183 protein-coding genes, 1 tRNA gene, 5 pseudogenes and 1 riboswitch are annotated in these 201643 nt (G+C 73.0%); of the genes and pseudogenes, 53 read left to right on the forward strand and 136 right to left on the reverse strand.

Annotated features, from left to right (window positions below):
• From ABWI07_RS22900 to polA, 4 genes and pseudogenes are all read right to left on the reverse strand, one after another.
• Nucleotides 1-1006: pseudogene (locus ABWI07_RS22900) on the reverse strand (endonuclease/exonuclease/phosphatase family protein); the annotation flags it as partial.
• Nucleotides 1007-1220: 214 nt separating this feature from the next.
• Nucleotides 1221-2702, reverse strand: a complete 1482-nt coding sequence (gene rpsA / locus ABWI07_RS22905) for a 30S ribosomal protein S1 (protein WP_149257226.1) — start codon at nt 2700-2702, stop codon at nt 1221-1223.
• 238 nt (nt 2703-2940) lie between these two features.
• On the reverse strand, nt 2941-3975 hold the full coding sequence (locus ABWI07_RS22910; RefSeq protein WP_353819742.1) for a polysaccharide deacetylase family protein: 1035 nt from the start codon (nt 3973-3975) through the stop codon (nt 2941-2943).
• Between the two features lie 1220 nt (nt 3976-5195).
• Nucleotides 5196-7886 (reverse strand): DNA polymerase I, encoded by a 2691-nt coding sequence (gene polA, locus ABWI07_RS22915; protein WP_353819743.1) that lies wholly within the window; start codon nt 7884-7886, stop codon nt 5196-5198.
• Between the two features lie 138 nt (nt 7887-8024).
• Between polA and ABWI07_RS22920 the strand changes: the two genes are divergently transcribed.
• The gene (locus ABWI07_RS22920; protein WP_149257982.1) at nt 8025-8381 is read left to right on the forward strand and encodes a PaaI family thioesterase; all 357 of its coding nucleotides are present in this window, start codon (nt 8025-8027) and stop codon (nt 8379-8381) included.
• A gap of 283 nt (nt 8382-8664) precedes the next feature.
• The gene (locus tag ABWI07_RS22925) at nt 8665-9249 is read left to right on the forward strand and encodes a DUF4352 domain-containing protein (RefSeq protein WP_353819744.1); all 585 of its coding nucleotides are present in this window, start codon (nt 8665-8667) and stop codon (nt 9247-9249) included.
• A gap of 65 nt (nt 9250-9314) precedes the next feature.
• Here the strand turns inward: ABWI07_RS22925 and ABWI07_RS22930 are convergent, their stop codons facing one another.
• The 6 genes from ABWI07_RS22930 to ABWI07_RS22955 form a co-directional block, all read right to left on the reverse strand.
• Nucleotides 9315-10106 (reverse strand): ABC transporter ATP-binding protein, encoded by a 792-nt coding sequence (locus ABWI07_RS22930; RefSeq protein ID WP_353819745.1) that lies wholly within the window; start codon nt 10104-10106, stop codon nt 9315-9317.
• Complete coding sequence (locus ABWI07_RS22935) at nt 10096-10836, reverse strand: ABC transporter ATP-binding protein (protein WP_149257983.1); 741 nt, start codon at nt 10834-10836, stop codon at nt 10096-10098. The genes ABWI07_RS22930 and ABWI07_RS22935 overlap by 11 nt, the downstream gene beginning before the upstream one ends.
• A 47-nt stretch (nt 10837-10883) precedes the next feature.
• Nucleotides 10884-12059: a branched-chain amino acid ABC transporter permease gene (locus ABWI07_RS22940; RefSeq protein ID WP_200841658.1), complete on the reverse strand. Its 1176-nt coding sequence runs from the start codon at nt 12057-12059 to the stop codon at nt 10884-10886.
• Nucleotides 12056-13021 carry a branched-chain amino acid ABC transporter permease gene (locus tag ABWI07_RS22945; protein WP_149257231.1) on the reverse strand — a complete coding sequence of 322 codons (966 nt, stop codon included), beginning with the start codon at nt 13019-13021 and terminating at the stop codon, nt 12056-12058. Before ABWI07_RS22945 ends, ABWI07_RS22940 begins: the two co-directional genes overlap by 4 nt.
• A 105-nt stretch (nt 13022-13126) precedes the next feature.
• Nucleotides 13127-14299: a branched-chain amino acid ABC transporter substrate-binding protein gene (locus tag ABWI07_RS22950; protein WP_200841659.1), complete on the reverse strand. Its 1173-nt coding sequence runs from the start codon at nt 14297-14299 to the stop codon at nt 13127-13129.
• Nucleotides 14300-14587: 288 nt separating this feature from the next.
• Entirely contained in the window at nt 14588-15190 is a 603-nt protein-coding gene (locus ABWI07_RS22955) for an ANTAR domain-containing response regulator (protein ID WP_160160842.1), read from the reverse strand.
• A gap of 92 nt (nt 15191-15282) precedes the next feature.
• On the opposite strand from ABWI07_RS22955, the gene ABWI07_RS22960 reads away from it, so the two are divergent.
• Both ABWI07_RS22960 and ABWI07_RS22965 read left to right on the forward strand, forming a co-directional pair.
• Nucleotides 15283-15366, forward strand: a tRNA-Leu gene (locus tag ABWI07_RS22960).
• Nucleotides 15367-15574: 208 nt separating this feature from the next.
• Complete coding sequence (locus ABWI07_RS22965) at nt 15575-16300, forward strand: helix-turn-helix domain-containing protein (RefSeq protein WP_353819746.1); 726 nt, start codon at nt 15575-15577, stop codon at nt 16298-16300.
• Between the two features lie 151 nt (nt 16301-16451).
• On the opposite strand, the gene pyk is transcribed toward ABWI07_RS22965, so the two are convergent.
• Both pyk and ABWI07_RS22975 read right to left on the reverse strand, forming a co-directional pair.
• Nucleotides 16452-17882 carry a pyruvate kinase gene (gene pyk, locus ABWI07_RS22970; protein ID WP_149257233.1) on the reverse strand — a complete coding sequence of 477 codons (1431 nt, stop codon included), beginning with the start codon at nt 17880-17882 and terminating at the stop codon, nt 16452-16454.
• Between the two features lie 109 nt (nt 17883-17991).
• Nucleotides 17992-18549 (reverse strand): type 1 glutamine amidotransferase domain-containing protein, encoded by a 558-nt coding sequence (locus ABWI07_RS22975; protein WP_149257234.1) that lies wholly within the window; start codon nt 18547-18549, stop codon nt 17992-17994.
• A gap of 108 nt (nt 18550-18657) precedes the next feature.
• Between ABWI07_RS22975 and ABWI07_RS22980 the strand changes: the two genes are divergently transcribed.
• Entirely contained in the window at nt 18658-19341 is a 684-nt protein-coding gene (locus ABWI07_RS22980; RefSeq protein ID WP_353819747.1) for a helix-turn-helix domain-containing protein, read from the forward strand.
• 15 nt (nt 19342-19356) lie between these two features.
• On the opposite strand, the gene ABWI07_RS22985 is transcribed toward ABWI07_RS22980, so the two are convergent.
• Entirely contained in the window at nt 19357-20217 is an 861-nt protein-coding gene (locus ABWI07_RS22985; RefSeq protein ID WP_353819748.1) for a hypothetical protein, read from the reverse strand.
• 289 nt (nt 20218-20506) lie between these two features.
• On the opposite strand from ABWI07_RS22985, the gene ABWI07_RS22990 reads away from it, so the two are divergent.
• Complete coding sequence (locus ABWI07_RS22990; protein ID WP_353819749.1) at nt 20507-21934, forward strand: pyridoxal phosphate-dependent decarboxylase family protein; 1428 nt, start codon at nt 20507-20509, stop codon at nt 21932-21934.
• Nucleotides 21935-21941: 7 nt separating this feature from the next.
• Here ABWI07_RS22990 and ABWI07_RS22995 read toward each other — a convergent pair whose 3' ends face one another.
• From ABWI07_RS22995 to ABWI07_RS23085, 19 genes are all read right to left on the reverse strand, one after another.
• Nucleotides 21942-22394, reverse strand: a complete 453-nt coding sequence (locus tag ABWI07_RS22995; protein ID WP_149257238.1) for a VOC family protein — start codon at nt 22392-22394, stop codon at nt 21942-21944.
• Nucleotides 22395-22465: 71 nt separating this feature from the next.
• Nucleotides 22466-22900 (reverse strand): helix-turn-helix transcriptional regulator, encoded by a 435-nt coding sequence (locus tag ABWI07_RS23000; protein ID WP_200841660.1) that lies wholly within the window; start codon nt 22898-22900, stop codon nt 22466-22468.
• Nucleotides 22901-22986: 86 nt separating this feature from the next.
• Entirely contained in the window at nt 22987-24450 is a 1464-nt protein-coding gene (locus ABWI07_RS23005) for a glutamate synthase subunit beta (protein ID WP_353819750.1), read from the reverse strand.
• Nucleotides 24451-24468: 18 nt separating this feature from the next.
• The gene (gltB, locus tag ABWI07_RS23010) at nt 24469-29040 is read right to left on the reverse strand and encodes a glutamate synthase large subunit (RefSeq protein WP_353819751.1); all 4572 of its coding nucleotides are present in this window, start codon (nt 29038-29040) and stop codon (nt 24469-24471) included.
• Nucleotides 29041-29448: 408 nt separating this feature from the next.
• Entirely contained in the window at nt 29449-30624 is a 1176-nt protein-coding gene (locus tag ABWI07_RS23015; protein ID WP_353819752.1) for a hypothetical protein, read from the reverse strand.
• 52 nt (nt 30625-30676) lie between these two features.
• A complete protein-coding gene (locus ABWI07_RS23020) occupies nt 30677-31468 on the reverse strand; it encodes a hypothetical protein (RefSeq protein ID WP_353819753.1) in 792 nt (263 codons plus the stop codon).
• Nucleotides 31469-31537: 69 nt separating this feature from the next.
• Complete coding sequence (locus ABWI07_RS23025; protein WP_353819754.1) at nt 31538-32272, reverse strand: VIT1/CCC1 transporter family protein; 735 nt, start codon at nt 32270-32272, stop codon at nt 31538-31540.
• A gap of 11 nt (nt 32273-32283) precedes the next feature.
• The gene (lgt, locus tag ABWI07_RS23030) at nt 32284-33690 is read right to left on the reverse strand and encodes a prolipoprotein diacylglyceryl transferase (RefSeq protein WP_353819755.1); all 1407 of its coding nucleotides are present in this window, start codon (nt 33688-33690) and stop codon (nt 32284-32286) included.
• A gap of 67 nt (nt 33691-33757) precedes the next feature.
• The gene (locus ABWI07_RS23035) at nt 33758-34582 is read right to left on the reverse strand and encodes a DsbA family protein (protein ID WP_353819756.1); all 825 of its coding nucleotides are present in this window, start codon (nt 34580-34582) and stop codon (nt 33758-33760) included.
• A 145-nt stretch (nt 34583-34727) separates the two neighbouring features.
• Nucleotides 34728-35504, reverse strand: a complete 777-nt coding sequence (locus ABWI07_RS23040) for a DsbA family protein (RefSeq protein ID WP_149257244.1) — start codon at nt 35502-35504, stop codon at nt 34728-34730.
• Between the two features lie 59 nt (nt 35505-35563).
• A complete protein-coding gene (locus ABWI07_RS23045; protein WP_353819757.1) occupies nt 35564-36055 on the reverse strand; it encodes a vitamin K epoxide reductase family protein in 492 nt (163 codons plus the stop codon).
• 171 nt (nt 36056-36226) lie between these two features.
• A complete protein-coding gene (gene trpA / locus ABWI07_RS23050; RefSeq protein ID WP_353819758.1) occupies nt 36227-37039 on the reverse strand; it encodes a tryptophan synthase subunit alpha in 813 nt (270 codons plus the stop codon).
• Nucleotides 37036-38268: a tryptophan synthase subunit beta gene (gene trpB, locus ABWI07_RS23055; protein WP_353819834.1), complete on the reverse strand. Its 1233-nt coding sequence runs from the start codon at nt 38266-38268 to the stop codon at nt 37036-37038. The genes trpA and trpB overlap by 4 nt, the downstream gene beginning before the upstream one ends.
• A gap of 141 nt (nt 38269-38409) precedes the next feature.
• On the reverse strand, nt 38410-39216 hold the full coding sequence (trpC, locus tag ABWI07_RS23060; protein ID WP_149257248.1) for an indole-3-glycerol phosphate synthase TrpC: 807 nt from the start codon (nt 39214-39216) through the stop codon (nt 38410-38412).
• 112 nt (nt 39217-39328) lie between these two features.
• The gene (locus tag ABWI07_RS23065; RefSeq protein ID WP_353819759.1) at nt 39329-39760 is read right to left on the reverse strand and encodes a DUF2752 domain-containing protein; all 432 of its coding nucleotides are present in this window, start codon (nt 39758-39760) and stop codon (nt 39329-39331) included.
• Nucleotides 39761-39779: 19 nt separating this feature from the next.
• Nucleotides 39780-40445: a response regulator transcription factor gene (locus tag ABWI07_RS23070; RefSeq protein WP_353819760.1), complete on the reverse strand. Its 666-nt coding sequence runs from the start codon at nt 40443-40445 to the stop codon at nt 39780-39782.
• Nucleotides 40442-41017 (reverse strand): Trp biosynthesis-associated membrane protein, encoded by a 576-nt coding sequence (locus ABWI07_RS23075; protein ID WP_353819761.1) that lies wholly within the window; start codon nt 41015-41017, stop codon nt 40442-40444. The genes ABWI07_RS23070 and ABWI07_RS23075 overlap by 4 nt, the downstream gene beginning before the upstream one ends.
• Before the next feature lie 941 nt (nt 41018-41958).
• Nucleotides 41959-42165 (reverse strand): cold-shock protein, encoded by a 207-nt coding sequence (locus ABWI07_RS23080; protein WP_018657218.1) that lies wholly within the window; start codon nt 42163-42165, stop codon nt 41959-41961.
• A gap of 247 nt (nt 42166-42412) precedes the next feature.
• Nucleotides 42413-43111: a TIGR03085 family metal-binding protein gene (locus ABWI07_RS23085; protein WP_353819762.1), complete on the reverse strand. Its 699-nt coding sequence runs from the start codon at nt 43109-43111 to the stop codon at nt 42413-42415.
• A 186-nt stretch (nt 43112-43297) separates the two neighbouring features.
• Here ABWI07_RS23085 and ABWI07_RS23090 point away from each other — a divergent pair, with 186 nt between their 5' ends.
• The 4 genes from ABWI07_RS23090 to ABWI07_RS23105 all read left to right on the forward strand — a co-directional run bounded on the left by ABWI07_RS23090 (nt 43298) and on the right by ABWI07_RS23105 (nt 48828).
• Complete coding sequence (locus ABWI07_RS23090) at nt 43298-45103, forward strand: ABC transporter ATP-binding protein (protein WP_353819835.1); 1806 nt, start codon at nt 43298-43300, stop codon at nt 45101-45103.
• A complete protein-coding gene (locus tag ABWI07_RS23095; RefSeq protein ID WP_353819763.1) occupies nt 45100-46914 on the forward strand; it encodes an ABC transporter ATP-binding protein in 1815 nt (604 codons plus the stop codon). The genes ABWI07_RS23090 and ABWI07_RS23095 overlap by 4 nt, the downstream gene beginning before the upstream one ends.
• An 81-nt stretch (nt 46915-46995) precedes the next feature.
• Nucleotides 46996-48252 (forward strand): hypothetical protein, encoded by a 1257-nt coding sequence (locus ABWI07_RS23100; RefSeq protein WP_353819764.1) that lies wholly within the window; start codon nt 46996-46998, stop codon nt 48250-48252.
• 126 nt (nt 48253-48378) lie between these two features.
• The gene (locus ABWI07_RS23105) at nt 48379-48828 is read left to right on the forward strand and encodes a hypothetical protein (RefSeq protein ID WP_353819765.1); all 450 of its coding nucleotides are present in this window, start codon (nt 48379-48381) and stop codon (nt 48826-48828) included.
• Between the two features lie 7 nt (nt 48829-48835).
• Here ABWI07_RS23105 and ABWI07_RS23110 read toward each other — a convergent pair whose 3' ends face one another.
• Nucleotides 48836-49504, reverse strand: coding sequence for a phosphorylase family protein (locus ABWI07_RS23110; RefSeq protein ID WP_353819766.1), 669 nt, complete (start codon nt 49502-49504; stop codon nt 48836-48838).
• 126 nt (nt 49505-49630) lie between these two features.
• Here ABWI07_RS23110 and ABWI07_RS23115 point away from each other — a divergent pair, with 126 nt between their 5' ends.
• The gene (locus ABWI07_RS23115; protein WP_353819768.1) at nt 49631-49975 is read left to right on the forward strand and encodes a hypothetical protein; all 345 of its coding nucleotides are present in this window, start codon (nt 49631-49633) and stop codon (nt 49973-49975) included.
• Nucleotides 49976-49994: 19 nt separating this feature from the next.
• A complete protein-coding gene (locus tag ABWI07_RS23120) occupies nt 49995-51170 on the forward strand; it encodes a winged helix DNA-binding domain-containing protein (protein ID WP_353819769.1) in 1176 nt (391 codons plus the stop codon).
• Between the two features lie 13 nt (nt 51171-51183).
• Here the strand turns inward: ABWI07_RS23120 and ABWI07_RS23125 are convergent, their stop codons facing one another.
• Nucleotides 51184-51834 (reverse strand): hypothetical protein, encoded by a 651-nt coding sequence (locus tag ABWI07_RS23125; RefSeq protein WP_353819770.1) that lies wholly within the window; start codon nt 51832-51834, stop codon nt 51184-51186.
• Between the two features lie 158 nt (nt 51835-51992).
• Here ABWI07_RS23125 and ABWI07_RS23130 point away from each other — a divergent pair, with 158 nt between their 5' ends.
• From ABWI07_RS23130 to ABWI07_RS23140, 3 genes are all read left to right on the forward strand, one after another.
• Complete coding sequence (locus tag ABWI07_RS23130; RefSeq protein WP_353819771.1) at nt 51993-53126, forward strand: acyl-CoA dehydrogenase family protein; 1134 nt, start codon at nt 51993-51995, stop codon at nt 53124-53126.
• Nucleotides 53126-54079, forward strand: a complete 954-nt coding sequence (locus ABWI07_RS23135) for an acyl-CoA dehydrogenase family protein (protein ID WP_353819772.1) — start codon at nt 53126-53128, stop codon at nt 54077-54079. Before ABWI07_RS23130 ends, ABWI07_RS23135 begins: the two co-directional genes overlap by 1 nt.
• Before the next feature lie 112 nt (nt 54080-54191).
• Nucleotides 54192-55949 (forward strand): CocE/NonD family hydrolase, encoded by a 1758-nt coding sequence (locus ABWI07_RS23140; RefSeq protein WP_200841662.1) that lies wholly within the window; start codon nt 54192-54194, stop codon nt 55947-55949.
• A gap of 16 nt (nt 55950-55965) precedes the next feature.
• Here ABWI07_RS23140 and ABWI07_RS23145 read toward each other — a convergent pair whose 3' ends face one another.
• From ABWI07_RS23145 to ABWI07_RS23185, 9 genes are all read right to left on the reverse strand, one after another.
• On the reverse strand, nt 55966-56814 hold the full coding sequence (locus tag ABWI07_RS23145) for an ATP-grasp domain-containing protein (RefSeq protein ID WP_149257261.1): 849 nt from the start codon (nt 56812-56814) through the stop codon (nt 55966-55968).
• A gap of 33 nt (nt 56815-56847) precedes the next feature.
• The gene (hisF, locus tag ABWI07_RS23150) at nt 56848-57609 is read right to left on the reverse strand and encodes an imidazole glycerol phosphate synthase subunit HisF (protein ID WP_149257262.1); all 762 of its coding nucleotides are present in this window, start codon (nt 57607-57609) and stop codon (nt 56848-56850) included.
• Nucleotides 57606-58325 carry a bifunctional 1-(5-phosphoribosyl)-5-((5-phosphoribosylamino)methylideneamino)imidazole-4-carboxamide isomerase/phosphoribosylanthranilate isomerase PriA gene (gene priA, locus ABWI07_RS23155; RefSeq protein WP_353819773.1) on the reverse strand — a complete coding sequence of 240 codons (720 nt, stop codon included), beginning with the start codon at nt 58323-58325 and terminating at the stop codon, nt 57606-57608. The genes hisF and priA overlap by 4 nt, the downstream gene beginning before the upstream one ends.
• 51 nt (nt 58326-58376) lie before the next feature.
• Nucleotides 58377-59012, reverse strand: coding sequence for an imidazole glycerol phosphate synthase subunit HisH (gene hisH, locus ABWI07_RS23160; protein WP_353819774.1), 636 nt, complete (start codon nt 59010-59012; stop codon nt 58377-58379).
• A 13-nt stretch (nt 59013-59025) separates the two neighbouring features.
• A complete protein-coding gene (locus ABWI07_RS23165; protein ID WP_200841663.1) occupies nt 59026-59196 on the reverse strand; it encodes a CG2302 family histidine operon protein in 171 nt (56 codons plus the stop codon).
• A 2-nt stretch (nt 59197-59198) separates the two neighbouring features.
• The gene (hisB, locus tag ABWI07_RS23170) at nt 59199-59792 is read right to left on the reverse strand and encodes an imidazoleglycerol-phosphate dehydratase HisB (RefSeq protein ID WP_149257265.1); all 594 of its coding nucleotides are present in this window, start codon (nt 59790-59792) and stop codon (nt 59199-59201) included.
• Nucleotides 59789-60940 (reverse strand): histidinol-phosphate transaminase, encoded by a 1152-nt coding sequence (locus ABWI07_RS23175; RefSeq protein WP_353819775.1) that lies wholly within the window; start codon nt 60938-60940, stop codon nt 59789-59791. The genes hisB and ABWI07_RS23175 overlap by 4 nt, the downstream gene beginning before the upstream one ends.
• Entirely contained in the window at nt 60937-62244 is a 1308-nt protein-coding gene (gene hisD, locus ABWI07_RS23180) for a histidinol dehydrogenase (protein ID WP_353819776.1), read from the reverse strand. The genes ABWI07_RS23175 and hisD overlap by 4 nt, the downstream gene beginning before the upstream one ends.
• 81 nt (nt 62245-62325) lie before the next feature.
• Complete coding sequence (locus tag ABWI07_RS23185) at nt 62326-63144, reverse strand: PhzF family phenazine biosynthesis protein (protein WP_353819777.1); 819 nt, start codon at nt 63142-63144, stop codon at nt 62326-62328.
• A gap of 200 nt (nt 63145-63344) precedes the next feature.
• On the opposite strand from ABWI07_RS23185, the gene ABWI07_RS23190 reads away from it, so the two are divergent.
• Nucleotides 63345-64007: an LON peptidase substrate-binding domain-containing protein gene (locus ABWI07_RS23190; protein ID WP_149257269.1), complete on the forward strand. Its 663-nt coding sequence runs from the start codon at nt 63345-63347 to the stop codon at nt 64005-64007.
• Nucleotides 64008-64029: 22 nt separating this feature from the next.
• Complete coding sequence (gene ybaK / locus ABWI07_RS23195; protein WP_353819778.1) at nt 64030-64527, forward strand: Cys-tRNA(Pro) deacylase; 498 nt, start codon at nt 64030-64032, stop codon at nt 64525-64527.
• Here the strand turns inward: ybaK and ABWI07_RS23200 are convergent.
• A complete protein-coding gene (locus ABWI07_RS23200; protein ID WP_353819779.1) occupies nt 64411-65013 on the reverse strand; it encodes a hypothetical protein in 603 nt (200 codons plus the stop codon). The two genes, ybaK and ABWI07_RS23200, sit on opposite strands and share 117 nt — an antisense overlap.
• 128 nt (nt 65014-65141) lie before the next feature.
• On the opposite strand from ABWI07_RS23200, the gene ABWI07_RS23205 reads away from it, so the two are divergent.
• Nucleotides 65142-65837: a DUF6882 domain-containing protein gene (locus ABWI07_RS23205; RefSeq protein ID WP_149257271.1), complete on the forward strand. Its 696-nt coding sequence runs from the start codon at nt 65142-65144 to the stop codon at nt 65835-65837.
• A gap of 675 nt (nt 65838-66512) precedes the next feature.
• Here ABWI07_RS23205 and dnaE read toward each other — a convergent pair.
• Nucleotides 66513-70043, reverse strand: a complete 3531-nt coding sequence (gene dnaE, locus ABWI07_RS23210; RefSeq protein WP_149257272.1) for a DNA polymerase III subunit alpha — start codon at nt 70041-70043, stop codon at nt 66513-66515.
• A gap of 482 nt (nt 70044-70525) precedes the next feature.
• Here dnaE and ABWI07_RS23215 point away from each other — a divergent pair, with 482 nt between their 5' ends.
• Genes ABWI07_RS23215 through ABWI07_RS23225 form a run of 3 tightly spaced genes read left to right on the forward strand, consistent with a single transcriptional unit; the run spans nt 70526 to nt 71981 of the window.
• Nucleotides 70526-70900 carry a chorismate mutase gene (locus ABWI07_RS23215; protein ID WP_353819780.1) on the forward strand — a complete coding sequence of 125 codons (375 nt, stop codon included), beginning with the start codon at nt 70526-70528 and terminating at the stop codon, nt 70898-70900.
• Nucleotides 70897-71673, forward strand: coding sequence for an AzlC family ABC transporter permease (locus ABWI07_RS23220; protein WP_149257274.1), 777 nt, complete (start codon nt 70897-70899; stop codon nt 71671-71673). Before ABWI07_RS23215 ends, ABWI07_RS23220 begins: the two co-directional genes overlap by 4 nt.
• The gene (locus ABWI07_RS23225) at nt 71670-71981 is read left to right on the forward strand and encodes an AzlD domain-containing protein (protein ID WP_149257275.1); all 312 of its coding nucleotides are present in this window, start codon (nt 71670-71672) and stop codon (nt 71979-71981) included. Before ABWI07_RS23220 ends, ABWI07_RS23225 begins: the two co-directional genes overlap by 4 nt.
• A gap of 40 nt (nt 71982-72021) precedes the next feature.
• On the opposite strand, the gene ABWI07_RS23230 is transcribed toward ABWI07_RS23225, so the two are convergent.
• From ABWI07_RS23230 to ABWI07_RS23240, 3 genes are all read right to left on the reverse strand, one after another.
• Complete coding sequence (locus ABWI07_RS23230; protein ID WP_149257276.1) at nt 72022-72954, reverse strand: RluA family pseudouridine synthase; 933 nt, start codon at nt 72952-72954, stop codon at nt 72022-72024.
• The gene (gene lspA / locus ABWI07_RS23235; RefSeq protein WP_353819781.1) at nt 72954-73634 is read right to left on the reverse strand and encodes a signal peptidase II; all 681 of its coding nucleotides are present in this window, start codon (nt 73632-73634) and stop codon (nt 72954-72956) included. The genes ABWI07_RS23230 and lspA overlap by 1 nt, the downstream gene beginning before the upstream one ends.
• A gap of 68 nt (nt 73635-73702) precedes the next feature.
• The gene (locus ABWI07_RS23240) at nt 73703-74083 is read right to left on the reverse strand and encodes a TraR/DksA family transcriptional regulator (protein ID WP_235036626.1); all 381 of its coding nucleotides are present in this window, start codon (nt 74081-74083) and stop codon (nt 73703-73705) included.
• Between the two features lie 857 nt (nt 74084-74940).
• Between ABWI07_RS23240 and ileS the strand changes: the two genes are divergently transcribed.
• Both ileS and ABWI07_RS23250 read left to right on the forward strand, forming a co-directional pair.
• Nucleotides 74941-78114, forward strand: a complete 3174-nt coding sequence (ileS, locus tag ABWI07_RS23245; RefSeq protein ID WP_353819782.1) for an isoleucine--tRNA ligase — start codon at nt 74941-74943, stop codon at nt 78112-78114.
• A 206-nt stretch (nt 78115-78320) separates the two neighbouring features.
• Nucleotides 78321-79103, forward strand: a complete 783-nt coding sequence (locus tag ABWI07_RS23250; protein ID WP_353819783.1) for a DUF1707 SHOCT-like domain-containing protein — start codon at nt 78321-78323, stop codon at nt 79101-79103.
• A 36-nt stretch (nt 79104-79139) separates the two neighbouring features.
• Here the strand turns inward: ABWI07_RS23250 and ABWI07_RS23255 are convergent, their stop codons facing one another.
• The 19 genes from ABWI07_RS23255 to mraZ form a co-directional block, all read right to left on the reverse strand.
• Nucleotides 79140-80579 carry a hypothetical protein gene (locus tag ABWI07_RS23255; RefSeq protein ID WP_353819784.1) on the reverse strand — a complete coding sequence of 480 codons (1440 nt, stop codon included), beginning with the start codon at nt 80577-80579 and terminating at the stop codon, nt 79140-79142.
• 153 nt (nt 80580-80732) lie between these two features.
• The gene (locus ABWI07_RS23260; protein WP_149257279.1) at nt 80733-81653 is read right to left on the reverse strand and encodes a DivIVA domain-containing protein; all 921 of its coding nucleotides are present in this window, start codon (nt 81651-81653) and stop codon (nt 80733-80735) included.
• A gap of 57 nt (nt 81654-81710) precedes the next feature.
• Nucleotides 81711-82007, reverse strand: coding sequence for a YggT family protein (locus ABWI07_RS23265; RefSeq protein WP_149257280.1), 297 nt, complete (start codon nt 82005-82007; stop codon nt 81711-81713).
• 21 nt (nt 82008-82028) lie between these two features.
• Nucleotides 82029-82565, reverse strand: a complete 537-nt coding sequence (locus ABWI07_RS23270; protein ID WP_149257281.1) for a cell division protein SepF — start codon at nt 82563-82565, stop codon at nt 82029-82031.
• Nucleotides 82566-82670: 105 nt separating this feature from the next.
• A complete protein-coding gene (locus tag ABWI07_RS23275; RefSeq protein ID WP_235036627.1) occupies nt 82671-83366 on the reverse strand; it encodes a YggS family pyridoxal phosphate-dependent enzyme in 696 nt (231 codons plus the stop codon).
• A gap of 77 nt (nt 83367-83443) precedes the next feature.
• A complete protein-coding gene (pgeF, locus tag ABWI07_RS23280) occupies nt 83444-84172 on the reverse strand; it encodes a peptidoglycan editing factor PgeF (RefSeq protein WP_353819786.1) in 729 nt (242 codons plus the stop codon).
• Nucleotides 84169-85623 carry a cell division protein FtsZ gene (ftsZ, locus tag ABWI07_RS23285; RefSeq protein ID WP_149257284.1) on the reverse strand — a complete coding sequence of 485 codons (1455 nt, stop codon included), beginning with the start codon at nt 85621-85623 and terminating at the stop codon, nt 84169-84171. Before ftsZ ends, pgeF begins: the two co-directional genes overlap by 4 nt.
• Nucleotides 85624-85943: 320 nt before the next feature.
• Nucleotides 85944-86729, reverse strand: coding sequence for a cell division protein FtsQ/DivIB (locus ABWI07_RS23290; RefSeq protein WP_235036537.1), 786 nt, complete (start codon nt 86727-86729; stop codon nt 85944-85946).
• Nucleotides 86730-86861: 132 nt separating this feature from the next.
• Entirely contained in the window at nt 86862-88283 is a 1422-nt protein-coding gene (gene murC, locus ABWI07_RS23295; RefSeq protein WP_353819787.1) for a UDP-N-acetylmuramate--L-alanine ligase, read from the reverse strand.
• On the reverse strand, nt 88280-89374 hold the full coding sequence (gene murG / locus ABWI07_RS23300) for an undecaprenyldiphospho-muramoylpentapeptide beta-N-acetylglucosaminyltransferase (RefSeq protein ID WP_149257286.1): 1095 nt from the start codon (nt 89372-89374) through the stop codon (nt 88280-88282). Before murG ends, murC begins: the two co-directional genes overlap by 4 nt.
• Before the next feature lie 40 nt (nt 89375-89414).
• Nucleotides 89415-90671, reverse strand: a complete 1257-nt coding sequence (ftsW, locus tag ABWI07_RS23305) for a putative lipid II flippase FtsW (protein WP_149257287.1) — start codon at nt 90669-90671, stop codon at nt 89415-89417.
• Nucleotides 90672-90673: 2 nt separating this feature from the next.
• Nucleotides 90674-92152, reverse strand: coding sequence for a UDP-N-acetylmuramoyl-L-alanine--D-glutamate ligase (gene murD / locus ABWI07_RS23310; protein WP_353819788.1), 1479 nt, complete (start codon nt 92150-92152; stop codon nt 90674-90676).
• Nucleotides 92134-93192, reverse strand: coding sequence for a phospho-N-acetylmuramoyl-pentapeptide-transferase (gene mraY, locus ABWI07_RS23315; protein ID WP_149257289.1), 1059 nt, complete (start codon nt 93190-93192; stop codon nt 92134-92136). The genes murD and mraY overlap by 19 nt, the downstream gene beginning before the upstream one ends.
• Nucleotides 93189-94616: a UDP-N-acetylmuramoyl-tripeptide--D-alanyl-D-alanine ligase gene (locus ABWI07_RS23320; protein ID WP_149257290.1), complete on the reverse strand. Its 1428-nt coding sequence runs from the start codon at nt 94614-94616 to the stop codon at nt 93189-93191. The genes mraY and ABWI07_RS23320 overlap by 4 nt, the downstream gene beginning before the upstream one ends.
• A complete protein-coding gene (locus ABWI07_RS23325) occupies nt 94613-96196 on the reverse strand; it encodes a UDP-N-acetylmuramoyl-L-alanyl-D-glutamate--2,6-diaminopimelate ligase (RefSeq protein ID WP_149257291.1) in 1584 nt (527 codons plus the stop codon). The genes ABWI07_RS23320 and ABWI07_RS23325 overlap by 4 nt, the downstream gene beginning before the upstream one ends.
• An 81-nt stretch (nt 96197-96277) precedes the next feature.
• Nucleotides 96278-98536 (reverse strand): peptidoglycan D,D-transpeptidase FtsI family protein, encoded by a 2259-nt coding sequence (locus ABWI07_RS23330; protein WP_353819789.1) that lies wholly within the window; start codon nt 98534-98536, stop codon nt 96278-96280.
• A gap of 34 nt (nt 98537-98570) precedes the next feature.
• On the reverse strand, nt 98571-99368 hold the full coding sequence (ftsL, locus tag ABWI07_RS23335; RefSeq protein WP_353819790.1) for a cell division protein FtsL: 798 nt from the start codon (nt 99366-99368) through the stop codon (nt 98571-98573).
• The gene (rsmH, locus tag ABWI07_RS23340) at nt 99365-100570 is read right to left on the reverse strand and encodes a 16S rRNA (cytosine(1402)-N(4))-methyltransferase RsmH (RefSeq protein ID WP_149257293.1); all 1206 of its coding nucleotides are present in this window, start codon (nt 100568-100570) and stop codon (nt 99365-99367) included. Before rsmH ends, ftsL begins: the two co-directional genes overlap by 4 nt.
• A gap of 245 nt (nt 100571-100815) precedes the next feature.
• Nucleotides 100816-101247 (reverse strand): division/cell wall cluster transcriptional repressor MraZ, encoded by a 432-nt coding sequence (gene mraZ / locus ABWI07_RS23345; RefSeq protein ID WP_089312308.1) that lies wholly within the window; start codon nt 101245-101247, stop codon nt 100816-100818.
• A gap of 403 nt (nt 101248-101650) precedes the next feature.
• Between mraZ and ABWI07_RS23350 the strand changes: the two genes are divergently transcribed.
• The 3 genes from ABWI07_RS23350 to ABWI07_RS23360 all read left to right on the forward strand — a co-directional run bounded on the left by ABWI07_RS23350 (nt 101651) and on the right by ABWI07_RS23360 (nt 106627).
• A complete protein-coding gene (locus tag ABWI07_RS23350) occupies nt 101651-102664 on the forward strand; it encodes an AAA family ATPase (protein ID WP_149257997.1) in 1014 nt (337 codons plus the stop codon).
• Nucleotides 102665-102667: 3 nt separating this feature from the next.
• Nucleotides 102668-103963 (forward strand): DUF58 domain-containing protein, encoded by a 1296-nt coding sequence (locus ABWI07_RS23355; protein ID WP_149257294.1) that lies wholly within the window; start codon nt 102668-102670, stop codon nt 103961-103963.
• A 99-nt stretch (nt 103964-104062) separates the two neighbouring features.
• Nucleotides 104063-106627, forward strand: coding sequence for a transglutaminase TgpA family protein (locus tag ABWI07_RS23360; RefSeq protein ID WP_353819791.1), 2565 nt, complete (start codon nt 104063-104065; stop codon nt 106625-106627).
• A gap of 18 nt (nt 106628-106645) precedes the next feature.
• Here ABWI07_RS23360 and ABWI07_RS23365 read toward each other — a convergent pair whose 3' ends face one another.
• Nucleotides 106646-107212, reverse strand: a complete 567-nt coding sequence (locus tag ABWI07_RS23365) for a CGNR zinc finger domain-containing protein (protein WP_353819792.1) — start codon at nt 107210-107212, stop codon at nt 106646-106648.
• Nucleotides 107213-107376: 164 nt separating this feature from the next.
• Here ABWI07_RS23365 and ABWI07_RS23370 point away from each other — a divergent pair, with 164 nt between their 5' ends.
• On the forward strand, nt 107377-108282 hold the full coding sequence (locus ABWI07_RS23370; protein ID WP_149257296.1) for an arginase family protein: 906 nt from the start codon (nt 107377-107379) through the stop codon (nt 108280-108282).
• A gap of 146 nt (nt 108283-108428) precedes the next feature.
• Here ABWI07_RS23370 and ABWI07_RS23375 read toward each other — a convergent pair whose 3' ends face one another.
• From ABWI07_RS23375 to ABWI07_RS23400, 6 genes are all read right to left on the reverse strand, one after another.
• The gene (locus ABWI07_RS23375; protein ID WP_149257999.1) at nt 108429-108821 is read right to left on the reverse strand and encodes an SCO2097 family morphological protein; all 393 of its coding nucleotides are present in this window, start codon (nt 108819-108821) and stop codon (nt 108429-108431) included.
• A gap of 147 nt (nt 108822-108968) precedes the next feature.
• A complete protein-coding gene (locus tag ABWI07_RS23380) occupies nt 108969-110234 on the reverse strand; it encodes a DNA polymerase IV (protein ID WP_149257297.1) in 1266 nt (421 codons plus the stop codon).
• A gap of 75 nt (nt 110235-110309) precedes the next feature.
• Nucleotides 110310-111095: a methyltransferase domain-containing protein gene (locus ABWI07_RS23385; protein ID WP_149257298.1), complete on the reverse strand. Its 786-nt coding sequence runs from the start codon at nt 111093-111095 to the stop codon at nt 110310-110312.
• A gap of 261 nt (nt 111096-111356) precedes the next feature.
• Entirely contained in the window at nt 111357-111773 is a 417-nt protein-coding gene (nusB, locus tag ABWI07_RS23390) for a transcription antitermination factor NusB (protein ID WP_149257299.1), read from the reverse strand.
• 1 nt (nt 111774) lies between these two features.
• Nucleotides 111775-112332 (reverse strand): elongation factor P, encoded by a 558-nt coding sequence (gene efp, locus ABWI07_RS23395; protein ID WP_149257300.1) that lies wholly within the window; start codon nt 112330-112332, stop codon nt 111775-111777.
• A 33-nt stretch (nt 112333-112365) separates the two neighbouring features.
• A complete protein-coding gene (locus ABWI07_RS23400; RefSeq protein ID WP_149257301.1) occupies nt 112366-113442 on the reverse strand; it encodes a M24 family metallopeptidase in 1077 nt (358 codons plus the stop codon).
• 160 nt (nt 113443-113602) lie between these two features.
• Between ABWI07_RS23400 and ABWI07_RS23405 the strand changes: the two genes are divergently transcribed.
• Nucleotides 113603-115105, forward strand: coding sequence for a flavin monoamine oxidase family protein (locus ABWI07_RS23405; protein ID WP_353819793.1), 1503 nt, complete (start codon nt 113603-113605; stop codon nt 115103-115105).
• An 84-nt stretch (nt 115106-115189) separates the two neighbouring features.
• Here ABWI07_RS23405 and ABWI07_RS23410 read toward each other — a convergent pair whose 3' ends face one another.
• Together ABWI07_RS23410 and ABWI07_RS23415 are read right to left on the reverse strand one after the other, a co-directional pair.
• A complete protein-coding gene (locus ABWI07_RS23410) occupies nt 115190-116236 on the reverse strand; it encodes an LLM class F420-dependent oxidoreductase (RefSeq protein ID WP_149257302.1) in 1047 nt (348 codons plus the stop codon).
• 81 nt (nt 116237-116317) lie between these two features.
• Nucleotides 116318-116983 (reverse strand): enoyl-CoA hydratase-related protein, encoded by a 666-nt coding sequence (locus tag ABWI07_RS23415; protein WP_149257303.1) that lies wholly within the window; start codon nt 116981-116983, stop codon nt 116318-116320.
• A 151-nt stretch (nt 116984-117134) separates the two neighbouring features.
• Here ABWI07_RS23415 and ABWI07_RS23420 point away from each other — a divergent pair, with 151 nt between their 5' ends.
• Nucleotides 117135-117710 carry a TetR/AcrR family transcriptional regulator gene (locus ABWI07_RS23420; protein ID WP_149257304.1) on the forward strand — a complete coding sequence of 192 codons (576 nt, stop codon included), beginning with the start codon at nt 117135-117137 and terminating at the stop codon, nt 117708-117710.
• A gap of 193 nt (nt 117711-117903) precedes the next feature.
• Here the strand turns inward: ABWI07_RS23420 and aroQ are convergent, their stop codons facing one another.
• The 4 genes from aroQ to aroC are packed head-to-tail and all read right to left on the reverse strand — an operon-like array spanning nt 117904 to nt 121143.
• Nucleotides 117904-118347 (reverse strand): type II 3-dehydroquinate dehydratase, encoded by a 444-nt coding sequence (gene aroQ / locus ABWI07_RS23425; protein WP_149257305.1) that lies wholly within the window; start codon nt 118345-118347, stop codon nt 117904-117906.
• Nucleotides 118344-119420 (reverse strand): 3-dehydroquinate synthase, encoded by a 1077-nt coding sequence (gene aroB / locus ABWI07_RS23430; protein ID WP_353819794.1) that lies wholly within the window; start codon nt 119418-119420, stop codon nt 118344-118346. Before aroB ends, aroQ begins: the two co-directional genes overlap by 4 nt.
• Nucleotides 119417-119956, reverse strand: a complete 540-nt coding sequence (locus tag ABWI07_RS23435) for a shikimate kinase (RefSeq protein ID WP_149257307.1) — start codon at nt 119954-119956, stop codon at nt 119417-119419. The genes aroB and ABWI07_RS23435 overlap by 4 nt, the downstream gene beginning before the upstream one ends.
• An 8-nt stretch (nt 119957-119964) precedes the next feature.
• Entirely contained in the window at nt 119965-121143 is a 1179-nt protein-coding gene (gene aroC / locus ABWI07_RS23440; protein WP_149257308.1) for a chorismate synthase, read from the reverse strand.
• A gap of 76 nt (nt 121144-121219) precedes the next feature.
• On the opposite strand from aroC, the gene ABWI07_RS23445 reads away from it, so the two are divergent.
• Nucleotides 121220-122320: a DUF2332 domain-containing protein gene (locus tag ABWI07_RS23445; protein ID WP_353819795.1), complete on the forward strand. Its 1101-nt coding sequence runs from the start codon at nt 121220-121222 to the stop codon at nt 122318-122320.
• On the opposite strand, the gene ABWI07_RS23450 is transcribed toward ABWI07_RS23445, so the two are convergent.
• The 10 genes from ABWI07_RS23450 to ABWI07_RS23495 form a co-directional block, all read right to left on the reverse strand.
• The gene (locus ABWI07_RS23450; protein WP_353819796.1) at nt 122317-123069 is read right to left on the reverse strand and encodes a phytanoyl-CoA dioxygenase family protein; all 753 of its coding nucleotides are present in this window, start codon (nt 123067-123069) and stop codon (nt 122317-122319) included. The genes ABWI07_RS23445 and ABWI07_RS23450 overlap by 4 nt on opposite strands.
• A gap of 192 nt (nt 123070-123261) precedes the next feature.
• On the reverse strand, nt 123262-123957 hold the full coding sequence (locus tag ABWI07_RS23455) for an SseB family protein (protein ID WP_149257311.1): 696 nt from the start codon (nt 123955-123957) through the stop codon (nt 123262-123264).
• Nucleotides 123958-124038: 81 nt separating this feature from the next.
• Nucleotides 124039-125151 (reverse strand): barbiturase, encoded by a 1113-nt coding sequence (gene bar, locus ABWI07_RS23460; RefSeq protein ID WP_235036542.1) that lies wholly within the window; start codon nt 125149-125151, stop codon nt 124039-124041.
• Nucleotides 125152-125242: 91 nt separating this feature from the next.
• On the reverse strand, nt 125243-126217 hold the full coding sequence (locus ABWI07_RS23465; protein ID WP_353819797.1) for a carbamate kinase: 975 nt from the start codon (nt 126215-126217) through the stop codon (nt 125243-125245).
• Nucleotides 126218-126324: 107 nt separating this feature from the next.
• Complete coding sequence (locus ABWI07_RS23470) at nt 126325-127488, reverse strand: pyridoxal phosphate-dependent aminotransferase (RefSeq protein WP_353819798.1); 1164 nt, start codon at nt 127486-127488, stop codon at nt 126325-126327.
• 162 nt (nt 127489-127650) lie between these two features.
• Nucleotides 127651-128256, reverse strand: a complete 606-nt coding sequence (locus tag ABWI07_RS23475; RefSeq protein WP_149257313.1) for a response regulator transcription factor — start codon at nt 128254-128256, stop codon at nt 127651-127653.
• Nucleotides 128253-129566: a sensor histidine kinase gene (locus ABWI07_RS23480; protein ID WP_353819799.1), complete on the reverse strand. Its 1314-nt coding sequence runs from the start codon at nt 129564-129566 to the stop codon at nt 128253-128255. Before ABWI07_RS23480 ends, ABWI07_RS23475 begins: the two co-directional genes overlap by 4 nt.
• A 47-nt stretch (nt 129567-129613) precedes the next feature.
• The gene (locus ABWI07_RS23485) at nt 129614-130477 is read right to left on the reverse strand and encodes an ABC transporter permease (protein ID WP_353819800.1); all 864 of its coding nucleotides are present in this window, start codon (nt 130475-130477) and stop codon (nt 129614-129616) included.
• Entirely contained in the window at nt 130474-131448 is a 975-nt protein-coding gene (locus ABWI07_RS23490) for an ABC transporter ATP-binding protein (RefSeq protein WP_149257316.1), read from the reverse strand. The genes ABWI07_RS23485 and ABWI07_RS23490 overlap by 4 nt, the downstream gene beginning before the upstream one ends.
• Nucleotides 131449-131547: 99 nt before the next feature.
• Nucleotides 131548-132189: an NAD(P)-dependent oxidoreductase gene (locus ABWI07_RS23495; RefSeq protein WP_353819801.1), complete on the reverse strand. Its 642-nt coding sequence runs from the start codon at nt 132187-132189 to the stop codon at nt 131548-131550.
• A gap of 139 nt (nt 132190-132328) precedes the next feature.
• On the opposite strand from ABWI07_RS23495, the gene ABWI07_RS23500 reads away from it, so the two are divergent.
• Nucleotides 132329-132904 carry a TetR/AcrR family transcriptional regulator gene (locus ABWI07_RS23500; protein WP_353819802.1) on the forward strand — a complete coding sequence of 192 codons (576 nt, stop codon included), beginning with the start codon at nt 132329-132331 and terminating at the stop codon, nt 132902-132904.
• Here the strand turns inward: ABWI07_RS23500 and ABWI07_RS23505 are convergent.
• Nucleotides 132901-134301: an acyl-CoA synthetase gene (locus ABWI07_RS23505; protein WP_353819803.1), complete on the reverse strand. Its 1401-nt coding sequence runs from the start codon at nt 134299-134301 to the stop codon at nt 132901-132903. The two genes, ABWI07_RS23500 and ABWI07_RS23505, sit on opposite strands and share 4 nt — an antisense overlap.
• A complete protein-coding gene (locus tag ABWI07_RS23510; protein ID WP_353819804.1) occupies nt 134301-135509 on the reverse strand; it encodes a CaiB/BaiF CoA transferase family protein in 1209 nt (402 codons plus the stop codon). The genes ABWI07_RS23505 and ABWI07_RS23510 overlap by 1 nt, the downstream gene beginning before the upstream one ends.
• Before the next feature lie 125 nt (nt 135510-135634).
• Between ABWI07_RS23510 and ABWI07_RS23515 the strand changes: the two genes are divergently transcribed.
• A complete protein-coding gene (locus ABWI07_RS23515; protein WP_353819805.1) occupies nt 135635-136291 on the forward strand; it encodes a uridine kinase family protein in 657 nt (218 codons plus the stop codon).
• On the opposite strand, the gene ABWI07_RS23520 is transcribed toward ABWI07_RS23515, so the two are convergent.
• The 3 genes from ABWI07_RS23520 to ABWI07_RS23530 form a co-directional block, all read right to left on the reverse strand.
• Nucleotides 136288-137499 (reverse strand): phospholipase D-like domain-containing protein, encoded by a 1212-nt coding sequence (locus tag ABWI07_RS23520; RefSeq protein ID WP_353819806.1) that lies wholly within the window; start codon nt 137497-137499, stop codon nt 136288-136290. The genes ABWI07_RS23515 and ABWI07_RS23520 overlap by 4 nt on opposite strands.
• Before the next feature lie 237 nt (nt 137500-137736).
• The gene (locus ABWI07_RS23525; protein ID WP_200841666.1) at nt 137737-138132 is read right to left on the reverse strand and encodes a type II toxin-antitoxin system death-on-curing family toxin; all 396 of its coding nucleotides are present in this window, start codon (nt 138130-138132) and stop codon (nt 137737-137739) included.
• Complete coding sequence (locus tag ABWI07_RS23530) at nt 138129-138332, reverse strand: ribbon-helix-helix domain-containing protein (protein WP_149257322.1); 204 nt, start codon at nt 138330-138332, stop codon at nt 138129-138131. The genes ABWI07_RS23525 and ABWI07_RS23530 overlap by 4 nt, the downstream gene beginning before the upstream one ends.
• 609 nt (nt 138333-138941) lie before the next feature.
• Here ABWI07_RS23530 and ABWI07_RS23535 point away from each other — a divergent pair.
• On the forward strand, nt 138942-140186 hold the full coding sequence (locus ABWI07_RS23535) for an HNH endonuclease signature motif containing protein (RefSeq protein WP_149257323.1): 1245 nt from the start codon (nt 138942-138944) through the stop codon (nt 140184-140186).
• A gap of 281 nt (nt 140187-140467) precedes the next feature.
• Here ABWI07_RS23535 and ABWI07_RS23540 read toward each other — a convergent pair whose 3' ends face one another.
• The 3 genes from ABWI07_RS23540 to ABWI07_RS23550 form a co-directional block, all read right to left on the reverse strand.
• A complete protein-coding gene (locus ABWI07_RS23540) occupies nt 140468-140734 on the reverse strand; it encodes a hypothetical protein (RefSeq protein ID WP_353819807.1) in 267 nt (88 codons plus the stop codon).
• A 104-nt stretch (nt 140735-140838) separates the two neighbouring features.
• Nucleotides 140839-141093, reverse strand: a complete 255-nt coding sequence (locus tag ABWI07_RS23545) for an MmyB family transcriptional regulator (RefSeq protein WP_200841668.1) — start codon at nt 141091-141093, stop codon at nt 140839-140841.
• The gene (locus tag ABWI07_RS23550) at nt 141090-141326 is read right to left on the reverse strand and encodes a hypothetical protein (protein WP_353819808.1); all 237 of its coding nucleotides are present in this window, start codon (nt 141324-141326) and stop codon (nt 141090-141092) included. Before ABWI07_RS23550 ends, ABWI07_RS23545 begins: the two co-directional genes overlap by 4 nt.
• A 300-nt stretch (nt 141327-141626) precedes the next feature.
• Here ABWI07_RS23550 and ABWI07_RS23555 point away from each other — a divergent pair, with 300 nt between their 5' ends.
• The gene (locus ABWI07_RS23555) at nt 141627-142061 is read left to right on the forward strand and encodes a VOC family protein (protein ID WP_160160844.1); all 435 of its coding nucleotides are present in this window, start codon (nt 141627-141629) and stop codon (nt 142059-142061) included.
• 22 nt (nt 142062-142083) lie between these two features.
• Here ABWI07_RS23555 and ABWI07_RS23560 read toward each other — a convergent pair whose 3' ends face one another.
• Entirely contained in the window at nt 142084-142278 is a 195-nt protein-coding gene (locus ABWI07_RS23560; protein ID WP_235036545.1) for a DUF397 domain-containing protein, read from the reverse strand.
• Complete coding sequence (locus ABWI07_RS23565) at nt 142275-143090, reverse strand: helix-turn-helix domain-containing protein (protein ID WP_353819809.1); 816 nt, start codon at nt 143088-143090, stop codon at nt 142275-142277. The genes ABWI07_RS23560 and ABWI07_RS23565 overlap by 4 nt, the downstream gene beginning before the upstream one ends.
• 138 nt (nt 143091-143228) lie before the next feature.
• Between ABWI07_RS23565 and ABWI07_RS23570 the strand changes: the two genes are divergently transcribed.
• The gene (locus ABWI07_RS23570) at nt 143229-143618 is read left to right on the forward strand and encodes an ATP-binding protein (RefSeq protein WP_353819811.1); all 390 of its coding nucleotides are present in this window, start codon (nt 143229-143231) and stop codon (nt 143616-143618) included.
• A gap of 24 nt (nt 143619-143642) precedes the next feature.
• Here ABWI07_RS23570 and ABWI07_RS23575 read toward each other — a convergent pair whose 3' ends face one another.
• Nucleotides 143643-144740, reverse strand: a complete 1098-nt coding sequence (locus ABWI07_RS23575) for a hypothetical protein (protein WP_149257327.1) — start codon at nt 144738-144740, stop codon at nt 143643-143645.
• A 224-nt stretch (nt 144741-144964) separates the two neighbouring features.
• Between ABWI07_RS23575 and ABWI07_RS23580 the strand changes: the two genes are divergently transcribed.
• Nucleotides 144965-145381, forward strand: coding sequence for a VOC family protein (locus tag ABWI07_RS23580; RefSeq protein ID WP_353819812.1), 417 nt, complete (start codon nt 144965-144967; stop codon nt 145379-145381).
• On the opposite strand, the gene ABWI07_RS23585 is transcribed toward ABWI07_RS23580, so the two are convergent.
• The 3 genes and pseudogenes from ABWI07_RS23585 to ureA form a co-directional block, all read right to left on the reverse strand.
• On the reverse strand, nt 145378-146232 hold the full coding sequence (locus ABWI07_RS23585) for an urease accessory protein UreD (RefSeq protein WP_502912848.1): 855 nt from the start codon (nt 146230-146232) through the stop codon (nt 145378-145380). The two genes, ABWI07_RS23580 and ABWI07_RS23585, sit on opposite strands and share 4 nt — an antisense overlap.
• Nucleotides 146130-146690, reverse strand: a pseudogene (locus ABWI07_RS23590) (amidohydrolase family protein); the annotation flags it as partial. The pseudogene ABWI07_RS23590 and the gene ABWI07_RS23585, both read right to left, overlap by 103 nt.
• A gap of 7 nt (nt 146691-146697) precedes the next feature.
• Nucleotides 146698-147285: an urease subunit gamma gene (gene ureA, locus ABWI07_RS23595; protein WP_353819814.1), complete on the reverse strand. Its 588-nt coding sequence runs from the start codon at nt 147283-147285 to the stop codon at nt 146698-146700.
• Between the two features lie 99 nt (nt 147286-147384).
• On the opposite strand from ureA, the gene ABWI07_RS23600 reads away from it, so the two are divergent.
• The 5 genes from ABWI07_RS23600 to ABWI07_RS23620 are packed head-to-tail and all read left to right on the forward strand — an operon-like array spanning nt 147385 to nt 151789.
• Nucleotides 147385-148374 carry a D-isomer specific 2-hydroxyacid dehydrogenase family protein gene (locus tag ABWI07_RS23600; protein ID WP_149258007.1) on the forward strand — a complete coding sequence of 330 codons (990 nt, stop codon included), beginning with the start codon at nt 147385-147387 and terminating at the stop codon, nt 148372-148374.
• The gene (gene vanA, locus ABWI07_RS23605) at nt 148371-149411 is read left to right on the forward strand and encodes a D-alanine--(R)-lactate ligase (RefSeq protein ID WP_149257330.1); all 1041 of its coding nucleotides are present in this window, start codon (nt 148371-148373) and stop codon (nt 149409-149411) included. Before ABWI07_RS23600 ends, vanA begins: the two co-directional genes overlap by 4 nt.
• Nucleotides 149408-150016: a D-Ala-D-Ala dipeptidase VanX gene (gene vanX / locus ABWI07_RS23610; RefSeq protein WP_353819815.1), complete on the forward strand. Its 609-nt coding sequence runs from the start codon at nt 149408-149410 to the stop codon at nt 150014-150016. The genes vanA and vanX overlap by 4 nt, the downstream gene beginning before the upstream one ends.
• Before the next feature lie 58 nt (nt 150017-150074).
• On the forward strand, nt 150075-150659 hold the full coding sequence (locus ABWI07_RS23615; protein ID WP_149257332.1) for a hypothetical protein: 585 nt from the start codon (nt 150075-150077) through the stop codon (nt 150657-150659).
• Nucleotides 150659-151789 carry a UDP-N-acetylglucosamine--N-acetylmuramyl-(pentapeptide) pyrophosphoryl-undecaprenol N-acetylglucosamine transferase gene (locus ABWI07_RS23620; RefSeq protein ID WP_353819816.1) on the forward strand — a complete coding sequence of 377 codons (1131 nt, stop codon included), beginning with the start codon at nt 150659-150661 and terminating at the stop codon, nt 151787-151789. The genes ABWI07_RS23615 and ABWI07_RS23620 overlap by 1 nt, the downstream gene beginning before the upstream one ends.
• Before the next feature lie 22 nt (nt 151790-151811).
• Here the strand turns inward: ABWI07_RS23620 and ABWI07_RS23625 are convergent, their stop codons facing one another.
• Both ABWI07_RS23625 and ABWI07_RS23630 read right to left on the reverse strand, forming a co-directional pair.
• Nucleotides 151812-153641 carry a hydantoinase B/oxoprolinase family protein gene (locus tag ABWI07_RS23625; RefSeq protein WP_353819817.1) on the reverse strand — a complete coding sequence of 610 codons (1830 nt, stop codon included), beginning with the start codon at nt 153639-153641 and terminating at the stop codon, nt 151812-151814.
• Nucleotides 153638-155677 carry a hydantoinase/oxoprolinase family protein gene (locus ABWI07_RS23630; RefSeq protein WP_353819818.1) on the reverse strand — a complete coding sequence of 680 codons (2040 nt, stop codon included), beginning with the start codon at nt 155675-155677 and terminating at the stop codon, nt 153638-153640. The genes ABWI07_RS23625 and ABWI07_RS23630 overlap by 4 nt, the downstream gene beginning before the upstream one ends.
• Before the next feature lie 178 nt (nt 155678-155855).
• Here ABWI07_RS23630 and ABWI07_RS23635 point away from each other — a divergent pair, with 178 nt between their 5' ends.
• Nucleotides 155856-156230 carry an FKBP-type peptidyl-prolyl cis-trans isomerase gene (locus ABWI07_RS23635; RefSeq protein WP_149257335.1) on the forward strand — a complete coding sequence of 125 codons (375 nt, stop codon included), beginning with the start codon at nt 155856-155858 and terminating at the stop codon, nt 156228-156230.
• A gap of 138 nt (nt 156231-156368) precedes the next feature.
• Here the strand turns inward: ABWI07_RS23635 and ABWI07_RS23640 are convergent, their stop codons facing one another.
• A complete protein-coding gene (locus ABWI07_RS23640) occupies nt 156369-157031 on the reverse strand; it encodes an SRPBCC family protein (protein ID WP_353819820.1) in 663 nt (220 codons plus the stop codon).
• Between the two features lie 242 nt (nt 157032-157273).
• Here ABWI07_RS23640 and ABWI07_RS23645 point away from each other — a divergent pair, with 242 nt between their 5' ends.
• Entirely contained in the window at nt 157274-158119 is an 846-nt protein-coding gene (locus tag ABWI07_RS23645) for a polysaccharide deacetylase family protein (protein WP_353819821.1), read from the forward strand.
• Nucleotides 158120-158278: 159 nt separating this feature from the next.
• Here ABWI07_RS23645 and cutA read toward each other — a convergent pair whose 3' ends face one another.
• The 5 genes from cutA to ABWI07_RS23670 form a co-directional block, all read right to left on the reverse strand.
• Nucleotides 158279-160693, reverse strand: a complete 2415-nt coding sequence (gene cutA, locus ABWI07_RS23650; protein ID WP_149257338.1) for an aerobic carbon-monoxide dehydrogenase large subunit — start codon at nt 160691-160693, stop codon at nt 158279-158281.
• Nucleotides 160694-161353 (reverse strand): (2Fe-2S)-binding protein, encoded by a 660-nt coding sequence (locus ABWI07_RS23655; protein ID WP_353819822.1) that lies wholly within the window; start codon nt 161351-161353, stop codon nt 160694-160696.
• Nucleotides 161353-162216: an FAD binding domain-containing protein gene (locus ABWI07_RS23660; RefSeq protein ID WP_353819823.1), complete on the reverse strand. Its 864-nt coding sequence runs from the start codon at nt 162214-162216 to the stop codon at nt 161353-161355. Before ABWI07_RS23660 ends, ABWI07_RS23655 begins: the two co-directional genes overlap by 1 nt.
• A gap of 12 nt (nt 162217-162228) precedes the next feature.
• Nucleotides 162229-163701 (reverse strand): uracil-xanthine permease family protein, encoded by a 1473-nt coding sequence (locus ABWI07_RS23665; RefSeq protein ID WP_149258009.1) that lies wholly within the window; start codon nt 163699-163701, stop codon nt 162229-162231.
• 208 nt (nt 163702-163909) lie between these two features.
• On the reverse strand, nt 163910-165685 hold the full coding sequence (locus ABWI07_RS23670) for a PucR family transcriptional regulator (RefSeq protein ID WP_149257341.1): 1776 nt from the start codon (nt 165683-165685) through the stop codon (nt 163910-163912).
• Between the two features lie 212 nt (nt 165686-165897).
• On the opposite strand from ABWI07_RS23670, the gene ABWI07_RS23675 reads away from it, so the two are divergent.
• The 5 genes from ABWI07_RS23675 to ABWI07_RS23695 all read left to right on the forward strand — a co-directional run bounded on the left by ABWI07_RS23675 (nt 165898) and on the right by ABWI07_RS23695 (nt 172076).
• A complete protein-coding gene (locus ABWI07_RS23675) occupies nt 165898-166914 on the forward strand; it encodes an oxamate carbamoyltransferase subunit AllH family protein (protein ID WP_149257342.1) in 1017 nt (338 codons plus the stop codon).
• Complete coding sequence (locus ABWI07_RS23680; RefSeq protein WP_353819824.1) at nt 166911-168380, forward strand: AllF/FdrA family protein; 1470 nt, start codon at nt 166911-166913, stop codon at nt 168378-168380. Before ABWI07_RS23675 ends, ABWI07_RS23680 begins: the two co-directional genes overlap by 4 nt.
• The gene (locus ABWI07_RS23685; RefSeq protein ID WP_353819825.1) at nt 168377-169804 is read left to right on the forward strand and encodes a YlbE family protein; all 1428 of its coding nucleotides are present in this window, start codon (nt 168377-168379) and stop codon (nt 169802-169804) included. Before ABWI07_RS23680 ends, ABWI07_RS23685 begins: the two co-directional genes overlap by 4 nt.
• A 74-nt stretch (nt 169805-169878) precedes the next feature.
• Nucleotides 169879-170805 (forward strand): aldose 1-epimerase family protein, encoded by a 927-nt coding sequence (locus ABWI07_RS23690; RefSeq protein WP_149257345.1) that lies wholly within the window; start codon nt 169879-169881, stop codon nt 170803-170805.
• Between the two features lie 50 nt (nt 170806-170855).
• The gene (locus tag ABWI07_RS23695) at nt 170856-172076 is read left to right on the forward strand and encodes a DUF6986 family protein (RefSeq protein ID WP_353819826.1); all 1221 of its coding nucleotides are present in this window, start codon (nt 170856-170858) and stop codon (nt 172074-172076) included.
• On the opposite strand, the gene ABWI07_RS23700 is transcribed toward ABWI07_RS23695, so the two are convergent.
• Genes ABWI07_RS23700 through ABWI07_RS23715 form a run of 4 tightly spaced genes read right to left on the reverse strand, consistent with a single transcriptional unit; the run spans nt 172006 to nt 175891 of the window.
• Nucleotides 172006-172665, reverse strand: a complete 660-nt coding sequence (locus ABWI07_RS23700; protein WP_149257347.1) for a nucleotidyltransferase family protein — start codon at nt 172663-172665, stop codon at nt 172006-172008. The genes ABWI07_RS23695 and ABWI07_RS23700 overlap by 71 nt on opposite strands.
• Entirely contained in the window at nt 172649-173854 is a 1206-nt protein-coding gene (locus ABWI07_RS23705) for an XdhC family protein (RefSeq protein WP_149257348.1), read from the reverse strand. The genes ABWI07_RS23700 and ABWI07_RS23705 overlap by 17 nt, the downstream gene beginning before the upstream one ends.
• Nucleotides 173847-174962, reverse strand: a complete 1116-nt coding sequence (locus ABWI07_RS23710; protein ID WP_308800776.1) for a vWA domain-containing protein — start codon at nt 174960-174962, stop codon at nt 173847-173849. Before ABWI07_RS23710 ends, ABWI07_RS23705 begins: the two co-directional genes overlap by 8 nt.
• A gap of 2 nt (nt 174963-174964) precedes the next feature.
• Nucleotides 174965-175891: an AAA family ATPase gene (locus ABWI07_RS23715; protein ID WP_502912847.1), complete on the reverse strand. Its 927-nt coding sequence runs from the start codon at nt 175889-175891 to the stop codon at nt 174965-174967.
• 132 nt (nt 175892-176023) lie between these two features.
• On the opposite strand from ABWI07_RS23715, the pseudogene ABWI07_RS23720 reads away from it, so the two are divergent.
• The 3 genes and pseudogenes from ABWI07_RS23720 to ABWI07_RS23730 form a co-directional block, all read left to right on the forward strand.
• A pseudogene (locus ABWI07_RS23720) lies at nt 176024-176578 on the forward strand (molybdopterin-dependent oxidoreductase); the annotation flags it as partial.
• Between the two features lie 73 nt (nt 176579-176651).
• Nucleotides 176652-177953: pseudogene (locus ABWI07_RS23725) on the forward strand (selenium-binding protein SBP56-related protein); the annotation flags it as partial.
• Nucleotides 177950-178588 (forward strand): hypothetical protein, encoded by a 639-nt coding sequence (locus ABWI07_RS23730; protein WP_353819836.1) that lies wholly within the window; start codon nt 177950-177952, stop codon nt 178586-178588. The pseudogene ABWI07_RS23725 and the gene ABWI07_RS23730, both read left to right, overlap by 4 nt.
• 33 nt (nt 178589-178621) lie before the next feature.
• On the opposite strand, the gene ABWI07_RS23735 is transcribed toward ABWI07_RS23730, so the two are convergent.
• The 7 genes from ABWI07_RS23735 to ABWI07_RS23765 all read right to left on the reverse strand — a co-directional run bounded on the left by ABWI07_RS23735 (nt 178622) and on the right by ABWI07_RS23765 (nt 183760).
• A complete protein-coding gene (locus ABWI07_RS23735) occupies nt 178622-179206 on the reverse strand; it encodes a Uma2 family endonuclease (protein ID WP_149258011.1) in 585 nt (194 codons plus the stop codon).
• A 129-nt stretch (nt 179207-179335) separates the two neighbouring features.
• The gene (locus ABWI07_RS23740) at nt 179336-179782 is read right to left on the reverse strand and encodes a PH domain-containing protein (protein WP_235036549.1); all 447 of its coding nucleotides are present in this window, start codon (nt 179780-179782) and stop codon (nt 179336-179338) included.
• Nucleotides 179775-180650, reverse strand: a complete 876-nt coding sequence (gene hisG / locus ABWI07_RS23745; protein ID WP_149257352.1) for an ATP phosphoribosyltransferase — start codon at nt 180648-180650, stop codon at nt 179775-179777. Before hisG ends, ABWI07_RS23740 begins: the two co-directional genes overlap by 8 nt.
• A 101-nt stretch (nt 180651-180751) precedes the next feature.
• Nucleotides 180752-181264, reverse strand: coding sequence for a 6,7-dimethyl-8-ribityllumazine synthase (ribH, locus tag ABWI07_RS23750; protein WP_149257353.1), 513 nt, complete (start codon nt 181262-181264; stop codon nt 180752-180754).
• On the reverse strand, nt 181261-182532 hold the full coding sequence (locus ABWI07_RS23755) for a bifunctional 3,4-dihydroxy-2-butanone-4-phosphate synthase/GTP cyclohydrolase II (RefSeq protein ID WP_353819827.1): 1272 nt from the start codon (nt 182530-182532) through the stop codon (nt 181261-181263). The genes ribH and ABWI07_RS23755 overlap by 4 nt, the downstream gene beginning before the upstream one ends.
• Nucleotides 182529-183170 carry a nicotinamide riboside transporter PnuC gene (pnuC, locus tag ABWI07_RS23760; RefSeq protein WP_149257355.1) on the reverse strand — a complete coding sequence of 214 codons (642 nt, stop codon included), beginning with the start codon at nt 183168-183170 and terminating at the stop codon, nt 182529-182531. The genes ABWI07_RS23755 and pnuC overlap by 4 nt, the downstream gene beginning before the upstream one ends.
• A complete protein-coding gene (locus tag ABWI07_RS23765; protein WP_149257356.1) occupies nt 183167-183760 on the reverse strand; it encodes a riboflavin synthase in 594 nt (197 codons plus the stop codon). Before ABWI07_RS23765 ends, pnuC begins: the two co-directional genes overlap by 4 nt.
• Before the next feature lie 81 nt (nt 183761-183841).
• Nucleotides 183842-183972, reverse strand: a riboswitch (FMN riboswitch).
• 215 nt (nt 183973-184187) lie between these two features.
• Between ABWI07_RS23765 and ABWI07_RS44495 the strand changes: the two are divergent.
• Nucleotides 184188-185255: pseudogene (locus ABWI07_RS44495) on the forward strand (P-loop ATPase, Sll1717 family); the annotation flags it as partial.
• Between the two features lie 113 nt (nt 185256-185368).
• On the opposite strand, the gene ABWI07_RS23770 reads toward ABWI07_RS44495, so the two are convergent.
• The 8 genes from ABWI07_RS23770 to ABWI07_RS23805 all read right to left on the reverse strand — a co-directional run bounded on the left by ABWI07_RS23770 (nt 185369) and on the right by ABWI07_RS23805 (nt 194656).
• A complete protein-coding gene (locus ABWI07_RS23770) occupies nt 185369-186022 on the reverse strand; it encodes an HAD-IA family hydrolase (protein WP_235036550.1) in 654 nt (217 codons plus the stop codon).
• Entirely contained in the window at nt 186019-186696 is a 678-nt protein-coding gene (gene rpe, locus ABWI07_RS23775; protein WP_149257358.1) for a ribulose-phosphate 3-epimerase, read from the reverse strand. Before rpe ends, ABWI07_RS23770 begins: the two co-directional genes overlap by 4 nt.
• A gap of 12 nt (nt 186697-186708) precedes the next feature.
• Nucleotides 186709-187623 (reverse strand): phosphatase PAP2 family protein, encoded by a 915-nt coding sequence (locus tag ABWI07_RS23780; RefSeq protein ID WP_353819828.1) that lies wholly within the window; start codon nt 187621-187623, stop codon nt 186709-186711.
• A 52-nt stretch (nt 187624-187675) separates the two neighbouring features.
• Entirely contained in the window at nt 187676-189082 is a 1407-nt protein-coding gene (locus tag ABWI07_RS23785) for an RsmB/NOP family class I SAM-dependent RNA methyltransferase (RefSeq protein WP_353819829.1), read from the reverse strand.
• Nucleotides 189082-190008 (reverse strand): methionyl-tRNA formyltransferase, encoded by a 927-nt coding sequence (gene fmt / locus ABWI07_RS23790; protein WP_149257360.1) that lies wholly within the window; start codon nt 190006-190008, stop codon nt 189082-189084. The genes ABWI07_RS23785 and fmt overlap by 1 nt, the downstream gene beginning before the upstream one ends.
• A complete protein-coding gene (gene def / locus ABWI07_RS23795) occupies nt 190009-190554 on the reverse strand; it encodes a peptide deformylase (RefSeq protein WP_149257361.1) in 546 nt (181 codons plus the stop codon).
• 113 nt (nt 190555-190667) lie between these two features.
• Complete coding sequence (locus tag ABWI07_RS23800) at nt 190668-192476, reverse strand: hypothetical protein (RefSeq protein ID WP_353819830.1); 1809 nt, start codon at nt 192474-192476, stop codon at nt 190668-190670.
• 68 nt (nt 192477-192544) lie between these two features.
• The gene (locus tag ABWI07_RS23805) at nt 192545-194656 is read right to left on the reverse strand and encodes a primosomal protein N' (RefSeq protein ID WP_353819831.1); all 2112 of its coding nucleotides are present in this window, start codon (nt 194654-194656) and stop codon (nt 192545-192547) included.
• A gap of 259 nt (nt 194657-194915) precedes the next feature.
• Between ABWI07_RS23805 and ABWI07_RS23810 the strand changes: the two genes are divergently transcribed.
• Nucleotides 194916-196469 carry a DUF8823 domain-containing protein gene (locus ABWI07_RS23810; RefSeq protein ID WP_353819832.1) on the forward strand — a complete coding sequence of 518 codons (1554 nt, stop codon included), beginning with the start codon at nt 194916-194918 and terminating at the stop codon, nt 196467-196469.
• A 200-nt stretch (nt 196470-196669) separates the two neighbouring features.
• On the opposite strand, the gene metK is transcribed toward ABWI07_RS23810, so the two are convergent.
• The 5 genes from metK to mihF all read right to left on the reverse strand — a co-directional run bounded on the left by metK (nt 196670) and on the right by mihF (nt 200799).
• Nucleotides 196670-197863: a methionine adenosyltransferase gene (metK, locus tag ABWI07_RS23815; RefSeq protein WP_149257365.1), complete on the reverse strand. Its 1194-nt coding sequence runs from the start codon at nt 197861-197863 to the stop codon at nt 196670-196672.
• 141 nt (nt 197864-198004) lie between these two features.
• Complete coding sequence (coaBC, locus tag ABWI07_RS23820; protein ID WP_353819833.1) at nt 198005-199246, reverse strand: bifunctional phosphopantothenoylcysteine decarboxylase/phosphopantothenate--cysteine ligase CoaBC; 1242 nt, start codon at nt 199244-199246, stop codon at nt 198005-198007.
• 262 nt (nt 199247-199508) lie between these two features.
• On the reverse strand, nt 199509-199763 hold the full coding sequence (gene rpoZ, locus ABWI07_RS23825) for a DNA-directed RNA polymerase subunit omega (protein ID WP_021597645.1): 255 nt from the start codon (nt 199761-199763) through the stop codon (nt 199509-199511).
• Between the two features lie 27 nt (nt 199764-199790).
• Entirely contained in the window at nt 199791-200378 is a 588-nt protein-coding gene (gene gmk, locus ABWI07_RS23830) for a guanylate kinase (RefSeq protein ID WP_353819837.1), read from the reverse strand.
• A 94-nt stretch (nt 200379-200472) separates the two neighbouring features.
• Nucleotides 200473-200799: an integration host factor, actinobacterial type gene (gene mihF / locus ABWI07_RS23835; protein WP_021597647.1), complete on the reverse strand. Its 327-nt coding sequence runs from the start codon at nt 200797-200799 to the stop codon at nt 200473-200475.
• Between the last annotated feature and the right edge of the window lie 844 nt (nt 200800-201643).

Here is a 201643-nt window from a genome sequence, read left to right on the forward strand (position 1 = left end):
GCAGGCCGCCGAGCGCGGCGCCGGCGTCCACCCGCCAGACCGGCCCGCCGGTGCCCGCGCGGCGCAGCGGCGCCCGGCACGCGACGGCCAGCAGCCACGCCGACAGCACCTGCCCGACGATCACGATGGGGACGACCTCGATACCGGAGATCGCGTACGTGCCCGCGACGGCGCCCGCGCCGACGCCGAGGACGGTCCCGCCGAGCACGCACACGCCGCCCGGCACCGCCCGCACGGCGAGCCCGGAGGCGAGGAACGCCAGCGCGAGGCCCTGCCCGATGACGATCGCGACGTGCGCGCCGGTCAGCGACTGCCACCCCGACGAGGCCACGAACGCGGGGCTGGCGAGCACGAGGACCTGCAGCGCGAGGAACGGCCCGAACGCCGCGGCGCCGAGCGCGTCCCGCCACGAGACGCCGGGCGCGGTGACGGGCCCGGACGCCAGCTCGCGGTAGAGCGCGGCGGCGCCGACACCGACGAACGCCAGGCAGGCCAGCCAGGGGCCGAGGCCGTCGCGCCACACCGCGTCCCAGGTGGCGAAGCACATCCGCACGGCGGTGTCGATGGACAGGCCCGCGACGGTGGCCGTCGCGAACCCCACCCCGGACAGGCCGCGGGCGCCCTCGTACAGCGCCGCGACGGCGAGCATGCCGACGGCGGTGCCGGCGAACGCGAGCCAGGTGCGCGGGTCGACGGCCTGCGCGAGCAGCCGGACGGCGAACAGCCCGCCCACGCCGGCGAGCAGCAGCCCGCGCGGGCCGGCGAGGCGGCGGATCAGCGGGGCGGCGAACCCGGCGAGGTAGACCACGAGCACCGCGCCGGCGGCGGCCGCGGTCCCGGCCTGGTCGGCGAAGTGGTCGAGCTGCGGCAGCGAGAACCTCAGCGTCTGCGCCAGCACCGCGACGGTGACGGCGATCAGCGCGAGTCGCGCGGGGCCCTGCGGGACGATCGGGGGGCCGGCCGCCGCGGGGCCGCCGGTCCTGGTGCCTACGTCTGTGCTGGCCAATTGAACGAGTGCTCCCGGGGGACGAGCGGACCTTCGGGACATGCGGATGCTGGGGGGCGCCGCGGACCGGCGCGCGGCCTCGGAGCCATGGTGGCCTAACCGAAGCACGGCCGGAGGCCGATCCCGAAAGATCGTTCTCCGGCCGTGCTCAGTATGTCACCGGCCGCCGCGCGGGGCCGCCTGGGCGGCCGCGCGCGGACGGCGCGTCAGGGCCTCACTGGCCGCCGGAGAGCTTCTCCCGCAGCGCGGCGAGCGCCTCGTCGGTGGCGAGGGCGCCACCGCCGGACTCGCTCTCGCCGCCGCCGGAGTAGGAGGTCTCGCCGCCGCCGCCACCCGCGGGCTCGGCGCCGGCCTCCGCCTCGGCCTTGCGGGCCTCTTCGATCTGCTTGCGGTGGGCGTCGAAGCGGGCGCGGGCCTCGGCGTACTGCCGCTCCCAGGTCTCGCGCTGCTCGTCGAAGCCCTCGAGCCACTCGCCGGTGTCGGCGTCGAAGCCCTCGGGGTACTTGTAGTTCCCCTGCTCGTCGTACTCGGCCGGCATGCCGTACAGGGTCGGGTCGAAGTCCTCTTCCTCGATCCCCGCGGCGCCCTCGTTGGCCTGCTTGAGCGACAGGCTGATCCGGCGCCGGTCGAGGTCGATGTCGATGATCTTCACGAAGATCTCGTCGCCGACCTGGACGACCTGCTCGGGGATCTCCACGTGCCGCTCGGCCAGCTCGGAGATGTGCACCAGGCCCTCGATGCCCTCCTCGACGCGGACGAACGCGCCGAACGGCACCAGCTTGGTGACCCGGCCCGGGACGACCTGCCCGATCTGGTGGGTGCGGGCGAACTGCTGCCACGGGTCTTCCTGGGTCGCCTTGAGCGACAGGGAGACGCGCTCGCGCTCCATGTCGACGTCCAGGACCTCGACCGTGACCTCCTGGCCGACCTCGACGACCTCGGAGGGGTGGTCGATGTGCTTCCAGGACAGCTCGGAGACGTGCACCAGACCGTCGACGCCGCCGAGGTCGACGAACGCGCCGAAGTTGACGATCGAGGAGACGACGCCCTTGCGGACCTGGCCCTTCTGCAGGGTGTTGAGGAAGGTCTGGCGGACCTCGCTCTGCGTCTGCTCAAGCCAGGCACGGCGGGACAGCACCACGTTGTTGCGGTTCTTGTCCAGCTCGATGATCTTGGCCTCGAGCTCGCGGCCCACGTAGGGCTGCAGGTCGCGGACCCGGCGCATCTCGACGAGCGAGGCGGGCAGGAAGCCGCGCAGCCCGATGTCGAGGATGAGGCCGCCCTTGACGACCTCGATGACCGTGCCAGTGACGATGCCGTCCTCGTCCTTGATCTTCTCGATCGTGCCCCAGGCGCGCTCGTACTGGGCGCGCTTCTTGGACAGGATCAGACGCCCCTCCTTGTCCTCCTTCTGGAGGACGAGGGCCTCGACGTGGTCTCCGGTGGAGACGACCTCGTTCGGGTCGACGTCGTGCTTGATGGACAGCTCGCGCGAGGGGATGACGCCCTCGGTCTTGTAGCCGATGTCGAGGAGGACCTCGTCACGATCGACCTTGACGACAGTGCCTTCGACAATGTCGCCGTCGTTGAAGTACTTGATGGTCTCGTCGATCGCTGCGAGGAAGGCTTCCTCGGACCCGATGTCGTTGACCGCTACCTGCGGGGTGGTCGAGGTGGCCTCGGTGCTGCTCGTCATGTGTCGGCTGGCTCCGGTACGGACATGGAAGTCGTATGGGTTGTGCGCGGAGGGCCGTTATCCGCCCTGCCGAGGACCGGAATGGGACGCGACCAACGCCGCGTCAGTGAACCGAACCGATGTCGCCGACCTGACCGAGCGCGAGCCTGCTCCGTCCGAAGCGCGCGCAGGCCCACAGCGCAGCGATCAGGATATGGGACCGAACTCCCGTGGTCAATCCGCCACCGGCGGGCACGGGTCAGTACGTCCGCGCGTAGGCCCTGTACCACTTGGCGATCCGGTCCTCGGCCGCCTTGGGAAACGTCACCGTGTTCGGGTCCCCGTCAGATGTGTACCGCTCATCGGGGTTCTTGTCCAGGTACTCGAGCCAGGCCGTGGAGCAGTACTTGGTGCAGTCGTTCTCCTTGATCTTGCCCTCGGAGCGCACCCGGTCGATGTTCCACCGGTCGAAGTCGGCGTCGAACGGGGACACCGAGGGCCGCCACCCGGCGAGGAAGATCCCCTGGAAGGCGTACCGGCCGTCCAGCTTCTCGGCCCAGGCCTTCTTCTTCGGCACGGCCCCGAACGGGTACGCGAACGTCGTCGTGTGCGCCCCGGTGAGCCGGACGATCCGGTCCTCCATGTCGCCGATCTCCTTGTGCACGCCCTTTTCGGACATGCCGGAGAGGCTCGGGTGGGACACCGTGTGGTTGCCGAGTTCGAACCCGTGCTGCTGGAGCCACCGCAGCCCGGCCGCGGCCTGCGTGTCGTCCATCCCGAACAGCTCCTTGTTCAGGTAGAACGTCGCGACCGGCCGGAACCCGGGGTTCTCCCGGGCGACCTGCTGGATGACCGCGACCGCCGTGTCGGGCTTGGGGTTGCCCTGCGGGTCAAGGCCGAAGTGCCCGGGCGTGCTGTCGTCGAACGTCAGCACCACGGGGTGCTTCCCGGCCGGCACGTCGATCCGCCCGCTCACGAACTCGGCGGCAGTGATCGGGTAGTAGCCGTCCTTGGCCAGCCCGGTCAGCTCGTCGTAGAGCTCCTTGCTCGACCGGTCCAGCGACAGCTCGGGCTTCTTCATGATCCGGTGGTACATCAGCACCGGGATCTGCCCCAGCTCGTTCGCCTTGACGGCGGCCGCTCCGGGCGCCGCCGCCGCGATGGGCGTGGACACCACCGCGGTGGGCGTGGCGCTGCCCGAGGCCCCAGAAGCCCCTGGCACCGGCGTGGTCCCCGCCTTGGCCGCCCGCGCGGTGGGCGTCGCCCCCGACGCGGCCCCGACCCGCCGGGCCACGTTCTCCTTACGAGGCTCCTTCCCGCTCCCGGGAAGCGTCAGCCCCAGGACCACGGCGCAGACGATCACAACTCCAGCGATCTTGTGAAGGAGAGGCACATTACCCCCGCCGGTCGACCCGATCAGGACCAGGAGGACAGCGTACGACCCCCCGGACATCTACGGACACCAACCGACGTACCCATATGACCCTCACCCACCACCCCCGCCCCGCCCCACAACAAACCAAGTCCGAAAACCCCCGGTAAAACCCACCCACCCCCGAAAAACAACACCCCCAAAACCCAAGCCGACAAGCAGTCCCCACCACAACACCACAAAGGACACAAGCCCACAAAAGCCGCAATTAACTCAAAACACCCAACTCGACACCCTCTCCGGCCGCAGTCCAAGCACCCCACCACCGCTCACACGACGGCGATCACGCTCTCAAGGCGCCCCAGGCCTCCCGAAGGCACTCCGCGCCCGTGCGACGCCCGGCTCTACCCAGCCGACGGCGTCGCCCCCCAGATGCGGCCACGCGCACTGACACGTCGCGGCGACACGTAGCAGCGTGACGAAAAGGGCCATGCGGAGCAGCCACCACCACGGCAACCGCCCCACCCACCGAATGCCCCCAACGGTTGCGGCTGCCGTCAACGCAGCCGGCCCCGTCCAACCAACGAGCCGCCAGGCGAGCCGTACGCACTCCCGGCATGCCCTACCGAGACAGCCGCAGCCCGCACCGCAGCCACGCGACGACCCAAGCCTGGCGATCGCACCGAAGGCAGGTTCAAGCGAAGCGAGAACCTGATCGCGCAGCGAGCCACTGGGCAAGCCTTACGCTCCGACCGGCAACGACCTCAGCCACCGCAGCACCCCGCAACAACCTGGGACTCGCGATCGCGTCCGAAGGCAGGTTCAAGCGAAGCGAGAACCTGATCGCGCAGCGAGCCGCCAAGGCGAGACGAAGCGATGCCAGCGATCGCCGCAGTGCCCGACGATGGAGGGCCGCCAAGGCCCGAAGGAGGAGGCCACTGCAATAAGCACCGCAACAACCTCAGCCACCACAGCACCCCGCAACAAGCTGGGGGCCGCGATCGCGTCCGAAGGCAGATTCAAGCGAAGCAAGAATCTGATCGCGCAGCGAGCCGCCAAGGCGAGACGAAGCGATGCCAGCGATCGCCCGCTTTTATCGACGATGGAGGGCCGCCAAGGCCCGAAGGAGGAGAAAAAAGCAATTAATGCGCAGCATCCTGCCAGGTGCGGCCGGTGCCCATGGAGACGCTGAGGGGGGCGTGCAGTTCGTAGGCTCCGGCCATCTGGGTGCTGACGAGGGTCTTCAGTTCGTCGAGTTCGCCCGGGGCGACTTCGAAGACGAGTTCGTCGTGGACCTGGAGGAGCATGCGGGAGGTCAGGCCGGCGTCGCGGAGGGCGCGGTCGACGTTGAGGCTGGCGACCTTGATGATGTCGGCGGCGGAGCCCTGGATGGGGGCGTTGAGGGCCATCCGCTCGGCCATCTCGCGGCGCTGGCGGTTGTCGGAGTTGAGGTCGGGCAGGTAGCGGCGGCGGCCGAGGATGGTCTCGGTGTAGCCCTCCTGGCGGGCCTTGGCGACGATGTCGTGCAGGTAGTCGCGGACGCCGCCGAACTGCTCGAAGTACTCCTCCATGAGGCCGCGCGCCTCGTCGGGGGAGATCCGGAGCTGCTGGGAGAGCCCGTAGGCCGACAGGCCGTAGGCGAGGCCGTAGTTCATGGCCTTGATGCGGGCGCGCAGCTCGGAGTCGATCTGCTCGGGCGGCAGCCCGAAGACGCGGGATGCGGTGATGGTGTGGAAGTCGGCGCCGGAGCCGAACGCCTCCAGCAGGGCGTCGTCCTCGGAGAGGTGCGCCATGATGCGCAGCTCGATCTGGGAGTAGTCGGCGGTGAGGAGGGACTCGTAGCCGTCGCCGACGACGAACGCCTCGCGGATCTGGCGGCCTTCGGCGGTGCGGATCGGGATGTTCTGCAGGTTGGGGTCGGTGGAGGAGAGCCGGCCGGTGGCGGCGATCATCTGGTTGAAGGTGGTGTGGATGCGCCCGGCGTCGTCGGCCATCGGGATGAGGGAGTCGACGATGCTCTTGAGCTTGGCGACCTCCCGCCACCGGAGGATGTGCTCCAGGACGGGGTGCCCGTCCTTCTCCAGGAGGGTCGTGAGGGCCTCGGAGTCGGTGGTGTAGCCGGTCTTGGTGCGCTTGGTCTTGGGGAGGTTCAGTTCGTCGAACAGGACCTGCTGGACCTGCTTGGGCGAGCCGAGGTTGAACTCGCGGCCGACGGCGGCGTGGGCGAGCTGCTCCTGCTCCTTGACCTGGCCGCCCAGGGACGCGGACAGGCCGGCCAGGTGGTCGGCGTCGACGGCGATGCCCGCGCGTTCCATGCCGGCCAGGACGCCGACCAGGGGCAGCTCGACGTCGCGCAGGAGGCGGGTGGCGCCGCGCTTGTCGAGGTCCTTGTCGAGGACGTCGGCGAGCTCGGTAACGGCGCGCGCGCGGACCGCGAGGGCTTCGGCGGCCTCCTCCTCCCCGGAGCCGTCCAGGGTGAGCTGGCCGGAGTCCTCGGTCTCGCTGCGCAGCTCGCGGTGCAGGTAGCGCAGGACGAGGTCCGCGAGGTCGAACGTCCGCTGGCCGGGGAGCGCGAGGTAGGCGGCGAGCGCGGTGTCGCTGGTGACGCCCTCCAGCCGCATGCCGCGCGCGGCGAGCGCCAGCATCGGCCCCTTGGCCTCGTGGATCGCCTTCGGGCGGGCGGGGTCGGCGAGGTAGGCGGCGAGGGCGCGCTCGTCGTCCTCGATCAGCTCGGTCGGGTCGATGTGGACGGCCGGGCCCTTCTTGGACGCCAGCGCCAGCGCGGTGATCTCGCCGGTGCCGCGGCCCCAGGTGCCGGTGACGGCGACGCCGGTCCGGTCGGCGGTGTTGGCGTCGAGCCAGGCGCCGAGCGCGCCGGGTTCGAGCGCCTCGACCTCGACGTCGAAGCCCTCCTCGGCCTCGGGCTCGGCCGCCGAGATCGTGGCGTACAGCCGCTCGCGCAGGACGCGGAACTGCAGCGAGTCGAACAGGGTGTGGATCTCCTCGCGGTCCCACTGGCCCATCGTCAACTGCGGCGGCGTGAGCTCCAGGCCGACCTCGCAGTCGAGCTTGTTGATCTGCTGGTTGCGCAGCACGCCGGACAGGTGCTCGCGCAGGCTGTCGCCGGCCTTCCCCTTGATCTCGTCGACGCGGTTGACGAGGGTGTCGAGGTCGCCGTACTTGGTGAGCCACTTGGCGGCGGTCTTCGGGCCGACGCCGGGCACGCCGGGCAGGTTGTCGCTGCTCTCCCCCACGAGGGCGGCGAGCTCGCGGTACCGCTCGGGCGGGACGCCGTACTTGGCCTCGACGGCGGCCGGGTCCATCCGGGCCAGCTCCGAGACGCCGCGCACCGGGTACAGGATCGTCACCGAGTCGTTGACCAGCTGGAACGCGTCGCGGTCGCCGGTGACGATGAGGGTCTGCATCCCGGCGCGGGCGGCCTGGACGGACAGCGTGGCGATGATGTCGTCGGCCTCGAACCCCGCGACCGACATCCGCGGGATGCGCAGCGCGTCCAGCACCTCGAAGATCAGGCTGACCTGGCTGCGGAACTCGTCGGGCGTCTTCTGCCGGCCCGCCTTGTACTCCACGTACTGCTCGTGCCGGAACGTCGGCTCGGAGCGGTCGAACGCCACCGCGATGTGGGAGGGCTGCTCGTCGCGCAGGACGTTGATGAGCATCGAGGTGAAGCCGTACACGGCGTTGGTCGGCTGCCCGTCGGTCGTGGAGAAGTTCTCCACGGGCAGGGCGAAGAACGCCCGGTAGGCCAGGGAGTGGCCGTCGAGCAGAAGGAGCCGGTCGCGCTTGTCAGGGGTCGTTGGTGAGGTCGCCACACCAGGACTCTAGTCTGCGCGTACGACAGTTTTGTGGAGGCGTAAGTGACTGACACCGACGGCGCGAGCCCGCACGACCCGATCGCGAAGATCCTCGCGGGGGGCGAGTTCGACCCGCAGGGCGACCTGGCGAAGACCATGGGCCTCGAGTACCTGGAGGCGTCGCCCGAGCGCGTCGTGGGCCGCATGCCGGTGAAGGGCAACACCCAGCCCTACGGCCTCCTGCACGGCGGCGCCTCCTGCGTCCTGGCCGAGTCGATCGGCTCCGCCGGCGCCGCCCTGCACGCGGGCCCGGGCCGCATCGCCGTCGGGATCGAGATCAACGCCACCCACCACCGGTCCGCGACCGAGGGGTACGTCACGGCCGTGGCGACCCAGGTGCACGGGGGCCGCACCCTCGCCACCTACGACATCGTCATCACCGACGACCAGGACCGGAGGGTCTGCACCGCGCGCCTCACCTGCATGCTGCGCGACGCCCCGTCCGGCGGCTGAGGCGCCGCCCGCCCCACTGACGCGCCTTGATCCGCACTTTCTTTGCGATGCGCGGCCCCGGGTCTGTAGCGTGGATCAGACCGGCCCGGGGTCACCGAGTAGACAACGTACGCGCCCGGGGAAGGTTCGTACGGCCCCAAAGGTGACCCCGGGTCAACGCATGTCCGGGGCCGACGGCGCCGCCCGCCCCGACACCGGTGTAGGTCCGTCACCGGTTGCGGTTGCGTTGCGAAACGATCCCGCCCGTTCACCCGGCCCGCCCGCCGGACGTACCTTCCGAGGCATGCGCCACCCTCACTCGCGCACCCGCGGCCCGCGCCGCCGCCCCCGCGCGGGCACCGCCCTCGCTGGCGCCGCGCTCGCGCTCGCCGCGCTCGCGCTCGCCGGGTGCTCCGGATCCGGGCACGCCACCTCCCTCCCCGACTACAAGATCCCGGCCGAGAAGGCGCGCGAGGGAGAGGCCGTCCCCGAGGGCAGGACCGGCAAGAGCGCCGACATGCGGTTCACCGTCGTCGGGTTCCGCGAGTCCATGACCGACGTCATGGGCACCCACGCCGCCATGGACGCCAAGGGCGCGTTCACCCGCGTCCGCCTCCTCGCCGTCAACACCGGGCGCGACATCCAGGTCTTCGACACCTGGAAGCAGCGGCTCGTCACCACCGACGGCAGGACCTACTCCCCCGACGTCAACGCCACCATGATCAAGCGGCAGCCGGAGCGGATCTCGGTCGGCGCCTCCATGCGCGTCGAGTTCGACCTGTGGTTCGACGTCCCCCGCGGCGCGAAGACCAAGGCCGTCCGGCTGTACGGCTCGCCGCCGGTCGGCGCGACGAGCGACCCCGCCCCCGCCGAGATCCGGCTGCCCTGAACGCGCGAGGCCCGCCCGGCCCGGACGAACCGGACCGAGCGGGCCTGAGACGCCCGGACGAGCCGCTACTCCGGCTTGTCCTCCTCCGAACCGGCCTCCGAACCGGCCGCCGAGCCGGCCGCCGGACCGCCCGCGGCACCGGCGCCGTCGCCGAGCTCGCCGCCCAGGTAGGCCGCCCGGACCTCCGGGTCGTCCAGCAGATCCGCCGCCGGAGCCGACTTCACCACCCGGCCCGTCTCCAGCACGTACGCCCGGTGCGCGATCTGCAGCGCCTGCTGCGCGTTCTGCTCCACCAGCAGGACCGTCGTGCCGCGCCGGTTGATCTCCTGGATGATCGAGAAGATCTGCTGCACGAGCATGGGCGCGAGCCCCATCGACGGCTCGTCCAGCAGCAGCACCTTCGGCTTGGCCATCAGCGCCCGCCCGATCGCGAGCATCTGCTGCTCGCCGCCGGACATCGTGCCGCCCATCTGCTTGCGCCGCTCGGCCAGCCGCGGGAACAGCTCGTACGCCTCGGCCAGCTCCTTGGCGGAGTCGTCCTTGCGGGCGTAGGCGCCCATCAGGAGGTTCTCCTCCACCGTCATGCCGGGGAAGATCCCCCGGCCCTCCGGCGCCTGCCCGATGCCGACCAGCACCCGCTTGTGCCCGGGCATCTTGCTGATGTCCCGGCCGTCGAACCGGATCGCGCCCGAGGACAGCGGACGCAGCCCCGAGACGGTCTTCAGGGTGGTCGTCTTCCCGGCGCCGTTCGCGCCGATCAGCGTGACGATCTCCCCCTGGCCGACCTCCGCGCTGATGCCCTTCAGCGCCGCGATCTTCCCGTAGTGGACGTGGATGTCACTGATCTCAAGAAGCATCGGCCGGAGCCCCCAGATACGCCTCGATGACCCGCGGGTCGTTCTGCACCTCGGCCGGCAGGCCGTCCGCGATCTTCTGACCGAAGTCGAGCACCGCGACCCGGTCGCTGATGCCCATGACCAGGCTCATGTCGTGCTCGATCAGCAGCACCGTCACACCGGTGTCGCGGATGTCGCGGATCAGCTGCTGCAGCGCCACCTTCTCGGCCGGGTTCATGCCCGCCGCGGGCTCGTCCAGCAGCAGCAGCTTCGGCTCGGTCGCCAGCGCCCGCGCGATCTCCAGCCGCCGCTGGTCGCCGTACGGCAGGTTCTTCGCCGCCTCCTCGCCGCGGTGCGGGATGCCCACGAGCTCAAGCAGCTCCTGCGCCCGCTCGCGCCCGCGGCGCTCCTCGCTGCGGTGCCACGGCAGCCCGAGCGCCGCCCCGACGAACCCCGTCCGGTGGTGCGCGTCCGCGCCCACCATCACGTTCTCGACCGCCGTCATGTTGTGGAACAGCCGCACGTTCTGGAACGTGCGCGCCACGCCCAGCTTCGTGACCGTGTACCGCTTCTTGCCGTCGATGCGCTTCCCGCGGAACACCACCTGCCCCTCGGTCGGCCGGTAGACGCCGGTGGTCACGTTGAACACCGTCGTCTTCCCCGCCCCGTTCGGGCCGATCAGCGCGAAGATCTCGCCCTCGCGGATCGTGATGTCCACCTTGTTGAGCGCGACCACGCCGCCGAACCGCATGACGACGTCCCGCAGCTCCAGGACGGGCGCACCGCCCTCCGCCTCGCTCACTTGCCCTCCTCCACGGCGGCCGCGTCGGACTGGCCCGGACCGGCCACCTCGGCGCCCATGCTGCCCATGCCGCCGGTGCCCTCGGCCAGCTCCGCCTTCCGCTGCCGGGACGGCCACAGCCCCTCCGGACGGAAGATCATCATCGCCACGAGCGCCGCACCGAAGATCAGCATCCGGTAGTCGTGCAGGAACCGGAACCGCTCGGGCAGCCACGCCAGCACCGCCGCGCCCAGCATGACGCCCGGAAGGTTGCCGGAACCGCCCAGCACCACGCCGGCCAGGATCAGCGCCGACACCAGGAACTCGAAGTTCTGCGGGTTGATCGAGGTGATCTGCGCGGCGAACACCACGCCGCCGCTGCCGCCGATCGCCGCACCGATCGCGAACGCCGCCAGCTTGAACTTGAACGTCGGCACGCCCATCAGCTCCGCCGCGTCCTCGTCCTCCCGGATCGACGCCCACGCGCGTCCCACCCGCGACCGCTCCAGCCGCTTCACGAAGATGATCGCGAGGACGATGAACAGCAGCAGCAGGTAGTAGTACGGCCGCGCGTCCAGCAGCCCGTACTTCAGCGGCTGCACACCGAGGATCTCGAACTCCGACAGCGACGGCGGGTGCGGGATCTCCTGCACGCCGCGCGGCCCGTTCACGAACGAGCTGTTGTTCGCCGTCCGCTTGACGATCTCACCGAAGCCGAGCGTGACGATCGCCAGGTAGTCGCCGCGCAGCCGCAGCGTCGGCGCCCCGAGGATGACCCCCGCGAGCGCCGAGAACCCGATCGCCAGCCCCAGCGACTCCCAGAAGTTCCACCCGTAGCGCGTCGCGAAGATGGCCATCGTGTAGCCGCCGACCGCGTAGAACGCCACGTACCCGAGGTCCAGGAGGCCGGCCATGCCGACCACCACGTTCAGCCCGATCGCCAGCAGCACGTAGATCGCGATCTGGCTGCTCAGCATCGACGCCCAGTCGCTGCCGCTCGGCGCCATGAACGAGCCGATCGCCTCGCTCGGCAGCAGCAGCCCGCCGACGACCAGCAGGAGGTACACCACCCAGCGCACCGCGCCGGGGGCGCCCGCCCACCAGTCGCGCAGCGGGTCCAGGGAGAACATGTCGCGCCGCGAGGCGAGGCCGCCCGCGCCGCCCTTGCCGTTTCCGTTCTTCGTGAGGTTCATGCGCGCGCCTGCTGGAGGGACTCACCGAGAATGCCGGTGGGACGGAACATCAGGACAAGGATGAGCACGGAGAACGCGACCACGTCGCGCCACTGGGATCCGAAGAAGCTCGAACCGTACATCTCCAGCAACCCGAGGGTGAAGCCGCCCACCAGGGCCCCCCGGATGTTGCCGATGCCGCCGAGCACCGCCGCCGTGAACGCCTTGATGCCGAGCAGGAAGCCGACGAAGTAGTTCGTGCTCTCGAAGCGCAGGAAGTACAGCGCGGCGGCCACACCGGCCATCACACCGCCGACCAGGAACGTCACCTGCACGACCCGGTCGATGTTCACGCCCATCAGCACGGCCGTCTCCGGGTCCTGCGCCGTCGAGCGGATGCCCCGGCCGAGCTTCGTGCGGTTCACGAACTGGTCCAGCGCGACCATCATCAGCACCGCGCCGATGAAGACGATCAGCTGGTCGTTGCGGATCAGGATCGGCCCGAAGTCCACGACGTCGGACAGCTTCTTGAAGTGCTCGTTGACGTCGAGCTTGCCGCCCTCCTTCGACGTCCCGAACACCTTGCTGATGAGCACCGTGCCCATCAGCTGCTGGATGAAGATCGACGCGCCGATCGCCGAGATCAGCGCCGCGAGTCTCGACGCCCCCCGTTTGCGCAGCGGCCGGTAGGCCGCCACCTCCAGCAGCATCGCGCCGCCGCCCGCCACCGCGCCGCCGACGACGGCCATGAGCGCCACCACGCCGATCAGCGCGACGCCGCCCACGGCGGACACGTCCAGGGTCCGCACCGTCCACAGCGCCGCGAACGTGCCGACCATGAAGATGTCGGCGTGCGCGAAGTTGATCAGCCGGAGCACGCCGTAGACCATCGTGTAGCCCAGCGCCAGCAGCGCGTAGATCGCGCCCAGCGCCAGGCCGTCGACGGTCGACGGCCAGAATTGATTGATGAAGTCGTCGAGCACCTTCGGTCGCCTTCGTCAAAAGGAGCGGGAGCGCTGTAGCGCTCCCGCTCCCGCGCCATCAGGGGCCCCCGGGGACCGGGGGCGGGGTCCGGGCGTGGTGACGCCCTACGAGACCTTCGCTTCGTTGCTGTTGCCGAGCAGCGGCAGCTTGTCGTCCTTCACCTCGTAGATGAAGATGTCGTTGACCGCCAGCTCACCGTTGTCGGCGAACTTGATCTGCTTCCCGACGCCCTGGATGTCCTCGGTCTTGAGGTAGGTGTTGATGTCCTCCGGCTCGGTCTTGCCGGCCTTGACCGCCTCGATGATCGCCGTCGCGGCGTCGAAGCCCTCGGTCGAGTAGATCGCGACCTCGGAGTTGTACTTCGCCTTGTAGTCGTCGGCGAACTTCTTGGCCTTCGGGTTCGTCTTGCCCTCGGCGTCGATCAGGCAGCCGCAGCTCAGCAGCGCGCCCTGCGCGTTCTCCTTGCCGGCGCCCTCGATCAGACCGGTCGCGAGCGAGCCGTCGCCGGACATCATCTTGCCCTTGTAGCCGGCCTCGCGGAGCTGCTTGAACAGCCGCCCCGCCACCGCGTAGTAGCCGCCGAAGTAGACCGCGTCCGGCTTGAACTGGTTGATCTTGTTGACGGTCGAGGAGTAGTCCGTCGCCTTGTCGTCCACCGCGTCGGTCTGGGTCTGCGCGCCCTTGGAGCCGGCGGCCTTGGCGATGGCGTCCGCGAGGCCCTTGCCGTAGTCCTGGTTGTCGGAGACCGTGAAGATCTTCTTCGCCTTCACCGAGTTCACCAGGAAGTTCGCGGCGCCCTCGCTCTGCGCGGCGTCGTCGGCCACGACCCGGTGCCAGTACTTCCAGCCCTTCTCGCCGAGCGTGATGTTGGTCGCCGACGGCGACACGCTCGGGATCTTGGCCTCTTCCAGGATCGGCGCGACGCTCTGCGACTCACCCGAGAACGCCGGGCCGACCAGCGCCACGATCTTGTCGTTCTTGACCGCGCCCTGCGCCAGCGTCGTCGCCTGCTCCGGCTTGCCCTGGCTGTCGTAGGTCTTGAGCTTGATCTTGACCTTGGGGTTCGTGGCGTTGTACTGCTCGACCGCCAGCTGCGCGCCCTGCTTGGGCGGGATCACCAGGCCGGAGTTCTCACCGGTCAGGTCACCCATGAACCCGATAGTGACCTCGTTGCCGCTGCCGGAGCCGCCATCGTCGTCACTACAGGCCACGGCGCTGAGCGCGAGCGCCGCGCTCACCGCAACCGCGCCGGTGATCCTCATCTTGTTGCGCCGCAAGGTGCCCAACCTTTCCATCCGGATCCGGGAGGGGATCGGGTACGAGTTAAGCCCCGACGCCGGCGCCTCAGGGGAGGAAACCGGTCACTCGGGGACCAGCTATGTCGTACACCGTCGACCCACCCCAGAACAGGACCCCCGGATCGAAGGGTTACTCGTTCGTTACTCCCCTGTGCCCATCCGACACCATGCATTGCCTGGGACGATTACCGAACGTGACGACCACGGTCCACGCGCGGACCTGCGCTTTGGACCTTGACAAACCCGGGATGCGACGGCGCCGAGGGGTCAGCCCGCGGCGGACTCGTCCTGACCTCCGGAGGCGCCCGCGACGACCGCCTCGGCGACGGCCCGCATCGTGAGCCGCCGGTCCATCGAGGTCTTCTGGATCCACCGGAACGCCTCCGGCTCGGACCACCCGTGCGCCTGCTGCAGCAGCCCCTTCGCCCGGTCGACCACCTTGCGGGTCTCCAGCCGGTCCTGCAGGCCCGCGACCTCGGCCTCCAGCGCGCGCAGCTCGGTGTACCGGCTCACCGCCATCTCGATCGCCGGCGTCAGGTCGGTCTTGGAGAACGGCTTGACGAGGTAGGCCATCGCGCCCGCCTCGGTCGCCCGCTGGACGAGCTCGCGCTGGGAGAACGCCGTGAGGATCACCACCGGCGCGATCCGCTCGGCGGAGATCCGCTCGGCCGCCGAGATGCCGTCCAGCACCGGCATCTTCACGTCGAGGATCACGAGATCGGGCTTCAGCTCCCCTGCTAGCCGGACGGCCGTCTCACCGTCACCGGCCTCCCCGACCACGTCGTAGCCGTCCTCCTGAAGCATCTCCTTCAGGTCCAGCCTGATCAGGGCCTCGTCTTCCGCGATCACAACTCGCCGAGCACTCTCCACGCCCCCGAGCCTACCGAAACCCGCTACCCTGGTCCCCGTCGCCCCACACCAGGGAGACCGACCGGGCAAGAAAGGGACATGTCCGGATAAATGCCGGGATGGTGGAACAGGTAGACACGAATCCCTCAAAAGGATTTGTCCGAAAGGGCGTGCGGGTTCGAATCCCGCTCCCGGTACCCATGTGCGAGCACTTCTCCTCGCCCCCAAGCATCACGCTGGGGGCGTTGCCGCATCGAGGTGGCGCCTCTACCGCAGGCAACGCACCATCGGGAGAACTCCGTCCTTTCGCAAGGCGACGGTTGATATCAGCGGCAGAAGCCACCCATGACCTCCACAGGGAGTGATCAAGGCAGAACTGTCGGTGGTGGCCGCAAGACTGCGGCCATGTACGATCCGCGACAGCGCCCAGTGGCGCTACGCCTGCTGGCCGCAGGGTTCACCATCGCCGAGGTCCACCGCCAGACCGGCGTCCCCAAATCCACACTGGGCTACTGGAAGAAACATCCCGAAAAGGCCGCGAGCCGCACCCCTCCTTTATGCCCCCGGTGCCACGACCGGGCGGTCGATCCCGCGGCCTACTCCTACCTTCTCGGTCTCTATCTCGGAGATGGGCATCTCGCCCGGCAGCACAACGGCGTCTACCGGCTGGAGATTGCCTGTTCCGACGCGTGGCCGGGCTTGATCGACGCGGCGGCCGAGGCAGTGGGGACAGTCCTGTCGTCGCGAGTCGGGCGCCGCCAGAACTCCAAGCACTGGCCCTGCCTGTTCCCCCAGCACGGGCCTGGGGCGAAGCACACCCGGAAGATCGAGCTGGAGGGGTGGCAGCGGGAGATCGTCGACGCGCGCACGGAGGAGTTCGTCCGCGGACTGATCCACTCGGACGGGTGCCGGGTCATCAACCGGGTGCGCAAGCGTCTCCGAGGCGGGGACCGATGGTACGAGTACCCCCGCTACAACTTCGCCAACGTGTCGCTGGACATCCAGAGGATGTTCACCGGTGCGCTGGACCGGCTCGGGGTCGAGTGGACGCAGATGAACGCGCGGAACGTCTCGGTCGCGAAGAGGGAGGCGGTGGCGCGGCTGGACGGGTTCGTCGGGCCGAAGTACTGAGGGTGCGCGGGTTTCCGGAGCGTCGTGGAAATGAGACCGGGCGGTGATTAGTGCCCGGTGGGCAAGGTTCTGGGACCGGCCGTGCAGGGGCCGTGGGAGGAGCCGGGCACCGCGCGGGGTGCGGGTCGCGCGGTGCCCGGCAGGATGGTGGTCAGTGCGGGATGGCGATGGCGTCGCCGAGGCTGTGGACGCGGAGGGCGTTCGTCGAGCCGGGCGTGCCGGGGGGCGAGCCGGCGACGACGACGACCTTGTCGCCCTTCTGGCAGCGGCCGATTTCGAGGAGGGCCTGCTCGACCTGGCGGAACATGGCGTCGGTGTGGTCGACCTGGGGGACGATGAAGGTCTCGACGCCCCAGACGTGCGCCAGCCTCCCGCGGACGGCGGGCACGGAGGTGAAGGCGAGCAGCGGGATGGGCGAGCGGTAGCGGGACAGGCGCCGGGCGGTCTCGCCGGACATGGTGAAGGCGGCGAGGGCCTCGGCGCCGACGATCGCGCCGACCTCGGCGGCGGCGCGGGCGATGGCGCCGCCGACGGTCTCAGGCATCCGCTCGAGGGTGTGGGTGGCCTGGAGGGAGGCCTGCTCGGCGGTCTGCACGATGCGGCTCATCGTGAGGACGGACTCGATGGGGTACTGGCCGACGCTGGTCTCGCCGGAGAGCATGACGGCGTCGGCGCCCTCGAAGACGGCGTTGGCGACGTCGGAGGTCTCGGCGCGGGTGGGGCGGGGCGCGGAGATCATGGATTCGAGCATCTGGGTGGCGACGATGACCGGGCGGGCCTTCTCGCGGCACAGCTCGATGGCGCGCTTCTGGACGATGGGCACCTGTTCGAGGGGCATCTCGACGCCGAGGTCGCCGCGGGCCACCATGATGCCGTCGAAGGCGGCGACGATCTCGGGGAGCCGCTCGACGGCCTGGGGCTTCTCGATCTTGCCGATGAGGGGGACGCGGACGCCCTCCTCCTCCATGATCTGGTAGCAGATGTCGGCGTCGGCGGGGGTGCGGACGAAGGAGAGGGCGACGAGGTCGACGCCGAGGCGCAGGGCCCAGCGCAGGTCGCGCTCGTCCTTCTCGGTGAGGGCGGGGACGCTGACCGGGACGCCGGGGAGGTTGAGGCCCTTGTTGTCGGACACCATGCCGCCGACGGTGACCGTGGTGTTGACGCGGGGGCCGTCGACGGAGGTGACCTTGAGGGCGACGCGGCCGTCGTCGATGAGGACGGTGTCGCCGGGGCTGACGTCGCCCGGCAGCCCCTCGTAGGTGGTGGACACCTCGCGGCGGGTGCCGGGGACGTCGTCGGTGGTGATGGTGAACTCGTCGCCGAGGGTGAGCCGTACGGGACCGTCGGGGAAGCGCCCGATGCGGATCTTGGGGCCCTGCAGGTCCGCGAGGATGCCGACGCCGCGCCCGGTGGCGTCGGCGGCGGCGCGGATCCGGTGGTAGACCTCTTCGTGGACGGCGTGCTCGCCGTGGCTCATGTTGAGGCGGGCGACGTCGATGCCGGCTTCGACGAGGGCGTGGATCTGCTCGGTGCTGGAGCAGGCCGGACCGATGGTGCTGACGATCTTCGCTCGACGGGTCACGTGCACAACCGTACTTAGTTACTTGCCGGTACGGATATTCGTGCAGGATATGGTCCCCCGGGGTTCACCCAGTGGTCTAGGTCAGAGGTCTAGACCACATGTGGCCGCGTCACCGCTTGAACGCCTCCACGGCGGCCTGGCACCACGCCTTGAGGTCGTCGGGCTTGCGGCTGCTGACCAGGACGTTGGGGCCGTCCTCGCAGATCTGGACCTCCTCGTCCACCCAGGTCGCCCCCGCGTTGCGCAGGTCGGTCCGCAGGCTCGGCCAGGACGTCATGGTCCGGCCCCGGACGACGTCGGCCTCGATGAGGGTCCAGGAGGCGTGGCAGATCACGGCGACGGGCTTGCCCGCGTCGAAGAAGGACCGGGCGAACGCGACGGCGTCGGGGTCGGTGCGCAGGAAGTCGGGGTTGGCGACGCCGCCGGGCAGGACGAGGCCGTCGAACTCGGTGTGCCGGGAGACGTCGACGGTGGTGTCGACGGGGAAGGTGTCGCCCTTGTCCAGGTGGTTGAAGGCCTGGAGGCGGCCGGACTGCGTGGAGACCAGGCGCGGGGTGGCGCCGGCCTGCTCCACGGCCTTCCAAGGCTCGGTCAGTTCGATCTGCTCGGTGCCCTCGGGGGCGCACAGGAAGGCGATGGTCTTGCCCTGAAGATCGTTGTTAGGCATGGTCTCCTCCATTTGAGCCGATGGGGTCGGTCAAGTCGGCTCTGTGGCCCCTGCCCGGGAACGCGGGCGGTATGCAGGCTCCGCGCACGCGGGTGGTATGCAGGAGGGGTGAACCCCACGGGCTATCGCGAGTACCGGACGCCGGGCCTGGCCTGCTCGTGGACGGCGGCGCTGCCGCCGGACGCCGAGCCGTTCGTCCAGCGCGTGCTCCCGGACGGCTGCGTGGACCTCGTCTGGGCGGGCGGCGGGATCCTGGTGGCGGGTCCGGACACGGGCCCGATGCCGGCGGTCGTGCGGCCGGGCGAGGAGATCGCGGCGGTGCGGTTCGCGCCGGGGACGGCGCCGCCGGTGCTGGGCGTCCCTGCCGACGCGCTCCGGGACGGGCGGGTGCCGCTGCGGGAGCTGTGGGGCGGGGAGGCCGACCGGCTGGCGGAGGCCGTGGCGGCGGCGGACGATCGCCGGGGTGCGCTGGTAGCGGCCGTGCGGGAGCGGATGGGGCCCGCGGATCCGTTCGTCGCCGGGGTGGTCGCGGGCCTGGCGAGGGGTTCGGTCCGGGGGGTGGCGGACGCGCTCGGGATCGGTGAGCGGCAGTTGCGGCGGCGGTCGCTGGCGGCGTTCGGGTACGGGCCGAAGACGCTGCAGCGGGTGCTGCGGTTCCAGCGGGCGCTGGGCCTGGCGCGGGCGGGGTCGCCGCTGGCGGAGGCCGCGTTCGCGGCGGGTTACGCCGACCAGGCCCATTTCGCCCACGAGGTGCGGGACCTGGCGGGCGAGCCCGTCCGCAACCTGCTGTGACCGCTTCCGGCCCGGTCAGGGCTTGAGGCGCCCGTAGGCGCGCAGGGTCCTGAGGCGTTCGACGGTGACGAAGCCGCGCCATTCGGGACGGGTGACGGGCGTCCAGATGGGGAAGGCGACGTCCCAGCCGCCGTCGTCGCCCTGCTCGTCGACGAGGGCGTCCAGGCAGGCGTCGATGCGGTCGGTGTCGAAGAGGCGGCGCCCGTGGCCGCCGGGGTCGGGGGCGAAGTCGAGGGGTTCCTGGTGGTCGCTGCGGGCGTGGGCGGCGAGGAGGTCGCGGACGCGGGCGAAGGTGGCCTCCGCGCGGTCGCGGTCGGGGACGTGGTCGAGGAAGGTCAGCACGGCGAGGACGTCGTAGGCGCCGGGTTCGGCGCCTGGGGCCTCCAGGTAGCGCCAGCAGAAGTCGGTGGCGGGTCCGAGCCACGGGTGGTCGGCGCCGGCGCGGTGGAGCATGCCGGCGAGGGTCGCGGTGGGGTTGATGGTGCCGGGCGGGTCGTCGGGGGTCTGCCACCAGGGGGCGTGGGGCGCGTCGCGGACGGTCGGCAGGACGAAGGGCACTCCCCCGCCGGCGGTGGTGATGGAGGCCAGGTAGCCGGCGACGCGCGTGACGGCGGGGTCGTCGTCGGCGCCGGCCTCGTGGAGGAACTGCAGGGCGTGCTGGGCGGGGACGGGCTGGCTGTCCTCGCCGCGCAGGTCGGGTTCCAGGGCGTGCCCGTATCCGCCGTCGGGGTTCTCGTAGGCCCTGAGGGCGGCGAGGACGGGCGCGGCGGGGCCGCCGCGGAAGTGGAGGGCGAAGCGGTGCCGGTCGATGAGGCGGGCGTTGAGGCGCATGAACTCCGCGGCGCGCGCGAGGCCGGTTCCGTGCAGGACCTTCATGGTTCCGACGCTAGGCGGGAGAGGGGCGCGCGTCTTGTAGGAATCGGACGCGGTGGGCCCGGCCACCCCAGCGGTGGGTGGCCGGGCCCCTGAGGTCCCGCGTCGCGGGGTGCGGGAGCGAGCGGCCCCGGGGTGGTCGCCGGGGGCGCGGAGGGAGCCGCGGAGGCGCCCGGCCGCCGCGGGGCGAACCCTGGCGGGACCGTAGCCGACCAGCGCGAAGACCACAAGTCGCCCCTTTCCGAACCATCGGGCGTTCCCGGCGGGACCGTGTCTGTGATCTCCTTGCGCCATGAGTGATCCGCTGGACGAACATGACGTGGCCGGTGACCCGCTCGCGGTGGTGGCCCGGGCGGCGGGACCGTACCTGGCGAGCCTGCCGGACCGTCCCGTCCACGACCGGTCGATGGACCCGCTGCTGGACGAGCTCGACGGGCCGCTGCCCGAGCGGGGGGACGGCGCGGTGGCCGCGGTCGAGCGGCTGGTGCGGGTCGGCACCCGGGCGGCGACGCACTCGTCGGGGCCGCGGTTCTTCCATTTCGTGGTGGGCGGGTCGACGCCGGCGGCGATGGCGGGCGACTGGGCGGCGTCGCTGCTGGACCAGGCCGCCGGGCTGTGGCTGACGTCGCCGCTGGCGGCGCGGGCGGAGACGGTCGTGCTGCGCTGGCTGAAGGAGCTGTTCGGCCTGCCGCCGGGATTCGGCGGCGTGCTGACGCCGAGCGCCACGTTCGCGCACGTGACGGGCCTGGCGTGCGCGCGGCACTGGTGGGCGGCCGAGCACGGCGTGGACGTCGCGTCGCAGGGCCTGGCGGGGCTGCCGGCGATGCCGGTGCTCAGCAGCGGGCTGGTGCACGTCAGCACCCGCAAGGCGCTGCAGATCCTGGGCTGCGGCCGCGACACCGTCCGGACGTTCGCCCGCGACGACGCGGGGCGGGTCGATCTCGCGGCGATGGACGCCGCGCTGGCCGAGGCGGGCGGGCGCGCGGTCGTCGTGGCGAATCTCGGCGAGGTGAACACCGGCGACAGCGACCCGGTCGCCGAGCTGGCGGACCTCGCGGAGCGGCACGGGGCGTGGCTCCACGTGGACGGCGCGTTCGGGCTGTTCGCGGCGCTCAGCCCGCGGACGGCGCATCTCGCGCGCGGTGTCGAGCGGGCGGACTCGGTGACGGCGGACGGCCACAAGTGGCTGAACGTGCCGTACGAGAGCGGGTTCTCCTTCGTCCGGGACCCGGCGTGGCTGAGCCGCGCGTTCGGCGCGTGGGGCGCGGCGTACCTGCCGGACCCCGACGGCGAGCGGGTCAACTACAACATGCTGGGCCCGGAGTCGTCCCGCCGCGCGCGGGCGCTGCCGATCTGGGCGACGCTGCGGGCGTACGGGCGGGACGGGTACCGGGAGATGGTGGAGCGCCACCTCGACGTGTCCGCCCATCTGGGCGGGCTCGTCGAGGCGGCGCCCGACCTGGAGCTGCTCGCGCCGGTGCAGCTCTGCATCGCGTGCTTCCGGTACCGCCCCGAGGGCGTCCCGGAGGAGCGTCTGGACGAGTTGAACGCGCGCCTGGGCGAGGCCCTGCTCGCGGACGGCCGCGTCTACGCGGGCACCACCACCTACCGGGGCATGACGGTGTTCCGTCCGGCGCCGGTGAACTGGCGGACGACGAAGGCCGACGTGGAGCGGCTCGTGGACGTGCTCCGGGAACTCGGCGCCCGCCTCGCCGGGTGAGGGCCGCTCAGCCCTCGTCGCCGGGCCAAGGGGCGCTCTCGTCGAGCTCGTCGAAGGTCTGGGTGAGGCTGAACCAGCACCCGGAGTCGTCCCGGAAGATCGCCTCGATCCCGTACGGGCGCTTCTGGGGCGGGTGGACGAACTCGACGCCCCGGGCCGACAGCCGCTCGTACTCGGCCTGGCAGTCGTCGGTGTTGAAGGCGCCCGCGCCAAGGACGCCCTTGGCGATGAGGGCCCTCATCTGGGCGGCGGAGTCGGGGTCCATGGTGGGCGGGCCGGGGACCATGAGGGCGAGGCTCAGTTCGGGCTGGTCCTTGGCGCCGACGGTGATCCAGCGCATCCCGCCCTCGCCGAGCGTCATGTCGTCGCGGACCTCCAGGCCGAGCTTGTCGGTGAAGAACTTCTTGGCCGAGTCCTGGTCGAGCACCCAGACGGTGGCCAGCCCGAGGTTGGTGATCATGCCGGTGTCTCCTTCGGGAACAGGGTCGATGCGTTCACGCTAGGGCGCGGCAGGAGGCCCGGGCTTCTTCGTTATTGCTGCTTGCGAAAGCCGCCAGCCCAGAACATCACGAAGCATCCGGGGATGGCGGAGGTGGCGCCGGCGCGGGCGCGCCTGCGGAACTCGGTGGGAGTCGTCCCGGTCTGCTGCTTGAAGCGGGTGCAGAACGTGCCGAGGCTGGTGAAGCCGACCTGCATGCAGATCTCGGTGACGGTCAGGTTGGCGGTGCGCAGCAGGTCCTGTGCGCGTTCGATGCGGCGGCGGGTGAGGTAGGCGCCGGGCGTCTCGCCGTAGACCTCGCGGAACAGCCGGACGAAGTGGTAGCGCGAGTACCCGGCGCGGGCCGCGACGGCGGAGACGTCCAGCGGCTCGGCCCACTCGCGGTCCATGGCGTCGCGGGCGAGCCTCATCCGCCGCAGGACGGCGGTGTCCAGGACGGGCGGCGCTTCCACCCGAACGTTTCCCATGGGCCTGATGCTGGCATACCGCCCGGACAGAACCCGCGGGCGGCGAGGCCCGGAGGAGGTCCTCCAGGGCCTCGCCGCCGCCCGGGTCAGGCGATCGGGCGCGCCGTCGGCGGGATCGGGTACGGCAGGTTCGTCCGGCCGCCGAGGTAGGCGTCGACCCCGTGCGCGGCGGCGCGGCCCTCGGCGATGGCCCAGACGATCAGGGACTGGCCGCGGCCCATGTCGCCCGCGGCGAACACGCCGTCCACGGACGTCCGGTAGTCGCTGTCGCGGACCACGTTGCCGCGCTGGTCCAGCTCGACGCCGAGCTGTTCCAGCAGGCCCTCGCGCTGCGGGCCGAGGAAGCCCATGGCGAGCGTGACCAGCTCGGCGGGGATCTCCCGCTCGGTGCCCTCGACGGGCGCGAACCCGGTCTGCGGGCCGCCGACCTCCACGAGCCTCAGCGCGCGGACGTTGCCGTCGGCGTCGCCCACGAACTCGGTGGTGGACACGGCGTAGACGCGGTCGCCGCCCATGTCGGCGAGCTCCTCGTGGGCGCTCTCCACCTTGAACAGCATCGGGTACGTCGGCCACGGCTGGCCGTCGGGGCGCGCCTGCGGCGGCCGCGGCATGATCTCCAGCTGGGTGACCGACGCCGCGCCCTGCCGGATCGCGGTGCCGATGCAGTCGGCGCCGGTGTCGCCGCCGCCGATGACGACGACGTGCTTGCCCTTCGCGGAGATGGGCGACTCCTCGTAGTCGCCCTCCTGCACCTTGTTCGAGGGCGGCAGGTACTCCATCGCCTGGTAGACGCCCTTGAGCTCGCGACCCGGGACGGGCAGGTCCCGCCAGGCGGTGGCGCCGCCCGCCAGGACGACGGCGTCGTGGGACGCGCGCAGGTCGTCCGCGGTGATGTCGACGCCGACGTTCACCGAGGTCCGGAAGGCGGTGCCCTCGGCGCGCATCTGGGCGAGGCGCCGGTCGAGGTGCCGCTTCTCCATCTTGAACTCGGGGATGCCGTAGCGCAGCAGGCCGCCGACGCGGTCGGCGCGCTCGTACACCGTGACGTCGTGCCCGGCGCGGGTGAGCTGCTGGGCGGCGGCGAGGCCCGCGGGCCCCGAGCCGACGACGGCGACCCGCTTGCCGGTCTGGACGGACGGCGGCTGCGGGCGCACCCAGCCCTCCGCGAACGCCCGGTCGATGATCTCGACCTCGACCCGCTTGATGGTCACCGGGTCCTGGTTGATGCCGAGGACGCAGGCGCTCTCGCACGGGGCCGGGCACAGCCTCCCGGTGAACTCCGGGAAGTTGTTGGTGGCGTGCAGCCGCTCCACGGCCTCGTGCCAGTCCTTGCGGTACACGAGGTCGTTCCACTCGGGGATGAGGTTGCCGAGCGGGCAGCCCTGGTGGCAGAACGGGATGCCGCAGTCCATGCAGCGGCTCGCCTGCTTCTCCAGCCGGTCCGTGCCGAAGTCCTCGTAGACCTCGGACCAGCTCTTGATCCGCACGTCGACCGGGCGGCGCTTCGGGAGCTCCCGCCCGACGGTCAGGAAACCCTTCGGGTCAGCCATGTTGGAAGTCCCCCTCTCTCAGGCCTGCGCCGCGGCCATGACGGCCTCGTCGACGTCGCGCCCCTCGGCTTCGGCCTTGGCCATGGCGTCCAGGACCCGCCGGTAGTCGCGCGGCATGATCTTGGTGAAGCGGGCGGCGGAGGCGTCCCAGTCCTCCAGCAGCCGGCGGGCCACCGCGGAGCCGGTCTCGGCCAGGTGCCGCTCGGTCAGCGTCCGGACGAGGTCCGTGTCCGCGGCGTCCAGCGGCTCCAGGTCGACCATCTCGGTGTTGACCCGCTCGGGCACCAGGTCCAGGACGTAGGCGATGCCGCCGGACATGCCGGCCGCGAGGTTGCGGCCGGTCCGTCCGAGGATCACCGCGCGGCCCCCGGTCATGTACTCGCAGGCGTGGTCGCCGACGCCCTCGACGACGGCGGTGGCGCCGGAGTTGCGGACGCAGAACCGCTCGCCGACGACCCCGCGGGCGAACAGCTCGCCGGACGTGGCGCCGTAGAGGATCACGTTGCCGCCGATGATCTGCTCCTCGGCGGCGAACCCGGCGTCCGCCGGGGGGCGCAGCGTGACCCGGCCGCCCGACAGGCCCTTGCCGACGTAGTCGTTGGCGTCGCCGACCAGCCGCAGCGTGATGCCGCGCGGGACGAACGCGCCGAACGAGTTGCCCGCCGAGCCGGTGAAGGTGACGTCGATGGTGTCGTCGGGGAGTCCCCCGCCGCCCCACTTCTTGGTCACCTCGTGGCCGAGCATGGTGCCGACCGTCCGGTTGACGTTGCGGATCGGCAGCTCCAGCCGCACCGGGTCGCCGAACGAGATCGCGCCCTCGGCGAGCTGGATGAGCGTGTTGTCCAGGGCCTTCTCCAGCCCGTGGTCCTGCTCGGTGACGCGGTGCAGGGCCCCGCCCGGGGCGACCTCCGGGACGTGCAGGATCGGGGTCAGGTCGAGGCCGGCCGCCTTCCAGTGCTCGACCGCCTCGCGGGTGTCGATCATCTCGACGTGCCCGATCGCCTCGTCCAGCGACCGGAACCCGAGGGCCGCCAGGTACTCGCGGACCTCCTCGGCGATGAACTCGAAGAAGTTCACGACGAACTCGGGCTTGCCGGTGAACCGCTGCCGCAGCACGGGGTTCTGGGTGGCGACGCCGACCGGGCAGGTGTCCAGGTGGCAGACCCGCATCATGACGCAGCCCGACACCACCAGCGGCGCGGTCGCGAAGCCGTACTCCTCGGCGCCGAGCAGCGCCGCGACGACGACGTCCCGGCCGGTCTTCATCTGCCCGTCGGTCTGCACGACGATGCGGTCGCGCAGCCCGTTCAGCAGCAGCGTCTGCTGCGTCTCGGCGAGGCCGAGCTCCCACGGCGCGCCGGCGTGCTTCAGCGACGTCAGCGGGGACGCGCCGGTGCCGCCGTCGTGCCCGGAGATGAGCACCACGTCGGCGTGCGCCTTGGACACCCCGGCCGCGACCGTGCCGACCCCGACCTCGGCGACGAGCTTGACGTGCACGCGCGCCGCCGGGTTGGCGTTCTTCAGGTCGTGGATGAGCTGCGCGAGGTCCTCGATCGAGTAGATGTCGTGGTGCGGCGGCGGCGAGATGAGGCCGACGCCCGGGGTGGAGTGCCGGGTCTTGGCGATCCACGGGTAGACCTTGTGGCCGGGCAGCTGGCCGCCCTCGCCGGGCTTGGCGCCCTGCGCCATCTTGATCTGGATGTCGTCGGAGTTGGTGAGGTACTCCGAGGTCACGCCGAACCGGCCGGAGGCCACCTGCTTGATCGCGCTGCGCCGCAGGTCGCCGTTCTCGTCCGGGGTGAAGCGCGCCGGGTCCTCGCCGCCCTCGCCGGTGTTGGACTTGCCGCCGAGGCGGTTCATCGCGATCGCGAGGGTCTCGTGCGCCTCCGCCGAGATGGAGCCGTACGACATCGCGCCGGTGGAGAACCGCTTGACGATCTCCGAGACCGGCTCGACCTCCTCGATCGGCACCGGCTGCCGGTCGCCCTCCCGGAGCCGGAACAGCCCGCGGAGCGTCATCAGCTTCTCGGCCTGCGAGTCGACCTTGGAGGTGTACTCCTTGAAGATCTCGTAGCGGCGGGTGCGGGTGGCGTGCTGCAGCTTGAACACCGTGTCCGGGTTGAACAGGTGCGGCTCGCCCTCGCGGCGCCACTGGTACTCGCCGCCGACCTCCAGGGTGCGGTGCGCCGGCTCGTTGCCGCCCGGCGGGTAGGCGCGGGCGTGCCGCTCGGCGACCTCGCGGGCCAGCACGTCGAAGCCGACGCCGCCGAGCCGGGAGGTGGTGCCGGTGAAGCAGCGCGACACCACGTCCTCGCCGAGCCCGATCGCCTCGAAGATCTGCGCGCCGGTGTAGGACGCGACCGTGGACACGCCCATCTTCGACATGACCTTCAGGACGCCCTTGCCGTACGCCTTCACCAGGTTCCGGACGGCCTTCGCCGGGTCCAGGCCCTCGATCACGCCGCCGCGGACGAGGTCCTCGACGGTCTCGATCGCCAGGTACGGGTTGATCGCGGACGCGCCGTACCCGATGAGCAGCGCCATGTGGTGGCACTCGCGGGCCTCGCCCGTCTCGATCACGAGGCCGACCTGGGTGCGGGTCTTCTCCCGGATCAGGTGGTGGTGCACGGCGCCGGTCAGCAGCAGCGCCGGGATCGCGGCGCGGGCGGAGTCGGCGCCGCGGTCCGACAGCACGATGATCCGCGCGCCGGCCTCGATGGCCCGGCTGACCTCGGAGTTGATCTCCTGCAGGCGGGCCTGGAGGGCCTCTCCCCCGCCGGCGACCTCGTACAGGCCGTGCACGACGTAGGCGGCCAGGTGCGGCAGCGACCCCTCGTCGTCGATGTGGATGATCTTGGAGAGCTCGTCGTTGTCCAGGATCGGGGTCGGCAGCACCAGGCGCCGGCACGAGTCCGGGCCGGGCTCCAGCAGGTTGCCCTCCGGGCCGAGCGTGGACTGCAGCGAGGTGACGAGCTCCTCGCGGATCGCGTCCAGCGGCGGGTTCGTGACCTGCGCGAACAGCTGCTTGAAGTAGTCGAACAGCAGCCGCGGGCGCTCCGACAGCACCGCGATCGGGGTGTCGGTGCCCATCGACCCGATCGGCTCCGCGCCCGTCCGCGCCATCGGCGACAGGATGATCCGCTGCTCTTCGAGGGTGTAGCCGAACGTCTGCTGCCGGCGGACGAGCGTCTCGTGGGTCGGGATCTCCCGCTCGCGCTGCGGCAGCTCCTCGAACCGGACGAGGCCCTCGTGCAGCCACTGCCCGTACGGGTGCTCGGCGGCCAGCTCGGCCTTGACCTCGTCGTCCTCGACGATCCGCCCGGCGGCGGTGTCCACCAGGAAGATCTTGCCGGGCTGGAGCCGGCCCTTGCGGACGACCTTGTCGGCGGGGATGTCGAGCACGCCGGCCTCGCTGGCCAGCACGACCAGGCCGTCGTCGGTCACCCAGTACCGGCCCGGGCGCAGCCCGTTGCGGTCCAGGACCGCGCCGACGACGGTGCCGTCGGTGAAGCTGACGCTGGCGGGGCCGTCCCACGCCTCCATCAGCGTGGAGTGGAACTCGTAGAAGGCCCGGCGGGCCGGGTCCATCTCGGTGTGGTTCTCCCACGCCTCCGGGATCATCATCAGCACCGCGTGCGGCAGCGACCGGCCGCCGAGGTGCAGCAGCTCCAGGCACTCGTCGAACGACGCGGTGTCGGACGCCTCGATGTCGATCACCGGGAAGATCCGGGAGATGTCCCCGGGGAGGAGGTCGGACTTCAGCAGCGCCTCGCGGGCCCGCATCCAGTTCCGGTTGCCCTTCACGGTGTTGATCTCGCCGTTGTGGGCGATGAACCGGTACGGGTGGGCGAGCTCCCAGGCCGGGAACGTGTTGGTGGAGAACCGCGAGTGGACCAGCGCGATCGCGCTGGTGAAGCGGCGGTCCGACAGGTCGGGGAAGAACGGCTCCAGCTGCGGGGTGGTCAGCATCCCCTTGTAGACGATCGTCCGGCTGGACAGGCTCGGGAAGTAGACCCGCACGTCCTGCTCGGCGCGCTCGCGCATGCAGAACACGGCGCGGTCCAGGTCCAGGCCGGTCTTGCCCTCGTGCGGGCCGCCCGCCGCAGGAGAGAGGAACAGCTGCGCGAAGTGCGGCATGACCCGGCGGGCGGCCGGGCCGGTGAAGTGGGGGTCGTGCGGGAGCTCGCGCCAGCCGAGGACCGTGAGGCCCTCCTCCACGCACAGCGTCTCGACGTGGGCGACCGCGGCGGCGCGCTCGTCGCCGTCCGCGGGCAGGAACGCGAGGCCGGCCGCGTAGCCGCCGGCCTCGGGGAGCGGGAAGTCGCAGACCTCGCGGAAGAACGCGTCCGGGATCTGGACGAGGATGCCGACCCCGTCGCCGTCGTCGGGCTCCGCGCCGACGGCGCCCCGGTGGTCCAGGTTCTTCAGTACGTCCAGGGCGTTCTGGACGATGTCGTGGCTCTTGCGTCCGTGCAGGTCGGCGACCATGCCGACGCCGCAGGCGTCGTGCTCGTTGGCCGGGTCGTACAGTCCCTGCGGCTGGGGGCGTCCCGGTACACGGCCATCAGGTGTGAGGGCAGCAGCAGCCATCAACCCTCCCGTCGTCGTGTCACTGCTTCGATGTCAGTGCGGCACGGGACGACGTTGGCCCTGCTGCGGTGAGATGACATTACATCACTGTCGGGATCATGCCCGACTGCACCAGATCGCGAAACTTCGTCGGCGCGATCGGACGTGCGTCATCTCGGAGTGGTTTAGACCAGGTTACCGGCCCGGTCCCGCCGCGAAACGCCGTGACCTCGGTGAGGATCATCACCGGGGCCCGATGTTTACGGTGTCACGCCCAAGACGTACCGAAAAATGCACCGTCCCAAACCCGGGCCGGGCCTCGACCGGGCCGGCCCCGGCCGGACCGGACCTCGGGCGGGCCGGGCCTTGGCAGAACAGCCCCGACCAGGACGGGCTTGAGCGGGGGCGGGCCTCAGCGGGACGGGGGCCTCAGCCGGTGCCGCGGGCCGCGCGGCCGAGCACCGCCGGGGCCTTGCCGCCCTCGATCAGCAGCGACAGCAGGTTCTCGTCCTTCTCGTCGCCCTTGCCGTCCAGGCGCTGCGCCCACGACACCACCGCGAAGTGGCCCATCGCGAGGCCCCGCGCCATCCCGAAGCCCCGGCCGAAGCGGTCCAGCGGGGCGGGGGCCTCCAGCGGCCGGACGAAACCCGCGCCGATCGTGGTCTCCAGCCTCGCGACGAACCGGTCGGCGTCCGCCGACCCGGCCAGGTTGAACACGGCGACGGCCAGCGCGTACCCGTGCTCGGTGTCGGAGTAGATCCCGCGGGCGGCCTGCGTACAGCCGCCCCTGCCGAGCTCCTCGGCGACGGACCCGCCCCACACGGCGGCGGCGCAGTCGGCGTCCAGCCGCTTGGCGCGCAGCTTCACCGCGATCTTCCCGTCCGGGACGGGCAGCTTCGCCGCCGAGGACGGGAAGGCCTCGCCGACCGTCAGCGGCTGCGGGTCTCCGCTGCGGTTCGCGATCCCGGCGTAGGCGGAGCTGGACGGCGAACTGGAGTAGGAGGCCGGCGACGGGCCCGTCCCGGCGGCCCGTCCGATCCTCGCGCCGGTCGGCCCCTTCGACTCGGGGGCGTCGTCGCCGCTCAGGACGACCGCTGCGGCGCCGAGCAGGACCAGCACCCCGAGGACGGCCGCCGCGGCGAAGTACAGCTTCGGGCCCGGCCCGCCCGCGCGCCGTGCCGGGCCGCCCCGGCGCTCCGGCGCTCCGGGGCGTCCCGGAGCCCTGCCCGCGTCCTTGGGCTTGCCGCGCTCGGCCTTGCCGCGCTGGGCCTTGCCGCGCTGGGCCTTGCCCTGGCGGGCCTTGCCGCGCTTGTCCGGCCGCCCGGCGCGGGCGGCGCCGTCGCCCTCGGGTGGGACGCCGGTGTGGGCGTCCCCGTGGGCGAACGCGTCGTCCTGGAAGGAGTCCTCGTACGGAACGTCGTCGTAGGGCGCCCTGGGAGGCGGCGGGGCGGGGCGCTCCCGGCGGGCCGCGGGACGGCGGGGCGGGGGCGTGCGGCGCGGGCCGCCCGCCCGGGACTGCGCCGTCCTGCGCGCGGCGGGCTGCCTGCGGCCCTGGCGGCTCACCGGGGGCCGCCCGGAGCCGCGGCGCTGCTCATCGGGGTCCACGACCGCGCAGACTACTCGCCGCCGGCCGCCGGCGCGCCCGTCCCCGGCCGGCTCACTGCCCGGTCTTCCCGCCGGAGACCAGGTCGAGGCGCCCGTACAGGAAGTCGGCGGCGTTCTCGATGACCAGGCTCACATCGATCATCTCGTTGAGCGAGGCGGGCTGCGCGCCACCGGCGCGCTCCACCCAGGTGACCACGGCGTAGTGGCCGTAGGTCTTGGTGTAGGCGGCGGTGAAGCCGGGTCCGAACGCGGGGACGCCCTTCGGCTGCAGCGGGGACACCCAGCCCGCGCCGGTCGCCGGCTCCAGGTCGCGGAGGACCTGCTTGACGCCCTCCTCGCTCACCATGTTGATCACGGCGAACTGGCCGACGTGCTTCTTGTCGTCGCTGACGTAGGCGGCGCGGGCGATCTGGCTGCACTGGTACTTGGCGAGGTCGCCCTGCAGCCGGCCGCCCCAGGTGGCCTCCTTGCAGTCGGAGCTCAGCTTCGACTCGGCCAGCGTGAACGCGTACTTGCCCGACTTCAGGGTCTTGGCGGAGAACGCCTCGCCCTCGGTGATCGGGCGGGAGTCGTTCGACCGGGAGGCGAGCTTGGCGAAGCCCTCGCCGAGGTAGTCGGGCGCGTAGGCAGTCGGCACCGCCCGCTGCTGCGGCTTCGCCTCCTCGCCCCCGCCGATCAGCAGGACCACCGCGACGACCGCGACGATCACCGCGACCAGCGCGGCGGCCGCGCCAAACAGCAGCTTGGGACTGGGGAGCTTGCGGCCGGAGTCCTCCGCCGGCCAGAAGTCCCGCCGGCGGCCCTCGGCGGCCTCGGCGGAACCGGAGTCACGAGCCTCGATCACAGCCCCGGAGCTTAGCGGTCCGGGTCCCCCTCGCGCGCCCAAAAGGTGGTTTCGCCCAGATTCCTTGGGTTAGATCCCGTTGCTTCCGATCAGCGCGCCGAACCCGTAGGTGGTGACGGCCGCGGCGGCGCCGAACAGCAGCTGCCGCGACCCGCCGAACCACCACGGGCGGGCCGTGATCCGCGACACCAGCGCCCCGGCGCCGAAGAGCCCGAGGGCCGCGACGATCGCCGCCGGCCACAGGCTGGTGGCGCCCAGCAGGTACGGCAGCACCGGCAGCAGCGCGCCGACCGCGAACGACAGGAACGACGAGCCCGCCGCCAGCAGCGGTGAGGGCAGGTCGCCGGGCGTCACCCCGAGCTCCTCCCGGGCGTGCACCTCCAGCGCCTCGTCGGGGTTGCGGGACAGCTGCCGCGCGACCTCGGCGGCGGTCTCGGGGTCGACGCCGCGCGCCTCGAAGACCTCCGCGAGCTCCCGCTGCTCGGCCGCCGGGTGGCGGGCGAGCTCCAGCCGCTCCACCTCGATCTCCGCCTCCGCCAGCTCCGACTGGGAGGCGACCGAGATGTACTCCCCCGCCGCCATCGAGAACGCGCCCGCCGCCAGGCCCGCGAGGCCCGCCAGCAGCACGACCTTCTGGGTCGCCTGGCCGCCCGCGACCCCGGCGATCAGGGCGAAGTTGGAGACCAGCCCGTCCATCGCTCCGAACACCGCGGGCCGCAGCCAGCCGCCGGTGACGTCCCGGTGCTGGTGGTGCTGCTCCGGGCGCACGCCGCGCTCCCCGGTCTTCTCCCCTGTGTCGGACACCGTGGCCTTTCCTACTTCCCGTCCTTGACGGGCTCCCCCTTCTCCACGCGGTCGTGGTCGGCGGCACCGTCAGCCCCATTGTCCCCGGCCGCGTCCGCGGCCTCGGCGGCGGGGGCGCCGTTGCCGGCGGCCGCCTCCGGCCCGCTCTCGGCCGCGCCTTCGGCGGCCGCGTCGTTCTTCGCCTCGGGCGCGGGGCCCTCCTCGACGGCCTCGGGTTCCGGCTCGGGCTCCTCGACGGTCGCCGCCTCCGGCTCCACTCCGCCGGCCGCGGGCTCGTCGGCCTCCGCGACCTCGGCCTGCGCCGCTTCGTCCTCCGCGGCGGGCTCCGCGGCGGGCTCCTCGTCCGCGCGGTCCGCCACGTCTTCGACCGCCGCGTCTGCGGGCGCCGCCTCCACGACCGCTGTGTCCGCGGCCGTCGCGTCCGCGGCCGCCGCGTCCGCGGCCGTCGCGCCTTCGGCCGTCGCATCTGCGGGGGTGGTGTCCTCCGGCGCGGCGTCCTGCGCGCCTTCCTCCGCCTCGGAGGCCTCCGCGGCGGGGGCGGCGGCGGACGGCGCGGCCTCGACGGCCGCGGCCGGGGCGCCGACGTTCTCCGGGCCGGTGCGGCCGCGGGCCAGGTACAGGTAGGCGACCGCGCCGGCGAAGACGACGATGGACGTCCAGTCGTTGAGCCGCAGCCCGAGGACGTGGTGGGCGTCGTCGATGCGCAGGGCCTCGATCCAGCCGCGCCCGACGGTGTAGGCGGCGACGTAGAGGGCGAACGCGCGGCCGTGCGTGAGCTTGTAGCGGCGGTCGGCCCAGATCACGAGGATCGCGACGCCGACGCACCACAGCGACTCGTACAGGAACGTCGGGTGGTAGGTGGCGACGTCGGCGTACTTGGGGTCGAGGCCGGGCCCGCCGTCCAGCATGGGACGGTGGTTCTCGTCGATCTTCAGGGCCCAGAAGGCGTCCAGCGGGCGGCCGTAGAGCTCCTGGTTCCAGTAGTTGCCCCAGCGGCCGATCGCCTGCGCGAGCGCGATGCCGGGCGCCACCGCGTCGCCGAGCGCCAGCACCGAGATCCCGCGCCGCCGGCAGCCGATGACCGCGCCGAGCGCGCCGAGCGCGACGGCGCCCCAGATGCCGAGGCCGCCCTTCCAGATCTCCAGCGCCCGGACCGGGTCGCCGTTCTCCCCGAAGTAGCGCTGGTAGTCGGTGATCACGTGGTAGAGCCGCCCGCCGACGAGGCCGAACGGCACCGCCCACACGGCCACGTCGATGATCACGCCGGGCGTGCCGCCCTTGGCGGCCCAGCGGCGCTCGCCCAGCCAGACCGCGGCGACGATGCCGAGGATGATCATGATGGCGTAGGCGCGCAGCGGCACGGGGCCGAGGTGCCAGACGCCCTGCGAGGGACTCGGTATGTAGGCGACCGGGTGCATGACCGTTGACGTTACCGCCTCCGGGGCGCAGTGTGCGCCCCCTCCGGGACCGCTACGAGATCGTCATCTACGCCGTTCCCTCGCCGGCGCCGCCGGACGCGGCGCTGGACTGGGTGCTTCCCGGCCCTGGAGAGCCGCCGCCGGCCTTCGCGACGGCCTTCCTGAGGTCGTCCGGCGAGCCCAGGACGTCGTTGCGGACCTTCTTGCCGTTCAGCGCGAGGTAGGGGGTCGCGTCGACGCCCGCCCGGCCGGCCTGGGCGCTCGCCTGGTCCACCGTCTTGATCTTCTGGTTGCCGCGGACGCAGGCGGCGAAGGACGGGTCGGCGACCCCCAGCTGCTCGGCCCACCTGATGAGGTCCGCGTCGGGGAAGCCCGTCTCGCCCTCGGGCGGCTGCTCGGCGTAGAGCTTGTCGTGGTACCTGACCCAGTGGTCGGCGGGCATGCAGGCGGCGGCGTTCGCGGCGCGCCGCGAGTTGGCCATCAGCGGGTCCTGCTGGAAGAGCTGGAACGGCCGGTAGACGACCTTGAGCCTGCCCTCCGCGGCGAGCTGCTTCATCGTCGCGCCGATCCGCTCCTCCATCGCCTTGCAGGCGGGGCACTGGAAGTCCTCCCACACGTCGAGGACCGGCGCGGTGACGCCCGGCTGCGCCATCGCGACGGACCCGTCCCGCTGGCGGGCGGCGGGCGCCAGGGCGCCCTGGTAGGACTTCTCCAGCGGCTTCTCGCCGTGCCGGTTGAGCGTGACGACGCCCGCCACGACCGCGACCGCGACCACGGCGAGGGCGCCGAGGATGACGAGCAGCATCCTCTGGCGCCGCTGCCGGGCCGCGGCCCGCGCCTGCCGGTCCGCGAGCCTCTCGCGCGCGGACGGCTCCCTGCCCTGGTCGCTCATCGATCCCCCGATCGTGACTCTGCGTATACGTGAGCGACTACGAGCGTAGCGGGGAAGGGGGTGCCGGGCCGGGAAAACGCGGCGCCGCGCCGCCCGGGAGGGGACGGCGCGGCGCTCGGGGTTCAGGCGTCGTGGACGCGGCCGGTCACTTGGCGGCGGCCGCCGCGGACTCGATCGTCGCCCGCAGGGCGGCGGGGTTCATGAACTGCGACTGGTCGAGCTGCTTGCCGTCGAGGAAGACGGTCGGCGTGCCCTGGACGCCGCGGTCCTGCAGGGCGTACTTGGTCATCGCGTCGACCGTGGACTTCTTCTGCCCGTCCCGCACGCACTTCTCGAAGTTCGGGTCGGTGACGCCGACGTCCTTGCCCCACTTGACGAGGTCGTCGGGCGAGAAGCCCTTCTCGCCCTCGGGGGGCTGGAACTTGAAGAGCGCGTCGTGGTAGGAGACCCACTTGTCGGCCGGGACGCACAGGGCGGCCTCGGCCGCGCGCAGCGAGTTGATCCGGACGGGGTCCTTCTGCTGGCCGAACAGGTGGAACGGCCGGTAGACGACCTTGACCTTGCCCTGCTGGGCGAGGTTCTGGACGGTCTGGCCGGTCGCCTCCTCGAACTGCTTGCAGATCGGGCACTGGAAGTCCTCGAAGATCTCCAGCTGCGGCTTGGCGACCCCGGACTGCGCCATCAGGATGGAGCCGTCGGCCTGGCGGCTGAGGGGGGCGAGCGCGCCCTTGTGCACCTCGGCGCGGCCGTTCTTGTTCTTCTGGTCGATGACGAGGACGGTCGCGACCACGATCACCGCCACGGCCACCACCGACCCGAGGACGATGGCGAGCAGCCGCCGCTGCTTCTCCCGCGCCGCCTGCCGCTTGCGCTCGGCGGCCAGGCGCTCCCTCGCGGACCGCTCTCGTGCGGCCTTGCTCATTGGTTCTCCTATGCGTGCGGAACAGCGCCGGCACGGTGCGGCGCGCTACGGCGGCGAGACTAGTCGACCTGGCCGACCCGCCGGAATTCGTCGGCCAGGACGAGGAGGAACAGCAGGACGGTGATGACGTGGACGCCGGTGCACCACAGGCAGATCTTGTGCAGGAGCGCCAGCTCGACGGTCACCAGGTAGACCACGAACAGCACGCCCACCGAGGTGGCCGCGACCCGCCCCCAGCGCAGCGGCGCCCAGGTCGACCGCAGCGCCCACGGCGTCAGCAGCGCGCCGAACGCCACGAAGAACGCGAGGCCGAACAGCGGCATCGGGACGCCCGCCAGGGTGGAGTACTCGCTGGTGGTGACGGCGTGGCAGTCCACCGTCCGGGACGCCGAGCACACCAGGGCGCCCTCGTCGTAGTGCGAGATCGTCAGGTAGACGGAGATGCCGAGGCCGGCGAGGGTCAGCACCCACGCCGCGGCCTGGAGCCACGCGGGCGGCAGCGGCTGCTCCGCAGCCCCCGCCCGGCTCTTCGCCGTCATCTCTTGCGTCATCTGATCCTCCCGCGACCGCCTGTGCCGGCGGTCACACCCTATTGGAGAGCGGCGGCGCCTCAAGCCTTCAACTCCGCCCGGACCGCCCCGAGTTCCCGCGACGTGGGCGGGCGTCCGCGCGGAGCCGGGTTTCGCCGGTCCCGCGCGGACGCCGCGGCCTGTCCGGAACGATCAGCGGCCGTGCCGGACGCCCGCGGCCAGCTCCTCGGTGAGCGCCCGGACCCCGGCGAGCCCGGAGGCGAGGTCGGGGGCGTCCAGCAGCCGGCGGATGAACGCCGAACCGACGATCACGCCGTCGGCGAACCCGGCGACCTCGGCGGCCTGGGCGCCGGTTCCGACGCCGAGGCCGAGGCCGACGGGCAGGTCCCGGCCGGCCTTGTCCAGGACGGCGCGGGTCCGCTCCACCAGGCGCGGGGCGCCGGTGTCGAGGGCGGAGCGGGCGCCGGTGACGCCCATCAGCGACGCCGCGTAGACGAAGCCGCGGCACGCCCGGGTGATCGTCTCGATGCGCTCGTCGGTGGAGCTGAGCGCGACGAGGAACACCCGGTCGAGGCCGTGGGCGTCGGAGGCCTCCAGCCACGCCCCGCCCTCCTCGGGCGTGAGGTCGGGCGTGATCAGGCCGGCGCCGCCGGCGGCGGCGAGGTCGCGGGCGAACCGGTCGACGCCGTAGTGGTCGACGGGGTTCCAGTACGTCATGACGAGGGTGGGGACGCCGGTGGCGGCGACGGCCTCGACGGTGCGGAAGACGTCGGCGACGCGGATCCCGCCGACGAGCGCCTGGTGGACGGCGTCCTGGATGGTGGGGCCGTCCATCATCGGGTCGGTGTAGGGCAGGCCGATCTCGATGACGTCGCAGCCCGCGTCCACCATGGTCTTGGCGGCCTCGACGGCGCCCTCGTAGGTGGGGAAGCCCGCGGGCAGGTAGCCGACGAGGGCGGCGCGCCCGTCGGCCTTGGCCTTGTCGTAGGCGGTCTGGACGGTCACGCGTTCTCTCCCTCGGGCATCAGGCCGAAGAAGGCGGCGGCCGTGTGCATGTCCTTGTCGCCCCGTCCGGACAGGCAGACGACGATCGTGGCGTCGGGGCCGAGCTCCTTGCCGACCTTCAGCGCGCCGGCGAGCGCGTGCGCGGACTCGATCGCCGGGATGATGCCCTCGGTGCGGCACAGCAGCGCGAACGCGTCCATCGCCTCGGCGTCGGTGATCTCGCGGTACTCGGCGCGGCCGGTGTCGTGCAGCCAGGAGTGCTCGGGGCCGACGCCGGGGTAGTCGAGCCCGGCGGAGATCGAGTGGGTCTCCATGGTCTGGCCGTCGTCGTCCTGCAGCAGGTAGGTCCGCATGCCGTGGATGACGCCGAGGGAGCCGCCGACGAGGGTCGCGGCGTGCTTGCCGGTGGCGACGCCGTCGCCGCCCGCCTCGAAGCCGTACAGCCGGACGGACTCGTCGCCGACGAAGGCGTGGAAGGTGCCGATCGCGTTGGAGCCGCCGCCGACGCAGGCGACGACGGCGTCCGGGAGGGCGCCGGTCATCTCCACGCACTGCCGCCGGGCCTCGACGCCGATGACGCGCTGGAAGTCGCGGACCATCAGCGGGAACGGGTGCGGGCCCATCACCGAGCCGATGCAGTAGTGGGTGTCGTCGACGGTGGCGACCCAGTCGCGGAACGCCTCGTTGCAGGCGTCCTTGAGGGTGCGGCTGCCGGTCCGCACGGGGATGACCTCGGCGCCGAGCATCCGCATCCGGGCGACGTTGAGGGCCTGCCGCTCGGTGTCGACCTCGCCCATGTAGACGGTGCAGCTCAGGCCGAGCAGCGCCGCGGCCGTGGCGGTGGCGACGCCGTGCTGGCCGGCGCCGGTCTCGGCGATCACGCGGCTCTTGCCCATCCGCTTGGTGAGCAGGGCCTGGCCGAGCACATTGTTGATCTTGTGGGAGCCGGTGTGGTTGAGGTCCTCGCGCTTGAGCAGCACCCGGGCGCCCGCGTGCTCGGAGAAGCGCGCGGCCTCCGTCAGGAGGCTGGGGCGGCCCGCGTAGTTCGCGAGGAGGTCCTCCATCTCGGCGTTGAAGGCGGGGTCGTTCTTGGCGGTCTCGAACTCGCGGGCGAGTTCGTCCAGGGCCGCCATGAGGGCCTCGGGGGCGAACCGCCCGCCGAAGCGGCCGAAGTGGCCCGTGGCGTCGGGCAGGGCTCCAGCACCGCGCGCGGCGGTGTCCATGGTCATGAGAAAACGCGTCCTGTCGTGGGAGAGGCTGCTGATCCGGTCACTGGGGTCCTGGATCAGCCCCGCCATCGCTCCCGGAGCGGTTCGACCTGCATGTCCGTAGCCTATCCAGTCGTCGAGGGCGGAGGGCCGCCCGGTGCCTCAGCCGCTCTGCCGCAGCGCCGGGTGGGCGCCGGCGGCGACGAGGTCGGCGACGGCGGCGCGCGGGTCCTTGCCGATCACGAGGCTCTCCCCCACCAGCACCGCGTCGGCGCCGCTGGAGGCGTAGGCGAGCAGGTCGTGCGGGCCCCGCACCCCGGACTCGGCGACCTTCACGACGTCCTTGGGGATCAGGGGGGCGACCCGGGCGAACACGCCGCGGTCGACCTGCAGGGTGCGCAGATCGCGGGCGTTCACGCCGATGACCTTGGCGCCCGCGTCCACCGCGCGGGCGGCCTCCTCCTCGGTGTGCACCTCGACGAGCGGCACCAGCCCGATCGACTCGGCGCGCTCGACCAGCGAGACGAGGGCGTCCTGCTCCAGCGCGGCGACGATCAGCAGCGCCATGTCGGCGCCCGCGGCCCGCGCCTCCCACAGCTGGTAGGAGGTGACGATGAAGTCCTTGCGCAGGACGGCGACGTCGACGTTGGCGCGGACCTCGGCGAGGTCGGCGAGGCTGCCGCCGAACCGGCGCCGCTCGGTCAGCACGCTGATGACCTTGGCGCCGCCGGCCTCGTAGTCGCGGGCGAGCGCGGCGGGGTCGGCGATCGCGGCGAGCGCGCCCTTGGACGGGCTGCTCCGCTTGACCTCGGCGATGACCGAGACGCCCTGCCCGCGCAGCGCGCCGAGCGCGTCCTTGGGGGCCGGGGCCTTCGCCGCCCGCTCCTTGAGGGCGTCGAGCGGGACCTCGCGCTGCCTGTCGGCGAGATCGGCCCGGACGCCGTCGATGATCTCGTCCAAAACGCTCAAGGTCGCAGGCCCCCTATTTCAGGTCGTTCCGTGCACCGATCGTAGCCGCCCCCTCCGACGCGCCCCGCACCCGGGAGGGCCGTCCGGGTCCCCACCGGCCGGGCCGCGCGCGTCAGGGCGCGAGCACGTGCGCGAACGGCAGGTTGCGCACGATCCAGTAGACGATGAGAAGGCCGACGAACGAATACGCGACGGCCGGCTTGAACAGGACGGACCGCATCGGCAGTCCCCGCGCGGTCGTGACCGTCCACCGCACGTACAGGTAGCCGAAGACGGGCAGCAGGACGAACAGCAGCGGGTTGAGCCCGAACGCGACGCCGACGTGCCCGTGTGTGAGCGCGTAGACGAGCCGCGTCATTCCGCAACCGGGGCAGTAGAACCCGGTCAGCCCGAGGAAAGGGCACCCGGGGTAGTGGCCCGGTTCGTTGGGGTCCGCGCCGAACGCCACCACCAGGACCCCGGCCGCGACCCCGCCCAGCACCGCCGCTTGCGGCGCGAGCGCCCGCGCCCGCGAGCCGCGCTGAGGTACGGATACGCGAGTCACGACTTCACCCTAAACGCGATCAGGTGTCGAGGACGTAGCCGACGCCGCGCACCGTCCGGATGGGGCTGCCGTCTCCGAGTTTGGCCCGCAACTGCGCGACGTGGACGTCGACGGTGCGGCTTCCGGCTCCGGCTCCGGGTCCCCACGCGGCGTCGAGGAGCTGCTCGCGGGTGAAGACGCGGCCGGGGTTGGCCATCAGGAACTCGAGGAGGTCGAACTCGGTGACGGTGAGGGCGACGCGGCGGTCGCCGACGACGGCCGCCCGGTCGCGCGGGTCGAGGGCGATACGTCCGGCGCGCAGGGGTCCGGGCGCCTCGGCGGGGCCGCCGGCGCGCAGGGCCTCGGCGACGGCGGCGACGAGGACGCGGGGCCCGAAGGGCCGGTCGACGCGGTGGTCGCCGAGCAGGTGCGCGACCGCCGGGTCGAGGGGCCCGGTGACGGCGACGACGGGGGCGGGCCGGGCGGCGTCGGCGACGCGCCGGTACAGGTCGGCGGGCAGCGCGGAGGTGGACAGGTCCAGGACGACGACGTCGGGCCGGCGGCGCTGCGCCGCGGCGGCCGCCCGGGCGGGATCGCCCTCGATCTCGACGTCGAAGCCCTCCCGGGCCAGGTAGCGGCGCTCCAGCTCGGCGACGGCGGGGTCGTGCTCGACCACGAGCACGACCCCGCCACCGTCGGCGCTCACGACCGCTCGTGCGCGGTCGGGTCCTCGCCGCGGTCGAGCGACTTCCACATGGCGGACGGGTCGTCCTCCGCCGCCCGGCGCGGCGCGGTGCGCTCGTACCGGGCCGACATCCCAGGCCAGTGCGCAGAGCGCACGGCGGTGAGCATTCCGGCCACGACCAGCACGACCCCGCCGGCCACGGACACCACCCACCACAGGTTGACGTCCAGCAAGGGATGCGCGCCGAGCCTCAGCAAAGCGCTCTTGTCACCGGCGGCCGCCAGCACACTGGACCGCTGAACGGCCACCGTGGACGCGTAGGCGATACCGACCCCGAACAGGGCGATGAGCACCCCGACCCCAGCCCGAACCCGCCCCCGCGTAGCCAACAACGCCGCGAGCCCAGCAAGCCCGGCCCACCCCAACGCCCCAGGTGCACCCCCGAGGTCGCCCCCCGTCAGCTGCTGGGTGAACGGCGTAATGGACCCCTGCGCCTTGACAGTGGCCCAGGTACGCCCAGCGGCGAGCAGCACAAGCCCGGCCCCCGCAGCGCACAACACCGCGGTCAGCCCACGTTCACGCCCAGGCGTCACAAGGCGCCCCGCTCAAGGCCCACCACTGGCACACCGACCTGCCGGACCACCATTTCGGACGTTCCCACGGACATGCACCTGAGTTTATTGCAGCCGTACGAACCCCCAACGACCCCCCAGCCCAACCCCCGCAGACACCACAACTCCCAGCCCCCGACCCAAGCTTCAAGCAAAGCAAGCCCCCGCCAGCCCCACCCGACCCGATGGCGACCCGCCCACCGAACACGAGCCCCAGGGCCGCGAGACCCGGAGTACAAACCAGCCGGACACGACCCAAGGGCCGCCGGGCCCGAAGGCCGGAACCATCACGGCCCCGAGGCCAAGGGCCACCAGGCCAGGAGCACAAAACCATCGCAGACCCGAGGCCAAGGGCCGCCAGGCCCAAAGGACGCCCCCACCACGAACGCGAGGCCAAGGGCCGCCAGGCCCGAAGGACGAACCCACCGCGGACCCGAGGCCAAGGGCCGCCAGGCCCGAAGGACGAACCCACCGCGGACCCGAGGCCAAGGGCCGCCAGGCCCAAAGGACGCCCCCACCGCGGACCCGAGGCCAAGGGCCGCCAGGCCCAAAGGACGCCCCCACCGCGAACGCGAGGCCAAGGGCCGCCAGGCCCGAAGGACGAACCCACCGCGAACGCGAGGCCAAGGGCCGCCAGGCCCGAAGGCCGGCAGGCACGGGGAGGGGCGCACCGACACCAGCCACCGCCGCAACCACGCGACGACCTGTATCCGTGGCGATCGCGTCCAAAGGCAGGTTCGAGCGAAGCAAGAACCTGATCGCGAAGCGAGCCGCAAGGCGAGACGAAGCGATGCCAGCGATCGCCCGCGTTTATCGACGATGGAGGGCCGCCAAGGCCCGAAGAAGGAGAAAAACGCAATTAAACAGAGCCCGCCTCCCCCTGGCGGTGGGGGGCGGGCTCTGCCGCGTACGACTGGCGGGCGTTACAGGGGGACGACCTGGTCGGCCTGCGGGCCACGGTTACCCTGCGTGACCTCGAACTGGACGCGCTGGTTCTCGTCCAGGGTGCGGTACCCGGAGCTCTGGATGGCCGAGTAGTGCACGAAGACGTCCGGCCCGCCGCCGTCCACGGCGATGAAGCCGAAGCCCTTCTCGGCGTTGAACCACTTCACGGTGCCCTGCTGGGGCATGTCTTTCTCCTTGCGGCAAAACCTGGGCCCACACCTCGCGGGCCCGTGCGGTCGCTGCGGAACGCTCTCGCCCCCGGTACGGTCCCGGAAAAGCCAAAACGCCCGCTGCCATCAGTTCGCGGGCGTCTGAACGATCGAGAACCACGACTGCAACCGACAGCCCCACCGTATCACCGCTTCCGCGTAAAGCGGAGGAGCCGCAACACTTGCGTTTCTCCTCTCGGCGAACCCTGCCGTTACCTGCCCGTTAAAGACTCCAACCCGTCTCGGTCAGGGTCTTGACAGCGTCCGTGGCGCCGGTGAGGCGGACCTTCGCGACGTCCCGGCGGCCCAGTGCCCACAGGACCAGTTCGCCTACCGGGCCATGTACGCGGACGGCTCCGCGGCCGCCGCCGGACACCCGGACGGCCCGCCCGTCGGGCTGGACGAAGGTTACCTCGACCTGAACTTTTCGTAGGACAAAGCGGGCAATTCTTATCCTTCGCCAGAGGAGTTCTTCGAGTTCCGGCGAGAGGTCGCGGGGCTCCCAGTCGGGACGCGCGCGCCGGATGTCCTCATGGTGAACAAAGAACTCGACGGCGTTGGCGTTTTTGTCGACTCCGGGAAGGGCGTAGGGCGAGAACTTCGGCGGCCCCTGCGCGAACCGTTCCACCAGCCGTTCGAACGGCACCGCGCGGGCCGTCCGCCGCCGTACGCGCTCGGTGTAGAACGACAGCGGGGGCAGCAGGATCCCGGGGGCGGCGTCGGGGCGCCCCTCGCGGACGACCAGATGGGCGGCCAGGTCGCGGGCGTCCCAGCCGGCGCACTCGGTGGGCGCGTCCGGACCCGCCTCGGCCAGCGCGGCGGCGAGCTCCAGCCGTTCGCGGCGGACCGGGCCGGGGGCCACCGGGCCGGAACCGTCCCGCTTCGGGGCGGACGGCGCGGGGTCGTCCTCGGGCGTGCTCATCGACCGATCGTAGGCCGTGGCGGGCCGACCGGGAATAAGCGCGCTGGCCGGATGGTAGGCAATATCCAGCCCCGCAAACCCCCCGGCGCGGTCGCGAGGGGGCCATTTCCCGGGTACCGCCGTGATCGAGGAGTCGCCGTGCCACCTGCGTCCAGACGCGTCAGTCCCCATGTCCTCCGGGAGGGCATGGGCGTCCTGTGGGTGGCGGTGAAGGCGGAGCCGCGGGTGTTCACGCTGTCGGTGCTCGCGAGCGGCCTGTACGCGGCGATGACCGTGGGGACCGCGCAGGTCCTGGGCTGGGCGACCGGCCACGTCGTGCTGCCCGCGTTCGAGTCGGGGCACACGACCGCCGGGGCGCTGTCCGGGGCGGCGGCCCTCATCCTGGCGGTGGCGCTGCTGAAGGCGCTCGGCGTCGCGGGGCGCCGGTTCTACGCGGGGCTCATGCAGTACCGCCTGCAGGCGTCCTACAGGCGCGCGGTGACCCGGCAGTACCTGCGGCTTCCGCTGGCGTGGCACCACCGGCACCCGACCGGGCAGCTGCTGTCGAACGCCAACGCCGACGTCGAGGCGGTGTGGGCGCCGATCGCGCCGCTGCCGATGGCGGTCGGCGTCGTGTTCATGCTGCTGATCGCCGCGGTGTCGATCCTGTTCACCGACCTGGTCGTGGCCGGGGTCGGGTTCCTGGTGTTCCCGGCGGTGGCGCTCATCAACGTGGTGTACCAGCGGCGGCTGTCCCCGGTGGCGACCCGCGCGCAGCAGCTGCGCGCGGAGGTCAGCGAGGTCGCGCACGAGAGCTTCGAGGGCGGCCTGGTGGTCAAGACCCTCGGCCGGGAGGCGGCGGAGACGGAGCGGTTCGCCGAGCGGGCGCGGGAGCTGCGGGACGCCAACATCGCGGTCGGCCGCATCCGCGGGCTGTTCGACCCGGTGCTGGAGGCGCTGCCGAACCTCGGGGTGCTGGCCGTCCTGCTGATCGGGTCGCTGCGGCTGGAGTCGGGCGCGATGTCGCCGGGCGACCTGGTCAACGTCGCCTACCTGTTCACGCTGCTGTCGTGGCCGATCCGGGCGCTGGGCTGGGTGCTGGGCGAGGTGCCGCGCAGCGTCGTCGGGTGGAAGCGCGTCCGCGGCGTCCTGGACGCGACGGGGTCCCTGCCGTTCGGGGACGCCTCGCTGGACGCGCCGGAGGGCGCGGCGACCGAGCTCCAGGTCCGGGAGGTCAGGTTCGCCTACGAGGACGCGAGCGGCGGGTCGGACTCGCGGCACCGCGTCCTGCACGACGTGTCGTTCGCCGCGTCGCCCGGCCGGACGATCGCGGTCGTCGGGCCGACGGGGTCGGGCAAGTCCACGCTCACCTCGCTGCTCGTCCGGCTGGTCGACCCGGCGGACGGGTCCGTCCTGCTGGACGGCGTCGACCTCCGGGACGTGCGGCGCGGCGGGGTGGCGGCGACGGCGGCGCTCGTCCCGCAGCAGACGTTCCTGTTCGACGACACCGTGCGCGGCAACGTGACGCTCGGCCTCGACGTCCCGGACGAGCGGGTCTGGGAGGCGCTGCGGCTCGCCCAGGCCGAGGGGTTCGTCGCGGCACTCGCGGAGGGGCTCGACACGAGGGTGGGCGAGCGCGGGGCGACCCTGTCGGGCGGCCAGCGCCAGCGGCTCGCGCTGGCGCGGGCGCTGGTGCGGCGGCCCCGGCTGCTCGTCCTGGACGACGCGACGTCCAGCGTCGACCCGCAGGTCGAGGCGCGCATCCTGCAGAGCCTGCGGGAGGCCCAGACCGGCGAGTCCGGCGGCGCGACCGTCGTGGTGGTCGCCTACCGCAAGGCCACGATCTCGCTCGCCGACGAGGTCGTCTACATGGAGCACGGCCGCGTCATCGCGCGCGGCTCCCACACCGAACTGCTGGAGAGCTCCGAGGGCTACCGCAACCTCGTCAACGCCTACGAGCGGGCCGAGGCGGAGCAGGAAGCGGTCGAGGGCGGCGAGGAGGCCCTGGCATGACGGTGATCGACACGGCCTCGAAGCCGAGCGGCGCCCCCGGACTGAGCGACACCGCCGCGGAGGGCGCGATCAGCACGCTGCGGCGCGGGCTGCGGCTGAGCCCGGAGTTCCGGGCCGGCCTCGCCGGGACCCTGGCGCTCGCGCTGGTGTCGACGGCCGGGCGCGTGGTGGTGCCCGTCGCCGTCCAGCAGACGATCGACAAGGGGCTCGGGCGCGCGGACGGGCCCGACATCGCCTTCATCCGGACGGCGGTGCTGCTGTGCGCGGCGGCCGTGCTGGTGACGGCCGTGTGCGCGTACCTGATGAACGTGCGCCTGTACAGGACGTCCGAGGGCGGCCTGGCGTCGCTGCGGATCCGGGCGTTCCGGCACGTCCACGACCTGTCGATGCTCACCCAGAGCGGGGAGCGGCGGGGCGCGCTGGTGTCGCGGGTGACCGGCGACGTCGACCAGATCAGCCAGTTCATGCAGTCGGGCGGGCTGATGTTCATCGTGTCGATCGGGCAGCTGGTCGTCGCGAGCGTGCTGATGGTCGTCTACTCGTGGCCGCTCGCGCTGCTGGTGTGGGCGGCGTTCTTCCCGCTGGCGTTCGCGCTGCGCCGCTTCCAGCGGATCCTGTCGAGGGCGTACATGCGGGTGCGGGAGCGGATGGGCGACCTGTTGGCGGCGGTCAGCGAGTCGGTCGTGGGCGCCCCGGTGATCCGCGCCTACGCCTCGGAGGAGCGCACGGGCCGGCGGGTGGACGAGACCGTGGAGGCCTACCGGTCGGCGCAGACCCGGGCCCAGGCGATGGTCGCGCTCACGTTCCCGGTCAGCGAGCTGGTGGCGGCCTTCGCCACCGCCGCCGTCGTCATCGCCGGGACGCTGCTCGGCGTCGCCGGGGAGGTGTCGGCGGGGCGGCTCGTCGCGTTCCTGTTCCTGGTCACGCTGTTCGTCAGCCCGATGCAGACCGCCACCGAGGTCCTGAACGAGGCGCAGAACGCGATCGCGGGCTGGCGGCGGGTGCTCGGCGTCCTGGACACCGTCCCGGACGTGGCCGACCCCGGCGAGGCGGGCGAGACGCTGCCGCGCGGCCCCATCGAGGTGCGGTTCGAGTCGGTGGGGTTCGCCTACCCGGGCGGGCCGCCCGTCCTGCACGACGTGAACGTCGAGATCGCGCCGCGCAGCCGCGTCGCGATCGTCGGGCAGACCGGGTCGGGCAAGACGACGTTCGCCAAGCTCCTCACCCGGCTCATGGACCCGGTGTCCGGCCGCGTCCTGGTGGACGGCGTGCCTCTCGACCGGGTCCGGTTCTCGTCGCTGCGCGAGCGGATCGTCATGGTGCCGCAGGACGGGTTCCTGTTCGACGCCTCGCTCGCCGACAACATCCGGTACGGGCGGCCGGAGGCGTCCGACGACGACCTCGTCCTCGCGCTGACCGAGTTGGGCCTGGCCGACTGGCTGGACGGCCTCCCGCAGGGCCTCGCCACGCCCGTGGGGCAGCGCGGCGAGTCGCTGTCGGCGGGCGAGCGGCAGCTCGTCGCGCTGGCCCGCGCCTACATCGCCGACCCGGACCTGCTCGTCCTGGACGAGGCGACCTCCGCGGTGGACCCGGCGACCGAGGTCCGGCTCCAGCGGGCGCTGGACGGCGTGACGCGGGGCCGCACGGCGATCTCGATCGCGCACCGGCTGTCGACGGCCGAGGCGGCGGACGAGGTGATCGTGTTCGAGGCGGGGCGGATCGTCCAGCGCGGCCCGCACGCCGAACTCGTCGCCGAGCCCGGCGTCTACGCGGACCTGCACGCGTCCTGGATCGCCCAGCGGAGCCTGTGACGGGTTCCACAGGGCGTCTTCCTGGGTAAACGCGGGCTAAAGCACTTGCCCGATATCTGGTTCGGTGCGCATTCTGCTGGGGTGAGCAACGAGGTCGTGTTGGAATCGGCGGGCACGCTGCACGGTCAACTGCAGCGTGGACTCGGAAGGGCCGCGCGCCGCGCGGCGGACACGCGCGGCGCGGGCGAGTACGTCTACGCCTGCGTCCGGCGTGATCCGCGCTGGGATCGGCAGTGCGAGTCGCGGCGGCTGTACTACGCCCGGTTGATGGTGGATCTGGAGCTGCCCGCGGGGCCGGTCGCGGAGCATCTGTTCGATCCGTCGGACCATACCGACCCCGACGAGTGGCGGGTGGACCTGGCGCTGGGCGTGCTCGCCGACCTGGTGCGGCTGAGCCGGCGGGAGGCGGCCGTGCCGCTGCGCCGGTACGCCGAGGAGGGCGCGCAGTGGTTCGACGCGGTCGCCGAGCTCATCGATCTCGAGGACCCGTCGCTCGCGGCCGGCCTGGACTCCCTGGTCGCGGCGCGGTGCGACGACGCCGACCTGGCGCTGCTCATCCCGGGCCGGTACAACCCGGTGATCGAGGCGTGGGCGGCGCGGCAGCCGCGGGTGGCCGAGGCGCTGGCGCGGCACCGGGAGGCGGGGCGGGCGGCGCGCCGCGCGATGGTCCCCGCCTCCGGGCGGGAGGGGCAGAGCGAGGCCGAGCTGCTCGATCTCGCGCGGCGCCGCGGCGAGGGCGCCATCGCGGCGATATTCGAGCTGGGCCGCCGCCGGACGCTCGCGCTGCTGGACCTCGCGGAGGAGCTGCTGCCCCAGCGGCCGAGCAGGTTCGGCGGCGCGGTGTGCCGGGCGCTGCGGGAGTACGGGCCGGAGACGCTGCCGCGGGCGCGGATGTGGGCCGCGGAGCGGGGCGGCTGCGCCGACATGGGGCTCCGCATCCTCGCCCGGTACGGCACCCGCCAGGACATCCCCCTGCTGATGGACGAGCTGAACGGCGCCGTCGCCCGGCGCGACTGGGCCGACGCCGCGAGCCCGATCGAGGGGCTGGGGCGCCTGCGCGCGGGCGAGGCCGTCCCGCTGTTGAAGACCGCTTGGACCGAGTCGACCTACGCCTATCTGAGACCCCGCATCCTGACCGCGTTGACGAGAACCGCCCCGCACACCGCCGAGTCCTACACCGTCGAAGGGCTGTGGGACTGCGAGGAGGGCGTGCGGGCCGAGGCCGCCCGGACCGCGCCGCTCACGCGCGAGACGTCGCTGCGGCTGCGGCGGCTCCACCACGACGACGCCGAGGACCCCGCCGTCCGCGCCGCCGCCGGCGCCCGCATGATGACCTGAACCGACCGGCGACCCGAGCCCGGCGGCGACCTGGGTCCTCCGGGGGCTGAGGCTGGATGAACCCTTCCGGGGTGGGGCGCGTATTGGTTCCTCGAATCGCGTGTCTCACCCCGGAGAGGAACAGCGATGGGTTCCCGACACCATCTCGGCCTGACGAGGCTCGGCCTCATGAAGACGCTGCCGCTGTGCGCCGCCGCGCTGGCGCTGCCGCTGGCGGCCGGCTGCTCCGCGAAGTCGGACGCGGCGGGCGGCGGCAAGGCCGCGAAGCCGGCGAGCCTGGCGGAGCTGGCGCAGCAGACGGACTGCTCCCTGACCGGGAAGCGCAAGGTCAAGGATCTGGAGCAGGGGAACTGCAAGAACGCGACAGGGCGCTACGTCCTGCTGAGCTTCACCACCGACAGCGGCATGAACGCCTGGCTGGAGGAGGCCAAGCCCTGGGGCGGGACGTACCTGGTCGGGGCGCGCTGGGTGGTCGTCAGCCAGGAGCAGACGCTGGAGACGCTGCGCAAGGACCTCGGTGGCAAGATCGTCCAGGGGGACAACCACGGGCCGGACCACGGTTCGGGGCACGGCTGAGCCGCGCTCAGGCCCGGCCGGCCGCGCTTCCCTCGCTCGTGCCCTCCTCGCCCCGCACGAGCAGGACGCTCCAGCGCTCCAGGGCGGGGCCGACACGGGCCAGGACGCGCCGCCCCGCCAGCCCGCGGCGGACGATGCCCGGGTGCCACAGGGGGTGGCCCGGGCCGTCGACGACGACGCGGACGGCGGCGACCGGCAGCGTCCCCGCGCGCTCGGCGACGAGCGCCGACTCCATGTCCGCCAGCCGGGCCCCCTGCGCCGCGAGCAGCGCGCGCTCCGCGCCGCGGACGACGTGGTCGGTGGTGGCCAGGGGGCCGACCTGCGCGCTCAGCCCGTCCCGGATCAGCTCCTCGGCGAGCAGGCGCGGCGCGGCGCACGGCACCGCCTTCCCGCCCGCGCCGGGACCGCGGATCTCCTCCGCGACGAGGACGTCGCCGGGCCGCAGCCGCTCGTCGAGCGCGCCGCCGAACCCGGCGACGACGAGGGCGGCGCAGGCGACCGGAAGCCGGTCGGCGCGCCGCGCCCGGTAGCCGACGACCACGACGGGCGTGCGGGTCAGGCCGCGCCGTAACGCGCGCGCCTCCATGCCGAGCGCGGCGCACACCACCGGGCCGAGCATCGGCGCGTCCTCGGCGTCCTCCAAGTCGTCCCCGGCCGTCCCTCCAGTGAAGTCCACCCGTCCAGCGAAACACGAGGTCATCCGGAGATCCAGCGCCATCACCGCGAGGGGCGACATTCGCGCCGCGCGGATCCGCCTCGGGGAGGGCGCGGGCGGCCGCCCCGCCCGCCTAGACTCCCCGGCATGACCTCGACCTCCTTTCCCCTTCGGCGGAAGCTGGCCGTACTCCCCTTCGTCCTGCTGCCCCTCGGCGCCGCGGCCGCGTGCGGCGGCGAGAACAGCAAGACCTCCTGCGACCTCAACTCGTGCACGGTGACCTTCGACCGCGGCGTCGAGGCGAGCGCGTCCGTCCTCGGGATGAAGGCCGAGCTGGTGAGCGTCCAGGGCGAGACGGTCACCCTCAGGATCGGCGGCCGGAATGTGACGGTGCCGGTCGGGGACGGGCAGCAGCAGGTCGAGGGGATCGACGTCTCGGTGCAGTCCGTCACCAAGGACCAGGTCGTCGTGAGGATCTCCAACAACGGCTGATCCGGACTATGATTCGCTCATGCGTTCGATGAACGTGGCGGAGCGCCGGGCCCGGCTCGCGCTCCGCCACCGGCTCTGCCCCCCGGCGAGGACCGACGACGTCCTCGAGATCGCCCGGTCGATGGTGGTCCTGCACGCCACGGACCCGGCCACCGTCTTCCTGTCGGTCGCGGCCCGCAGCCTCCACGCGGTCCCCGCGGCGGTGGAGAAGGCCCTGTACGACGACCGCGCGCTGCTGCGGATGCTCGCGATGCGCCGGACGATGTTCGTCGCCCCGACGGAGCTGGTCCCGGTCCTGCAGGCGTCCACGGCGAACGCGCTGGCGGCCAAGCAGCGCGCCACCTACGGCCGGCTGATCGAGCGCGGCAGCGACATCGCCGACGCGCGGGCCCTGTTCGCCGAGGCCGAGGAGGCCGCCCACCGGGCGCTGCTGGCGCGCGGGGCGGCGACGGGCGCGCAGCTCAGCGCCGAAGTGCCCCTGCTGCGGACGCAGGTCGACCCGGCGCCCGGCAAGTCCTACTCGCGGCCGACGAGCATCACGACCTGGGTCCTGGTCACGCTCGGCTGCGAGGGCCGCATCGTGCGGGGGCGGCCGAACGGGTCGTGGACGAGCAGCCAGTACGTGTGGTCGCCCGTCGAGACTTGGCTTCCCGGCGGGGTCGACGAGTCCCCCGCCGCCGAGGCCCGCGCCGACCTCGTCCGGCGCTGGCTGCGCGCGTTCGGCCCCGCCCCCGCCTCCGACCTGAAGTGGTGGACGGGCTGGAGCGCCGGCGACGTCAAGAAGGCCCTCGCGCTCCTGGACGTCACCGAGGTCGACCTCGGCGGAGGCACCGGTCTCGTCCTGTCCGACGACCTGGAGCCCGCGCCCGCGCCGGAGCCGTGGGCGGCGCTGCTGCCCGCGCTCGACCCGACCCCGATGGGGTGGCAGGAGCGCGGCTGGTTCCTCGGCGGCCACGGGCCGCTGCTGTTCGACCGCAACGGCAACGTCGGGCCGTCGGTCTGGTGGGACGGGCGCATCGTCGGCGGCTGGGCGCAGCGCAAGGACGGCGAGATCGCCGTCCGGCTCCTGGAGGACGTCGGCGCCGACGCCGAGGCCGCCGTCGAGCGGGAGGCGGCGCGCATGGCGGAGTGGTACGGCGACGTCCGCGCGACCCCCCGGTTCCGCACCCCGCTGGAGCGCGAGCTCACGGCCTGACGCGCCGGGCCGGTCAGAAGTAGGGGCCCGCGGCCGTCGCGGCCCTGCGCTTGGCGCCGCTGCGCCTGAGGATCGTGACGATGAACGCGACGGCGGCCAGGGCGCCGAGGCCGAGCGCGGCCAGCAGGGCGAAGCCGAGATACCCGTTGGCGCTGTCGTCCGGTGCCACGAGGACCGGCCCGTCGGCGCCCCGGCAGGTCAGCCGGGCGTCCCCCGACACCGGCGCCGTGAACGTGGCGGTGTAGCGGTAGGAGGCGCGGGCGGAGGCGCTCCAGGAGTTCTTCCTCGTGAGCTGGACGGGCCCGGACCGCTCCCCCGCCTCGACCCGGCACGCGTACGGGGCCGCGCCGCCCTCCCGGACGTAGACGAAGTAGTCGTAGCCCTCCGTGAGCCGGACGATCACCCCGGACTCCGCGTCCCCCACGGCCACCGGGCCGCTCGCGACCTCCGAGTCGTCCCACAGGAGCCAGGCCATCGCCAAGAAGCCGATCACCGCGACCAGGACCAGGGCGATCGGCAGCGCGTACCAGCCGGCGCCGGGGCTGATGCGCTGCCTCCGCGGCGCCCATCCCGGCTCCGGCAGGCCGTGCGCGGGCTGCCCCGGCCCCGCGGGCGGCGGCCCCGCGGGCGGCGGTCCCATCGGCGGGTTGGACCCGGGCCACATGTCTTCTCCCCCGTGCGGAGCGCGTGTGCGGAAGGGTGACGATCCCCGGGAAACGATCCCAGAGAACCGTCCGCCCCGCCAGGCGGCGGCCTGTAAGGGGCCGCTGACCGAGGCGATGGGGCATGTCTGTAACGTCCCCCTGGACGAAGGAGGTGCATGTGGCGGCACTGCCCGGCCTGACCCCCGGGACGCTCCCGCCCGAGACCGCCGGGCTGCGGGCCCGGGTCCGGGAGTTCCTGGCCGAGACGCCCTTCACGGCCCGCTGCGACAGCTGGCTCACCGGCGCCGACCCCGCTTTCAGCCGCCTGCTCGGCGAGCGCGGCTGGCTGGGCATGACGCTCCCGGAGCGCTACGGCGGGCACGGGCGCTCACCGCTGGAGCGGTTCGTGGTGATCGAGGAACTGCTGGCCGCCGGGGCGCCGGTGGGGGCGCACTGGATCGCGGACCGGCAGACCGGCCCGTCCATCCTCGCCCACGGCACCGAGGAGCAGAAGAGGCGGTTCCTGCCGGCCATCGCGCGCGGCGAGTGCTTCTTCGCGATCGGGATGAGCGAGCCCGACTCCGGGTCCGACCTGGCGTCGGTCCGGACCCGCGCCGAGCGCGACGGGGACGGGTGGCGGCTGCACGGCACCAAGGTGTGGACGAGCGGCGCCCACCTCGCGCACGCGATCCTCGTGCTGGCCCGGAGCGCCCCCCGCTCCGAGGACCGGCACGCGGGCCTCACCCAGTTCATCGTGCCGCTGCCCGACGAGCGCGTGGCGATCAGGCCGATCCGGGGGCTGTCCGGCGAGCACCACTTCAACGAGGTCGTGCTCGACGGCGCGTTCGTGCCGGACGCGCTCGTCCTCGGCCGCCCCGGGGACGGGTGGCGGCAGGTCACCGCCGAGCTGGCCTACGAGCGCAGCGGCCCCGAACGGCTGCTGAGCACCTTCATGCTCATCCGGCTCCTGCACGGCCGCGCCGGGAGCACCGGGGCGCGGCGGGCGCTCGGCGGGCTGACCGCGCGGCTGTGGGCGCTGCGGCAGGCGTCGCTGGCGGTCGCGGGCGCGCTCGCCCGGGGCGAGACCCCCGAGCTGGCCGCGGCCCTGGTCAAGGACCTCGGGACGCGGTTCGAGCGCGAGGTCATCGCGGTGGCGCGAGACCACGCGGGCGTGGAGCCGGACCCCGGCTCCCCCGACCCGCTGGCCCGCGCGCTGGCGGAGTCGGTCGTCCAGGCGCCCGGGTTCACGCTGCGGGGCGGCACCAACGAGATCCTGCGCGGCATCGTCGCCCGCGGCCTGGGAGTGCGCTGATGGGGCTTCTGGAAGACACCGCGGACGAGATCCTCGCCGGCGGCGACCCGTGGCAGGCGCTGGAGGAGTCGGGCCTGACGCTGGCGGGAGTGCCGGAGGAGGCGGGCGGCAGCGGCGGGGACCTCGCCGACGCCGCCGCCGTCCTGCGCGCGTCCGGGTACCACGCGGCGAGCGTGCCGCTGGCCGAGACCCTGCTGGCCGGGCGGCTCCTCGCCGACGCCGGGCTGCGGGTGACCCCCGGCGTCATGACCGCCGTGTCCGGCGAGGTCGAGGCGGTCGAGGCCGGCGGCGGCCTCACCCTGAGCGGGACGTTCCGCCGGGTCCCCTGGGCTCGCTCGGCGCGGTCCCTGGTCGTCCTCGGCGGCGGCCTCGTCGCCGTCGTCGATCCCGCGCACGCGGAGATCAACGAGGGCGCGAACGTGGCGGGTGAGCCGCGCGACGAGGTCGTCCTCTCCGCCGCCCCGGCGCAGGCCGCGGCGCCGTGCGCGGTGGACGCGGCCGAGCTGCGGCGGCGCGGCGCGCTGGCGCGGGCCGTCCAGCTGACGGGGGCGATGGCCCGGGCGCTGGACCTGTCCGTCCGGTACGCGGGCGAGCGGGAGCAGTTCGGGCGGCCGATCGGGCGGTTCCAGGCCGTCCAGCAGATGCTGGCGGAGCTGGCCGGGGAGGCGACCGTGGCGGACGTCGCGGTGCGCGCGGCCGTCGCCGCCCACGGCGACCCGGTCGCGGTGGCGGCCGCCAAGGCGAACGCCTCGCGGGCCGCGGGCAGGGCGGCGGAGATCGCGCACCAGGTGCACGGCGCGCTCGGCGCCACCGAGGAGCACCCCCTGCGACGGATCACCCTGCGGCTGTGGTCATGGCGGGAGGAGTACGGGAACGAGGCCGCCTGGGCCGACGACCTCGGCGCCGCGCTCGCCGCCGCACCCGACCCGTGGGACCTCGTCACCGGGACCTGAACCTGCAGGCCGCGGCCCGTGTCGGCTACCTTACTAAGGAGTAGACAAGAGCGTTCGGAGACACCGCGTTCGGAGCGAGCGGCGTTCGGAGAGAGCAGCGTTCGGAGAGAGCATGGCGCCTTGGGACCGACTGCCCGTCCCGCCGATCAGGCTGCCCCGGGGGCTGTCATGGCCCAGAGGGCTCCCCTGGCCGGGCGGGCTGCCGTGGCCGGGCGGGCTCTCCTGGCCGGGAGGGCTGGCCCCCTACACCGTCCAGCGCGACCTGCCGGTGGCCATGCCGGACGGGGTCACGCTCCTCGCCGACCGGTACGTGCCGATCGGGGTCCGGAAGCCGCCCACCATCCTCGTCCGGACCCCCTACGGGCGGCGCGGGCCCGCCGCCCTCGCCAACGGCCTGCTGTTCGTCCCGTTCGGTTTCCAGCTGGTCGTGCAGAGCGCGCGCGGGACCTCCGGGTCCGGCGGCGAGTTCGACCCCCTCGGCAGCGAGCGCGCCGACGGGCTCGCCACCGTCGAATGGCTGAAGCGGCAGCCCTGGTTCCACGGCTCGTTCGCCACGTTCGGGCCGAGCTACCTGGGCTACGCGGCGTGGGCGATCGCGGCCGAGGCCGGGCCCGAGCTGAAGGCGATGTCCCTGCAGATCACCGCGTCCACGTTCCGGGACGCCGCCTACGTGGGCGGGTCGTTCGCCCTGGAGTCCACGCTCACCTGGACCGATCTCACGCACCGGCAGCAGCGCCCGCTCGGCATGCTGACCGCGCCGCTGACGTCGCGGCGCCGCGTCCAGCGCGCCGCCCGCTCCGGCCGGCCCCTCGCCGAGCTTGACGTGGTGGCCGGGGGCGAGCCCATGCGCTTCTACCAGGACCTGCTCGAGGGCCACGGGGCCGCGAACGGCTACTGGGACACCCGCGACTTCAGCGGCACCGTCGGGGAGGTCGCGGCGCCCGCCACCCTCCTCGGCGGCTGGTACGACGTGTTCCTGCCCTGGATGATCAAGGACTATCTGTCGCTGCGCGCCGCCGGGCGGGCGCCGTACCTCACGATCGGCCCCTGGTGGCACACCGACGCGCGCCACGGCCTGCCCGCGATCCGCGAGTCGCTCGCCTGGTTCCGCGCCCATCTCCAGGGCGACCCGTCCGGGCTGCGGCGCGACCCCGTCCGCGTCTACGTCACCGGCGCCCGCGAATGGCGGCACTACCGCGACTGGCCCCCGCCGGGCATGCGGCAGACGCGCTGGCACCTGCACGCCGGCGGCGGCCTCGGCGAGGACGGCCCGCGCGACGCCCGGCCCAGCGCCTACCGCTTCGACCCGGCCCGCCCGACGCCCGCGCTCGGCGGCCCCACCCTGCTCGGCAGCTCCCGCCCCGTCGACAACCGGCCGCTGGAGCGGCGCCCGGACGTCCTGGTCTTCACCTCGCCGCCGCTCGCCGACGACCTGGACGTCATCGGCCCGGTCGGCGCGGACCTGTTCGTCCGCTCCGACCGCGAGCACACCGACTTCGTCGTCCGGCTCTGCGACGTCTCCCCGGACGGGACGTCCCGCAACGTCTGCGAGGGCGGCCTGCGCCTGCCCGCCGCCACCGCCGTGCCCGCCGGCACCGAGGGGGTGCTCCGCCTCGTCGTCGACCTGTGGCCGACGGGCCACCGGTTCCAGCGCGGCCACCGCGTGCGCGTCCACGTCACCAGCGGCGCCCACCCCAAGGTCGCCGTCAACCCCGGCACCGGCGAGCCCATCGCCACCGCCGCGACGAGGATGGTCACCGCCCGGCAGGAGGTCTTCCACGACCCCGACCACCCGTCGGCGATTATCCTCCCCGTCGTGGAACGCTCCCCGGAGGCCGCGGCTCCCGCTCCCGACGAGGAAGCCACCTAGCGCCGCCGCCGGGGGCTCAGCTCAGCCGGGAGGCGATCGCCTTGGCGAACCTCTCCGCGCTGCCGGGCGCGTCGCGGAGGTAGAGGGCGGGTTCGGTCAGTTCGAGCTCGATGAGCATCGGGGTGCCGTCCGGGCCCGGGATCAGGTCGACGCGGGCGTAGAGGAGGTCCTCGCCGCCCGGAACGGCTGCCAGGGCGCGGGCCGCCACCTCCAGCTCGGCCTCGGTCGCCGTGGACGGGGTCACCTGCCCGCGCGTCGGATCGTCGCGCACCCAGCCCTGGACGCCCGCTCCGGCGGTGAGGATCTGCGCCTTGCGGCCGGCGTGGCTGTACTCGCCGTCGCAGAAGACCAGCGCCGTCTCGCCGACCGTGTCGACCGCCGACAGGTACGGCTGGACCATCGCCGTCCGGCCCGCCTCGCGGAGCGACCGCAGGTGGGCGCGGGCGGCGTCCTCCTCGCCCGCCCCCCAGCGGGCGGTGTCGCCCGCCCCGATCGAGACGGCCGGCTTGATCACGTACTCCGGCCAATCGGACGGGATGTCGTCCGGGTCCCACAGGGTCGGAACGACGGGGACGCCCGCGGCGGCGATATCGCGCAGGTAGCGCTTGTCGGTGTTCCACCGCACGATCGCGGCGGAGTTGAGGACGCGGGGCAGGCTCTCCGCCCACGCCGCGAACGCGTCCCGCCTTTCGGTGTAGTCCCAGGTGGAGCGGATGACGACCAGGTCGTACCTGGACCAGTCGACGTCGGCGTCCCAGACGACGGGCTCGGCGTCCGCGCCTTCGGCGGCCAGGGCCGGGATCAGGTCCTGGACGTCGTCGCTTCCGTCGGGCAGCAGGGAACAGGTCGCGAGAGCGATGGTCATGCGGGTGTTTCCGTCCTGCGGGGGGTTTCTACTTCAGCGAACCTGGTTGCCGGCCTCGCGCAGCGCGGCCTTGACCTCGGAGATCTTCAGGTCCCCGAAGTGGAAGACGCTGGCGGCGAGGACGGCGTCCGCGCCCGCCTCCACGGCGGGGGCGAAATGCTCGACCGCGCCCGCGCCGCCGCTGGCGATCACCGGGACGGTGACGGCCGCCCGGACCCGGCGCAGCATCTCCAGGTCGAACCCGGTCTTGGTGCCGTCGGCGTCCATCGAGTTCAGCAGGATCTCGCCGACGCCGAGCTCCTCGCCGCGGCGGGCCCACTCGATCGCGTCGATGCCGGTCCCCTTGCGGCCGCCGTGCGTGGTGACCTCGAAGCCGGACGGGGTCCCCGCGGCGCGCCGGGCGTCCACCGACAGCACGACGCACTGCGAGCCGAACCGGTGCGCGGCCTCCCGGAGGAACTCCGGCCGCGCGATGGCCGCGGTGTTGATCGAGACCTTGTCGGCGCCCGCGCGCAGCAGCCGGTCGACGTCCTCGACGGTGCGGACGCCGCCCCCGACCGTCAGCGGGATGAACACCTGCTCGGCGGTGCGCCGCACCACGTCGTAGGTGGTGGAGCGGTCGGCGCTGGACGCGGTGATGTCGAGGAACGTCAGCTCGTCGGCGCCCTCGGCGTCGTAGCGGCGGGCCAGCTCGACGGGGTCGCCCGCGTCGCGCAGGTTCTGGAAGTTGACGCCCTTGACCACGCGCCCGGCGTCGACGTCCAGGCACGGGATCACCCGCACGGCGACGGTCACTTCACGGCCTCCAGGGCCTCTTCCAGCGTGAACGCGCCCGCGTAGAGGGCCTTGCCGACGATCGCGCCCTCCACGCCGAGGGGGACGAGCCCGGCCAGCGCGCGCAGGTCGTCCAGCGACGAGACGCCGCCGGAGGCGACCACGGGCTTGTCGGTCCGCGAGCAGACCTCGCGCAGCAGCTCGGTGTTGGGGCCGCGCAGCGTCCCGTCCTTGGTGACGTCGGTGACCACGTACCGGGGGCAGCCGTCGTCCTCCAGGCGCGCGAGGACCTCCCACAGGTCGCCGCCCTCGCGGGTCCAGCCGCGCGCGGCCAGCGTGGTGCCCCGCACGTCCAGCCCCACCGCGATCCGCTCGCCGTGCGAGGCGATGATCTTGCGGCACCAGCCGGGGTCCTCCAGGGCGGCGGTGCCGATGTTCACGCGGGCGCACCCGGTGGCCAGGGCCGCCTCCAGCGACGCGTCGTCGCGGATGCCGCCGGACAGCTCGACCTTCACGTCCAGCTTCCCGGTCACCTCGGCGAGCAGCTCCCGGTTGGAGCCGCGCCCGAACGCCGCGTCGAGGTCGACCAGATGGATCCACTCCGCGCCCGCCTCCTGCCAGGCGAGCGCCGCCTCCAGCGGCGCGCCGTAGGAGGTCTCGGTGCCGGCCTCGCCCTGCACCAGCCGGACGGCCCGGCCGTCGGCGACGTCGACGGCGGGAAGGAGCGTCAGAGTCATGCGGAAACCCTATCGAGGCAGATGGGACGGGGTGCTCAGGTGGGCGGGTGCTCAGTCCAGGGTGGCGAGCCAGTTGCGCAGCAGGTGGGCGCCGGCGTCGCCGGACTTCTCCGGGTGGAACTGGGTGGCGCACAGCGGGCCGTTCTCGACGGCGGCGACGAAGCGGTCTCCGTGCTCGGCCCAGGTGACCAGGGGCGCCGGGATGGTGCCGGTCGGGTCGGACTCCAGGTCCCAGCTGCGGGCGGCGTAGGAGTGGACGAAGTAGAACCGCTCGCCGCGCAGGCCCTCGAAGAGCGCGGAGCCTTCGGGGGCGTCGACGGTGTTCCAGCCCATGTGCGGGACGACCGGGGCGTTCAGGCGGTCGACCGTGCCGGGCCACTCGTCGCAGCCCTCGGTGGTGACGCCGTGCTCGATGCCCTTGGAGAACAGGATCTGCATGCCGACGCAGATGCCGAGGACGGGGCGCCCGCCCGCCAGGCGGCGGCCGATGATCTGATCGCCGTGCACCGAGCGCAGCCCGGCCATGCAGGCGGCGAACGCGCCGACGCCCGGGACGACCAGGCCGTCGGCGGCGAGCGCGGCGTCCCGGTCGGCGGTGACGGTCACGTCCGCGCCGGCGCGGGCGACGGCGCGCTCGGCCGAGCGCAGGTTGCCCGAGCCGTAGTCCAGGATGACGATCTTCTTCACGGCAGGACCGTCCTCACGACCACATCACTCCCCCGGCGAACGCCAGCCCGGCCAGCACCAGCAGCAGCAGCGCGGCGATCTTGAGGCCCTGCTTCACGAAGCTGTACACGCCCGCCAGCAGGAACACCGCGATCGCGAAGATCGCCACGGTGCCGTAGGTGAGGTGCAGGTCGCCGATCTCCACGGTTACAGGGCCCCCTTGGTCGAGGGGATGCCGTGCACCTTCGGGTCGAACGCCACGGCGTCGCGGAGCGCGCGGGCGAGCGCCTTGAACTGGGCCTCGACGATGTGGTGGGCGTTGCGCCCGTAGGGGACGTGGACGTGCAGGGCGACCTGCGCGTTCGACACGAACGACTCGAGGATGTGCCGGGTCATCGTGGTGTCGTACTCGGGGCCGATCATCGGCGCCATGCCGTCCGGTTCCACGTGCACGAGGTAGGGGCGTCCGGAGACGTCCACGGTGACCTGGGCGAGGGCCTCGTCGAGCGGGATGGAGGCGTCGGCGAAGCGGCGGATGCCGGCCTTGTCGCCGAGCGCCTCGCGGAACGCCGCGCCGAGCGCGATCGCGGTGTCCTCGATGGTGTGGTGGCTGTCGATGTGCAGGTCGCCGGCGGTCTTGACGGTCAGGTCGAACGACCCGTGCTTGCCGAGCTGCGCCAGCATGTGGTCGAAGAACCCCACGCCGGTCGCGACGTCGACCTGCCCGGTGCCGTCGAGGTCGATCTCGACGAGGACCTGGGTCTCCTTGGTCCCGCGCTCGACTCGTCCCTTGCGCGTCACAGACTCTCCTCACGGTTCTCGGCGCCGCCGTCCTGTTGGGCGCGGCTCTCGGTGCCCGCTCCCCGCACCTGCCGGAGCGCGGCGCGGAAGGCGGCCATCTCCTCGGGGGTGCCGACGCTGACCCGCAGCCACTCGGGCGGCCCCACCTCCCGGATCAGCACGCCGTGCTCGAGCAGGCCCTCCCAGACGCGGCGGCGGTCCGGGAACGTCCCGAACAGGACGAAGTTGGCGTCGGAGTCGGCGACCCGGAGCCCCTCGGCGCGCAGCCAAGCGACGAGGTCGTCGCGTTCGCGGCGCAGGGCCTCGACGCCGCCGAGCAGCTCCTCGCCGTGGGCGAGGGCGGTGCGCGCGACGGCCTGGGTCACGGCCGACAGGTGGTAGGGCAGCCGGACGAGCAGCAGCGCGTCGACCACGGCGGGGTCGGCGGCCAGGTAGCCGAGCCGGGTCCCGGCCATCGCGAACGCCTTGGACATCGTCCGGGTGACGATCAGGCGCGGGTGGCCGTCCAGCAGCGTCAGCGCGGACGGGGTGCCCGCGCGGCGGAACTCGGCGTACGCCTCGTCGACCACGACCATGCCCGGCGCGGCCGCGAGGACGGCCTCGATCGCGTCGAGGGGCAGCGCCGTGCCGGTCGGGTTGTTGGGCGAGGTCAGGAACACGATGTCGGGCCGGTGCTCCTCGACCGCCGCGACGGCGCGCCCGGGTTCGAGGCCGAAGTCCTCGTCGCGGACGGCGTTCACCCAGCGGGTCCCCGAGACCTCGGTGATGATCGGGTGCATCGAGTAGGACGGCTCGAAGCCGAGCGCGGTGCGGCCCGCCCCGCCGAACGCCTGCAGGATCTGCTGGATGATCTCGTTGGAGCCGTTCGCCGCCCAGACCCGGCCGGCGGTGAGGCCGGCGCCGGGCGTGTCGGTGTTCAGGAAGGCCGCGAGGTCCTCGCGGAGCGCGACCGCGTCGCGGTCGGGGTAGCGGTTCAGCGACCCCGCGACGTCCATGACGGCCTCGCCGAGGGCCTTCACGAGGCGCTCGGACGGCGGGTAGGGGTTCTCGTTGGTGTTCAGCGCGTACGGGACGGCCAGCTGCGGCGCGCCATAGGGCTCCCGGCCGCGCAGGTCGTCCCGCAGCGGCAGGTCGTTGAGCGAGGTCACGAAGGGATCTCCCAGTCGAAGCGGGCCTTGAGCGCGGCGCCGTGGGCGGGCAGGTCCTCGGCCTCGGCGAGCGCGACGACGCGCGCGGTGGCGTCGGCGAGGGCCTCGCGGTCGTACTCGACGACGTGGACGCCGCGCAGGAAGGACTGGACCGACAGGCCGGAGGAGTGGCAGGCGCACCCGCCGGTCGGCAGGACGTGGTTGGACCCGGCGAGGTAGTCGCCGAGCGACACCGGCGCGTGCCGTCCCACGAAGATCGCCCCGGCGTTGCGGACGCGGGCGGCGACCGCGGCGGCGTCGGCGGTGTGGATCTCCAGGTGCTCGGCGGCGTAGGCGTCCACGACCCGCAGGCCCTCGTCGACGCCGTCGACGAGGACGATGCCGGACTGCCGCCCGGCCAGCGCCTCGGTGATCCGCTCGATGTGCCTGGTCCGCGCGACCTGCGCCTTCAGTTCGGCCTCGACCTCGTCGGCGAGCCGCACCGAGTCGGTGACCAGGACGGCGGCGGCGAGCGTGTCGTGCTCGGCCTGGCTGATCAGGTCGGCGGCGACCTCCACCGGGTCGGCCGTGCCGTCGGCGAGGACCGCGATCTCCGTCGGGCCGGCCTCGGCGTCGATGCCGATCACGCCCTTGAGCAGCCGCTTGGCGGCGGCGACGTAGACGTTGCCGGGCCCGGTGACCAGGTCGGCGCGGGGGCACTCCTCGGTGCCGTAGGCGAACATCGCGATCGCCTGCGCGCCGCCCGCCGCGTACACCTCGTCGACGCCGAGCAGCGCGCACGCGGCGAGGATCGACGGGTGCGGCAGCCCGCCGAACTCCTTCTGCGCGGGCGAGGTGACGGCGAGGGAGCCGACTCCCGCCTCCTGCGCGGGCACGACGTTCATGACCACGCTCGACGGGTAGACGGCGCGGCCGCCCGGCACGTACAGGCCGACGCGCCCGACCGGGATCCACCGCTCGGTGACGGTGCCGCCGGGGACGACCTGCGTGGTGACGTCGGTGCGGCGCTGGGCCCGGTGCACGGCCCGGGCGCGGCGGATGCTCTCCTCCAGCGCGTCGCGGACGGCCGGGTCGAGGCCGGCGAGCGCCCGGTGCACGGCCTCCACCGGGACCCGGACGCGCTCCAGTTCGACCCCGTCGAACCTGCCGGTGTACTCCCGTACCGCCGCCGAGCCACGATGGCGCACGTCCTCGCAGATGGGCCGCACCTTGTCCAGGGCGGCCTCGACGTCGAGTTCGGCGCGGGGCAGCACGGAGCGCAGGTCGCCGGGAAGCGAGCCGCGCAGGTCGATACGGGAAATCACCCGCCCAGTCTACGGAGTGCCCTCGGTCCCTCGCGCACCGTCTCACGTCGCGAGACGCGGCGCGTCGCCGCCCCCGCAGGGTCAGATCCGGAGGGTCCCGTCCAGAACGGTCACGGCCGTTCCGGACAGGACCACGCGATCCCCGCGCAGGACGACCCGGACATACCCGCCGCGCGCGGACGCCTGGTAGCCGAGCATCTCGTCCCGGCCCAGCCGGGCGGCCCAGAACGGCGCGAGAGCGCAGTGCGCCGAGCCGGTCACCGGGTCCTCCCCGTCGCCCTCCAGCGTCCGCGCGCCGAAGAAGCGGGACACGAAGTCGTGCCGCCCGCCAGGGGCGCCCTCAGCCGTCACGATCACACCCCGCGCGTCGATCTTCCCGAGCGCCGCGATGTCAGGGGTGAGGCCGAGGACGACGGACTCGCCGTCCACCTCCACAAGCCAGTCGTTCTGCGCGTTCCGCCCGGCTCCGACGATCCTGGCGCCGAGCGCCGCGGCGAGCTCTTCCGGGGGCTCGGCGGGCTCGGCGGGCTGGGCCGGGAAGTCCATGGACAGCTCGCCCCCGGAGTCCCTGGTGACGGTCAGGACCCCGCTCCTGACGGTCTGGAACCGGATCGGGCGGTCGGGAGCGACCGCGCCCGCCTCGTAGAGGGCGTGGGCGCTCGCCAGCGTGGCGTGCCCGCACAGCGCGACCTCGACCTTCGGCGTGAACCACCGCAGTTCGAAGTCGGCCCCGGGGTCCGCCTCCCCGAGCGGCCGGAGGAACGCGGTCTCGGAGTGCCTCATCTCCGCCGCGACCCGCTGCATCCACTCCGGCGGGGCCGGCTCCTCGAGCAGGCAGACCCCGGCGGGGTTGCCGGAGAAAGGGCTGGTGGCGAAGGCGTCCACGACCAAGATCCTCATGGGATCGGACGCTACAAGGCGCCCGGCCGGCGGCGACAGTGCCAATCCACCGGAAGTGGCCCGCCGGGACGCATGCCGCGAAGACCCGGCGAATCGGGCTTCACACTCTGAAAAAAGATGCCTTACCAAGATCATCAATATCGACGTACCCTTGCGGCGAGGGCGTTTCCCGGTGGCGCCCAGGAGCGCGGAGAGAAGATGTGACCGAGCGGCTCGCCCTGTTCCCCCTCGGCACCGTGCTGTTCCCCGGCCTGGTGCTCCCCCTGCACCTGTTCGAGGACCGCTACCGCCGGCTGGTCGGCGACCTCCTCGAACAGCCCGAGCCCCGCGGCTTCGGCGTCATCGCCATCGAACTCGGCCACGAGGTCGGCGAGGGGGCGGCGCACCGCCTCGCCGAGGTCGGCTGCGTCGCCGAGCTCCGCGAGGTGACGCCGCACCCGGACGGGCGGTACGACATCGTCGCCGTCGGCGCGCGGCGGTTCCGGGTGAAGGAGCTGGACCGGTCCCGGCCCTACCTGCGGGGCGAGGTCGAGTTCCTGCCCGAGGAGCCCGGCGCCGACCCCGGGCCCGCCGCGGCCCGGGTCCGGCGGCTGTTCCGGCGCTACCGGCACCGCCTGAGCGCGGCCGGCGCGGGCCCGCTGGAGGAGGTCGAGCCGCCGGACGACCCCGTCGCGCTGTCGTACGCGATCGCCGCGTCGCTCGTCCTGGACGGGCACGAGAAGCAGCGCCTGCTGGAGTGCGAGGACGCGGCGGTGCGGCTGGAGGCGGAGCGCGACCTGCTGGCCAGGGAGAACCGCATCCTGGACGTGCTCCCGATGATCCCCGCCGGGCAGTTCCTGGACGGGTCGTTCACGCCGAACTGAGCGGCCACGGCAGACTGCCACCATGAGCACTGCCAAGGCCAAGGGCGCCAAGGGCACCCCGGCGACCGTCGCCGCGACGAAGGCCCGCGTCGACTTCACCCTGCACGCCTACGAGGTGGACCCGAACGCCGAGTCCTACGGGGAGGCCGCCGCCGACGCCCTCGGGGTCTCCCACGACCGGCTCTTCAAGACGCTGCTGGCCGAGGTCGACGGGAACCTCACCGTCGGCGTCGTCCCGGTCTCGTCGACCCTCGACCTGAAGGCGCTCGCCGCGGCCGCCGGCGGCAAGAAGGCGCGCATGGCCGACCCGCGCGACGCCGAGCGCGCCACCGGGTACGTCGTCGGCGGGATCAGCCCGCTGGGGCAGCGCAGGCGGCTGCCGACCGTGGTCGACGCGTCGGCGTCAGCGCTCGCGACCGTCTACGTCTCGGCCGGCCGGCGCGGACTCCAGATCGAGCTCGCCCCCGCCGACCTCGTCCGCCTCACCGGCGCCCGCGTCGCCGAGATCGCCCGCGGGTAGCCGCCGCACGACCAGCTCCAGCAGCCCGTAGACGGCGACCGCCGGCAGCGCCCAGGACGTCAGCAGGCCCTTGGCGCGCAGGTCGGCGACGCCGGTGACGGTGGTGCCGTCGCGCCCGTGCCGGACGACGTCCTCGAAGTGCCCGAGGCCGACCAGGTTCCCGGTCTTCCAGGCGAGCACGGCCGCGGCGGCGCCGCCCACGGCCAGCCCGAGCAGCAGCGCCGAGTCGTTGTCGCGCCCGCCCGCCAGGTAGGCGACCGCGCCGCAGGCGATCCCGGCGACGGCGGCGATCAGCGCGAAGCGGGCGTCGATGGTGATCGGGCCCTGGTCCTCCGGCTGGGCGAGGAGAGCCTCACCCTGCACGACCACATACGTCACCTTGGGGGCGACCGCCGCCCAGAGCAGGCCCGCGAGCGGCCCCAGCAGCGTGACGACGGCGCTGGTGACCGCCCAGATCGCCAAGAGCCTCCCGGTGGGTCGCCGCACCTCGTACGCTCCTAGTTGCAAGTCGTCCGACAGCGAAAGCCTAGCCTGCCCAGGTCAGCCGATCGACTCTCGAAGGGTGTCCGATTCCCGCCCACGACAGCCCCGATTACTGGGATAATGTGCCCGACATGTCCGGATTCAGCCCTGCGTTCGAACGCCTCGGCGCCGCGCTGGCGGCCGTCGTCCTGCAGCAGCAGGAGACGCTCGCCGAGTTCCTGCCGCGCGAGGACTGGAGCGCCGACCTGACGGCCCGCACCTACACCAGCGGCGGCGTCACGGTCCGCGTCTCGCTGCTCGGCAGCTACGCCGCCCGCGAGCGCACCTGGCTGTGGGGCTGGGCCAACCCCCAGTTCGGCGACGCGCACCCCGCGGTCGCCCCGACCCTGGGCATCCGGACCATCGGCGAGCGGCTCGGCATCACCGAGTTCACCACCCCCGAGATCGACCTGTCCTGGTACGAGGGCCCCGCCGGGCACGGCGGCGAACTGATCGCCATGGCCGCGGGCGGCGTCCTCGGCGGCGCCGGATACATCGGCGCGGGCTACGACGGCGGCTCCGCCTACCTGCACGTGGACGACCCCCAGGCCCCGCCCGCCCAGTGGGACCCCGTCCCCCTCCCCCGCCTGGTCGCCAACGCCGCGAGCCTGTTCCCCCACGAGCCCCGCCTCACCCTGGCCGGCCTCCTGTCGCACCACCGCGTCCCCTACCGGCAGACCGACGTCCTCACCGAGGTCGCACTCCCCGGCGGCGGCACCGCCCGCGCCCACTTCGACGGCCTAGGCCGCTTCGTCGACTGGAAAGCTGAGCTTATGGCGGTTTCTTAGGGTTTTCGGGCCTTGGGGGCCCGAAAACCCTAAGAAACCGCGGTGCGATCGCTGGCATCGCTCCGGCTCGCCTTGCGGCTCGCTGCGCGATCAGTTTCTTGCTTCGCGCGAAACTGCCTTCGGACGCGATCGCGCTCCCTGAGGTTCGTTGGTGGCTGGTGTGCCGGTTGAGGCGGTCGGGCATGTCGGTTGCGGCCTGTGCGTCTCCATCGGCACGAGCCTGTCTCGCCGGGCCATCGAGATCATCCGGGGCATGTGGCGCGCGAGCGAAACCTGAAGGGCGGGCGGGGAGCACTACAAGGTGCAGGGCGTCCACGCGGGGCGCGACCCGTCCGCCATCACGCGGATCGCGCGCTCGTCGGCGACGTCACCGAGGCGCCGGCCGCAACCAGCGCCCCAGCCACCGGAGACCTCGAGGAGCGCGATCGCGTCCGAAGGCAGGTTCGAGCTTGCGAGAACCTGATCGCGAAGCGAGCCGCAAGGCGAGACGGAGCGATGCCAGCGATCGCCCGCGTTTCTCGACGATGGAGGGCCGCCAGGCCCGAAGGAGGAGGGAAATGCCATAGGCACAGCAGCGAGCCGCAAGGCGAGACGGAGCGATGCCAGCGATCGCCCGCTTTTCCGACGATGGAGGGCCTTCAGGCCCGAAGGAGGAGAAAAAGCAATAGACACCGCTCAGCCGAGGCAGGAGGGGCCGAGGAGTTGCTTCAGGTCGCCCATGAGGGCCGGGGACGGCGCTACGCGGAGTTTGTCGTCTAGGCGGACAACCGTGGTGCGCGGGCCGTTCTGGACGTGCAGGTGCACCTCGGCGGTGCCGGGATGGGTGATCAGCACCTCCTTGAGGCGCGAGACCGTGGGCGGCGTGCAGCGGCCGAGCGGCATCGTGACCGAGAACGGGCCGGTCGCGTCGGTGACGCTGAGGTCGGGCTGGGTGACCTCCATCGCGATGATCTTCGCGACGTCCTCGCGGCGGTCCAGGCGGCCCTTGACGACGAGGATGGCGTCCTCGGCCAGGAGGGTCGAGCACAGCTGGTAGGACGAGGGGAAGCACATCACCTCGATGGAGCCGCCGAGGTCCTCCAGCTGGAACATGGCCCAGGAGTTCCCCTGCTTGGTGACCTTGCGCTGGAGGCCGGAGAGCAGGCCCGCGACCACGACCACCTGGCCGTCGGGGCGCTCGCCGCCGTTCAGGACGGCGATCGTGCAGTCGGCCTCGCGTTCGAGGATGTGCTCGACGCCGAGGAGCGGATGGTCCGACACGTACAGGCCGAGCATCTCCCGCTCGAAGGCGAGCAGGGTCGTCTTGTCCCACTCCTCGCCCTCGGGGATCGCGACGGCGAACGCGTCCTCGCCGCCATCGTCCTCCAGGGCGCCGAAGAGGGAGTCCTGGCCGACGGCCTCCTTGCGCTTGATGTCGATGACCGAGTCGATCGCCTGCTCGTGCACCATCAGCAGCGCCTTGCGCTGGTGGCCGAGCTCGTCGAACGCGCCCGCCTTGATCAGCGACTCCACGACCCGCTTGTTGCACACCGGCGGCGGCACCTTGTTGAGGAAGTCGTTGAAGTCGGTGTAGGCGCCCTTCTCCCGGCGGGCCGCGACGATCCCGTCCACGACGTTCGTGCCGACGTTGCGGACGGCCGACAGCCCGAACCGGATCTCGGTGTCGCCGAGCGGGGTGAAGTCGGCCTCAGAGGTGTTGACGTCGGGCGGCAGCACCTTCAGGCCCATCCGGCGGCACTCCGACAGGTACAGGGCGCTCTTGTCCTTGTCGTCGCCGACGGAGGTGAGCACGCCCGCCATGTACTCGGCCGGGTAGTTCGCCTTGAGGTAGGCCGTCCAGTAGGAGACGAGGCCGTACGCGGCGGAGTGCGCCTTGTTGAAGGCGTAGTCGGAGAACGGGACGAGGATGTCCCAGAGGGTCTTCACGGCCTCCTTGGAGAAGCCGTTGTCGATCATGCCCTGCTCGAACCCGACGAACTGGGCGTCCAGCTCGGCCTTCTTCTTCTTGCCCATGACGCGGCGCAGCAGGTCCGCCTTGCCGAGCGTGTAGCCCGCCACCTTCTGCGCGATCGCCATGACCTGCTCCTGGTAGACGATCAGGCCGTAGGTGGTGTCGAGGATCTCCCTGAGCGGCTCCTCCAGCTCCGGGTGGATCGGGGTGATCTCCTGCTGGCCGTTCTTGCGGAGCGCGTAGTTGGTGTGGGAGTTCGCGCCCATCGGGCCCGGCCGGTACAGGGCGCCGACGGCGGAGATGTCCTCGAAGTTGTCCGGCTTCATCAGGCGGAGCAGGGAGCGCATGGGGCCGCCGTCGAACTGGAAGACGCCGAGGGTGTCGCCGCGGGCGAGCAGGTCGTAGGTCTTCTGGTCGTCCAGCGGGAGGGCGAGCAGGTCGACGTCGATGCCCTTGTTCTTCTTGATGCCCTGGAGCGCGTCGTCGATGATCGTCAGGTTGCGCAGGCCCAGGAAGTCCATCTTCAGCAGGCCGAGCGACTCGCAGGTCGGGTAGTCGAACTGCGTGATGATCGCCCCGTCGGCGTCCCGGCGCATGATCGGGATGTGGTCGGTGATCGTCTCGCCGGACATGATGACCCCGGCGGCGTGCACGCCGGTCTGGCGGATCAGGCCCTCCAGGCCCTGCGCCAGGTCCATGATCTGCTTGACGTCGGTCTCTTCCTCGTACAGCTTGCGCAGCTCGCCCGCCTCGCCGTAGCGCGGGTGCTTCTCGTCGAAGATGCCCGAGAGCGGGATGTCCTTGCCCATGACGGCGGGCGGGAACGCCTTGGAGATCCGGTCGCCGAGCGCGTACGGGAAGCCGAGGACGCGGCCCGCGTCCTTGATGGCGGCCTTCGCCTTGATGGTGCCGAAGGTGGCGATGAACGAGACCTTGTCGGCGCCCCACTTCTCGGTCGTGTACTTGATGACCTCGGCCCGCCGGTCTTCAGGGAAGTCGATGTCGATGTCGGGCATGGACGCGCGCTCGGGGTTCAGGAACCGCTCGAAGATCAGCCCGTGCGGGATCGGGTCGAGGTCGGTGATGCCCATCGCGTAGGCGATCAGCGAGCCCGCGGCGCTGCCTCGCCCCGGCCCGACCAGGATGCCGTTCTCCTTGGCCCACATGATGAAGTCGGCGACGACCAGGAAGTAGGACGGGTACCCCTTGCCGAGGATGACGCCCATCTCGTACTCGGCCTGCTCCTTGTAGCCGTCCGGGAGGCCGTCGGGGAAGCGGCGCTCCAGGCCCTTCCAGACCTCCTTGCGGAACCAGCTCTCCTCGGTCTCGCCCTCCGGGACGGGGAAGCGGGGGCTGAGGTCGCGGTACTCGAACATCCCGGCGGGGTCGACGCGCTCGGCGATCAGCAGGGTGTTCCTGCAGCCCTCGGCCCAGATGTCGGAGGAGTCGATGGCGCGCATCTCGTCGGCGGTCTTGAGGTAGTAGCCGCTGCCGTCGAACCGGAACCGGTCGGGGTCGGCGAGCTGCTTGCCCACCTGGACGCACAGCAGGGCGTCGTGGGCGGTCGCCTCGGACTCGTGGGTGTAGTGGGAGTCGTTGGTGACGACCGGCGGGATGTTCAGCTTCTTGCCGATGTCGATGAGGCCCTGCCGGACGCGGCGCTCGATGTCGAGGCCGTGGTCCATCAGCTCGAGGAAGTAGTTCTCCTTGCCGAGGATGTCCTGGAAGTTCGCGGCCGCCTTCAGCGCCTCGTCGAACTGGCCGAGCCGCAGCCGGGTCTGGATCTTGCCGGACGGGCATCCCGTGGTGGCCATCAGGCCCTCGGAGTGCTCGGCGAGCAGCTCCTCGTCCATGCGGGCGTACTTGAAGACGAAGCCCTCGGTGTAGGCGCGGCTGGAGAGCTTGAAGAGGTTGTGCAGGCCGGCCCTGTTGCGCGCCCACAGCGTCATGTGGTTGATCAGGCCGCCGCCGGAGACGTCGTCGCGCTTCTGGCTCGGCTCGCCCCACTGGACCTTCTTCTTGTGGAACCGGGACTCCGGCGCCATGTAGGCCTCGATGCCGATGATCGGGGTGACGCCGGCCGCCGTCGCCTGCTTGTGGAAGTCGTAGGCGCCGTGCATGTTGCCGTGGTCGGTCATCGCGATCGCCGGCATCTGCTGCCGGCCGACCTCCTCGAACATCTGCTTCAACCGGGCGGCTCCGTCGAGCATGGAGTACTCGGTGTGAACGTGCAGGTGAACGAAAGAGTCGGCCATGCGTGCTGCGCCTCCTGCTCGTCGCATGCGACCGCCCACGTGCGGGGCCCGCACGTGGTCGCGGCATCGGTACCGGGGGAAGACGTCGGGCCGGCGGAGCGCCGGAACGACGCGGCTCTGAGAGCCTAACCCGCATCCCGCGTCACTCGCGCCCCGACGCGCCCAATCCCCGGCGGCCCCTTCCGGTCGTCTCGAAACCCGGGACGGGATGTCCGGAGTTTGGCCCCTCGGGGCGGCTCCGCATACGATCCTTCCGTGGAACGTCGCCGATCCAGGTTTACGCGGCCGGCTCCGGGTGAGCCGGTCGCCCCCGCGACCTGAGCGACGACCCCGGAGCCGGCCGAGGCAGAGTCCCCTGCGGACTCTGCCTTTTCTGCTGAAACCGCCTTTTCTTCTGAATCTGCCTTTTCTGCTGATCAGGCGCGGCCCGGGGCGTGCTCTCCCCTCGCCCGGACGGGCCGCCGCACGAGAGGGGACCCGAGATGCACGACCAGGTGATCGACGCCGCGGGCACGGACGCGGCCCGCCCGGCCCGGGGGACGGTCCGCGGACCGTCCGGCGAGCTGCGCGTCGCACTGCCCTCCCCCGCCGCCGTCACCACGCTCGCCGAGGCCCGCGAAGCGATCGACGGCCTGGACGCCGCCCTCGCGACGCTGCTGGAGCACCGCACCGCGATCGCCGCCGTCGTCCAGCGCCTCAAGCCGGTCGGGGGCTTCGCGGGGCGCGACCCCGAGCGCGAGCGGCGGATCGTGGAGGCCATGGCGGCGCGCGCCCCGTCCCTCGGCGCGGAGCGGCTCGCCCCCATCGTGAACGCGATCATCGAGGCGGGCCTGGACGCGGCCGAGGCCGGCCGATGAGCGCACCCGGCTCCGCACGGGCGGCCGGGGAGGACGTCCCGGAGGAGAGCGCACCCGCCCTCGGCGTCCCGGCCGAGGACGCCCGGGACGAGAGCGCGCCGGACGAGGGCGCGCGGGCGGCGGCGGTCCGCGACGGGCTCAGCGTCGGGATCGCCGTGGGGGTCTCCGGGCTGGCGTTCGGCGCGGCGGCGGTCACGGCGGGGCTCACGGTCGCGCAGGCGTGCGCGCTGAGCCTGCTGGCGTTCACGGGGGCGTCCCAGTTCGCGCTGGCCGGGGTGGTCGGCGGGGGCGGCGGCCTGGTCGCCGGGACGCTCGGCGCCGTCCTGCTCGGCGGGCGCAACGCCCTGTACGGGATGCGGCTCGCGTCGACGCTCCGCGTGCGCGGGCTGCGCAGGCTCGTGACCGCGCACGTCGTCATCGACGAGACGGCCGCCGTGGCGACCGCGCAGCGCGGCCGGGACGCGGCCCGCGCCGGGTTCTACACCACCGCGATCAGCCTCTACCTCGCGTGGAACCTCACCACGCTGCTGGGCGCGGCGGGCGCGGCGCGGCTCGGCGACCCCGACGCCGTGGGCCTGGACGTCCTCGGCCCGGCGGCGTTCCTGGCCCTGCTCTGGCCGCGGCTCACGAGCGGGCGGGCCGCGGTCCGCGTCGCCGTCGCGGCCGCGGTGATCGCGGTGGCGGCGACGCCGGTGCTGCCGCCCGGCGTGCCGGTCATGCTGGCCGCCGTCGCGGCGCTGCCCGCCCTGCTCGGCCGGAGGGCTGCGCCGTGAGCGTGTGGATCGCGGTGATCGCCACCGGGCTCGGCTGCTACGCGCTGAAGCTCGGCGGGCTCGTCACCCCGCGCCGGCTGCTGGACGATCCGCGGGTGCGCCGGTTCGCCGACCTGGTCCCGGTGGCGCTGCTGACCGCGCTGATCGCCGTCCAGGCGGTGGCGGACGGCCGTTCCCTGGAGTTCGACGCCGCACGGCTGGCGGGCCTGGGCGCGGCCGTGGCCGCGCTCCTGCTGCGCGCGCCGTTCCTGGTGGTGCTGGTCGCCGCGGCCGGTGTCGCTGCGGGGCTGCGCCTGCTCGGCCTCTGACCCCGCCCCCGGCCGCTGACGCCGCCGCGCCGGCCTCGGGTCAGGACTCCGCCGCGACGATCTCCAGGGCGTGGGCCAGGTCGTCCGGGTAGGGGCTCTCGAACTCGACCCACTCGCCCTTGGTCGGGTGCTCGAAACCGAGCCGGACGGCGTGCAGCCACTGCCGCCTCATGCCGAGGCGGTCCGCCAAGGTCGGGTCGGCGCCGTAGGCCATGTCGCCCACGCACGGGTGCCGGATCGCGGCCATGTGGACGCGGATCTGGTGGGTGCGGCCCGTCTCCAGGTCGATGTCGAGCAGTGTCGCCGCCCGGAACGCCTCGACGGTGTCGTAGTGGGTGACGGACGGCTTGCCGCCCGCGACGACCGCGAACCGGCCGTCGCCGGAGGGGTGCCGGTCGATGGGGGCGTCGACCGTCCCGCGGAACGGGTCGGGATGGCCCTGCACGAGCGCCTGGTAGCGCTTGTCGATGCGGCGCTCCTTGAAGGCGCGCTTGAGCCGCGAGTAGGCGATCTCGCTCTTCGCCACGACCATCGCGCCGGTGGTGTTGGCGTCGAGCCGGTGCACGATCCCCTGGCGCTCGGACGCGCCGCTGGTCGCGATCGTGTGCCCGGCCCCGAGCAGCCCGCCGAGGACGGTCGGGCCCGTCCAGCCGGTGGTGGGGTGGGCGGCGACGCCGACCGGCTTGTTCACCACGACGATGTCGTCATCTTCGAACAGGATGCCCATCCCGGGGACGGGCTCCGCGACCGGGGCGGGCGCGGCGGGCGGCGGTGGCAGCGTGACCTCCAGCCAGGCGCCGGCGTGCAGGCGCTCGGACTTGGTGGCCACGGGCGCCCCGTCCAGCACGACGTCACCGGAGGCGATCATGTCGGCGGCGCTGCCGCGCGACAGCCCGAACAGCCGCGCCAGCGCGGCGTCGACCCGCTCCCCCTCCAGGCCGTCCGGCACGTGGAGGCTTCGTACGTCGCCCATCAGGACTTCTCCTCCGGCGCCGGAACCTCGGCCCCGCCTTCAGGCGCGGGGTCGACGGCCTTCCGGGCGGACTCGTCCTTTCGGGCCTCGCTCTTGCCGGTGGCGCCCTCACCGGAGGGAGCCTCCGACGCGTCGGAGGCCTCCCGCGCGTCCGTGGTCTCGACCGTGCCGGGGGTCTCGTCCTTGCCGGAGGTCTCGCCCGTTCCCGGGGTCTCGTCCTTGAGGCGCGTGCCGTCGACCTGGAGGCCGCGGGCCGCCAGCAGGACGGCCAGCACGCCGCCGCAGACGATCGCCGAGTCGGCCAGGTTGAACACCGGCCAGTGCGGCAGCTGGATCCAGTCGACGACGTGGCCCTTCAGCGGCGCCGGGGCCCGCAGCAGCCGGTCGATGAGGTTGCCGATCGCGCCGCCGAGCAGCAGCCCGAGGCAGATCGCCCACGGCACGCTGCGCAGGTTGCGGGCGGTCCGCAGGATCGCCACCACCACCCCGCAGGCGATCAGCGTGAAGACGAAGGTGTAGCCGGTGCCGATCGAGAACGCGGCGCCGCTGTTGCGGGTCTCGCGCAGCGTCAGCAGCCCGCCGAGCAGCCGGACCGGCGCGCGGTCCTGAAGCGTCGCCACCACGATGGTCTTGGACACGATGTCGGCGGCGAGCGCGGCCAGGGCCACGGCGACCAGCACGCCGACGCGGCGCGGCCGAGGAGATCCCGTGGTCTCCCCGGCCCGCCGCTCTGGGTTCGTTGAGTCGCTCAGCGACGTTCCTCGCGTTGTTTGCATGTCACACACAGGGTCGCACGCGGGAAGGCCTGGAGGCGCGCCTTGCCGATCGGCCTGGTGCACGACTCGCAGATCCCGTACGTGCCGGCGTCCATCCGCTGGACGGCCCGCTCGATCTGGGCGAGCAGGTCCTGTGAATTGTAGGCCAGCGCGAGCTCATGTTCGCGCTCGTAGGTCTTGGCTCCCGCGTCGGCCTGGTCGTCGCCCGCCCCGTCGTTGGTGTCGCCCTCGGCGATCTGGCTCGCGGACGCGGCGATCTCGCTGCGCAGCGCCTCGATCTGCTCCTCCAGGCCGGCCCGCACCTCGGCCAGCTCGCCCGGCGTCCACTGGTGCTCGCCCTCGCGGACCGGCAGCTCCGCGGCCGCCGTCCGCGCCGGCTCCCGCTCGTCCGGCGCCGGACCGTCGGTCTTCCCGGCCCCGCCCTTGCCCGTCGCGCCGCCCTTACCCGCCTTCGCGGGGCCGCGCCCGGCCGCCGGCTTCCCCGGCTTCACGGCAGGCCCTTTCGCGGGGGCCTTGGAAGCGGCCGGCTTGGCGGCGCCCTTTCCCGACGCGCCTTTTCTCGCCGTCCCCTTTCCCTCCGTACTCGTCCCCGGTGCGCTCGGCCCCGGGGTGCTCGTTCCCGCCGTGCTCGCCTCCGGGACCGGCATGCTCTGGGACGGCCGCGCCGTGCCCGGGCTCGTGCTTGCGGCGGGCGTCCCGCCCCTCCTCGCGCCGGCCATGTCGGCCTCCCTCGCGCTGGTCGCCTCGACGGGCAGTGCGGGCAGCATTGGTCCCCTCTCTCGGGCACGGTAAACAACCTGGGCCGTGTTACCGACCGCTTATGCCCGGTCGCCGAACGCATGGAAACTCCCGGGCGGCGTACGAGATCGCAAAGGAACCGTGTCCCCCCGGGACGGAAAAGGGGAAGAGGCGGAGTCCGGCGTGCGTTAAAGTCGGCACCAGCAGTCGCAAGGCAGGCATTGATGGGGACACCTGCCGCCGAAAGCAGCCATGAGCGACCCGGGGGCGGTGCGAGCCCGGGGGCGGGCCCGGCGGTCTGATCACCCCGGAGCCGCCGGAAGAACCGCCCCCACGGGCCCAGTAGACCCGGCCGCCGAGACTGGAACGAAGCGGGCCGCGCCGTCGGGCGCGGTCAAGGAGGGTGGTACCGCGGGGCAGCCGCCTCGTCCCTCCGGTCAACGTGTTCGCGTCGATCCGGAGGTCCGCCATCGTGAGCCGAGCTTTTCGGCCGCTGCCCGCGCAGGTCGATCTGCCCGCCCTGGAGCGGGACATGCTGCGCCGCTGGCAGGAGAACAAGGTCTTCGAGCGGTCGCTGGAGCGCACCGCGTCCGGGACCCCGTGGGTGTTCTACGAGGGGCCCCCGACCGCCAACGGCATGCCGGGCGTCCACCATGTGGAGGCCCGCGTCTTCAAGGACGTCTTCCCGCGCTTCAAGACCATGAAGGGCCACCACGTCCCGCGCAAGGCCGGCTGGGACTGCCACGGCCTGCCGGTCGAGGTCGCCGTGGAGAAGGAGCTCGGCCTCACCGGCAAGAAGGACATCGAGGAGTACGGCGTCGCGGAGTTCAACGCCCGCTGCCGCGAATCGGTCCTGCGCCACGTGGACGCCTTCGAGGAGATGACCGAGCGGATGGGATACTGGGTCAACACCGACCAGGCCTACCGCACGATGGACCCCGAGTACGTCGAGGCCGTCTGGTGGTCCCTGAAGCAGGTGTTCGACAAGGGCCTGCTGTTCCGCGACTTCCGCATCACGCCGTACTGCCCGCGCTGCGGAACCGGCCTGTCCGACCACGAGCTGGGCCAGCCGGGCGGGTACGAGACCGTCTCCAGCCCCTCGGTGTACGTGCGGATGCCCGTCACGTCCGGTCCGCTGGCCGAGATGGGCGCCGCGCTGCTCATCTGGACGACGACCCCCTGGACGCTGGTGTCGAACACCGCCGTGGCCGTCCATCCGGACGTCACGTACGTGGCGGCCCGGCCGGAGGGCTCCGACGAAGTGCTCGTGGTCGCCGAGCCCCTCGTCGACCAGGTCCTCGGCGAGGGCGCCGAGCGGCTCGCCACGTACCAGGGCACCGAGCTGGAGCGGACCGCCTACAGGCGGCCGTTCGACCTCGTCGACATCCCCGACGCGCACTACGTCGTCCTGGGCGACTACGTCACCGTGGAGGACGGCACCGGCCTCGTCCACCAGGCGCCGGCGTTCGGCGGCGACGACATGACGGTCTGCAAGCGCTACGGCATGCCGATCGTCAACCCGATCGGGCCGGATGGGCGGTTCCTGCGTGAGGTGCCCCTGGTCGGCAACAAGTTCTTCAAGGACGCCGACGAGCCGCTCACCGACGACCTGCGCGCGCGCGGGCTGCTGTACCGCGGCGGGCACTTCGACCACAGCTACCCGCACTGCTGGCGCTGCCACACCCCGCTGCTCTACTACGCGCTCCCCGCCTGGTACATCCGCACCACGCAGATCAAGGACCGGCTGCTGGAGGAGAACGAGAAGACCAACTGGTACCCCGAGACCGTCAAGCACGGCCGGTACGGGGAGTGGCTGCGCAACAACGTCGACTGGTCGCTGTCCCGCAGCCGCTACTGGGGCACGCCCCTGCCCCTGTGGGTCTGCGGCGAGGGCGAGCAGCACGTCACCTGCGTCGGGTCGCTCAAGGAGTTGGGCGAACTGGCGGGCGAGGACCTCTCCGCACTCGACCCGCACCGCCCGTACGTGGACGACGTCGCGTTCCCGTGCCCCCAGTGCGGGGCCGAGGCGCGCCGCGTCCCCGACGTCATCGACGCCTGGTACGACTCCGGGTCGATGCCGTTCGCGCAGTGGGGCGCGCCCTACCGCAACAACGAGGTCTTCGAGGACGCCTACCCGGCCCAGTACATCTGCGAGGCCCAGGACCAGACCCGCGGATGGTTCTACTCGCTCATGGCCGTCGGGACGCTGGTGTTCGACCGCTCGTCCTACGAGAACGTCGTCTGCCTCGGCCTGATCCTCGCCGAGGACGGCCGCAAGATGAGCAAGCACCTCGGCAACGTGCTGCGGCCCATCCCGCTGATGGACCAGCACGGCGCCGACGCGGTGCGCTGGTTCATGGCCGCGAGCGGGCTGCCGTGGGCGTCCCGCCGCGTCGGGCACGGCGCCCTCGAGGAGATCGTCCGCAAGGTCCTGCTGACCTACTGGAACACCGCGTCCTTCTTCGTCCTGTACGCGAACGCGGCGCAGGCGCAGGGGCGCGCGTGGACGCCCGACCGGCTGTCCGAGGCCCCGGCCCCGGCCGACCGGCCGCTCCTCGACCGCTGGGCGCTCGCCGAGCTGCACCGCACCGTCCGCGAGGTCGACGCCGCGCTGGAGGAGTTCGACACCGCCCGCGCGGGACGGCGGCTCTCGCAGTTCGTGGACGACCTGTCCAACTGGTACGTGCGGCGCTCCCGGCGGCGCTTCTGGGAGGGCCCGGAGACGCCCGAGGGCTCTTCCGCGTTCGCGACGCTCTACGAGTGCCTGGAGACCCTCACCCGGCTGATGGCGCCGATCGTCCCGTTCATCACCGACCACGTCTGGGACGTCATCCGCCCCGAGGACGCGCCGGAGTCGGTGCACCTCACCGACTGGCCCACCGTGGACGAGGGCCTCCTCGACGAGGAGCTGACCGAGCGGATGGCGCTCGTCCGCCGGCTGGTCGAGCTCGGCCGCTCCGCGCGGGCCGCGAGCGGCGTGCGGACCCGCCAGCCCCTCGGCCGCGCCCTCGTCGGCGCCCCGGGCTGGTCCGCGCTGCCCGAGCAGCTCCGCGCGCAGATCTCCGAGGAGCTGAACGTGCTGGGCTTCGAGGAGCTGTCCTCGATCGGCGGCGACCTGGTCGAGTACGAGGTCAAGCCCAACTTCCGGGAGCTCGGCAAGCGGTACGCCAAGGACACCCCGAAGGTGGCCAAGGCGATCACCTCCGCCGACCCGGCCGGCCTCGTCCAGGCGCTGCGGGCGGGGTCCGCCGAGGTGGCGGCCGAGGGTCTCGGCGCGGTGCCGCTCGGCCCGGACGACGTGATCGTCACCGAGCGCCCGCGCAGCGGCTGGGCCGTCGAGAGCGCCTCCGGCGAGACGGTCGCGCTCGACCTCACGGTCACGCCCGAACTGCGCCGCGCGGGCCTGGTCCGGGAGGCCGTCCGGCTCGTCCAGGAGGGCCGCAAGGCCGCGGGCCTGGAGGTCACCGACCGCATCGACCTGTGGTGGGAGGCCACCGGCACCGACCTCGCCGAGGCCCTGCGCGGCCACGGCGACGAGGTCGCCGCCGAGGTCCTCGCGGCCACGGTGACCGAGGGCCGCCCCGAGGGCCTGACCGCCACCCGCGACGAGGAACTCGGCCTCACCTACTACCTGCGCAAGGCCTGAAGCACCCGCGCAGGACGTGAGTCCCCTGCCGCGGCCGCGCCCACCCGGCCCGGCCGCGGCAGAGACCTCCCCACCCCGCCGACACCCCGCGCCGGAGGAGCTTCGCGGGTTCGGAGAACTTTCGCGGGTTCGGAGAACTTTCGCGGGGGCGGAGAAGTTTCGCGATGGGGTTCATCGCGACACATCGCGTTTGCGATGATGGTGTCGTGAATCTTCCCGAGCAGCCGTCCGGGTCCGAGCCGCCGGCGCGGCCCTCCCCCGCGAGCATGCGCGCGTCCGACGCCGATCGCGACGAGGTCGCCGACCGCCTGCGCGAGGCTCTGGCCGAGGGGCGCATCACGCCGGAGGAGCACGCCGAGCGCATCGACGTCGTCTACAAGGCCAAGACGTACGCCGAACTGGAGCCCGTGCTCAGCGACCTGCCCGCGCAGCACGCACCGGGCCCCCGGGTCGACCTGCGCAAGGAGCAGGCGCCCGCGCCGCCCCCGCCGCAGTCGCCGCACCTCGTGGCGGTGTTCAGCGGGGTCGAGCGCAAGGGCCGCTGGCTGGTCGAGCCGACCACCACCGTCACCTGCGTCTTCGGCGGCGCGGAGCTGGACTTCCGGCAGGCGGTCCTCAGCAAGGGCGAGGTGACCCTCAACGTGACGTGCGTGTTCGGCGGCGTGAACGTCGTCGTGCCGCCGGGCGTGCGGGTCGTCGGCTCCAACTTCGCGGTCTTCGGGGGCACCGACCTGCCGGAGGACGACACCGTCGACCCGGACGCGCCCGTCATACGACTGACCGGGATGCTGCTGTTCGGCGGCGTCTCGGTGGAGCGCCGCGCCGCGGGCGAGAAGCGCGGCCGCGACCGGCACCGGCACCACCGTGAACTGCACCGCGAGCACCACGACGAGATGCGGCGGCTGCACCGCGAGCGGCGCGAGGAGATGCGGGACGCGCGGCGCGACCGCCTCCGGGAGCTGCGCGACGAACGGCACCGCGGCCGCTGAACCCGGGCGGCTCCGGCCGCCCGGGCGGCGCCGGCGTCAGTCGCGGGCGTGCTCGCGGTCGGGCTGGCAGACCAGGCAGGGCGTGCAGCCCCGGGCCTTGGCCTCCGCGCGCGACAGGGACTCCAGGTCGTCGGCCTCGTCACCGATGTCCTCGATGAGGGCGCAGTCGACGCGGTGGTAGCGCTTGGTGCCGCTCAGGATGCGGACCAGCGGGCCGTCGTCGCCGGCATCGTCCGGCCCGGCGGTGGCGGACGGCTCGGGCTCCGGCGCGGGCGCGTCCTCGGTGTCGGAGCCGCCGAACGGCGCGGCGCCGAGGTCGGCGGTGACGTCCGGCGCCGCCGATTCGCTCTCAGCGTCCCGTTCCGGGGCGTGCCGGTCGTCGGCTCCGGCGTCGGCGGGTTCGGCCTTCTCCGCGGCCGTGGGCGCCTCCGCGGCGGTGTCGCGTGTCCCGAACAGGCCCGCGACGGGCATGTCGGTGAGGGTGGGACCCGCCGTGGCCCGCTTCGGGGCGTCCCTCTCCTCGCGCTCGGTGTCGGCGATCTCGCCCTCGGGCCCCTCGGCGGGCTCGCCCGCACGCGGGATCTCGGCCGTCTTGTCGAACGCGCCCGGCTTGTCGAAGGCACTGGGCTCGTCGAAGGCACTGGGCTCGTCGAAGGAACCGGGCTTGTCGAAAGCGCCGGGCTCGTCGAAGGCGCCGGGCTTCTCGAAAGCACTGGGCTTGTCGAAAGCACTGGGCTTGTCGAAAGCACTGGGCTTGTCGAAGGAGGAGGGCTTGTCGAACGAGCTGGGGGCGGGCTTGGCCAGGCCGGCGAGGCCGCCCTCGGGTCGTTCCGCCGCGCCGGGCTCGCGGGTCGCGGGTCCGGTCCCGGCCGCCTTGCCCCCGGGAGCCGTGGGCGCCGACGCCGCGGCGCGCGCCGCCAGTGCGGTGTCGGGCATGCAGGCGGTGCAGGGGCTGAAGCCCTCTTCCCTGGCCTCGGCGTAGGTGAGCTCCTCGGTCTCCCGGCCGGCGAGCTGCCGGCAGGTGTCGAGGTGGTAGCGCTTGCGACCGCGGACGACGAACACCAGCGCGTCGTCGGGGACGTCGACGGCCGGGGCGGGGATCTCGACCTCGTCGTCGGCGGGGACGGCCGGGGGCTTGGCCTCCGGAGCGCCGTCGGCGCCGGCCGGTGCGGGCGCCGCAGGGGCGCCCTTCTTGCGACTGTCCTGCTTGTCGCGCTTGTCCTTCTTGGCCTTCTGCGCCCTCTTGCTGGGGCGGGCGGGGACCGGCGAGGCGCCCGGGCCGAACAGCTCCTTGCGCCGCAGGAACACCCCGATGGACAGGCACACCGCGGAGACGATGCTGACGGCGATCGATATGTAGATCACCACCAGGGCGTCCAGGCCGAAGACCTGGGCGCTGTCTCCGTTGCCCGCGACGATTCCCGCTACCAGCAGGGCGATCGCCACCACCACGAGAACGCCACTCAGGATGATCACAGGGTCACTCCCACTCGTTCAGACCGCTAGGCTCCGGGCCGCGCGAGAGGGCCGGCGGCCGGCCCGGGGCACGGCCGCCCGGCGCCGCGGGGATGGCGGCGCGCCATCCCCGGCGCGGCGATCGGAACGACACTATCGCCTGTGGCGTCCGCGTCAGCGCCTGTCGTGCGGCGGGTTGTCGCCGCCGGAGTGGAAAGCGCCCGTCGCCGAGTGCTGCACCTGCTGGGTGTGCTCGGGAGCGGGGAACGTGCCCGGCGCCGGCGCGGGGGCGCCGTTGCGGTTGTCGGCGTGCGGCAGGGCGTTCTGCGGACCCGTCTGCGGACTCACCTGCGGGTTCTGCTGCGCCTGCGAGGGCGCCGCCCCCGGGACGGCGGCGAACGCGCCCGTCTCGGTGCTGCCCGCCTCCAGGTCGCGCAGCTGGCCCTCCAGGTACACCTTCAGGCGGCTGCGGTACTCGCGCTCGAAGGCGCGCAGGTTGTCGACCTCGCGCTCGAGCTCCTCGCGCTGCTGCACGAGCGAGCCCATGACCTGGCGGTGCCGCTCCTGCGCGTCGCGGTCGAGGGCCTCGGCGCGGGAGCGGGCCTCGCTGACGATCTGGTCGGCCTGCCGGCGGGCCTTGCCGAGGATCTCCTCGGCCTCGCGGCGGGCGCGGCCGAGCGTCTCGTCGGCCTCGCGCCGGGCGTCGGCGATCGCCTGGTCGGCGGTCTGCTGGGCGAGCGCGAGCACGCGGGCCGCGGTGTCCATGTTGTCCTCGCCGGAGGGGGCGGGGGACATGCTGCCGAGACCGCCGAGGACGGGCTCCGGCTCGGGCTGCGGCTGCGGCTCCGGGCGGGGCGGCTCGGGGATCTTCTGGACGTCCGGCTTGGGCTCCACGATGGGAGCCGCCATGGCGGGAACCTTGCCGCGCAGGCACTCGGCCAGCTTGGCCCGCAGCTCCTCGTTCTCCTGGATGAGGCGGTCGAGCTCTGCCTCGACCTCGTCGAGGAAGGCGTCCACCTCCTCCTCGTCGTACCCCGGCCTCAGCCTGGTGGTACTGAACTGCTTGTTCCGCACATCGGCGGGTGTCAGCGGCATGTTCTCGTCTCCTTGGCGCGCTTGGAGTCTGTCCCCGAAGGACGGTATCCGATCGACCTAACCTCCGCCGAATATGGAGCCGACGATGGCGATCAGGACCCAGACCACAAGGACGAGGACCATGAAGCTGAGGTCCAGGGCAACGCTACCCAGCCGGATGGGCGGGATGAAGCGCCTGAGCAGCTTCAGCGGCGGATCGGTGACCGTGTAGGTCGCCTCAGCGATCACCAGCACCACCCCGGTCGGCTTCCATTGCCGAGCGAACGACTGCAGGACCTCCAGGATCAGCCTGCCGATCAGGAGCAGGAGGTACAGGTACAGGACGCCCTGCAGGACGGATCCAACGATGTTCACGGATACTCTCGCATGCGACTCTCAGCTTTGGTTGAAGAACCCTCGTTCTGCCATCCGGGCCTTGTCCTCCGCCGTCACCTCGACGTTGACGGGCGACAGCAGGAACACCTTGTTGGTAACACGCTCGATGCTGCCATGGAGGCCGAACACGAGACCTGCCGCGAAGTCGACCAGACGCTTGGCGTCGCTGTCGACCATCTCGGTCAGATTCATGATCACCGGCGTGCCCTCCCGGAAGTGCTCCCCGATCGTCCTGGCCTCGTTGTAGGTCCTCGGATGCAGCGTAGTGATACGCGCAAGGTCGGTGGTACCGGACTCGTAGAGCGCCACGGACCGTCGTTCGATGGTCGACGCGGCGTGATGGTCGCGATCGCGGTCCGCCGCCTCTTCGGCTCGGGTAAGCTGACCGCCGGATTCGTCCTCGCGACGGCGGCCCTGCCCGGTGTCGGTCTCCTCGTCGTAGACCTCGTACTCGTCGTAGTCGCCGTACTTGTCGTCGTAACGGTCGTCCTCCACAAGGCCGAGGTAGACCGCCATCTTGCGCATCGCGCTGGCCATACGTCCCTCCGTGTCCTGTGGCCGCGGCGCCGGGCGCGTCCGGCCCCGCCATTGGACTGTTCCGTCGTGGCGTCCTACGTTCGGGCAGGTACCACTGGGGGGACATTACCTGACGATTGCCTGTCGGCCGCCGAGCAACGCCGTACCGATCCGCAGGTGTGTCGCGCCGCACGCGATCGCCTGCTCCAGATCGCCGCTCATACCCGCACTGACGATCCGGGCGTCCGGATGGTTCCGCCTCAGCAGCTCCGCCGTCTCCGCGAGCCGGGCGAAGGCCGGCAGCGGGTCCGCCCCGAGGGGCGCGACGGCCATCACCCCGCCGAGTTCCAGGCCGGGGGCGGCGGCGACCTCGTCGGCCAGCCCGGGCACGTCGCCCGGCACGGCCCCGCCCCGCTCCCCCACCTCGCCCCGCTTCCCCGCCTCGTCCAGCGAGACCTGCACGAGGCAGCGGAGCGTGCGGCCGGTGCGGGCGGCGCCGTCCGCGAGAGCGCCGACCAGCCGGGAGCGGTCGACGGAGTGCACGACGTCGGCGTAGCCGGCCACCGCGCGCGCCTTGTTGGTCTGGAGCCGCCCGACGAAGTGCCATGTGAGGGGGAGGTCGGCGCATTCGGCGGCCTTGGGCCGGGCCTCCTGGTCGCGGTTCTCCCCGACCTCGGTGACGCCCAGCCCGGCCAGCAGCCGCACGTCGGACGCGGGGAACGTCTTGGTCACCGCGATCAGCGTGATCTCGCCCTCGTCCCGGCCGGCGGCGGCGCACGCGGCGGCGATGCGCTTTCGGACGGCGGCGAGGCCCTCGGCGATCTCGGCGCGCCGCTCGGCGGCGTCCCCGTTCGTCCCGTCGGGGGCGTTCGTCCCGTCGGCGGTGCGGTCCCGGTCGGTCACGTGCGTTCCTTGAGCCAGACAAATCCGGCGAAGCGGCCGGTGCGCCCCTCCCGGCGGTAGGAGAAGAGGTCCGGGTCCTCGATCGTGCAGCGGGGGTCGGCGGTCACGCGGGCCACGCCCGCGGAGGCGAGCTGCTCGGCGACGCCGGCGCGGATGTCGAGGCCGGGGGTGCCCTTGGACGTGGTGGCGTACGCGGCGGGGACGGTGGCGGCGACCTCGTCCCGCATCGACTCGGGGACCTCGTAGCAGCGCCCGCACGCGGCGGGCCCGATCGCCGCCGTCATCCGGGCGGGGTCGGCGCCGCGCTCGCACATCGCCTTCACCAGTGCCGGGACGACCCCGGCGGCCGTCCCGGGACGGCCGGAGTGGGCGGCGCCGACGACCCCGGCGGCGGCGTCGGCCACCAGGACGGGCGCGCAGTCGGCGACGAGGACGGCGAGGGCGAGGCCGGGGACGGTCGTGACGACCGCGTCGACCGGGTCCGGGATGTCGGTCGAGTCGGCGAACGCGACCTCGGCGCCGTGCACCTGCCGCATGAAGACGATCCGCTCGGGGTCGGCGCCGAGGGCCGCGGCGGCGCGCCGCCGGTTGTCCAGGACGGCGGCGGGGTCGTCGCCGACCGCGCCGCCGAGGTTCAGGGAGTCGTAGGGGGGCCCGCTCACGCCGCCGGTCCGGCCGGTGAAGCCGGCGCCGACGCCGTCGCCCAGGGCGACGGGGGTGATCACTTCAGGAAGTCGGGGACGTCGAGGTCGTCGTCCTCGTCGAACACCACGGGACGGCGGCGCTGCCCGGAGGCGGGGCCGCCGTCGTTCTCCCCGGCGTGCACGCGGGGCGAGGGCTGCTCGGCGGGCTGGCGCGGTGCGGGGGCGCGCGTTCCGCCGGACTCGCCGCCGGACGAGCCGGCGTCCCGCTCGGCCGGCGGGCCCGGCTGGCCGGACGCCGCGCCCTCGGACCGGGACTGCTCGCCCCGTCCGGCGGGCCGGTCGTCCTGGCTCCGCGCGGGCTGCTGCGCCCGGTCGCCCTCGGCGCGCTGCTGCGCGGGGGCGGGAGGCGGCGGCGCGGCGGCGGCCTGCGCCACCGACTGCTGCTGCGCGGACGGCTGCGGCGCCGGGGGCTCGGACCGCCCGACCCGGCTGGGGATCGGGTTCGGCGGGGACGCGGGCGGCGGGACGGGACGCGGGGGCGGGGGCAGCCGCTTGCTCTCCGGTTCGGGGACCGGCTTGCTAGGGCGCCCCTCGTCGAAACCCGCCGCGATCACCGTGACCCGGACCTCGTCGCCGAGCGCGTCGTCGATGACCGCGCCGAAGATGATGTTGGCGTCGGGGGCGGCCGCGTTGGACACCAGCTGCGCCGCCTCGTTGATCTCGAAGAGCCCCAGGTCGGAACCGCCGGAGATGGACAGCAGGACGCCGTGCGCGCCGTCGATGCTGGCCTCCAGCAGCGGGCTGGAGATCGCCATCTCGGCCGCGGCGACCGAGCGGTCGTCGCCGCGCGCCGAGCCGATGCCCATGAGCGCCGAGCCGGCGCCGGACATCACGGACTTGACGTCGGCGAAGTCGAGGTTGATCAGGCCCGGCGTGGTGATCAGGTCGGTGATGCCCTGGACACCGGACAGCAGCACCTGGTCGGCGGCCTTGAAGGCGTCCAGCACGCTGACCTGCCGGTCGGAGATCGACAGCAGCCGGTCGTTCGGGATGACGATGAGGGTGTCGACCTCGTCGCGCAGCGTCTCGATGCCGGCCTCGGCCTGCATGGCGCGGCGCTTGCCCTCGAAGCTGAACGGGCGGGTGACCACCCCGATCGTCAGTGCGCCGAGCGAGCGGGCGATGTTGGCGACCACGGGCGCGCCGCCGGTGCCGGTGCCGCCGCCCTCACCCGCGGTGACGAACACCATGTCGGCGCCCTTGAGGACCTCCTCGATCTCCTCCCGGTGGTCCTCGGCGGCCTTGCGGCCGACGTCGGGGTTGGCTCCGGCCCCGAGGCCCCGGGTGAGCTCGCGGCCCACGTCCAGTTTCACGTCGGCGTCACTCATCAGCAGCGCCTGGGCGTCCGTGTTGATCGCGATGAACTCGACGCCCTTGAGTCCCTCTTCGATCATCCGGTTGACGGCGTTGACGCCGCCGCCGCCGATGCCGACGACCTTGATGACCGCGAGGTAATTCTGCGGTGCTGCCACGACGAGGGGCCTTTCCGCTCTCTCCGACCGCCCTGACCGGTCTGCCGACCGTGCCGCCGCGGTGTTCCCGACCTGTTTTCCGAGCTGTGTCTTCGAGCTGAGTAGTGGAGCTGTGCAATGGAGCTGTGCGATGGGGTGAGGTAAACCCTCACCCTCAACTTGAGGCTTACAGTTATGTCAACCTGAGGACTGATACGGACAGTAGGGCGGCCTTACCGCCAGGGTCAACTAACCTCCCCCGAACTCCCCCGGCGTGTCGCGACCTGCCCGCCTCCACCCGGTCACGCGCCCCGCCCGCCTCTCCCGGCATGCCCGTCCCATCACTGCGTCTTGAGGACCTCGGGCGAGCTGATGTCGACGGTGCGGACGGCGCGCCCGGCCGCCGTCCGCCGCACGGCGTCCAGCAACCTGATCTTCTCGTCTGCCCGTTCCGCCGCGCCCCACACCACCGTCTGGCCGCCCTTCATGTAGAGGGTCACCGCCTCCGGGCCGGCGGCCTCCACCTCGGTCAGCCCGCCGCTGATGCGCTCGGGCAGGCCGGACAGAACGGTGAGCGCGGCCAGGGTGGCCTGGTCGGACGGTCCGGGCGAGGCGACCGTGAGCGTGGGCAGCCCCGCCGGGCGCGACTTCTCGTCGGCGACGGCCACCCCGTGCCGGTCGAGCAGGTGGTAGCGGCCTCCGCCGCGGAACACCGCCACCGGCCGGCGCTCCCGGACGACGATCCGCACCGTCCCCGGCCAGTGCCGCTCGATCGCCGCCGACTCGACCTCGCGGAGCCGCTCGACCCGGTTTTGGACGGCGCCGGTCCTGAGCCGGACCATCGGCGTGCCGAGGTCGATCCCCGCCGCGGCCACCACCTGGTCGGCGGAGGCGATCCGGGTGCCCGTCACCTCCACGTGCCGCACCACCAGCAGTCTCGATCCGAGCAGAACCCAGGACACCGCGCCGAGTGCTCCGACCACCAGAAGGGTGACGAACACCACCTTCCAGCGGTTCGCCCGGCCGCGCTCGTCCGGCGCCGCGGCATCCGTCTCCGGAACCGGTTCCGTATCAGGCTCCGTGTCCGGCTCCGGCGACCCGCGGCGGCCCGTCTGCGCCTCGGTCATGACCCAAGCCTGGCAGTGATCCGCGCTTCCGCGGCCGACCGCGCGGGCGGCGGCGTGTCACGCCCCGTCCCACGACGGGCGCCCCTCCCCCGGCACGCGCTACGACGCGACAAGACTCACACCCGCCAAGCCCTACGCCCCGGCGAGGCGTTCCAGGACGAGCGGGCCGAGCTGCGTCACGTCCCCGGCGCCCAGCGTGATGACGACGTCGCCGGGGCGGGCGAGCGACGCCGCGATGCCGGGCACCTCGTCCCGCTCGGGCGCGTACACGGTCTCGGTGCCGGCCGGAACGGCGTCGGCGACCAGCGCGCCCGTCACGCCGGGCTCGGGGTCCTCGCGGGCGCCGTAGACGTCCAGGACGACCGCGACGTCGGCGAGGCCGAGCGCGGCGCCGAACTCGGCGGCGAAGAACCGGGTGCGGCTGTACAGGTGCGGCTGGAACACCGCGACGATGCGGCCCCGCGCGCCCGAGGCCGCGGCCTTCTCGCCGAGGTAGTCGCGGGTGGCGTCCAGGTCGGCGGTCAGCTCGGTCGGGTGGTGGGCGTAGCTGTCGAAGACCTCGACGCCGCCCGCCTCGCCCTTGCGCTCCAGGCGCCGCATCGCCCCGCCGAACGCGGCGAGGCCGTCGCGCACCGGGGCGTCGTCGAGGCCGAGGGACCGCGTGACCGCGATGACGGCGGCGGCGTTGAGCGCGTTGTGCCGCCCCGGCACGCCGAGCGTGAACTCCCCGCCGCCCTCGATCTCGAAGCGGGAGCCGAGGCCGCGCGGGGTGAACCCGGTCACGCGCAGGTCAGCGCCCTCAGCCTCCCCGTAGGTCAGCACGGTCAGGCCGCGGGCCCGCGCCAGCTCGGCCATCTCCATCGCGACGGGGTCGTCGGCGCCGGCCACGAGGGTGCCGCCCGGCTCGACCCGGTCGACGAAGCGGGCGAAGTTCTCCTTGACCTTCTCGAAGCCGCCGTAGTTGTCGAGGTGGTCGGCCTCGACGTTGGTGACGACCGCGATGCGCGGGGTGTACATGAGGAACGAGCCGTCGCTCTCGTCGGCCTCCGCGACGAACACGTCGCCGGTGCCCTCGTCGGCGCCGAGGCCGGTGGTGACGAGCTGCCCGCCGATGCAGTAGGACGGGTCGGCGCCGGCGTGCTGGAGCGCCACCGTCAGCATCGATGTGGTGGTGGTCTTGCCGTGCGTGCCGGCGACCGCGACCGCCCGGCGGCCCGCCATCAGCGAGGCGAGCGCGGCCGAGCGGTGCAGGACGCGCAGGCCCCGCTCGCGGGCGGCGACCAGCTCGGGGTTGGTCTCGCGGATCGCCGTGGAGACCACGACGGTGTCGGCGTCGCCCACGTGCGCGGCGTCGTGCCCCACGAAGACCTTGGCTCCGAGGTCGCCGAGCTGCGCGAGCAGCTCGGAGTCGCGGGCGTCGCTGCCGGACACGGCGATGCCGCGCCGCAGCATGATGCGCGCGACGCCGGACATCCCGGCGCCCCCGATCGCGATGAAGTGGACCCGGCCGAGCTCTGCGGCCGGGACCACCTCCCCCGGGTCGATCAGGCTCATCGGGCGGCGCCCGCGGAGCGGACCACCTCGTAGACCATCTGGGCGAGCGCGACGTCGGCGTCGCGGCGGCCCATCCGGCCGGCGGCCTCCGACATGTGCGCGACGCGGGCCGGGTCGGCCAGCACCGGCAGGAGGTTCCGCGCGATCCAGTCCGGCGACAGCTCGGCGTTGTCGACCAGCATGCCGCCGCCGGCCGCGACGATCGGCTCGGCGTTCAGCCGCTGCTCGCCGTTGCCGATCGGGAGCGGGACGTACACCGCGGGCAGCGCGACCGCGGCCAGCTCGGCGCAGGTCATCGCGCCCGCCCGGCACATCGCCATGTCGGCGGCGGCGTAGGCGAGGTCCATCCGGTCGCAGTAGGGGATCGTGACGTACTCCGGGCCGCCGGCCGCGGGCTCGGGCTCCTCGGTGTTCTTCGGCCCGACGATGTGCAGCACCTGGATGCCCGCCTGCCGGAAGTACGGCGCGGCGGCCACGGCGGCCTGGTTCAGCGAGCGGGCGCCCTGCGAGCCGCCGAAGATCAGCAGCGTGGGCAGGTCGGGGAGCAGCCCGAAGTAGGAGCGGGCCTTGTCGCCCATCGCGAGCCGGTCCAGCGTCGCGATCTCCCGGCGCAGCGGGATCCCGACGAACCGGGCGTTCGGCAGCGGCGAGTCGGCGTGCGATACCGCGACGTGCTCGGTGAAGCGGGCGCCGAGCTTGTTGGCCAGGCCGGGCTTCGGGTTGGCCTCGTGCACGATGATCGGGACCTTGCGCTTGCGCGCCGCGAGGTAGCCCGGGGTGGCGACGTAGCCGCCGAAGCCGACCAGGATGTCGGCCTGGGCCTGGTCGAGGACGGAGGCGGCCGCGTTGATCGCCCCGCGCAGCCGCCCGGGCACCGACAGCAGCTGCGGGGTCAGCGTCCGCGGCAGCGGCACCGGCGGGATCAGGGCGAGCTCGTAGCCCCGCTGCGGGACGAGACGGGTCTCCAGGCCCCGCTCGGTCCCGAGGCAGACGATCCCGGTGTTCGGGTCGTTGCGGCGCAACGCGTCGGCGAGCGCCAGGGCGGGCTCGATGTGTCCGGCGGTGCCGCCGCCGGCCAGGACAACCCTCATGTCCGTTGACAACTCCTCAGCGTGTGGTGAAAGGGGGATTTCAACGCCGTGCCAGACCCAGCCAGCTTAGAGCCCTCACGACCGGTCCGGGACCCCGTGCGGAGAGTGCTTGCCGCGCGCCGGGCTCGCGCTTGGCGAACGCGAGCAGCATGCCGAGCGCGAAGAGGGTCGGAATGAGCGCCGAACCCCCGTAGGACACCAGCGGGAGCGGGATCCCCGTGATGGGCAGGACGCGGATGACGGCGCCGATGTTCACGATCGCCTGGACCACCAGCCACGCCGTGGCCCCCGCGGCGGCGAGCCGGGTGAACGGGTCCTTGACCCGCTTGGCGATCCGCAGGCCGGCGTAGGCGAGCAGGCCGAACAGGCCGAGGACCACGAGGGTGCCGACCAGGCCGAACTCCTCCCCCACGATCGCGAAGATGAAGTCGGTCTCGGCGTGCGGGAGGTAGTCCCACTTGGCGCGGCCCTCACCGAGGCCCGTGCCGAACACGCCGCCCGAGGCGAGCGCGAACAGCCCCTGCGTGCCCTGGTAGTTGGTGGTGAGCTGGTTGCCGGACGGGTCGAGGAACCCGGTGAGCCGCTGCATCCGGTACGGCTCGACGACGACGAGGATCGACACGAGCAGGGCCACGAGCCCCGCGATGCCGACGAACAGCCGCCCGGGCGCGCCGACGGCCCACAGCAGCGCCAGGAAGATCGTCAGGAGCACCAGGGTGGTGCCGAGGTCGCTGCCCAGCATCACCAGCAGGACGAGCACCCCGGCGCCCGGCATCAGCGGCACCAGCAGGGGCCGCCACTCGGTGAGCTGGCCGAGCCGGTCCTTGCGGGCCAGCAGGTCGGCGCCCCACAGCACCAGACCGAGCTTGGCGAGCTCCGACGGCTGGATCTGCACCGGGCCGAGGGCGACCCACCGGGTCGCGCCGCCCGCGCTGCGCCCGAGCCCGGGGATCAGCACCATCGCGAGGGCGACGACCGACAGCAGCAGCAGCGGGTAGGCCAGCGCGCGGAACGTCTTCACCGGCAGCCGGGACGCCACCCACATGCCGGGCAGCCCGATCGCGACCCACATGGCCTGCTTCTGGAACAGCGTGTACGCCGAGCCGGTCGCCTGGAGCTGCTTCACGCTGGAGGCCGACAGCACCATCGTCAGGCCGAGCGCGAGCAGCATCACCGAGCAGCCCAGCACCAGGTAGTAGGAGGTGAGGGGCCGGTCGAGCAGCCCGACCGCGGCGACCACCTGCTCCCGTGGCCCCGGACGCCGGGCGGTTCCGTCCTCCTCGGCCGCGGTGGTCATCGTTACCCGGCGTCCTTGGAGAGGCGCTCGACCGCCGCGATGAAGGCGTCCCCGCGGGCGGGATAGTTGGCGAACATGTCGAAGGACGCCCCGACGGGCGCGAGCAGCACGGTGTCCCCGGGGCGGGCGAGGCCGGAGGCGTGGGCGACGACGCGGTCCATGGCCCCAGTGTCGGTGTCGGGGACGTCCACGACAGGGACATCCGGGGCGTGTCGCGCGAGTGCCTCGGCGATCCGGTGCCGGTCGCGTCCCATCAGCACGGCGCCGCGCAGCCGCCCGGCGCACGAACGCACCAGGTCGTCGACGTCCAGGCCCTTGAGGAGGCCGCCGGCGATCCACACGACGCTCTCGTAGGCGGCGAGGGACGCGGCGGCCGCGTGCGGCTGGGTCGCCTTGGAGTCGTTGACGTAGGCGACGCCCGCGATGTCGGCGACGTGCTGGATGCGGTGCGGGTCGGGGACGAACGCCCGCAGCCCCTCGCGGACGGCCTCGGGCGGCACCCCGAACGCGCGGGCCAGCCCGGCGGCGGCGAGGGCGTTGGCGACGTTGTGCGGGGCGAACGGCCGCACGTCGCCGAGCGCGGCCAGCTCGGCGGCCTGGCTCGCGGGGTCGCCGGTGAAGGCCCGGTCGACCAGCAGCTCCTCCACGACGCCGAGCTCGCCGGGGCGCGGCACCTGGAGGGTGAAGCCGACCCGCCTGGCGACGCCCTCGGCGCGCTCGGCGAGGGCGGCGGAGGTGTCGTCGTCGGCGTTGTAGACGGCGACGCAGCCCGGCGCGAAGATCTTGGCCTTGGCGCCGACGTAGGCGTCCATGGAGCCGTGCCAGTCGAGGTGGTCGGGCGCGACGTTCAGCACCGCGGACGCGTAGGGGGCGACGGAGCTCGACCAGTGCAGCTGGTAGCTCGAAAGCTCCACCGCCAGCACATCATGAGCCTCATGTTCCTTCTGGGGGGGCGACCCCCCAGACCCCCCGGCAAGACCTGTGACCGCCTCGACGATGGGCGTGCCAACATTCCCGACCGCGAGCGCCTTGTGCCCTGCGGCGGTGAGCATGCAGGCCAGCATGCGCACGACGGTGGTCTTGCCGTCCGTCCCGGTGATGGCGAGCCAGGGCGCCGCGCCTTCCGGCCGCAGCCGCCACGCCAGCTCCACCTCGCCGATGATCTCGATCCCGGCCGCGGCGGCCGCGGCGAGCAGCGGCGCGTCCGGCCGCCAGCCCGGCGAGGTCACGACGAGGCCGGTGCCCGCCGGGAGGGACTCGCCGTCGCCGAGCCGGACCGCCACCCCGGACGCCTCCAGCTCGGCGGCGTGCCCGCGCTGCTCCTCGCCGTCGCGGGCGTCCACGATGGTGACGCGGGCGCCGCGCGCGGCCAGGACGCGGGCGGCGGCGCGGCCGGACACGCCGAGCCCGGCCACGCACACGCTCAGGCCGTCCCCGAGCCGGCCGTCCCAGGAGCGCTCGGTCACTTCTTCGGCATCCATTCCAGGTAGAACAGGCCGATGCCGATCGCGACGAACGTCGCGGACATCAGCCAGAAGCGCACGACGATGGTGGTCTCGGCCCAGCCGGACAGCTCGAAGTGGTGCTGCAGCGGCGCCATCTTGAACACGCGTTTCCCGGTCATCTTGAAACCGCCGACCTGGATGATCACCGACAGCGTGATCATCACGATCAGCCCGCACAGGATGGCCAGGAGCAGCTGGGTGCGGGTGAGGATCGCCAAGCCGACCAGCACGCCGCCGAGGGCCAGCGAGCCGGTGTCGCCCATGAAGATCTTCGCGGGCGGGGCGTTCCACCACAGGAACCCGAACACGCCGCCGAGCACGGCCGCGGCGACCACCGCGAGGTCGAGGGGGTCGCGGACGCTGTAGCAGTTGGGGGCCAGGGCGGCGGCGCAGCTGTTGCGCAGCTGCCAGTTGCCGATGATGACGTAGGCGGCCAGCACCATGCCGGCCGGGCCCGCCGCGAGGCCGTCCAGGCCGTCGGTGAGGTTCACGCCGTTGGACATGGCCGCGATGAGCAGCAGCGCCCACACCACGAACAGGTACGGGCCGATCGAGGGGCCGAAGTCGCGCAGGAAGGACAGGTGGGGGTCGGCGGGGGTGACGTCGTAGCCGTTGGGGAAGTTCAGCGACGCGACGGCGAACACGACGCCGACGAGGACGATGCCGATCATCTTGGCGCCGCTGCGCAGGCCGAGGCTGCGCTGCTTGAACACCTTGATGTAGTCGTCCACGAACCCGACGAGGCCGAGGCCCGTCATCAGGAACAGCACGAGGAGGCCCGAGATGGTGGGCGCCTCCCCGGTGAACAGGTGCGCGGCCGCGTAGCCGACGAGCGAGCCGACGATGAAGACCGTCCCGCCCATGGTGGGGGTGCCGCGCTTGTTCAGATGGGCCTCGGGGCCCTCGTCGCGGATCATCTGGCCGTAGCCGAGCCGGTTGACGATGCGGATCCACACCGGCGTGCCGACCATCACGAAGACCAGCGCGATCCCCGCGGCGATGATGATGTTGGTCATCGGCCGTCCTCCGCGAGGATCGCCTCGGCCACCCGTTCCAGGCCGGCCACGCGGGAGCCCTTCACCAGCACGACGTCCCGCGGCGCGAGCCGCTCCCTGAGCACGGTCACCGCCGCGCCGACGTCATCCACCTGTACGCACTCTCCCGTCCATGACGCCACCTGCCCGGCCCCTTCGGCCATCGCCGCCGCGTTCGCGCCGACCACCACGAGCCCGGCGATCCCGCTGCGCGCGACATGCTGCCCGATCCTGGCATGTTCCGCCATGGACGAGTCACCAAGTTCGGCCATCTCGCCCAGGACCGCGTAGGCGCGGCGGCCCCGGGCCAGATGGACCAGCACGTCGATCGCGGCGCGGGTCGAGTCGGGGTTGGCGTTGTAGGCGTCGTTCACCACGGTCACCCCGTCGGCCCGCTCGGTGACCTCCATCCGCCACCGGCTGACCGGCACGGCCGCCGACAGCGCCTCGGCGACCGCCCCGGTACCGAGCCCGGCCGCGCGCGCGGCGGCGGCCGCGGCCAGCGCGTTCGGGACGGCGTGCGCGCCGTGCAGGCGCAGCGCGACCGGCGCCGAGCCCTCCGGCGTGACGAGGGTGAAGCTCGCCCGGCCCTGGTCGTCGAGCGCCTCGTCCTCGGCGCGGACCGCGGCGCCCGGCGAGCGGCCGAACGTGACGACCTCGCCCCGGGTGCGGGACGCCATCGCGCTGACCAGCGGGTCGTCGGCGTTGAGGACGGCGGTCCCGCCCTCCGGCACCGCCTCCACGATCTCGCCCTTGGCCTGGGCGATGTTCTCCCGGCTGCCGAACTCGCCCACGTGCGCGGTGCCGACGTTCAGCACGACGCCGACGTCCGGACGCGCGATCCCGGTCAGGTAGGCGATGTGGCCGATGCGGCGGGCGCCCATCTCCAGGACGAGGTGGCGGGTCTCGGCGTCGGCGCGCAGCACGGTGAGCGGCAGCCCGATCTCGTTGTTGAACGAGCCGGGCGGGTAGACCGTCGGGCCCGCGCCGCTCAGCACCTGCCCGATGAGGTCCTTGGTGGAGGTCTTGCCGGCCGAGCCGGTGACCGCGACGACGGTCACGTCGGGCAGCCGCTCCAGGACGCCCCTGGCGAGCCGTCCGAGCGCCTCCTGGACGTCGTCGACGACCACGCACGCGCCGTCCACCGGGCGCTGGGCGAGCACGCCCGCCGCCCCGGCCGCGAGGGCCCCGGCGGCGTAGTCGTGGCCGTCCACGTGCTCGCCCTTCAGCGCCGCGAACAGCGCCCCGGGCTCCACCGCGCGGGAGTCGATCACCACGGGACCGGTCACCACGGGATCGCCCCCCGCGGGACCGTTCCCCGCGGGGCCGCTCCCCTCCGGGTCCGGCGGCCCGTGCCGGGTCCCTCCCGTGATCTCCGCGATCGTCGACAGCGGAAGTGGGATCACGCCTGCGTCCCGTCCCCTCTTATTCCTTGTGCAGGGCGCCTGAGCGCGTCTGCATGGCGCCGGAGCGCGGCGCGGACGACCTCGCGGTCGTCGAACGGATGCACCTCGCCCGCCACGTTCTGGCCCTGCTCGTGGCCCTTGCCCGCGACGACCACCACGTCGCCGCGGCGGGCGCGGCCGACGGCCAGGTCGATCGCGGCGGCGCGGTCGGGCTCCACGACGATGTGCGCGCGCTCCGGCTGCGGCACCTTGAGCCCGCCCTCGACCATAGCGGCAAGGATCGCGAGTGGATCTTCCGACCTCGGGTTGTCGTTGGTGAAATACGCCATGTCGGCCAGCCGCGCGGCGGCCTCGCCCATGAGCGGGCGCTTGCCGCGGTCGCGGTCGCCGCCGCACCCGAGCACCACCGTGAGGTCGCCCTCGGTGACGGGCCGCAGCGCGTTCAGGACCGCCTCGACCGCGCCCGGCTTGTGCGAGTAGTCGACCAGGGTCACGAAGTCCTGGCCCTCGTCGACCCGCTCCAGCCGCCCGGGGACGCCGGGCAGGGACGCGACCCCCCGGACCGCCGCCTGCAGCGGGATGCCCGCCTCGACCAGCGCCACGATCGCGGCGAGGGCGTTGGCGACGTTGAACGGCCCGGCGAGCCGCACCTCGGCGTCGGCCTCGATGCCGAGGGGCCCGACGACGCGGAACACGCTGCCGTCGGCGCCGACGCGCACGTCCTCGGCCCGCCAGTCGGCCGCCGGGTCCCCCGACGGGGAGAACGTCGTCGCGGGCACCGTGGTGATCTCCAGCAGCTCGCGGCCGTAGTGGTCGTCGAGGTTGATCACGCCGATCCGCGAGTACTCGGGCGTGAACAGCCGCGCCTTCGCGAGGAAGTAGTCCTGCATGGTCGGGTGGTAGTCGAGGTGGTCCTGGGACAGGTTCGTGAACACCGCCACCTCGTAGCGGGCGCCGCCTACCCGGCCCTGCACGAGCGCGTGGCTGGACACCTCCATCGCCGCGGCGCCGACGCCGCGCTCGCGCATCATCGCCAGCAGCGCGTGCAGGTCGGTCGCCTCCGGCGTGGTGAGCGCGCTCGGCACCCGGTCGCCGCCCACCCGGATCTCGACGCCGCCGACGAGGCCCGTCTCGATCCCGGCGGCGCGCAGGCCCGCGTCGAGCAGGAACACCGTGGTGGTCTTGCCGCTGGTGCCGGTCACGCCGATGAGGGTGATGTCGCGGCCCGGCTCGCCGTACACCCAGGACGCCGCGTCGCCCAGCCGGGCCCGGACGTCGGGGGTCACCAGGACGGGCAGGCCCGTCGCCGCGGCCCGGTCGTACCCGTCGGGGTCGGTGAGGATCGCCACGGCGCCGGCGTCCGCGGCCTGGGCGGAGAACTGGGCGCCGTGGGCGCGGGCGCCGGGCAGGGCCGCGTAGATGTCGCCCGGCATGACGGCGCGCGAGTCGTGCGTGATGCCCGTGGCGGAGACGCCGTCCCAGGGGCTCCCGCCGCCCCGTCCGTCCGGCCCGTCCTGTCCGATTCCGAGAAGCGCCGCGAGTCCGCTCAGCGGACGAGCCGGGTTGGTGGTGGGACGCATGGCGTTTCTTTCGTTGCGGACGGTTCGGGACTGGTGGGACACGGGTGGTGGACTCACAGGCGAGGAGGGTACTCGCTGCGATCAGTCTCGGGCGCGGATCTCGATGATCGGCGGCCTGCTCCCCGTCGGCGGGATCTTCTCGGACTGAAGCGCGAAGCTCATCACGTCCTTGAAGACCGGTGCCGCCGCATCGCCACCATAGTGGCTCCCCCGCTTCGGGTCCCGCAGGACGACCTGCACGACCAGCCGCGGGTCGTCCGCGGGCGCGAACCCGGCGAACGAGGCGGTGTAGCCGCCGCCGTCGTAGCAGCCGCAGCGCGGGTTGACGTTCTCGGCGGTGCCGGTCTTGCCCGCGACGCGGTAGCCCTTGATCTGCGCCTTGGGGGCGGTGCCCTCGTTCGTGGTGACGCCCTCCAGCATGTCGCTGATCTGCCGGGCCGTCTTCGCGCTGATGACCTGCCTGCGCTCCGGCGCGGGCGCGGGGGTGAACTTGTCGTGCTCCCCCACGGTGCCCGCGACGAGGGTGGGCGCGACGCGGACGCCGCCGTTGGCGATCGTCGAGTAGACGCTCGCCATCTGCACCGCGTTCACCGAGACCGTCTGGCCGAACGCGATCGGGTACCGGTCGGTGCCCGACCACTTGGCCGGCGGCTCCAGTTGGCCGGCCGTCTCACCCGGGAGGGGCAGGCCGGTCCGCTGCCCGAAGCCGAAGTCGCGCAGCGTCTGGTAGAGCTGCTCCTCGCTGATGCTCTCGCTCGCCATGATGGTGCCGACGTTGCTGGACTTGGCGAGCACGCCGGCGAACGTGAGCGGCTCCGGCGCGTGGTCGTGCGAGTCGTGGAACACCACGTCCCACTTCTTGATCCTGTCGGGGACGGTGTAGGGCGTCTTCGGGGTGACGCCGCCGTGCTCCATGACGGCCGCGGCGGTGACGACCTTGCCGGTGCTGCCCGGCTCGTAGGCGTCCTGCACCAGGGGGCTGCCCCAGCGGGACCGGTCGGAGTCGGCGTAGTCGTTCGGGTCGAAACCGGGCGCGGACGCCATCGCCAGGAGCCGGCCGGTGCGCGGGTCCATGACGATCACGGTGCCGCTCTTGGCCCGGGTCGCCCTGACCTGCTGCTCGATCGCCTGCTGCGCCTTGAACTGCAGGTCGCGCTGCAGCGTCAGGCGGACCCCGCGGCCCGGCACCGACGGGCGCTTCTGGTCCTCGCCCATGGGGATGTGCTGGCCCTCGGGGCTGATCTCCACCCGCTGCCAGCCCGCCTTGCCGGCGAGCACGTCGTTCAGCGAGCTCTCCAGTCCGGCGGCCCCCCGCCCCGTGTCGTTCACGAAACCTATGACGCCGGCGGCCAGCGAATCGTTGGGATATTCCCGGCGGTATTCCGGCAAAGTGCCGATGCCGAGGAAGTTCCACGAGCTGACCAGCCGCGCCTGGTCGGGGCGGACCCCATGCGCGAGGTACACGAACCTGGTGTCGGGCTTGCTGATCTGCTTCAGCAGCGTCGCGGGGTTGAGCCCGAGCGTCGGGGCCAGCGCGTTGACGATCGGCTGCCGCTTCTCCGGCTTGATGAGGGAGGGGTCCGCGAAGATCGCGCGGGCCTCCACCGTCATGGCGAGCGGGTTGCCCTGCGCGTCGGTGATGTCGCCGCGGACGGCGGGCAGCGTGATCTCCCGCATCCGCTGGAGCATCGCCTGCTGGGTGTACTCGTCCGACTCGATCGTCTGGAGCTGGACGAGCCGCCCGGCGAACAGCGACAGCACGAAGGCGACGACGAGGAGCCCGACGTTGAGCCGCTTGAGCGGGTCGCGCCGGTGGAACGGCACCCGGGGCCGCGGCGGGCGGCCGGGCGGCGGGCGCCGTCCGGAGCCGCCGCCGGGGCGCGGGCCGCGGGGGCCGTCGCTCTTCGGCCGCGCGCCCTGGGGGCTGCGGGTCGTGCGGGCCGCGCGGCCCTCCCCGGCCGCTCCCCTGGCGGGCGTCTTCTTCCGTGCGGGGCGCTTGGTGGACGTCGCGGCCCCGGCCGTCCGCTCGCTCCCCTTCTCCTTACGCGCGGGTTCCTTGCGAGCGGTCTCCTTGCGCGGGGTCTCCTTGCGGGGGCCGGGGACCATGCCGCTGCGCGCGGGACGGCGGGCGCCGCCGCCCTTCGCGCCCGGCCGCCCCGAGCCGTCCGCCCGTCCCGAGGGCGGGCGCGGCGTGCTCCCGGTCTGACGCCCGGACGCGCGCGCCGCGCCCGGGCCGCTCTTGTCGTCGCGCCCGGCCGCGCCGCGGGGGCCGCGCCCGTCCGGGCCGCGCCCGCGGCCGGGGGGCGGCCCGCCGCTGCCGCGTCCCGGGCCCTTCGTCACCGCGCCACCCGCTCCCCGCCGTCGCCGCGCCCGCTCACGGCGCCCCGTGCCCGGTGCGCGCCCCGTTCCCGGTCCGCGTTCCGTTCCCGGCCCGCGTTCCGTGGCCGTTGCGGGTTCCCGTGGTCTTGGGAGGCGCCGCGCCGTCGCCGGGCACCACGGTGCCGGGCACGCCGAGGACCCCGGCCGCGCCGGCCGACGCCGCGGCCGCCTGCGGGACGGGGCGGATCGTGCCGCCGGGCCCGCCGGGCTCGGTGGAGAAGAAGGCCGGGTTCTCGCCCTGCTTCATGCCGAGGCCCTCGGCCTTGTTCGACAGCTGCTGCGGGGAGCCCTCGCGGGCGATCTCCTCCTCGTAGGCCTGGCGCTGCTGCTCCAGCTGCTTGTTGCTCTGCTGGAGCCGCGTCAGCGTGAACGCGTCCTTGGCGAGGACGGTGTTGAGCAGCAGCAGGCTGACCAGCGCGCCGCCGAGCAGCCCGACGATGAGCAGGACGAACGGCGCGCGCGGCGCGGCCTGCCCGGAGCGACGCGACGCGGCCGTGCTCGTGCTCCGCGCGACGTCCGCGCTCTTCGCGACCTTGGTCTTGGCGGCCTTGGTGCTCTTCGCGGGCGCGGTCTTCGTCCGCGTCTTCACCGCCGTCGCGCCGGCGGGTGCGGGCTTCGCCGGCTTCGCGGCCGCGGCACCGGCGGCCCCGCCGTTCGACGGGTTCCGCGGCGACGCGCCGGCGCGCGAGCCCTTGGCGGGCGCGGGCGCGGCCGGGACGGCGGCGCCGTCCAGGCGGTCCGCGGCCCTCTTCTTCGGCGCCCTGGTCGGCGGCCGCCTGCTCGTCGTGGTCATGTCGCCTCCCGGACCCGCTCCGCGGCGCGCATCCGCACCGATCCGGCCCGTGGGTTGGTCGTTGTCTCCTCGTCGGACGCCAGTTCCGCCCCGCGCGTCAGGAGCCGGAACCTCGGCTCGTGCTCGGGCAGCGGGACCGGCAGGTCCGGCGGGGTGGTGTCGGCCGCCTGGGCGGCGAGGACCTGCTTGGTGATGCGGTCCTCGAGCGAGTGGTAGGACAGGACGACGACCCGGCCGCCGACCGGGAGCGCGTCCAGGGCGGCGGGCAGCGCCCGGCGCCAGGTGTCGAGCTCGCCGTTCACCTCGATGCGCAGCGCCTGGAAGGTGCGCTTGGCGGGGTTGCCGCCGGTGCGGCGGGTCGCGGCGGGGATGGAGGTGCGCACCAGGTCGGCGAGGCGCCGGGTCGACTCCAGCGGGGCGCGCTCGCGCTCCCGGACGATCGCGGCGGCGATGCGCTGGGCGAACCGCTCCTCGCCGTACTCGCGCAGGATGCGGGCGAGCTCGGCGGGCGGGTAGCCGTTGACGACCTCCGCCGCGGTGAGGCTCTGGGTGCGGTCCATCCGCATGTCGAGGGGGGCGTCGTAGGAGTAGGCGAAGCCGCGGTCGGCCTCGTCGAGCTGCGGGGAGGACACGCCGAGGTCGAACAGGACGGCGTCGACTGCCGGGACTCCGAGCCGTCGCAGCACCGCGGGGATCTCGTCGTAGACGGCGTGCTCCAGCGCCACGCGGTCGCCGAACGGGGCGAGCCTGCGCGCGGACCGCTCCAGCGCCGTGGTGTCGCGGTCGAGGCCGATGAGGCGCAGCGACGGGACGGCGCGCAGCATCGCCTCGGCGTGGCCGCCCATGCCGAGCGTGGCGTCGAGGTAGACGGGGGCGCGGCCGGCGACGGCCTCGGCTGCGGGGACGAGAAGTTCGAGGACGCGGTCGAGCATGACCGGCACGTGGCCGCTGTCGGCCCCCCGGTCCTGCGCCGCGTCGTTCTCCGCCGCGTCATTCCCCGCGGCGTCTTTTCCAGGGGCGGCCTTTCCCGCCGCACCATTCCCAGCCGGGCCGTTTCCGGCGGCGTCATTTCCGGCGGCGCCGTTTCCCGCCGCGTCGTTCCCCACGCTGTGGTTCCCCGCGGCGCTGTTCCCCGCAAGGCGGTCGTCACCGTCGTGGTTCCCGGAGTCCTCGCGGCCCCCCGTGCCCCTGTGCGCGTCCATGCTTCACCCCCTGTACTGCCACCTCGCTCGCGGACTGTGTGGCATCGCCGGACCGGACCGTTCCGCGCCCCCGGCGGCGGCCTCGCCCGGCCAGGTCCCCATCCGCTGCCCTAGAGGAAGATCACCGCGTTGCCCGCGGGGGGTCGCCGTCTGGCACCGGGGAAGCTGCGCCAGCTGGCTGGAGAGCGGCTGGAGACCTGGCCGAACGTGGGCCAGTGCCGGTCATCGGACCGACGAGTCGCATGTCAGAGAATCCCTGGCAACACCTCCTCCGAGACGTCGGAGAAGGTTTGCTCCTCCTGCTCCAGGTAGGTCTCCCAGGCCTGGGTGTCCCAGATCTCCAGACGCGTGTTGGCCCCGATGACCGTGCAGTCGCGGGTGAGCCCCGCGTACTTGCGCAGCGGCGGCGGAATCGTGACGCGGCCCTGCTTGTCGGGGACCTCGTCGGAGGCGCTGGCGAAGAAGACCCGGCTGTAGCTCCGGACCGCCTTCTCGGTGACCGGCGCGGCACGCAGAGCCTCGGTTATCCGCTGGAACTCCGCCATGGGGAAGACGTACAGGCAGCGTTCCTGGCCCTTCGTGATCACCAATCCCCCCGACAGCTCCTCGCGGTACTTCGCCGGCAGGAACAGTCGTCCCTTGTCGTCGAGGCGCGGCGAGTGAGTGCCGAGAAACACCGGCCCCACCTCCCGCGCCGCATGGGGCGCTACTGCCCCCCACGGCGCCCCACTCTACTCCACTCTTCCCCACCGTCAACAAGAAAAACGCCGTCCACGCGCCGTTCTTCGCGACGAAACTGCAGGTCAACGAGGGTGGTGTGGAGTGGGGCCCAGCGGCGCCCCCTGCGCGCGCCGCCGCGGCGCGGGACGGTCCGAACCCTCTCGCGCGGGGGCGCGAGAGGGTTCGGAGGGGCGGGGTGGAGTGAAGTGGTGCGTTGCGCGCGTCGTTTGCCGCCGTCCACGTAGAGCACAATTGGCTCGCGTTCCACATGAACATCGCAGTGGGCGTTCCGACGACGTACTGTCGTTTGGAACGGCTGAGGAGGGTTTGGTGGCAGTAGGCACGCACGGCGAGTCGTTCATGGAGACCGACCCACCGGCATCCCGCCCTGCCCGGCGCGGCGGCGGTCGCGACGCGGCGGGAGGCGGGCTCGACGGGCTCGCCCAGGTCGCGAACAAGATCCGGGACGCCGTGGAGTCGGTGATCGAGGGCAAGCCCTCGGCGGTGCGGCTCGCGCTGACGGTGCTGCTGGCCGAGGGGCACCTGCTCATCGAGGACGTGCCCGGGGTCGGCAAGACGATGCTCGCCAAGGCGCTCGCGCGCTCGATCGACTGCTCGGTGCGGCGCGTGCAGTTCACGCCCGACCTGCTGCCCAGCGACATCACCGGGGTCAGCGCCTACAACCAGGAACGGCGCGAGTTCGAGTTCAAGCCGGGCCCGGTGTTCGCCAACATCGTGGTCGGCGACGAGATCAACCGGGCGTCCCCGAAGACGCAGTCCGCGCTGCTGGAGTGCATGGAGGAGCGCCAGGTCACGGTCGACGGCACGACCTACGAGCTGGAGCCCCCGTTCATGGTGATCTCCACGCAGAACCCCGTGGAGATGGAGGGGACCTATCCCCTGCCGGAGGCGCAGCGCGACCGGTTCACCGCCCGCATCTCGATGGGCTACCCCGACCCGGCGGCCGAGTTGGAGATGCTCGACACGCACGGCGAGACTTCGCCGCTCGACCGGCTCACCCCGGTCGCGCACGCCGCCGACGTCCGCGACCTGATCGAGGTGGTGCGGGGCCAGCACGTCGCGCCGGCGGTGCGGCAGTACGCGATCGACCTCGTCTCCGCCACCCGCAGGCATCCGGAGCTGCGGCTCGGCGCCTCCCCGCGGGCCACCCTCCACCTGGTGCGGGCCGCGCGGGCGTACGCCGCGCTCGACGACCGCGACTACGTCGTCCCCGACGACATCCAGGACCTCGCCGTCCCCGTCCTCGCGCACCGGCTGCTGCCGACCGCCGAGGCGCAGGTCGAGCGCCGCCGTCCCGAGCAGGTGGTCGCCGACCTGGTGAAGCGGCTGCCGGTGCCCTCCCCCGGCAGGTGACCGGTGCGACGGGCGCTGGCCGGCCTCACCACTCGCGGGCGGTCGTTCGTGGCCGCGGGGGCGACCGCGATCGCCTGCGCGGTCGCGCTGGGCGAGCGCGACCTGCTGCGCGCCGGGGTGCTCGTCCTGGCGCTGCCGCTGCTGTGCACGATCGCGGTGGCGCGGACGCGCTACCGGCTGGCGTGCGCGCGGCGGCTGGAGCCCGCGCGGCTGCCGGTCGGCCACGAGTCCCGCGTCGACCTGCGGCTGGAGAACGTGTCGCGGCTGCCGAGCGGGCTGCTGATGGTGGAGGACCGGGTGCCCTACGCGCTCGGCGGGCGGGCGCGGTTCGTGCTGGAGCGGATCGAGCCGCAGGCGTTCCGTGAGCTCGGCTACCGGATCCGCTCGGACGTGCGCGGGCGCTTCCGGGTGGGGCCGCTGACCGTCCGGCTCGCCGACCCGTTCGGGATGGTGGAGCTGGTCCGCTCGTTCAGCCTGTCCGACACGCTCACGGTGACGCCGGCGATCGTGCCGCTGCCGCCGGGCCGGCTGTCGGGCGCGTGGACGGGCGGCGGCGACAGCGTGGCCCGCGCGGTCTCCGCGGCGGGCGAGGACGACGTCGCCCCGCGCGAGTACCGGCACGGCGACGACCTGCGCCGCGTGCACTGGCGGTCCACCGCCCGGCACGGGGAGCTGATGGTGCGCCGCGAGGAGCAGCACTTCCAGAGCAGCGGCACGCTGTTCCTCGACACCCGCCGCTCCGCGCACTGGGGCGACGGGCCGAGCGGCTCGTTCGAGCAGGCCGTCTCGGCGACCGCGTCGATCGGCGTCCACCTCGTCCGCACGGGGATGAGCCTGCGGTACGTGACCGACGGCGGCGAGGTGCTTCCGGCGGGGCCGTCCGAGGGCGCGTTCGAGGGGCTGCTGCTCGACGCGCTGGCGGTGGTGCGCCGGTCCAAGGGCGGCTCGCTGACGGCGGGGCTGGCCGCGCTGCGCGGTCGCGGCGGGAGCCGGGAGGGCGACGGCCTGGTCGTCGGGGTCTTCGGAACTCTGTCGGACGACGAGGCCCGCGTGGTCTCCGCGGCCCGGCGCGGTACCGGCACGTGCGTCGCGGTGCTCATCGAGAGCGGCCCCGGCGGATCGCCGCAGGACGGCGAGACGGGCGACGGGGCCGGCGGCGGAACCGTCGGCGGGACGGCCGCGGGCCTGCTGCGCGCGGGCGGCTGGCGGGTGCTGACCGTCCGGTCCGCGGCGGACCTGGCCGGGGCGTGGGCGCAGGCGGGCAAGGCGGGCGAGGACTTCGTCAGGGGCGGCGCATGAGCAGGGGCGGCGCCGGGCTCGGGCTCAGCGCGTGAGCGGCGCGGCGCACGGGCGGCGGCAGGTGCATGAGCAGGGGAAGCGCATGGACGAGGGCGGCGCATGAGGGTCCGGATGACGGTGATGGCCGGGCTGGCGACGCTCGCCGGCTCGATCGGGCTGTACCCGCTGTTCGAGAAGGCGGGCTGGTTCTGGGCGGGTGTCGGCGCGGTGCTGGCCGTGTCCGGCGGCGGGCTGCTGTCGCGGCGCCTGCGCACGCCCGCGCCGGTCGGGCTGCTGTTCGGCCTGGCGGCGCTGGTGCTGTACCTCAACATGGCCTTCGCCGGCGGCGAGGCGTGGCTCGGGGTCGTCCCGTCGCCGGAGTCGGTGCGGCACCTCGGCGAACTGGCGGACGAGGGCTGGCGGGCGGCCAACCGGTACGCGGCGCCCGTCCCGCTCGTCCCCGGCATCGCGATGCTGGCCGCCGCGGGCATCGGCCTGGTCGCCGTCCTGGTGGACCTGCTGGCCGTGCGGCTGCGCCGCGCCGCGCCCGCCGGGCTGCCGCTGCTCGCCATGTACAGCGTGCCCGCGGCGATCCGCGAGGACGGCGTCGGCTGGCCGGCCTTCGGCATCGGCGCGTTCGGCTTCCTCGCCCTGCTCATGGCCGACGCCCGAGAGCAGGTCGGCGGCTGGGGGCGGATCGTGGCGACGCGCCGCAGCCCGCGGGACGTGCCGCTGGCGGGCGCGCAGCCGCCGCCCGGTGACCCCGACCACCGGCCCGACGCCTCGGCGCTCGCGGCGAGCGGCCGCCGGATCGCGGCCGGCACGGTCGCCGTCGCCGTGCTGCTGCCGGCCGCGGTGCCCGGCCTGCACCCGCGCGGCGTGTTCGGCATGGGCGGCGGCTCCGGTCCGGGCACGCAGACCGTGACGACGCCCGACCCGCTGGTCAGCCTGAAGCGGGAACTGACCCGGCTGGACGACTCGACCGTCCTCACCTACCGCAGCGACGCCCCCGAGAGCCCCGGCTACCTGCGCCTCTACGCCCTCGACCGGTTCGACGGCGACCGGTGGACCTACAGCCCGCTGAAGAGCAGTTCCAAGGACCGGGTGAGCGGCGACCGCACCCTCCCCCCGCCGCCGGGGCTGACCGTCGCGCCCTCGCGCGAGGTGACGACCGAGGTGCGGGTGCGGCCCGAGGTCAGGAACATGACGTTCCTGCCGGTGCCGTACGCCCCGACCAAGGTGTCGATCAAGGGCGACTGGCGGGTGCACGGCCAGTCGCTGATGATCTACTCACTGCGCGACTCGGCGAGCGGGCGCTCCTACACCGTCAAGAGCATGCTCCCCGAGCCCACCTCCGGGCAGCTCGCCGCCGCGGGGCCCTACCCGCCCGACATCGTCGCGCACTACACGGCGGTGCCCAAGAACGTCCCGCCGCAGGTCAGGAAGCTCGCCGCGGACGTCACCGCCGGGTCGGCGACCGCGCTCGGCCAGGCGGTGCGGCTGCAGCGCTGGTTCACCATGAGCGGCGGGTTCACCTACGACCTGTCCGCGCCCGCGCCGCAGCACGGCAGCGACCTCGTCGACTTCCTGCTGCACAGCAAGCGCGGCTACTGCGAGCAGTTCGCCGCCTCGATGGCGCTGATGGCGCGGATCCTCGGCATCCCGTCCCGGGTGGCGATGGGGTACACGCCGGGCAGCGAGGTCAAGCCCGGCGAGTGGGTGGTGCGGTCGCGCGACGCGCACGCCTGGCCCGAGCTGTACTTCGAGGGCTCGGGATGGGTGCGCTTCGAGCCCACGCCGAGCGGCGCGGGCGGGCAGGGCACCGCCCTCGCCCCCGTCTACAGCCAGCCCGCGAGCAGCACCGGCGGCAGTCCGGAGGAGCAGACCACGCGGGCGCCGGACTCCTCGTCCCCGGAGGAGGGCTCGACCGCCGCGTCCACCGGCCCGCGGCACCGCAACGACGAGGGCCCGGCCGGCGCGACCGGCGCGCAGGAGGAGGGCGACGACGGGTTCTCCGCGGCGCCGTGGGTCGCCGGCGCCCTGCTGGTCGTGCTGCTGATGACCGTGCCGATGGTGCTGCGCAGGCTCGTCCGGTGGCGCCGGTGGGCGGCGCTGACCACCTCGTCCGCCCCGCCGCCGGCGCCCGCGCGAAAGGCCGGGGCGTCGGATCCGGTGGGGAAGGCGGAACCCGCGCGGCGAACGCGGGCACGCGGTCAGGTCGCCGCTGCGGAGCCGGGAACGCGGACGCCCGATCCGGCCGGGGTGGCGCACGCCGCATGGCAGGAGATGTGCGCGGACGCTCTCGACCACGGGCTGGAATGGCGGGCCAGCGAATCCCCCCGGGCGGCCGCACGGCGGCTCGGCGAGCTGCTGGAGATGGACGCGCCGAGCACGCAGGCCCTGACCCGGATCGCCCGCGCCGAGGAGCTGGCGCGCTACTCGCGGACCCGCTCCTACGAGCCGCCCGAGCGGCTGCGCGCCGACGTCCGGACCGTCCGGGAGGCGTTCTCCGCGTCCGTGGGGCGCCGGGCACGGTGGCGCGCCCGCCTGCTGCCGCCGTCCACGGTGGCGCAGACCCGCGCCGCGCTCCGCACCGCGGGAGACCGCGCCCTCGACGCCACCGCCCGCCTCAACGACCTGACGACCCGCCTGAACGACCTGCCGGCGCGCCTCCGCCGCAGGTAGGCGCGCGAGGAGCGGGGGTCAGGCGGGGCGGGCCGCTCGCCGCTCGGTGAACGCGCGCGCCTTCGCGCGGTTGCCGCACACCCGCATCGAGCACCACCGCCGGGACGCGTTCCTGGAGGAGTCCCAGAAGACCCAGGCGCAGTCGTGTGCCGGGCAGCGCCGCACCCGCGGCCAGTCGCCCCGGGCCGAAGCGGCGAAGTAGGCGGCGGCGATCCGGCCCAGGGCCTCGGAGAAGGGCCCGCCGCTCGCGGCGAGGTACGGCCGGTTCTTCGCCGCGTCCGCATCGGCCGGAAGGCGCAAGGTGAGGGTGAGGGCGGCCAGGACCTCCTGGGCGGCCTTCACGTCCTCGGCGTCGACGGGTTCGCCGTTGTTCGCGAGCGCCAGGCTGCGCAGCCCGCGCCTGAGGTCGATCGCCGCCTGGACGTCCGCCGCCGTGACGGACGGCCTTGAGCGGCACAGCCCCTGCTCGACGAGCCAGTCCGCCAGAGCCTCCGGACCGTCGCCGAACACGTCGGTGCCGTCCTCGACGTCGACGGTGTTGAGGAAGTCGACGACGGGTCGCACCTCCGGAGGAAGTTCTCGCATGCCCGCTCCCAATGCTCTCGCTATAACCAGCAAACCCGATCACTGGTTGACGCGCAAACTGCTAACCACCTAAGTTCTTCACCGGTTAGTCCACCGGGAACCGAGTACCGCTACCCGCCGGCGATCGAATGGTTGACCAGGCACCTCACCGTGGAGGCCCACTGATGATCTCAATCCTCGCGGCTCCGACGAACCTCGGACTGCGTCCACCCCAGAAGTCCGGCGTCCCGGGGTGCGCCAAGGCGCCGGAGGCGCTGCGCGAAGCCGGGCTGCACACCCGGCTCCTGCGCGACGGCGCCGAGGACGCCGGTGTCGTCATCGCGGGGAGGTACGTCGACGACCTGGTCCCCGGCTCGGGCCGAGTACGCAACCAGGACGCTCTCATCGACCACGCGATGCGGCTGGCCGGGCGGATCGGCGCGATCGTCGACCGGGGACGCGCTCCACTGGTCCTCGGCGGCGACTGCAGCCTCCTCGTCGGCGCCGGAGTCGCGCTCGCCCGCAGGGGCCGCTACGGCCTCGTCCACATCGACGGGCACACCGACTTCCGCCACCCCGGCAACTCTGACCAGTGCGCGAGTGTGGCCGGTGAGGACCTCGCCGCCGCGATCGGCCTGCACTGGGCGGCGGTGTCCGACATCGAGGGCCTGTCCCCCTACTTCGCCCCGGCGGACGTCGTCCACGTCGGCTGCCGCGATGACGACGACGCGCTCACCGAAGTACGGGAGGTCCTGGCCGGCGTGGTGCCCGCAAGCCAGTGGATCAGCGACCCGCCGGGCGCGCTCGCCCAGATCCGGGAGGCCGTCGCCGCCGACGGCCTCGACGGCTTCTGGCTGCACGTCGACATCGACGTCCTCGACCCGGCCCACATGCCCGCCGTCGACAGCCCCGCCCCCGGCGGAGTCGACCCCCGGCAACTGACCGCGCTGCTCAGCGAGCTGGCCGCCGACGCGATCGGCGCCGACGTCTGCATCTTCGACCCCGACCTCGACGCCGGCGGCGGGTACGCACGGCTCGTGGCCGACACGATCGCCGACGGCCTCGGCCGCCTCGGCGCTCGCAAGGCCTGATCTCCCGGGGCACGAGCAGGGCGGCTTTCACCCGCGGGGCCGGACACACGTTCGTCCCGGCCCCGTGGGAGCACCCACGCACGGCCGGGACGAGTCGCTGAGAAGCTAGTGCCTAAGTCACTCTGGGGGACGCCCCCAGACGCCGCTCAGTCGCCTTCGGTGCGGCGGCGCCAGCGTTCCTCCATGCGCTCCATGAAGCCCGCCTTGGCGGGGCGCGGCTGGCGGCCGCCGCCCCGGGCGGGCTCGTTGCCGATGCCGGTCATCCGCTTCCAGCTCGTCAGCGCCCAGACGCAGCACACGACCATCAGCAGGAACCCCGTCACGCTGATCGCGATGGTGACGGTGCCCTCGTTGATCACGAGACCGGCCATCAGCGCGCCCACGCCCACCACGAAGCCGAGCGCGGCCTTGACGATCCGGCGCTTGTAATGGACCTGGGGGTTGGTCGAGCGAACCGCGTGAGCGAACTTGGGATCCTCGGCGTACAACGCCGATTCGATCTGTTCGAGCATGCGCTGCTCGTGCTCAGAGAGCGGCACGGCACCTCCCAGCGACAGCTCCGCGACGGAGTATCCGATGCGGGACGCGAACGTCAACGGTGATATGCCCAGAATACGAGGACTCTCGAGCGTACGAAAGCGAACGGCCCCCCGAGGACCCGGAGCCGGTCACCCCACAGCCTTCTTTCATTGTCTTCCGTCCCTGCCGTCCCGTGCGTCACCCTCCGCCGCACGCCGGACGAGCGCGGCGGGGCGCACCGCGCCGCGGCCGAACCGGTGCGCGACCTGGTCCATGGCTCGCTCGGCCTCACGCCAGCCGCTGTCGGGCTCGTCGAGGGCGAGCTGACGGGGGGCCTCGCCGGCGGGGCCCAGGTTCTCCACCCGCACCCCGACCAGACGGAGTCGTACCCGTTCCAGGCCCGCCGCCTCGTACAGCTCGCGGGCTGTGACATAGATCACACGTGCGAGATCGGTGGGCTCGGCCAGCGTGCGCGCCCGAGTGATCGTCTTGAAGTCGGCCATCCGTAGTTTGACGCTGATCGTACGACCGGCGTTCCCGCTCTCGCGCAGCCGCGCGCCGACCTTCTCCGCCAGCCGCAGCAGCTCCCGCCGGATGACCTCGGGGTCGTCGACGTCGGTGTCGAAGGTCTCCTCGGCGCCGATGCTCTTGTCGGGCGTGTGCGGGACGACCTCGCGCGGGTCGCGTCCCCACGCCAGCTCGTGCAGGTGCCTGCCGAGCGCGTTGCCGAGCTCGCGCTGCAACGTGGTGGGGGGCACCTGGGCGAGCTGCCCGACGGTGCGCAGCCCGAGGCGGGTGAGCGCCTGCTCGGTGCGCTCGCCGACGCCCCAGAGGGACGCGACGGGCAGCGGGTGCAGGAAGTCGACGACGCCGTCGGCGGGCACCACGAGCAGCCCGTCGGGCTTGCACCGCGTCGAGGCGAGCTTCGCGACGAACTTGGTGTTCGCGACGCCGACCGAGCAGGTGATGCCCTGCTGGTCGCGGACCTGGTCGCGGATGAGCTGCGCGATCGCCGCGGGACGGCCCAGCCGCCGCCGGGCGCCCGCCACGTCCAGGAAGGCCTCGTCCAGCGACAGGCCCTCGACCAGCGGCGTGACGGAACGGAAGATCTCGAAGACCGCGGCCGACACGCGGGAGTACTTGCCGTGGCTCACCGGCAGCACCACCGCCTGCGGGCACAGCCGCCGCGCCCGCGTCATCGGCATCGCCGAGTGCACGCCGAACCGCCGGGCCTCGTAGGAGGCCGCGGACACCACGCCGCGCGGCCCGGCGCCGCCCACGACGACCGGGCGCCCGCGCAGCTCGGGCCGGTCGAGCAGCTCGACGCTGACGAAGAAGGCGTCCATGTCGACGTGCAGGATGGAGCAGCCGGTGTCGTCGGCGGGCGGGCCGGGCTGCGGCCCCGGCCGGTGCAGCTGCTGCTTGCGGCTCACGGGGACTCCTCGCCCGGCCGCCAGGCCGTGCGCGGGCCGCGCCGCCGTGCCGTCCGGTCCGCCGCGCGCACGGTCTCAGCCGGCCGGCTTGTCGGCCACCAGGTGCAACTGGGTGGCGAGGTCCCGCAGGACCGGGTGGACCGCGGCGACGGACTCCAGCGCGATCAGCGCCTCCGCCGAGTCGGCGTCGCCGTCCAGCAGGCCGCTCGGCACCAGGTCGGCGAAGATGCGGACGCCCTGCAGCTCGGCGACCCGCAGCCCCGCGCCGCTCACCAGCGCCGACAGCGTCTCGCGGGTGAACCGGCGCGGCATGCGGTCACCCTCGCCCCACCGCCCGGACGGGTCGGTGAGCACCTGCCGGGCGTCGTCGAAGTGCCCGGACACGGCGCGGTGCAGCGCCGCCGCGATCTGCCCGGACGCCAGCACGCTGACCGAGCCGCCCGGCCGGACGGCGCCGGTCAGCGCCGCCATCGCCGCGGCCGGATCGTCGACGTACTCCAGGACGCTGTGGCACAGCACGAGGTCGGCGGCGTCCGGGCCGAGCAGGTCGGGCAGGTCGACGGCGTCGCCCTGCACGGCGCGGACCCGCACCCCGGACTCGGCGGCCCGGCGCTCCAGCGCGGCCAGCGCGTCCGGGTTGGAGTCGACCACCGTGACCCGGTGCCCCAGCTCGGCGAGCGGCACGGCGAACCCGCCGGTCCCGCCGCCGACGTCCACGACGTCGCTCAGGCCGGCCTCGGGAGTGATGCGGTCGAGGACCACGCGCAGGGCGTCCCACAGGACCGCGTTGCGCACCCGGCTCCCGCCCCGCACCCGTTTCTGAACCCGGCCCGGCACAGCCGCTCCCCTAACGTTCGTCATCAAGGAGAGCTTATTGCAGCGCACTGTCGCTCGGGGCTGGCGGCACTGCGATAAGCACCGCGCCTACCTCAGCCACCGCCGCAACTATGCGACGACCCCGACGGTTGCGATCGCGTCCGAAGGCAGGGCCGGGGGCGGAGACGCGAGCGAAGCGAGAACCTGATCGCGCAGCGAGCCGCAAGGCGAGACGGAGCGATGCCAGCGATCGCCGCGTTTTTCGACGATGGAGGGCCGCCAGGCCCGAAGGAGAAGAAAGACGCATTAGAGGCTGAGCGACGGCTTCAGTTGCTGCAGGCGGGACAGGAGGCCGTTGACGAAGCGGGGGGACTCGTCGGTGGACAGCTCGGTGGCGAGGCCGACCGCCTCGCTCACCGCGACGCCGTCGGGGACGTCGTCGACCCACAGCAGCTCGAACGTGCCCATCCGCAGGATGTTGCGGTCGACGACGGGCATCCGTTCGAGCGTCCAGCCGGTCGCGTAGGTGGCGAGCAGCTCGTCGATGCGCTCCCGGTTCTCCTGGACGCCCTCGATCAGCCGGACGGCGTGCGGGTACTCGGCGAGCTCGTCCTGGTTCGGACGGCCGCGGGCGGCGAGCACCGCCGTCGGCTCCTCCTCCCGCAGCTCCGCGGCGAACAGGATGTCCAGCGCGAGTTTCCTGGCCTTGGTGCGCGCGGCCATCTCAGGCGCGGCCGAGGTACTCGCCGGAGCGGGTGTCGACCTTGACCTTCTCGCCGGTGGTGATGAACAGCGGGACCTGGATCTGCGCGCCGGTCTCCAGAGTGGCGGGCTTGCTGCCGCCGGTGGAGCGGTCGCCCTGCAGGCCGGGCTCGGTCTCGGTGATCTCCAGCACGACGGCGGCGGGCAGCTCGACGTACAGCGGGTTCTCGTTGTTGAAGGCGATCACGGCGTTCTGCTCGGGGAGCAGGTAGTTCGAGGCGTCGCCGACGACGGCCGCGGGGATGTGCGGCTGGTCGTAGGTCTCGGTGTCCATGAAGACGAAGTCCTCGCCCTCGCGGTAGAGGTACTGCATCTCGCGCTTGTCGACGCTGGCCACCTCGACCTTGGTGCCGGCGTTGAAGGTCTTGTCGACCACCTTGCCGGACAGCACGTTCTTGAGCTTGGTGCGGACGAACGCGCCGCCCTTGCCGGGCTTGACGTGCTGGAACTCGAGGACGGTCCACAACTGGCCGTCGATGTTCAGCGTCATGCCGTTCTTCAGGTCGTTCGTCGTCGCCACTGCGTTGTTCTCCCGGTCGCGGGCCCGCGCGTCCTACAGGACGAGCAGATCCTTGGTCGTTGTGGTGAGGAGCTCCGGCCCGCCCGCGCGGACGACCAGCGTGTCCTCGATGCGGACCCCGCCCCGGTCCGTGAGGTAGACCCCCGGCTCAGCGGTGATCGGAACCCGATCCATCAGCTTACCGGTCTTGTCGTACCCCATGAGCGGCGCTTCGTGGATCTCCAGGCCCACGCCGTGCCCGAGGCCGTGCGAGAACGCCTCCCCGTGCCCCGCGTCCGCGATCACGTCGCGGGCGGCGGCGTCCACGTCCTTCGTCTCGGCGCCGGGCAGCGCGGCGGCCAGCGCGGCCGCCTGCGCGCGGTGGACGAGGTCGTAGAGGTCGCGCTGCCAGGCGGCGGGCTCGCCGATCGCGACGGTGCGGGTCATGTCGGCGTGGTAGCCGCCGTAGAGGGCGCCGAAGTCCATGGTGACGAGGTCGCCGCGCTGGAGCTCGCGGCCGCCGGGATGGTGGTGCGGGACGGCGCCGTTGGGTCCGGACGCGATGATCGACTCGAACGCGGGGCCCTCGGCGCCCTCGTCGACCATGGCCCTTTCGAGGGCGATCGCGACGGCGCGCTCGGTGACCCCGGCGCGGATCTCGGGCAGGACGGCCTCGAACGCGCGGTCGGTGACGGCGCACGCCTCGCGGAGCAGGCCGATCTCCTCCTCGTCCTTGACCATGCGGAGTTCCTCGACGAGGCGGCCGAGCGGCGCCAGTTCGACCTCGGCGGCGTCCAGGAGCGCCGTGTGGTGCTCGACGGTCACGTCGTGGGCCTCGAAGCCGACCCGGCCGAGGCCGTCCTCGGCCGCCCGCTTCACCAGCGCCTCCGCCACCTGCCGGTCGACGACGACGGGCAGTTCCGGGCAGACCTGCGCGGCCATCCCGGCGTAGCGGCCGTCGGTCGCGAGCACGGCGGGGCCGTCGGCCGGGACGAGCAGCGCGGCCCGCGAGCTGTCCAGGCCGGTCAGGTAGCGGACGTTGACGAGCCGGGTCACCAGCAGGGCGGCGGCGTCCCGTTCGGCGACGAGCGCGGCGAGCCGGCGGCGGCGCGCGCGGTGAGTCTCCCCCATGGCCAGGACTCTAGATGATCGCCTGGGAGGCCGTCTCAACGCGGTCACGAACATGAATAACCCTCGACTTTTACTCGAGGGCTGGCCTAGCGTGACCCGGCGTGTGCTCCGTCCCGTCCGTCCTCCCCCCGAATGGACTTCCCCCCAGGAGTGATTCCCCTTGACCCGAGTCAGCAGAAGAAGACTGCTGGGCACAGGCGCGCTCACCGCCGCCGGAGCCGTCGTCACCGCGGCCGCGGCCCCGCCCGCCGGCGCCCGCACGGCTCCGCTCGCCGCCCCCCTCGACGCGTCCCTCACCGCGGACGTGGTGATCGTCGGCGCGGGGCTGTCCGGCCTCACCGCCGCCCGCGACCTCGTCGCGGCGGGCCGGTCCGTGATCGTGCTGGAGGCGCGCGAGCGGCCCGGCGGCCGCGTCTACGGGATGCCCCTCGGCGACGGCACCACCAACGAGGGCGGCGCCGAGTTCATCGGCCCGACGCAGGACCGCATCGCCGCGCTCGCCAAGGACATGGGCGTCGACACCTACGCCACCTACAACGAGGGCAAGAACGTCTACTACCGGGACGGCAAGCGGTCGCTCTACGCGACCGACGGCCTGCTCGGCGCGGTCCCGCCGGACTGGGGCGTGGTCGACCTGGAGCTCGCGCTTCTGAAGCTCGGGGGCATGGTCCAGCAGGTGCCGGTGGGCGAGCCGTGGAAGGCGGCCAAGGCCGAGGAGTGGGACGCGCAGACCTTCCACACCTGGTCGCGGTCCAACTCGCTGAGCGGCGGCGCGCGGTTCCTGATGGACGCCTTCGCCTCGTCGACCCTGTCGATGCGCTCGCAGGAGGTCTCCCTCCTCTACCTGCTGAACTACGCGGCCTCGGCGGGCAACGAGGCCAACCCGGGGACGATCGACCGGCTGATCAACACGAAGGGCGGCGCGCAGGAGTCGCGGTTCGTGGGCGGCTCCCAGGAGGTGCCGATCCGGCTGGCGGCGAGGCTCGGCGACATCATCCGCTACAACGCGCCGGTGCGGTCGATCGCCACCGGTTCGGGCGGCGTCACGGTGACCGCCGACGGGGTCACGGTGTCGGCCAAGCGGGTCGTGGTCGCGATGTCCCCCGCGATCGCCGGGAAGATCGACTTCTCGCCGGGGCTGCCCGCGAGCCGGGCGCAGCTCATGCAGCGGTACCCGATGGGCTCGGTCGCCAAGTTCGTCGCCGTCTACGACACGCCGTTCTGGCGCGCGGACGGGCTGACCGGGCAGGCCGTGGCCGACAGCGGCGCCATCGACGCGACGTTCGACAACAGCCCGCCGGACGGGTCGCGCGGCATCCTGATGGGCTTCATGAACCAGGCCAACATGCGGAAGCTGGACGCCGCGCCGGCCGCCGAGGTCAGGGCGGCGGGCCTCGACTCGTTCACCAAGCTGTTCGGCGACAAGGCCGCCAATCCGACGCTGACCGCCTTCCAGCGCTGGGACAACGAGACCTGGAGCGGCGGCGGCCCTGTCGGCGTCGCCCCGCCCGGCGCGCTCACCGCGTTCGGCCCGGCGCTGCGGGAGCCGTGCGGCCCGATCCACTGGGCGGGCACCGAGACGTCCGGCTACTGGACGGGCTACATGGACGGCGCCGTCCGCTCCGGCGAGCGCGTCGCCAAGGAGGTCGACGCGGCCCTGTAGGGCGCGGGCCCGTAAGACGGCCGTGAGGGGTGGGCGACGAGTCGCCCACCCCTCACACGTCCGCGGGACCTCACACGTCCGCGGTCACAGGTCGGCGGCCATCTCCTTGACCTTCTCGATCAGGGCGAGGCGGCTCTTGTGGTCGCCCGCGATCGGGGCCACGTTGAGCGTGGTGACGCCGGACTCCTTCATCGCCGCGAGCCGCTCCCGGACGTGCCCCTCGGAGCCGATGAGGGACATCTTCTCCAGCAGCTCCTGCGGGACCTTCGCGGCGGCCTCGTCCTTCTTGCCGTCCAGGTACAGGTCCTGGATCTCCTCGGCCTCCTTCTCGAAGCCGTACCGGCGGGCGAGGTCGTTGTAGAAGTTCTTGCCCTTGGCGCCCATGCCGCCGATGTAGAGCGCGGCCATCGGGCGGCCGAACTCCAGGAAGCCCTTCACGTCGTCGCCGATGGCGAGCGGCGACTGCCCGACCACGTCCAGCTCGCCGAGCGCCGGGTCGCGCTTGGCCTTGCCGGCCGCGAGGGAGGGGCCCCACACGTCCGCGGCCTTCTCCGGCATGTAGAAGATCGGCTCCCAGCCGTTGGCGATCTCGGCGGTCAGCTCGACGTTCTTCGGGCCGATCGCGGCGACCATGATCGGGATGTCGGCGCGCACCGGGTGGTTGATGAGCTTGAGCGCCTTGCCGAGGCCGGTGCCCTGCCCCTCCGGCAGCGGCAGGTGGTAGTACTTGCCGTCGTGCTGCACCCGCTCGCGGCGCCACACCTTGCGGCAGATCTCGATGATCTCGCGGGTGCGGCCGAGGGGCGCGGTGTAGGGGACCCCGTGGAAGCCCTCGATGACCTGCGGGCCGGACGCGCCGATGCCGAGCGTGAACCGCCCGTCGGAGACGTAGTCCAGCCCCGCGGCCGTCTGCGCGATGGCGGTCGGGGTGCGCGAGTAGATGTTGAGGATGCCGGAGGCGATCTCCACGCGCTCCGTCTTGGCGGCGATGTAGCCCATCTGGCTCACCGCGTCGAAGCTGTACGCCTCCGCGACGTAGACGATGTCGAGGCCGGCCTTCTCGTAGTCGGCGAGCTCCTCGACGGTCTCCTTGAAACCGCCCGAGTAGCTGAGCGCCATCCCGATGCGCATGGTCTCCCGCGCCCCTTCCCTAAACCGAATCCGATTCCAGTCGAACGTAACCTACTCCCGCCGCCCGCCCGCGGGGAGGGGTCACGGCAGCGCCGGGCCGTTCAGCGCGTCCAGCGCCTGCCGGTACATCGCGGTGCGGATCGTCGCCACGACCGCGCCGTTCTTGCTCGCCAGCGACGCCGCCCACTCCACCGCGGCGGGCAGGACCTCATCCTCCGCCGCGACGCGCTGCACGATCCCGGCCTCGCGCGCCTGCTCCGCGGTGTACCGGCGGCCGGTGAGCATCGCCTCGTGCGCGGCGGCCTTCGGCAGCCGTGCCGTGATCAGCGCGTTCATCCCGGGGGTGAAGCTCATTCCGAGGTCGACCTCGGGCAGGCAGAAGTAGCCGCGGTCGCTCCGCATGACGGCGAAGTCATGCGCGAGGGCCAGCATGCCACCGCCCGCGAAGGCATGCCCGTTCAGCGCGGCGACCGTCGGCATCGGCAGCGACAGGACGCGCGCGAACAGGGCGTGCACGCGGCGCAGGTACTCCTCGAACCTGTCCTGGTTGGCGCCGAGCCAGTCCAGGTCCAGGCCGTTGGAGTAGAACTTGCCGGTCCCGACGGTGACGAGCGCGCCCGGCCCGTCGTTCTTCGCCACCGAGTCGAGGGCCCCCTCGACCGCGTCGAGGAAGTCCGGGCCGAAGCGGTTCTCGCCCGCGTCGAACCGCAGGACGTACACGTCTCCGTCGCGCTGGAGGTCGATCACGAAGGTCTCCTTCTTTCCTGCCCGCTTCCCCGCCTGACCGCACTCGACCTTACTCGCGAGTAGCAGAGTCGGCGTCCGGCATGGCCAAATGTCTCCATGACGGTCGTCATGGTCAACGCGGGAACCGTATGATGAATGTCATAATCGTCCCATGGGGACGGACAGCAGGGAACGCATGGTGCGCAGCGCCGCCTACCTCTTCCGCGAGCGCGGCTACAGCGGCACCGGGTTCCGCGACGTCATCGCGCACAGCGGCGCCCCGCGCGGGTCGATCTACCACCACTTCCCCGGCGGCAAGGCGCAGCTCGCCGAGGAGGCCGTCCGCTACGCCGGCGAGTTCCTGAACGCCGGCATCCTCGCCGCCACCGAGAGCGGCGACGCCGCGTCGGCCGTGGACGCCTTCACGAGCTGGTGGCGGCAGGTCCTGATCAGGAGCGGGTTCCGGGCCGGCTGCCCCGTCGTCGCCGTCACGGTCGAGTCCCACGACGACGCGCCGCAGCTCGCCGACGCCGCGGCGGCGGCGTTCGCGCGCTGGCAGGACACCCTCGCCACCGGGCTCGGCAACGCCGGCGTCCCCGACGACCGCGCGTCCCGGCTGGCCCGCCTCATCGTCGCCGCCGTCGAGGGCGCCACCATCCTGTGCCGCGCCCACCGCGACGTCGCCCCGCTGGACGACGTCGTCGCCGAGCTCAAGGCCATGGCCCGCAGCGCGGCCGAAGAGGGCTAGGCAGTGTTTCAAAGTCCCGGCCCACTCCGCTCGCCTGGCGGCTCGCTGCGTGACCGTGCCTGGGCGAACGCGGCATCGCTTCGCGATCTGCCCGGTTCCGCTCGCCTCCGGCTTCGCTCCACCGGCCAGGTCACGCGTTCGCGCGCGTGGCCGAGGCCACTTCGAGAAAGGCCCTAGGCCCGCCGGGGGGGAGTTAGGAGTTCTCGGCGATCAGCTCGGCCACGGCCTGGAGGGCGAGGACGTAGGACATGGTGCCGAAGCCGGCGATGGTGCCGGTGGCGACGCCGGCGACGACGGAGGTGTGGCGGAACTCCTCGCGCGCGGCCGGGTTGGTGATGTGGACCTCGACGAGCGGGGCGGTGCGCTGGGCGACCGCGTCGCGCAGCGCGTAGGAGTAGTGCGTGAACGCGGCCGGGTTCAGCACGACGGGGACGCGCTCGTCGGCCGCCTCGTGCAGCCAGCGCATCATCTCGGCCTCGTCGTCGGTCTGCCGGACCTCGACGTTCAGGTCGAGGCGGCGCCCGGCCGCGCGGCAGACGGCGACCAGGTCGTCGAAGGTCGCCGTCCCGTACTTCTCGGGCTCGCGGACCCCGAGGCGCCGCAGGTTCGGGCCGTTGAGGACGAGGACGCGGGTCATCGTGCGATCTCCCGGTAGGCGGCGGCGAGCAGGGCCTCGTCGGGGCCTTCGAGGCGTCCGGGCTCGGCGATGCCGTCGAGGACGACGAACCGGAGCGTGGCGCCCCGCGACTTCTTGTCGATGGTCATGGTGGCGCGCAGGCCGGGCCAGTCGGCGGCGTAGGAGACCGGCAGGCCCACGGACTCCAGGACGTCGCGGTGCCGCCGGACGGCCTCGGCGGGCAGCCGCCCGGCGAGGCGGGACAGCTCCGCGGCGTACACCATGCCGATCGCGACGGCGTGGCCGTGGCGGAACCGGTAGTCCTCGTTCTTCTCGATGGCGTGCGCGAGGGTGTGGCCGTAGTTGAGGATCTCGCGGAGGCCGCTCTCCCTCAGGTCGGCCGAGACGACGCCGGCCTTGACCCGCACGGCCCGTTCCACGAGCTCGCGGGTGTGCGGGCCGTCAGGTGCGGCGGCGCCCTTCGGGTCGTCCTCGACCAGGGCCAGGATCTCCGGGTCGGCGATGAACCCGGCCTTGATGATCTCGGCGAGGCCGCTGATGTAGTCCTCGCGCGGCATCGTCATCAGCGTGGCGAGGTCGCACAGGACGCCGCCGGGCGGGTGGAAGGCGCCGACCAGGTTCTTGCCCTCGGGGATGTTGATGCCGGTCTTGCCGCCGACCGCCGCGTCCACCATGCCGAGCAGCGTCGTCGGGACGAGCACCGCACGCACCCCCCGCAGCCACGACGCGGCCGCGAACCCGGCGAGGTCGGTGGTGGCGCCGCCGCCGACGCCGACGACGACGTCGGTCCGGGTCATGCCGAGCGCGGCGAACGCCGACCACAGCCCGGCCAGGACGCCGGCCTCCTTGGCGGCCTCGCCGTCGGGGACGGGCAGCGCGTGCACCGTGTACCCGGCCTGCTCGAGCGCCCCGCACACCGGGCGGGCGATCTCCGGCAGCCCCTCGGCGTGCACGACCGCGACGGTCCGGGCCTTGTCGCCGACCATCGCGGGCAGCTCGCCGAGGACGCCCGTCCCGATGACGACGTCGTAGGGCTCGGCGCCCCCCACGGACACCCGGGCCGGCGGCGTCACCCGTTCTCCTCGCCGTCGCGGTCGGCGGGGGCGGCGTCCTCCAGGGCCTTCACGACCTCTTCGACGATGTCGGCGGGTTCGCGGCCGTCGGTGTCGACATGCACGGTGCCCAGCCGCTCGTAGATCGGGAGCCGCTCCTCCAGGAGCTTGCGCATCTGGCTGCGCGGGTTCAGCACGAGCAGCGGCCGCGCCGACGCCAGGCCGACCCGCTTGATCGCCTCCGAGAGCCCGACCCGCAGGTAGACGACGGTGTGCCCGGCGAGCAGCTCCTGCGTCTCCGCCGCGAGGACGGCGCCGCCGCCGAGCGCGACGACGCCCTCGTGCCCGGTCAGCGCCGCGGCGACGGCGGCCCGCTCCATCTCGCGGAAGCGCTCCTCGCCGTCGTCGATGAAGATCTCGCCGATCGGCTTGCCCGCGGCCCGCTCGACGTCGGCGTCGGTGTCGCGCAGCGGGACGCCGAGCCGGTCGGCGAGCGCCGTGCCGATCGTGGTCTTGCCCGAGCCGGGGGGTCCGATGATGACGGCCTTCGGTCGCATGGCACCGCTCACTTGATCGTCAGGGAGGACAGGTAGCCCCGCAGGTTGCGGGCGGTCTCCTCGGCGGAGTCGCCGCCGAACTTCTCCAGCGCAGCGTCGGCGAGGACGAGCGCGACCATCGCCTCGGCGACCACCCCGGCGGCCGGGACCGCCGTCACGTCGCTGCGCTGGTTGATCGCCTTGGCGGGCTCGCCGGTCGTGACGTCGATCGTGTCGAGCCGCCGCGGGACGGTCGAGATCGGCTTCATCGCGGCGCGCACCCGCAGCACCTCGCCGGTGGTCATGCCGCCCTCGACGCCGCCGGCGCGGTTGGTGCGCCGGCGGATCCCCTCGGTGGTGGCGTCGATCTCGTCGTGCGCCCGCGAGCCGGGCCGCCGGGCGGTGGTGAACCCGTCGCCGAGCTCCACGCCCTTGATCGCCTGGATGCCCATCAGGATCCCGGCGAGCCGGGAGTCGAGGCGCCGGTCCCAGTGGACGTGGCTGCCGAGGCCGGGCGGGAGGCCGTAGGCGAGGACCTCCACGACGCCGCCGAGGGTGTCGCCGGCCTTCTTGGTCTCGTCGATGTGCGCGACCATCCGCGCCGACGCCTCGGCGTCGAAGCACCGCACCGGGCTCTCGTCGACCCCGGCCAGGTCGGCGGGCTCCGGCAGGACGCCCTCGGGGGCCTCGACCTCGCCGAGCGCGATCACGTGGCTCAGGACGTCCACGCCGAGGGCCTGCTTCAGGAACGCCTTGGCGACGGTGCCGAGCGCGACCCGCGCCGCCGTCTCCCGCGCGCTCGCCCGCTCCAGGACGGGCCGGGCGTCGTCGAACCCGTACTTCTGCATGCCGACCAGGTCGGCGTGGCCGGGCCTCGGCTGCGACAGCGGCGCGTTCCTGGCCTGGGCCGCGAGGACGTCGGCGTCCACGGGGTCGGCCGACATGACCGTCTCCCACTTGGGCCACTCGGTGTTGCCGACCTCGATCGCGACCGGCCCGCCGAGCGTCACGCCGTGCCGGACGCCGCCGATGATCGTGACCTTGTCCTGCTCGAACTTCATCCGGGCGCCCCGCCCGTGGCCGAGCCTCCGGCGGCGCAGCTCCTCGGCGATGTCCCCCGAGGTCACGCGCACACCGGCCGGCAGCCCCTCCACGATCGCGGTCAGGGCCGGGCCATGGGACTCCCCCGCGGTCAACCAGCGCAGCATGGGTGAATCCTATTGACTCCGCGCGCCCGCCCGTGACGCCGTCCAGCATCTGAGAGGCTCGTCGCGGAGGTGGACGATGGGGAAGTCCGGTTCGCGGGGGGCCGCCGAGACGAGGCGGGCGCTGCTCGCCCAGGCGCGGGCGTCCGCCGATCTGGGGTCGCCGATGTACTCGGAGCTGCTCACGCGGGCGGCCGGAGATCCGGGCGCGGCCGTGACGGAGGTGCTCGGCGAGCGGACCGGGACCGGCTACATCCTGGGGATGCTGGGGACGGTCCACCGCCTCGTCCTCGAAGGGCGGGTGCCGGAACTGGCCGCGCACTACCCGACCGCGGGCGGGACGGAGGACCCGCTGGAGGCCTGGCCGGCGTTCCGGGCGGTGCTGTCCGAGCACGCCGCCGAGATCCGCGCCGGGCTCGCCGACCCGCCGCAGACCAACGAGGTCGGGCGGGCGGCCCCGCTCGTCGGCGGGCTCCTCACGATCGCGGACGCCTGCCGCCCCGCGCCGGCGCGTCCGCCTGTCCCGCGTCTGCCCGTGAAGCCCCTGCCCGAAGAGCCCCTGCCGATCAGGCTGCTGGAGATCGGGGCCAGCGCGGGCCTGAACCTCCGGGCCGACCGCTTCCGCCTCCTGCACGAGAGCGGCGCGTACGGGCCCGAGTCGCCGGTCGTCCTGCCGGACGCCTGGCGGGGCCTGCCGCCGGTCGACGCGCCCCTCTCCATCACTGAGCGGCGGGGATGCGACCCGAACCCGCTGGACCCGGCCTCGCCCGCCGCGCGGCGGCGGCTCCTGTCGTACGTGTGGCCCGACCAGGCGGCGCGGGCGGCGCGGCTGCGGGCGGCGTTCGAGGTGGCCGCCGCGGTCCCCGCGACGGTCGTGCAGGCGGGCGCGGCGGACTTCCTGGAAGGGCTGGCCCCCCGGGAGGGTGTCGTCACGGTCGTGTGGCACTCGACGATGCGCGCGTACCTGTCGGACGAGGAGGGCGCGCGCGTCGACCGGAGCATCGAGCGGGCCGGGGCGGCGGCCACCCCCGACGCGCCCGTGGCGCACCTGTCGTTCGAGGGGCGCGACGCCTCGCGGCTCGACGTCCTGCACGTCGTGACGCTGCGGCTGTGGCCGGGCGGGGAACGCGTGGTCCTCGGCGAGGCGCCGTCGCACGGCCTCCCGACGACCTGGTACTAGGAGCGCCCGAGCCCCCGCCCGATCGCGAGCCGGACGGGGGACGACGCGGGAAGCGGCCCGGCGGGGAGCAGCGGCGGCTGCGCCATGAACCGGGGGCGCGTGCCATGGTGCGCCTGCGCGGCGTGCACAAGGAACGGGTGGCACAGGTACACGTCGCCGGCCCGTCCCGCGGCATGGGCGAGCGGACGGTGCTCGGTCGCGGGGACGGCCTTGCCCGCCAGGTCCATGAACGCGAGCCCCTCCTCCCCCGCGGGCTCCAGGATCGGCGGGACGTCCAGGTGGGACCCCACCCGGATGCGGGTCGGCCCGTCGTCCTCCCCCACGTCGGAGAAGAGGAACAGCATCAGCAGCGCGCGGCCCTTCGACGCGACGTTCACCCGGTAGGACATGAAGTCGGCGGGGTCGTCGCCGGGGAAGCCGGCGTCGATGTGCCAGCCGTCGTCGCCGGGCGGCTGGTCGCTGGGGAACCGCACCGGGAACGTGCCGAGGCCGCCGCACGGCAGCCACGCGTCCTTGCCGACGACGGCGTCGAAAGCGGCGCGCAGGCGGTCGGTGTTCGCGGCGGCCCGGAACGGCGCCTCGGCATGGTCGCCGAGCCGCACCACCGGACGCGTCCACGTCGCGGGATCGTCGGGGTCGCAGCCGGTCTCGCGCCACAGGATGCCGCGGCACTCGGCGGCCAGCTCGCGGGGGAACGCCTGCTCCACCCGGACGTACCCGTCGGTGATGAAGGCATCGACGTCGATCATGGCGCCAGGCTCGCAGAGCGCCCGCGCCGAACGCCAACGATTTACCGCCGCCGCGGATCCGGACGCCGGTTCGCCGGACGCACCCCGATCCGCCCGCACGCGGTCCGCTACGCACGCGCGGGGCCGTACCTGCGCGGGCCGGTACCAGCGCGCGGCCGCTTCCGGCACGCAGCGCCTGCCCGCGGGCGGGTGCTATCTGCGCAGGACGTTCAGTTCGACGCCGCCGACGATCCGGCCGCGCAGCAGTTCGGCGAGCCGGTCGGAGACCCGCTGCACGGTGCTCCGCTCGTCGTGCCCGGGGACGACGGCGAACCGGACGGCGATCTCCGCGGAGGTGCCCTCGACGACGCGGACGCCGGTGACCGACGGGTCGGAGCCGAACGCGGCCTCGACCGCGGCCAGGACGTCGGGGTCCTCGTGGGGCGGCGGGATGGGGCGGCCGTCGGCGAGCAGGTGCAGGCGCAGCCCGTCCACGGCGAACGGGACCGGGCCCGCCACGTCCACGACCAGGGCGTCCGCGCCTTCGTCGAGGGTGGCGCGGCAGGCGTCGCCGGCCCGCACCGCGACCGGGCGGGCGTCGGCGCGCCACGCCTTCATCGTCTCGGTGCAGGTGAAGCCGAGCACGCCGCGCCGCCCGTCGTCGCCGATCAGGGTGGGCAGCGCCATGTCGCTCGACTTCTCCCGCCGCAGCTCGCCGGGCTCCGTCGGCTCCTCCTCGGTGAGGACGGCGACGATCGGCACCAGCAGCCGCGCCCCCTGGAGCCGCCGCAGCACCGTGTGGGCGCCGACACGGCCGGCCGCGTAGCCGGCGAGCGCCTCGCACAACCGGGGGTCGGCGCTTCCGTCGTCCCCGGGGAACTGTGGTTCGGGAATGGTCAGTCCGGACACGGCAGGAAGGCTATAACCTCCGGCGACGACAGGGGGCCACTCCAAGGATACTCTCCGCGACCGCGTCGCGTCCCGCCGCCGTCAGCCGAGGTCGGCGATGGCCGCGACGGTGCCGCCGCCGGACGGGCCCTGGTGCACGGCCGCGACCGACACGAACACCGCCGGGTCGCCGGTGACCGAGGCCGCGACGCCGCCGACGCACGCCTTGATCTGCCGGTGCCAGTGCACGTCGGAGTCGTCGAGCATGATGTTGCGGCGGCCGCGCACCGAGCCGCTCGGGTCGGCCTCGCACTTGATGAACACGTTGACGAGCCGGTCGCCGAGGTCGGACGTGCGGGGCCGCTCGGGCAGGTCCAGGCCCGTCGAGCGGATCGCGTCCCAGATCCCGTCGGCGTCCAGTGCGTCCTTCATCACACCGTGCCCGGCCCGGTACCGGCCGCCGATGCCGCGCACGTTGCCGACGACCACGATCTGCGCCCGGTCCAGCTCGACGCCGGACGAGCACGACGCCACCGACGAGTACAGCGACAGGTCCTTGTGGATCTGGTCGGCGGAGGGCGCCTCGATCTCGCCGAGCGCGACGGCGATGCCGAGCGCGGTCGTGGAGTTGGAGATGTCCATGGACTTGAGGGTGTCCTCGGTGACGACGTCGCGGCCGCGCGTCTTCGCGTCGTTGATCGTGTCGAGGGTGAGCAGCGGCGTCTTGGTCTGCACGTAGTGGACGTCGGCCGGATCGTCGATCCCGGCGGTCTTCATGGCCTCGCGGACGCCGGCGGCGACGGTCTCCACCATCGCGGGGCGTCCGATGTCCTCGGGCAGGATGATCTCGCTCATCGCGACGCCGACCGACAGCCGCGGCTCGTCGGAGGCGGGGACGCGGGCGGGGTCGACGGTCGCGAAGACGGTCGCGTGCGGGCTGAGCACCCCGTCCGTGCCGCCCGACCACACCAGCGGGACGCGCGCCACCTCGTCCGCCGTCCGCGTGCCCTTGGCGAGGAGCACCTCGCGGAACGCCCGGTCGGCGAGCAGCCGCGTGTAGTCGTTCACGCCGCCGTTGCCCTCGGTCTTGCCGACCACGGCGAGGACCCGGTCGGCCTCCAGGACGCCGTCGTCGATCAGCCGGGCGAGCCCGGACGCGTCGGTCACGCTCTCGATGGGGATCTTGCGGACTTCGATCGGATCGGGCACCGTCATCGCTCCTCAACTGCCGTGCCGCTCATCGGGCCGTGCTGCTCGCCGGCCGGCCTGCTCGCCGGCCGCACTGGTGATCGGTCTCTACCCGGGGTCAGTCCTCGACGACCGTCCCGGCCTTGCCGTGCGCGGCGTCGCCGAGCCGGGGCAGCGAGGCGATCGCGGCGCGCCGACCGCCGGCCGCGACGAACCGCCGCACCGCCTCGACCTTCGGGCCCATGCTGCCGCCGGCGAAGTGCCCTGCGGCGGCCAGTTCCGTCAGCTCCGCGACCGTCGTGCGGTGCAGCGGGCGGGCCCGCGGCGTCCCGAACCCGGTCATCGCGTTCTCCACGTCGGTGGCGATCACGAGGGTGGTCGCCTCCAGGCGGCGGGCCAGCAGTTGCGCGGCCAGGTCCTTGTCCACGACGGCCTCGACGCCGCGCAGCGCCCCGTCCGCCCGGACCACGGGCACTCCCCCGCCGCCCGCGGCGACCACGACGTGTCCCGCGTCCAGGAGCACGGCGGCCGCGTCGGCGTCCAGGATCTCCAGCGGCTCCGGCGAGGCGACGACGCGCCGCCAGCCACGGTCCCCGAAGTCCTTCCAGACCTGGCCGAGCGCGATCGAGCGGCGGGCCTCCGCCTCGGGGAAGTAGCGGCCGATCGGCTTGGCGGGGGCCAGGAAACCGGGGTCGGCGGCGTCCACGAGCGTCCGGGTCACCACCGTCGACACCGGGCGGGCCGCACCCCGCGCGGCCAGCGCCCGCTCCAGCGCATTCATGATCATCACGCCGACGGTGGCCTGGGTCTGCGCGCCGCACCAGTCCAGCGGGACGGGCGGCACCACGCCCGCCGCCAGCTGGTTCTTGATCAGCAGGTTGCCGACCTGCGGGCCGTTGCCGTGCGTGAGCGCGACCCGCGCGCCCGCCGCCACGAGATCGGCCACGTGCGCCATCGCGCCCTCGATCGCGGCCGCCTGGGCGTCCGGGGTGGCGCTGCCGTCCGGCGCGGTCATGGCGTTGCCGCCGAGCGCGATCAGGATCCGCTCGCCGGTGCGCGTCGCGCCGTCTTCTCCCTGATGGCCCCGGGTCACGGGACGGACGCTAACCCGCGCGGCGGGCACCGCTCACGGGCGAATTCCGCCCAACGAACGCCGTTTCTTCGGCACTTTCCGGCAATGCCCCGGCGCCCCGGGACCGTTCAGCGCAGGCGCGCGAGGCGGCTCACGGCCTCGTCGATGACCTCGTCCTTCTTGCAGAACGCGAACCGGACGAAGTGGGCGCCCGCCTCGGCGTGGTCGTAGAACACCTGGCTCGGGATCGCGACGACGCCCGCCTTGTCCGGCAGGGCGCGGGCCAGCTCCATGCCGTCGGTGAAGCCGAGCGGGCGGATGTCGGCCTGCACGAAGTAGGTGCCCTGCGGCCGGAAGGTCGTGAACCCCGCGACCTCAAGGCCGGTGATGAGGCGGTCCCGCTTCGCCTGGAGCGACTTGCGCAGCTCCTCCACCCACGGGATCTCGTTGCGCAGCGCGTAGGCGGCGGCGCGCTGGTAGGGGGCGCTGACCGCGTAGGTGAGGAACTGCTTCACGGTCTGGACGGCCCGGATGTAGGGGGCGGGCGCCGTCACCCAGCCGGTCTTCCAGCCGGTCACCGAGAACGACTTGCCCGCCGACGACACCGACACCGTCCGCTCGCGCATGCCGTCGAGCGTCGCCAGCGGGATGTGCTCGGTCTCGTCGAACGTCAGGTACTCGTAGACCTCGTCGGTGATCGCGACCAGGTCGTGCTCCCGGCAGACGTCCGCGATGGCCTCCAGCTCGTCCCGCGTGAACACGGTGCCGGCCGGGTTGTGCGGCGAGTTCACCAGGATCGCCCGGGTGCGCGGGCCGACGGCGGCGCGCAGTTCGTCCGGGTCGAAGGTGAAACGCCCCTCGACCGGGCGCAGCGTGACCGGCCTGCGCACTGCCCCGGCGAGCGCGATCACGGCCGCGTAGGAGTCGTAGTACGGCTCGAACACGATCACCTCGTCGCCCGGCCCCGCCAGCGCCAGCACGGAGGCGGCGATCCCCTCGGTGGCGCCGACGGTCACGAACACCTCGGTCGCCGGATCGAACGACAGCCCGTACCGCTCCAGCCGCTGCGCCGCCACGGCCTCCCGGAGTTCGGGCAGGCCGGGACCGGGCGGATACTGGTTCGCGCCCGTCCGGATCGCCTGCACCGCCGCGTCCAGGACCCCCGCCGGGCCGTCCTCGTCCGGAAAGCCCTGGCCAAGATTGATGGCCCCGGTCCGGACGGCGAGAGCCGACATCTCAGCGAAGATCGTCTCGCCGAATCCCTGCATGCGCTCGACCAATGGCTCGCTCACGCCCCAAGCCTAGGCCCCCTGCCCGGCATGCGCGGCGAGCACGGCGTCGTCTGAACGGCCTCTCGCGGCCCGGGGAACCACCGGCCCGAGGAACGGCCGCTTCGCAGTGTCCAGCCACTTCCCGGTGTCCGACCGCGTCGCGATGTCCGGCCCGGCCGGGGGTCAGATCCAGCCCATGTCGATCGCGGCGCGGGCGGCGCGGACGCGGGTGGGTTCGCCCATCTTCGCCATGGCGGTGGACAGGTAGTTGCGGACGGTGCCCTCGGACAGGTGCAGGTCGGCCGCGATGCGGGCGGTCTCGGCGCCGGCGCCGGCCAGGCGGAGGACGTCGCGTTCGCGTTCGGAGAGCGGGTTGTCGCCGGCGGCCATCGCGCTGGCGGCCAGTTCGGCGTCCAGGTAGCGGCCGCCGCCGTGGATCTTGCGGATGGCGCTGGCGAGCTCGTCGGTGGGAGCGTCCTTGGCGACGAAGCCGCGGACCCCGGCGGACATGGCGCGGCGCAGGTAGCCCGGGCGGCCGAAGCTCGTGAGGATGCACACCGCGCAGCGGGCGCCGGAGGCGTGCAGTTCCTCGGCGACGGTGAGGCCGTCCGCGCCCGGCATCTCGATGTCGAGGACGGCCACGTCCGGATCGTGCGCGGCGACGGCCGCGGGCACCTCGTCGCCGCGGCCGACCTCGGCGACGACCTCCAGGTCGGTCTCCAGGCCGAGGAGGGCGGCGACGGCGCCGCGGATGAGGTGCTCGTCGTCGGCGAGCAGGACCCGGATCACGCGGGCCTCGCGGCCGGGAGCACCTGACCGGCGCCCGTCCCGCTCCCGTCCGAGCCCCGCCCGTCTGGACCGGCCTCACCCGGGCCGTGGACGGGAGGGAGCGGGACGGCGGCGCGCAGGAGGTACCCGTCGCGGCCGTGCCGGCCGGCGGTGATCTCGCCGCCGAGGACGGCGACGCGCTCGGTGAGGCCGGTCAGGCCCGAGCCCGCCGCGGTCTCGGCGCCGCGGACGCCGTCGTTGCGCATTTCCAGGACCACGGAGTCACCGTAGAGGGCGCCGTCCCCGGAAGGCGCGCCGTACACGTCGAGACTGATCGTGCAGTGCCGCGCCTCGCTGTGCTTGATGACGTTGGTGGCGCCCTCGCGGATCACCCAGGCGAGCACCGAGCGGACCGCCGGCGGCAGCCCGTCCGGCAGGCAGCCGATCTCGCAGCGCACCCCGGCGGCCTCCAGGACGGCCCGGACGCCGGCCAGCTCGGCGTCCAGCTCGACGGCCCGGTAGCCGCGGACGGCGGCGCGGACCTCCCGCAGCGCCTCCCTGGCCGCACGCTGGACGTCCGCCATCTCGGCGCCGGCCCGGTCCGGGTCGTCGCGCACCGTCCGCTTGGCCAGCTCGCTCTTCACCGCGATGAGGGACAGGCTGTGGCCGAGCAGGTCGTGCAGGTCGCGGGAGAAGCGGAGCCGCTCCTCGGTGACCGCGAGCCGGGCGAGGGCGTCGCGGGCCGCGTAGGCCTCCTGGTGCAGCTCCCACATGCGCCGCTGGTACCGGTTGACGAACACGACGAACCCGCAGATCGCGGTGTACAGGGCGCACAGCACCGGGAGGATCGCGTACCAGGGGGCGTCGCCCTCCGGGTACAGGCGCTCCGCGCCCGCCGTGGCGACGGCCCCGCAGTACGTCCCGGTGCCCGCGCACAGCGCGACGATCCGCCCGCGGCCCATCGGGGACAGCACCACGGCCGAGACCCAGAACACGGGGATGACGCTGAACCACGGGCTGGTGAGCAGCATCAGGCTGAGCGCGGCGGCGACGGCGGCACTGGCCACGGTGTCCCGCTTGGACAGGGTCCCTTCGAGCCCGCCCCGGACGAGCCGCGTGTAGCACCAGCTGAGGACGGCGAGCCCCGCGACGACCGCGGCGGTGAGGGGCGCGCCCGCGTCGCCGCGGGTGTAGGCGTCTTCGAGCCCGTAGAGGGCCGGCAGGACGAAGCCCATGGCGGCGAACATGAACGAGCGGTACGTCACCCGCCGGTAGCGCTCCAGCCTCCGGGCGGCCTGCTCCTCGATGTCCGCCGTGGTCGCGACCGCCATGTCCTCGTTCCTCCTCGCATCGCACTGTAACGGTGGGCCCGCGGCGGTCAGGCGCGCCGCGGCTCCCACCGGAACCAGCGGGTGGCCATGAGGCGGCCGGTCGCCATCCAGAAGGCGAGGACGAGGAACGGCCGCACGCAGGTCAGCCAGCCTTCGGCGAGGCCGACGGCGGGGTGGGCGGGCCGGTGCACGAAGTCCTGGCCGAAGTACCCGGTCCGGACGATCTCCACGACCGGGCTGAGCGGGACCCAGCGGCAGGCCGCCTGCAGCCAGCCGGGCAGATCGTCCAGCGGGAACATGACCCCGGCCCCGAGCATGCACCCGAACATGATCGGCAGGACGGTGAGCTGCGCCAGCTCGGCGTTCGGGGTGGCGCCCGAGACCGCGAGCGCCAGCGCCGCGAACACGGCGGCGCCGCCCGCGAGCCCGGCCAGGACCAGGACGGGGTCGGCGGGGACCCGGCCGCCCATCGTGGTGCCGAGCAGGACCAGCAGCGCGACGGCCTGCACCGCGTACAGCGCGGTCGCGGTGAGGACGGCGCCGCCGATGATCTCCGCGTCCGACAGGGCGGTGCCGCGCAGCCGCTTGAGGGTGCGGTCCTCGCGGCGGGCGGTGAACACGTTGACGAGGTTCATGAAGACGGCGAAGACGAGGAAGAACCCCAGGTGGCCGGTGCCCTGCAGGAGTGCGCCGTCCACGCCGTCGATCTTCTGGCCGCGGACCGGGACGAGCATGGCGGCGAACAGCAGCGGCAGGCCGGCGGCGGTGAAGAGGGCGGTCCGGTTCCGCCAGAGCAGGGTGAGGTCGAGGCGCGCGACGCCCAGAACGGCATCGGGTCTCATGAGGGCGGGCTTCTTGAGGGCGGGCTTATTCAGGGCGGGCTTCGTGGCGGGTCTCACCCGGGGGCTCATCGGGCCGCTCCTTCGGCGGTGTGCAGGAAGACGTCTTCGAGGGAGGCGCTGCGCACCCGGAGGCCGTCCAGCCGGACGGCCTCCTCGTCGGCCCAGCGCAGCAGTTCGTAGAGGCCCGCTTGGAGCCCGGCATCGGCGGCGGGGCCGGACGGCGGAGAGCCGGACGGGGGCGTGCCGGAGGGCAGGGTGTAGGACGCGACGGCTCGGCCGCCCTCCACTCGGACGTCGGCGCGGGCGCCGTGCAGAGGGGGCAGTTCGGCGACCTGGAGGCGCTCCGGCAGCCGGAAGGAGATGCGGTCGCCGTGTCCGGCGACCACTTCCGCGACCGTGCCGGACGTCTCGATCCGCCCGCGGTGCAGGATCGCGAGCCGGTCGGCGAGGTGCTCGGCCTCCTCCAGGTAGTGGGTCGTGAGCAGGACCGCCGTGCCGTCGGCGACCACGTCCTCGACGATGTCCCACGTCGCGCGCCGGGCCTCGGGGTCCATGCCGCTCGTCGGCTCGTCCAGGAACAGGACCTCGGGCCTGCCGAGAAGGGCCAGCGCGAGGTCGAGGCGGCGTTTCTGGCCGCCGGACAGCTGCCGCACCCGTACGCCCGCCTTCTCCGCGAGCCCCGCCATGGCGATGGCCTCGTCGCGGTCGCGCGCGGAGGGGGTGAAGCCGCGCCAGTGCTCGATCGTTTCGGCGACGGTGAGGTCGGCGAAGAAGCCGCCGTCCTGCAGCATGATGCCCATGCGCGGGCGGACCTTCCGGCGTTCCGCGTACGGGTCGTGGCCGAGGACCCGGACCGTGCCTCCGTGGACGTTCCGGTGCCCTTCCAGCGTTTCGAGCGTGGTGGTCTTGCCCGCGCCGTTCGTGCCGAGCAGCGCGAACAACTCGCCTGCCGCGACCTCGAACGAGATCCCGGCGACGGCCTCGAAGTCCCCGTACCGCTGCCGGAGCCCGTCGACGCCGATGGCTGGGTTCGTCTCCATGCCCCCAGCGTCGCGATCATGCGAGCGCGCCGGTAGAAGCGCGTGTCACCGCTTCCGGCGGCGCCTGTCAGGCGATCGGCATGACAGGTGTCATGCCGCTCAGCCCGCGACGCTGATGACGTGCCCGGCGGTGGACGGCTCGCCCGCGATGTCGAGGAGCGCGGTGGCGAGGTCGGAGCGGGCCATGGAGAGGCCGCCGAGGACGTTGCGGTCGGCCGCCTTCCGGTAGCGGCCGTTGCCGGGGCCGTCGGTGAGGCGGGGCGGGCGGACGATCGTCCAGGCGAGGCCGGAGTCGCGGGTGAGGGCCTCGGCGGCGCGCATGTCGTTGAAGGCGTGCTTGAGGAGCGGGCCGAGGACGAGGGGCTTGACCAGGAACCGGGTGAGCGGGTCGTCGCCCGGCCCTGCGTGCAGCCCGGACGCGCTGGTCAGCACGAACCGCTCGGTGCCGCCCGCCCGCATCGCCTCGACGATGCCGCGGGTGCTGTCCGCGCAGACGCTGGTCGGGCGGCGGCCGTCGCGGGTGCCGATCGCGGTGATCACGGCGTCGCGCCCCTTGACCGCCTCCTCGATCGCGCCCGGGTCCATGACGTCGGCCTGGACGACGTCGGCGCAGGCGCGGACCTCGCCGGGCAGGCCGGCGGGGTCGCGGACGACGGCGGTCACCTCGTGCCCGGCGTCGAGCGCGCGCCGGACGACCTGGACGCCGGTGCCCCCGGTCGCCCCGAAGACCGTGAACCTCATCCTGTCCTCCTACCCGAACCCCCGTGAGCGCCCCGTCGGCACCTCTGGAATGCGCCGGACGGGCGAGCACTTGAGGGGTGAGTGAATACTTACTAACCTCTATCCTGGTGAGCGTTCACTCACCTGTCAAGGGGGCCCATTGAGCGCGCGCGAACGGATCCTGGACGCCGCGGCGGACATCATGCGGCGGCACGGGGTCGCCGGCGCGACCACGAAGGAGATCGCGAGAGCGTCCGGCTACTCCGAGGCGCTGCTCTACAAGCACTTCCGCGACAAGGACGAGCTGATGCTGTGCGTGCTGAAGGAGCGGATGCCCCCGTTCACCTCTATGGGCGTCCCGGGCGAGGGCACCGTCGAGTCCAACCTCGTCGGGATCGTGCACGGCGGGCTGCGCTTCTACCGGCGGGCGTTCCCGATGATGGTCTCGATGGCGGCGCAGCCGCGGCTGCTGCAGGCGACCCGCGAGTCGCTGCGCAAGTACGGCGCGGGCCCGCAGGAGCCGGTACGGGCGCTGGCCCGCTACCTGGACGCCGAGCGCGACCTCGGCAGGGTCGCCCCTGACGCGGACACGCAGGCCGTGGCCGCACTGCTGATGGGCGCGTGCTTCCAGCAGGGCTTCCTGCGCTACTTCGCGGAAGGCGAGGACGCCTCCGACCCGCCCGAGTCGTTCGCACGCGAGCTGGTCAACCCCGTCCTAGCGGAGGTCCTCCCCTAGAGCTCGCCCAGGCGGGACTTCACGACCTTGCCCATGGCGTTGCGGGGCAGGGAGCCGACCATGTGGACGACGCGGGGCCGCTTGTGCACCGACAGGCGCTCGGCCACGAAGTCGATGAGCTCCTTCTCCCCCACCCCGTCGGCGACGACGTAGGCGGTGACCTGCTCGCCGAGGTCGTCGTGCGGGGTGCCGAGGACGGCGGCCTCCCGCACGGCGGGGTGGGCGAGCAGCGCGTTCTCGATCTCGCCGGCGCCGATCCGGTAGCCGCCGCTCTTGATGAGGTCGGTCGACGCGCGCCCCACGATCCGGTGCCAGCCGTCCGGGCCGATCGTGGCGATGTCGCCGGTGCGGAACCAGCCGTCCGGCGTGAACGACTCCGCGGTCGCCTCGGGGCGGTTGAGGTACCCCTTGAACAGCAGCGGCGCGCGGACGTGCAGCTCGCCGGGCGTCTCCCCGTCCGGCGGGACGGGCGAGCCGTCCTCGGCCGTCAGGCGCGTCTCGACGCCGGGCAGCGGCGTGCCGACGTAGCCGGGGCGCCGGTCGCCGTCCGCGCGGGCGCTGACCGTGATGAGGGTCTCGGTCATGCCGTACCGCTCGACCGGGCGGTGCCCGGTGAGGGCCGAGAGCCGCTCGAACACGGGCACGGGCAGGGGCGCGCTGCCGGAGACGAGCAGCCGCGCGCCGCGCAGGGCCCCGGCGGTGGACGGGTCCGCCGCCGTCCTCGACCAGACGGTGGGGACGCCGAAGAACAGGCTGCCGCCGTCGTCCCGCGCCGCCGCCGCGTACAGCTCCGGCTTGGGACGCCCGGTGTGGACGAGGCGCGAACCGGCCCGCAGGGGCCCGAGGACGCCGAGGACGAGCCCGTGCACGTGGAACAGCGGCAGCCCGTGGACCAGGACGTCATCGGACGTCCAGGCCCAGGCCTCGGCGAGGGCGTCGAGCCCGGCGGCGATGGCGCTCCGCGAAATCAGCACGCCCTTCGGCGCGCCCGTCGTCCCGCTCGTGTAGAGGATCAGGGCGGTCGCGTCGGCGGGGACCTCGCCGCCCCCGCCGCCTCCGTGGTGCGGCAGCGCGTCGACCGGGACGAGCGGAGGCTCCCCCTCGGAGCGCTCCGTCCCACCGGCCGCGAGGAGGAGGCTCGCACCGGAGTCGCCGAGGATGTGCGCGCGTTCGGCGGGCCCGGAGTCGGGCGGCAGCGGCACCACGGGGACGCCCGCGAGGAGGCCGCCGACGACCGCGGCGACCGTCTCCAGGGACGCCGTGGCGTGCACGGCGACCGCGTCCGCTCCCCGGATCTCCGCGGCCACGGCGGAGGCCCGGCCGAGCAGTTCGTCGCGGGGCAGCTCGCGTCCGGCGATCCGCACCGGGCCGCCCGTCCCGCCGAGCAGGTCCATCATCAGCCGCTCTCCTCCTCGTCGAGTCCTTCGGGTCCTTCGGGCTCCGCACGTCTCTCGGCCTCTTCAAGCCCTTCCAGCCAGGCCATCACCGCGTCGGTGTGCTCGCCCAGCAGCGGCGGCGCGGTGTGCCCCCGGGGCGGCGCGCCGTCGAAGCGCAGCGGCGGCCCGGGCAGCTCGATGGGCCCGAGCTGCGGATGGTCGACCTCGATGACCAGGCCCTGCGAGCGGGTCTGCTCCCATTCGTACACCTCGTCGATCGACCGGATCGCCCCCGCGGGGACGCCCGCCTCACCGAGCCGCGCGAGCCAGGCGTCACGCGTGTCGCCCGCGAGGACCCGCTCGATGTCGGCGGTCAGTTCGGCGCGCCGGGCGGAGCGGTCGGGGATCGTCGCGTAGCGGGCGTCGCCCGGGTCCAGGCCGACGATCGGCGCGAACCTGCGCCACAGGTTCTGGTTCGCGACGCCGATCTGGATCTGCCCGTCCTTGCAGCGGAACGTCCCGTACGGGGCGATGGACGGATGGTCGTTGCCGACCGACTCGGGGACGTCCCGGGCGACGGTCCAGCGCGTCCCCTGGAACATGTGGGCGCCGACCACGGACGCCAGCAGCGAGGTACGGACGACGGTCCCGCGCCCGGTGCGGGTGCGCTCGTACAGGGCGGCCAGCACGCCCGCGACGCCGTTGCCCGCGGCGAGGATGTCGGCGATCGACAGGCCGACCTTGCTCGGCGTGCCGGGCGGCCCGGTCACGCTCATGATCCCGGCCTCGCCCTGCATGATCGCGTCGTAGCCGGGGCGCCCGCCCTCAGGCCCGTCGTGCCCGAACCCCGTGATGGACAGGACGACCAGCCCAGGGTTCAGCTCGTGCAGCCGCTCCACCGGGAAGCCGAGCCGGTCGAGGACGCCGGGCCGGAAGTTCTCCACGAGCACGTCGGCGCGCCGGACGAGCCGGGCGAGGACGTCCGCGCCCTCGTCCGACTTCAGGTCGAGGGTGATCGACTCCTTGTTCCGGTTGATCGAGAGGTAGTAGGTGCTCACCCGGTCCTCGCCCGCGAACGGCGGGCCCCAGCCGCGGGTCTCGTCGCCGGTGCCGGGCTGCTCGACCTTGATCACGCGGGCGCCGAGGTCGGCGAGCGTCATGGTGGCCTGCGGGCCCGCCACGACGCGGCTGAGATCGATGACCACGACGCCTTCGAGCGGTCCGGGCAAGGGCGTTCTCCTTCCAGGGGCCGTGCCCCCGAGGCGGTGTCCCCGCGGGGGCGGCTCCTTCCGGCGGACGGCTCCGGCCGGGGGCCGGCTCCGCCGCGGGGCGGGTACCTGGAAGTATGCCGTCCGTGCCGGACTCCGCCGAGCCCAACCCCGCCGGGGCCGACTCCGCCGGGGCCTTCGCCCGCATGACCTACCCCGCGCTCGCCGCACGGCTGCTCGCGCTGCCGCCGTCCTGCGGCCGGGCGCGGATCGTCGCGGTGGACGGCCCGAGCGGGGCGGGGAAGTCGACGTTCGCGGGCCACCTGGCGGAGGCCCTGGTCGGCGCCCCGGTCGTCCGCTCGGACGACTTCCGGGTGCCGTGGGACGCCGATCCGCTCACCTGGTGGCGGCCCCTCCAGCGCGCGGTGCTCGACCCGCTGCGGAACGGACGTCCTGCCGTGCTGCGCCGCTACGACTGGCACCACGACCGCTACGGCCCCGAGGAAGAGATCCCGCCCGCGCCCGTCCTCATCGTCGAGGGCGTCGGTTCCGCGTGGGCGAAGGCGCCCGCCGCCTACCGGATCTGGATCGACGCGCCGTACGACCTGCGCCGCGCACGCGCCCTCGACCGGGACGGCCCCGAGTACGCCGGAGCCTGGGAGGACTGGGCCGTCCGCGAACAGGCCCACTTCACTGCCGACGCCACCCTCGACCGCTGCGACCTCCTCGTGGACGGCACCACCTTCACCCCGTACCGATTCAGGGCCCGTCCCCCGAGGCCGGGGACGGGCGAGGGCCCCTAGAGGAAGCGGCGGATCGGGGTGATCGCCAGTTCCTTGGCGCGTTGCGTCGTGGACCGCCGGGCCCATCGCGCGTGGTCGACCTGCTTGCTGCGGGTGAGGTCCTCGTCGAAATGGGCGTCGAGGGTCGCGGTCAGGTCCTGGTCGATCACGGCGAGCATGACCTCCTCGTCGTGGTCCATGGAACGCCGGTTGAAGTTCGTGGACCCGATGAGCGAGACGATCCCGTCCATGGTGAGGATCTTCGTGTGCAGCATCGCCGGCTGGAACTGATGGATGCGCACACCGCACTTCAGAAGGTCCTCGTAATGCCGCTGGCTCGCCAGGCGGCTCACGCGCTTGTCGGCGTGCGGGCCGGGCAGGAGCATCTCCACCTCGACCCCGCGGCCGACGGTCTCGCACAGCAGATTGACGAAGTAGTCGTCGGGCGCGAAGTAGGCGGACGCGATCCGCAGCCGCCGCTCGGCCAGTTGGAGGACGACGCGGAGCAGGGTCTGCATGTCCTGCCAGCCGACGCTGGCCGACCCCCGCACGACCTGGACCACCGCGTCACCGGCGGGTTCGTGCCCGGCGAAGCGGTCGCGGTCGTCGAAGAGGACGTCGTGGCACTCGGCCCAGTTCTGCGCGAACGCGGCCGCGATCCCGTCCACCGCGGGCCCGCGGACCCTGAAGTGGCTGTCGCGCCACTCGCTCTCGTCGCGGGCGTCCCCGCACCATTCCTCGGCGATGCCGACGCCGCCGGTGAAGGCGACCTGCTCGTCCACCACCAGCACCTTGCGGTGGCAGCGGTGGTTCTGCTTGAACGGCGAGACGTAGACGGGCTTGCGGAACCAGGCGACCGTGACGCCGGCCCGCTCCATCTTCTCCACCAGGTCCTTCTCGATCTGCCATGCGCCGATGCCGTCCAGCAGCAGCCGGACCCGCACCCCGTCGCGGGCGCGCTCCGACAGCGCGTCGGCGAACCGGTGGGCGATGTCCCCGCGCCAGTAGACGTAGGTCATCATGTCGATGGTCCGCCGCGCTCCGGCGATCTCGTCCAGCATGCGGGGGAAGATCTCGTCCCCGTTGCGCAGGGGCGTCACGGAGTTTCCCTCCGTCGCCGCCACGCCGATCAGCCGTTCCAGGGACCGGCGGATCCGGTGCGCGCGGTCGTCGGACGGAGATGAGAGCAGGTCGTCTCCGGGGGGAACCGGCTGCTGCGACACGGTCATCTGCTTCTTTCTCCTTATGCCAGGGCAACGATCAGCGGACCCGTGCCGTCACGCCGAAAGCACGAAAGTGATCGCCACTCGGCCGAGATCAGTCCCCTCTGTTTCGCGTTCCATGCCGCCTTGCCGCCACTGAGAGCAACCCGACATTTCCTCGCCACTAACTGCACTCGATCAGATGCGGAGCGTATGCAGTCATGCCATCTCCGCTCGGCGGAAACGTCCGCGGTTGCGAGCGCCTTACCGAGCACCGGCCGCCCGTATCAGGCGCTCGAGCCGCTTGGCGATGGCCGGGACGTCGTTGAGGGCATGGGTGGCGGTGTCGATAACGGTGGTGAACAGGTCGTCCTCGGCTTCGGGGTCGAAGCGTGCTCCGTTGAGCTTGAGGAAGACATCGGTGGCGGCGAAGGCGACTCGCTTGTTCCCGTCAGTGAACGGGTGGGAGGTGGTGAGCGAGTGCAGCAGCGCGGCGGCCTTTTCGAGAAGGGTGGGGTAGGGGTCCACGCCGAAGGTCACCGTGGCCGGCCGTGCGGCCGCCGATGCGACCAGCCCGAAGTCCCGCACGTTGAGGTGCTCGCCGACGGCCCGGCGCCCGACGGCGACGATCTCTTCGGCCGTCAGGTAGCGCACGCTCACGCGTCGCCCAGCCGGTCCAGCAGGTTCCGGTGGTCGCGCGCCGTCTCGTCGGCGAGTTCGAGCACGTGAGCGAGTTCCCGGCGCTGCCGGTACTCCTCGAGAGCAGTGATCAGTATCGCGTTCTTGGACCGCTGCTCGGCCGTGGCCGCCTCGTCGAGCCAGGCGTCCAGGTCGTCGGGAAGGCGCGCTGCGAAGGCCATGCCAGGACTCTCCCTGCGTACGTCATTCTGGTATCACCGATGGTACTAGAGGTGGTTCGGTGATGTCGGAGGACCACGTCCAAGGGGGACCCCGCCAGCTTGTTGATCGCTCTCCCCATGGCGCGCCTGTACGGGGCCGGTCGCGTGGTTGCGGCGCTCTTCATCGGATCAACATGGTTTCGATAGCGACAAGTCACGGCGCCCCCTGCGGGTCGGCTCGAACGCTGCGGCAGCCCCAGGCTCAAGTCACTTCGGCTGGGCTCGGCCGGATCGGGTCGGTATTCAGCAGTTGGGTTCGCGCCGGGGTTGCTGTAGGGCGTTCCTACGGAACGCCTCCACAGCCGGGCACATCTGATGTCTGCGAAGAGTCTCCGGCCAGCAGGTCCTTGGCGGTGGCGAACTGAGGACCGGCGGTATCCCGGTCCTGATCGAGGCACGTCGGCCATGTGTCTCGATCTCCGGTCATCTCGGGCTATCTTGAACATCTTTGCCAATCCTAAGAACTTCGATTAAAGCCTTGTTTGTTCACATTATCGGGCAGCCAGAAGGATGCAATAGTCTCACCTGGAATTGGAGGTTGGCGATTGAATCGTTCGATAAAATGGGAGCATGAGTTCGATCGTGATCGATGTGGCGTCGATGTCCACCAGGGAGTTGGTGGACGCGGCGGCCTTGATCGCGGCCGAACTCGCCCACCGGGAGGCGCCCGAGAGCCCGGCGGCGTGCATGCAGGCCGCCGAAACCCTGGTCCGCGCCGTTGACCGGCACGAGAGCGCCCTCGCCGCGTTGATCAGCCGGGTGGACACCACCGGCGAGCTGCGTCGCCGGGGCTACCCGTCCGCCCGGGCGTGGTTACGCTCTCGTCTGGGCATGCGTGAGGCCCGCGCGAAGGAACGTCTTGCTCTGGCCCGCGAGCGCCATCGCCTGCCCGAGGTCACCAAGCTCCTGGCCTGCGGCGAGCTGTCCTATGGGTACGCCGCCACCATCGCAGGCGCCGTCACCCGCCTGAACGCCGAGGACTGCGCCGCAGCCGAAGACATCCTGCTCGGTCTGGTCCGCCAAGGGTTCTCCGCCGGGAAGGTCGCAGCGTTCGGAACCCGGATCGCCCAACTGGTCGCCGAGCGGGACGGTACCGAAGCCCCCGATGCGGACTCCGGCCGCGGCTACGACCGCTCCTGGATCGACTCGACACGGTCACTGGACGGCGGCCGCTACATCAAAGGGTGGCTCAACGCCGAGGACGCCGCCATCTGGGACGGCACCCTAGGGCCCCTGGCCAAGCCCGCCGGGACCGACGACCGGCGCGACTTGTCCGAACGCACGGCGGCCGCGTTGACCGGCGTCCTCTCGGGCGGGCACAAGGCCACCAAGGTCACCGTCATCTGTGATCTGGACACCCTCACCGGAGGGCAGGCCCCCGCCCGGCTCACCGACGGCACGCCGATTCCCGCCGCGCAGGCCCGCCGCATAGCCCTCAGCGCAGGCGTCTCCGCCCTGATCCTGGGCCGAGGCCACCTACCCCTCTACCTCGGCCACAGGGCGCGGTTCGCAAGCCCCGCCCAGCGCCAAGTCCTGGAAACCCTCTACCCCACCTGCGCCGTCGAGAGCTGCGAGGTGCCCGGCACCCTCTGCGAGGTCGACCACGTCCACGGTTGGGCTCTGGGCAGCCCCACCGACATCGACAAACTCGCCCTCACCTGCGGGTGGCACAACCGCTGGAAGTCCTCAAACCCCGAGCAGATCCACGTCACCAGGCGCGCGGACGGCCGCTACGCCTACCATCTCCGCACTCCCGAGGAAGCCCGCAACCGTCCCCCACCTCCACCGGCGGAGATGCACTACCGCGCCGCCTGATCCCGGTGCCGTTCACCCTGGATCGGTCCCTTGGGATCGGTTCCTTGGGGGTCGAAGCCACCGTTGGGCTGAGCCGAGCAGCACGGTCTCGTCCGGCATGACCCGGAGTGACTGCCGGGCGAGCTCGACCACCGCCGGCCAGCCGACCTCGCCGGCTATCTGGAACCCCTGGTCGTGGGTCGTCCCGGTGCGTGCCGGCGAACAGGTCGGGGGTCAGGACCTGATGCCCGGCGCGCCGAAGTCGCTCGGCCGCGCTCCACTCGGCGGCGCGCAACCCGACATCATCCCGCCGTCAGGGCTCCAGCCGCCTTTGGAGATCGACAGGCGACACGGGTGCGGGCGGTCACGCGGCTCGGCGGCACCGCGGAGGCGGGGTTCGGCTCCAGCGTCTGCTCATCGCCATTGGGCATCCGGTGCCGGGACCAGGCGAAGGAAATGGTCGGAGTGGGGACGTCCGAATCGACCGCCAGCCGCATCCTGGTCCCGACCTCGTCGCCCGGTGCGGCGGTCAGGATGACGATCTTCCGCTCCGCGGCGCCGTCGGTCATGACGTCCCAGTCAACCGTGGTCGGCCCGACCGAGGGGGGTCGACGACCTTGTGCTGCTCCCAGTGCGCGCCGACCGCGCCGGTGGCCCACAGCGCGGTGAAGCGCTAGTTGCCCGAGGTGAGCACGTGGATCAGGTCCGTCAGGCGCGTGCTGTTCGGAAAGCGTCCCGTGGCGCGGCGCAGGTCGGACACGAGTGCGGCCTCGACCGCCTCCTGGGCGGCCGCGTTCACGGGCCAGTGCGAGAGGCGCGGCCCCTCCTCGTCGCTCGGGAAGGTGTCGCGGGCGAAGTCGCGGAGGTGCGGTGGGGTCCGCGGCGGGTCTCCCAGCAGCGCCGCCCAGCCTCGGTTCCAGCAGATCAACCGTAGTCCGCGGCGAAGACCGCGGCGGCGGTGTCGCCCAGCCTGGTGAGCAGGCGCCCGAGGCCGGGCGGGATGTCGTCGGAGAACTCCCGGTCGGACGGTGGGACGAAGCCGACCACCCGGTAGAGGTGATCTCGCTCGGCGCCGGTGAGCCGCAGGACGCCGGTGAGCCGCAGGGCGCGGTGAGCCGCAAGGGGCCGGTGAGCCAGGGCGCGGGCGAGCGCGAGCGCCACCTGCGCCGGGGGTCGTGGAGCGTCCCTGTTCGAGGCGCACGACGTAGTCGACGGAGATCACGGCTAGGTCGGCCGGTTCCTCCCGCCGCAGACCTCTCGCCCGGCGGGTGCGGCCGCCCGGCAGTCCCGCGGCCGTCGGCGGGATGCGGTCGCGCCACGAGCGCGATGTGGCGCCCAGCGTCGCGGCGTCAGTGGCCATACTTCGGTTCTCGCCGGTCACCGCCGGGCGAGGGTGGTGCCCCTCTTCCTCTCGTTGGTCCGTCTCTTGCGGCGGGCCCGGCGGTCGGCGAAGTTGACCACATGAGCCTCTCCTTCGCCCATGACCACGTCGGCATCAACCTCACCCCCGAGGACCTCGACGCCACCATCGCCTGGTACTCCCGAACGCTCGGCTTCACCGTCGACCGGCGGTTCGACTCCCCCGGCATGACGTTCGTCTTCCTCGTCCACGGTGACGTCAAGATCGAATTGATGGCGGTCGCCTCCGTCCGCCAGGAGCCGATCGAGGACATCCTGTCGAGCATGGCCCCGGCGCGCCTGCACCACTTCTGCCTCGCCGTCACGGACCTCGACGCGGTCGTCACCGAGCTGCGCGACCTGGGCGTGCGGCTGCTCGGCGGCCCCATGACGATCGAGGAGCTCGGTCAGCGCATCGCGTTCATCAGCGACAACCTCGGCAACATCATCGAGCTCGCCGAACCCGGCACCTGGCCCCCGGGCGCTCGATCGAACTGAGCGCCCCACCGCCCAGGCAGCGTCACCGCTCCAGGCGCCCCTTGATCTGCTCGACCAACCCCGCGAACTGCACCACGCTCAACGCAAGGTGACCGCCATCCGGATCCTTGGAATCACGCACGCCGATCCCCACCCCCGGCGCAAGACGCCCCAGCTCAACACACTGCTGATCACTAATGCCGCCGCTGTGACTGCTCTTCCGCCAATTAACGATCACGAGTACTGCTCCAAGTGTCGCTTGATAAGGGCAAGTGAGGCGTCCTCAGGGAGGGCCTTCGCACCGATACGTTCGAACTTAGTCGAAAAATCCCTCGCTTCAACAGGGCTCTCGATCAAGCGGCCGCCGTTCTGGGCACCGGCGTAGGCGACATCCCGCTCCGGCAGGCTGATGACCTGGAACGGCCCGTCGAAGCCGTGGTGAGGGCCGGCCGCCGCAGGCACGATCCTCATGATGACGTTCGACTGACTCGCAAGGTCGAGCAGGTGCTCCAGTTGGCACCTCATGACCTCGGGGCCACCGACGGGACACGACAATACGCTTTCGTCCACAAGCATCCACAGTGTTGGCGGGTCGACCCGCTCCAAGATCAGGCGTTGCCGCTCCACGCGGGTGCCGACCTCGTCCTCAAAGTCTTTCGCCGCTTCCGTTCGGAGCATCGCGCGGATGTATCCCTCGGTTTGAAACGGGCGAGGTATCGCCTTGCCGTGGTAGGTCTTGATCGCAAGAGCTTGTTTCTCGTACTCCATGCACTGGCGTGCCCAGTCTGGATCGTGCGCCATTCGGGCAAACCAGAGGATGAGCTGAAAAAGCAGTCCCGTCCCATAATGCTTGTCAAGCAGCCGCATCTGATCATCCTGGGGACGTCGCCTGCCCGCCTCCAGGTTGGAAACGGTGGAACGCGCGGCACCGATGATCTCGCCGCACTGAGCAAGCGACAGCCCGGCCTTCTCCCTCATGAAACGCATGTAGAAGGCCAGGAAGTGCCACACCGACACCCTGGGGTCCAAGGGTTCCCGAACAGAGGACATGGCTGCTCCCGGGTTTTCAACTCACGTGGACACAGCGAAATATTAAGCATCTCCGGACAGCCTTGCCACGGGAAATCGAAACCGAGCGAAGGCGGGGCGCGGATGGCGACGGCGGCCGGAGAATTGATCATTCCCTTGATGGGGTCCGCGGCGGCGGTGGGGTTGGCGCGGACACTGGCGGGGGCGCGATTTCACAAATGGGGCTATTCGCACGTTCTCGATGATGCGCTGCTCATCGTCTCGGAGCTCGTCACCAACGCGGCGCAGCGGACGCCGGGGGCGGAGTTGCGGCTCCAGGTCAGCCGGGACGTGCACGGGGTCATCATCGCCGTGTGGGACGGGGCGTCCGACTTGCCGCGGGCCAGGCCGAAGACCGGGCTCACCCTCGATGATCTCGACCTGTCCGAGGAGGCGTTCGACGACAACGGCGGTTGGGGGCTGCACATCGTCCAGGCCCTGTCCGCCGCGTGCGGGGTGACGCGCGACCCCGGCGGCGGCAAGTGGGTCTGGGCGCGGATCATCCCGTAAGCCCTCGCTCGTGTTTCATGAGCACTATTGGGCGGGCGCTGCGGGGCAGTGGGTGCAGGCGCCGCGGCGGCGGTAGTAGTAGGCGAGCGCCGCGGCGGCCAGCAGCGGCCCCCACAGCCCGAGCGGTACGAACACCAGGCTGAAGAGCAGCCCCTCCTCTCCCCGAGGGATCTCCGTGACCAGGAAGACGGTGAACAGGGTCAGCACGGCCGAGACCACCAGTGCCGCGCTGGTGGGGACGGCGACCGGTATCGGGCGCCCATGCACCACCGGAACCCATCTCGGCCACACCTCCCCCCAAGGGCGGATGAGCCCGCGGATCAGGATCGCTCCCCCCTCGGACACGCAGCCGAGGAGCATGCCGGTGACCCAGATCCCCCAGCCGCCGTCCTCGGGGAACGCGATCCCCCACGGCGTCAGCCAGGTCAGCCGGACGAGCCCGTACGGCAGGGGCATGAGCGCGGCGGCGATCGTCACCTTCCGCCCCCAGCGCGCCGCGGCCTGCGGCCGCGTCCAGGCGGCGCCGGGTCGGCCGCAGCGGGCGCAGCGCCGCTTGCCGATCCGGAACGTGGTCACCGTGCAGGCCGCCCAGATGGCCCCGCCGACGACGGCGAACACGCCCCAGTGGGCGCCCTTGTACGCCACGATGAAGGCGGCGAACCCGGCCCCCGCCGCCGCCGGAACCCCCACCAGCACCGACGTGCCCACCCGGCCGAGACGCAGGGCGCGCGCCAGCAGCGCCGCCGGCAGGACGACCGGCGCCGAGAACGCGGAGGCGTAGGCGACGGCGATCATCAGGCTGTAGCCCGGAAGCACGAATCCCAGCCCCGCGTATCCGGCCGCGAGGCCGAGAAGCGGTCGGCGCATCGCCTCGACGCGTCGCCGGTCGCGCAGGACGAGAGCCACCGCGACGCCCAGCCCGCCGAGCACGAGCAACCCGATCGCCCCAGGACGCGCCCCGATGTCGAAGGCCAGCGGGGGAGATTCCGCGTCCCCCCGCCCCAGCAGATACGCCGACGGCTGCAGCACCCACCACAACCCCAGTCCGGCCGCCACCGCCGACCAGCACAGCGCGGCCCCGGTGGTCCGCCCGTGCGCCTGCTCTGCCCCTGTGATCGCCACGAAAGCTCCCTCCCCTGCAAGCGATCACCATCGTCGGCGGCCCACTTCGGCCGGTAACCCCTCGAAAGAGCCATCCCGCTCCCCCGCACGGGGGAACGGGATGCAAGCCGGAGCCCCGGGGGCGCCGCCGGAGGGTTCGGGGTAGCCGGGCCGCTGTGCTTCCTGGACAAGCCTTCCGGTTATCCATCTCTTGCGGGGGCCCGGCGGTCGGCGAAGTTGGCCGCATGAGCATCTCCCTCTCCCATGACCATGTCGGCATCACCCTGACTCCGGAGGACCTCGACGCCACCATCGCGTGGTACTCGCGGACGCTCGGCTTCACCGTCGAGCGGCGGTTCGAGACCCACGGCATGACGTTCGCCTTCCTCGTCCACGGAGACGTCAGGATCGAACTGATGGCGGTCGCGTCGGACCGCCGGGCGCCGGCCGGCGACATCCTGTCGAGCATGAACCCGGCGCGGCTGCACCACTTCTGCCTCGCCGTCGCGGATCTCGACGCGGTCGTCACCGAGCTGCGCGACCTGGGCGTGGACCTGATGGGCGGCCCCATGACGATCGAGGAGATCGGGCAACGCGTCGCGTTCGTCAGCGACAACCTCGGAAACATCATCGAGCTCGCCGAACCCGGCACCCGGGCCTAGCCCGCCTGGCGGTTCAGCCTGTGCGGTGGCCGAGGTGGTGGAGTGCGGCGTCGAGACAGCGGCGGAGGTCGCCGGCGTCGGGGGCCACGGCGGTGAGGAGGACGCCCGGGCCCGCGAGCGGGGTGATGACGCCGTGCGCGCGCTGGCATGTCGTCGAGTATTCGCGTTCCGGGCGGATCGTCCCGGTACGTCGGGTCGACGACGAGCAGTTGGCCGACGGCGCGGTTGCCGGCCAGCACGGCGGGGCCGTCCCAGTCAGGGGCGCCGGGACCGTAGGCGCAGTGCTGGTCCAGCAGTGTCCGTCCGCCGCGGCGGACGGTGATGCGGCCGGCCAGCCGTCCCGTCGGCTCGTGTGCGCGGCCGAGGACCTGCTGTTCGCTGAGGACGAGCCGGGCGGTGCGGGCCAGGTCGACGCGGACGTGCTGGCGCAGGTCGCTTCCGGCGGCGGAGATGACGGGTTCGGGCAGCCGGTGCAGCCGCGCGGAGTCCGCTACGCGCAGCGCCACGTCGAGGACCGCGTGGTCGGGTGCGGGCCCGGGCAGCGCGACCGTGGCGGCGGCCGAGATGGCGCGCAGGTCGGCGCCCGGCCCGACGACGGCCTCGATGCGCAGGCGGTCGCCGTTGTGCGGGGCGCTCATGGTGTTCAGCAGGCAGACGCGCGCCTCGGAGCCGCGGGGGCGGAGGCGGCGGAGCGCGAAGGGGCCGTCGCCGTGGAGCAGCGGCAGATCGGTGACTCCGTCCGCGGCCGTGGCCCTACGGTGGTGGCCTTGCTGCCCTCGGCGGGCCCCGTGCCGCCGCCGACGAGCGTCGTCACGCCCGAACCCAGCGCCTCGTCGAGCTGCTCGGGGCAGATGAAGTGGACGTGCGTGTCCACCCCGCCCGCGGTGAGGATCTTGCCGTTGCCGGCGATGATCTCGGTCTCCGGGCCGATCACGATGTCGGCGGCGACCGCGTGGTCGTCGTGGCGCCGGTTCATGGTCTCGGGGTTGTAGGCCTTGCCCAGGGCGACGATGTCACCGCCGCGCAGCGCGACATCCGCCTTGACGACGCCCCAGTGGTCCAGGACCACCACCCCGGTGATCACCGTGTCGGGGGCGCCCTCGGCGCGCGACACGCAGGACTGGCCCATCGACTCGCGGATCACCTTGCCGCCACCGAACACCACCTCGTCCCCGCTGTGCCCCGGGCCGCCCGCCCAGTCCTCGGTGATCTCGATCCACAGGTCGGTGTCGGCGAGCCGGATCCGGTCGCCCGCGGTCGGCCCGTACAGGTCGGCGTACTCCGCGCGCTCGAGCCGGGGACGGCACACTTCGGGCTCAGTCACGCAGTTCGCCTCCGACCATGCCGCGCAGCCCCATGACCTTCCGCTCCCCCTGCAGGGGAACCAGGTCGACCTCGACGCGGCAGGCGGTCTCGAAGCGCCGCGACTTGCCCGCGGGGATGTTCAGGCGCTTGCCGGAGGCGCACTCCCGGTCGGACGCCGCGTGCGGCGCCACCGGCACCGGCCGGATCTCCAGCGCCGGGTTCACCTCGTAGAAGTGGTAGTGGGAGCCGACCTGCACCGCGCGGTCGCCGGTGTTGCGGACCTCGACCCTCGTCACCGGCAGCCCCTCGTTGACCCGCACCGGCTCGGCCTGCCCCGGATGCTCGACCTGCCCGGGCGCGGTGACGTCGGGCCGAGCGGGGACGGGGTCGGTGATGGTCACCAGCTTGGTGCCGTCCGGGAAGGTCGCCTCCACCTGGATCATCTCGATCATCTCGGGGACGCCCTCCATCACCCCCCGGCGGGTGAGCACGGCGTGCCCCGAGGCCATCAGCTCCCGGACGGTCCTTCCGTCCCTGGCCCCTTCGAGCACGTGCGCGGTCAGGGGGACGGCATATCGTCCGCATATCGAAAATTGCATACGTGCTGACAACACGGCGCGGTCTTGGCTTGGGACATGGACTCCAAAGAATTGAGTTCGATCTCCTGCGAAGCGACCACGGATCTTCGCGCCCGAACGATGCCCGAGCCATCTCCCTCGTCAATCCCGACGACAGGACTCGTGGTCTTCGGATGCGGCCGGGACGAAGCCGCCTTGTTCCAGGAGATGGGGGCACGCCTCGGATTGTCGCTCACCATCACCGAGGCCGCCGTCTGCGAGACCAACGCTGAACTGGCACGCGGCAACCGATGCGTCAGCGTTAACCACAAGACTCAGATCACCAATCCCACGCTTCTAGCGCTGAGCAAGGCAGGTGTGGAATACATCTGCACCAGAAGCATCGGTTACGACCACATCGACCTGGAGTACGCCGAGAGCGTCGGCATCTCGGTCGGCAACGTCGCCTACTCACCGGACAGCGTGGCCGACTACACGTTGATGTTGATGCTCATGGTCGTGCGCCACGCGAAATCCACCATCCGCCGCACCGACACTCACGACTATCGGCTGAGCCACGCCCGCGGCAGGGAACTGCGGGACCTGACCGTCGGAGTGGTCGGAACAGGCCGCATCGGCACAGCGGTCATCGACCGGCTGCGAGGCTTCGGCTGCCGCGTGCTGACCCACGACAACCGATCACACGCCTCGACCGGACACGTGCCGTTCGACGAACTGATCGAACTGAGCGACATCGTGACGCTCCACACCCCGCTCACGGCGGACACCCGCCATCTCCTCGATCGCCATCGCATCGAGCGGATGAAGCCCGGCTCGTACATCGTCAACACAGGTCGCGGACCGCTGCTCGACACCGAGGCCCTCCTCGCCGCACTGGAGAGCGGCAGGCTGGGCGGCGCGGCACTGGACGTCCTCGAAGGCGAGGAAGGCATCTTCTACGCCGACTGCCGGAACAGGTATCTCGAGAACGAGGCCCTGGTACGACTGCAGCGCCTGCCGAATGTGCTGATCACTCCGCACTCCGCCTATGACACCGAACACGCCCTGAAAGACATCGTCGAGAACAGTCTCATCAACTGCCTGAACTTCGAGAGCGGGAGAACAGCATGAGCAGGTTGAAGGTCGGAGTCATCTTCGGAGGCGCTTGCGAGGAACATCCCGTCTCCATCAAGTCAGCGCGCGAGGTCGCAAGGAACCTCGACACCGAGAAGTACGAGCCGTTCTGGATCGGCATCACGGCCGACGGCGATTGGAAACTGTGCGACGGCCCCGCCGCGGACTGGGAGAACGGCGGCGCCCGTCCCGTCACGCTGTCACCTGACCGAAGCGTGCACGGTCTCCTGGTCATGGGGCAGGAGGGCTACGAGACGGTGCGCCTCGACCTCGTCTTCCCCGTACTTCACGGCAGGCTCGGCGAGGACGGCGCGATCCAAGGCCTGTTGGAGCTCTCCGGCATCCCCTACGTCGGCTGCGACATCCAGAGCTCGGCCGTGTGCATGGACAAGTCCTTGGCTTACAGCGTCACCAGGAGCGCGGGAATCGCCACGCCGAACTTCTGGGTCGTCACGGAGAACGAGAAGGTCGATCCCGACCGTCTTCGGTATCCCGTCTTCGTGAAGCCGGCTCGTTCGGGCTCCTCGTTCGGCGTCAGCAAAGTCACCGAAAAAGAGGAACTGACGAGCGCGCTGAGCGCGGCGCACCAGTACGACTCGAAGGCCTTGGTCGAGGAGGCCGTGGCCGGCAGCGAGATCGGCTGCGCAGTCCTCGAAGAACCATTCGGCCTGGTCACCGGCGAGGTGGACCGGGTCGACCTCTCGCACGGATTCTTCAGGATCCACCAGGAGGACTCACCCGAGACCGGATCGGAGAACTCGACGTTCATCGTTCCCGCCGACATCTCCGACGACTCGCGCCGGCTCGTCCAGGAGGCGGCCAAGACCATCTACCGCGCGCTGGGCTGCAAGGGACTTGCCCGCGTCGACCTGTTCCTCACCGACGACGGACAGGTGGTGCTCAACGAGGTCAACACCATGCCCGGCCTGACGTCCTACAGCCGCTACCCGCGGATGATGGCCGCCGCGGGATTGTCGCTGTCCGACGTGATCGACCGGCTCATCTCGATGGCACTGCACGGAAAGAAGCGATGATCGACGACTTCGTCTACGTCGACGACTGGGTGAAGGGCGTCCGCTGGGATGCCAAGTACGCCACCTGGGACAATTTCACCGGCAAACCGGTGGACGGCTATCTCGCGAATCGCATCGTCGGCACCCGGTCCCTGTGCGAGGCCCTCTCGCAAGCACGCGAGAAGGCGGCCTCCGTTGGCTTCGGGCTGCTTCTCTGGGACGGGTATCGCCCCCAACGCGCCGTCGACTGCTTCCTACGCTGGTCGGAACAGCCCGAGGATGGCCGGACCAAACCGCGACACTACCCGAACCTCGACCGGCCCCAGATGTTCGAGAACGGTTATGTGGCCGCGAAGTCGGGCCACAGCAGGGGCAGCGCCATCGACCTGACCCTCTATCACCTTGCCACCGGCGAGCTCGCTCCCATGGGGGGCGGCCACGACCTCATGGACCCGATCTCACGTCATCGAGCCCGAGGAATCACGCCGACCGAGGCCCAGAACCGTGAGCATCTCCGTTCCATCATGGAGGACTGCGGATTCGATCGGTACGACTGCGAATGGTGGCACTACACGCTTAGAGACGAGCCCCATCCTGATGTCTACTTCGACTTCCCCATCACGTGATCGGAGTCTCCACTGCATCTCGCAGTGGGGACATCTGGAACGCAACGACGAGGTCGTCATGCAGCGCACCGGCCTATCGGGGCTGGAGGTCTTCCTGGGCGGCACCGATCCATCGCGACTGCACGACTGGGCCTCCGACGGATACCGCTCAGGCGAGGAATACCTTTTCTGGTCCCGCAAGGTCTGCGGTCTAGCGTGCCTGCAGTCGCTGCTCCAGGGCTGGACCGACATCAGGCTGCCGATGGGCGAACTCCTCGCGCTGGCCCTCGACTGGGGCTGCTACGTGGTGGAGCCCTCCGGCAAGGTGCAGGGGCTCATCTACCGGCCGTTCATGGCCTGGGTCAGCTCACAGTTCGGATTCCACTGCGAACTGGTCGAGCGCACGCCCATTTACATATCCAGCCAAAAAGTGCAACCCGGGCAGGTCATGATCGCGTCAGTATCACCCGAGATTCGCGACCCGAACACCCACGCGCCCCAACGTGGAGGCCACCTCGTGCTGGTCTATGCGGTCGAAGACGATGTGGTGCGGTTCCATAATCCGTCGGGCTATTCACACAATTCAGACTCCGCGTCATTGCCGATGCAGGTGTTCGAGCGGTTTCACGCGAACCGCGGAATCCTGATCGGAGGGACATCGTGATGCCGGGCGAGCCGCCACCGCGCGTCGTCGTCGCCGGCGGCCATTCGGCAGGGCACATCGAGCCCGCGATGAACTTCGCCGACGCCCTGCGCCGTCTGGAGCCCACGGCCGAGATCACCGCCCTCGGCACCGTCCGCGGTCTGGACACCACGCTCGTTCCCGCCCGCGGCTACCCGCTCGAACTCATCCCACCGGCGCCGCTGCCGCGCAAACTGAACCGGGCCCTGCTGCAGACGCCGGGCAGGCTCCGCGACTCGGTGCGGGCGGCCGAGATCGTGCTCGACCGCGTCCGGGCCGAGGTCGTGGTGGGCTTCGGTGGCTACGTGGCCATGCCGGCCTACCTTGCCGCCCACAGGCAGGGCCTGCCGATCGTCGTCCACGAGGCGAACGCCCGGCCCGGAGTGGCCAACCGGCTGGCGGCCCGGATGACGACGCACGTGTTCACCGCCGCGCCGAGTGTCCGGCTGGCGCACGCCACCGCCATCGGGATTCCGCTGCGGCCGGCGATCACCGGGCTCGACCGGCCCGTGCTGCGCGACGCCGCCCGGCGGCGGTTCGGGCTGCGACCCGACGGGCCGGTACTGACGGTCACCGGCGGCTCGCAGGGCGCCCATTCGATCAACGCCGCGGTGTCCGGCGCGGCTGCGGCGTTGCGGGCGACCGGTGTACAGGTGCTGCACATCACCGGGCCGCAGCACGTGGTCGGAGCGCCGGACCGCGACCCCGCCGATCCGCCCTACGTCGTCGTACCCTTCGTAGACGAGATGCACTACGCCTACGCAGCGGCCGACTTCGTGATCTGTCGCTCGGGAGCGATGACGTGCGCCGAACTGGCCGCCGTCGGTCTGCCGGCCGCGTACGTCCCGCTACCGCTGCGCGGCGGTGAGCAGCGGCTGAACGCCGAGCCGGTCGTCGCGGCCGGTGGGGCACTGCTCGTCGACGACGGCGACCTCGATCCGGCTTGGATCGAGACCACCCTGATCCCGGTGCTCACCGATCCCGAACGGATCGCGGCGATGTCGGCCCACGCGTCGGCGGCCGGCACACCGGACGCGGACCTCATCCTGGCCCGGCGCGTGCTCGCCGCTGTCGCGGAGCAACGAAGTACCGCCTCACGAGGCTTGGAGTGAACCGTGCGGATACGGCTCGTCGTCACGGGTCGAGGGTGTCGACGGCGGCGGTGGTGGCGCCGCCGGAGAGGGTGGGGAAGCCGGGGCCGCGGTCGAAGAACGGGGTCGGGCCGCGCTCCACGCGCAGGCGCGCCCGCAGGGTCTCGGTCGCCTCGGCGTCCACCGCTCCATCCGCCAGGACGACGCCGTAGTCCTCGCGGGCGCCGTCCAGGGAGACCTTGCCGTCGCGGACGTCGGCGGCCACGCGGGACGGGTCGCGGTTCAGCGGGTCGCCCCAGCCGCCCCCGCCGGTGGTGCGGATGCGGATGACCTGCCCGGCGCGGACGGGCCGGTCGTCCACCAGGCCGTCCATCTCCTCGCCGTCGATGTCGACGCGGAACGGGCGTCCCGCGCGGCCGCCGTTGACGCCCCAGCACGACAGGATGGAGCGGTCGGCGATCGACATGTAGTGGGCGTCGCGGAGCATCCGGATGTGCTTGTCGTAGCCGAGGCCACCGCGGTACTCCCCCGGCCCGCCGGAGTCGACGGCGAGGCCGAGGCGTTCGACGACGAACGGCCAGCGCGCCTCGGCGAACTCGGCGGGGATGTTGCGGGAGTCGGGGACGACGTGGATGGTGTCCTCGCCGTCGGCGTAGTAGCGGCCGCCCGAGCCGCCGCCGAGGACCTCGCGCATCAGGTAGGGGCCGCGGTCGTCCTCGCCGTAGACGCCCGTGTAGCGGATCGTCTCCTGGTCGGCCGGCATCCGCCCGCCCGTCGCCTTGGCCAGCACGCCCGCGAGGACGCCGAGCAGCCGCAGGATGACGAACGTGCGGGCGTTGGTCGGGGCGGGGAACACGGGCGTGAGCAGCGTGCCCTTCTCCGGGAACCGCATCTCGATCAGCGGCACCACGCCCTCGTTCACGTCGAGTTCGGCGGCCCGCTCGGGGGTGTCGGCGAGGTTGCGCAGGACGGGCGCCAGCCACTTCTTCAGGAACACCCCGTCGGAGTAGTCGCCCGCGTGGTTGATGGGCCCCCTGGCCTGCGGGGACGTCCCGGTGAAGTCGATGGTCAGCGGGACGGCGGCCGCCTTGTCGACGGTCAGCGTGATGCGCTGCGCGTGCAGGCGGGGCGGGTCGACGCCGTCGTGCTCGGCGTAGTCCTCCCACACGAACGTCCCGTCCGGGATCTTGGCGAGCAGCTCGCGGCGGAACGTCTCGGTGGTCCGGTCGATGATGGCCTCGAAGCACGCCTCCACGTCGGCGCGGCCGTAGCGGGCGAACAGCTCGCCGAGGCGGCGGGCGCCCATCAGGCAGGCCGAGCACTCGGCGTCCAGGTCGCCGGCGAGCGAGTCGGGCATCCGCGAGTTGCGGGTCATGATGGTCAGCGCCGCCCGGTTCGGCACGCCCCGGTCCCACAGCTTGATCGGCGGGACCATGAGGCCCTCCTCGAACGCGCTGCGGGCGTGGCTCGGCATCGATCCGGGGACGGCGCCGCCGATGTCGTCGTGGTGGCCGAACGCCTGGACGAACGCGACCACCTCGTCCTCGTGGAACACCGGGACCGTCACGCACAGGTCCGGCAGGTGCCCGATGCCGCCTTCGGACAGGTACACGTCGTTGTGGAAGAAGACGTCGCCGGGCCGCATCTCCTCCGGCGGGAAGTCGCGGGCGACCGGCTGGACGAGCGCCGAGTACGACCGCCCGGTCAGCTTGCGCAGGCGCCGGTCGTGGATCCCGGCGCGGAAGTCGTGCGCGTCGCGGATCATCGGCGAGCGGGCGGTGCGGGCGATGGCCGTCTCGACCTCGCGCTCCACCGACGCCAGCGTCCCTTCGACGATCTCCAGCAGGATCGGGTCCGTCAGGGGGCCGGTCATCGCGTCACCACCAGGTTGCCGTGGCCGTCGAGGTTCGCCGTGAAGCCGGGGTGCAGCGGAAGCGTCGAGCCGAACTCCTCGATGACGGCCGGGCCTTCGACGGTGTCGCCGGGCGCGAGTTTCTCGCGCCGGTAGACGGCCGACTCCTCCCACGCGTCGAAGTAGACCGTCCGGGTTCCGGTGCGGGCCCGGGACGCGTCGCCGTCCCCGGGCGGGCGCTCGGTCAGGCGCGGCCGTTCAATGGGGCCGATGCCGGAGACCCGCAGGTTGACCCATTCGACCGGGTGGCGCGGGTCGTCCCGGTAGCAGTAGCCGTAGAGGGCCTCGTGCGCGTCGTGGAACCGGCGGACGACCTCGGCGCGCAGCTCCCCGTCCGGCGGCCCGGCGGGCGCGGCGACCCGCACCTCGAACGCCTGGCCGTAGTAGCGCAGGTCGGCGGAGCGGGCGAAGCGGCGGCGGTCCTCGGGGAACCCCTCGCGGGCCAGCGCCTCGGCGGCCTCGGCTTCGAGGTCGGCGTAGACCTCGGCGAGGAGCGCGGGGTCGAGCTCGGCGTCGCCGACCACGCGGGTCCGGACGTAGTCGTTCTTCACGTCCACCGTGAGCAGCCCGAACGCCGACAGGTTGCCGGGGTTCTCCGGGACGACGGCGGCGGGCAGGCCGAGGACGTCGAGCAGCCGGCACGCCAGCAGGGGGCCGGAGCCGCCGAACGCGACGAGCGGGTAGTCGCGCACGTCCAGGCCGCGCTTCACGGTGATCTGCCGGATGGCGTTGGCCTGGTTCCACGCGGAGATCTCCAGGATCCCGGCGGCGGCCCGCTCGACCGGCAGGCCGAGCTCCGCGGCGAGCGCCTCCAGGCCCCGGCGGGCGGCGGCCACGTCCAGCGGCACCTCGCCGCCCAGCAGGTGCGGCGGGATGCGGCCGAGGACGGCGTGCGCGTCGGTCACCGTGACCTCGGCGCCGCCGCGCCCGTAGCAGAGCGGCCCGGGATCGGCCCCGGCGCTGCGCGGCCCGACCTTCAGCGCGCCCTCCGGCGAGCGCCACGCGACCGACCCGCCGCCCGCGCCGACGGTCACGATGTCGATCATCGGGATCTTGACGGGGTGGCGGCCGATGGAGCCCTCGGTGGTGAGGGTCGGCTCGCCGTCCAGGACCACCGCGACGTCGGTGGACGTCCCGCCGCCGTCCAGCGTCACGACCGAGCCGTGCCCGCTGCGCGAGACGACGAACGCCGCGCCGAGCGCCCCGGCCGCCGGGCCGGACAGGACGGTCGTGATCGGCTGCCGCGCCACCTCGTCCGCCGACAGCACGCCGCCGTTGCTCTTCATCACCAGCAGCCGCGCCGCGACGCGCTCGGCGATCCGCGCGAGGTAGCCGTTCATCGCGGGCTTGACGGCGGCGTCGACGAGCGTCGTCACCGACCGCTCGTACTCGCGGTACTCGCGCAGCACCTCGCACGACAGCGACACGACCGCGTCCGGGTGCTCGCGGGCCAGCACGTCCCGCATCGCCAGCTCGTGCGACGGGTCGGCGTAGGAGTGCAGGAAGCACACCCCGATCGCGAGGATCCCCTGGTCGCGGAACCAGCGGGCCGCCGCGACCGCCGACTCCTCGTCGAACGGGCGCAGCTCGGCGCCGGTGTGGTCGAGCCGCCCGCCGACCGACCGCACGCGGTGCGCGGGGACGATCCGCGGCGGCTTCACCCAGAAGTAGCTGTTGCCGTAGCCGTCCGGGACGCTCTGCCTGGCGATCTCCAGGACCGACTCGAAGCCCTCGGTCGTGACGAACCCGAGGTCGTCGATCCGGTCCTCCAGGAGCCGGTTCGTCGCGACCGTCGTCCCGTGCGACAGCGCCGCGACGTCCTGCGGCCCCGCGCCGGTCAGCCGGAGGATCTTGGCGACGCCGTCGGCGAACCCCTCGGCCGGGTCGGCGGGCGTCGAGGGCGTCTTCGTGGTGACGAGGGTCCCGTCGCCGTCCAGGGCGACGACGTCGGTGAACGTCCCGCCCGTGTCGATGCCGATCCGCAACCGCGTCACCACAGGCCCCGCCTCACCAGGAACACCGCCTCACCATGGTCATAGGGTCTACCGGACGCCGCCCACCTGCGAAACCGTCGCAATCTGCCAACGGAAGGGCCGTTCTTTCGTGACCCGCGTGCGGATAGGCTGAGCAGCTCTGTTCTGTCCTTGCATCCGACGAGACCGCTGGAGCCCGTTCATGGCGCTTGAACGCCCCGAGATCGACTTCCCCGAGGGCCAGCCGCCCGCCTACCTCGACATCACCGACATCACCGAGGGCGACGGCCCCGAGGCCGTCAAGGGCTCGCAGGTGTCGATGCACTACGTCGGCGTGTCGTGGTCGACCGGCGAGGAGTTCGACGCGTCCTGGAACCGCGGCGGCACGCTGGACTTCGAGCTCGGCTCCGGCCGCGTCATCAAGGGCTGGGACATGGGCATCGCCGGCATGAAGGTCGGCGGGCGCCGCAAGCTCGTCATCCCGCCGCACCTCGCCTACGGCGACCGCAGCCCGAGCCCCGCCATCAAGCCCGGCGAGACGCTCATCTTCGTCGTCGACCTCGTGGCCGTCAGCTAGCACGCGGCCACCGGTCGGCGGTCGGCCGACCGGATCGAACGGCGGGTGTCCTGGGCAGTCTCCCGGGGCGCCCGCCGTCGCCGTTTCCAGGGGTGGTCGTCCGACCTTCCCGGGTTCGCGAGGCCTTCGCGGCGCGTCTCAGCGGGAGCGGCGGCCGATGAGGTAGCCGACCGCCACGCCCGCGAGGGCGACCGCTCCGCCGGTGCCGAACGCGGCGGCCATCGGGAGCCAGGCCCCCGAGGGCGCCGGCTCGGCCGCGGCGCGTCCCGGGTACACGGCGCGTCCCGGAGTCGCAGTCCCGGCGGCGGACGGCGCGGGGGCCGCTGGCACCGGTTCCCCGGCGGGTACCGGGGACGGGGCCGCGAGCGCGATGAGGTCGCGTTCGACGGCGGAGAAGAACTCGCCCGCGGTGCGCTTGGCGACGCTGCCGAGCATCCGCTGCCCGACGCCGCCGACCATCCCGCCGACGACCGCGTCCGCGTCGTAGTCGATCCGGGTGGTGCCGTCGCCGTCCGTCAGCCGGACGCGGACCGTGGCGTCCACCGTGCCGGGCGCGCCCTGGCCGCGGGCGCGCAGCACGAACGAGCGCGGCGGGTCGGGGTCGGCAAGCTCGACCTGCCCCACGTAGGTGCCCTGGATCGACGCGACGCCCGCCGTGACCGTCATGCGGTAGGTGCCGTCCCCCGTCTCCTCCAGGGAGCGGCACCCGGGAATCGTCCTCGCCAGCACGGCCGGGTCCTGGAGCGCGTCCCAGACGCGGTCGAGCGGCGCGGCGACGCTGGCACTGCCGGTGAGCTGCATGACCCGACTTTAGAGAACCCGGCCCCCTCGCCGAACGGCAACTTCTGCCGAGTACACGCCGAGGATTGGTGAGATGCACTCCCCCGACGCCTGGGAATGGTCAGATATGTCCGGCAGGTTCCGCGCTGGGGCGAACCTGGACCGCCCCCCGCGCGTCAACCGATGCGGACCCACTGCACCCCAAAGAGCTTCAGAACCCCCCAGAGAACTTCAGACCCCCCAGCGAACGGAGTACGCGGTCGATGCCAGGAAAGACGCCCGTGATCGCCATGGTCGCCGCCGGAGTGTTCGGCGTGGCCGCGGGCGGCTGGCCCGTCGTGACCTCCGGGTTGGGCGGCGACTCAGGCCCGTCCATGCGGACTCAGCTCGCGTCCGTGCTCGACGACCAGCGGTGGGCGACGCCCAAGCCGGGGTCGTGGACGATGCCGAAGCCCGCCGCCAACGGCCTGCCGCCCGTCATCAACCACATCGAGACGCAGGAGCGCGTCGTCTTCCTGACCATCGACGACGGCTACACCTACGACTCGGAGTTCGTGAACCTCGTCCGCAAGGAGAAGGTCCCCATCCTGACGTTCCTGACCTCCACCTACATCAAGGGGCAGGGACAGTACTTCTGGGCCATGCGCAACGCCGGGTCGCAGATGGAGAACCACACCGTCACCCACCCCAACATGGCGACGCTCAGCGCCGAGTCGCAGAAGAAGGAGATCTGCGACTCCTCCGACGCCATCCAGAAGCAGTACGGGCGCCGCCCCCAGGTCTTCCGCCCTCCGTTCGGCAGCTACAACCAGACCACCCTGCAGGCGGCGAAGGACTGCGGCATCAAGTCGGTGCTGCTGTGGTCGGCGGAGTTCTACAACGGCACCTCCGGGCCCGGCGTCGGCTACAACGGCTTCGCGCGCGGCGACGGAGGCACGGGGTTCAAGCCCGGCGACATCATCCTCATGCACTACCGCAAGGGCCTCGCCCAGGAGTTCCAGATGATCCTCGGCTGGATCAGGCAGGCCGGGTTCCGGCCCGCCGCGGTCGAGAACTACCTGCCGCGCTCCCTCGGCGGAAACGCCCCTGACCAGCCGTCCCACGCCTGAAAGCGACCTTCCCGGAGGAAACCCGGTTGGGCCGGAGTCCCGGGGCGGTCTGTGCCAAGGTCGGCACGCTGGCGGGGCCGAGGTCCCCTGCTTTCCCGAGCCGGCCCCGCCAGCCAGACCCGTGCCCCGGCCCGCACCTGTGACGGGTCCGGCTCGCCGTCAGGACACCTCGGCGTCCTCCTTGACGCGCAGGGACGGGTCGTCCGCGGCGCGCAGCCGGAGCGTGTACAGGTCGTCCGGGGACAGCGGCATCGCGTCCACCCGGATCCCCTCCGCGTCCTCGACCGCCGACGCGACCACCGCCGACACCGGGATGACGCCGGCCTCCCCCGCCCCCTTGATGCCGAGCGGGTTCAGCGGTGACGGCGTCTCCAGGTGGTCGGTCTCGATGCGCGGGACCTCCGTCGCGTACGGCATCAGGAAGTCCATGAACGAGGCGTTGAGCAGCTGGCCCGACTCGTCGTACACCATCCGCTCGTACAGCGCGCCGCCGACGCCCTGCGCGACGCCGCCGTGGATCTGGCCCTCCACCACCATCGGGTTGACGAGCCGCCCGCAGTCGTGCACGACCGCGTACCGCAGGATCGCGACCTCCGCCGTGTCGGGGTCGACCTCCACGATCGCGGCGTGCGCCCCGGAGGCGAACGTCGAGCGCACCGGCGAGTAGTAGTCGCGGCCCTCCAGGCCGGGCTCGTCCCCGGCCGCGACGGGCGGCTCGGTGGCCGGGCGGCCCACCGCGAACTGCGTCGCCGCCGCGGCCTCCTCGTCGAACGCGTACCGCAGCGGGTTCGACAGCACCGCCACCGTCCGCAGCGGGACGGCCGCCGACCGGTCGCCGCGCACGTGCACGACCCCGTCGGTGATCTCCAGGTCGTCCGGGTCGGCCTCCAGCGCCTCGCCCGCGATGCGCAGCGCCTTGCCGCGGACCTTCCGGCACGCCAGCGCGATCGCGTTGCCGCTCATCACGGCGGCGCGGGACGCGAACGTGCCGACCGCGTACCCGAACCGCCGGGTGTCGCCCGTCGTGACGTGGACGTCCTCGATGGGGACGCCCAGCTCGGCGGCCGCGATCTGCGCGAACACGGTCTCGTGGCCCTGCCCCTGGGAGGTGAGCCCGGTCGACACGTGCACCCGCCCCGCGGTGTCGATCTCGACGTGGCCGCCCTCGTACGGGCCGACGCCCGTGCCCTCGACGTAGACGCCGAGGCCGATGCCGATGCGGCGGCCCCGGGCCGCGGCGGCGGCGCGCTCGGCCTCGAAGCCGTCCCAGCCGATCAGCTCCCGCGCCTTGCGGAGCAGCTCGGGGTAGTTCCCCGAGTCGTAGATCAGCGGCCGGCCGTCCTGGAACGTCAGGCCCTGGTCGTAGGGGAACTCGTCGGGCTGGATGAAGTTGGCGGCGCGCACGTCGGCGCGGTCGCGGCCGAGGTGGCGGGCGATGCGGTCCATCGTCCGCTCCATGCAGAACACGCCCTGCGGGCGGCCCGCGCCCCGGTACGGGGTGACGATGAGGGTGTTGGTGTAGAGGCTGACGACCTCCGCCCGGTACGCCCCGATCTTGTAGGGGCCGAGGAGCTGGGTGGAGGTGACGATCGGGATGATGATCCCGTACGGGGTGTAGGCGCCGTGGTCGTGCAGGATCCGCACGTCCAGGCCGAGGACGCGGCCCTCGTCGTCGAACCCGACCCGCACGTCCTGCAGCTGCCCGCGCTCGTGCGCGGCGGAGACGAAGTGCTCGCGGCGGTCCTCGGTCCACTTGATCTCGCGGTCCAGCAGCCGCGCCGCCCACGGCACCAGGACCTCCTCCGGCCACGGGTGGACGATCTTCACGCCGAAGCCGCCGCCGACGTCCGGCGCGACCACCTCGACCTTGCCGTTCGGCATCCCGAGCCGCGCCGCGATCGCCGCCCGCACGCTCGTGGACGCCTGCGTGGAGGAGTACACGCGCAGCGACCCGTCGTCGGCGTCCCACCGCGCGTAGACGCCGCGGCCCTCCAGCGGCATGGACGCGCTGCGCTCGATGGACAGCCGGAACTCCAGCACGTGCGGCGCGGCGTCGATCGCCGCGGCCGCGTCGCCGTTCTCCTGGACCAGGACGGCGCCCACGTTGCCGGGCACGTCGTCGTGGACCAGGTGCTCGGCCCGCTCCGCCGTCTCGATGCCGACGACGGGCGGCAGCGGCTCGTACTCGACGCGGATGCGCTCTGCGGCGTCCTCGGCCAGGTAGCGGTCGCGGGCCACGACCATCGCGACGGGCTCGCCGACGTGCCGGACGGTGTCGCGGGCGAGCGGGTACCCGGTGCGGCCGTGGGTCAGCGCGGGGTGCGGGATGAGGAGCGGCAGCGGGTCCCCGACCTTCCCCGGCAGGTCCTCCCAGGTGTAGACGGCGACCAGCCCCTCGACGTCGAGGGCCCCCGACACGTCGATGTCGGCGATCCGGGCGTGCGCGTGCGGGGAGCGCACGAACGCCGCCGCGAGCGCGTCCCGCCCGAGGTCGTCGAGGTAGCGGCCGCGCCCGGTGAGGAGCCTGCCGTCCTCGCGCCGCTGGACCGGTTCACCGAAGACCCGGGTGCCCATTCACGACTCCTCAGCTGTTGCCTTTGTTGCCTTGAGGGGGGACGACCCCTCAGCTGTTTCATTGCGGGGGGACGACCCCCCGCACCCCCCGGAACTGCTGTGTTCACTGTGGGGGGACGACCCCCCGCACCCCCCGGAACTGCTGTGTTCATTGCGGGGGGACGACCCCCCGCACCCCCCGGAACTGCTGAGCAGGTCGGCGGCGCGGTGCACCGACTTGACGATGTTCTGGTAGCCGGTGCAGCGGCACAGGTTCCCCGAGATCCCCTCCAGGACCTCGTCCTCGGTGGGCCTCGGCGTCTCCCGCAGCAGCGCCGTGACCGTGCAGAGGAACCCGGGCGTGCAGAACCCGCACTGCAGGCCGTGGCACTCGCGGAACGCGCGCTGCACCGGCGAGGGCGTCCCGTCCGGCGCCGCGAGCCCCTCGACGGTGGTGACCGCGTGGCCCGCGGCGGTGACGGCGAGCATGAGGCACGAGCGGACCGGTTCCCCGTCCAGCAGGACGGTGCAGCAGCCGCAGACGCCGTGCTCGCAGCCGACGTGCGTGCCGGTGAGCCCGAGGTCGTGCCGGAGCAGGTCCGACAGCAACCGCCGCGCCGGGACGCGCGCCGTGCGGTGCGTCCCGTTGACGGTCAGCGCGACCTCGAAGCTCTCCGCCATCAGTCCTCCGCCCTCCGCAGCGCCTCGGCCGCGGCCGCGTTCAGGGCGCGCTCCGCGAGCACGCCGGTCAGGTGGCGCCGGTAGGCGGCGCCCGCATGGATGTCGGGTTCGGGGTCGATCCGCTCCCGGACGTGCGCGGCCGCCGCCGCCCAGTCGCCGCGGGGGCCCGCGGCGGCGGTCAGGTCGAGCACGAGCGGCGTCGGCGCGATGCCGAGGAACCCGGCGCGCGCCGAGCCGACGCGCAGGTCCTCGTCGAGGCCGACGACGGCGGCGACGCCGCTGAGCGCGTAGTCGCCGTGCCGCCGCGCCGTCTCGGCGAACGCGGTCCCGGTGCGCGGCGGCGCGGCCGGGAAGAACGCCGCGACGGCCAGCTCGCCGGGTTCGAGCGCCGACTCCAGGGGGCCGCGGAAGAACGCCTCGGCCGCGATGGTGCGGCGGCCCCGCGCCGAGGCCGCCTCGACCGTCCCGCCGAGGACGGCCAGCACGGCGGGCATCTCGGCGGCGGGGTCGGCGTGCACCAGGCTGCCGACGACCGTCCCCCGGTTGCGGATCACCGGGTGCGCGACGTGCCGCAGCGCCCGTCCGAGCAGCGGCTGCACGGCCGCCGCCTCCGCCGAGCGCTCCACCCGCGCGTGCCGGGCGAGCGCGCCGACCCGCACGCCCTGGTCGCCGACGTGGAGGGTGTCCAGCTCCGCGACCCGGTTGATGTCGACCAGGTCGGACGGCGCGGCCAGCCGCATGTTCAGCAGCGGGATGAGGCTCTGCCCGCCCGCCAGCACCTTCCCGCCGGGCGCGGCGGCCAGCGCGTCCAGGGCCGCGCCGAGCGTGCCCGGCGCGTGGTACCCGAACGGAGGTGGTTTCACCGCGGCCCCTCGTCAGCTCTCATCGGTCCTGGGTGTACCCGGCCGATCGTGGTCGGCGTGCCTGACGGGGCCGCCGATCTCCTCCTCCGCCGGGGCGATGATGCCGCCGCCCGTGTCCTCCGGCCGGCGCAGCACGTTCAGGACGTGGTAGCCGACCAGCACGGCGATGGTGCCGAGCGCGATGCCCTGGAGCGGGAAGTCGTCGGTCACCTGGAGTGTCACGTTCCCGATCGCCAGAATGATCGCGGCGGCCACCGGGACGAGGTTGACCGGGTCGGCGAAGTCGACCCGGTTCTCGATCCAGATCTTCGCGCCGAGCAGCCCGATCATCCCGTAGAGGACGACGGTGATGCCGCCGAGGACGCCGCCCGGCGTCGCGGCGACGAGGGCACCGAACTTCGGGCACAGCCCGAACAGGATCGCCACGATCGCGGCGACGAAGTAGGCGGCGGTCGAGTAGATCCTGGTCGCCGCCATGACGCCGATGTTCTCGGCGTAGGTGGTGGTGGGCGAGCCGCCCACGGCGGTGGCGAGGGCGGTGCCGACGCCGTCCGCGGCGATGGCCCGGCCGAGGACCGGGTCCAGGTCGTCGTGCGTCATCGCGGCCACGGCCTTGACGTGCCCGGTGTTCTCCGCGATCAGCGCGATGACGGCGGGCAGCGCCAGCAGGATCGCCGAGGTCTTGAAGTCGGGGGCGTGCAGGTCGGGGAACCCGAACCAGTCGGCGGCCTTCACGCTCGTGAGGTTCACCCGGTCGTGCGGGAACGCGGTGGCGACGCAGAAGGGGCCCTCCGCCGCGCACGGCTTGCCGGCGCCGTCCAGCAGGTTCTGGCCGGGCAGCACGGAGGTGATCTTCCCGGCCGCCGCGTCGAGGAGCCACGACAGGACGAAGCCGAACACCAGCGCCAGCAGGATCGTGATCCGCGCCCAGAAGCCGCGCAGCAGCACCGCGCAGAGCACCGCGAACGCCAGCGTCGCCAGCGCCACCCACTGGTCCTGCGGCCAGTACACGGTCGCGACGACGGGGGCCAGGTTGAACCCGATCAGCATGACCACGGCGCCGGTGACCACCGGCGGGAACACCTTGTGGATGACCTCGCCGCCCACCACGTGGATGAGCACGCCGATCACCGCGAGCACCAGGCCCGCGACGAGGATCGCCCCGGTGACGGTGGCGCTGTCGCCGCCCGCCGCGCGGATCGCCGCGACCGCGCCGACGAACGAGGCGCTCGTGCCGAGGTAGCTCGGCACCCGGCCGCCCACGATCAGCAGGAACAGGATCGTCGCGATCCCGGACATCATGATCGCCAGGTTGGGGTCCAGGCCCATCACGACCGGGAACACGAAGGTCGCCCCGAACATCGCGACCACGTGCTGGGCGCCGATGCCCGCGGTCCGCGGCCACGACAGCCGCTCGTCCGGCCGCACGACCTCCCCGGGCGGCGGCGTCCGTCCGTCGCCGTGCAGCTTCCAGCCGATCACCATGGGGGTCCTCCTGCTCAGCCGGCCGCGTTCCCGCGGGCCTTTCATGCGGGCAAGGTAGATCTACCCTGGTGGGCGGGCATCGGCGACATCTGCCAAACCGCGCGTCCAGGATTGGGAGGACCGGCCGGTGCGCGGACGCGCCGAGCTGGGGCGACGGCCGTCCGGCTCCGGTGTGGCGCCCCGGGGGTCCGGGGCGGTGGCGCTACCCTCAGATACCCCGCATGCGCAGCACGTGAAGGGCGAGGGTGAGGTTGAGCCGCAGATGGGCGTCCTCGGTGAACGCTCCGAGCATCCTTTCCAGCTTCCCGATGCGGTAGCGCAGCGTGTTGTAGTGGAAGTGCAGCCGGCGGGCCGTCTCCGCGACGTTGAGGTTCGTCTCCAGCAGCACCTGGAGGGTGCGGCGCAGGTCGACCAGCTCCGGCTCGTCGTCGGCGGCGAGGTCGCCCAGCGTCTCGCGGACGAACGCGTGCAGCTCGTCCGGGTCGGAGACGAGGCTGAGCAGCCGGTACACGCCGAGCTGGTCGAAGTGCGCCCGCGCGCCCGCCCCGTTGAGCTGGCGCCCGACCCGCACGGCCTTCACCGCCTGCTCGTAGGCCTCGGGCAGCGCGGCCGGCGAGCTCACTGTCCGGCTGATCCCGGTGGAGAACGTGCGCCGCACCGGCAGGTGCTCGGCGAAGATCGACGAGGCCTCCTTGACCATCGCCTGGACCGGTCCGGCGGTCCACTCGGCCGGGTCGCCGCCCTCGGCGCCCACGATCGCCACGACCTCGTGGGCGAAGCTCGCGACGGCCGCGCCCCGGTCGTGCCGCCGGACGGCCGTCGTCCAGGCCGCGGCGAGCCGCTCCTGCGCGGCCCGCTCCTCGGCGCCGCGGACGCCGCGCGCGCCGCCGTCGGGCTCGACGGCCCTGCCCGCCGGGAGGGCCCGGCCCTTGCCCTCGGCCTCCTGGCCCGAGGCGCCGCGGGGGCGCCCGTCCAGTTCGGCGACGACCACCATCATCGGCCGGTCGAGGTCCCAGCCGAACCCGCCGCAGTGCGACACGATCCGGTCGTCGCCGCCCGCCCGGCCCGCGAGGATGTCGCGCAGGAAGTCGGCGCGGTACTTGCTCTCCACCGCCGCGACGGCCTGCTGCTTGGTCACCACGAGCGCGGCGACGGTCGCGGCGCGCTCCAGGATGCCGAGGTCGGTGCCGCGCAGGGTGCCGCCGGGGCTGAACGCGACGATCCGGCCGTGGTCGAACCCGCCCGCCATCACGGGCACGACCAGGTGGTCGCCGGTGCCGTGCGCGCCGATGATGCCGCAGCCGCCGCGGCCGCACGCCGCGTGCCGGCCCGCGTCGAAGGCCCGCATCGCCTGGACGTGCTCGTCGGGGCCGGCGCCCGCGAGCACCCGCTGCTCGCCGTCCAGCACCACGACCGCCACGTCCAGCAGCGTCGCGACCTCGTCCACGACCTCCTGGAGGCCGCCGCCGCACAGCACGATCTGCACGAGCGCCCGGTGCACCTCCTCGGTGCGGGCGAGGACGGCCGCCTGCCGGTTCAGGATGTCGGTCAGCACCTGGTTCAGGATGTCGTCGAAGCCGACGTCGTTCGGGAGCAGGATCAGGGGGAAGCCGCGCCGGTCCGCCTGCGCGATCATCTCGGCGGGCAGCGAGTCCAGGTAGCGGCCCAGCTTGATGGCCAGCGCCGCGAGGCCGCGCTCGTCCAGGTCGGCGACCAGGTTGTCGAGCGACTGGGGGGTGTTGCGGAGGGGGTAGCCGGTGGTGAGCAGCAGTTCGTTCGGTTTGACCCACGACAGGATGTCGGGGACCTCCATCACGTTCAGCCGCTGGACGACGCGCTCGAGTCCGGCCCGTCCGGCGATGAGGCGGGCGCCGTTCAGGGTGCTGACGCCGAGGACCTCGCCGACCGAAAGGCCGTAGGTCAGGGTTCCGGTACTCGCGAGCCGGAGGGCCGGTGGGCCCGGGTCCGCAGTGGTGTAACTCATGCCAGGGGTCACCTCGCCTTTTGGTGCGTACATCGCCCGTGACGGCGTGATCGCTACCGATGCCTGATCAACACTGACAACAAAGACGAACGATGACAACCATCCTTGGCAGTTTTATCCATACGTCCAATGGCGGCCCCGTTCTACCGTCATGCCGGAGGCCGGGCCGTCCGCACGCCGGGCGGCCGCCGACACCGGCCTCGGGAGGATCCGTGACCGCTCTCGTCCGCGACCCGATCCGGCTCCCGGACCGCCCCGGAGGGCGGCCCCCCGCCGCCGGCGCCGCGAGCCTCGCGCTTCGGCCCCTGCTCGACCCGCCGCGCCGCGCGGCCCGCGTCATCGCGGTCTTCCCCGCGGCGCTGTACCTGGAGATGCGCGGGGGCGGCCCCGGAGGGCGCCGCGAGCCGCGCGTGCTCGCCGTCGTCACCTCCGACGCCGGCCGGCTTCCGAACGCGGTGGTGGTCGTCGCCCACCGGCGCGAGCACCCGTTCCGGTCCGTCCGCGAGGGCGCGGACGCGTTCGTCGGCGACGGCCGGATCGAGGCGGAGGGCCTCAACGTGCGCGTGCGCCGCTGGTGGGACCCCTCCCCCGTGCTCGGCGCGATGCAGCCCGCCTCGCTCTCCCGGGGAATCCGCGCCCTGGAGGCCGAACTGACCGCGGCCGGCGCGCTCACCGCCGAAGGCCCGTCGGGCGGCGGCCTCGCCGGGCATCCCGACCCGGACGCGCTCGCCGCGTCCTGCGCCGCGGGCGACCTCGCGGGCGCCGTGGAGGCGGCCGAGCGGATCGTCGGCCTCGGCCCCGGGCTGACACCGAGCGGCGACGACATCCTGTGCGGCCTGCTGGCCGCGCTAAGGCTGGTCGGCGGCGCCGTCCGGCACGGCGACGCCGCGGTGGGGCTGGCCGACTGGCTCGGCGCGGCCGTCACCGCCGACGCCGGCACCCGCACGACGGCGCTGGCCGCGACGCTGCTGCACTGCGCGGCGGCGGGCCAGGCGGGCGCCGAGGTGACCGCCGTCCTGCGCTGCGTCGCGGGCCACGAGCCGCCACAGGCCGCCGTCCGCCGCCTGCTCGCGGTGGGCCACACGTCGGGCGCGGACCTCGCGCACGGCGTCCTCGCCGGATGCCGCGCCGCCCTCGCCCTCAGCGCCTCCGCGTATCTCCGGGTCCAGCACCTCCAGGTGCCGCGCATCCCGGTACAGCACCTCCACACCCCGAGGGCCACCGCATGACGGACTGGGTCGAGGTGCGGCGGGGGGGCTACCACGATTCGGTCACGCTGATGCGGGTGAGCCGGCTCCTGTCGGAACGGTCCGGCGTCGCCGCGGCCATGGTGGCGATGGGCACCGAGCTGAACCGCGAGATGTTCGGCCGCATGGGCTTCGCCGTGCCGGACGGCGCCGGGCCGGACGACCTGGTCGTGGCGGTCCGTGTCGACGAGGACGGGCCCGGCGAGGGCGGGCTGGAGGGTGTGCGGGAAGCGCTGGACGCGCTGCTGCGCGAGGCGTCCCGCCCGCCCGCGGGGGGCGGGATCCTGGGCGCGCCCGCGCCGGCCAGGACGACCGGGTCCGCCGCGGCCCGCGGCGACGCGACCGTGGCGCTGCTGTCGGTGCCGGGCCCGCACGTCTTCCCGGAGGCGATGGACGCCCTGGACGCCGGCCTCAACGTGATGATCTTCAGCGACAACGTGCCGGTCGGGCAGGAGATCACGCTGAAGGAGGCGGCGGCGCGGCGCGGGCTGATCGTGATGGGCCCGGACTGCGGGACCGCCGTGATCGGCGGCGCGGGCCTCGGGTTCGCCAACGCGGTGCGGCCCGGCCCGGTCGGCGTCGTCGCGGCGTCCGGGACGGGCGCGCAGCAGCTGATGTGCCTGCTGGACGCGGCGGGCACCGGCGTCAGCCACGTGCTCGGCGTCGGCGGGCGGGACCTGTCGCCCGAGGTGAGCGGCCGGTCGGCGCTCGCCGCGCTGGCCGCGCTGGACGCCGACCCCGGCACCGAGCTGATCGTGCTGGTGTCCAAGCCGCCCGCGCCGCAGGTGCTGGACCTGATCCGGGAGGCCGCCCGGCGGCTGGACACCCCGGTGGTGTTCGCGCTGCCGCTGCCCGGCGAGGACGACCTGACGCGCGCGGCGGAGAAGGCGCTGCGGGCGCTCGGCCGTCCCGTCCCGACGTGGCCGCGCTGGGTCTCGCCCCGGCGCGCCGCGCCCGCTCCCGGCCTGGCGCTGCGCGGGCTGTTCGCGGGCGGGACGCTGCGCGACGAGGCCGAGATGATCGCGCGGGACGCGCTCGGCCGGGACCTGGAGGCGCGCGGCCACCGGTTCACCGACTTCGGCGACGACGCCTACACGCGCGGCCGCGCGCACCCGATGATCGACCCGACGCTGCGGCTGGAGGCGCTGCGCGCCGAGGCCGCCGACGACGGCTGCGGCGTCCTGCTCCTGGACGTGGTGCTCGGCCACGGCGCGGAGCCCGATCCGGCCGCCGCGCTCGTCCCGGCCGTCACCGCGGCGGTGCGGGACCGGCCCGACCTCGCCGTCGTCGTGTCGCTCTGCGGGACGCCGGCGGACCCGCAGGACCGCGACCGGCAGGCCGCCGCGCTGTGCGAGGCGGGCGCGGAGGTGTTCGCCTCCAACGCGCAGGCGACCCGGCACGCGCTGGCGCTGGTGGACGGGTCGATCGTCGAAGGGATGCCCGGATGAGCGACAACCGGGACCAGCACCGCGGGCACCGGCTGGGAGGGCTGCTCTCGCGCGAGCCGCGCGTCGTCGCGACCGGGGTCGAGGTGCTCGCGAGCGCGCTCGCCGAGCAGGCCGTCCCGGTGGAGTCGGTCGACTGGCGGCCGCCGCCTGCCGGGACGGAGGCCGCGCTCGCGGCCGTCCTCGGCGACCCCGGCCACGCCGACGCCAACGCCCGCGCCGTCCAGCGGATGGTGACGGCGCGCCCGCACCTGGTGGACGTGCGCCCCGCGCGCGACGTGCTCGGCCTGGAGCCGGGGAAGTTCCTGCACGCGGGCCCGCCGCTGGAATGGGAGCGGGCGTCCGGCCCGATGCGCGGCGCGCTGATCGGCGCGATGCTCCTGGAGGGGCTCGCCGAGACGCCGCGCGGCGCCGAGCGCGAACTGGAGCGCGGCGCGGCGGTGTTCGAGCCGTGCCACCACCACGCCGCGGTCGGCCCGATGGCGGGCGTCGTCAGCCCGTCCATGTGGATGCTCGTGGTCGAGGACGCCGAGCACGGCGGGACGTCCTACTGCTCGCTCAACGAGGGCCTCGGGAAGGTGCTGCGGTACGGGGCGTACGGGCCGGAGGTGATCGAGCGGCTGGCGTGGATGGGCGAGGTGCTCGGCCCGGCGCTGCGCGAGGCCGTCCGGCGGCACGGGCCGATCGACCTGATGGCGCTCATCGCGCAGGCCCTGCAGATGGGCGACGAGCTGCACAACCGCAACCGGGCGGCGACGTCGCTGCTGCTGCGCGAGCTGGCGCCCGCGCTCGCGGCGGCCGAGGAGGTGCCCCGCGCGAGGGCCGCCGAGGCGCTGCGGTTCGCGGCGGGCAACGACCACTTCTTCCTCAACGCGGGGATGGCGGCGGCGAAGGCCTGCGCGGACGCGGCCCGCGGCGTGCCGGGGTCGAGCCTCGTCGTGGCGATGGCCCGCAACGGCACCGACTTCGGCGTCCAGGTGTCGGGGACGGGCGACCGCTGGTTCACCGGCCCCGCCGGCGTCCCGGACGGCCTCTACCTCGGCGGCTACGGCCCGGACGACGCCAACCCCGACATCGGCGACTCGGCGATCACCGAGACGGCCGGGATGGGCGGGTTCGCGCTCGCCGCCGCGCCCGCGATCGTCCGGTTCGTCGGCGGGGAGGTCCCCGACGCGGTGGCCGCCACCCAGCGGATGTACGAGATCACCCTCGCCGAGCACCCGGTGCTGCAGATCCCGCTGCTGTCGTTCCGCGGGACCCCGGTGGGCGTGGACGTCACGCGGGTCGTCCGCACCGGGATCCTGCCCGTCATCGACACCGGCATCGCCGGGCGGGAGGCCGGCACGGGCCAGGTCGGCGCCGGACTGGTCGAGCCGCCGGCGAACGTCTTCACCGACGCCCTGCACGCCCTCGCGGAGCCGGCCTGACCGCCGAGGCGGAGTCGGCCGGGCCGCCGCGGCGGAGATCGCATAGCCGTGGCGGCGGGGGTAACGTCGCACGCATGAGCGAGTCGATCAGCGGGGAGCGGTCCGCCCTCACCGGCGAGCAGTACGCCCTCAGCGCGGGGCACTACCAGGCCGTCGTCACCGAGTCGGGCGCGAGCCTGCGCGAGCTGACCCGCGAGGGGCGCCCGCTCGTGCTGACGCACGGCGCCGACGAGCCGGCCCCCGCCGCGTTCGGGCACCTGCTGATCCCGTGGCCGAACCGCGTCGACCGCGGCACCTACGAGTACGGCGGGGCCTCGCACCGGCTCGACCTGTCCGAGCCCGAGCGCGACTGCGCGATCCACGGGCTCGTCCGGTGGGCGGCGTGGACGGCGGCCGAGCACGAGCCCGACCGGGTGCGGCTCACGCACCGGCTGCTCGGCACGGCCGGGTACCCGTTCCGCCTCGACCTGGAGGCGGAGTACACCCTGGACGCCGAGGAAGGGCTGCGCGTGCGGATGACGGCCCGCAACACCGGCACCAGGACCGCCCCCTACGGGCACGGCGCGCACCCCTACCTGACGGTCGGCGAGCCCATCGACGGCTGCACCGTCACGCTGGGCGCCGACCGGTACCTCCCGGTGGACGAGCGGATGATCCCGTCCGGGCCGTCCCAGGACGTGACCGGCACCCAGTACGACCTGCGCACCGGGCCCGTGTTCGGGGACCGGCGGATCGACAACGCCTACACCGGGCTCAACCGCGACGGCCACGGCCGCGCCTGGGTGACGCTGTCCGGCGGCGACCGCACGGTGCGGCTCTGGGCCGACGAGGCGCACCCGTGGATGGAGGTCTACACCGCCGACAACGCCCCGGACCCGCGCTCCGGCCTCGGCGTCGAGCCCATGACGTGCCCGCCCAACGCGTTCGCGTCCGGGGAGGGCGTCGTCGACCTCGCACCGGGCGAGGAGTTCAGCGGAAGCTGGGGGATCCAGGCGGCCTGATCACGCGGTATCGGTTCCCTAGCCGGTGGGGGTTGGGGGATCATTGCGGGGTGAACCTCAGCGTCTCCTCGTACGACGACCTGTCCGCGCGCATCGCCGCCGTCCGCGACGCCCACGGCGAGCGCTTCCCCGGCGGCGCGGAAGGCCGCCAACCGGTCCACACGGTGTACGTCCCGGCGGACCGGTTCTCCCGCTCGACGCCCGCCGACTTCGGCGCCGAGGCGCTGCGGCTGCTGAACACCCACACGCCGGGCGCCGGATCGTTCGGCGCGGCGTTCGGGCTCGACCCCGAGCTCGCCGGGCCGGTGCGGGAGCGCGTCGCGGCGAAGCTGGCCGCCGAGCCGGTCGAGGACATCCGGATCGACTTCGAGGACGGCTACGGGGTCCGCGACGACACCGAGGAGGACGCCCACGTCGACCAGGTCGTCGAGGCGGTCGGCGCCGCGTACCAGGTGAAGGGCCTGCCGCACTACTGGGGGCTGCGGGTCAAGTCGTTCGCCGACGGCGGCCACGAGCGCGCGATGCGGACGCTGGACGGGTTCCTGACCGCGCTGCGCGACCGGCTCGGCCGGCTGCCCGGCGGGTTCACCATCACCTTCCCCAAGGTGACCTCGATCGAGCACGTCCGGCTGTTCGTGGAGTTCCTCGACCGGCTGGAGACCTCGCTCGGGCTCCCGCAGGGCATCCTGCGGTTCGAGATCCAGATCGAGACGCCGCAGGCGCTCATGGACGACGAGGAGAAGCGGATCGGGCTCCAGTCGCTGGTCTCCCAGGCGCAGGGCCGCATCACCGCCGCCCACTTCGGCGTGTTCGACTACACCGCCGCGCTCGGGCTGCCGCCGCACGAGCAGCGCCTCGACCACCCCGCCTGCGACTTCGCCCGGCACATCATGCAGGTGTCGCTGGCGGGCACCGGGGTCCGGCTGTCGGACGGCTCCACCAACGTCATCCCCCGCAACGACGGGCCCGACGAGGTCAACGCGACCTGGGCCGTGCACGCCGCGCACGTCCGGCACTCGCTGGCGCACGGCTTCTACCAGGGCTGGGACCTGCACCCCGCGCACCTGCCGAGCCGGTACGCGGCGGTGTACGCGTTCCACCTGGGCGGCGTCGACGACGTGATCGGACGGGTGCGGGCCTGGCACGAGCAGGCGGGGAGCGCGAACGGCGTCCTGGACGAGCCCGCCACCATCAGGGCGCTCACCGCCCGGCTGCGCCGTGCGGTCGACTGCGGGGCGCTGGACGAGAGCGTTCTGCCCGAAGGCGGTTGAGCTCAGGGGTCTCCTTGAGCGCGGACAGGTCGTCCGGGGTGTCGATGTCGTCGGGGGCGGCGACGTCGTCGCACGGGACCTGCGTCACCAGCTCCGGGTGGGCGCGCAGGTAGCCGCGCGCCCCCTGGTCGCCGACCGCGGCCTCGGCCGCGCCGGCGAAGTGCGCGGCGGTCAGCAGGACGGGGTTGCGCGGCGCTCCCCCATAGGCGGCGACCGCGATCGCGGCGCCCTCCTCGTACGCGGCGATGAGCCGCGCGACGGCGGCGGGCGTCACCAGGGGCTGGTCGACCAGCGCGACGACCACGGCGGGGCAGCGGGGCGGCAGCGCGGCGAGCCCGGTGCGCAGGGACGAGCCCATGCCGTCCCGCCAGTCGGGGTTGGGGACGACGACGGCGCCGATGACCTCGATCTGCGCGGCCCCCGCCACCACCAGGACCGGGGAGCAGCCGCCGTCCCGCAGCGTGCGGACGCCCCGGTCGACGAGCCGCTCGCCGTCCAGTTCCAGCGTCGCCTTGGGCCGCCCGAGGCGGCTGCCCTCCCCGGCGGCGAGCAGCAGGCCGGCCGGGGACTCCTCACCGTGCAACGTCATCCCGCGAGGGTAGTGCGCTCACGTCGCCCTTCCCGGTATCCGACGCGCCGGGACCCGGCTCGTGTGAATCCGACTCCGTGTGGATCCGGCCGCTGGTGTCGGTGAGCGGGCGGCCGGAACCGCCCCAGCGCAGCTGGACCAGCTCCGCCGCGATCGACACGGCCGTCTCCTCCGGCGTGCGGGCCCCGAGGTCCAGGCCGATCGGCGAGCGCAGCCGGGCCAGTTCGGCATCGGACAGGCCGGCCTCACGAAGCCGGGCCGTCCGGTCGTCATGGGTACGGCGCGAGCCCATCGCGCCGACGTACCCGGCATCGGTGCGCAGCGCCACCTCCAGCAGCGGCACGTCGAACTTGGGGTCGTGGGTGAGGACGCAGATCGCGGTCCGCCCGTCGATGGCGTCGCGCGTCTCCTCCAGGAACTTGTGCGGCCACTTCACCACGACCTCGTCGGCCTCGGGGAACCGCTTGGGCGTCGCGAACACCGGCCGCGCGTCGCACACCGTCACGTGGTAGCCGAGGAACTTGCCGATCCGGGCGACGGCCGCCGCGAAGTCGATCGCGCCGAACACCAGCAGCCGCGGCGGCGGCGCGAACGAGTGCACGAAGACGCTGAGGTCGTCCAGCCGCCGCTCCCCCTCGGGCCCGTAGTGCCGCTGCCCGGTGAGGCCCTGGGCGAGCATGCCGCGCGCGTCGTCGTCCACCGCCGCGTCGAGGCGGGCCGCGTGCGGGGCGCCGGGCGCGAGGGACCCGGACGCCCGGTCGGTGAAGACCACCCGGCGGGCGCCGATCCGCCCGGGCCCGGCCACGACGGTGGCGACCGCGACCGGCTCGCGCGCCTCGATCGCGGCGGCGACCTCCGGGAACTCGGGGAAGGTGTCCGGGCCGACGGGCTCCACCAGCACGTCCAGGATGCCGCCGCAGGTCAGGCCGACGGCGAACGCGTCGTCGTCGCTCACCCCGTACCGCTGGACGACGGGCTCGCCGGTCTCCAGCACCGTCTGCCCCAGCTCGTACACGGCGCCCTCGACGCAGCCGCCCGACACGCTGCCCGCGACCTCCCCGTCCGGCGAGACGGCCATCGCCGCGCCCGGCGGGCGCGGCGCGCTGCGGAAGGTGTTCACGACGGTCGCGAGCGCGAACGTCCGCCCGGACCCGTACCAGTCGGCGATGTCGCCGAGCACGTCACGCATGGGACCTCCCCTTTCCGGCGCCCGCGACGATGCGGGCCAGCTCCTCCAGGGCAGCGAGGCTGTGCCCGGAGGTGAAGTCGTCGACGTGCGGGAGCGCCGCCGCCATCCCCGCGGTCAGCGGCTCGTACCCGGGCCGCGCCTTGTGCGGGTTCGCCCACACCACCCGGTGCGCGAGCCGGTGCAGCCGCGCCATCTGCGCGCCGAGCAGGCCGGCGTCGCCGCGCTCCCACCCGTCCGAGGCGATCACCACGACCGCGCCCCGCGCCAGCCCCCGCTGCCCGAACCGGTCGAGGAACTCCTTCAGCTCCTCGCCGAGCCGGGTGCCGCCGCTCCAGTCCGGGATGGCCGCCGACGCCGCCGCCATCGCCGCGTCCGGGTCGCGGTGCCGCAGCTCCCGGGTGAGGCGGGTGAGGCGCGTCCCGGCGCTGAACACCTCGACGTCCCGGCCGCCGGAGCGGGCGGCGGCGTGCGCGAACCGCAGCAGCGCGTCGGCGTACGGGCTCATCGACCCGCTGACGTCCACGATCAGCACGACCCGGCGCGGCCGGGTGCGGTGGCTCCGGTGCCGCAGCAGGGACGTCTCGCCGCCGCGCCGCAGCGTCTCCCGGACGGTGCGCGCCGGGTCGAGCCGCCCGGACGTCGCCGGGGCGAACCGCCGCGACCTGCGCCGCTCGGCCCCCGCGTCCAGCAGGGCGATGAGCCGCGCGACCTCGGCGCGCTCGGCGGCGCCGAGCCGCGCCACGTCCCGGTCGCGGAGCACCTCGACGTCGCTGGCCGTCGCCGCCTCCAGGTCCCCCTCCCGGTCGCCGCCCGGCCCGCCCGGCTCCGCCGTCGGGACCCGGCGCACCACCACGGGCGGCGTCCTGCGCCCCGGCCGGGCGGTCGCGCCCGAGAAGTACGCGGCGAAGCACCGGTCGTAGCGGGCGAGGTCGTCGGGGTCGGCGCACAGGGTGAGCCGCCCCGCCCAGTACACGTCGCCGGCGTCGAGCACGTCGAGGTGGTCGAGCGCGGCGAGCATCGCCTGGACCCGCTCGGGATCGGCCGCCCCGCCCGCCGCGCGCACCGTCCGGGCGAAGCCGACCATCGTCTCGGTGACGTCCCGGTCCACGGCTAACCCCCGCTGAGCAGGGCCTCTAGCCCGACGGCGCCGCCGGCGCCGGCCGCTCCGCCGAGCACGCGCTGCTGGTCCTCGCGGTACTTCAGGACGGCGCCGAGCGTCACCGCTGCCGTCCCCGGGTCGAGGTCGCGGACGCCGAGGGCGACGAGCGCCTCCGTCCAGTCCAGGGTCTCGGCGACGCCCGGCGGCTTCAGCAGGTCGGTCTCGCGCATCCGCTGCGCGGCCCGCGCCACCTGCCCGGCCAGCCGCTCCGACGCGTCCGGCAGCCGCCGCCTGATGATCGCGACCTCGCGGTCGAAGTCCGGATGCTCCAGCCAGTGGTACAGGCAGCGGCGCTTCAGCGCGTCGTGGACCTCGCGGGTGCGGTTGGAGGTCACCACGACGACCGGCGGCCGCTCGGCCCGGATCGTGCCCAGCTCCGGAACGGTGATCGTGAAGTCGCTGAGGACCTCGAGCAGGAACGCCTCGAACTCGTCGTCGGCGCGGTCCAGCTCGTCGACGAGCAGCACGCTGGGGGACGTCTCCAGCGCCTGGAGCAGCGGCCGCGCCAGCAGGAACCGCCGGTCGTAGAGCTCGCCCTCCAGCCGCGCCACGTCGCTGACGCCCGCGGCCTCCGCCGCGCGCAGGTGCAGGAGCTGGCGGGGGAAGTCCCAGTCGTAGAGCGCCTGCGACGCGTCGAGCCCCTCGTAGCACTGCAGCCGGATCAGCGGCGCGTCGAGCCCCCGGGCGAGGGTCTTGGCCAGCTCCGTCTTGCCGACGCCGGCCTCCCCCTCCAGGAACAGGGGCCGCCCCATCCGCAGCGCGAGGAAGCAGGCCGTGGCCAGCCCCTCGTCGCTCAGGTAGCCATGCCTGTCGAGCAGGCCCGCGAGCTCCGCGGGCGATCCGACCTGGTCCACGGTCATCGGCGCCGCCTCCCCCACGGATCACAGGCTACTCAGCCCGAGACCCAAGTCACACATCCGGCTTCACCGGACATGCGGTTCAGGGCGGACGGGCGGGCCAGGCGCGTCCGCGAACCGGAGCTGTTCGTCCCGCAGGGCACGAACGCCGAGATGCGGTGGGAGGCCATCCGCGGGCAGGGGGAGCTCACGCCCGCCGACCGGTTCTTCGTCCGCAACCACGTCGCCACACCGCTCATCGACGCGCGGACCTGGCGGCTGAGGCTGTGGGGCACCGGCCTGCGCGGCGCACCGGCCGAGGACCGCCCCGTCGAGTTCACCTACGAGGACCTTCTCCGGCTCCCGTCGGAGAAGGTCACCGCGTTCATCGAGTGCACGGGCAACGGGCGCGGGTTCTACACCTCCCAGCAGGGCCAGGAGGTGTCGGGGACGGCCTGGCGGCTCGGCGCGGTCGGCGTCGCCCGCTGGCGCGGGGTCCGCCTGGCGACCGTCCTGCGGCGCGCAGGTATCACCCCCGAGGCCGTGGACATCATCCCGCTCGGGTTGGACGCTGACTTTGTGGACAAGGGCGAGAACCTGGGCCGCGTGCGGCGCCCCCTGCCGGTGGCGAAGGCCATGAAGGACGCGCTCCTCGCCTACGAGATGAACGGCGCTCCCCTGCCGCCCGACCACGGCTACCCGGTGCGCCTGGTCGTGCCCTCATGGGCGGGGATCGCGTGCGGCCGGACGTGGCGCCGCGCCCGCCCGCGGGACCGTCACCCGAACCCGTGCGGTCGACCGGGCCGCCGAGAAGCCGGACGCGATCGCGGTGCTCGACGTGGACCCCGGCTCCGCCGCCTACGGCTCCGTGGTGGGGTGGACCGAGCTGCCCAACCTCGGCGACGAGCTGCACCACTTCGGGTGGAACGCGTGCAGCAGCGCCCTGTGCCCCGGGTCGCCGCATCCGCACGTCGAGCGCCGGTACCTGATCGTCCCGGGGCTGCGGTCGTCGCGGGTGTACGTCATCGACACCAAGGACGACCCGACCGCCCCGAAGATCATCAAGACGCTGGAGGCGGACGAGCTGGCCAAGCGCGCCGGGTACTCGCGCCCGCACACCGTCCACTGCGGGCCGGAGGGCCTCTACCTGACCGCCCTCGGCGGGGCGAACGGCGAGGACGGGCCGGGCGGGATCGCGCTGCTCGACCACACCTCGTTCGAGGTGCTCGGGCGGTGGGAGGTCGACCGGGGGCCGCAGTACTACGCCTACGACGCCTGGTGGCACATCGCGCACGACGTTCTCATCACGTCCGAGTGGGGCACGCCGTCCATGGTCGAGGACGGTGTCGTCGGCGAACTGCTGCTCGGGCGCGAGTACGGCCATTCGCTGAACTTCTTCGACCTGCGCAAGCGCAAGCACGTCCAGACGGTCGACCTCGGGGACGAGCACCAGATGGTCCTGGAGCTGCGTCCGGCGCACGACCCGACGAAGCTCTACGGGTTCGCGGGCGTGGTCGTCAGCGTCGAGGACCTGTCGGCGTCGGTCTGGGTCTGGCACCGCGACGGCGACCGGTGGGCGGCGACGAAGGTGATCACAATCCCCGCCGAGCCGGCCGACCCGGACGACCTGCCGCCCGTCATCCGCCCGTTCGGGGCCGTGCCCCCGCTCGTGACGGACATCGACCTGTCCGTGGACGACCAGTGGCTGTACGTCTCGTGCTGGGGCACCGGGGAGCTGAAGCGCTACGACGTCAGCGACCCGTTCCACCCGGTGGAGGCGGGCTCGGTGCGCATCGGCGGCATCGTGCGCCGCACCCCGCATCCCGCCGGCCCCGGCCGCCCCCTCGCGGGCGGGCCGCAGATGGTCGAGGTCAGCCGCGACGGGAAGCGCGTCTACGTCACCAACTCGCTCTACGGCTCGTGGGACGACCAGTTCTACCCCGACGGCGTCGGCGCGTGGATGGCCAAGCTCGACTCCACCCCGGACGGCTTCTCGTTCGACGAGCGGTTCTTCCCGAGCGGCGACGACTTCCGGGGCCTGCGGCCGCACCAGACGCGCCTCCAGGGCGGCGACGCGTCCTCGGACTCCTACTGCTACCCGTGAACGACGGGTCGCTCGCGGCGCTGGTCGCGCTCGGCGCGTTCCACGGCCTCAACCCGGCCATGGGATGGCTGTTCGCGGTGGCCCGCGGCCTCCAGGAGCGCAGCCGGTCGCTCGTGCTGCAGTCGCTCCCGGCCATCGCCGCGGGCCACGCCGCCTCCGTCGGCGCCGTCGCCGTCCTGGTCGCCCTCACCCGCTCCGTCGTCGCGACCCGCGCGGTCGCGATCGGCGGTGGGGCGGTGCTCGTCGGGTTCGGCCTGTGGCGGCTGCTGTCGCAACGGCACTTCCGGTGGGTCGGCATGCGGATCTCGCTGTGGCAGCTCGCCGGCTGGTCGTTCCTGATGTCGTCGGTGCACGGCGCGGGCCTGATGCTGCTGCCCGTGCTCACCTCCTCCGGAACGGCCCCGGCGGGCCACGACCACGGCCTGGCCTCGTCGTCCGGCAGCGCCCTGTCGACCGGCGTGTTCGTCACGGCGGTGCACACCCTGTCGATGTTCGCCGTCGCCGGAGTGATCGCCGTGCTCGTCTACGAGATCGTCGGCCTGGCCGTCCTGCGCCGCGCCTGGTTCAACCTCGACCGCCTCTGGGCGGTGGCCCTGATAGGCGCCGGCGCCGTCACCGCCCTGACCGCCTGGTGATCCTGGGCCGGACGCGGCGGCCCGCGCCTGGCTCTACCGGCGCTTGCCGACGGCCGAGAGATCGATCTCGATCGGGAAAGGCGCCGTCACCTTGAGCTGGTCGTGGTGAATTCCGGTCATGACGTACGCGGCGCAGGCCGGATCGAACTCGTAGACATAGACGATGGTCCTGCCCTCGTCCTCTTCGACACGCCAGAAGTGCCTGATGCCGGCCTCCCGGTACCTGCGCGGTTTGACCTCCCGGTCGCGAATCCGCGAATCGGGGGAGACCGCCTCGACCACGAGGACGACGTCTTCGGGAAGGTAGTAGGTCGACGGCTCGTCGCGCTCGTAGGCCTCCGCCGTGACGACCAGCACGTCCGGCTCGGGCGCATGCCGGTCGGAGAGCCTCACGGTCATCTCCCGGTCGGCGCACAGGGCCGCGGGCGCCTGCCGGTTGAGCTCGTCCCGCAGCAGGTTGATCACACGCACGTGCCACTTGCGCTGCGGACTCACGAAGACCAGACTCCCGTCGATCAGCTCCGTGTGCCGGGGCAGACCGCGCATGCGGAGGAAGTCGTCGGCGGTGAAGCCGTCCGGCGGGGGGATCACCCAGTCTGGCAGCGCCTCAAGGTCCATGTGGCAACTTTCCGCAATCGCCTCGACACTCTGAGCGGTCATGTGCCCACCTTCGCACACGGACGCTCCCTCGGTCCTGGCATCAGCCTAGAACGGCGACCGTCCAAGCGGCGGGGCGGACGGCGCGGGTCAGGCGGGGTCGGGGGCTTCGCCCCGGGCGTGGAGGAGGGCGCGGAGCTCGGCGAGCTGGTGGGCGGCGAGGGTCTTCTCGGCGCCGTTGATGCCCATGGCGCCTAGGGACGTGCCGTCGGCCAGGTCGAGAGTGGGCCACGGGTCGCCGACGGTCATGGAGACGTCGACGACCTCGGGCCATTCGAGGCGCCGGGTGCGGAAGGCGTTGACGACCGTGAGGCCGGACTCGTCGGCGCTGACGCGGCAGCGGGCCAGCATGTGCAGGATCCAGGCGACCCCCGCGCCGAACGCGACCATCAGGAGCCGGTCGAACAGCTTGAACTGCGGCGCCACCACCACGGCGAGCACGATCATGCCGAGCACGATCACGCCCGCCGTGGTGTAGGCGACGAGCCGGGTGGTGCGGGGGCGCCACACCGCCGGCAGGGCCGGGACGTCAGTCAACGATCTTCGCGATGGGGATCTCGAGGATGTCGTGGGCGCCCGCCGCCTTCAGCGCCGGGATCAGCGTGTTGACGCCGCGCTTGGCGACCACCGACTCCACGGCGTTGGATTCCCCGCCGGCGAGCGAGGTGACCGTGGGCGACGCCATCGCGGGCATGATGTCGAGGACCTTCTGCAGGTCGGCGTGCGCGACGTTCAGCTTCAGCAGCACCTTGCCCCGCGCGCGGATCACGCCCTGGAGCAGCAGGGCGACGTCCTCCATCGCGGCGCGCTTCTCGGCGTCCTCGTAGGCGTCGCGGTTCGCGACCAGCTCGGTGTAGCTGGTCAGGAGCGTGTCGAGGATGCGCAGGCCGTTCTTGCGCAGCGACGAGCCGGTCTCGGTGAGGTCGACGATCGCGTCCACGATGTCGGGCACCTTCGCCTCGGTCGCGCCGTAGGACGGGACGACCGTGGCCTTCACGCCGTGCTGGTCGAGGAACCGCTTGGTCATCGCCGGGAACTCGGTGGAGATCCGGACGCCCTCCGGCAGGTCGGCCACCGACTGCCAGGGCGCGCCCTCGGGCACCGCCATGATCACGCGGACCGGGTTGGAGGTGGCCTTGGAGTACTTCAGCTCCCCGAGGCTGACGACGTCGGCGTCGGTCTCGGTGATCCAGTCGCGGCCGGTGATGCCGAGGTCGAACAGGCCCTGTTCGAGGTAGGTCGGGATCTCCTGCGGGCGCAGGACGCGGACCCGGTCGATGCGGGGGTCGTCGATGGAGGCGCGGTAGTCGCGGTCCGAGGCCCGCTGGACGGTGAGGTCGGCGGCGTCGAACAGCTGCATGGTCGCCTTCTCCAGCGACCCCTTGGGCAGAACGAGTGACAGCACGGATCGGCCTTTCGATGAGGATGTGTACGGGATACCGGGACGTTCAGGAGCGCTGACGCCCTCTGCTTCGGAGTGCTCCCCGCTTGGGAGCCGCCCCATGGCTAGGAGCCCAGATGCTCCAGGCCGTGCCCGGCGTGACCGTGATGCCGCAGACCTCGCAGGGTCAGTGCCGTGTCGAGTGCGGCCACAGTCGCCTCCCATCCCTTGTCCTCGGAGCTGCCTGGCAGCCCGCTGCGTTCCAGTGCCTGCTCAATGGTGTCACATGTGAGGACCCCGTTGCCCACCGGAGTCGACTCGTCCAGCGCGACCCGGGTCACACCGGCGGTCACCGAGTCGCACACGTAGTCGAAATGGGCGGTGGCGCCCCGGATGACCGCGCCCAGGCACACGACGGCGTCGAACTCGCGGGCCATCTGCTGGGCGATCACGGGCAGTTCGAGCGCGCCGGCCACGCGGGCCGCGACCGGCTGGTCCACGCCGCACGCCTTCGCCGCCGCGAGCGCCCGCTCCAGCAGCCGGTCGGTGATCTGCCCGTGCCAGCGGGTGCAGACGATGCCGAGCGTGAGCCCGGCCGCGTCGACCGTGATGTCCTCGGGGCGTCCCGCGCCGCTCATGAGAGTCCCTCGTTCTCGTGTCCCAGTTCGATCTGGTGGCCCAGGCGGTCGCGCTTGACCGTCAGGTAGCGCCGGTTGTGCTCGGTGACGATGACGGGCATGGCCTCCCGCCCCCGCACGTCCACCCCGAAGCCGCCCAGGCCCTTGAGCTTGTCGGGGTTGTTGGTGAGCACCCGGACCGAGCGTACGCCCAGCTCGCGCAGCATGTGGCCGGCGTTGGAGTACTCGCGCGCGTCGGCTGGCAGCCCCAGCTCCAGGTTGGCGTCGACGGTGTCGGAGCCGTTGTCCTGGAGCGCGTACGCCTGGAGCTTGGCGAGCAGGCCGATCCCGCGCCCCTCGTGCCCGCGCAGGTACAGCACGATGCCGCGGCCCTCCTCGGCGATCCGCTCCATCGCCGCGTCCAGCTGGGTGCCGCAGTCGCAGCGCTCGGAGTGCAGGACGTCGCCGGTGAGGCACTCGGAATGGGCCCTGACCAGGACGTTCTCGCCGTCGCCGAGGTCGCCGAGCACGAGGGCGATGTGCTCGCCGCCGTCGATGGCGCTGGAGAACCCGACCGCGCGCCACATCCCGTACCGGTTGGGCAGGCGGGTCTCGACGACGCGGGTGACCATCGACTCGGTGCGCCTGCGGTACTCGGCGAGTTGTTCGATGGAGACGAGCTTGAGCCCGTGCTCCTTGGCGAAGACCTGGAGTTCGGGCAGGCGCGCCATGGTGCCGTCCTCGTTCACCACCTCGGCGAGGACGCCGGCCGGGGGCAGCCCGGCGAGCCGGGCGAGGTCGACGGCGGCCTCGGTGTGGCCGCGCCGGCGCAGGACGCCGCCCTCGCGGTAGCGGAGCGGGAAGATGTGGCCGGGACGGACGAAGTCGCTCGGTTCCGACGCCGAGTCGCACAGGGTGCGGATCGTGTGCGCCCGGTCGGCGGCGGAGATGCCGGTGGAGACGCCGAGCCGGGCGTCCACGCTGATCGTGTACGCGGTGCGCATGCGCTCGGTGTTCTGCGCGGTCATCAGCGGGATCTGCAGCCGGTCGAGGTCGGGGCCCTCCATCGGGACGCAGATGACGCCGCTGGTGTAGCGGATCGTGAACGTCAGCAGCTCGGGCGTCGCCTTCGACGCCGCGAAGATGATGTCGCCCTCGTTCTCGCGGTCCTCGTCGTCGACTACCACGACGGGGCGCCCCGCCGCGATGTCGGCGACCGCCGACTCGACGGAGTCGAAGATGCCCGTACCGATCCCTGCGTCGTCGAGCACTGTGTCGTTGCCGCTCATGCGGTCACCGCCTTCTGCCTGGGGTTGCGCGTGCCCCGGGACTCCCGGAGCCAGTTCCTGAACCCGACCATCACCATCACGAAGAAGATCCCGTAGACCGCACCGGAGACGTACAGCCCGGACTTGAGCGCCAGCGGCACCCCGACCAGGTCGACCAGCACCCAGACGATCCAGAAGTCGACGAGCGCGCGGCTCTGCGCGAACGTCGCGACCGCGCTGCCGACGAAGATGTAGGCGTTCGCCCACGGCGACCAGGCGACCTTCAGCCAGTCGAGGTGGACGAACAGCTCGGCCACCACGGCCGTGCCGGCCAGGAGCGCGGCGACCAGCACGACGCGTTCCCTGAGCGTCGCCTGCCGGACGACCAGTCCTTCGGCCTCGCGCCGCCCGCGGGTCCACATGAACCACCCGTACAGGGCGAGACCGCAGAAGAGGACCTGCTTGAGCGCGTTGCCAGGGACGTGGGCGTGCAGCGAGGCCGCGAGCAGCAGGAGGGCGCCGACCAGCTGCACCGGCCACGTCCAGAGGGTCTTGCGCATCGCGAGCCAGACGACGGCGAGCGACAGGACGTTGCCGACGAGGTCGGTCCAGAGGATGTGCTCGCCGAAGACCTCGAAACCGGCGCCGAGCCAGCTCATGACCGGTCTCCCAGCATGCGCTCGACGTACTTGGCCACGACGTCCACTTCGAGGTTCACCGGGTCGCCGGGCCGCTTGTGGCCGAGGGTGGTCAGCGCGAGCGTCGTCGGGATGAGGGCGACGCTGAACCGGTCGGCGCCGGCCTCGACGACCGTGAGGCTGATCCCGTCGACGGTGATGGAGCCCTTGTCGACCAGGTAGCGGCTCAGCTCGGCGGGGAGGGAGACCGTCACCACGTCCCACCGCTCCCCCGGCTCGCGGGAGATGATCGCGCCGACGCCGTCGACGTGGCCCTGGACGAGATGGCCGCCGAGCCGGTCGGACAGCCGCACGGGGCGTTCGAGGTTGACCTTGGAGCCGGGTTCCAACACGCCCAGGCTGGACTTGTCGAGCGTCTCCTTGATGACGTCGGCGGTGAAGACCCCGTCCTTGACGGCCACCACGGTGAGGCATACGCCGTTGACCGCGATCGACGCGCCGTGGACGGCGTCCTGGGTGACCAGCGGCCCGCGGACCGCGAGCGCGACCGAGTCCCCCTGGGGGTCGACCGCCACGATCTCGCCGAGCTCCTCGACGATGCCGGTGAACATCTCCCGGGCCTCCTAGATCAGGGCTCCGGGGGACGCTGGTGGACGTACGTGCGTCCGAATACACCCCTGGCCAGGGGCGTACCGCGCGCTGCCTCCCATCCGGACTTTCACCGTCGGTCCCGGAGTTCCACCGGGTCAACCGGCCGATGGCTTCGGCCGGGTCGCGGACTGTCACCGCCGGTTCGGAATTTCACCGACCCCGGAGCACGCGTTCATGCTTTGCCAACCAGTGTGCCACGCATTCCATTCCGCGCCCGTGTGGCCATCGCCACAAACACCACCGAGTCGGACACCGCCAGAAGGCTGCCGAACAGGCCGGCGCGCCGTGCCCCACGGCGGAGACAGTGCTTGACGGCGGGTCTTGCCGGGAGCGGGGGGCTCGATGCAAGTTGTTACCAGACCCCCTGCCGTTCATTTGGGAAGCCTCATGGCGAAGCTGAACCTGTCGCCCAAGATCCTTGACGTTCTCGACTTCGGTACGCCGTCCGCGGAGCGCGACATCTCCCGGGGCCTGGAGAAGTACTTCGTGGAGTCCGCCGCCTACCGCCGCGTCCGGTCCGGGGCGAAGACGATCCTGATGGGCAACCGCGGGGCCGGGAAGAGCGCGATCTTCAAGGTGCTGGCCAAGCGGGAGCGCGCCGCCGGCAGCCACGTCATCGAACTGTCACCCGAGGACTACTCCTACGAGCTGCTCAGCTCCACCATGGCGGCGGAGTGCGCGGGCTCGTGGGCCAAGCAGGGCGCCTACGCCGCCGCGTGGAAGTACCTGATCTACGTGCTGGTCATGAAGGCGCTGGCGCGCAAGGGGATGCGGCTGACCAAGGGCGGCGGCCGGGAGATCCACAACTACATCAGGGACAACCACGGCGCCCAGCAGCTCGGCCCCCTGTCGATGCTGGTCTCCTACCTCAAGCGGCTGGAGGCCGTGAAGCTCGGGCCGATCGAGGCCGGCCTGCGGACCCGCGAGCTGGACCGCCTCTACAAGCTGGAGGAGATCCAGAACCTGCTGCCGGCGCTGCGGAACGTGCTGGGCAACCAGCGCGTGGTCGTGCTCGTGGACGAACTGGACCGCGGCTGGGACTCCTCCGAGGACGCCAAGGCGTTCGTGTCGGGGCTGTTCCAGGCCTGCGTGTCCATCAACGCCCTGCACCCGAACCTGCGCGTCTACATCTCGCTGCGGCAGGAGCTGTACGACGACATCCCCGCCCTGTACGAGGACGCGCAGAAGCACCGGGACCTCCTGGAGAAGATCTACTGGTCCGAGGAGTCCCTGCTCGAACTGATCGCCAGGCGGATCCGGCACTCGGCCCACGAGAAGGGCTTCGACGTGGAGGCCCTCGAACGCGCCGGGGACCGGGCCTGCTGGTCGGCGGTCTTCGCCCCGCCGCCGCCCGGCGAGGGCCGGGACGGCTCGTTCGGCTACATGGTCGACCGGACGCTGTACCGGCCGAGGGAGCTCATCCAGTTCTGCTCGGAGGCGCTGGAGCAGGCCAGGGCCCGCGATGTTCCACGCCTCGCTCGGCATCGAGGCCTCGGGGGCCGAGCACACCGCCAGGAGCGGCGGCACCGCCGGGGCCGGGCACTCCAGGGGTTGGTGAGCCCGGGAGCTCAGCCGAGGGCGAGGTGCAGGCCGGTCGGGGTGGACCTCACGCGGCTCAGGTCCCGGACGACGTGGTGGGCCTCCGCGAGGGACTCCTCCGGATGGCTCGTGACCAGCGCCACCACGATGGCGCCGGCGGCGCGGCCCGCGGCGATCCCGGCGGGGGCGTCCTCGACGACCACGCAGGCGGACGGGTCCACGCCCAGGCGGCGGGCCGCCTGGAGGTAGCCGGAGGGGTCGGGCTTGCCGGCCTGCACGTCCTCCGCGGTGACCACGATCGGCGGGGCGGGGATGCCGGCCACGTCGGTGCGGACCTTGAACTGCGCCCGGTCCATGGACGTGACGAAGGCGTGGAGCAGGCCGCTCATGTCCGCCAGCAGCTCGACGGCGCCGGGCAGGGCGGTGATGCCGTCTGTGCTGGCCGCCTCCAAAGCGTCCAGATGCGCGGTGGCCTCACGGACGAGTTCGGCTGGGAGGAAGTCGGCTACACGGTCGCTCGTGCGGCGGCCGTGGGCGCCCGACATGAACTCGTCCGGGTCGATGCCGTACTCGACGGCCCATGCACGCCCCGCGCGCTCGACGAGAGGCGTCGAGTCGACCAGGGTGCCGTCCACGTCGAACAGGACGGCGGCGCAGGGCAGAGTCACTGTGGGAGTGCTCACCAGTCCGCCTTGGCCGTGGCCTCCTCGGCCTGGCCGCGCAGCCGTCGGACGGCCTCGGCCGGGTCGTCGGCCCCGTAGACGGCGCTGCCCGCGACGAAGACGTCCGCTCCCGCCTCCGCGCAGCGCTCGATCGTCTCGGCGCTGACGCCGCCGTCCACCTGGAGCCAGACGGGCAGGTCGCGGCCCTTGATGAGCTCCCGCGCGCGGCGGACCTTCGGCAGGACGACGTCCAGGAACTTCTGGCCGCCGAAACCGGGCTCGACGGTCATCAGCAGGAGCATGTCGATCTCGCCGAGGAGGTCTTCGAAGCCGTCCACCGGGGTGGCCGGGTTGACGCCCAGCCCGGCGCGCGCGCCCGCGGCGCGGATGGTGCGCAGAGTGCGGATGGGCGCCTTCGCCGCCTCGGCGTGGATGGTGACGCTCCCGGCTCCCGCCTCGGCGTACTGCGGCGCCCAGCGGTCGGGGTCCTCGATCATCAGGTGGCAGTCGAGGGGAAGCGCGCTGCTGCGGAGCAGCGACTCCACGACGGGCAGTCCCAGGGTGAGGTTCGGGACGAAGTGGTTGTCCATCACGTCGACGTGGACCCAGTCGGCGGAGTCGGCGATGCGCGCGACGTCCTCGGCCAGGCGGGCGAAGTCGGCGGACAGGATGCTGGGTGCGATCTGAGGAGCCATGATGCCCAGAGTCTATTGGCGCAGGCCCGCCCGATCGTCACCCGCCCGGGTGAGACCGGGGGTGGGCCGGGCCGCCAGGCGCGCGCGGACGAAGACCTCCGGCGCGCCCGCCATCACCCACAGCACGAGCACGGCCTGGACGACGAACGCCTGGATCAGGTTCGTCCCCTCGAAGAGGGCGATGACCGCGGCCCCGGCGAGGCCCACCGGAAGTCGTGCCAGGCGCTGCCAGGCCTTGCCTCCCGGATCGAACCAGCCGCGCCAGGCGACTATGGACAGGCCCATCAGGAGGCCGCACAGAGCACCGCACGCCTGGGCCGAATCGGTCAGTGTGACGGGGTCGGTGACGCCTCCGGCCGCCCTGATGGACTCGGCCCATGCCTGTGGCCACTGCCAGTTGCGCAGCGGCCGCAGCGCGCCCCACGACGCCGCGAGCAGCAGCAAGGGGACCGCGAGGGAGAGGGCCATCTGCACGGCCAGATGCTGCCGGCGCCACCACGGGACGACGATGGGCTCCAGCCCGAGGGCGGCGACCAGGACGGCCAGCCCGACGCCCCAGCCCGCCAGGACCTGCCCCAGCGAGTGGACGCCGAGGTAGACGCGTGACACCCCGATCAGGACGATGACGACGACGGCGCCCGCCCACAGGTACCACCGCCTGGTCTGGGCGGCGAAGAAGCCCCAGCCCGCGACGCTGTTCTGAGCGTGGCCGGACGGCATCCCGAAGGACGACAGCGACTGCCTGCCCCGGATGTTCGGGTCCGTCCAGTACGGGCGGGGAGCGTGGAAGACCAGCTTGAGGAGGGCGTTGACGACCGCGCCGAACAGCAGGACGACCGCGGCCCGCGCGGCGAGCCGCGGCGCCACGCACCAGAACAGCGCCAGGAGCAGCGGGACGTAGAAGGCCGCGCTGCCCAGGTAGGACATGAAGACCATGAAGCCGGTCAGCAGAGAACCTCCCCAGTGGTCGGGTACGGCATCAGGTGCGGCGCAGCAGGGCCAGGAACATCGCGTCCGTGCCGTGGCGGTGGGGCCAGAACTGCGCGTAGGGGCCGTCCCCCAGACCGGTGAGGCCTGAGGCGATCCCCGTCAGGACCGCGGGCGCGTCGAGCCGCTCGACGTCGTCACGGCGGCGCAGGACGTCGTCCACCACCACGCGGGTCTCCGCCAGGTGGGGCGAGCAGGTGACGTAGGCGACCACACCGCCGGGCCGCACGGACTCCAGCGCCGTGGCGAGCAGCTTCCGCTGGAGCGGCCCGAGTTCGGCGACCGACTCGGGGCCCCGGCGCCAGCGTGCCTCTGGACGGCGGCGGAGCGCGCCCAGGCCGGTGCAGGGGGCGTCCACCATCACGCGGTCGAAGGAGCCCGGGTGCCAGGCGGGTGCGGTGCCGTCCGCGGCGATGACTCCCGCCCTGTCGTCGACCGCGCTCCGGACGAGCCCCGCGCGGTGCGGCTGGACGTCCGCTGCGAGGAGCCGGGCATCGCGCTGGGTGGCGAGAGCCGACAGGAGCCCTGCCTTGCCTCCAGGCCCCGCGCAGAGGTCGGCCCAGCGCGCGTCCCTGCCGTCCAGAGGAGCCTCGGTCAGCGCCAAGGCGACCATCTGGCTGGCCTCGTCCTGGACGGCGGCGCGCCCGTCGCGGACGGCCGCGATGCCCGCCGGGTCGCCCTCGGCCAGGACGGCGGCATAGGGCGAGTAAGGGGCGGGCTCGGCGCCCGCGTCGTACAGATCTTCGAGCGTCGCCCGGCCGGGGCGCGCGACCAGTGTCACGCGGGGGCGGGCGTTGTCGGCCGCGAGGAGGTCCTCGATCTCGTCCCGCCCGACGGCGTCCCGCATGGCAAACACGATCCACTTCGGATGGCTGTGGGCGATCGACAGGCGCGTCGTCGCGTCGGCGTCGGCGGGCGCCACGATCTCCAGCCAGGCGTCCATGTCGCGTGTGGCGACCTTGCGGAGCACGGCGTTGGCGAACTTGGCCTGGCCCGGGCCCGCGACCGAGCGGGCCAGCTCCACCGTCGTCCCCACCGCGGCATGCGGCGGGATGCGGGTGGCGAGGATCTGGTGGGCCCCGATGCGCAGGACGTCCAGGAGCGGGGCGTCGATACGGCGCAGTTCGCGGTCGCTGCACAGCGCGAGCACCGCGTCATAGGTGCCCTTGCCGCGCAGGGTCCCGTACGTCAGCTCGGTGGCGAGGGCGGCGTCGCGTCCGGACAGGTCGCGGTCGCGCAGGCGCGCGGGCAGGAGGAGGTTCGCGTAGGCGTCGCGGGTCTCGACCGCCCGGATCACGTCGAACGCGGTACGGCGGACGAGGTCCTGAGGACGGCCCGTCTTGCGGGGACCTCCCGGTCGGCGGTTCGGGACGCGTCGGCGGTTGCGTGCGGGCGGCATCAGTGCAGCGCGTCCTTGTCGGAGAGGTCGAGGCCGCGGACCCAGTCGGCGGCCGCCATGCGGCGCTTGCCCTGCGGCTGCACCTCGCCCAGGGCGACGGGGTGCGTGGCCGTGCCGACCAGCACCTCCTTCTTCCCCGCGCCGATCTCGCCGGGGGCCAGCTTCGCGGCGTCGGGGGCCGGGCGGACGGGGCCGAGCTTGACCCGCGTGTCGCGGAAGTTGGTCCACGCGCCCGGCGCGGGGGTGCAGGCGCGGATCAGGCGGTCGATGTGCAGGGCCGGGCTCCCCCAGTCGACACGGCCGTCCTCGGGCGTCAGCTTCGCCGCGTGGGACACGCCCTCGGTCGGCTGCGGCCGGGGCTCCAGGACGCCCGCCTCGATGCCGTTCATGGTGTCCAGCAGGAGGTCGGCGCCGGCGACGGCAAGCCGTCCCAGCAGGTCGCCGCTGGTGTCGGTCGGACGGATCGGCTCGGTGAGCACGCCGTAGACCGGGCCCGTGTCGAGGCCCTCCTCGATCTGGAACGTCGCCGCGCCGGTCACGTCGTCGCCGTGCAGGATCGCGCGCTGCACGGGCGCGGCCCCGCGCCAGGCGGGCAGCAGCGAGAAGTGCAGGTTCACCCAGCCGTGCCGGGGGATCTCCAGGGCCTCGCGGGGCAGCAGCGCGCCGTAGGCGACCACCGGGCAGCAGTCCGGCGCGATCTCCCGGAGCCGGTCGAGGAACTCGGGGTCGCGGGCCTTCGCGGGCTTCAGCACCTCGACGCCGGCCTCGGCGGCGAGCGCGGCGACCGGGCTGGGGCTCAGATGCCTCCCACGCCCCGCACGGCCGTCCGGCCGGGTCACGACCGCCGCGACCTCGTGCGAGGACCCCAGAAGCGCCCTCAGGGCCGGGAGCGCGGTCTCGGGCGTCCCGGCGAAGACCAGCCGCATCTAGATCGCCTTCCCGAAGGTGCGGTGCGGCGACTCCTTCACGACGGGGGCCGGCTCGCCGAACCACTCGGCCTCGCGGATCGCCTTCATCGCGGCCTTGCGCTGCTCGGCGTCCATCCGGTCGATGAAGATGATCCCGTCGAGGTGGTCGGTCTCGTGCTGGACGCAGCGGGCCAGCAGGTGGGTGCCCTCCAGCGTGATCGGCTCGCCGTGCATGTTGAAGCCCTTCGCCACCACGCCGACGGAGCGGGGCGTGGGGAACGCCAGGCCGGGCAGGGACAGGCAGCCCTCGTCGTCGGTCTCCTGCTCGTCCGACAGGTCGAGCGTCGGGTTGACCACGTGCCCCAGGCGGTCGTCGACGTAGTAGGTGAACACCCGCAGCCCCACGCCGAGCTGGGGGGCGGCCAGACCCGCGCCGGGGGCGTCGATCATCGTGTCGGTGAGGTCCTTGACGAGCTGGCGCAGCTCCTTGTCGAAGTCCTTCACCGGCTCCGCGGGCGTGCGCAGCACGGGGTCGCCGAAGAGGCGGATGGGCTTGACGGCCAACGGGGACTCCGTTTCCTGCAAGTGTCGCTGGGGACTGAAAGGCGCCTCCAGTCTACGGAGGCGCGCACCCTGACATTCACGCCATGTTCACGCGCGGCGTTCGAACACGGGGTTCACACGCCGCGGTGCTCCCCTTGGCGAGCCGAGCGCGCCTTGTAGGCGGCGGTACGGGCGGCCTTGGCCGTCGCCTTGTCGGGATGGTGCGCGCCCAAAGCCTCCAGGACGTCGGCCGCACCGGGATGATGGGTGCGCCAGAGCTCGTCCACCATGGCCTTCATCTCCGCCCCGGGCGGCGCGTCGATGAGCGCCGCCTCGACGGCCTCCGCCGGCTCGGCGGTCTCCAGCATCCCGGCGACCGTGTCGACGAACACCCAGAGGTACTCCTCGCGGGCCAGTTCCCGCCCCGCCGGGTCGCCGGCGGCGTTCAGCCACATCGCGGCATAGGGCGACACCAGCGGGTGCTCCTGCGCGGCGCGGACCACGCCGGCGGCCTCGGGGCCGACGCGGTGCAGGACGGCGGCGGCGAGGTTGCGGGCGCCGGGGCCGCCGGTCCGCATGACGTCCAGCAGGTCGGCGGCGGCGTCCTTGGGGTCGTGGGACGCCAGCCAGCCGTCGATCTCCTCGTCGGCGGCCTCCGGCCGGTACCAGGTGAGCCCCGCGATGAGCTCGGACGCGCGGGCGCCGGCCAGTTCGCCGATGACGGGGGCGGTGAACCCGTCCGCGAGCAGCAGCTCCCGGACCGCCCACACCCCGAGCGGGGTCAGCGACCGCCCCGCACCGGACGCCTCGATGACGCCCCAGTCCTCGAGGGTGGCGAGCTCCAGTGCGAGGGCGTCCCCCACCAGCTCGGACATGGCGTCGGCGTCGGTGAGGTCGTACGCCTCCTCGATGTGGCCGAGCAGCGCCTCGGCCAGGGCTTCGGGCCCTGTCGGCTCCTCCTGCTCGTACAGGTGGATGAGGACGCCGGTCAGCTCGTTCTGGACGAGCTCGACGGCGTCCAGGCCGTCGTCGTAGTCGTGGCCTGGCACGACCAGGGCGTCGAACAGCGGGAGCCAGGCGGTGAGCAGCGCCATGTCGTCATCGGACTCCAGGCCCGGCAGCGCGGGGCCCGGGGCGGCCGCGCCCTGCTCGGCGCTGATCACCTTCGCCTCGACGGCGGCCCACCACAGCCGCTCCAGCGCGCCGTCGTCCTCCATCCGCCCGTGGCGCCGCGGAGAGCCGAGGCCGAGGGCGAGGCGGGCGGCCTCGGCGTCGGGGCCGGCGAGCACGCCGTGCTCGGTCAGCGGGCGCTCGCCCGTCCAGCGGGCCAGGGCCAGGACGGCGGAGGTGAGGCCGGAGCGCCGCGCAGCGTCCGCGACCTCGGCCTGCGGCGCCAGCCGGACGGGCGGGACCACCAGCTCCCCGGCCTGCCGCAGGTACTCCTCGGTGCGGGCGAAGCGCTCCTCCTCCGGCTGCGCCTCGAAGTCGCGGACCCACGCGTCGACGGCGGCCTGGTCGTCGAGGTCGACCCCGTCGGCCTGCATCAGCCCGGCGACGACCTCGGCGGCCGCCTGCCGCTCCTCGCTGTCGACGGCGGCGACGACCTCGGCGAACTCGGCCCCGGTCCGTTCGATCTCGGCCTCCAGGCCGCCTGCGGCGGCCTCGGCGACGGCGCCGGTGTCGCGAAGGTAGGCGACGATCCGGCGGAGGGCGTCCAGGACGGTGGGGACGTCGTCGCGCCCGGCGACCACGGACTCGGGGAAGACCTCCAGGAGCAGCTCGCGCACGTGCCGCGGCTCCAGCGCCTCGGGGCCCGCGAGGCCCATCTCCTCCCGCGCCAGGTCGAGCAGGATGCGGACGCCCTGCTCGTCCAGCGCTTCACCGCGTTCGTCCGACCACCGCCGCAGGTCGCCCACGGTGGTCTCCACCCAGTTGTCGGCCACGCCAGAACCCTACGGGGCAGTCCGGTCGCACGGGGCCGGATCGGTTCCAGGGGGCGGTTCGTCCCCCGTCAGATCAGCTCAAGGGGTTCGATCTGGACCCGTACGGTCTCCGTAACCTTGCGCGCGCTGCGCACTCCCTGGGCCTCCTTCAGCGCGCGCGCCAGCGCAGGCCCCGCGGCGCGCGGAACGCGTATCAGAGCGCGCTCCTTCTCTTGAGCCTCCGTGCCGGACTGGGGGACGGGGATGGGGACGGGCCCGAGAACCTCCGCGCCATCGGGCAACCGGGTGTCGGCCAGAAGCTCCCGTATGGCGGCCGGGGACGCGGTCAGCGACGCCATGCGCGCGGCGGGCGGGAAGCCCACCTCCCTGCGTTCGGCCAGTTCCCGCTCCGCGTACGTGACGGGGTCCCAGCGCACGAGGGCCTGGACCGCCGGCAGCGCTCCTTCGGCGGCCACGATCACCGGGCCCTGCGGGCGGACGAGCGACGCCGCGTTCATCCAGCGCCTCAGCGTCTCCTCTCCGGCGCGCAGATCCGGCCGCCCTAGGAGGACCCAGCCGTCCAGCAGCAGAGCGGCCGGATACCCCCCTTCCGCAGGCGGCTCGGCCCCGGGCGTCGACACCACGAGCGCCCGTTCCGGCCCCACCCTGTCGAGGACGGCATCGCGCCCCGAGGTGCGTACGGGCACGCCGGGGAACGCCCGGCCGAGCTCCTCCGCCGTGCGTTTCGCGCCCACCACGAGGGCGCGCACCTGGAAGAAGCCGCATTCGGGGCAGTGCCAGTCGCCGGCGATGGCGCCGCACCAGCGGCAGTACGGGGCCGCGTGCGACGAGGCCAGCGCCAGCGGCCCCTGGCAGGTCTGGCAGTGGGCCGGCGTGCGGCACCTTCCGCACGCGATGCCGGGGACGTAACCCCGCCTCGGCACCTGGACGAGGACGGGCCCGGTCTCCAGCGCCTGCCGGGCGGCCTCGAAGGCGATGTTCGGCAGGCGCGCGGTGCGGGCGGCGGCGTCCCGCGCGAGCTGGGCGTCCTCCCCCACGTAGCGGACACGCGGCATCCTCGCCCGGACGCGGTTCCTGTCGGCGGCGAGCGCGTGGGCCCAGCCGGTCTCCACGAGCTGCGTCGCGTCGGTGGTGCGGGTGAACCCGCCGATCAGCGCCCCGGCCCCCGACCGGTGCGCGCGCAGGGCGAGCACGTCGCGGGGGTGCGGATACGGCGCGTGCGGCTCGGCGTGGACGTCGTCGCCGTCGTCCCAGAGCACGACCAGCCCCAGGTCGGCGACCGGCGCGAACATGGCCGCGCGGGTGCCGACGACCGCCCGTGCCATGCCGCGCCGGACGGCGAGCCATCTCCGGTAGCGCTCCGCCGGGCCGAGCTCCGCCGTCAGGGCGACGTGCAGCCCCTCCCCCAGCTCCGCCTCCAAGGCGGCGTCGACACGCGCCACGTCGCGGCCGTCGGCGACGACGACGAGGGCTCCCCGCCCACCGCTCAAGGTGGCGGCCGCCGCGCGCGCTATGGCCGCCGTCCAGTCGGGCCCAGGGAGCGCGGTCCACACGGCGCGCGGTGCTCTGCCGCCTGCCAGCGCGCTCAGGAACGACTCCCCCGCCGGGTACTCCCGCCACACGCCGGCGTCCGGCGCCTCCGGGGAGGCGGGGGCGGCCTCATCCACGGGCTCGGCCTCCACACGGGCGTGCCGGGGCGGGACGGCGAGGCGCAGGACGTCGGCGAACGTCCCCGCGTACCGGTCGGCCACCTCCCGCGCCAGCGTGGCGATCTCCGGCGCCAGGACGGGTTCGGGGGAGGTCACCCGCTCCAGGAACAGCAGCTTGCCGCCGTGGGCGCTCTCCGCGACCCGCTCCAGGAGGAAGCCGTCGACGAGCTGGCCCGCGAAGCGCACCCGCACCCGGCACCCGGGGACCGCCTTGGCGTCCAGCTCCGCGGGCACCAGGTAGTCGAACGGACGGTCCAGGTGCGGGAGCGACATGTCGACCGCGATCCGCGCGACGGGCAGTTCCGCGGCCGGCCGGCGGGCCCCCTTCTTCCCCGACGACCTGCCCGACGACTTGCCCGACGACCTGCCGGACGCGCCGGGCTTTCCGGAGTCGTCCGGCTTGCCGGCGGCCGCGCCGGGGAGGGCGTCCAGCCCCGGGATCAGGTCCGTTCCCCCGCCGTCCTTCGTCACGTCCCCGTCCTACCAGATCGATCCGACAGCCGATCCCGCGCGCTAGGGTTGACCCGTTTGAACGGGTGCGCGTCCTCCGGCCCATTGCCCGACGCCCGTCCGCACCCTCGCCGTCCGACGAGCCCCTGCAGGCGAAGTGACCACAGCTCATACCCATGAGCGGACGGACTCCCCCGCCGGCGGCGGGGCGTCACGCCGTTCCCCAAGCCCCTCAGCCGCCTCCAGGCGGAAGAAGTGGAAGAAGTGGGCGCGCCACCCCGTGGTGGCCGCCACGCTGGCCGCGGCCGTCCTGCATCTGGTGTGGGGGCTGCTCCTCGCGACCGAGGGCGGCGACCTGGCGGCGCAGGCCGCCTGGACGGACTTCGTCTGGAAGCACCCCGGCGCGGCGTACAGCTTCGCCTGGTACGGCGGGATGCACCCCGCCTCCTACAGCGTCATGTCGCCGTACCTGATGGCGGTGTTCGGCATCCGCACGGTCGCGGTGGTGACGGGCACGATCTGCGCCGCGCTCACCGGGTACCTGCTCAAGCAGTTCAGGGCCCCGGTCGCGCTGCCCGCGTCGCTCTGGGCCGCCTTCGCGCTGGCCTGCAACGCCGCCTCCGGACGCGTCACGTTCGGCCTCGGGCTGATGTTCGCGCTCATGGCGACCATCGTGGCGTTCACCCCGCGCGGCACGCCCGCCCTGCGCGCGGCGGCGATGGCCGTCCTGAGCGTGCTGGCCTCCCTCGCGAGCCCCGTCGCGGGCCTGTTCCTGCTGGTGCTGGCCGCCGCGCTGTTCCTGACCGGGCGCCGCCGCGCCGGGGTCTGCGTCGCCGTGGGCCTGCCCGTCGTGGTCGGGACGACCAGCCTGCTCTTCCCGTTCAGCGGCGTCCAGCCGATCTCCCTCGACGCGATCGTGCTGCCCGCCGTCACCAGCGTGATCGCGATCCTGCTCTGCGCGCCGAAGACCTGGACGTTCGTCCGGATCGGCGCCGGCGTCTACCTCGCCGGGATCATCCTGACCTGGCTGATCCCCTCCCCCATCGGCAGCAACGTCGAACGCCTCTCGCTGCTGTTCGGCGGCATGTTCCTGCTGTCGGCCGTGGCGCGCGCACACGGGCGGCTCCGGATCGCCGTGCTGTCGCTGGCGTTCATCGTCACGGCGTCCTGGCAGGTCGTGAAGCCCGTCGACGACCTCATCCACACCGAGCCCGCGGACGCCGCCGCCGACCACGCCCGCGGCCTCATCGGCGAGCTGAACGCCGTCGGCGCGGGCGACGCGCGCATCGAGGCCGTCCCGCTGCGCTCCCACTGGGAGTCCTCCGGCCTCAGCCGCCACTTCGCGCTCGCCCGCGGCTGGAACCGCCAGGTCGACGCCGAGCGCCACGCACTGTTCTACGAGGAGGGCGCGCTGACGCCCGCCTCGTACCGCGACTGGCTGCACAAGTGGGCCGTCCAGTACGTCGTCCTGCCCGAGCAGGAGGTCGACTGGTCGTCGCAGGAGGAGGCCGCCCTCGTCGAGAAGGGCCAGCCGTACCTGACGGAGATCTGGCGGGACGAGCACTGGCGGCTGTACCGCGTGGCGAGCCCCACGCCGCTGGTCGACCGGCCCGCCTTCGTCAGCACGCTCAACTCCGGGAAGCTCGTCGTCGACGTGCCGTCGAGCGGATCCTTCCTGGTGCGGGTCTCCTGGTCCCCCTGGCTGAGCGTGACGGGCGGGGACGCCTGCCTGGCGCGCGAGGGCGAGTTCGTCCGGCTGCAGGCGCGCGCCCAGGGCCGCTACACCATCGCCGCCCGCTACGGCCTGCACCGCGGCAACCACTGCGCCTCCTGACCCGGCCGAGCCCAGCCCGAGCACAGCGCCACACTGCCCCGAACGAGCGCCCTGGCCGAAACAACCGGGTGCCATCGTCACAGGAGCCACCGTCACAGGAGCCACCATCCCGGGGGCCAAAACAGCGGCGTCGCTGACACAGCGGCGTGGGACGAGAAAGGGCCCCGGGGCGTCCCGGGGCCCTTCTTCGTTGAGACCGGTTACAGGCCGGCGGCGGAGGCCAGGTCCTTGGCGCGGTCGGTCGACTCCCAGGAGAAGTCGGGCTCCTCGCGGCCGAAGTGGCCGTAGGCCGCCGTCTGCGAGTAGATCGGGCGCAGCAGGTCGAGGTCGCGGACGATCGCGGCCGGGCGCAGGTCGAAGACCTCGCCGATGGCCTTCTCGATCTTCTCGGGGGCGACCTTCTCGGTGCCGAACGTCTCCACGAACACCCCGACCGGGTGGGCCTTGCCGATCGCGTAGGCGACCTGCACCTCGGCGCGGTCGGCGAGCTGCGCGGCGACGATGTTCTTGGCGACCCAGCGCATCGCGTACGCGGCGGAGCGGTCCACCTTGGACGGGTCCTTGCCGGAGAACGCGCCGCCGCCGTGCCGGGCCATGCCGCCGTAGGTGTCCACGATGATCTTGCGGCCGGTGAGGCCGGCGTCGCCCATCGGGCCGCCGATCTCGAAGCGGCCGGTCGGGTTCACCAGCAGCCGGTAGTTGTCGGTGTCGAGGTCGAACTCGGCGAGCACCGGGTCGACCACGTGCTCCTTCACGTCCGGGGCGAGCAGCTCCTTCAGGTCGATGTCGGGAGCGTGCTGGCTGGACACGACGACGGTGTCGAGGCGGACGCCGCGGTCGCCGTCGTACTCGATGGTGACCTGGGTCTTGCCGTCGGGGCGCAGGTACGGCACGTCGCCGCTCTTGCGGACCGCCGACAGCCGCCGGGCGAGCCGGTGCGCCAGCGTGATCGGCAGCGGCATCAGCTCGGGCGTCTCGCTGGTGGCGTAGCCGAACATCAGGCCCTGGTCGCCCGCGCCCTGCCGGTCGAGGTCGTCGACGCCCTCGCCCTCGCGGGTCTCGTAGGCGTCGTCGACGCCCTGCGCGATGTCGGGCGACTGCGCGCCGATCGACACCGAGACGCCGCAGGAGTGGCCGTCGAAGCCCTTCTTGGACGAGTCGTAGCCGATCTCCAGGATCTTCTCCCGGATCACGCCCGGGATGTCCACGTAGGTCTCGGTGGTGACCTCACCGGCCACATGGACCTGACCGGTCGTGATCATCGTCTCGACGGCGACCCGGCTCTTCGGGTCGTCCTTGAGCATCGAGTCGAGGATCGCGTCGCTGATCTGGTCCGCGATCTTGTCCGGGTGACCCTCGGTCACCGACTCGGAGGTGAACAGGCGGCGAGACACGTACGTGAACTCCTTGCAGCGGCTGCTGACTGACGTCGCAGAACGGATTCTTTGTCGACTTCGGCGAGGGACGCCGCCCCCCGCCATGGTTCCCCATGGATGTTAGGGCCAATGGACGCTAGGGCCAGAAGTCTAGCCGGATCATCGCCCTTCGCCCTGACGAACGCCTGACGGCGGGCCCTCCAGCCGCGCCGAGACGAGATCCCAGACGACCTCGGCGAGCGCCTCCTTGGCGCCCCGCGGCACCTCGGTCGCCGACCCGTCCGCCCCGAGGACGGTCGCGGCGTTGTCGGGGCGGCCGAAGGTGAGGTTCTCGCCGACCTGGTTGACGACGAGGAGGTCGCAGCCCTTGCGGGCGAGCTTGGCCCGGCCGTTGGCGAGGACGTCGTCGGTCTCGGCGGCGAAGCCCACGATCACCTGGCCGGGACGGCGGCTCGCTCCCAGCTCGGCCAGGATGTCGGGGTTCTTGACGAGCCGGATCGGCTCCGGCTCCGCCCCCTCGGCCTTCTTGATCTTGGAGCCGCGGTAGTCGGCCGGCCGGAAGTCCGCGACCGCGGCCGCCATGACGACCGCGTCGGCCGACCCGGCCGCCTCCACCACCGCCTTGCGCATCTCCTCGGCCGACCCGACCGGGACGGTCTCGGCGCCCGCCGGGTCGGGCAGGGCGACGTTCGCGGAGACGAGCGTCACCCTGGCGCCGCGGGCCACCGCGGTCCGGGCGAGGGCGTAGCCCTGCAGGCCGGACGAGCGGTTGCCGATGAAGCGGACGGGGTCGATGGCCTCGCGGGTGCCGCCGGCGGAGACCACCACGTGCCGTCCGGCGAGGTCGCGCCCGCCGGCGCCGCGGGCGAGCACGTGCCGGGCGATCTCGAACAGCTCGGCGGGGTCGGGCAGCCGCCCGGGCCCGGTGTCCTTGCCCGTCAGGCGCCCGGAGGCGGGCTCCACCACGACGGCGCCGCGTGCCCGCAGCGTCGCGACGTTGGCCTGCGTGGCGGGGTGCTGCCACATCTCGGTGTGCATCGCGGGCGCGAACACGACGGGGCAGCGGGCGGTCAGCAGGGTGTTGGTGAGCAGGTCGTCGGCGAGTCCGTGCGCCGCCTTGGCGAGCAGGTCGGCGGTGGCCGGCGCGACGAACACGAGGTCGGCCTGCTGCCCCAGCCGGACGTGCGGGACCTCGGCGACGCCGTCCCACACCCGCGGGGACACCGGCTTGCCGGACAGCGCGGCCCAGGTGGGCTCTCCGACGAAGCGGAGCGCGTCGGCGGTCGGCACGACGGTGACGTCGTGGCCCGACTCGGTGAGCCGCCGGAGCAGCTCGCACGCCTTGTACGCGGCGATTCCGGCGCTCACTCCGAGCACGACGCGCGGCCTGGGGGAGGTCATACGGCCCACGATCCCATCACACGCCCCCCGCCCTCATGCCGGGGTCCTGCCGGAGGCTGCCTTGGCTCGCCCGGGGGTCTGGGGGTCGCCCCCCAGGCGGCGCAGCGGACGCGGCCTGGGCGAAGGCGGCCGGAGGCCGAGGAGCGGCATCGGTCGCCCCGGCCCGGGGGTCTGGGGGTCGCCCCCCAGGCGGCGCAGCGGACGCGGCCTGGGCGAAGGCGGCCGGAGGCCGACGAGCAGCATCGGTCGCCCCCGGTAGCCCCTAGCCCTCGATGGGCTCGGCGTTCAGGAGGCCTTCGCGCGTCTCGCGGAGGGCGATCGACAGCGGCTTCTCCTGGACCTGCGTCTCGACGAGCGGGCCGACGTACTCCAGCAGGCCCTCGCCCAGCTGGGCGTAGTAGGCGTTGATCTGCCGGGCGCGCTTGGCCGCGATGCTCACGAGGCCGTACTTGGTGTCGACGACCTCGAGGAGCTCGTCGATCGAAGGGTTGGTGATGCCCTCGTTGCTGGCTGCCACTCGGTGGCCTTCCGCTAGGTAGAACGGCTACTGGTCAGCCATCAAGGCTAGCAGCTCGTCGCACACGTCCTGCACGGCCGTGTTGACGAGCGTGACGTCGAACTCCTTCTCGGCGGCGAGTTCGACGCGGGCCGCGTCGAGGCGGCGCTCGATGACCTCGGGGGGCTCGGTGCCGCGTCCGGTGAGGCGGCGGACGAGCTCCTCCCAGCTGGGGGGAGCGAGGAACACCAGCTGCGCCGCGGGCATGGACCGCCGGACCTGCCGGGCGCCCTGGAGGTCGATCTCCAGGAGGACCGGCTCGCCGCGGGCGAGGCGCTCCTCGACAGGCCGGCGCGGGGTGCCGTAGCGGTTGCCCGCGAACTCGGCCCATTCGAGGAGCTCCCCTTCGGCGACGAGCCGGTCGAAACCGGCGTCGTCGACGAAGAAGTACTGCACACCGTCGGTCTCACCCGGGCGGGGGGCCCGGGTGGTCACCGAGACCGACAGCCACACCCGGGGGTGTGAGCGCCGGATCTCGGCGACGACCGTGCTCTTGCCGACGCCCGACGGCCCGGACAGGACCGTCAGCCGCCGCGCGAGCGGGCCATTCGGCCTGGAGCCCTCCGGCGCAGCGATGGGTGCGCCGGAGCCGGACGGGATGGTGCCGTTCCCGGGTCGCCCCGAGCCGGCCGCGGCGGTCTGGCCGCCGCGCCCGCCCGTGAGTCGCACGTCAGCGGTTCGCACTTCCGCCGAACTCACGCTCCAGGGAAGCGCGCTGGTTGGCGCCGAGGCCCCGCACACGGCGGGACTCGGCGATGCCCAGGCGCTCCATGATCTGCTTCGCACGGACCTTGCCCACACCGGGCAGCGATTCCAGGAGGGCCGACACCTTCATCTTTCCGATGACGTCGTCGGACTGACCCTCTTTGAGAACCTCGGCGAGCGAGGTTCCCCCGTGCTTCAGCTTGTTCTTAACCTCGGCCCGCTCCTTGCGAGCCTTGGCAGCCTTCTCCAAGGCTGCGGCGCGCTGTTCGGGGGTTAGGGGCGGAAGAGCCACGCCGGGTCACCTCAGGTTTCCACTCGACGGAGTCGGACGGGTTGGGAAACTAGCGAGTTCACCACCCATAAGGCAACGTGAAGTGCCGTTTAGCCCACCACAAATTCACGAAAATCACTCCTCGGAGTGTCCTGAATACAGAGTGTACCCAACTCCGGCCCCTCAGAGCCCCAACCCCTTGGCTTGCTGGGACTTTCGCATGATCGTGAAAATCCGCCCATTCTGCCCGCACATGTGGCACTCGGTACCCGTTCGCCGCTGCGCTTCGCTCCCCTGAGCGGCCCCTGCGCCACGGTCCCGCCACCGCCCCGGGACGCCGTCCCGGCCGTCCCCGCGGGGGCTCCCACAAGTGATCCCGACCGAGTGACACTCGTCACGCCGCGCCGTTCCGCACGTCGCCCCGGCACCGTTACTGTCATCCTCGACAACACACCGCCAAGATCGTTCGTTCGGCCCGGAGGACACCCCCACCGCACCAGCTCCCCCCAGCCCGCCGCCAGGGCACCGCCACGGACGCGGAAGCGCCGGCCGCCCCTCCGGAGACTCCCCCCGGTCCGGAATCGCGCCTCCGCGTGACCGAGTTCACCGTTCGGCACGTATCGCAAAGCGACGACTCGGCCCCCGCATTCGCATGCGACTAAAACCACAAAGCGCGATGGCGCACGCCACAAAACTCGCCCGCAAAGCGTTCTGTGCACCCGCGCACCAATGGCGCCGGGGATGTCCGCGGGCGGGGACGCCGCGCGCGCCGGCGCCCGCGCGGCCATCGCCCGAGCCGCCTGCCCCTGCCGAGCCCTGCCCCGGCCGCCGGCCCGTGCTCGCCCGCCCGCCCCGTGCCCGCCCG

The sequence above is a fragment of the Actinomadura sp. NPDC000600 genome (assembly GCF_040492135.1).
Lineage (GTDB): Bacteria > Actinomycetota > Actinomycetes > Streptosporangiales > Streptosporangiaceae > Spirillospora.

Bases quoted from the DNA above. Each gene is read 5' to 3' on its own strand.
- ABWI07_RS23615 (WP_149257332.1), top strand. From the start codon at position 150,075: ATGCAGCGCACCGGCCTATCGGGGCTGGAGGTCTTCCTGGGCGGCACC.
- ABWI07_RS23505 (WP_353819803.1), bottom strand. From the start codon at position 134,301: ATGATGGACCTGCTCGGCGGGACGGGCGGCCCGGTGCGGATCGCCGGA.
- ABWI07_RS23645 (WP_353819821.1), top strand. From the start codon at position 157,274: ATGCCAGGAAAGACGCCCGTGATCGCCATGGTCGCCGCCGGAGTGTTC.
- ABWI07_RS22995 (WP_149257238.1), bottom strand. From the start codon at position 22,394: ATGATCACCAACCTCGGGCTGGCCACCGTCTGGGTGCTCGACCAGGAC.
- ABWI07_RS23400 (WP_149257301.1), bottom strand. From the start codon at position 113,442: ATGGGGGAGACTCACCGCGCGCGCCGCCGCCGGCTCGCCGCGCTCGTC.
- ABWI07_RS23085 (WP_353819762.1), bottom strand. From the start codon at position 43,111: ATGAGCACGCCCGAGGACGACCCCGCGCCGTCCGCCCCGAAGCGGGAC.
- ABWI07_RS23435 (WP_149257307.1), bottom strand. From the start codon at position 119,956: ATGCGACCGAAGGCCGTCATCATCGGACCCCCCGGCTCGGGCAAGACC.
- ABWI07_RS23410 (WP_149257302.1), bottom strand. From the start codon at position 116,236: ATGCGCATCGGGATGGCGCTCAGCTACTCGGGCGGTTTCAAGGAGACC.
- rpe (WP_149257358.1), bottom strand. From the start codon at position 186,696: ATGGCTCCTCAGATCGCACCCAGCATCCTGTCCGCCGACTTCGCCCGC.
- murG (WP_149257286.1), bottom strand. From the start codon at position 89,374: ATGAGGGTTGTCCTGGCCGGCGGCGGCACCGCCGGACACATCGAGCCC.
- ABWI07_RS22930 (WP_353819745.1), bottom strand. From the start codon at position 10,106: ATGCTTCTTGAGATCAGTGACATCCACGTCCACTACGGGAAGATCGCG.
- ybaK (WP_353819778.1), top strand. From the start codon at position 64,030: ATGAGCACTGCCAAGGCCAAGGGCGCCAAGGGCACCCCGGCGACCGTC.
- ABWI07_RS23115 (WP_353819768.1), top strand. From the start codon at position 49,631: ATGACCTCGACCTCCTTTCCCCTTCGGCGGAAGCTGGCCGTACTCCCC.
- ABWI07_RS23665 (WP_149258009.1), bottom strand. From the start codon at position 163,701: ATGGTGATCGGCTGGAAGCTGCACGGCGACGGACGGACGCCGCCGCCC.
- priA (WP_353819773.1), bottom strand. From the start codon at position 58,325: ATGACTCTGACGCTCCTTCCCGCCGTCGACGTCGCCGACGGCCGGGCC.
- mraY (WP_149257289.1), bottom strand. From the start codon at position 93,192: ATGACCAACATCATCATCGCCGCGGGGATCGCGCTGGTCTTCGTGATG.
- ABWI07_RS23485 (WP_353819800.1), bottom strand. From the start codon at position 130,477: ATGAGCCCCCGGGTGAGACCCGCCACGAAGCCCGCCCTGAATAAGCCC.
- ABWI07_RS23600 (WP_149258007.1), top strand. From the start codon at position 147,385: ATGCCCGAGCCATCTCCCTCGTCAATCCCGACGACAGGACTCGTGGTC.
- ABWI07_RS23755 (WP_353819827.1), bottom strand. From the start codon at position 182,532: ATGAGCGGCAACGACACAGTGCTCGACGACGCAGGGATCGGTACGGGC.
- ABWI07_RS23370 (WP_149257296.1), top strand. From the start codon at position 107,377: ATGATCTCAATCCTCGCGGCTCCGACGAACCTCGGACTGCGTCCACCC.
- aroC (WP_149257308.1), bottom strand. From the start codon at position 121,143: ATGCTGCGCTGGTTGACCGCGGGGGAGTCCCATGGCCCGGCCCTGACC.
- ABWI07_RS23125 (WP_353819770.1), bottom strand. From the start codon at position 51,834: ATGTGGCCCGGGTCCAACCCGCCGATGGGACCGCCGCCCGCGGGGCCG.
- fmt (WP_149257360.1), bottom strand. From the start codon at position 190,008: ATGCGGCTGGTCTTCGCCGGGACGCCCGAGACCGCGCTCCCGGCCCTG.
- ABWI07_RS23520 (WP_353819806.1), bottom strand. From the start codon at position 137,499: ATGACCGTGTCGCAGCAGCCGGTTCCCCCCGGAGACGACCTGCTCTCA.
- cutA (WP_149257338.1), bottom strand. From the start codon at position 160,693: ATGGGCACCCGGGTCTTCGGTGAACCGGTCCAGCGGCGCGAGGACGGC.
- ABWI07_RS22935 (WP_149257983.1), bottom strand. From the start codon at position 10,836: ATGCGGTTCGGCGGCGTGGTCGCGCTCAACAAGGTGGACATCACGATC.
- ABWI07_RS23700 (WP_149257347.1), bottom strand. From the start codon at position 172,665: ATGACGTTGCACGGTGAGGAGTCCCCGGCCGGCCTGCTGCTCGCCGCC.
- lgt (WP_353819755.1), bottom strand. From the start codon at position 33,690: ATGCACCCGGTCGCCTACATACCGAGTCCCTCGCAGGGCGTCTGGCAC.
- rsmH (WP_149257293.1), bottom strand. From the start codon at position 100,570: ATGGACGCGCACAGGGGCACGGGGGGCCGCGAGGACTCCGGGAACCAC.
- ABWI07_RS23535 (WP_149257323.1), top strand. From the start codon at position 138,942: ATGAGTTCGATCGTGATCGATGTGGCGTCGATGTCCACCAGGGAGTTG.
- ABWI07_RS23765 (WP_149257356.1), bottom strand. From the start codon at position 183,760: ATGTTCACCGGCATCGTCGAGGAGCTCGGCGAGATCGTGGCGGTCGAC.
- ABWI07_RS23360 (WP_353819791.1), top strand. From the start codon at position 104,063: ATGAGGGTCCGGATGACGGTGATGGCCGGGCTGGCGACGCTCGCCGGC.
- ftsL (WP_353819790.1), bottom strand. From the start codon at position 99,368: ATGACCACGACGAGCAGGCGGCCGCCGACCAGGGCGCCGAAGAAGAGG.
- coaBC (WP_353819833.1), bottom strand. From the start codon at position 199,246: ATGACCTCCCCCAGGCCGCGCGTCGTGCTCGGAGTGAGCGCCGGAATC.
- aroQ (WP_149257305.1), bottom strand. From the start codon at position 118,347: ATGACCCGCGTCCTCGTCCTCAACGGCCCGAACCTGCGGCGCCTCGGG.
- ABWI07_RS23670 (WP_149257341.1), bottom strand. From the start codon at position 165,685: ATGAGTTACACCACTGCGGACCCGGGCCCACCGGCCCTCCGGCTCGCG.
- ABWI07_RS23690 (WP_149257345.1), top strand. From the start codon at position 169,879: ATGAGCGAGTCGATCAGCGGGGAGCGGTCCGCCCTCACCGGCGAGCAG.
- ABWI07_RS23635 (WP_149257335.1), top strand. From the start codon at position 155,856: ATGGCGCTTGAACGCCCCGAGATCGACTTCCCCGAGGGCCAGCCGCCC.
- ABWI07_RS23685 (WP_353819825.1), top strand. From the start codon at position 168,377: ATGAGCGACAACCGGGACCAGCACCGCGGGCACCGGCTGGGAGGGCTG.
- ABWI07_RS23035 (WP_353819756.1), bottom strand. From the start codon at position 34,582: ATGAGCGACCAGGGCAGGGAGCCGTCCGCGCGCGAGAGGCTCGCGGAC.
- ABWI07_RS23580 (WP_353819812.1), top strand. From the start codon at position 144,965: ATGAGCATCTCCCTCTCCCATGACCATGTCGGCATCACCCTGACTCCG.
- ABWI07_RS23230 (WP_149257276.1), bottom strand. From the start codon at position 72,954: ATGGGCGACGTACGAAGCCTCCACGTGCCGGACGGCCTGGAGGGGGAG.
- murD (WP_353819788.1), bottom strand. From the start codon at position 92,152: ATGGATGCCGAAGAAGTGACCGAGCGCTCCTGGGACGGCCGGCTCGGG.
- ABWI07_RS22940 (WP_200841658.1), bottom strand. From the start codon at position 12,059: ATGAACCTCACGAAGAACGGAAACGGCAAGGGCGGCGCGGGCGGCCTC.
- ABWI07_RS23005 (WP_353819750.1), bottom strand. From the start codon at position 24,450: ATGGCTGACCCGAAGGGTTTCCTGACCGTCGGGCGGGAGCTCCCGAAG.
- ABWI07_RS23530 (WP_149257322.1), bottom strand. From the start codon at position 138,332: ATGGCCTTCGCAGCGCGCCTTCCCGACGACCTGGACGCCTGGCTCGAC.
- bar (WP_235036542.1), bottom strand. From the start codon at position 125,151: ATGACGGTGCCCGATCCGATCGAAGTCCGCAAGATCCCCATCGAGAGC.
- ABWI07_RS23540 (WP_353819807.1), bottom strand. From the start codon at position 140,734: ATGACCGACGGCGCCGCGGAGCGGAAGATCGTCATCCTGACCGCCGCA.
- ftsW (WP_149257287.1), bottom strand. From the start codon at position 90,671: ATGACCACCGCGGCCGAGGAGGACGGAACCGCCCGGCGTCCGGGGCCA.
- ABWI07_RS23625 (WP_353819817.1), bottom strand. From the start codon at position 153,641: ATGACCGGCCCCCTGACGGACCCGATCCTGCTGGAGATCGTCGAAGGG.
- ABWI07_RS23095 (WP_353819763.1), top strand. From the start codon at position 45,100: ATGACGGTGATCGACACGGCCTCGAAGCCGAGCGGCGCCCCCGGACTG.
- ABWI07_RS23350 (WP_149257997.1), top strand. From the start codon at position 101,651: ATGGAGACCGACCCACCGGCATCCCGCCCTGCCCGGCGCGGCGGCGGT.
- dnaE (WP_149257272.1), bottom strand. From the start codon at position 70,043: ATGGCCGACTCTTTCGTTCACCTGCACGTTCACACCGAGTACTCCATG.
- ureA (WP_353819814.1), bottom strand. From the start codon at position 147,285: ATGCAATTTTCGATATGCGGACGATATGCCGTCCCCCTGACCGCGCAC.
- ABWI07_RS23080 (WP_018657218.1), bottom strand. From the start codon at position 42,165: ATGCCCCAGCAGGGCACCGTGAAGTGGTTCAACGCCGAGAAGGGCTTC.
- ABWI07_RS22920 (WP_149257982.1), top strand. From the start codon at position 8,025: ATGGGCCTCGAGTACCTGGAGGCGTCGCCCGAGCGCGTCGTGGGCCGC.
- ABWI07_RS23495 (WP_353819801.1), bottom strand. From the start codon at position 132,189: ATGAGGTTCACGGTCTTCGGGGCGACCGGGGGCACCGGCGTCCAGGTC.
- ABWI07_RS23785 (WP_353819829.1), bottom strand. From the start codon at position 189,082: ATGCCGCCCGCACGCAACCGCCGACGCGTCCCGAACCGCCGACCGGGA.
- trpB (WP_353819834.1), bottom strand. From the start codon at position 38,268: ATGACCATGGACACCGCCGCGCGCGGTGCTGGAGCCCTGCCCGACGCC.
- ABWI07_RS23135 (WP_353819772.1), top strand. From the start codon at position 53,126: ATGGGGCTTCTGGAAGACACCGCGGACGAGATCCTCGCCGGCGGCGAC.
- ABWI07_RS22985 (WP_353819748.1), bottom strand. From the start codon at position 20,217: ATGAAGGTCCTGCACGGAACCGGCCTCGCGCGCGCCGCGGAGTTCATG.
- ABWI07_RS23420 (WP_149257304.1), top strand. From the start codon at position 117,135: ATGGGGACGGACAGCAGGGAACGCATGGTGCGCAGCGCCGCCTACCTC.
- ABWI07_RS23705 (WP_149257348.1), bottom strand. From the start codon at position 173,854: ATGCGTGACGTGCTCGGCGACATCGCCGACTGGTACGGGTCCGGGCGG.
- ABWI07_RS23325 (WP_149257291.1), bottom strand. From the start codon at position 96,196: ATGCGTCCCACCACCAACCCGGCTCGTCCGCTGAGCGGACTCGCGGCG.
- ABWI07_RS23555 (WP_160160844.1), top strand. From the start codon at position 141,627: ATGAGCCTCTCCTTCGCCCATGACCACGTCGGCATCAACCTCACCCCC.
- ABWI07_RS23385 (WP_149257298.1), bottom strand. From the start codon at position 111,095: ATGACGAACGTTAGGGGAGCGGCTGTGCCGGGCCGGGTTCAGAAACGG.
- ABWI07_RS23090 (WP_353819835.1), top strand. From the start codon at position 43,298: ATGGGCGTCCTGTGGGTGGCGGTGAAGGCGGAGCCGCGGGTGTTCACG.
- ABWI07_RS23000 (WP_200841660.1), bottom strand. From the start codon at position 22,900: ATGGGAAACGTTCGGGTGGAAGCGCCGCCCGTCCTGGACACCGCCGTC.
- ABWI07_RS23655 (WP_353819822.1), bottom strand. From the start codon at position 161,353: ATGGCGGAGAGCTTCGAGGTCGCGCTGACCGTCAACGGGACGCACCGC.
- ABWI07_RS23570 (WP_353819811.1), top strand. From the start codon at position 143,229: ATGGGGTCCGCGGCGGCGGTGGGGTTGGCGCGGACACTGGCGGGGGCG.
- vanX (WP_353819815.1), top strand. From the start codon at position 149,408: ATGATCGACGACTTCGTCTACGTCGACGACTGGGTGAAGGGCGTCCGC.
- ABWI07_RS23215 (WP_353819780.1), top strand. From the start codon at position 70,526: ATGCACGACCAGGTGATCGACGCCGCGGGCACGGACGCGGCCCGCCCG.
- ABWI07_RS23780 (WP_353819828.1), bottom strand. From the start codon at position 187,623: ATGTCCTACCTGGGCAGCGCGGCCTTCTACGTCCCGCTGCTCCTGGCG.
- ABWI07_RS23365 (WP_353819792.1), bottom strand. From the start codon at position 107,212: ATGCGAGAACTTCCTCCGGAGGTGCGACCCGTCGTCGACTTCCTCAAC.
- ABWI07_RS23565 (WP_353819809.1), bottom strand. From the start codon at position 143,090: ATGTCCTCTGTTCGGGAACCCTTGGACCCCAGGGTGTCGGTGTGGCAC.
- ABWI07_RS23735 (WP_149258011.1), bottom strand. From the start codon at position 179,206: ATGGACCTTGAGGCGCTGCCAGACTGGGTGATCCCCCCGCCGGACGGC.
- ABWI07_RS23290 (WP_235036537.1), bottom strand. From the start codon at position 86,729: ATGACCGAGGCGCAGACGGGCCGCCGCGGGTCGCCGGAGCCGGACACG.
- murC (WP_353819787.1), bottom strand. From the start codon at position 88,283: ATGAGCCTGATCGACCCGGGGGAGGTGGTCCCGGCCGCAGAGCTCGGC.
- ABWI07_RS23145 (WP_149257261.1), bottom strand. From the start codon at position 56,814: ATGACCATCGCTCTCGCGACCTGTTCCCTGCTGCCCGACGGAAGCGAC.
- ABWI07_RS23680 (WP_353819824.1), top strand. From the start codon at position 166,911: ATGACGGACTGGGTCGAGGTGCGGCGGGGGGGCTACCACGATTCGGTC.
- ABWI07_RS23270 (WP_149257281.1), bottom strand. From the start codon at position 82,565: ATGGCCAGCGCGATGCGCAAGATGGCGGTCTACCTCGGCCTTGTGGAG.
- ABWI07_RS23445 (WP_353819795.1), top strand. From the start codon at position 121,220: ATGGGGAAGTCCGGTTCGCGGGGGGCCGCCGAGACGAGGCGGGCGCTG.
- ABWI07_RS23480 (WP_353819799.1), bottom strand. From the start codon at position 129,566: ATGGCGGTCGCGACCACGGCGGACATCGAGGAGCAGGCCGCCCGGAGG.
- ABWI07_RS23640 (WP_353819820.1), bottom strand. From the start codon at position 157,031: ATGCAGCTCACCGGCAGTGCCAGCGTCGCCGCGCCGCTCGACCGCGTC.
- ABWI07_RS23220 (WP_149257274.1), top strand. From the start codon at position 70,897: ATGAGCGCACCCGGCTCCGCACGGGCGGCCGGGGAGGACGTCCCGGAG.
- vanA (WP_149257330.1), top strand. From the start codon at position 148,371: ATGAGCAGGTTGAAGGTCGGAGTCATCTTCGGAGGCGCTTGCGAGGAA.
- ABWI07_RS23450 (WP_353819796.1), bottom strand. From the start codon at position 123,069: ATGATCGACGTCGATGCCTTCATCACCGACGGGTACGTCCGGGTGGAG.
- ABWI07_RS23120 (WP_353819769.1), top strand. From the start codon at position 49,995: ATGCGTTCGATGAACGTGGCGGAGCGCCGGGCCCGGCTCGCGCTCCGC.
- rpsA (WP_149257226.1), bottom strand. From the start codon at position 2,702: ATGACGAGCAGCACCGAGGCCACCTCGACCACCCCGCAGGTAGCGGTC.
- ABWI07_RS23205 (WP_149257271.1), top strand. From the start codon at position 65,142: ATGTCCGGATTCAGCCCTGCGTTCGAACGCCTCGGCGCCGCGCTGGCG.
- ABWI07_RS23045 (WP_353819757.1), bottom strand. From the start codon at position 36,055: ATGACGCAAGAGATGACGGCGAAGAGCCGGGCGGGGGCTGCGGAGCAG.
- nusB (WP_149257299.1), bottom strand. From the start codon at position 111,773: ATGGCCGCGCGCACCAAGGCCAGGAAACTCGCGCTGGACATCCTGTTC.
- ABWI07_RS23140 (WP_200841662.1), top strand. From the start codon at position 54,192: ATGGCGCCTTGGGACCGACTGCCCGTCCCGCCGATCAGGCTGCCCCGG.
- ABWI07_RS22990 (WP_353819749.1), top strand. From the start codon at position 20,507: ATGAGTGATCCGCTGGACGAACATGACGTGGCCGGTGACCCGCTCGCG.
- ABWI07_RS23105 (WP_353819765.1), top strand. From the start codon at position 48,379: ATGGGTTCCCGACACCATCTCGGCCTGACGAGGCTCGGCCTCATGAAG.
- ABWI07_RS23185 (WP_353819777.1), bottom strand. From the start codon at position 63,144: ATGAGGATCTTGGTCGTGGACGCCTTCGCCACCAGCCCTTTCTCCGGC.
- ABWI07_RS23620 (WP_353819816.1), top strand. From the start codon at position 150,659: ATGCCGGGCGAGCCGCCACCGCGCGTCGTCGTCGCCGGCGGCCATTCG.
- ribH (WP_149257353.1), bottom strand. From the start codon at position 181,264: ATGAGCGGCGCGGGACGCCCCGAGGACATCACGGTCGACGCGGCCGGG.
- ABWI07_RS22925 (WP_353819744.1), top strand. From the start codon at position 8,665: ATGCGCCACCCTCACTCGCGCACCCGCGGCCCGCGCCGCCGCCCCCGC.
- ABWI07_RS23490 (WP_149257316.1), bottom strand. From the start codon at position 131,448: ATGGAGACGAACCCAGCCATCGGCGTCGACGGGCTCCGGCAGCGGTAC.
- ABWI07_RS22975 (WP_149257234.1), bottom strand. From the start codon at position 18,549: ATGCCTAACAACGATCTTCAGGGCAAGACCATCGCCTTCCTGTGCGCC.
- pnuC (WP_149257355.1), bottom strand. From the start codon at position 183,170: ATGAGCTGGCTCGGCGCCGGTTTCGAGGTCTTCGGCGAGCACATCCTC.
- gltB (WP_353819751.1), bottom strand. From the start codon at position 29,040: ATGGCTGCTGCTGCCCTCACACCTGATGGCCGTGTACCGGGACGCCCC.
- ABWI07_RS23040 (WP_149257244.1), bottom strand. From the start codon at position 35,504: ATGAGCAAGGCCGCACGAGAGCGGTCCGCGAGGGAGCGCCTGGCCGCC.
- ABWI07_RS22965 (WP_353819746.1), top strand. From the start codon at position 15,575: ATGTACGATCCGCGACAGCGCCCAGTGGCGCTACGCCTGCTGGCCGCA.
- ABWI07_RS23260 (WP_149257279.1), bottom strand. From the start codon at position 81,653: ATGCCGCTGACACCCGCCGATGTGCGGAACAAGCAGTTCAGTACCACC.